Below are 225,042 nucleotides of genomic sequence, written 5' to 3' on the forward strand. Positions count from 1 at the left end.
TGTACGGAGTGCGTCGCGGCACGGCGGCGCGCAAAGCCGCCTGAGGGTTCTCCGCGGGCACCAGCGAGGGCGGGACCCGAAAGCCCCGCCCCGACTCCGCGAAACCTCGGCTCAGGGCCACACCAGGCAGTACGGCTGATGCCCCGCCTCGTGCAGCCGGTGGCTGAAGTCCTGCCACTCGTGCAGCAGCTGGTAGACGTTGAACGCGTCCCGCGGTCCGCCGCGGTCCGGGACCGTCGACCAGATGAACGCCGCCGCGCCGACCGCTTCCTCGCCGATTCCGCGCAGCGGGTCCACCACCGTCATGGGGAGCTTGACCACGGCGTAGTCGGGGTGCAGGACCACCAGCTCCAGCGGCGGGACCTTGTGCAGCGGCACGCCCTCGATGCCCGTGAGGACCATCGCGGCCATCGTCTCCGGCTTGATCTTGGTGAACATGCCGCCCATGCCGAGCTCGTCGCCGCCGAGTTCCTCGGGGCGCATCGAGATCGGGACGCGTGCCGCAGTGGCGCCGTCCGGCGCGCCGAAGTATTTGTATGTCACCCCCACCCGACCACCATTCCCGCTTCCTGCCCTGAGCCGATCCACCCTACGGTTCGCATGGTCCATGCCATCCATACGCGAGGGCCGGTCGATTCGCTCAGGTCCGCCCTGTGCCCCCTGCGCACCACGCGTTTGACGTGTCTCAGCCGACTCCTCCGCGTCGCGTCGGTGCCTCCCCCGCCGGGCACGCCGAGGACCCACGTCATCGGTCCCCTCGCCCAGTCCGCCACCGCGATGCATATCTCCACCCGACTGCTTTTCTAGGACGCGCGGCCCCCGCCGCGCAACCCGATCATCGTGTCAGTGACCTCCCCCACGGCCGCCCGCCGAAACGTGCGTCTGAACACCTGTCCGCGGGACCCTCGCAGCCTCTGACACCATGGCTAGTGTGAGCTATCCGTACGAAGCCCCAGTTTCGCAGACTCTTTTCGAGCGCGCGGCGGCCGTCACGCCCGGCGGCGTGAACTCTCCGGTGCGCGCCTTCCGCGCCGTGGGCGGTACGCCCCGGTTCATGGTGTCCGGCGACGGTCCTTATCTGACCGATGCCGACGGACGCGAATATGTCGACCTTGTTTGTTCGTGGGGGCCCATGATTCTCGGGCATTCCCACCCGGAGGTGATCGCCGCCGTCCAGGAGGCCGTCTCCCGCGGCACCTCCTTCGGCACGCCCGGCGAGGGCGAGGTCGCGCTGGCGGAGGAGATCGTCGCCCGCATCGCGCCGGTCGAGCAGGTGCGGCTCGTCTCCAGCGGGACGGAAGCCACGATGTCGGCGATCCGGCTGGCCCGCGGATTCACCCGGCGGTCCAAGGTGATCAAGTTCGCCGGGTGTTATCACGGTCACGTCGACGCGCTCCTGGCCGCGGCCGGATCCGGGGTCGCCACCTTCGCGTTGCCCGACACCCCTGGTGTCACCGGCGCCCAGGCCGGCGACACCATCGTTCTTCCCTACAACGACCTCGACGCCGTACGGACCGCCTTCGCCGCCCACCCCGGCGAGATCGCCTGTGTGATCACCGAGGCTTCGCCCGGGAACATGGGCGTCGTGCCGCCGCTGCCGGCCTTCAACCAGGGACTCAGGGACCTCTGCCGTGACAACGGCGCCCTGTACATCTCCGACGAGGTCATGACCGGGTTCCGCACCAGCAGGGCGGGCTGGTACGGCGTCGACGGCGTCGAGCCCGACCTCATGACCTTCGGAAAGGTCATGGGCGGCGGCTTCCCGGCCGCCGCGTTCGGCGGACGCGCGGACGTCATGGCGCACCTCGCCCCGGCCGGACCGGTCTACCAGGCCGGCACCCTCTCCGGAAACCCGGTCGCCACCGCCGCCGGCCTCGCGCAGCTGCGGCTGCTCGACGACGCCGCGTACGAGAAGGTCGACGCGGTCTCCGCCGGGATCCAGGCGCTCGTCACGGACGCGCTCACCAAGGAAGGCGTGGCGCACCGGCTCCAGAACGCGTCGAACATGTTCTCCGTGTTCTTCACCGACCGTCCGGTGCACAATTACGAGGACGCGAAGGGCCAGGAGTCCTTCCGTTTCACCGCCTTCTTCCATTCCCTTCTCGCGCAGGGCGTCTATCTGCCGCCCTCGTCCTTCGAGTCCTGGTTCGTCTCCACCGCTCACGACGAGCGGGCGGTCCAGAAGATCGCCGACGCCCTTCCGGCGGCGGCCCGTGCGGCAGCGGAGGCCACGGCAGCATGAGTGACATCACCGTCGTCCATCTGATGCGGCACGGCGAGGTCGCCAACCCGGACGGAGTGCTCTACGGGCGTCTGCCCGGCTACCACCTCTCCGAGCTGGGGCGGCAGATGGCCGATCGCGTCGCCGATCACCTCGCCTCCCGGGACATCACCCATGTCGTCGCCTCCCCGCTGGAGCGGGCCCAGGAGACGGCCACCCCGATCGCCAAGGCGCACGGACTCGACCTCGCCACCGATGAGCGGCTCATCGAGGCCGACAACGTGTTCCAGGGCAAGACGTTCGGGGTCGGCGACGGGGCGCTGCGGCGGCCCGAGAACTGGAAGCACCTCGTCAACCCGTTCAAGCCGTCCTGGGGCGAGCCGTACGTCGAGCAGGTCGTACGGATGGTGGGGGCGCTCGACGCGGCCAAGGACGCGGCGCGCGGGCACGAGGCGGTGTGCGTCAGCCATCAGCTGCCGATCTGGATCGTGCGCAGCTTCGTGGAGAAGCGGCGGCTGTGGCACGACCCGCGCAAGCGGCAGTGCACGCTGGCCTCGCTCACCACGTTCACGTACCAGGGCGACAAGATCGTGTCCGTGGGGTACTCCGAGCCCGCCCGGGATCTGGTGCCGGCTCATCTGCTCGCGGGCGCCAAGCCCGTGAAGGGCAAGGGGCAGGGGCAGGGGCAGGGCAAGGCGTTCGGGGCCTGAGGAGAGGATCCTGGTCCGGCTGATTGAGGAGGGCTCACCGGGGGAGGCTCATCGGTGACGATTGGCGTCATGTGGCGTCATGTGATGTTCATCAAAACGTGCGTTTCAACACGAGGCGTATTCGGTCTCTTCATGTGAGCCTATCTTCGTAAAATCCGTCCTAGAAAGGCGGATTGAACGGAACCTCTGTCACCCTCGCGCCCTCTCAGTGGGTGACCACCGAGAGGGCGCGAGGAGATGGGGACGCAATGCGGGACATCAGCCGACGAGGACTGATAGGACTCGGAGCGGGAGCGGCAGCCGCCGTGGGGCTGGCCGCGTGTGGTACCGATCACCATGACGGGGCGGCGTCAGGTTCCGGTTCCGGCGGAAAGAAGTCCGGCGGCTCCGACGCCCCCTCGGCCCCCGCGAAGCTCATCGGCGACGGTTCGACGGCCGACACCGGCAAGCAGCCGAACCAGCCCGCAAAGCCGGTTCCCCTGGAGCCCGGCGAAACCCCTCCGCAGTTCGTCGTCTTTTCCTGGGACGGCGCGGGTGAGGTCGGCAACGGGCTCTTCCCGCGCTTCCTCGACCTCGCCAAGCAGCACGGCGCGCACATGACGTTCTTCCTCTCCGGGCTCTATCTGCTGCCGGAGTCGAAGAAGCGCAAGTACCTGCCGCCGAACAACGCGGTGGGTGCCTCCGACATCCCGTACCTGTCGGACGCTCACATACGCCTCACGCTGCAGAACGTCCGCCGCGCCTGGCTCGAGGGCCATGAGATAGGCACGCATTTCAACGGGCACTTCTGCGGTGAGGGCCACGGCTCGGTGAAGTGGTGGACCCCCAAGCAGTGGCGCAGCGAGATCGACCAGGCCAAGGCGTTCGTCAAGGAGTGGCGTACCAACACCGGGTGGACCGATCTGCCGCCGCTGCCCTTCGACTACGAGAAGGAACTGGTCGGCGGACGTACGCCCTGTCTGCTCGGCCAGGACAACCTGCTGCCGACGGCCCGCGAGCTCGGCTGGCGCTACGACGCCTCCTCGCCCGGTCTCAACCAGGACTGGCCGCGCAAGAGGCATGGGCTGTGGGACTTCCCGCTCCAGGCGATCCCGTACCCGGGGCGCAAGCTCCCGGTGCTGTCGATGGACTACAACATCATGTTCCACCAGTCGCAGTACTCCACCAAGGCGCCCGCCGTGAACTACCCGGGCTGGCGCAACCAGGCAGCACAGGCCTACATATCCGGATTTGAGCGGGCGTATACGACGAACCGCGCCCCGCTCTTCATAGGCAACCACTTCGAGCACTGGAACGGCGGCATCTACATGGACGCCGTCGAGGACGCGTTCAAGCACATCGCGCGCGAGAAGGAGAAGGGCTCCGACGTACGGCTCGTCTCCTTCCGGCAGTTCGCGGACTGGCTCGACGTGCAGCGCCCCGAGGTCGTACAGAAGCTCCAGGGCCTGACCGTGGGGCAGCAGCCGACCGGCGGCTGGAAGCAGTTCCTCGCGGCTTGAGCGGGCGGCGGGAAGGGCGCTTCGCCGGACCCGCCAAAGGCCGCCTGAAAGGCGGCTTTCCGCCCACAAGGGGGGTGCGCAAGATCCCCGGATCGGACATGCGAAACTTTTCACATGAGTGCCGCCTGCCGCGCCCCCCAGCGCCTGAACCGCACCACCCGTAGCCGTAGCCGCCGACGCGCCGTCCTGGCCACAGCCGGGGCCGCCGTCGCGGCGCTCGTGCTGTCCGCCTGCGGATCCGGCGGCACCTCGGGGGGTTCCGGCAGTACCAACTTCATCGCCGGAAGTGACGGCATCGACACCGTCAAGAAGGGCGAGCGCAGCGCCGCCCCCGATCTGTCCGGCACGACGATCGACGGCACGAAGATCGATGTCGCCTCCTACAAGGGCAAGGTCGTCGTCGTCAACGTCTGGGGCTCCTGGTGCCCGCCGTGCCGCGCCGAGGCGCCGAACTTCGTCAAGGTCGCCAAGGACACGGCGGGCAAGGGCGTCCAGTTCGTCGGGATCAACACCCGTGACACCAGCACCGGGCCGGCCCAGGCCTTCGAGAAGAGTTACGGGGTGACGTACCCGAGCCTGTACGACCCGACGGGCAAGCTGATGCTCCGCTTCAAGAGGGGCACGCTCAACCCGCAGGCGATCCCCTCCACCCTGATCATCGACCGGGACGGGAAGATCGCCGCCCGTACGCTGCAGGCGCTCAGCGAGGACAAGCTGCGCGAGATGCTCGACCCGGTCCTCGCGGAGAAGTGACGTGACCGCAGTGTCCACACTCGCCGCCACGGCCGCCGCCGCGAACGACGTCACGGGCTACAACAACACCGTGCTCAACGGCGCGCTGCTGGTCGCCCTGCCCGTCGCCCTGCTCGGCGGCCTCGTCTCGTTCTTCTCCCCGTGCGTGCTGCCGCTCGTGCCCGGCTATCTGTCGTATGTGACCGGCGTCACCGGCACCGATCTGGGCGAGGCACGGCGGGGCCGGATGGTCGCGGGCGCCTCCCTGTTCGTGCTCGGCTTCACCTCCGTGTTCGTCTCCAGCGGCGCGCTGATGGGCTACGCGGGCTCCACGCTCCTGGACCACCAGGCCGTCCTGTCCAAGGTGCTGGGCGCGTTCATGATCCTCATGGGCGTCTTCTTCATGGGCCTGATGCCCTGGCTCACCCAGCGCGAGTTCCGCTTCCACCGGCGCCCGATGGCCGGGCTGATCGGCGCTCCCGTACTGGGTGTCCTCTTCGGCATCGGCTGGACCCCGTGCATCGGCCCGACCCTCGCCTCCGTGCTGATGCTCTCCTCCGAGCAGGGTGACACGGGCCGCGGAGCCATACTGATGGTCGCCTACTGCGTCGGCCTCGGCGTGCCCTTCGTGCTCGCCGCCGTCGCTTTCCGCAAGGCGCTCGGCGCGTTCGGCTGGGTCAAGCGCCACTATGTCTGGGTGATTCGCATCGGCGGCACGATGATGATCGTGACCGGTCTGCTGCTGCTGACCGGCGCCTGGGACAGCATCATGCAGGACCTGCGGACCTGGTCCAGCGGCTTCTCGGTGGGGGTCTGATCCATGAGCGACAGCGACACACGGAGCACCGACGTGCACAGCGACGAGAACACCGACACCGTCGAGACCGCGGACATCCTCGGGAACGGTCCCGACTCCGACCTCGGCGCCGCCGGTTCACAGCTGTCCACCGCGCCCGCAGAGACGGCCATGCCAGGCTCCTTCGGCGGCTCCCGCGCCCCGGGCGGCATGGGCTGGATCACCTGGACCGTACGAGAGGTGACCGGCTGGGCCCGATGGTTCTGGCGGCAGCTCACCTCCATGCGGGTCGCCCTGATCCTGCTGTTCCTGCTCTCGCTCGGCGCGATCCCCGGCTCGCTGATCCCGCAGACCGGCACCGACGCGCTCAAGGTGCACGACTTCATGACCGCCCACAAGACGCTGGGCCCGGTCTACGACAAGCTCGGACTCTTCCACGTCTACAGCTCGGTGTGGTTCTCCGCGATCTACATCCTGCTGTTCGTGTCGCTCATCGGCTGCATCGTGCCGCGCACCTGGCAGTTCGTCGGCCAGCTCAGGGGCCGCCCCCCGGGCGCGCCCAAGCGGCTGGACCGCCTGCCCGCCTACGCGACCTGGCGGACCGACGCCGACCCCGAGCAGGTCCGCGAGACCGCGCTCAAGGTGCTCAGGCAGCGCCGCTTCCGGGCCCACCTCGCCGGGGACGCGGTCGCCGCCGAGAAGGGCTATCTGCGCGAGGCGGGCAACCTCGCCTTCCACACGGCCCTGATCGTGCTGCTGATCTCGTTCGCCTGGGGCCAGCTCTACAAGACGGAGGGCGACAAGCTGATCGTCGAAGGCGACGGCTTCTCCAACACGCTCACCCAGTACGACGACTTCAAGTCCGGCAGCCTCTTCTCCGACGACGACCTGGTGCCCTTCAGCTTCAACCTCAAGAAGTTCATCGGCACCTACGAGCGCACCGGCCCCAACAAGGGCACCCCGCGCACGTACCAGGCCAATGTCACCTACGGCGTGGGCGCCTACGGCAAGGACAAGTCGACCGCCATCAAGGTCAACGAGCCGCTAGAGATCGGCAACGCGAAGGTCTACCTCGTGAACCACGGGTACGCGCCCGTGGTCACCGTGCGCGACGGCAAGGGCAATGTCGTCCTCCACGACGCCGTACCGCTGCTGCCCCTCGACGCCAACGCCACCTCGCAGGGGGCCGTAAAGGTCTACGACGACTACCGCAACGCCCAGGGGCAGCACGACCAGCTCGGTTTCCAGACGTTCTTCGTGCCGACCTTCGCGGGGGCGGGCAAGGGCACGATGTTCTCCCAGTTCCCGGCGCTCGACTTCCCGGTGCTGGCGGTGACCGCGTATCACGGGGACCTGGGAGTCAACGCGGGCATTCCGCAGAACGTGTATCAGCTGGACACCAAGGACCTGAAGCAGTTCAAGGACTCCAAGGGCCAGATCGTCGCGGCCCGCCTGCTGCCGGGCGAGACCATGACGCTGCCCGGCGGCAACGGCTCGATCACCTTCGACAAGGACATCAAGCAATGGGCCCGCTTCCAGGTCGTGCAGCAGCCCGGCACCGACTGGGCGCTGGGCGGCTCGGTCACCGCGATCCTCGGCCTGGCCGGCTCCCTGTTCATCCAGCGCCGCCGGGTCTGGGTGCGTGCGACCACCGGTGACGACGGGATCACCGTCGTCGAGATGGCCGGACTCGGCCGCAGCGAGTCCGCGAAGCTGCCCGAGGAACTCGGCAACCTGGCCGCGCTCGTCCACGACCACGCGCCGACAACGACCGACGAAACGGACACTCGTCCGGACGCCGGCCCGAACACCGACCCAGACGCCGACCCCGATCAGGAGCCGGGCGCCGAAACCCCCGTACCCGCCGCCGAAGGGGCTCAGGAGAAGTGACCCTCGCCACCGCCACCAACGAACACCTCGCGAACATCAGCAACACGCTGGTCTACTCCGCGATGGCCGTCTACACGCTGGCCTTCTTCGCGTACATCGCCGAATGGCTCTTCGGCAGCCGCAGCAAGGTCGCCCGCACGGCCAACGCGCTCACCTCCGGGGCGTCTCAGAAGACGCAGGCGCCCGCCGTCACCGTCAAGAAGGCGGGCGGCACGGCGGTGCTGGAGCGGCCCGTGGTCGTCACCCGCGCCGCGGCCGGCGCCCGTGACGTGCCGGACGGCCCCGGTGCGCACGGCGGTGACGAGCAGGGCGACCTGTACGGCCGGATCGCCGTGTCGCTCACCGTGCTCTCCTTCATCGTCGAACTCGCCGGCGTCGTCGCCCGCGCGGCCTCCGTACAGCGGGCGCCGTGGGGCAACATGTACGAGTTCAACCTCACCTTCTCCACGGTCGCGGTCGGCGTGTACCTCGCGCTGCTCGCGCTGAAGAAGAACGTGCGGTGGCTCGGCCTCTTCCTCACCACCTCGGTCCTCCTCGACCTGGGCCTCGCCGTCACCGTCCTGTACGCGGCCAGCGACCAGCTCGTCCCCGCGCTGCACTCGTACTGGCTGTACATCCACGTCTCCACCGCCATCATCTGCGGCGCGGTCTTCTACGTCGGCGCGGTCGGCACCCTGCTCTACCTGTTCAAGGACTCGTACGAGAGCAAGCTGGCCGACGGCGGCAAGCCCGGCACCTTCGCCACCTCCGTCCTGGAGCGCCTGCCCTCCTCCGCGTCCCTCGACAAGTTCGCCTACCGGGTGAACGCCGCGGTCTTCCCCCTGTGGACGTTCACGATCATCGCGGGCGCCATCTGGGCCGAGTCCGCCTGGGGCCGCTACTGGGGCTGGGACCCCAAGGAGACCTGGGCCTTCATCACCTGGGTCGCCTACGCCTGCTACCTGCACGCCCGCTCCACCGCGGGCTGGAAGGGCCGCAAGGCCGCCTATATCGCGGTCATCGCCTTCGGCTGCTGGCTGTTCAACTACTACGGGGTGAACATCTTCGTGGGCGGCAAGCACTCGTACGCGGGCGTGTAAGCCCGGCCGACGTACGGACCGAGGGGGCGTGTGCGTGCACACGCCCCCTCGGCGTGCTGCCGTAAGCACGTGCGGAATGCCCGTACGAGGGTCACGCTGGTGTCATGACCGTTCCCATCGAAGAGGGCACCGACGAGCTGCGGGGGGACGTCCACGTAAGGCACTACGTGCTGCGTCTGACCCGGCCCGTGGAGGAGGTCTGGCCCGCCCTTGCCACCTCGGCGGGCCTGCGGGCCTGGCTGGCGCCCGCCGAACCGTTCGAGCCACGGCTCGGCGGCGCGGTGGCACTGCGGCTGCCGGGCGGCACGGCCCGGGGCCGTATCACCGCGTGGGACGTGGAACGGGTCGCCGAGTACACGGTGGAGGGCCGCGGACGGATCCGCTTCCATCTGGAACCGGACCGCCCGGCGGGTACGACGGTCCGCTTCACGCAGGAGTCGGAAGGAGAAGGGGACCCGGGCTGGTGCGAGCGCTTCGAGCGCCTGATCGCCCATGTCGAGTACGGCGAGGGCTGAGCGGGTTCCGGGGGCTCATGCAGGCGGCAGGCACTCCTTCGCCGGGGGCTTCCCCTCCGGCCACGCGATCCTGACGAACTGCGAGCCCCCCGACGGTGTCAGTTCCACGATCGGCACGGTCTTGTCGTACGGATTCCCGTGGACGTCGAGGCAGATCCAGCCGCTGGCCCCGTTCACCCGCTGCGAGCCCTTCATCAGCGGCCACTCGTTGACCACGTCCGTGAGCGCGGGCGCCGTACGGCCGCTCGGCGTGGCCTCCCGTACGCCCTGCACCGCCAGCCATGTGGCGTCGTACGCCGTGATCAGCTGCCCGTCGTCCAGGGACACGGGCCCGATCGGCCCCACCGGCGCCTTCGCGCCCTGAGCGACGAGCTGGTCCAGGGCCGCGGCGTCCGCGGCGCTGCCGCCCGTCTTCGCCGTGTCCTTCTTCCATGCGTCCGGATGTGCCAGAGCCGTGTAGCGCACGGAGAGGCTGTGGTTCAGGGCCGTCCAGTCCAGCTTCTTGTCGCCGATGAGGTACGAGCCCTCGTCGCCCGTCAGCACCGTCAGCCGGTGGTCCATGCAGCCGCGGGCACCCAACGCGTTGATGAACTGCCGCAGTTGGGTGTGCCGCCCGGCGAACAGAATCGTGTCGGTCGTCTTCGGGGTGTCGCACACGAGCTGGGTGATCTGCCGGAACTGGTTCGCGGTCGTGCCCTCCTGGGTCCGGTCGGCCGGGGGTGTGAACGGCTGCGGCTGGTACGGCGATCCGGCCGTCAGTTTCTCGAAGGCGCTCTGCAGGGTGCGTGTGTAGGGGTCGCCCGGCTTGTCGTACACCAGCAGTGCCCGTCCCGCCGAGACCCGGGCGAAGGAGGCGAGCGCGCGGGCCGAGTCGCTGTTGGTGGGCGCGACCCGGGCGAGCCCGGGGTACGGGTCCTTGCCGTCCTGACCGTTGGCGAGGCTGTCGGCGGTGATGGAGGAGCCGACGACCGGGATGCCGCGGCTGGTCAACTCCTTGACGGCCGCCCGGTTGTTGTCGGTGCTGAGCCCTATGCCGGTCACCGCCCGCAGCCGGTCCGGGCCCTTGGCCATGTCCGTCAGCCGGTCCACCACGTCCCGCCAATGCGCCCCGTCGCGACCGGTGTTGGCCAGCACAAGCCGGATCGCGGGAGTCTCTCCGGTGGGGCCGTGGTTGGCACGGTACTGCGCGAGATAGGCGCCCTGAAGCTCGTGCAGGGTGTCGTCGACGCTGTCCGGGTCGGTCTCGGTGAACGGCTCGAAGAGCGCGACGGTGATGTAACTGCCGGGTTTGAGACGGCCGTTCTCCCGGTCCACCGCCTGTGCGGCCGGGGCGAACTGCGGTACGCCGAAGTCGTACGCCGTCGTCGACACGCCCACGCAGTCGTCGCTTCCCTCCGGGCGGGCCACTCCCGCGGCGCAGGAACGGTCCTCCTGGGTGAGCCGGAGCGTCACCAGCACGGCCGCGGCCACGACCACGGCAGTGAGCAGCAGCGCCACATAGCGGCGGAAACGGATCTCCCAGATGTCCTCGCGCACCCACCGCCACAGCCGTGCCGCCATCACCGGCTCCCGCCCTCGCCGTCGTTGTACGGACCCGTCATGCGCGTCCCCCGTCCCCGTTCCCGTCCCGGTCGTCCCCGCCGTTCCCGTTCCGGCCCTCGTTCGTGTCCTCGTCCGTGTCCTCGTCGTCGCGGGGAACGCGCAGGGGCCGCCCCGCCAGCGCGTCCGCGGGCCAGTCCTGCGAGGCCCGCCACAGCAGCGCGGTGCCGCCCGGGCGCAGATTCGACAACTGCTCCAGCTCGAAGCGCAGCCGCTCGGCCACCTTCGGGTCGGGCAGCACCAGCGGGTCGGTGAGCTGCCACACCGCGTGCAGCAGTCGCCGTACCCGCAGGTGCAAAGCGGCGTCCACGCCCTCCGGCGGCGTGTGCTCCGCGTCCGTACGGCCGAGCGCGATCGCGATCCGGCGGTCGCGCCTCGTGGAGTCGTGGCCCGTGGAGTCGTGACCCTCCGGATCGTGCGCGTGGTAGTACGGCGCGGAGGCGATGAAGACGAGCGATGCCAGCCATCGGCGGATGTCCGGGCCGTCAGTGCCGTCAGTGGTGTCAGCGCCGTCCGTGCCCGTGCCGTCCGAGGGGTCCGGTCCGGTGAAGGCGTCGCGCAGCTGCGCCACGGCGAAGTCGGCCTTTCCCAGGGACAGTTCGTGATACACGCGGTATCGCGCGCCGTCCGTGGAGTGGTTCCCGGTGTAGTGGTCGACCAGCGCCCGGTGGGTGGCCCGCCACTGCGCGTGGTCCGCGTCGAGGTGGTGCAGCCGCAGCAGGAGCAGGGCGCGCAGGAACGGGTCGCCGACGAACTGCCCCGCCGCCGGGAGCCACCCCTCCTCCGTCAGCCGCTGCTGGAGCCCCAGCACACCGGCCGCGCCGAAGTCGTCCGGGAGCCGGTCCCGGGCCAGTGCCAGCGCCGAGTTCTGGTCGTGGGCGGCGGCGAGCACGGTCAGTTCGTCGAGCCGGCCACCGGGCACGAGCCGGTCGAGCAGCTCCTGGTAGGCGGGGCGGCCCTCCTGGTCGTCCCGCACGGCGATGTCACCGGTGAGCAGGGCCCCGAGGGACACGGACCCGCGGGGCAGGTTCTGCCGCGCGGACTCGGCGATCAGGGTGATGCCGAGCGGGCTGCCGACGGTCAGCCGGTGCGTGGCGTGCGGAAGCTGCGGCGGCACCTGAAGGCCCTGGCATGAGGCGCCCACGATGTGCAGGGTGTCGTCGGGCGTCAGCGGCGGCAGCGCGACGAGCAGGGCACGGGAGGACGGCGAGGGGCCCGGCTCCCAGCCGGTGGTGCGGGCGACCTCGGCCAGGGCGCGGCGGGTGGCGTTGCGCAGCGCCGGGTGGGTGTGCCCGCGCAGCGCGGACAGGAAGACGACCTGGTCGCGGATGCCGTCCGCGCGGTCGCGCAGCACGCACTCCATGAGTCCGCGTCCGGCGGGCGCCTGCACGTTGTCGATCAGCACGACCGGGCGGCCCAGCCGGTGCGAGCGCTGCATGACGCCCGCGTACGCGTCCTCCAGATCGGCCAGCAGGGCCCGTACGAGATGGCGCTCGGCGTGGGTGCGGGAGTCGCCGCCGGCCCGGAAGTGCCCGGACAGCAGGATGAGGCCGAGTTTGGGGTTGCCGCCCGCGTTCGGATAGTCCCGGTACCAGGTGGCGGCCCTGCGCAGCCGTCGGTGGGTGGGGGAGACCCCTTCGCTGAACGCCTCCAGGGTGGCCTCGATGATCGGCTCGACCACGGGCCCGGTGTGCGACATGGACGCGATGAGCTTGGAGACCACCTTGCCCGCCCAGCGCCCGGCGAAGCCGTCCAGGAAGGACCGGGCGTCGTTGAGCAGCAGGATCCGCTCCGCCTCCTGCCGGATGCGCGGCACATCGCGGTCGCTCCAGCCGCCCGCCGCGACGGCCAGCAACCCCGAGGCCAGCCGCGGGAACCCGATCCGCCGGGCTCCCGTCACCGGTCCGGCGAGCTGTTCGGCGACGGTCGTCAGCGCTTGTGCCACCGGCGACCAGGCGTCCCGCGGACGCTCCGGCTCAGGCCCGGCGAACTGCTTCTCCTCGCCGTCGATCATCGCGACCGGCGTGTGCCCCTGGTAGGCGTCGCGGACCTGCGCGAGCAGGGCGCTCTTGCCGAGCCCGCGCCCTCCCGTGAACACCACGAACGGCAGATCGCCTTCGTGTTCGTACGTGGATGAGCGGATCTGGTTCGGTCGCAGACCGATCAGTCGTGCGGCGAGTCCGGGTGGCTCGGTGTCGAACAGCGGCCCCCGGCCGTGCAGCCCTCTGTGCACCGCATCTCCCCCTGGCGCGGTCCGGTCCGATCCGATGTGCTGCTGTGAGGTCTACCAATGCCAGTGTAAAAAGGGGGAGTTGCTTCGGACTAGGGTGCGTGATGGCCATTTGGGTTACGAAGGATTCGCCTCGATGGTCCATGGGTGATCGTTCCTTTGCGGAATCGCGCCATCTTTGATCATCCGGGTGTCCCACGTTGCCCCCGCGTCCCGCCCGTCGGACAGTGGGTGCATGGACCAGGCACAGGCATACGAGTGGCTCGCCACGGCCGTCGCGGAGGCCCGCGCCGGCCGCGCCGAGGGCGGCATCCCCATCGGCGCCGCGCTCTATGGCGCCGACGGCGCCCTCCTCGGCCGTGGCCGCAACCGTCGGGTCCAGGACGGCGACCCGTCGATGCACGCGGAGACGTCCGCCTTCCGCGCGGCGGGCAGACAGCGCTCCTACCGGGGTACGACGATGGTGACCACCCTGTCGCCGTGCTGGTACTGCAGCGGTCTTGTCCGCCAGTTCGGCATCTCCCGGGTGGTCGTCGGCGATGCCGGCACGTTCACCGGCGGCCGCGACTGGATCGCGGAACACGGCGTGGAGGTGGTCCTCCTCGACGACCCCGAGTGCAAGGCGATGCTGCGCGACTTCATCGAGGACGCCCCGGCTCTGTGGAACGAGGACATCGGCATTGACTGACACGCCTGCCACCGTCGCCGCCCTCCCCACCGTCGATCTGCGGCCCTGGCTGGAGGGAGATGCCGGCACCCGCGCCCGCATCGCCGACACCGTCGACCGGGCGCTGCGGACCGCCGGGTTCCTCCTGGTGACGGGGCACGGTGTGGACCCGGCGCTGAGGTCCCGCATCCGGGCGGCGGCGCGGTCGTTCTTCGTGCTGCCGGCCGAGGTCAAGGAGAAGTACGCCGCCCGGGTCGGCGGACGCGGCTGGCTCGGACCCGGGGCCGAGGCCAACGCCTATGCCGAGGGTACGCAGACCCCGCCCGACCTCAAGGAGTCGCTGACCTTCGCGACGCACGAGCCGTTCGACGACCCGGCGGTCAACGCCGAGTGGTACGCCCCGAACGTCTGGCCCGCGGAGGTGCCGGAGCTGAGGGCGCTGTGCGAGCGGTACCTGGCGCGGATGGCGGAACTGGAGAACCGTCTGCTGGAGCTGCTCGGTGCGGCCCTGGGCCTGGAACCCGACTTCTTCACGCGCCACATGACCCACCCCACCTATGGCTTCAACATCAACTGGTATCCGGGCAGGGAGGTCCTCGGCGCTCCCGAGCCCGGCCAGTTCCGCATCGGCCCGCACACCGACTTCGGGACCGTCACGATCCTCGACCGGCAGGCGGGAAAGGGCGGACTCCAGGTCTTCACCGACGAGAGCGGCTGGCAGGACGCGCCCTACGACCCCGCGGCGGTCACCATCAACATCGGCGACCTGATGGCCCGTTGGACGGGCGACCGCTGGCGCTCGGGCCGCCACCGCGTAATGCCGCCCCCGGCCGACGCGCCCGCCGAGGAACTGATGTCGCTCGTCTACTTCGGCGAGTGCACGCCGGGAACGCTCGTCGAGTCGGTCCCGGCGCCGGTCGGACGGGTGGCGTACGAGCCGGTCGACTCCCATGTGTATCTGCGCGCGAAACTGGACTCGATCACCGTCGGCTGAGCGGCTGAGCGCTCAGTCCGTCGGGTCCTCGCCGCGCTCCCGGCGCCGCAGGTCCTCCTCGCGGCGGCGCAGATCGGCCTCCCACTCCTTCAGGAGCGCCTCGTCCTTCTTGTCCTCTTCCTTCAGCGACTTGAGGAACTCGGGGTTGTCGTCGGGCGCGACCCAGTCCATACGGTGATTGCGGTGCCACTCGGAGGGCGTGGAGCCGCCCGCCGGGGCATAGCGCGTCTTGCCTGCGATGAGCCAGGCGACCGGACCGACCAGCACCTCGCCGAAGAGCAGGATGATGATGACCCAGACCACCTTCGGCAGCCCCCGCACCCGCTCCTCGGGGGTGTTCAGGCAGTCGATGAAGGCGTATATCCACAGCCCAAGGACCAGCAGGTAGGGCAGATACCTGAACATGGTGGTGCGATCCCCCCGGAACGGCGAGTCGGCGACGGAGCATGGGAACGACGGCCCCGGTGACGGGGCAAGGGTAGCCCTTGCCGGATACTGGAGGGCATGGCTTACGACGATCTTCGGTCCCTGCTCCGTGCGCTGGACCGCGAGGGAGACCTCAAGCGCATCAAGGTGGAGGTCGACCCGTATCTGGAGGTCGGGGAGATCGTCGACCGGGTGCAGAAGGCCGGTGGCCCCGCGCTGCTCTTCGAGAACGTGCGCGGATCGTCCATGCCGCTCGCCATGAACGTCTTCGGGACCGACCGGCGGCTGCTCAAGGCGCTCGGCCTGAAGTCTTACGGCGAGATCTCCGACAAGATCGGCGGTCTGCTCAGGCCGGAACTGCCGCACGGGTTCGTCGGGATGCGCGAGGCGTTCGGGAAGCTCGGCGCGATGGCGCACGTACCGCCCAAGAAGGTCAAGGGGGACGGAGCGCCCGTGCAGGAGGTCGTCCTGCACGGTGACGAGGTCGACCTCGACGCCCTGCCCGCCCTGTTCACCTGGCCGAAGGACGGCGGTTCCTTCTTCAACCTGGGGCTCACCCACACCAAGGACCCGGGGACGGGCATCCGCAACCTCGGCCTGTACCGCCTGCAGCGCCACGACAAGCGCACCATCGGCATGCACTGGCAGATCCACAAGGACAGCCGCAACCACTACCAGGTGGCGGCACGGCGCGGTGAACGGCTCCCCGTCGCCATCGCCTTCGGCTGCCCGCCGGCCGTGACCTACGCCTCGACCGCGCCGCTGCCGGGTGACATCGACGAGTACCTCTTCGCCGGGTTCATCGCGGGCAAGCGGATCGAGATGGTGGATTGCAAGACCGTCCCGCTCCAGGTCCCGGCCCACGCCGAGGTCGTCCTGGAGGGCTGGCTGGAGCCCGGCGAGATGCTCCCCGAGGGGCCGTTCGGCGACCACACGGGCTTCTACACTCCGCAGGAGCCGTTCCCCGCGCTGAAGATCGACTGCGTCACCATGCGTCGGCGCCCCCTGCTCCAGTCCATCGTGGTGGGCCGACCCCCGACGGAGGACGGGCCCCTCGGCCGCGCCACCGAGCGCTTCTTCCTGCCGCTCCTCAAGATCATCGTGCCGGACATCGTGGACTACCACCTCCCCGAGGCGGGCGGCTTCCACAACTGCGCGATCGTGTCGATCGACAAGAAGTACCCCAAGCACGCCCAGAAGGTGATGCACGCGATCTGGGGGGCACACATGATGTCCCTGACCAAGCTGATCGTGGTCGTCGACTCCGACTGCGACGTGCACGATCTGCACGAGGTCGCCTGGCGCGCCCTCGGCAACACCGACTACGCCCGTGACCTCACGGTCGTGGAAGGCCCCGTCGACCATCTCGACCATGCCTCGTACCAGCAGTTCTGGGGAGGCAAGGCGGGCATCGACGCGACCAGGAAGTGGCCCGAGGAGGGCTACACGAGGGACGGCGGCTGGCCGGACATGGTCCTCTCGGACCCGGATACGGCGGCCCTGGTGGACCGTCGCTGGAAGGAATACGGACTGTGAGTTCTGCCTCCGCCGCGATCCCGCAGCCGGGACGCACCCGTGCGTTCCTGCGCCTGGTGATGATCGAGCACTCCGTCTTCGCCCTGCCCTTCGCGTACATCGCCTCACTCACCGCGATGTACCAGGGGGACAAGAGCGTCCACTGGGGCCGGCTGCTCCTGGTGACCGTGTGCATGGTCGGCCTGCGCACGTTCGCGATGGCGGTCAACCGGATCATCGACCGCGAGATCGACGCCCGGAACCCGAGGACCGCCCACCGCGAGCTGGTGACCGGCGCGATGTCGGTGAGGCACGCCTGGACGGGCGCCCTGATCGCCGTGGCGGTCTTCCTCGGTTCGGCGGCCCTGCTGAACCCGCTCTGCCTCGCCCTCGCACCCGTCGCCGTGATCCCGATGGTGGTCTACCCCTACGGCAAGCGGTTCACGAACTTCCCGCAGGCCATCCTCGGCCTCGCCCAGGCGATGGGACCGGTCGGCGGCTGGCTGGCGATCAGCGGTGAGTGGTCCTGGAACGCGGTCGTCCTCGGACTCGCCGTCGGGATCTGGATCGGCGGCTTCGACCTGATCTACGCCTGCCAGGACGTGGAGACGGACCGCGAGATCGGGGTCAGGTCGGTACCGGCCCGCTTCGGTATCCCGGCGGCCATCTGGGGCGCGCGGGTCTGCCACGCCATCACGACTGCCCTGCTCGTCTGGTACGGGGCAGCCACCGGCGCGGGTGCGTTCTTCTGGCTGGGCCTGCTGATCGTGGCGGGCGCCTTCGTCTACGAGCACACCATCGTCCGCCCCCACGACCTGAGCCGCCTGAACCGGGCGTTCTTCAGCGTCAACGGGTTCATCGGGATCAGCCTCTTCGTGTGCGCGCTGATCGATCTCCTGGTCCGGGGTCTGAGCTTCTGAGCACGGTCCGTTCCGGCCGTGGGGCGCGGAATGCCTCCATCGCCGCCCATGTGACGAGTGTCTACACCCGCACGCCCGCGGGCAGCGCCCGGGGCGTGTCCGTGGTCCGGGCCGACTACGGGGTGATGGAACAGGAAGACGCGGATCGCACCGCCAAGGCATTCGCCCAGTGGCGGCGCTCCGAATACGGCGATCACGGCCATGTGGATGTCCTCGGCCCGGCGAAGACCACCGCCGAACAGGACTGGTAGGCGTCGACCGCACCGGGCGGAGGCCGCGACATCAGGCGTGGCCGCCCCGGCGGCCCTGACGTCAGCCCGCCCCCGCCCGTCGCCGGAACAGGAACGCCGCCGCCATCCCCGACACCAGCCCGAACAGATGGCCCTGCCAGCTGACGTGGGTCTGCGTGGGGTCCAGCCCCATCAGGATCGAGCCGCCCCAGACCGCGCCCACCAGCACACCTACGAGCACGCCCAGCGGGCGGCGCTCGATGAAGCCGCTGATCAGCAGGAAGCCGAAGAGCCCGAAGATCAGACCGGAGGCGCCCGCCGTGTTGCTGCCCGACGGGGCCACGAGCCAGACGCCCAGGCCGTCCACGACGATGACCAGCAGACAGACCGCGGCGAACCGGCGCAGCCCGCCGAGGGCCGCGAGGAAACCGAGCACGAGCAGCGGCACGCTGTTGGCCGCGACATGGGCGAAGCCGAAGTGGATGAAGGCGGCGGGAACGATGTCGGCCAGCTCGGAAGCGCTGCGCGGCATGATGCCGAAGCCGTCCAGGGCATGACCGCTGAGCACGTCGACCGCTTCCAGCAGCCACAGCAGCGCTACCCAGCCCGCCATCAGCTTGGCCGCCGCCTTCGCGCGGTCGGCGCCCGACCACTCCGGTGCGGTACCCGCGCCAGAGCCCGCACCCGTACCTGTCATGCCTGTCATGGCAGCACCCCCACCGCTCGGCCCGTCCCTGGATCGGACCGGCCCCCCTTGGCCGAATCTCGTCCCGCGACGCCGGATAGGCTCGGTGTCGTGAATCCAGCCAAGCCAGGAGAGACGTCGCGTACACCGTGGATCGTAGGGGTGTCCGGTGCCTCCGGCACACCGTATGCCGCCGCCGTCCTGCGGGCGCTGCTCGCCGCGGGGGAGAGCGTCGATCTGGTCGTCTCGCGTGCCTCGCGGCTGACGCTGCTCGATGAGACGGGGATCGCCTTCCGCGACGCGCACTGGCGGGAGGATCTGAGGGAGTGGCTGGAACGGGGCGCCGATGGCAAACCCGGGACGTTCGTGGTCGATGTCGAAGGCGACCGTGTGCGGTACTGGAGCGCCGGTGACCTGGCCGCCGGACCGTCCTCGGGTTCGTACCCGGCGAAGGGGATGCTGATCGTGCCCGCGTCCACGGCCGGTGTGGCGGGGGTGGCGCTCGGACTGTCCAAGGATCTGCTCCAGAGGGCCGCGAGCGTGACGCTCAAGGAGCGGCGGCCGCTGGTGGTCGCCGTGCGGGAGACCCCGCTCGGCGGGCAGACCCTGAAGCAGCTGGTGGCGCTGGACGAGGCGGGCGCGGTCGTACTGCCCGCGTCTCCGGCGTTCTACGCGGGGGCGACGCACATCCAGGACCTGGTGGACTTTGTCGCGGGGCGTGTTCTGGACGCGGCAGGGGTGCCGCATCGTCTGTACCGCCGTTGGGAGGGCGAGCTCGGGGGCGGTTCCAGGTCGGACGAGTAAGCGCCCCGGGGTGGGGGGCGATGTCTCCCGTCTTCTTCTGTCTCCCGGTGACCCGGTGCGGCGCCGGGACCGGTCGGGCGCAGACGGTCAGATGCGGATGCAGCCGCTCAGCACCCCTCACCGAACCACTGATCGTATTAAAGATTCACAGGGTTCGCGCCCTGCGTACCTTGATTTCTCTAGATAAACTTGCGGGAACGCCGAATAATGAAAGGCTTCGGATCTATGGATGCCGTTGACAGGCAGCTCATCCAGGCCCTGCGCGAGAACGGCAGGGCCTCCTACGCCGAGCTGGGGCGGCTCGTGGGCCTCTCCGGGCCCAGTGTCACCGACCGGATCAACCGCCTCGAGGCGGCCGGGGTCATCACCGGCTACCGCGCCACCGTCGACGCCGCGTCCCTCGGCCTCGGGGTCACCGCCCTGATCGGCATCTCGCTGTCCGACGCCGCCGACCATGAGGACGTGGCCCGCCGGCTGAGGGACCTTCAGGAGATCGAGGACTGCTGGTTCATCGCCGGCGACGACTCGTACATGCTCAAGGTGCGCGCGAACGACGTGGACGGACTGGAGAAGATCATCCGTCGGCTGTCCGGCACCAAGGGAGTCTCCCGTACGCGCACCACGATCGTGCTGTCCACGAAGTGGGAGAACCGGGTGGGTGAGCTCCCGGAGCCGCACTGACGCTCGAGGGGTGCCGAAAGGGGGCGCCGCCCGGCCGGAGGGCGGGGGGTACGGTTGGGTTGGTTCGTCCGAGGGAGAGGCAGAAGCATGGATGTCGGGCTCAAGCGCGAGCTGGAGGACAAGGTCCGGGCGGGTGAGAGGCTGACCCGCGAGGACGGCATCGCGCTGTACGAGTCGGACGACCTCGCATGGCTCGGCGGCCTCGCGCACGAGGTGCGGACCCGCAAGAACGGTGACGTGGTCCACTTCAACGTCAACCGCCACCTGAACATGACGAACGTGTGCACGGCGTCCTGCGCCTACTGCTCGTTCCAGCGCAAGCCGGGCGAGAAGGACGCCTACACGATGCGGATCGAGGAGGCCGTCCGGCTGGCCAGGACGATGGAGTCGGAGAACCTCACCGAACTGCACATCGTCAACGGCCTGCACCCGAACCTGCCGTGGCGCTACTACCCGCGCTCGCTGAGGGAGCTGAAGGCCGCCCTGCCGAACGTCTCGCTGAAGGCGTTCACGGCGACCGAGATCCACCACTTCGAGACCATCTCCGGGCTGTCCGCGTCCGAGATCCTGGACGAGCTGATCGACGCCGGTCTGGAGTCGCTGACCGGCGGCGGCGCGGAGATCTTCGACTGGGAGGTCCGGCAGCACATCGTCGACCACCGCACCCACTGGGAGGACTGGTCGCGCATCCACCGTCTGGCGCACGAGAAGGGTCTGAAGACCCCGTGCACCATGCTGTACGGACACATCGAGGAGCCGCGCCACCGGGTGGACCATGTGCTGCGGCTGCGTGAGCTCCAGGACGAGACCGGCGGCTTCCAGGTCTTCATCCCGCTGCGCTACCAGCACGACTTCGTGGACATGAAGGACGGCAAGGTCCGCAACCGCCTCCAGGAGCGCACGCAGATGGCGACGGGCGCCGAGGCCCTGAAGACCTTCGCGGTCTCCCGCCTGCTGTTCGACAACGTCCCGCATGTGAAGGTCTTCTGGGTCATGCACGGCGTGCAGACCGCCCAGCTGGCGCTGCAGCACGGCGCGGACGACATGGACGGCTCGGTGGTCGAGTACAAGATCACCCACGACGCGGACAACTTCGGTACGCCGAACAAGCTGACCCGCGAGGACCTCCTCGACCTCATCCGCGACGCGGGCTTCCGGCCGGTGGAGCGGAACACGCGCTACGAGATCATCCGCGAGTACGAGGGTCCGGACCCGTCCCGCCGCGACGAGCCGCAGCCGATGCGGGTCTGATCCCTTCGCCCCCGGGTCCCTCCCGGTCATCGCAAGGCCCCCGACAAGCCCCGCTCCCGCCGGGGCTTGTCCCCTGTGCGGCGAGTGTGCGGCTCTGCGGGGAGCACGTGGCGGGCATGTGGCGAGGGCCTCTCGGAAAGGCCTTGAGCCTCCGTCGGGGTAATAGATAACCTCCCGCCATGCCCCTTACGTTTGAGCTCGATCCGGCCGTCACCCCCGACCTCCGCGACGGCATCCTGGAGTTGTGGACGGACGTGTCCAACGCCGGTGGTGCCGTGGGTTTCGTGGCGCCGGTCACGCGCGAGGCGATACGTCCGGAGCTCGTGAAGCACCTCGCCGCGATGAGCGAGGGGCGCACACGGCTGCTGGTCGGGCGGGACGAGGAGGGGCGGGTGGCGGCGAGCGTCTTCCTCACCTCCAACACACACCGGCTCATGCGGCACTGGGTGTGGCTCTACACCGTGATGGTGCACCCGCGTCACCAGGGCAAGGGGTACGGCCGCGACCTCATGGACGCGACGGCCGACGCGGCGCGCGGCCTGGAGGGCATAGAGGCGATACGGCTCACCTGCCGGGGCGGCCTCGGCCTCGAGCGGTTCTACGGCTCCTGCGGCTACAAGGAGGTCGGCCGGGTGCCCGGCGCCATCCGGGTGGCACCCGGGGACGACCGCGACGACATCACCATGCTGCTGCCGCTGTCCTGAGCCGGGGGGCCGGAGGGCCGGGGAGCCGAGGAGACAGGGGAGCCTTGGGCCTCGCACCCGGGTGCAAGATCGGGTGCGAGGCGTGCTTCACTGGACGGAAGCCTCTGGGACCCCCGGGTTCTCGCCTCCGCTCGAACACGGGGCCCATGGAACGGAAGAGTGGATTGAGATGCTCCGCTACACACTGATGCGCCTCGGTATCCTCGTGGGCTGCTTCGTGGTCGTCTGGGGCCTTGTCTACTCGGGCCTCGTCCCGCGCGGCCTCGGTGACTCCAACGGTCTCTGGATCGTGATGCTTGCCCTGGTGATCTCGGCGCCGATCAGTTTCGTGGTCCTGCGCAAGGAGCGCGACCGGGCGTCCGTGAACGTCGTCGCGCGCGTGGACCGTATGAAGGCCAACCTCGAGGCGAACCGCAGCCAGGAGGACGACCCGGCGGACGACTCGGCGAAGGCGCGGAGCCAGGCCTCGTAGTCGCTTCACGGCCGCCTCGCGCGGCGGTTCGTCCCCACCCGGCCGGGGCAGCCTTCGGCCCTTCTCAGCCTATGGTGACGACGCGCGCCCAGGGCGGAGGGGTGTCGGGGACGTAGTCGGGGTCCCTCTCGTCGACGAGGCCGCCGGCACGGGGGAACAGGCCGACGACGGTACGGCAGGGCGGCTGCGCGGACGGCCAGGGTGTCTGGCCGTCCGTCAGGGCGACGATCACGTCCGGGCGGGGCCGGGAGCGCAGTGCCCGGGCGAAACCGGAGCGCAGATCCGTTCCCCCGCCGCCGACCAGTGGGATGTTCTCGGCGCGGCAGAGCGGGACGGCGACTCCGGCCGCCGCGTCGCAGGAGATCACCGAGACCAGGTCGCGCCGCCCGCCCACCGCCCGCGAGATAGCCGCCACCTCCAGCAGCGCGCTGCCGAGTTCGGCGTCGCTCACCGACCCGGAGGTGTCGATCACGACGCAGACCCGGGGCGGCGTACGGCGCAGACTCGGCAGCAGTACCCCGGGGACGGCGGCCGAGCGCCGGGACGGACGCCGGTAGCTGTGGTTCTCGCCCACGCCCGGCCCACCCGCCGCCGAGCGGACGGCCGCCCCCAGCAACTGCCGCCACGGCTGCGGCGGATGGAACGCCTCGTCGGCCCACCGGCGCCAGCCCTCCGGCGCGTGGCCCGGCCGGCCCTTGATGCCTTCCGCGACCCGGAAGCGGACCGCGTCCCGCTGCTGTCTGCTCAGCCCGTGTGCCCCGTCGGGTCCCAGCTCCCACGGCCGGTCCTGCCCGTCGGCACCACTGCCGCAGTCCAGCCAGGACAGGTCCGCGGCGAGCCCGGACAACGACGCCGTTCGCAGGTACTCCTCCATCAGCAGCCCGCTCGGCAGGTGCAGCCGCGAGGGCAGCACGGCCCCGGCGGGCACAGGGAGACCGTCACCGTAGATGTCGTCGTTGATCTCGAAGTCGGCGGCGATGTTCCGCCGCAGCCTCCCCCAGCCTTCGGCCCGGGGGACCACCGTCTCGCTTCGCTCGCCCGGCCCGTCCTCCTTCTCCTGCCGTGCGTACCGCTCACCCCGGCCGTGGTGGTCCCGGAGCAGGTGGGAGACCTCGTGCACCCAGACGCCCGCGAGCTCCTCCAGCGGAAGGCGCGCGACGAAGCCGGGGGAGACGTAGCAGCGCCAGTACGCGTCCACGGCCATCGTCGGTACCGACCGGTCCTCCACCACGTGCAGCGCGAAGAGAGCGTCGGCCAGGTAGGGCCGGACCTTCACCGCGTGCAGCCGGGCGGCCAGCAGCTTCTCCATGTCCAGCGGGAGTCCGGGCTCGTCGGCCGGGGGCCTCGGCACGGTGGCACCCACCGGCCGGGGTGGCGCGGGCCGGGTCATGGGGCGGGGCAGCGGGCGCGGTCCCGGGCGCTTCACGGACCCCGTCATCGGTGTGCCCTCGCCGTACGTCCGGCGCCGGCCACGGCCACGGCGCGTTCCACGGACCGGTCCGCCCGTCGTGCGAGACCGATCACCCCGGTCAGCCGCTCGACCGCGTCCGGCACCTCCCAGTCGTCGCGCCGCAGCGAGGCCAGCATCGTCGCCGGGGCGACGAGCAGGTCCGGGGCGCCGGTCTCCAGCGCCCTGATCAGCACCGCCCAGCCGGCCTCCCACCGCGCCCGCTCGGGCCGTGCTCCGACGGCCGCCACCACCGCCTCCAGTGCCGCCTGGCGCAGATCGCCCCGTTCCGGCAGCTCGGCGGAGGCCGGATCGGCCAGCAGCGACTCCGGATCCGGCAGGTCCATCCGGTCCAGATGGGCGAGGAGTTCCAGCCCCGGGCCGTCCCCCACGGCGCCCCGCACCAGCAACGCGAGTACCTCCCGGGAGACGGAGGCCGCCGTGCCGAACGCCAGCAGGGTCAGCGCGGCCTCCCAGCTCCTGGGCGAGGGCCAGGCACCGCCGCGCCGTGTCTCGCTGTTCGGCAGCCGGTGGATCAGCGTCGGGCGGACTTCCAGGAAGCCAGGGACCGCGCGCCGGGCGAAGGCCACCGCCTCAGCCAGCTGCTCCGGCACCAGCCGGGGCAGCTCAGCCCGGGGCCAGACCCCGCCGAGCCCGCGCACCACCACCTCCCGGTCGTGCACCCAGTACAGATGCACGAACCGGTTGGCCAGCGGCGCGCTCAGCTCCCAGCCGTCCGCCGCCGACGCGCGCGGGTTGGCGGCGGCCACGATCCGTACCCCCGGCGGCAGTTGCAGCGCACCGACCCTCCGCTCCAGGACGACCCGGAGCAGTGCGGCCTGCACGGCGGGGGTGGCGGTGGAGAGTTCGTCCAGGAAGAGCAGCCCACGCCCGGCCCGGACGAGCTCCACCGCCCACTGCGGCGGCGCCATCGGTACGCCCTGCACCGCCGGATCGTCGCCCACGATGGGCAGCCCGGAGAAGTCGGACGGCTCGTGGACACTGGCGATCACCGTCGTCAGCGGCAGGTCCAGGGAGGCGGCCAGCTGTGTGAGGGCCGCGGTCTTGCCGATGCCCGGCTCTCCCCACAGCAGCACGGGCAGATCGGCCGCGACGGCCAGGGTGAGCGCTTCGAGCTGCTCGTCGGGGCGCGCCTCGGTGGTGGTGGTTCGCAGAAGGGTCAGGAGGTCGTCGGCGAGGGCGAGTTGCGTTTCGGTTCCGGGCGCGTCGGGGGCCGGGAGCCGTGTGGGCAGAAGGGTGCCAGAAGTCATGGGATCACCTGGGAAGCGATGAGGGGACGCGAGGTCCCGGAGGCCATGGAGGTGTGCCGCGCGGAATGCGTCGCGGACTTGGCGTGCGATGTTCGATGTGCGGTGCTTGATGTGCGGTGAAGGGTGGCGGCCGGGGGGCCGGTCAGCGCTGCAGGGCGATTCGGGGCCGGGTCCGCCTGCTCAGCCTGAGGCGCATCGCGTGGGGCGTATGCCGGCCGAGCCGTGGACGACGGCCCGCCGCCTTCGTACGCCCGGTGCCCGACGCGTACGTGTCGTCGTTCCCGACCCCGGACGCACCGGCGGCGGGATGCCCGGCGACCAGTCCCGCGCGGAAGAGCCCGTGGTCGAGACGGCGGACCGCGGCCGACTCCAGCGCCTCCCGCAGCGGCCCGTCGCGCAGAACCGCGCGAGGACCGAGCAGTCCCTCGACCACGGCCAGCGCCCCGGTGACATCACCGTGGCCGAGCCGCTCGCGGACCGCGGGGAGTGCCTCAGGGGTCCGGTGCACCGCGTCGATCGCCCGCAGACAGGGCAGGGCGGGGCCGCCGAGTGCCACCAGCAGTTCTTCCCTGCGCAGTTGGGCGGGGTCGTGGTCGACCGCCGTCAGCGTCCCGTCCCGCAGTTCGATCCGGTGGATCTCGCCCCGGCACTCCACCCTGTGCGGATCGCCGGGTGCGGGTGCGGGTGCGGGTTCGGCCATCGGCGCCGGGCCGGATGCCGCCAGTCCCGCGGCGACGAGCGGATGCAGCCGTTGGGCCGTGATCAGCCCGGCCCGCAGCAGCTCCAGATCCGGCAGGACCCGCGCCGCCGCCTCGGGCAGCAGCGGAAGCGCCGCGACCTCCTGCGGCGGCGTCTCGCGCAGCGGCAGGCAGATTGGGGCATGGCTGTCGTCCGGGGCGACGAGGTGGAACACGCCGTGCCTGCGCGCACCGAGTCGCACGGCGAACGCCTCATGGGGCCGTCCCTCGGCCCGCAACAGCAGTTCCGCTTCGTCGGCCCAGCGCGCCGTCGCCCATGTGGAATCGCCCGGGAGCGCGCCCACGCCGCAGCGCCGCGCGAGTTCGCCGCTGTGCTCGGCGTCCCAGAGGTGCCGGTGCAGGTCGAGGCGGAAACGCCGGTCGGGATGCGGGTGCGGATGCGGGTACCGAGGGTGCTGTCCGGGTGTGCCGCTCCCGCGCTCCTCCCACAGGGCCAGGGACATCCGCTGTCCGGCGTCCGCCCAGGCCGGCGGCGTCCGCACCACCAGCTGCGGCGCGGTGGTACCGCCGGAACCGGGGTAGCGGGCGAGACAGACGGTGAGGCCGGGCCGTAGCCGCCCGTCGGGGGCGATCCGGGGCATGTGCCAGCGGAGCAGATCCGGCACCAGCCGGCGCAGATCCGTACGGAGACGGGTGACGAGTTCGGTGCCGTGGCGGTGGCGCACGGCGCGCAGATCGAGATCGATGTCGATCCGGGCGGCGGCGCAGGCCCCCGCCCAGTCGCCGACCGCACGTCGTGCGGCAGCGGTCTCGATCATTGACGGTGGTACGGCGTACTCGCGCACGCGCTGCCACATCGACAGGTGGGCCGGAATCCCGTTCGCGAAGTGATGTGCCATCAGCACTCACCTTGCGCGGACGATTCCCCCGATCCATGAGAGGAGGTGTTCTTCATCGCCCGCATCCTAGGCACGCCGATGATGTTCTGTCAGCCCCATTTGGACCGCCCGGCGGTGGCGGGCGGCTCAGCCGGTGAGCGGGCGGATCTCGCCGCGCAGGTGGAGTCTGTCCCCGCCCCGCAGTTCGAAGCGCCCGCCGTCGGCCGCGTAGGTCACGGTGCCCGGCAGCAGGACCGGTGCCCTGAACTCCGCGCGGATGCGCACCGCTGCGGGGGCCGGCTGCTCGGCCAGGCAGCGGGCAACGGTCCACATGCCGTGCGCGATGGCTCGCGGGAAGCCGAGGAGGCGGGCGGTCAGCGGGTGCAGATGGATCGGGTTGCGGTCTCCGGAGACGGCCGCGTAGCGCCGGCCCACGTCGTCGGCCAGCCGCCACTCGGCCAGGACGGGAAGGGGGTCGTGGCCGGGCGGCCGGGCCTCGGTCCGGACGGAGACGGGGGTGCGGTGCCGGGCCAGGTAGGTACTGGTCGACTCCCACACGATCCGGTCCCCGCTCCGGGCCTCGGTGACGACGACCGCCTCCGTGCCCCGCCGATGGGGTGCCAGTGCCGCCACCCGCACTCCGACCGCGTAATCCTCCGCCGGGTCGAGCCCCGCGCGCTGTGTGATCTCGATGGAGGTGTGCACCAGCCCGATGAGCGGAAGGGGGAACTCCCGGTCCGCCATGATCCGCATCGCGAGCGGAAATCCGAGGACATGCGGGTAGGTGACGGGCAGCGCGTCGACGCCGGTGGGGAACCCGCACACGCGCTCGTAGGCGGCGAGCCGGCCGGGGCCGACGCGTGCGGCGGGCAACTCCAGCCGCGTACGGGGAAAGTCCGCGTCGGGCCGGGGGTGTTTGAAGGGGGAGAGCAGGGCGCCACGGGCGAGGACGGGGAGGAGGGACGGCACAAGGGCTCCTGGATCGCTGGGCGTGAGGGCGTGTGCGCGTTGCCCTGAGTGATGTTACCCGGGGTAATGGCTTGTCGGGGGTCGCGCCGAAGCAAGCCGCACAGGCTCCACAGGCCTGGCTCCGTACCCTCCCGGAACCCGCACAGACTCCCCACGCGGGAGCCGTACGATCGCGGTCCTGACCGGCGGTAACAGCGAGCCGCGCCCTCCCGCCGGTGAACATACCGGTGCGCACCGCCCGTACCTCATGCAGCAGAGCAGTGCGTAGCTGCCGCCCCCAGGAGCTGCCCCATGCCTATTTCGTACTCGTCGGCGCCCCGTCCCGCCGCACCGGCCGAACTCGACCTCGACCTCGACCCGGACGGTGGACCCGTGCTCGTGGAGCCGATGACGCGGCGGCTCAACGGTGAGGTGCGGGAGGCGTATGTGCCCCCGCTGGTGCCGCCGGTCACCCATGGCTCGCTCGCCGACCTGCCGTTCGAGAACGCGGGCGAGGTGCCCGCCCACCGGGTCCTCAGCCGCCGTGACGCGGACGGACGTTGGACGGATGTGACGGCAGCCCAGTTCGCCGGTCAGGTGCTCGCGCTCGCGAAGGGGCTGATCGCCGAGGGGCTGATGCCGGGCGACCGGATCGCGGTGATGGCCCGCACGACGTACGAGTGGACGCTGCTCGACTTCGCCGCCTGGGCGGCGGGGCTGGTGACCGTGCCCGTATACCCCACCTCCTCGCTCTTCCAGACGCGTTGGATCCTCCAGGACTCGGGGGCGGTGGCCCTGGTGACGGAGACGGCCGGCCAGGCGGCGGCCCTCGGTCCCCAACTCAGCCACCTGCCCGAGCTGCGTCATATCTGGGTGATCGAGAAGGGGCATGTCGAACGCCTGGCCGAACTGGGCCACGCTGTCCCGGACCAGGAGGTGGACGTACGCCGGGGTGTCCTCGGCCCGGACACGCTGGCCACCCTCATCTACACCTCGGGCACCACGGGCCGCCCGAAGGGCTGCGCGCTGACCCACGCCAACTTCCTCGCGGAGGTGGACAACGCGACCGAACTGCTGGACCCGGTGTTCCGGGCGCGAGGGGGCAGCGAGCCGTCCACGCTGCTGTTCCTGCCGCTGTCGCACGTCTTCGGCCGCATGGTGGCCATCGCCTGCATCCGCGCGCGGGTACGCCTCGGCCATGCCCCGAGCCTCCAGGCGGAGGACCTGCTGGCCGACCTGGCGAGCTTCAGGCCCACCTTCCTGCTCGCCATCCCGTACATGCTGGAGAAGATCTACAACAACGCGCGTGCGGCGGCCGAACGGGGCGGCCGGGCAGCCCTGTTCGACCGCGCGGCAGGCGTGGCCCGCCGCTACGGCGAGGCGCTGGAGGCCCAGCAGAACGGATCCGGTCACGGCCCGAGCCGTGCCCTGAAGACGGCGCGCGCCTTCTACGACCCGCTGGTCTACCGCCGCATCCGGGGAGCCCTGGGCGGCCGGCTCCGCCATGTAATCTGCGGCGGCTCCCCGCTGGGCCGGGGGCTGGCGGCGTTCTACGCGGGCACGGGCATCCAGATCTTCGAGGGCTACGGGCTGACGGAGACGACCGGCGCGGCGACCGTCACACCCCCGCTCAGGCCCCGGCTGGGCACCGTGGGCTGGCCGCTGCCCGGCACCAAGGTCCGTATCGCGTCGGACGGCGAGGTGCTGCTCTCGGGCGCGCAGGTGTTCCGCGGCTACTGGGACCCGCAGGCGGGCGGAGTGGTTCCGGCGACCCCCGACGGCTGGTTCCCCACGGGTGACATCGGCCGTCTGGACGACGAGGGGTATCTGACGATCACAGGGCGGAAGAAGGAGATCCTGATCACCGCGGGCGGCAAGAACGTGGCGCCCGCGCCCCTGGAGAACTGGCTGCGTTCCCACCCCCTGATCTCGCAGTGCCTGGTCCTCGGCGACGGCCGCCCCTATGTGAGCGCCCTGATCACCCTGGACCCGGACGGCATCGTCCACTGGCGCCAGATGAACGGCAAGCACCCGGTACCGCCGGAAATCCTCGCGGGGGACCAGGAGCTGTACGAGGTGCTCCAGCGCGCGGTGGACGAGGCCAACAAGCTGGTCTCCCGCCCCGAGTCGATCCGCCGCTTCGCCGTGCTGCCGGTGGACTTCACGGAGGAGGCCGGCCATCTCACCCCGTCGATGAAGCTGCGCAGGGAAACGATCATGCGGGACTTCGCCACCCAGGTGGAGGAGCTGTACGCCCCGTAGGGGACGGAGCGGCCGAGTGGCCGGCCGGTGGTGAGTCCGGACGAAAATCGCCCGGATGCCGGGGGCCGGTTGGGCCACCCGGGTCCAGCCGGGGCCGGGATGGCGGGTGCCCGCCGTCCTGCGTGCTTCCATCCCCTGAGGAGGCTCGTATGAAGGCTGAGGACCGGCAGGGGCCCATCCGTCCGCAGGGGAGTGCGGGAGGCTCACACGGCGCGGGAACGGCGGGCGGCGCGGGGAGCGCGTCGCGGCGCAGGATGCTGGCCGCGCTCGCCCTGCCCCCGCTCGCGGCCGGGGCGCTCGCGGCGTGCGCCGATTCCACGGAGGCGGTCAGGCGCGGCGGGCCCGCGGGGGACACGGCGACCGTCAGGCCGGTCCGCACCACGCTCGGCGACTGGACCGGGGTGTCCGACGCGCTGGGCCGGACGGGTGACATGAAGCAGGGCTTCATGTACCACACGGGGTTCCCGCGCAGGGACCTGACGGTGGTCTCCCACGGAGTCGTGGTCAAACCGGCTCTGGCCCTGGCCTCGCACGTGGCGTTCGTGCGGTACGCCGACGGGAACGTGCTGCTGATGGGCGACGTGGCCGTCACCGAGGGCGAGCTCCAGGGGTACCTCGACGCCCTGAACGCGCACGGCATCGAACAGACGGCGATCCACAAACACCTGCTCTCGCAGACCCCGGACATCTGGTGGATTCATGTCCACGCCCACGGCGGCGACCCGGTCGCCATCGCCCGCGGTCTGCGCGCCGCGTTCGACCGCACGGGCACACCGCCGCCCGCATCGCCCGGTCCTCCGTCGAGGTCACCGGACCTGGACACCGCCGGGATCGACGCCGCGCTGGGCGTCAAGGGCAGCTTCGACGGGGAGATCTACAAGAGCACGTTCATCCGCCGCGAGACCATCCTCGACGACCACATGGTGCTGCCGCCCGGCCTGGGCTCGACCACCGCGCTGAACTTCCAGCCCCTCGGCCGCGGCCGTGCGGCGGTCAGCGGCGACTGCGCGATGACCGCGCAAGAGGTCCGCCCGGCCCTGGCCGCCCTGCGCAAGGGCGGGGCCCAGCTGGTCGAACTGCACAACCACGGCCTGCGCGACGACCCCCGCCTGTTCTTCGTCCACTTCTGGGCGGTGGGCGACGCGGTCGCCCTGGCCCGGGGCTTCAGCCCGGCGGTGCACACGACGAACGTCAGGCCCTTCACACCCCCCACGGTCTGACTGCGTCACCGCCGGCGTCCGGGTCCGGTGCCGGTGGCCCGCAGGGCCAAATAGCGCACGTGGCGGTGTCCCGGCGGTTCCGCGGGGCGTGAACGGCATATCCATGGAATGCCTGTACACGGCGGAGAAGGGAGAACCGCGCGATGACCTCAGACAGCGAAGCAATCGCCTGCCCGTTCGATTTTAGTGACGCCATGGAGTTCGACCCGGCTCTGGCGGCGCTGATGGCCCGCGAGTCCATCACGCGCATCCGGCTGCCGTACGGCGACGCCGACGCCTGGCTGGTCACCGGATTCGAGGCCGTGCGCCGGGTGACCACCGATCAGCGGTTCAGCCGGGCCGGGATCATGGGGTTCGACTATCCGCGGCTGACCCCGGAGCCGATCGTCTCCCCGGAGTCGATCAATGTGATGGACCCGCCGCACAGCAGCCGCCTGCGCCGCCTGGCCTCCCAGGCCTTCACCAAACGGCACGTCGAGCTGATGCGGCGCAAGATCACCGTACTCGCGGACACCCTGCTGGAGGAGATGGCCGAACAGGGTCCGCCAGCGGACCTGGTCCACCACCTGTCGAACCAGCTGCCCCAGCAGACCATCTACGACGTCCTCGGCATCGACCGCGAGGACTGGCCCCGGATGCAGCGCAGCGCGCACGATCTGCTCACCACCGGCCCGGACAGCCGCGAGAGGGCCGCACACGCCAAGGCCGACCTGCGGGAGTACTTCGGCGGACTCGTCGAGCGGCGCCGGCACACCCCAGGGGACGACCTGATCAGCGCGCTGGCCGCCGCCAAGGACGGCGAGGACACCCTCGACGACCAGGAGCTGGCGGTCATGGCGCTGACGCTGGTGCTGAGCGGGCAGGACACGGCCACCTGCCAGATCAGCAACATCTCCTACGTCCTCCTGACGCGCCCCGAACTGATCGAGCACCTCAGGAACCGGCCGGAGACCCTCACGGAGGTCATCAACGAGCTGCTACGCGTCATCCCCTTCCGCAAGGGGGTCGGCATTCCCCGGGTGGCGCTGGAGGACGTGGAGATGGAGGGCGTGCGGATCCGGGCGGGTGACTTCGTCCATGTGTCGTACCTGACCGCGAACCGTGACGCCGGCCGCTATCCGGACCCGCATGTCATCGACCCGTCCCGGCCCCCCGCGCCGCACATGACGTTCGGCTGGGGCGGACACCGGTGCATCGCCGTGCCGCTGGCCATGGCCGAGCTGGAGGTGGCCATCGGGCGGCTGCTGGAGCGGTTCCCGTGGCTGCGGCTCGCGGTGCCGCCCGAGGAGGTGCGCTGGGACACGGAGACGATCCGCCGCTTCCCGCACGAACTGCCCGTCGCCTGGTAGGACGGGCCCGGCCGGAGGACGCATACGCGAAGGCCGTTCGGGCAGGCGAAGGGTGCACGGGCGGAAAGGGAGGGCGTATGGGCATAAAAAGCAGGAGCCCCCTGCGCCTGACGGCGCGTGGGGCTCCTTGGGTACTGCTGTCCGTTCCGGATCACAGCATTCGGGCTCGGAGAGCCGAAAGCCAGGAACCGGAGACCGAAACTCCGAGACCGATGGCTCAGATGGCGGTGACGTTCTCCGCCTGCGGGCCCTTCGGGCCCTGCGTGACGTCGAAGCTCACCTGCTGGTTCTCCTCAAGCGAGCGGAAACCGTTCGCGTTGATCGCGGAGTAGTGGACGAAGACGTCGGGGCCGCCGCCCTCCTGGGCGATGAAGCCAAAGCCCTTTTCGGCGTTGAACCACTTCACGGTTCCGGTAGCCATAAGCCCTCCTTGGGCCCAAAGGGTTGCCCTGCTCCAGAACCTGCAAGTGTGAAAACTAAAGCGCCGCACAACTGCACGTCTCTGAAAACGACGAGAGCCCGCGGTCACATGCTCCGCAGGCTCTGTACTGCAAGGAAACCAAACTGCAACTTGCGGGCGAGCCTAGCACGCGGGCAGCCGGAAGCAATAGAGGTCAAGATCACTTCACCCGGATGTTTGAGTGGGCGGTGAGCTGGATTGACGCCGTGCGCCGCGCCGTACACGGCCCTGTGCGTCGCATCGTAGTCGCACAGGTGGACACCAGTGGTCCGTGGGATTTCCGGAAACCACATGCGCACCCTGGAGCCGGCACGGTATCTCACTGGGTCTAGTCTCGCGATGTGGACAATTCTCGCAGCCGGCCCCGCGTCGGTCACATCCAGTTCCTGAACTGCCTGCCCCTGTACTGGGGGCTCGCGAGAACCGGCACGCTCCTCGATTTCGAGCTGACCAAGGACACCCCCGAGAAGCTCAACGAGCAGCTGGTGCGGGGTGAGCTCGACATCGCGCCGATCTCGCTGGTCGAGTTCCTCAGGCACGCCGACGAGCTGGTGGCCTTCCCCGACATCGCGGTCGGCTGCGACGGCCCGGTGATGTCCTGCGTGATCGTCTCCCAGGTCCCCCTGGAGCGGCTGGACGGCGCCAAGGTCGCCCTGGGCTCCACCTCACGGACCTCCGTACGCCTCGCCCAGCTGCTGCTCGCCGAGCGGTACGGGGTGACACCCGACTACTACACGTGCCCGCCCGACCTCAGCCTGATGATGCAGGAGGCCGACGCCGCGGTACTGATCGGCGACGCCGCCCTGCGCGCCAACCTCCTCGACGGGCCGCGCTACGGCCTGGACGTGCACGACCTCGGCACGCTGTGGAAGGAGTGGACGGGCCTGCCGTTCGTCTTCGCCGTGTGGGCGGCGCGCCGCGACTACCTGGAGCGCGAGCCGGTCATCACCCGCAAGGTGCACGAGGCGTTCCTGGACTCGCGGAACCTGTCCCTCGAGGAGGTCACCAAGGTCGCGGAGCAGGCGGCCCGGTGGGAGGCCTTCGACGAGCGCGTCCTGGAGCGCTACTTCACCACGCTCGACTTCCGGTTCGGCGGACCGCAGCTCGCGGCCGTATCCGAGTTCGCCCGGAGGGTCGGTCCGACGACGGGCTTCCCGGCGGACGTGAAGGTGAAGTTGCTGGAGCCGTAGCGGAGTTGCCCCGGGCCCGCCCGCGAGCGCCCGGCAGCACCGGCCGCCCCGCCGGGGACTACCCTGCTGGGAGTCGTACGGGGGAGGGGTGGACGCCATGCAGCCGCTGGAGGCCGGTGAGCCCACCGTAGTGGGTCCCTACCGGCTGCTCGGCAGACTGGGATCCGGCGGGATGGGCCGTGTCTACCTGGGACGCAGCGCGGGCGGGCGCACGGTGGCCGTCAAGGTCGTGCACCCGCACTTCGCTCTGGACGAGGAGTTCCGCGCGCGCTTCAGACGCGAGGTGGACGCCGCGCGGAGAGTCGGCGGCGCCTGGACCGCGCCGGTCCTCGACGCCGATCCGGAGGCATCCGTGCCGTGGGTCGCGACCGGGTACGCGGCGGGCCCGTCCCTGGCCGCGGCGGTCGCGGACGGCGGCCCGCTTCCGCCATCGTCCGTGCGGGTGCTGGGAGCGGGACTCGCGGAGGCCCTGACGGCGGTGCACGGCCTCGGCCTGGTGCACCGTGATGTGAAGCCGTCGAACGTCCTGCTGACCCTGGACGGACCACTCCTCATCGACTTCGGCATCGCCCGCGCCACGGACAGCACGGCATCGCTGACCTCCACGGGCGTCTCGGTCGGCTCGCCCGGCTACATGTCCCCCGAGCAGATCCTCGGCAAGGACGTCGCGGGCGCGGCGGACGTCTTCTCACTGGGCGCGGTACTGGCCTACGCGACGACCGGGAATCCCCCCTTCACCGGCGACTCGTCCGCGACACTGCTGTACAAGGTCGTCCACGAGGAGCCGGAACTCGGCGGGCTGGAGGGCGAACTGAGGGAGCTGGTGGCCGAGTGCCTGGCCAAGGACCCGGCCGCGCGCCCCGCGCCCGAGGAGGTCGCCGGGCGGCTCGCACCGCAGGGCGCGGCCCGGCAGGTGGCAGCGGGCTGGCTTCCGGGCCCTCTGGTCGAACAGGTCAGCCGCAGCGCCGTACAGCTGCTGAACCTGGAGGCGGGGGAGGTGGTGCAGTCGGGGCCGGTGGGCTTCAGCAGGGTGTCGACGGGGCAGCCCTCGGAGGCGGCCGCGCCTGAAACGCCGTTCCCCGGGGCGCAGTCGGCGGCGCCGCCCGCCGGAGCGTTCGGCCCTCCGCCCGACATGAAGGCGCCTCCCGCGCCCTCCGCCCACCCGGAAGGGGCCGGGGACCGTCCCGCGCCCGGCAAGCTCTCCGTGAGTCTGGCGGCGACCTCGGACCCGGGTGCCACAGGACGTGGCCGACGGGTGAGCTGTACCGTCGCGCTCGCCGTCGCGGGGGCGCTGGCCGCGGTGACGGTCGGGGCGGGCTTCGTCCTGGGGATGTTCGGCAAGGGCGGTGCGGGCGGCGACAGCGCGGCCCGGAGACCCGCCCCCTCCCAGGCCGCGACGCAGGCGACGGACCCGGCGGGCGCCGAGCAGTCCGGCGTGCCCGCCCGCTACCTCGGCATCTGGGAGGGCGACTCGACGGCACTGGGCGGCACCCTGCCGTCGGGAACGTTCCGTGTCACCATCCACCAGGCCGCCGTGGGCGAGAAGATCGGCACCGCACGGCAGACCGACCAGATCGGCGGCGTTTGCGAGGACGTGCTCATTCTGAAGAAGGCCACGAAGACACAGCTCGTCGCGACGACCGTGCCCCAGGCGGGCAACCGGGCGGTGTGCACGAAGGGCGGACATCTCGCGCGCCTGACTCCCCTCGGCACGGACCTCAAGCTGGAGATGGACGACGCGGCGGCGGGAAGCCCGGTGGCCCAGCTGACACGGATCAAGTAGCGGCGGAGCGTGGGCTGTTCCCGGTGGAGTCCGAACTGTGCGACTCGGGCCCCTGGCGGTGAGGCAGTTCCATCCCGGCCGAGCCCGAGGGCAGGGTCCAACCGCCGGGGCGATGGGGCGACTTGGCCAGACGTCCCGGTCCCCACGGTCCTTCAGCCCTTGCACGGCCCGTCGACAACGGATCCGGTGCCGGCCACCGTGTCAGGAACGGTGGCGCAGACCTGCTTTCCGCTGTCCGGTTCGGTCACCGTCACATGCCCGTTCAAGGAGAAGGAGTCCCCTTCCTCAGCCGTGTACCCGGCTGGGGTGAACGCTGTCGGCGAGTTGCCCAGTGCGTCGCGCGGCGAGGTGCTGCACGGCGACGGAACGTATGTGGCGGTGCCGCCGGGCGTCTGTCCGCCCGGGTAGAAGAAGGTGGGCCGGGGGGAGGCGGGGTCGCAGTCCCGGGCAACTCCCAGTGCGTCATCGATGATCCGACGGCCGGCCCCGTGCAGCCCGTCGCTCGTCCGCCGCACCTCGATGGAGTGGACCAGCAGCCCGGCTCCGCCCAGAAGGCACAGAGTCAGGCCGAGTCCGAACAGCCATCTGATCAGAGGTCCGGCATCGCCTGTCCGCCGGGTCAGCGCGGCGGAGACCGCGGCGGTGAGGACGACCACTCCACCGGCCCCGAGCAGGGCCCTGGCAGGCCCGGTCGGGAAGGGGCCCGTGTGCATCCCCTGAGGCGGTATCCATTGGGCAACCACTGCCTGCGACGCCCCCGTTCGATCACATCGGCCGTCAGCCTAGTGCCGCGGCAGGGCGCCGGTGTCCGGCGGGTCGTCCACTTCCGGCGTCCCGCCGCGAAGGACGTGGTCCGCCCGGCCGGGGCGTGCGTAGGGTGGGCCCGTGGATCTCGATCTCTGGCCCGCCGTCGCCGCCGCGGTGTGGGGCGCGGCGACCGGGACACTGGTGCCCCGCGCGGCCTACCGGCTCTGTGTCGAGCCCGGGCAGCCCTGGCGGGACCGGTGTCCGGGCGGGCATCCCATCGGCGGGTGGGTGGGCCGGGCCCGGTGTGCGGACGGGCGGGCGTACGGCCCCGGGAGCGTGTTCGTGTGCGCCGTCACCGCACTGGTCTGCGCGGCCCTCGCCCTCGCCACCGGAACCCGCCCGGAACTCCTGGTCTGGCTGCTGCTTGCCCCGGCAGGCGTCCTGCTGGCACTCGTGGACTTCAGGGTGCAGCGGCTGCCGGACGTGCTCACCCTGCCGCTGGCCGCCCTCGCCCTGGCCCTGCTCGGCGCCGCGGCCGTCCTGCCCCGGCACGCGGGCGACTGGCTCACGGCGCTGCTGGGAACCCTCGTCCTCGCCGGCACCTACTTCCTGCTCCGCCTCGTCAACCCGAGCGGCATGGGCTTCGGCGACGTCAAGCTGGCGCTGGGCCTCGGGGCGGTGCTCGGCTGGTACGGCTGGCCCACCGTGGTGCTCGGGACCTTCGCCGGATTCCTCTTCGGAGGGCTGTACGGGCTCGGGCTGGTCGCACTGCGGCGTGCCGGGCGGCGGACCTCGATCCCGTTCGGGCCGTTCCTCATCGCCGGGGCCTTCGCCGGGCTCCTGGTCGGGGCGCACGCCGCCTGAGGCCTGTCTCGGGACCTGCGCCGCCTGACGTCGGTGCCGTGAAGCCGCTGGCGTAGGCTGGCCCGGTCCGTCCATGACCCTTACGTCCGTCCGCAATCCATACGAAGGGGACGCCCGGTGACCGAGAAGGCCGACCTCACGCCCATTGATGTCACAGCCGTCCTCGACCGTGCCGCCGCAGGCGGACGGATCACCCCCGAAGAGGCGCTCGTCCTCTACAGGGACGCCCCGCTGCACGCGCTGGGCGCCGCTGCCGACGCCGTACGCCGCCGCAAGTACGCCGGTATCGAGCACATCGCGACGTACATCATCGAGCGGAACATCAACTACACGAACGTGTGCGTCACGGCGTGCAGGTTCTGTGCCTTCTACGCGGCTCCGAAGGACACGGACAAGGGCTGGACCCGCGACCTCGACGACATCCTGCGCCGCTGCGCGGAGACCGTGGAACTCGGCGGCACCCAGATCATGTTCCAGGGCGGCCACCACCCGGACTACGGCGTCGAGTACTACGAGAAGCACTTCCGCGCCATCAAGGACGCCTTTCCGCAGCTGGTCATCCACAGCCTGGGGGCGTCCGAGGTCGAGCACATGGCGCGGATCTCCGGCGTCTCGGTGGAAGAGGCCATCACGCGCATCCACGAGGCCGGTCTCGACTCCTTCGCCGGCGCCGGTGCCGAACTCCTGCCCGAGCGCCCGCGCAAGGCCATCGCCCCGCTGAAGGAGAGCGGCGAGCGCTGGCTGGAGATCATGGAGGCCGCGCACAACCTGGGTGTCGAGTCGACGTCCACCATGCTGATGGGCACCGGCGAGACCAACGCGGAGCGCATCGAGCACCTGCGGATGATCCGTGACGTCCAGGACCGCACGGGCGGCTTCCGGGCCTTCATCCCGTACACCTACCAGCCCGAGAACAACCACCTGAAGGGCCGCACCCAGGCGACCCTCTTCGAGTACCTGCGGATGATCGCGATCGCCCGCCTCTTCCTGGACAACGTGCGGCACATCCAGGGCTCGTGGCTGACCACCGGCAAGGAGGTCGGCCAGTTGTCCCTGCACTACGGCGCGGACGACCTCGGCTCGATCATGCTGGAGGAGAACGTGGTCTCGTCGGCCGGGGCGAAGCACCGCTCCAACCGGCTGGAGATCATCGACCTGATCCGCAAGGCGGGCCGTGTCCCCGCCCAGCGCGCCACGACGTACGAGCACCTCGTCGTCCACGACGACCCGGCGAACGACCCGGTGGACGAGCGCGTCGCGTCCCACATCTCGTCCACGGCCATCGCGGGCGGCACGGCCCACCCCGAGCTGAAGCTGCTCACGTCCAACTGACGCGCCGGTGCTGACGATCCACGCCGCCGATCTCCTGGTCACGGGGGACCAGCGGCCCGCCCTGCCCGGCGGCGCCGTGCTGGTCGACGGCCGTGAGTGCGCGGACGTCGGCCCCTGCGAGGAGCTCATGGCGGCCCATCCCGCCGCCCGGGTCCGGCGCTGGCCGGGACTCCTCACACCGGGGCTGCTGAACCCGTACGGGCCCGAACTGCTGGAGCACGCCTACCATCCCGATCCCCGCGAAGCCGACGAGCTCGGAACCGAGCCGCTCACGGGCGACGCCCTCGCCGCGCTGGCCATGAGCGACGCGCGCCGGGGCGCCAGTGCGCGGCGCGGTGTGCAGCGGATGCTGGCGCACGGGACCGTCGCCGTGGCCGGGGAGCTGCGGCGTCCCGCCGTGGTGGACGCGGTGCGCCGGGCGGGGGTGTCCCTCGAGGAGCGCTTCGGGCGTCCGGTGTCCCCGCCGTCCCTCGATCCCCTGGCCGGGCGGCCCCTGGAGGAGGCGATGGCGCCGTCGCCGCTTCCGCCGCGCGGGATGCCGGGCCGGGACGCGACCTTCGCCGTGTTCGACGTTCCGGACGAGACCGCGCTCGCCGCACGCGGCGCCGGCACCTGTGTGGCTACGGTCGTCGCGGGGCGGCTGGTGTACCGGCGCCGCTGAACCGCCCGCTGTGCTCACCGGCGCGCCGTTGCGGCGCCGGCCGGGGCGAGCGGCGGCACGCGGCCCGGGTGCCTGATCCGCGCCGGGCCCGTACTGCCACAATGGGGACCGTGACCCGCGCATCCCTGGACAAGCAGCCGCACGAAGTCGCCTCGATGTTCGACGACGTGGCGGAACGGTACGACCTCACCAACGACGTGCTGTCGCTCGGGCAGGACCGGGTGTGGCGCAAGGAGGTCGCGAAGGCCGTCGACGCGCGGCCCGCTCAGAAGATCCTGGACCTGGCGGCGGGCACGGCGACCTCGTCGCTCCCCTTCACGCGCACGGGCGCGTACGTGGTCCCCTGCGACTTCTCGCTGGGGATGCTCCAGGTCGGCAAGAAGCGGCATCCATGGCTGCCGTTCACGGCGGGCGACGCGACCAGGCTGCCCTTCAGGGACGACACCTTCGACGCCGTGACGATCTCCTTCGGACTGCGCAACGTGCAGGACACGGACGCGGCCCTGCGCGAGCTGTACCGGGTGACCAGGCCCGGCGGACGGGTCGTGATCTGCGAGTTCTCGCATCCGACCTGGACGCCGTTCAGGACGATCTACATCGAGTACCTGATGCGCGCGCTGCCGCCGGTGGCCCGTGCGGTGTCGTCCAGCCCCGACGCGTACGTCTACCTCGCCGAGTCCATCCGCGCCTGGCCCGACCAGCCCGCCCTCGCCGAGCGGCTGCGCACGGCGGGCTGGTCGAAGGTGGCCTGGCGGAACCTGACCGGCGGGGTCGTGGCACTGCACCGCGGTTTCAAGGCGGACTGAGCACCGCCCCCACGGCCCTCACCTGAGGAGCTCGAAGGCGTCCCCCGGCTCGTCGAGTTCACGCCGCAGTCCGCCGGGCGGCGGCAGAGGCAGCCGCGGTTCGCGCACTCCCGCGCCTCCACCACCCTCGCCCTCCCCGAGGTCGAACCACACGGTGATGACGGCCCCGCGCGGCACCTCGGTGCCGGGCAAGGGGTATTGGCGTACGACGTAGTCGACGACGGTGCGGTGGAAGTCCGGCCGGTCCGGTGCCGCGAGCAGCACGTCCTGCTTCGCGGCGGCCTCGCGCGCGTCCATCGCCATCAGGCCGACCAGCCGTGGCACACGGACTTCGGGTGTTTTGGGTGTTATGGGCACAGATGTCACCCCCAGCGGTACTGGAAGGGTAACCGGCCGAGGGTGCCACCCGGAAGCGTCATGTGTCGTTCTGTAACAGTTGGTTACGCGCCGTCACGGCTCGAGATGTCGCTGCGCTGCCGCACCGCGGCGCCGCGGCGTCACAGGTCGAGCCGGTAGCAGTGCGCGGGTTCCCCGAGCCTCGGGTGCGTGAAGACTTCGGCCAGTTCCATGCCGAGGCGCCGGGTCACGGCTATCGACCGCCTGTTCTCCGCCATCACCATCGCCACGACCCTCGGTACGCCCGCCGCCCGCAGCCGCTCCAGCGTGGTGAGCGCCGCCGCGGTGACGTACCCCTTGCCCCAGTGCTCCCGCCCGAGCCGCCAGCCGATCTCGATCTCGCCCTTCGGACCCCACTCGCCGGGCCAGGGCTGCGCCCCCGTGAAGCCGAGCACCTCGTCCCCTTCGCCGAGCACGGTCCACAGGCAGTAGCCACGCTCCGCGTCGTGCCTGCGCTGGCGGGCGGTGAGCTCCTCGTAGACGAAGAGTTCGGCGGACCGCCCGCCGTAGAACTCCATGACCTCGGGGTCGTTGAAGACCCTGTGCCATACGACGGCGTCCTCGTCGGTGGGAACGCGCAGCCGTACGGCGGGGAGAGCTCGGTTCACGGGGGCAGCCCTTCAGCCGGGGGATCGGTACCGCTGAATAGACTGCCCATGTCCAGTGCCCGTCAGCACGCGCATTTCGCCGAGGATTTCGGCACCGCCGCTGCCGGCGCCGTCGTCGCCTCCGAGTCTTGGGGAGAACCCGCCGTGACCGAGCCCCAGCCCCTTACCGAACACACCGCCGATGTGATCGTCGTCGGGGCCGGACCAGCCGGTTCCACCACCGCCTACTACCTGGCGAAGGCGGGCCTCGACGTCCTGCTGCTGGAGAAGACCGCCTTCCCGCGCGAGAAGGTGTGCGGTGACGGCCTCACGCCCCGCGCCACCAAGCAGCTCGTCTCGATGGGCATCGACATCTCCGAGGAGGCCGGCTGGCTGCGCAACAAGGGTCTGCGCATCATCGGCGGTGGGGCACGGCTCCAGCTGGACTGGCCCGATCTCGCCTCGTACCCGGACTACGGCCTCGTCCGCAAGCGCGACGACTTCGACGAGCAGCTGGCCCGGAACGCGCAGAAGGCGGGCGCGCGCCTGTACGAGCGCTGCAATGTGGGCGCCCCGGTCATCGACGGCCGCACCGGCCGTATCACCGGCGTGCACGTCAAGCTCGGCGAGGAGAAGCGTGAGGTCACCTTCCACGCGCCCCTGGTGGTGGCCGCGGACGGCAACTCCTCCCGGCTGTCACTGGCGATGGGCCTGCACCGCCGCGAGGACCGCCCGATGGGCGTCGCGGTGCGTACGTACTTCACCTCTCCGCGCCATGAGGACGACTACCTGGAGTCCTGGCTGGAGCTGTGGGACCGGCGCGGGGGCCAGGAGCGGCTGCTGCCGGGCTACGGCTGGATCTTCGGCATGGGCGACGGAACGTCGAACGTCGGCCTCGGCGTCCTGAACACCTCGGCATCCTTCAAGGAGCTGGACTGGCGCGAGGTGCTGAAGGCCTGGTGCGCGTCGATGCCTGAGGACTGGGGTTACACCCCCGAGAACATGACCGGCCCGATCCGCGGCGCCGCCCTCCCCATGGCCTTCAACCGCCAGCCCCACTACACCAAGGGGCTCCTCCTCGTCGGCGACGCGGGCGGCCTGGTGAACCCCTTCAACGGCGAAGGCATCGCGTACGCCATGGAGTCGGGGCAGCTCGCGGCGGACGTCATCGTCCAGGCCCTGGCCCGGGCCACGCCCGCCCAGCGCGAACTGGCCCTGCACAACTACCCGAAGATCCTCAAGGACACCTACGGCGGTTACTACACGCTGGGCCGCGCCTTCGTGAAGCTGATCGGCAACCCGAAGGTGATGAAGATCGCGACGCAGCGGGGCCTGACGCACCCGCTGCTGATGAAGTTCACGCTGAAGCTGCTGGCCAACCTTACGGACCCGACGGGCGGCGACGCGATGGACCGGGTCATCAACGGTCTGTCGAAGGTGGCCCCCAAGGCGTAGGCGGCCTCAGGAGGCCGAGCCCCGGCCCGTACGAGCGATGCGCGTGCGGGCCGTCGCCGGTGTCACGAGCGAAGGGCCGTCCCTACCGACACGAGCGAAAGGCCGTCCCCACCGACACGAGCGAAGGGCTGTCACCACGGTGCCCCGTGGTGACAGCCCTTCACCCTTGCTGCGTGTGTGCGCTCAGAGCACGCGGATCGCGCCGGTCGGCGGGTCGTACGACAGCGGCCTCTCCACGACGCCCTCGGACGGGTTCTGCGCGCCGACGAAGTTGCCGCCGCCGACGTACACCGCCACGTGGTACGCGCTGCCCGCGCTGCCCCAGTACAGGATGTCGCCCGGCTGAAGGTTGCTCAGCGAGACCTGGGTGCCCTGGGTCGACTGGTCCTGCGAGACGCGCGGCAGGCTGACGCCGGCCTGCTTGAACGCGGCCTGCACCAGGCCCGAGCAGTCCCACACGTTCGGTCCGGTGCCGCCCGAGATGTAGGTGTCACCGATCTGCGCCTTGACGAAGGCGACGACCGAGGCGGCCGAACCGGTGGCCGTGGACGCGCCCGTCGAGGTGCTGCCCGAGGTGGCGGCGAGGACGGTGCGCTCCGAGCTGCGCGAGGCGGCAGCGGCCGTCTTGCGCGCGGCCTCGGCCTTGCGCTCGGCCTCCGCGGCCTTCTTCTTGGCCACGGCGAGGTCCGCCTCGGCCTGCTTCGCGGCCTTCGAGGCGGCCGCGTCGCGCTCGGCCTGCAACTGGTAGTTGTCCGCGGCCTGCTGGGTGGCCTCCGCGGACTGCGCGACCTGAGCGGACAGATCGGCGGTGAACGTGGGCAGCTCAAGAGTCTGCGTAACCGGCTCTGCGGCGCTGGCCGAAGCCGAGGCGCCGGCTGCGGCCAGGCTGAGAACGCCACCCGCGACTCCGGCCCGCATCGCGATCGTCGACGCGTTGCGGTTCCGGGGCTTCCGGTGGCTGCGTATGTGAGCGGTGTGGGACATGGGTACAAGCGGTATCAGGGGCTCCTCCATACCTTCAAGAAACGTGTGCTGCGCCACAGTTGTTCAATCGAGACCTTGAAACCCGGGTGGGCGACTCTTTATTGACGCCGTAACGGGCATTACGGACAGCAGTGATCAAGCGTGTGATCATGGGGTTTCGTCGGTTGGTCCGTATTTGCTCCGCGCCTACCACCGGTCGGGCCGCGTGGCCAAGCCCGCTTTATCGGACCCCCATGGGTATGTGACGCAGGTCACGGAACGGTCGTCTCTGCGGCGGCGTCTCGCGCGTGGACGGAGTCCATCGGCGCTCGTGAATGCGCGCACTCGCATCGGTGGTCGCATGCCCCTCGCTCGTGAATCCATGCACGCGTCCACATTCGTCCCCGCCCCTCCCTCTGGCGTGTGAACGGGCTCCTCTATCAAGGGATCGGGCCCGGCACCAATTTGCCTCGACGGGCATCTGTTTGATATTGCAACGAGGCTCCGACCAGCAGCGATGAACGAAAATGTCACCTCTTGGTGATCGCTTGACTGCTTCGCGTATGTAGATCACCGCTCATCCGACTTCATGATCCTTCGCCGGGTGGTGGAGATCACAAAGTACGTGGGGACCCCCGTGTCGCAGATCACATGGCGGCGGGCATAAGATGCGGGGCAGTTGGGCTTGTGACCTGCTTCACATGTACGCGATCTTCGCTGGGGCGAGCGGGGCTCGTGGGACAGGTGGGGCGGCTGTGAGTCCAGTGCAAACCGCCAGTCAGTGCCGACTGAGAGGAGCGAGGAGCGGTGAACGCGTATGCGCCCATCCTCGTACTGGGAGCCCTCGGGGCAGGCTTTGCGATCTTCTCCGTGGTCATGGCCACGCTGATCGGTCCGAAGCGGTACAACCGCGCCAAGCTCGAAGCCTACGAGTGCGGTATCGAACCCACCCCCACGCCGGCCGGCGGCGGGCGCTTCCCGATCAAGTACTACCTGACGGCGATGCTCTTCATCGTCTTCGACATCGAGATCGTCTTCCTCTACCCGTGGGCCGTCACCTTCGACGCCCTCGGGATTTTCGGGCTCGTGGAGATGCTGCTCTTCGTGCTCACCGTCTTCGTCGCCTACGCGTACGTATGGCGACGCGGCGGCCTGGAATGGGACTGAGGGGCCTTTAGTCATGGGACTCGAAGAAAAGCTGCCGAGCGGATTCCTTCTGACCACCGTCGAGCAGGCCGCGGGCTGGGTGCGCAAGGCGTCGGTCTTCCCCGCCACCTTCGGCCTCGCCTGCTGTGCCATCGAGATGATGACCACCGGAGCGGGCCGCTACGACCTGGCGCGCTTCGGCATGGAGGTCTTCCGCGGCTCGCCCCGCCAGGCGGACCTCATGATCGTGGCGGGCCGGGTCAGCCAGAAGATGGCGCCGGTCCTCAGGCAGGTCTACGACCAGATGCCGAACCCCAAGTGGGTGATCTCCATGGGGGTCTGTGCGTCCTCGGGCGGCATGTTCAACAACTACGCGATCGTCCAGGGCGTCGATCACATCGTCCCCGTGGACATCTATCTGCCCGGCTGTCCGCCGCGACCCGAGATGCTGATGGACGCGATCCTCAAGCTCCACCAGAAGATCCAGACCTCCAAGCTCGGCGTCAACGCCCGGGAAGCGGCCCGCGAGGCGGAGGAGGCGGCGCTCAAGGCCCTCCCGACGATCGAGATGAAGGGGCTGCTGCGATGAGCGACGCGAAGAGCAACGGTGCGAACACGCCGGGCGACGGCGCGAAGACGCCGGGTAGCGGCGCAGGCGGTGCCGCGGCGAACGGCAACGGGGTCAACCCCGAAAAGGACCTCGGCGCAGCGAACCTCCCCGGCATGCGCGGCGCCGGCGGCGAGGAGATCCGTGTCCAGCGCGGCATGTTCGGCGCCGGCAACGGCGGCGACACCTCCGGCTACGGCGGCCTCGTCCGCTCGATCCGGCTGCCGGGCGCGGCCACCCGCCCCTACGGCGGCTGGTTCGACGAGGTCGCCGACGAACTGGAGGGTGCCCTCGAGGAGCAGGGCCTCGTCGCCGGGAACGCGATCGACAAGACGGTCGTCGACCGCGGCGAGCTGACCTTCCACATCGAACGCGAGTACCTCGTCACCGTCGCCCAGACCCTTCGCGACGACCCGGCGCTGCGCTTCGAACTGTGCACGGGCGTGAGCGGAGCGCACTACCCCGGTGACAAGGGCCGCGAGCTGCACGCCGTCTACCACCTGCGCTCGATCACCCACAACCGGCTGATCCGCCTGGAGGTCAGCGCCCCGGACGCGGACCCGCACATCCCGTCGCTCGTCTCGGTCTATCCCACCAACGACTGGCACGAGCGCGAGACGTACGACTTCTTCGGCCTGGTCTTCGACGGGCACTCCGCGCTGACGCGGATCATGATGCCCGACGACTGGCAGGGCTTCCCGCAGCGCAAGGACTATCCCCTCGGCGGCATCCCCGTCGAGTACAAGGGCGCCCAGATCCCGGCTCCGGACCAGCGGAGGTCCTACTCATGAGCACGCAGACTCCGTCCTCCGCCTCCTCGCGCGAGACGACCGAGGGCACCGTCTACACGGTCACCGGTGGCGACTGGGACGAGGTCGTCCAGTCCGCGGCGCGCACCGACGACGAACGCCTCATCGTCAACATGGGCCCGCAGCACCCGTCCACGCACGGCGTGCTCAGGCTCATCCTGGAGATCGACGGCGAGACCGTCACCGAGGCCCGCTGCGGCATCGGCTACCTCCACACCGGTATCGAGAAGAACCTCGAGTACCGCACGTGGACCCAGGGCACCACGTTCGTGACGCGCATGGACTACCTGACTCCGTTCTTCAACGAGACGGCGTACTGCCTCGCGGTCGAGAAACTCCTCGGCATCGAGGACCAGGTCCCGGACCGCGCCACGATCCTCCGGGTGCTCCTCATGGAGCTGAACCGGATGTCCTCCCACCTGGTGTGCATCGCCACCGGAGGCATGGAACTCGGCGCGACCACCATCATGATCTACGGCTTCCGCGACCGGGAGATGATCCTCGACATCTTCGAGCTGATCACCGGTCTGCGGATGAATCACGCCTACGTCCGCCCCGGCGGGCTCGCCCAGGACCTGCCGCCCGGCGCGGTGGACCAGATCCGCGAGTTCGTCAAGAAGATGAAGAAGAACCTCCCGGAGTACGACAAGCTCGCCACCGGGAACCCCATCTTCAAGGCGCGTATGCAGGACATCGGCTACCTCGACCTGGCCGGATGCATGGCCCTCGGCGTCACCGGCCCGATCCTGCGCTCCGCGGGCCTGCCGCACGACCTGCGCAAGGCCCAGCCCTACTGCGGCTACGAGACCTACGACTTCGACGTCCCGACCGCCGACACCTGCGACGCCTACGGCCGCTTCCTCGTCCGCCTGGAGGAGATGCGCCAGTCGCTCAGGATCGTCGAGCAGTGCCTCGACCGGCTCCAGCCCGGACCGGTCATGGTCGCCGACAAGAAGATCGCCTGGCCCGCCCAGCTCGCCCTGGGACCGGACGGGCTCGGCAACTCCCTCGACCACATCAAGAAGATCATGGGCACCTCCATGGAGGCCCTGATCCACCACTTCAAGCTGGTGACCGAGGGCTTCCGCGTCCCGCCGGGACAGACGTACGCGACGGTCGAGTCACCCAAGGGCGAACTCGGAGTGCACGCCGTGTCCGACGGCGGCACCCGCCCCTACCGGGTCCACTTCCGGGACCCGTCCTTCACCAACCTGCAGGCCATGGCGGCGATGTGCGAGGGCGGCCAGGTCGCCGACGTCATCGTCGCGGTGGCGTCCATCGACCCCGTGATGGGAGGCGTCGACCGGTGACCACCAGTTCTTCGGAGCGGGGCGTCAGCCTGGGCATGCCCGAACTGCCCGCGCCCGACTACCCGGACGACGTCCGCGCCCGGCTGGAGGCGGACGCCCGCGAGCTCATCGCGCGCTACCCCGACTCCCGGTCCGCCCTGCTGCCGCTGCTGCACCTCGTGCAGTCGGAGGAGGGGCACGTCACGCGCACCGGGATGAAGTTCTGCGCGGACATGCTGGACCTGACCACGGCCGAGGTCACCGCGGTCGCCACCTTCTACACCATGTACCGGCGGGGACCGTCCGGCGACTACCAGGTGGGCGTCTGCACCAACACCCTGTGCGCCGTGATGGGCGGCGACGCGATCTTCACCGCCCTCCAGGAGCACCTCGGCGTCGGCAACGGCGGGACCACCGAGGACGGCAAGATCACCCTGGAGCACATCGAGTGCAACGCGGCCTGCGACTTCGCGCCGGTCGTGATGGTGAACTGGGAGTTCTTCGACAACCAGACCCCCGGCAGCGCCAAGAGGCTGGTGGACGACCTGCGGGCCGGACGTCCCGTCGAACCCACCCGGGGTGCCCCGCTGTGCACCTTCAAGGAAACCGCCCGGATCCTGGCCGGCTTCCCCGACGAACGGGACGGCGCCACCGAGGCGACCGGCGGCGCGGGCCCCGCCTCGCTGGTAGGGCTGCGGCTGGCGAAGGGCGAGACCACCGCCGTGCGCGTGGTGCACCCGCGGGACGGCGGACCGCACGACGAGCCGCAGGACGGCGGGCCGCACGCGCCCTCGCCGGCCGAGCACCCCAGCTCGCACGACGCCCCGCAGGACACATCGGCCTCCGACCCGGCTCACCCGGCAGGCCCCGCCGCAGAGGAGGGGGAGTGATGACAGTGACCACTGAGGACGGGGGCACCTCCCGCTCCAGCAGGTTCGAGGGCGCGGGGGAGAGCAGCGCCGAGAAGCTGCTGGTACCCGTGCTGTCGGCCTTCTGGGACGAGGAGAAGTCCTGGACGCTGGACGTCTACCGAAGGCACGACGGATATGAGGGGCTCCGCAAGGCGCTCGCCATGTCACCCGACGACGTGATCGCCTACGTCAAGGACTCCGGGCTGCGCGGGCGCGGCGGCGCGGGATTCCCGACGGGAATGAAGTGGCAGTTCATTCCGCAGGGCGACGGCAAGCCTCACTATCTGGTTGTCAACGCCGACGAATCGGAGCCCGGAACCTGCAAGGACATTCCGCTCCTCTTCGCGAACCCGCACAGCCTCATCGAGGGCATCGTCATCGCGTGTTATGCCATCAGGTCGTCGCATGCCTTCATCTATCTGAGGGGTGAAGTCGTCCCCGTGCTGCGGCGGCTGCACTCGGCCGTACGCGAGGCACACGAGGCGGGCTTCCTCGGCAAGGACATCCTGGGCAGCGGACTCGACCTCGAACTCACCGTGCACGCGGGCGCCGGCGCGTACATCTGCGGTGAGGAGACCGCGCTGCTCGACTCGCTCGAGGGCCGCCGTGGCCAGCCGCGGCTGCGTCCTCCCTTCCCCGCGGTCGCGGGCCTCTACGCGTGCCCGACTGTTGTGAACAACGTCGAGTCGATCGCGTCGGTTCCCGCGATCCTGAACCGGGGCAAGGAATGGTTCCGGTCGATGGGCAGCGAGAAGTCCCCGGGCTTCACGCTCTACTCGCTCAGCGGCCATGTGGCGAACCCCGGCCAGTACGAGGCGCCGCTCGGCATCACCCTGCGCCAACTGCTCGACATGAGCGGCGGCATGCGGTCCGGCCACCACCTCAAGTTCTGGACGCCGGGCGGCTCCTCCACGCCGATGTTCACCGATGAGCACCTCGACGTCCCGCTCGACTACGAGGGCGTGGGCGCCGCCGGTTCCATGCTCGGCACCAAGGCCCTGCAGTGCTTCGACGAGACGACCTGCGTGGTCCGCGCCGTCACCCGCTGGACCGAGTTCTACGCCCACGAGTCCTGCGGCAAGTGCACGCCCTGCCGCGAAGGTACGTACTGGCTCGTCCAGTTGCTGCGCGACATCGAGGCGGGCAAGGGCGCGATGTCCGACCTCGACAAGCTCGCCGACATCGCCGACAACATCAACGGCAAGTCCTTCTGCGCCCTCGGTGACGGCGCCGCCTCGCCGATCTTCTCCTCCCTCAAGTACTTCCGCGAGGAGTACGAGGACCACATCACGGGCCGGGGCTGCCCCTTCGACCCGGCCAAGTCCACGGCCTGGGCGGACAAGCCCGCGGAGGTGACCGCATGACTGTGACCACCAGCGCTCCCGCGGGAGGGGGAGAGGCGGCCGTCCCGCCGGAGGACCTCGTCACCGTGACGATCGACGGCGTCGAGATCAGCGTGCCCAAGGGCACCCTGGTCATCCGCGCCGCCGAGCAGCTCGGCATCGAGATCCCCCGCTTCTGCGACCACCCCCTGCTCGACCCGGCCGGCGCCTGCCGCCAGTGCATCGTCGAGGTCGAGGGCCAGCGCAAGCCCATGGCTTCCTGCACGATCACCTGTACGGACGGGATGGTGGTGAAGACTCATCTCACCTCGCCCGTGGCCGAGAAGGCCCAGAAGGGTGTGATGGAGCTGCTGCTCATCAACCACCCGCTGGACTGCCCGGTCTGCGACAAGGGCGGCGAGTGCCCGCTGCAGAACCAGGCCATGTCGCACGGCAACGCAGAGTCCCGCTTCGAGGGAAAGAAGCGGACCTACGAGAAGCCCGTAGCCATCTCCACCCAGGTGCTGCTCGACCGCGAGCGGTGCGTGCTGTGCGCCCGCTGCACCCGGTTCTCCAACCAGATCGCGGGCGACCCGATGATCGAGCTGCTGGAGCGGGGCGCGCTCCAGCAGGTCGGCACCGGAGAGGGCGACCCCTTCGAGTCGTACTTCTCCGGGAACACCATCCAGATCTGCCCGGTGGGCGCCCTCACCTCGGCGGCCTACCGCTTCCGCTCCCGCCCCTTCGACCTCGTCTCCTCGCCGTCCGTGTGCGAGCACTGCTCCGGAGGCTGCGCGACCCGCACGGACCACCGGCGCGGCAAGGTCATGCGGCGTCTCGCGGCGAACGACCCCGAGGTCAACGAGGAGTGGATCTGCGACAAGGGGCGGTTCGCGTTCCGCTACGCACAGCTGAGGGACCGGTTCGAAACCCCGCTGGTAAGGGGCGAATCCGGTGAGCTGGAGCCGGCCTCCTGGCCCCAGGCCCTGGAGGCCGCCGCCCGGGCACTGCTCGACGCGCGGAGCCGGGCCGGTGTGCTGACCGGCGGCCGGCTCACCGTCGAGGACGCGTACGCGTACAGCAAGTTCGCCCGGGTGGCCCTCGAGACGAACGACATCGACTTCCGCGCACGCGTGCACAGCGGCGAGGAGGCCGACTTCCTGGCCGCCCGGATCGGGGGCCGCGGCCGGGACCTCGACGGCACCGGCGTCACCTACACCTCCCTGGAGAAGGCGCCCGCCGTCCTCCTCGTCGGGTTCGAGTCCGAGGAAGAGGCGCCCGGGGTCTTCCTGCGGCTGCGCAAGGCGTGGAGGGGACACGGACAGCAGGTCTTCTCGCTCGCCACCCACGCCACCCGGGGCCTGGAGAAGGCCGGGGGCACGCTGCTCCCCGCCGCACCCGGCACGGAGACCGAGTGGCTGGACGCGCTGGCCGGCAAGGTCGGCCTGGACGAGGACGGGATGCGGGCCGCCGAGGCCCTGCGCACCGGCGGCTCCGTGATCATCGTCGGTGAACGTCTCGCCGCCGTCGCGGGAGGACTGACGGCCGCCGTCCGCACCGCGGCCGCGACCGGCGCCGAGCTGGTCTGGATCCCGCGCCGGGCCGGGGAGCGCGGCGCGATCGAGGTGGGCGCGCTGCCCACGCTGCTGCCGGGCGGACGCCCCGCCACCGACCCCCGCGCCCGGGACGAGGTCGCCACCGCCTGGCACCTGCCCGAACTCCCGCTCCGCTACGGCCGGGACACGGGCCAGATCCTCGAGGCCGCGATCAGCGGTGAACTGCGGGCCCTGGTGGTAGCCGGCGTCGAAGTCGCCGATCTCCCCGACCCGGCACGCGCGCGTGAGGCGCTGTCGGCGGTGGACTTCCTGGTCTCGCTCGAACTGCGGCCGAGCGAGGTCACCGAGCGCGCGGACGTGGTGCTGCCCGTCGCCGCGGTGCCCGAGAAGGCCGGGACCTTCCTCAACTGGGAAGGACGCGCACGGCTCTTCGAGGCCGCGCTCAAGCCGGAGCAGATGACGCGCTCCCTGGCACCCACCGACCTGCGCGTCCTGCACATGCTCGCCGACGCCATGGACATCCATCTGGGGCTGCCCGATCTGCGCACCGCGCGCGCGGAGCTCGACCGGCTCGGCGCCTGGGAGGGACCCCGGGCGAGCAACCCCCTGGAGATCGGCGCGCAACTTCCGCGCCCCGCAGCCGGAGAGGCCGTGCTCGCGGGCCACCGGCTGCTGCTCGACCAGGGCCGCCTCCAGGAGGGCGACGACGCGCTCTCCGGCACGCGGCATGCGGCATGCGCGCGTGTGTCGCCCGCAACCGCCGCCGAGGCGGGCGTCAAGGACGGCGACGCCCTGGCCGTGACCGGCCCCGCGGGAACCGTCGAACTACCCCTGCAGATCACCGAGATGCCCGACCGCGTCGTCTGGCTCCCGCTGAACTCCACGGGGGGCGGCGTCGCCTCCGACACCGGGGCGCTGCCCGGCACCCTCGTCCGCATCGGCCCGGCGGTGTCCACCGCCGACGCCCCCAAGGAGGTGGAGGCATGAGCCCGTACCTCGCCGCCCAGGACCTCTCCATGTTCGGCCGCGACCCGTGGTGGCTGGTCGTCGTCAAGGCGGTCTTCTGCTTCGCGTTCCTGATGGTGACCGTGCTGTTCTCCATCGTGTGGGAGCGCAAGGTCGTCGCCTGGATGCAGCTGCGCATCGGACCCAACCGGCACGGCCCCTGGGGCATGCTCCAGTCGCTGGCCGACGGCGTGAAGCTGATGCTCAAGGAAGACATCATCGTCAAGCGCGCGGACAAGGTGGTCTACGTCCTCGCACCGATCGTGGCGGCCATCCCGGCCTTCATGGCGATCGCGGTGATCCCCTTCGGCCCCGCCGACAACGAGATCTCGATCTTCGGCCACCGCACCACGATGCAGCTGACGGACCTGCCGATCGCGATGCTCTACATCCTCGCGGTCGCCTCGGTCGGCATCTACGGCATCGTCCTCGCGGGCTGGAGCTCCGGATCCACCTACCCGCTCCTCGGCGGACTGCGCTCCTGTGCCCAGATGATCTCGTACGAGATCGCGATGGGCGCCGCGTTCGCCTCCGTGTTCCTCTACTCCGGCTCGATGTCGACCTCCACGATCGTCCAGCAGCAGCACGACCGCTGGTACATCCTGCTGCTGCCGGTGTCGTTCGTCATCTACATCGTCACGATGGTGGGCGAGACCAACCGCGCCCCCTTCGACATGCCGGAGTCCGAGGGCGACCTGGTCGGCGGCTTCAACACCGAGTACTCCTCGATCAAGTTCGCGATGTTCATGCTCGCCGAGTACGTGAACATGGTGACGGTCTCGGCCGTGTCGACCACGCTCTTCCTGGGCGGCTGGCGGGCACCGTGGCCGATCAGTTCCTTCTGGGCGGACGCCAACCACGGCTGGTGGCCGCTGCTCTGGTTCGTCGTGAAGGTCCAGCTGCTGCTGTTCTTCTTCATCTGGCTGCGCGGCACGCTGCCCCGGGTCCGTTACGACCAGCTGATGAAGCTCGGCTGGAAGGTCCTCATCCCGGTCTCCGTGGTCTGGCTGATGCTCGTCGCGACCGTACGGGCGCTGCGCGACGAGAACTACGCCTTCGGCGACATCGCCCTGTACGTCGCGGGCGGCGTCCTCACGCTCCTGCTGCTGTCGTTCGTCGTCGACATGTTCCGCGAGAAGGCCAAGGAGGACGGACGGCCCGCCGAGGAGCCCGCCGCCTTCGACCCGATGGCGGGCGGATTCCCCGTACCGCCGCTGCCGGGACAGACCCTGCCGCCCGTGCCGCGGCGCCGCTCGCGCAAAGAGCGGGAGCTGATTGTCAGTGGCGGGCCGGACACTGTCAGTGACGGAACTTCGGATGGAAAGGAGGCGTCCGATGACTGAGGAGCCCAAGGAGACCAAGCCCGGTTTCCAGAACCCCGTGGCCGGCTTCGGCGTGACCTTCAAGGCCATGTTCAAGAAGCGGCTGACCGAGCAGTACCCGGAGCAGAAGAAGACCACGGCCCCGCGGTTCCACGGACGGCACCAGCTCAACCGCCATCCGGACGGCCTGGAGAAGTGCGTCGGCTGCGAGCTGTGCGCCTGGGCCTGCCCCGCCGACGCGATCTACGTGGAGGGCGCGGACAACACGGACGAGGAGCGCTACTCGCCGGGCGAGCGGTACGGGCGGGTCTACCAGATCAACTACGCCCGCTGCATCCTGTGCGGCCTGTGCATCGAGGCGTGCCCCACGCGCGCGCTGACGATGACGAACGAGTTCGAACTGGCGGACTCCAGCCGCGCCAATCTCATCTACACCAAGGAGCAGCTGCTCGCCGGACTCGAGGAGGGCATGGTCGACACACCCCACGCCATCTACCCGGGCACGGACGAGCAGGACTACTACCAGGGCCTGGTGACCGGCGCCGCGCCGGGCACGGAGCGGCAGGTGGCCGTCTCCGAGGGAGAGAAGCCCGAAGAGCAGGGGGCCGACGCATGAGTGCGCAACTCGCCGCCTACTCCACCTCCACCGGAGAGGCGTTCCAGTTCTGGGTTCTGGGCACCGTCGCGGTGATCGGCGCCCTGTGCACCGTCTTCATGAAGAAAGCCGTCCACAGCGCGCTCTGCCTGGCAGGCACCATGATCGTGCTGGCGATCTTCTACCTCGCCAACGGCGCCTACTTCCTGGGCATCGTGCAGATCGTCGTCTACACCGGCGCGATCATGATGCTGTTCCTGTTCGTGGTGATGCTCGTCGGTGTCACCGCGGCGGACTCCCTGAAGGAGACCATCAAGGGCCAGCGCTGGCTTGCCCTCATGTGCGGGCTCGGCTTCGGCGTCCTGCTGTTCGCGGGCATCGCCAACGCCTCCCTCAAGGACTTCGACGGCGTGGGCAAGGCGAACGCGAACGGCAATGTGGAGGGCCTCGCCGCCCTCATCTTCACCAAGTACGTGTTCGCCTTCGAAATCACCGGCGCCCTCCTCATCACGGCCGCGGTCGGCGCCATGGTGCTCACCCACCGCGAGCGCGCCGAGCGGGCCAAGACCCAGCGCGAGCTGTCCGAGCAGCGGGTGCGCGAGGGCAAGCACGTTCCCCCGCTGCCCGCCCCCGGCGTCTACGCCCGGCACAACGCGGTGGACATCGCCGGTCTCCTTCCCGACGGCACCCCGTCCGAGCTGACCGTCAGCAAGACCCTGCGCGACCGCGGTCAGATCCGCGATGTGTCCGACCAGGCGATCACCGATCTGCGCGCGCTGGAACAGCGCGCCGCCGAGCGCCTGGAGCGGACCGAGGACGAGCGTCCCGCGCTCAAGAGGACCGAGGAGGCGTCGAATTGAACCCGGTCAACTACCTGTACCTCGCCGCTCTGCTGTTCACGATCGGCGCCACCGGGGTGCTGATCAGGCGGAACGCGATCGTGGTGTTCATGTGCATCGAGCTGATGCTCAACGCCTGCAACCTCGCCTTCGTCACCTTCTCCCGGATGCACGGCAACCTGGACGGCCAGATCATCGCCTTCTTCACGATGGTCGTCGCAGCCGCGGAGGTCGTGGTCGGGCTCGCGATCATCGTGTCGCTGTTCCGTACCCGGCACTCGGCCTCGGTCGACGACGCCAGCCTGATGAAGCTGTAAGGGGTCGGAAGAATCGTGGAGAACCTGATTGCGCTGCTGATCGCGGCGCCCCTGCTCGGAGCGGCCGTCCTGCTGTGCGGCGGCAGAAGGCTGGACGCGGCCGGCCACTGGATCGGCTCGGTGCTCGCCGTCGTCTCGTTCGTGTTCGGCGCCGTCCTCTTCAGCGACATGCTGGGGAAGGCCGCCGGCCACCGGACCATGACGCAGCACCTGTTCAGCTGGATCCCGGTGTCCGGCTTCCAGGCCGATGTCACCTTCCGGCTCGACCAGTTGTCGATGACGTTCGTCCTGCTGATCACCGGCGTCGGCTCGCTCATCCATGTGTACTCGATCGGGTACATGGAGCACGACGAGCGGCGGCGCCGCTTCTTCGGCTATCTGAACCTGTTCCTCGCGGCGATGCTGTTGCTCGTCCTCGCGGACAACTACCTGCTGCTGTACGTCGGCTGGGAGGGCGTGGGTCTCGCGTCGTACCTGCTGATCGGCTTCTGGCAGCACAAGCCGAGCGCGGCGACCGCGGCGAAGAAGGCGTTCCTCGTCAACCGCGTCGGCGACATGGGCCTGTCCATCGCGATCATGCTGATGTTCACGACGTTCGGGACCTTCGCCTTCGGGCCGGTCCTCGCCGAGGCGGACAAGGGGAGCGGGGCAAGGGTCACCGCCATCGCCCTGATGCTTCTGCTCGCCGCCTGCGGCAAGTCGGCACAGGTGCCACTGCAGTCCTGGCTCGGTGACGCGATGGAGGGCCCGACCCCGGTCTCGGCCCTCATCCACGCCGCCACCATGGTGACCGCGGGCGTGTATCTGATCGTCCGCTCCGGCGCGATCTTCAACGCCGCACCGGACGCGCAGCTGGTCGTCACCGTGGTCGGCGCGGTCACGCTCCTGTTCGGTGCGATCGTCGGTTGCGCGAAGGACGACATCAAGAAGGCACTCGCCGGATCGACCATGTCGCAGATCGGCTACATGGTGCTCGCCGCGGGCCTGGGCCCCATCGGCTATGTCTTCGCGATCATGCACCTGGTGACGCACGGCTTCTTCAAGGCCGGACTGTTCCTCGGCGCCGGCTCGGTCATGCACGGCATGAACGACGAGGTCGACATGCGCAGGTACGGCGGTCTGCGGAAGTACATGCCGGTCACCTTCGTCACCTTCGGCCTCGGCTACCTCGCCATCATCGGCTTCCCGGGTCTGTCCGGCTTCTTCTCCAAGGACAAGATCATCGAGGCGGCCTTCGCCAAGGGCGGCACCGAGGGCTGGATCCTGGGCGGCGCGGCTCTGCTGGGCGCGGCCATCACCGCGTACTACATGACGCGCGTGATGCTGATGACGTTCTTCGGTGAGAAACGCTGGCAGCCGGACGCGGACGGCCACGAACCGCATCCCCACGAGTCGCCGGGCGTGATGACGATCCCCATGATCGTGCTGGCCTTCGGGTCCGTGTTCGCGGGCGGGTTCTTCTCCATCGGGGACCGCTTCGTGCACTGGCTGGAGCCGGTCACCGGGCACTCCGAGGGCAACTCTCCGGTCAGCGCCCTGACGGTCACGATCGCCACCATGGTGCTGCTCGTCGTCGGCGTCGGTATCGCCTATGCGCAGTACGGCCGCCGGCCGGTGCCGGTCGTCGCCCCGCGCGGATCGCTGCTCACCCGGGTCGCCCGGCGAGATCTGCTCCAGGACGACTTCAACCATGTGGTGCTCGTCCGCGGCGGGGAGCACCTCACGCGGTCCCTGGTGTACGTGGACCACACCCTGGTCGACGGAGTCGTCAACGGTACGGCGGCCTCGGTCGGCGGCCTGTCCGGCCGGCTCCGCCGACTGCAGAACGGCTACGCGCGGTCGTACGCGGTCTCGATGTTCGGCGGTGCGGCGGTGCTCGTCGCCCTGACCCTGCTGATGAGGGCGGTCTGATAGCGATGTCCTTTCCCCTGCTGACAGCGACGGCGGTGCTCCCGGCCGTGGGAGCGATCGCCACGGCCGCGGTCCCGGCCGCGCAACGCACCGCCGCCAAGTGGCTGGCGCTCATCGTCTCTCTGGGCACTCTCGTGCTGGCCGCGGTCATCGCGGTCCGCTTCCAGCCGGGCGGTGCCCGGTACCAGTTCACCGAATCGCATGCCTGGATCAAGGACTTCGGCGTGCGGTACGAGCTGGGCGTGGACGGCATCGCGGTGGCGCTCGTCGCGCTGACCGCGCTGCTCATCCCGTTCGTGATCATGGCGGGCTGGCACGACGCCGACCCGCTGGAGACCGGAAGCCGCCGCTGGCGGCCGACGCAGGGCTTCTTCGCCCTGATCCTGGCCGTCGAGGCGATGGTGATCATCTCCTTCGAGGCCACGGACGTCTTCGTCTTCTACATCTTCTTCGAAGCCATGCTCATCCCGATGTACTTCCTCATCGGCGGCTTCGGCGACCGCGCCCATGAGCACGGCGAGCAGGCGGCGTCCACGCAGCGGTCGTACGCCGCCGTGAAGTTCCTCCTCTACAACCTCGTCGGCGGTCTGATCATGCTGGCCGCGGTGATCGGCCTGTACACGCAGACCGAGACGTTCTCGCTGACCGAGATCGTTCAGGCGCGGGCGAACGGTTCGCTCCACATCGCGACCAGCACCGAACGCTGGCTGTTCCTCGGCTTCTTCTTCGCCTTCGCGGTGAAGGCGCCGCTGTGGCCGCTGCACACCTGGCTGCCCAACGCGATGGGGGAGGCCACCGCCCCCGTCGCCGTGCTGATCACGGCGGTCGTGGACAAGGTGGGCACGTTCGCGATGCTGCGCTTCTGCCTTCAGCTGTTCCCCGGGGCCAGCAAGTGGGCGACGCCCGTGATCCTGGTCCTGGCGCTGATCAGCATCATCTACGGGGCGCTGTTGGCGGTCGGCCAGCGGGACATCAAACGGCTGGTCGCGTACGCGTCGATCTCGCACTTCGGCTTCATCATCCTGGGCATCTTCGCGATGACCAGCCAGGGGCAGTCGGGTGCGACGCTCTACATGGTCAACCACGGGATCTCGACCGCCGCCCTGATGCTGGTGGCGGGCTTCCTCATCTCCCGCCGAGGTTCTCGTCTGATCGCGGACTACGGCGGCGTGCAGAAGGTCGCTCCCGTGCTCGCCGGCACTTTCCTGATCGGCGGCCTGGCGACGCTGTCCTTGCCGGGTCTCGCGCCGTTCGTCAGTGAGTTCCTGGTCCTGGTCGGCACGTTCGTCCGGCACCCGGCGATCGGCATCATCGCCACCTTCGGCATCGTGCTCGCCGCGCTGTACACCCTCGTCCTGTACCAGCGGACGATGACGGGCCCGGTGAAGGCGGAGGTCGCCGAGATGCCGGATCTGCGGGTGCGCGAGCTGCTGGTGGTAGCCCCGCTGATCGCACTGCTGATCTTCCTGGGCGTCTACCCCAAGCCGCTCACCGACATCGTCAATCCGGCGGTGAAGCAGACCATGTCCGACGTACACCAGACAGACCCCCAGCCCAAGGTGGAGGCGGCCAAGTGAGCGCAGCAGCCGTCCACAGCCTGTGGACAACGGCGGCCGGGCCGATCGCGAGGATCCCGGCGCCGAAGATCGAATACGCACAATTGTCGCCGACCTTGATCGTCATCGGTGCGGCACTCGTCGGAGTGCTGGTCGAGGCGTTCGTTCCGCGCAAGTCCCGGTACTACGCACAGGTGTTTGTGTCGGTCGTTGCGCTGGCCGCCGCGTTCGCCGCGGTCGTGGCGCTCGCGGGCGGCGGATACGGCACCACGAAGGCCCATGTCGCGGCCATGGGGGCGATCGCGGTCGACGGGCCGTCCCTGTTCCTGCAGGGCACGATCCTGCTGGCCGGCCTGCTCGGTGTTTTCACCTTCGCCGAGCGGCGTCTGGACCCGGCGGCGCACGGAAACCGGGTCGACTCGTTCGCCGCCCAGGCGGCGTCCGTGCCGGGCAGCGAGAGCGAGCAGGCCGCCGTGAAGGCGGGCTTCACCACGACCGAGGCGTTCCCGCTGCTGCTGTTCGCGGTCAGCGGCATGCTCGTCTTCCCCTCGGCGAACGACCTGCTGACCCTGTTCGTCGCCCTCGAGGTCTTCTCCCTCCCGCTGTACCTGCTGTGCGCCCTGGCCCGCCGCAAGCGGCTCCTGTCGCAGGAGGCCGCGGTCAAGTACTTCCTGCTCGGCGCGTTCGCCTCCGCGTTCACGCTGTTCGGCATCGCCCTCCTGTACGGCTACGCGGGCTCTGTGTCGTACGCGGCGATCGCCCAGGTCGTCGACGGCACGGCCACGAACGTCGACCCGGCGCTCGCTTCCACCATGGGCAATGACGCGCTGCTGCTGATCGGCGCGGCGATGATCGTGATGGGCCTGCTGTTCAAGGTGGCCGCGATCCCGTTCCACATGTGGACGCCGGACGTGTACCAGGGCGCCCCGACCCCGGTGACCGGCTTCATGGCGGCGGCGACCAAGGTGGCGGCGTTCGGCGCCCTGCTGCGGCTGCTGTACGTCGTCCTGCCGGGCATGCGCTGGGACTGGCGGCCTGTGATGTGGGCGGTCGCGATCGTCACCATGCTGGGCGGTGCGATCGTCGCGATCACCCAGACCGACATCAAGCGCCTGCTGGCCTACTCCTCGATCGCGCACGCGGGCTTCATTCTCGCCGGTGTGATCGCGACGACCCGGGACGGCGTGTCCGCGGTGCTGTTCTATCTGGCCGCGTACTCGTTCGTGACGATCGGCGCCTTCGCCGTCGTGACGCTCGTCCGTGACGCGGGCGGCGAGGCGACGCACCTGTCGAAGTGGGCCGGACTCGGACGCAGGTCGCCCCTGGTGGCGGCGGTGTTCGCCGTGTTCCTGCTGGCCTTCGCCGGCATCCCGCTGACCTCCGGTTTCGCCGGGAAGTTCGCCGTGTTCAAGGCGGCGGCGGAGGGCGGGGCCGTGCCGCTGGTCGTGATCGGTGTGATCTCCTCGGCGATCGCCGCGTTCTTCTACATCCGGGTGATCGTGCTGATGTTCTTCAGCGAGCCGCGTGCCGAGGGCCCCACCGTGGCGGTGCCCTCACCGCTGACGATGACGGCGATCGGGGCGGGCCTCGCGGTCACGCTGGTCCTGGGCGTGGCACCGCAGTACTTCCTGAACCTGGCGAGTCAGGCGGGTGTCTTCGTGCGCTAGACAAGCCTCCACCGCACACGACGGCCCGGTGCCCGCTCGGGGGGTGCCGGGCCGTCGTGCGGGCCGCTGCTACTGCTGCGCTGTGCGGCGGGCCTTGATCCGGGTGAGGTCCAGGTCCACGGGGAAGGGAGCGGCCACCTTCATCCGCTCTCGGAAGATGCCCACGCTGGTGTAAGCGCCTGTGGTGGGTTCCAGCTCGAAGGCGTGGACCACGGCCAGGCCCTTTTCGTTCTCGACGCGCCAGTAGTGCGGGATCTTGGCGCGGGCGTACTTCAGGGGTTTTGTCTCCCGGTCCCGGGAGACGGATTCCGCGGAGACGACCTCGACGGCCAGCACCACGGCGTCCGCCGGGAAGCGGGTCTGCTCCGGCTCCTCCTCCACCACGTCCCCGCGCACGACGACCACATCCGGCTCGGGCCGGTTCTGCCGGTCGATGTCGATGGTGAACTCGCGGATGACCTCGAATTCCGCCGGCGCCAGAGACTGGAGCTGCCAATTGAAGAAGTCGACCGCGCGTGAGTGAAACATGGTTTGCGGACTCACGAAGACCAGGCTTCCGTCGATCAGTTCCGTGTGCGGAGGCAGATTCGGAAGCCGGTCAAGGTCGTCGGCGGTCCAGCCGCCCTCCGGCGGGATCGGCCAGGTGGACCCGGACGCCTTCGGTGCGACGCTCATCAGTGCTCCCATGGGACGGAGTCTCGCCGGTCCATTCAGACTATCGGCCGGAAACGGGCACGTCGCCCGCGTACGTGTGAACGACTGTCGTGTCGTTGACCGAGGTCCACTGCTCGTTGACCGAGGTCCACCGCCAAGCCTGTGGATAACTCCGACCCTGTCAGCGCCGCCCCCTATCGTGGATGCCGTGGTCGAGGGACGACGGGCGGGGAACGAGCGATGGACGGGACGGACGGGATGACCGAGGCGGGCGTGAGGCCGGTGCCGGACGACGGGAGCGAGGCGCTGGCCACGCTGCACCGGGTCTTCGGGTACGAGGCCTTCCGCGGCGAGCAGGAAGCGATCATCGAGCATGTGGTGACCGGCGGCGACGCCGTCGTCCTCATGCCGACCGGCGGCGGCAAATCGCTCTGCTACCAGATCCCGGCCCTGGTCAGACCGGGCACGGGTGTGGTCGTCTCCCCTCTGATCGCGCTGATGCAGGACCAGGTGGACGCGCTTCGCGCGCTCGGTGTGCGCGCCGGGTTCGTCAACTCCACACAGGACTTCGACGAGCGGCGCATGGTGGAGGCGGAGTTCCTCGCCGGCGAGCTGGATCTGCTCTATCTGGCCCCGGAGCGCCTGCGCCTGGACTCGACCCTCGATCTGCTCTCGCGCGGCAAGATCTCGGTGTTCGCGATCGACGAGGCGCACTGCGTGTCCCAGTGGGGCCATGACTTCCGGCCCGACTACCTCTCGCTGTCCCTGCTCGGCGAGCGCTGGCCGGACGTCCCCCGGATCGCGCTCACGGCGACGGCGACGCACGCGACGCACGAGGAGATCACCCAGCGGCTCGGCATGCCGGGCGCCCGCCATTTCGTGGCCAGCTTCGACCGGCCCAACATCCAGTACCGGATCGTCCCCAAGGCCGACCCCAAGAAGCAGCTGCTGGCCTTTCTGCGCGAGGAGCACGCGGGCGACGCGGGCATCGTCTACTGCCTGTCGCGGAACTCGGTGGAGAAGACGGCGGAGTTCCTGACCCGCAACGGGGTCGAGGCGGTGCCGTACCACGCGGGCCTGGACGCGGGCACGCGCGCGGCGCACCAGTCCCGTTTCCTGCGGGACGACGGGCTCGTCGTCGTCGCGACCATCGCCTTCGGCATGGGCATCGACAAGCCCGACGTGCGCTTCGTCGCACATCTGGACCTGCCGAAATCGGTGGAGGGCTACTACCAGGAGACGGGCCGGGCGGGCCGCGACGGATTGCCGTCCACGGCCTGGATGGCGTACGGACTGGGCGACGTGGTCCAGCAGCGCAAGCTCATCCAGTCCGGGGAGGGCGACGAGGCCTTCCGCCGCCGCGCCCAGGCGCATCTGGACGCGATGCTGGCGCTGTGCGAGACGGTCCGGTGCCGCCGCGGCGAGTTGCTCACCTACTTCGGCCAGGAGCCCGGGCAGGGCGGTTGCGGCAACTGCGACACCTGCCTGGTGCCGCCCGACACCTGGGACGGGACCGTCGCGGCTCAGAAGGTGCTCTCCACCGTGTGGCGGCTGGACCGGGAGCGGCGGCAGAAGTTCGGCGCGCTGCAGATCGTCGACATCCTGCTGGGGCGGCGCACGGCCAAGGTCATACAGTTCGACCACGACCAGCTGTCCGTGTTCGGCATCGGCGAGGAGCTGACCGAGGGCGAATGGCGCGGCGCCATCAGACAGTTGCTGGCGCAGGGCCTGCTCGCGGTCGAGGGCGAGTACGGCACGCTGGTGCTGACCGAGGCCAGCGGAGAGGTGCTGCGGCGAGAGCGCGAGGTGCCGCTGCGCAAGGAGGCCCCCAAGCCCACGGCCGCCCGTTCCTCGGCCCCGAAGGGTGAGCGCGTGCCGAAGGCCGCGGCCGAGCTTCCGCCGGAGCTGCTGCCCGTCTTCGAGGCACTGCGCTCCTGGCGCGCGGCCCGGGCGAAGGAGCAGGGCGTGCCCGCATATGTGATCTTCCACGACGCGACACTCCGCGAGATCGCGGCCCTCCGCCCGAGGACGGTCACGGAACTCGCCGGTATCGGCGGAGTGGGGGAGAAGAAACTCGCGACGTACGGGGAGGGGGTCCTAGGGGTTCTGGCTTCCCTGGACGGGCCCCCGGCTCCGGAGGAAGGGCCTGCTGCACCGGAGGACGGCCCGTCGGCGCCGGGGCAGGGGCCGGGTCAGGAGTGGCCGGAGGACGGGCCGGACCCGGAGTGGCCGGAGGAGGAGCCGGAGGACTGGGACCAGGGCCCCTGACCGCGCAGCGCGTCCCGTACCGCCTTCAGCGCGGTCTCTTCGTCGGCTCCCAGACCCCGGGCCTCCAGGACGAAGCGGCGGGCCAGATGCGCCAGCCGGGCCGGATCCGGCGCCGAGGCCGGTGCGGGAAGCGGGGCCACACGGGTTCCCGCTCCGCGCCGGGCGCGGATCAAGGATGCCGCCTCCAGTTCGCGGTAGGCCCGGGCCACCGTGCCCGCGGCCACGCCCAGGTCGGCCGCCAGCCGGCGCACCGTCGGCAGGCGCTCGCCCTCCGGCAGGCGTCCGGTGCTGATGAGACCCGCCAGCTGGGTGCGTATCTGCTCGTACGGCGGGACGGGACTCGCGCCGTCGACGCGGACGACGGGGCCGCTCACCGGGGCACCCTGGCCTTGTGCGAGACCACGGTGAAGCCGCACCACGCCACGGTGCCCAGGGCGACGATCGCCGTCGGCCACAGGACCCAGTTCGCGAGGTTTCCCGCCGCGCCGCCGCAGTCCATGTCCATCAGCGCGTCGCACGCGGTGGTGGCGGTGCCGAGGAGGTGCGCGGAGACCAGGAGTCCCCATGCGGCGACGATGACCAGTGCGCGGTCGTGGCGGGCCTGCTCCTCACCGGGGTGACGGGCGATCCGCGTCAGGAACCACACGCAGGCGCCCGTGGAGACGGCGAGGGCGGCGAGAATGGGCAGGTCGTAGTGGGAGCCGGGCCAGGGGCCCGTCCTCGTCACGCTTCCGTCCGGGCAGCGCATGGTCAGTGCGCGCCCGGCACGGCCCAGTCCGTCGGGCGAGGCGACCCAGGCGGCCACCGCCAGCAGCACGACGAGAGCACCGGCCTGGACGAGGAGCACAAGGGTCATGCGCCGGGGCAGGTAGTCCCGCACCCGGCGCGGGGTGTGGCCGGCTCGCCGGACGGTGCCCCGTGGCCGCGGAGCCAGTGCGTCGCCCACCAGCACACCGGCGACCGCGCAGAGCCCGAACACCGAGATGGCGTTCAGGATGCCCACGCCGAGGTCGTCGTGCGCCTCGATCTGACGGGCCCCGACGAGGCCCGTCAGCAGGCCTGTCCACCGTGCGTAGCGGCCGGCGGCCGAGGGGCGTGGGACGGTACCGGCGTCGGGCATGAGTGACCCCCGTGTCCGTGCGCGCTTGTACTCCCCACTTGTGTCAAGTGGTGAGTACAAGATGCGCCTCACGAAGGCTTGTGTCAATCGTTTGATACAACGCCCGTGTCGCCCGTGTCCGGCACCACCCGGCCGGTCACCTCCCCGAGCCCGACCCGGGTCCCGTCCGGCCCCGGCGCCCACGCCGTGAGCGTCACCACGTCCCCGTCCTCCAGGAACGCCCGCTTGCCGTCCGGGAGTTCGAGTGGTTCCCGGCCGTTCCAGGTCAGCTCGAGGAGCGAGCCGCGCTCACCCTCCGTCGGGCCGCTCACCGTGCCCGAGCCGTACAGATCGCCCGTGCGCAGCGACGCCCCGTTCACCGTCATGTGTGCCAGCTGCTGCGCCGCCGTCCAGTACATGGTCGAGAACGGCGGCTCGGAGACCACATGGCCGTTGACCGCGACGGAGATGCGCAGGTCGTATCCCGCGGGCTCCTCCTCGGCGTCGTCGAGGTACGGCAGCAGCGGATGAGTGCGCTCGGGCGGCGCCACCCGCGCCTCCTCCAGCGCGTCCAGAGGCGTGATCCACGCCGACACCGACGTGGCGAACGACTTGCCGAGGAAGGGCCCCAGCGGCACGTACTCCCAGGCCTGGATGTCCCGCGCCGACCAGTCGTTGAGCAGGCACAGCCCGAACACATGGTCCCTGAAGGCCGCGAGCGGCACCGGACGGCCCATCGCGGACGGGGCGCCCACCACGAAGCCCACCTCCGCCTCGATGTCCAGGCGGACGGACGGCCCGAAGACCGGAGCCGGGTCCGAGGGGGCCTTGCGCTGGCCCCGCGGTCGCACGATGTCCGTGCCCGACACGACCACCGTCCCCGACCGGCCGTGGTAACCGATCGGCAGGTGCTTCCAGTTGGGGGTCAGGGAGTCTTCCGCGTCCGGCCGGAAGATCTGCCCGACATTGCGGGCGTGGTTCTCGGAGGCGTAGAAGTCGACGTAGTCCGCGACCTCGAAGGGCAGATGCAGGCCGACCTCACGGAGCGGGTACAGGAGGGGCTCGATGGCCTCCCGGTGCGCGGGCACCGTCACCCACGCGGTCAGTGCCCGGCGCACGTCCGACCACGCGGTGCGGCCGGCCGCCAGCAGCGGGCCGAGGGACGGCTGTGCCAGCAGGGAGGCGTAGGGGGAGCCCAGGACCCGCGCCGCCGCGCCCGCGTCGAGCACGTGGTCGCCCAGACGGACGCCGACTCTCCGCTCGCCGGAGCCCGCGGGCGAGAACACGCCGTAGGGAAGGTTGTGCGGGCCGAAGGGGTCGCCCTCGGGGAGATCGAAGGGGGGCATGGTTACTGCCTCGCTTTCGTGCACTTCAGATGGGCCGTGCATGGGGTGCGTGCCATGTGGTCGCCGCACACGTTACGTGTGGGCCACCGGTCTTGGGCAAGGTCTAAAGAGTTCGCAATGTCCGATTGGGCCTTGTCGGAGCGCATCATTCCGGCTTAGCGTCCTTTGGGGACACGGACGGGGTGGGTCCGGTCCATAAGGGGGACACGTGGGGGGACCCGTGGCCAGGAGTGTCGGCAGCGTGCCGTTCGACGCGGACCGTGAAGTACCGGCTCTCATCGTGAAGTTCGGAGACTATCCGCTGCACCACGGCGGAGTGGGCGCCATCCGCAGCCTCGGCCGGCTCGGCATACCGATGTACGCGATCACCGAAGACCGCTACACGCCGGCCGCGGCCTCCCGCTATCTGCGGCGCGCCTTCGTGTGGCCGACCACCGGGACGGAGGAACCGGAGCGGCTCGTGGAGGGCCTGCTGCGAATCGGCCGCCGCATAGGACGGCCGACGGTCCTCGTCCCCACCGACGAGGAGGCCGCGGTCCTGATCGCGGAGCACCAGGACGTCCTGGGCGGTCCCTTTCTGTTCCCGGAGGTGGACGCCGGGCTTCCGCGCCGCCTCGCCAGCAAGCAGGGACTGCACGAACTGTGCGTGGAGCACGACATCCCGAGCCCACAGGCCGTCTTCCCGCAGTCTTACGACGACATCGTGCGCTTCGCGAAGGAGGCACGCTTCCCGATCGTGGCCAAGAACCGGGAGGCGTTCGTACGCCGTGAACGCCCCGCCGTGAACGGCACGACGAAGATCTCCACCCGCGAGGGCCTGCTCACGCTCGCCCGCGACTGGGGCGAGCCGCCCGGGGTGATCCTCCAGGAGTATCTGCCGAGGGAGCAGGCGGAGGACTGGATCGTGCACGCGTACTTCGGCCGGGACTCGACCCCGCTCGCGATGTTCACCGGGGTCAAGGTCCGCTCATGGCCGCCGCACGCGGGCATGACGGCCAACGCGTACGTGGTCGACAACCCGGACCTCGCGGACCTCGCCGCCCGTTTCATCAAACAGATCGGCTTCACCGGCATCGTCGATCTCGACCTCCGCTTCGACCGCCGCGACGGCCGGTACAAACTGCTCGACTTCAACCCGCGCATGGGCGCACAGTTCCGGCTCTTCGAGAACGAGTCGGGGGTGGACGTCGTCCGGGCCATGCACCTCGACCTGACGGGCCGCACCGTTCCGGAGGGGGAACAGCGCGCCGGTCACCGCTACGTCGTGGAGAACATCGACCTGCCCGCCCTGCTCGCCTACCGCCGCAGCGGGTACACGACGCCGCACGCCCCGTCCCGTGCGAGCGGAACGGAACTGGCCTGGCTCGCCGGGGACGATCTCAGGCCCTTCTTCACCATGCTCGCGCGCTTCGTGCGGCCCGGCGCGAAGCACCTCTATCAGCTGTGGCGCACCAACCGCCGCGGCAGCACGACGAGTTCGGGCGGATAGCGCCTCGACAGGCAACGTTCGCCACCGTCTCGACGCCCGGCACGTTCCCCAAAGCTCTTCTTGCAGGGGGCGCCCCCACTCGCGGCACCGGACGCCGCTCCTTGACGGGCGAACGTCGAATGCCGGGGCACTGTTCGGGTCGGCTCGGCCGGCCAGGTACACCACGAAGTAGGCAGTACGCGTCCTGGGGAGGGACTTCGTGATTCAACCGGTAGCAGTCATCGGCGCCGGGCCGTTCGGCCTGTCCACCGCCGCCCATCTGCGGGCACGCGGTATCCCGGTACGCGTCTTCGGCGAGCCCATGGTGAGCTGGCGGGACCACATGCCCGAGGGCATGCTCCTGAAGTCGACCCCCGTCGCGTCGAACCTCGACGCCCCCCAGCGCGGCCACACCCTGGCCGACTACTGCGACGCGGCCGGCATCCCCCGGCTGGTGACCGACGAGGACATCATCCCGGCCGCCACGTTCGTCGCCTACGGCGAGTGGTTCCAGCAGAAGCTGGTGCCCGAACTGGAGCGGGTCCGGGTCGTGTCCGTGGACCGCCGCCAGGGCGGCGGTTTCGACCTGAAGCTGGACTCCGGGGAGCAGTTCGCGGCGCGGGCGGTCGTGGTGGCGACCGGCCTGGCCGGGCTCGCCCACCTCCCGCCCGAGCTCGCCACAGCGGCGGCGGACGGTCCCGCTCCGGCCGGCCCGGTCTCCCACAGCTCCCAGCACCACGACCTGACCCGGTTCTCGGGCAAGGAACTGCTCGTGATCGGCGCGGGCCAGTCCGCGCTGGAGACGGCGGCCCTCGCGGCCGAGGCGGGTGCGCGCGTGCGGGTGGTCTCGCGCGGGCGCGGCCGGGTCGCCTTCGGCGCGCCCCCGTGGGAGCAGCCGAAGCTGTGCCCCGAGTCGCCCTTCGGCCGTGCCTGGTCGCTGTGGGCGCTGAGCTACTACCCGCATCCGTACCGCTTTTTGCCCGCCCGGACCCGCCACTATCTGGTCCGGCGGGTGCTCGGCCCGCTCGGCGCGTGGTGGCTGAAGGACCGGTTCGAGGCCAAGGTGGAGGTGAGTGAGGTCGCCCGCGTCGTGAGTGCCTCGGCGCCGGACGGCAGCCCGGCCCTGAGGGTCCGGACCCACTCCGGCCGCACGGAGGAGATGACCGCGGACCACATCATCGCGGCGACGGGCTACCGAGTGGACATCGCCGCGATGGACTTCCTCGGCCATGGGCTGCGGACCCGGCTGGCGGTGAGCCGGGGTGCGCCGAAGCTCGGCGCCGGGTATGTGTCGTCCGTTCCGGGCCTGTACTTCACGGGCCTCCCGGCGGCGTCGTCGTACGGTCCGGTGATGCGCTTCGTGTGCGGTACGGAGTTCGCGTCCCCGCGGCTGGCCGGGCATCTGGCGGCGGCCCACGGCTGAACTCCGGCCGGGGAGTGGGCAGCCGGGGCCACACAGGATCACTCAACGGCCTTCGGAGGAAGCGGATTCGGTCCGGGCCGGAAGCAGACCGGTCCGGGCCGGAGGCTTTCGGTCCGGGCCGGAACGCCGGTGCCTTTCCATCCGTATTCTCTGATCATGATGGCCGCACCCCTCGTATACGAACTCATCGCCACGGACCTGGACGGGACGCTGCTGCGTGGCGACGACACATTCTCCGACCGGTCGAGGGCCGCTCTGGCGCGGGTGGTCTCGGCGGGCGCACACCATCTCGTGGTGACGGGCCGCCCGGCGCCGAGGGTCCGGCCGCTGCTCGACGAACTCGGCGGCAGAGGCCTCGCGGTGTGCGGACAGGGCGCGCAGGTGTATGACTCGGGCGCGGACCGGCTGCTGTTCTCCGTCACCCTGGACCGGGAGCTGGCCGAGACCGCCCTCGGCAAGATCGAGGCCGAGGTGGGGCAGGTGTACGCGGCCGTCGACCAGGACGGGGTGGACGGGCTCACGCTCATCGAGCCCGGTTACCTGATGCCGCACCCCTTTCTGCCCGCGGTACGGGTGGAGCGGCGCGACGACCTGTGGTGCGAGCCCATCAGCAAGGTGCTGCTGCGCCACCACACCCTGACCGACGACGAGTTGGCGACGGCGGCCCGGGGAGCGGTCGGGTCGCTCGCGACGGTCACGATGTCGGGGCCCGGCACCGTCGAACTCCAGCCCTGCGGTATCACCAAGGCGACGGGGCTCGCGCTGGCCGCCGAGTTCCTGGGCCTGAGCCGGTCGCGGACCATCGCCTTCGGGGACATGCCCAACGACATCCCCATGTTCCACTGGGCGGCACGCGGTGTCGCCATGGCGAACGCGCACCCCGAACTCAAAGCGGTCGCCGATGAGATCACCACATCGAACGAGGACGACGGCATCGCCGTCGTCCTCGAACGACTGTTTGCGGAGAATTGCGTCGGCAAGCCTCAGTAGGCGCTGTTGACGTTGTCGATCGAGCCGTACCGGTGGGCGGCGTAGTTGCAGGCCGCGGTGATGTTGGCGATCGGGTCGTAGGGGTCGAAGGCCGTACCCGGCACGTGGTACGCGCGGAAGGTCGGGTCGATGATCTGGAGGAGTCCCTTGGACGGGATGCCCTTCTTGGCGTTCGAGTCCCAGAGGTTGATGGCGTTGGGGTTGCCCGAGGACTCGCGCATCACATTGCGATAGATGCCGTTGTACGAGCCGGGGATCCCGTGCTGCGCCATGATCGCGAGCGACTGGCGTATCCAGCTGTCGAGGGTCCCGGCCCGGTAGGTGGCACCGGCGGCCTTGGTGGTCGTGGAGGACGCCGGGGTGGCGGCGGAGGCGCCCGTGGCACCCATGACCGGGAGGGCCATGACGGCGGCTCCGGCTCCCGCGACAGCGAGGGCGCGGGTGATGCGGGCGGCCTTGGAGCCGTGGTCCCGACGGCGTGCGGGCAGGGGGAAAGCGGACACGTTGCATTCCTCTCCGTCGCCTGCGAGGTGAGCTGTCGGGTTCGGGCGGGAGGTGCCCGGCCGCTTCCTCGGACTGCTCGGATTCCTCAGAGCCGAGGCCGCGGCTTCACCCCGAGCCGTTCCGGCACTGTGTCCGGACCGGCGACTTACCTGGGTCCCCCGCTCCTGCCGTGGTGGGTCGATGGGTTCTCGAGCGGCGGCAGGATTCGGCGTTCCGCTCGGGTCCATGGAAGGTATGCGAGAGCACATGTCAGGAACAAGAGTCGAATGTGCACTACGACCGAATTGACCCTCGCGTATGGGAATATGAGGGTTGATCCATTTCGCTGAGACGCCTCAACTTGGCATTCGCAAAGGGCGTGTTGATGGCCCGCCCGGAGTGCGGCTACTTGGGTGAATGTGACCCATTTCACCCGGTCTCCGCGCCCTCGGCTTGGCGGGCAGGATGGGTGCGCAAGTGCACAATTCAGACATTTAGGCCGAGGGGTGGCGCGCCTTGGAGGGGGAGGGACGACCGGTTCCCGGTTCTTAATTCGGGCATTTGCCAATACATAGGGACTGATGCATCCGTGGATGCGTATCGCCGAGCTCTGGGATGCGTCCGGCCGAGTGGCTGAGTATCGGTCGACGTGAGTGCCCTGCGTCGACCGCCAGGGGGTGATGCTTATCGGCTATGTAGATGAATATGTGTTCGTATCACCTGATCAAGAACATACCGTTCGTGATCCGATACCGCCCGGCCTGGAACTGTGGGCGCTCGCGTTGATCGAAACCTGACCGGATACGCTGACTTGAGTGATGGCAACGACAGATCGACAACTCGACGACTCACGTCGGCAGGCGAGGCCATCGACCAAGAGACCGTCCTTGAGACCGACCGTGTGATCGTCAGCAGACGTCAGCAGACAGGAGACCCCACGTGACCGTCGTCGGGCCGTTCGGGCTGAGCGGGCGGGACCAGGCTCTGGAAGCCGATGTCCAGGCCGGATTGGCCGCTGTCGAGGAGGGGTTGCTCGACGCCACCAAGAGCGAGGTCCCCTTCATCACGGAGGCTGCCCAGCATCTCGTCCGTGCGGGCGGGAAGCGGTTCCGGCCGCTGCTGGTGATGCTGGCGGCGCAGTTCGGCGACCCGTACGCGCCCGGGATCGCGCCCTCGGCCGTGGTCGTGGAGCTCACTCACCTCGCCACGCTGTACCACGACGACGTGATGGACGAGGCCGACGTGCGGCGCGGCGTGGACAGCGCGAACACCCGCTGGGGCAACTCGGTCGCGGTCCTCACCGGCGACTTCCTGTTCGCCAGGGCGTCGCACATCCTGGCCGACCTCGGCCCGGAGGCGGTACGCATCCAGGCCGAGGCGTTCGAGCGGCTGGTGACCGGTCAGATCCTGGAGACGGCCGGCCCCCGGGACGACCGCGACCCGGTGGACCACTACCTCGACGTCCTCGCCGGCAAGACGGGCTCGCTGGTGGCGGTGGCCTGCCGCTTCGGGGCGATGATGTCGGGTGCCGACGAGACGGTCGTGGACGTGCTGACGCAGTACGGCGAGCGGCTCGGCGTGGCCTTCCAACTGGCCGACGACGTCCTGGACATCGCGTCGGACTCGCACGAGTCCGGGAAGACGCCCGGGACCGACCTGCGCGAGGGCATCCCCACCCTCCCGGTCCTGCGCCTGCGGGAGCGCGCGGAACGCCTGGGGCTGCCGGAGGACATCGCCCTGTGCGAGCTCCTGGGTTCCGATCTCACGGACGACGCCCGCCACGCGGAGGCCCTTGTGCGGCTCCGCGCCCACCCGGCCCTGGAGCAGGCACGCCGCGACACCATCCGCTATGCGGAGGACGCCCGCGCGGCCCTGGCACCGCTGCGCGAGTGCGGTGCGAAGGACGCCCTGATGGAACTGTGCGACGCGGTGGTGCACCGGGCGGGCTGACGCCCGTCGCTCCTGCGGGTGCGGGCCGGCCTTCGCGACCCCCCGAGTGCGGGTGGACCTCCGCGACCCCTACGGGTCCCGGGGAAGTTCTGCCCCGCCGTGTCATACCGCAGGATTACGCCGAGTTGGGCCCGCGGTCTGACGATTCCCGGCGCCCGGTTTGGTCAGATGGGAGACACCACCTCACAGGAGTTCGGGTGACAATGGCGGCGCGAGGGGTGGGGGGCACCTCTCTGCTCGAGTGAAGTCGAGAGCTCGGGCGAGAGTGCACGGACGAAAGGCCGCCGCCGACGACGGAGGTAAGGCACACATGGCACCGTACGAGTCCGACGAGAGCAAGCCCGCCGGGGAGGCCGAGGACGTACGCGACGGGCGGCGCAAGGCCGCGCGGTACGCCGTCCCGGTGGCAGTGTTGGGGGTGGCCGCGGCGACGATCGGGCTCGTCCCGGCCTTCGCGGGATCCGGCGACCCGGATCTGCCCAAGATCAGCGCTCAGCAGCTCATCGAGAAGATCGCCAAGTCGGACGTCCAGCAGATGTCCGGCACGGTGAAGATCAGCACGGACCTGGGCCTGCCGGATCTCGGCGGTCTGCAGAACAGCCTCACCTCGGGCGCGCTGCCCCAGGGCGCGGGCGGGAAGGACGGCTCGGCCGCCGACCCCAGCTCCAAACTGCTCGAACTGGCCTCCGGTACGCACACCCTGCGCGTCGCCGCCGACGGCCCGGACAAGCAGAAGCTGTCGCTCATGGAGCAGGCAGCCGAGTTCAGCGTCATCCGCAACGGCGACAACGTATGGGCGTACGACAGCGCCTCGAACCAGGCACACCACTCGACCGGTGCCGGTGCGCGCAAGGGCGGGAGGACGGCGCCCGAGGACATGCCGACGACGCCCAAGGACTTCGCCGAGCAGGCCCTGAAGGCCGCCGACAAGACGACGTCCGTGACGGTCGACGGCACGGCGCAGGTCGCGGGCCGTGACGCGTACAAGCTGCTGATCAGGCCGAAGCAGTCGGCTACGACGGTGGGCGCGATCAGCATCGCGGTGGACGCGAAGACCTGGATGCCGCTGAAGTTCACGCTGACGCCGGCGACGGGTGGCGCGGCCGTCCTGGACGCGGGCTTCACCGATGTCTCGTTCGCCAAGCCTGCCGCCTCTACCTTCGACTTCACCCCGCCCAAGGGCACGAAGGTCACCCAGGGCGACGACATGAAGAAGGAAGCCGGGCGGGACGCGGAGCCGAAGGGCCTCGGCAAGCCCGGGAAGGGCCTCGGCAAGCCAGGCAAGGGCGCCGGCATGTTCGGCGGGGCCGAGGGAGCCGGGCCGAAGGTCATCGGCCAGGGCTGGAACTCGATCGCCGTCCTCGACAGCGGTGCCAAGGGCGCCATGCCCTTCGGCTCGGCGTCCGGCGGCGGCGCGGCGGCCGGCTTCCTCAACTCCCTGGGCGACCACGTCTCCGGCAAGTTCGGCAAGGGCACGGTCTTCTCGACCCGTCTGGTCAACGCCCTGATGACGGACGACGGCAAGGTGTACGTGGGCGCGGTCACCAAGGACGCGCTGCTGAAGGCGGCGAACGCGGGGAAGTAGCCCCGCACGGACGGGACGGGCAGGAGAGCCATGGAGGAGCTGTCCGCCGCGAACGCGGAGACGGCAGCGGTGGCGATGGCCGGGACGCAAGCGGTGGGCGAGCCAGGGCCAGGGACGGGGCCGGACGCGCCGGCGGGCGAGCAGCACGGCCCGGACGCGCGAGACGCCCCGGATGCCCCGGTCATCACCACCCGCGCCCTCACCAAGCGCTACCGCGGCGGTCAGCTCGCCGTGGACGGAATCGACCTGTCCGTCCCGGCGGGCAGCGTCTTCGGCTTCCTGGGGCCGAACGGCTCCGGCAAGACCACCACCATCCGCATGCTGATGGGCCTGATAGAGCCCACCTCCGGCACGGCACGCGTCCTGGGGCAGCCGATGCCCCGCGCCTCGCGCGCCGTGCTCCCGCACGTCGGCGCCCTCATCGAGGGCCCGGCCCTGTACGGCTTCCTGTCCGGCCGCGACAACCTCCTGCGCTACGACGCCGCCGACCCCACCGCCGACCCGCGCACCCGGCGCACCCGCGTCGAGGCCGCCCTGGACCGGGTCGGCCTCGCCGCCGCGGCTGGCAAGAAGGCGAAGGCTTACTCCCTCGGCATGAAGCAGCGCCTCGGGCTCGCGGCGGCGCTGCTCCAGCCCCGCAGGCTCCTGGTCCTGGACGAGCCGACCAACGGCCTCGACCCACAGGGCATGCGCGAGATCCGCTCACTGGTACGGGAACTGGCGTCCGACGGCACGACCGTCTTCCTCTCCTCCCATCTGCTCGACGAGATCGAACAGGTCTGCACGCATGCCGCGGTGATGGCGCGCGGCCGGCTCATCACCCAGGGCCCGGTGGCGGACCTGGCGGCCGGGGCGCGCGGACGTCTCGTGGTCACAACCCCGGACGTGACCGACGCGGCCCGCATCCTGAAGGAACAGGGCGTGGCCGACGTGGTGGTGGAGGAGGAACGGGTGACGGGCGAGCCGCCTGACCGCGAACCGGCCGACCTGAACGCCGCGTTGGTCGGCGCCGGAGTGCGCGTCCGCGGCTTCGGTGTCGAACGTGCCTCCCTGGAGGACGCGTTCGTCGCGCTCACAGGGGAGGGCTTCGATGTCGCGGGCTGAACCGGCCGGAGCGGCCCTGCTCCCCGAACGCCGCAGGACGCGCCCCCTGTGGACGCTCGGCCTGCTGCGCAACGAACTGGTGACCACCTTCCGGCGCTGGCGCACGCTCGCGCTGCTCGCCGTGCTGGCCGGTGTGCCGGTCCTGGTGGGGATCGCCGTCAAGGTCCAGACGGGCAACGGCTCCGGCGCCGGGCGGGGCGGTGACGGCGGACCCGCGTTCATCACACAGGTAACCAACAACGGCCTGTTCCTGGTCTTCACCGCGCTCGCCGCCACACTCCCGTTCTTCCTGCCGATGGCGATCGGTGTCATCGCGGGCGACGCCATCGCGGGCGAGGCGAACTCCGGGACGCTGCGCTACCTCCTGGTCGCCCCCGCCGGCCGTACCCGCCTGCTGCTCACCAAGTACGCGACCGTCATGGCCTTCTGCCTCGTCGCCACCCTCGTCGTCGCGGTCACGGCGCTCGCGGTCGGGGCCCTGCTCTTCCCGCTGGGCGACCTGACCACGATCTCCGGCACCCGCATCAGCTTCGCCGACGGCCTGGCCCGGGCCCTGCTGATCGCGCTGGTCGTCGCCGCGTCCCTGATCGGCGTGGCGGCGCTGGGACTGTTCATCTCGACGCTCACGGGCAGCGGCATCGCGGCGATGGCGACCACGGTCGGCCTGCTGATCACGGTCCAGATCCTCGACCAGATCCCCCAGCTGCACGCGCTCCAGCCGTACTTCTTCTCGCACTACTGGCTGTCCTTCGCGGACCTCATGCGCGACCCGGTCTACTGGCACGACCTGACCCGCGACCTGGGCCTCCAGGCCCTCTACGCGGCGGTCTTCGGCACGGCGGCCTGGGCGCGGTTCACCACCAAGGACATCACGGCGTAAAGGCCAGGGGGCCGGTCAGGGGCTCCGCATGTCAGCCCCCCGCAGCGCTGATGTCCAGCAGCAGGGACATGACGCCGACGAGCGTGGCGCTGCTGACGATCTCGCGCCGGGTGATCATGCCGGCGAGCCGGGAGAGCGGGATCCATTCCAGGCGGTCCGACTCGTTGCGTTCGGTCGGTGCGCCGATCCGCCGGGCGTCGTCCGTGCGGAACACGAAGTGGCGGGCGTCGGTGATGCCGGCCGCGGGCTCCGCGTACACGAGTTCCCTCAGTGAGCCAGGACGCCAGCCCGTCTCCTCCTCCAGCTCTCGTGAGGCCGCCCGCGCGGGCTCCTCGCCGTCCTCGACGAGGCCCATGGGGAGCTCCCAGGCCCAGGTGTCGGTGACGAAGCGGTGACGCCACATCATCAGCACCTGCCGCTCACCGTCGACAGCGGCCGCCACGGCGACGTCCCGCAGCCGGACCACGGTGTAGTCGACCCGTGCGCCGTCGGGCTGTTGGACGTCCAGGGAGCGCAGGCGCACCCAAGGGGTGTCGTAAAGGGCGCGTTCGCCGTGGACCTTCCAGCGCATCGTGATCTCCTTGGTGCGACGGGCCTTGCGGCCTGGGCGGCTGGGGCACATGTGGCCAAGCCTGGGGGTGTGTTCCCCTGCTGGGTGTTCCTTGCAACCGGCGAACGGGCCGCCGTGATCCCCCGTCCCGACGTGGGCGCGGCTTCTGGAACGACCCTGTGACGGCATGGTGACGTGAGACCGTGAGCGAGTGGACACACTTGGCAGCAAGTGTGTGACCGGTACCCGGCACATCGGAGTGAGGAAACAGATGCTTCGACCCAACCGTGAGAAGCGGGATCAGAAGCGCCAGGCGTCCGCGGCGGCCCCGGCGGCGGCGCCGATCGACGTCCGGGTGCCCGCCGCCGGTGCGGGGGCGGGCAGTGCCTGGATCGGCGGAGTACCGATCGTCGCGGCGGACGGCGAGGAGATCCAGGACGCCGTTCTGAGTCACCTCCACCGCATCGCCCTCGCCGCGGGGCACGTCGTCCGGGCCACGGTCCGGGACGAGCGGATCGGGTTCGTGGTGCCGATCCAGGTGTCGGCGGACGGGTCCAGCGCACTCGCGGGGGAGCCCGCGCGGGTGGCCCTTCCCCAGGAGCCGCCCTTCGCCGCGCCGGTGGCCCGCCCCGGGTACTCGCAGTCGGAGGCCGGGCCGAGCCGGGAGCCTGCGCGCCCGGACTGGGACAGGCCGACGCAGGCCCTGAGGACGGCACAGGAGCGGGAGCCGGCGGCCGGTACCCCGACTCCGGCTTTCCCTCCGCGAGCCGTACCGGAGCCGGAGGAGGCGGCGACCCACGCCGAGCGGCCCGCGCCCTTGCCGGCACCGCGCCCCGCCGTCGCCCAGCACGACCCGGCGGCGCGGCAACCCTCGACGTCCTTCGTAGCGCCTGCTCCCGAGGACGGCACACCCGCACACCCCGGCGGCACCGCCGCCACCTTCGTGCCGGGTGCTGATGCAGGGCAGACGCCGTTGACCGATGCGACGGCGTCCGGGCCGGAGCAGGGCTTGTCGCGGACCGTCTCCCCGGTCCCTGGCACGGTCTCCGCCCCGACAGGGGTGTTCGGTCCTCCGCCGGTGATGGCCATCGCGTCCGCGGCCCCGGTGCAGAAGCCCGTCTGGGCGGCCCCCGCGTCCGGCCCTGCGGAGCCTATGACGCTTGAGCCCGATTTCGACTCCGATGCCGAGCCCGACGACGCGCCGGAACCCGGCGCCGAGCCCGCCGCGTACGCCGCCCCTGAGTGGCCGCCGGCCCCCGCCCCGCGGGCCGCTCCGGTGGGTGCGGCAGAGGAAGAGGCCAAGGAACCGCCCGTGCGGGAGTTCGACTCCGTGGCCGAGGCGGTGCTCGCGCCCGAGTCCGGGGCGGTGCAGCCCGGCGGTGCGGGTGGGCCGGTCGCGGAGCCCATGGCCCGCATCAGTGCCGCCGTGAAGCAGGGCCGCCTCGAGGAGGCGGCGGGTCTGGCCGAACGTGCGGTCGCCGAAGCCTCCGCATCCCTCGGCGCCGACCACTCCGACGTGCTGCGCCTGCGCGAACTCACCGCGTACATCGCCTACCTGGCCGGAGACCCGCTGCGCTCCTTCCATCTGTCACTGGACCTCGCCCGGATCCGCCACCGCCTGTGCGACCCGCGCGGCGCGTACGGCAATGTGCAGAGCGCGGCAGCCGCCTGGCGTGCCGTCCGTGACCCCGCCCAGGGACTGCACCTGGGCCGCGACCTCATCACCGTATGGACCGAACTCGCCGCCGGCGAGGGCCCCGCCGCCGCCGACCTGGACCAGCTGGAGAAGGCCCGCAACCGCATGGGCCGCCTCGCCGGACGGGCCCGTACGGCCACGGGGACCCGGTGAGCGGTGACGGGGCGGGGGCGTGCGCGGGACTCCGCTATGCGTCCACCGGGGCGGAGCTCGCCGGGGACGGTGCAGGGATGCCGACAGGCATCCTCGACCGCCTCATGAAGCGCCATGCGTCGCTGGTGAGCAGCGTCAGCGCGAGCCACACCAGTGCGAAGCCCGCCCAGCGCTCAGGCGGCATCGCCTCGTGGAAGTAGAAGATGCCCAGCAGGAACTGGAACACCGGTGCCAGGTACTGGAGCAGGCCTAGCGTCGACAGCGGTACGCGGATCGCGGCGGCGCCGAAGCAGACGAGGGGGAGTGCGGTGACGACGCCGGTCGCGGCGAGCAGCGCCCCGTGCCCCGGTCCATGGGCTGTGAAGGTCGAGTCGCCGTGGGCTGTGAGCCACAGCAGGTAGGCCAGGGCGGGGACGAACTGCACGGCGGTCTCCGCGGCCAGCGACTCGAGGCCGCCGAGGTTGACCTTCTTTTTCACCAGTCCGTAGGTGGCGAAGGAGAAGGCGAGGCACAGCGAGATCCACGGCGGGCGGCCGTAGCCGATGGTCAGGACGACGACGGCGGCGAGGCCGACCGCGACCGCCGCCCACTGGACGGGCCGCAGCCGCTCCTTGAGCAACAGGACGCCCATGGCGATGGTGACGAGCGGGTTGATGAAGTAGCCGAGCGAGGCCTCCACGACGTGGCCGCTGTTCACGGCCCAGATGTAGACACCCCAGTTGACGGTGATGACCGCCGCGGCGACCGTGATCAGCCCGAGCTTGCGCGGCTGCCGCAGCAGCTGGCCCGCCCAGGCCCAGCGCCGCATCACCAGCAGGGCGACCCCGACCACGACCAGGGACCAGACCATCCGGTGGGCGAGGATCTCGATCGCTCCGGCGGGCTTCAGCAGAGGCCAGAAGAGAGGGACGAGTCCCCACATCCCGTATGCCGCGAAGCCGTTCAGCAGACCTGTCCGCCGTTCACTCTTCGACTTCTTGGCCACGGGCCACCTCCTTCTCGTACGACTTTCAAGAAGATAGCGCCGGACACCCTCGCATGTCATGCCCGTATCGCAATACGGTCATGACATGTGAGGGTGGTGGTGGCCGAGGGGCACCATGGGTGATCAGCTCCGCAGGGCGGCCGTGATCGACTCGCTGATGGGTGTGGTCGGACGGCCGATGAGGCGGGAGAGGTCGCCGCTGGTGACGGCCAGTTCGCCCTTCTCGATCGACGTGTCCACCTCGGCCAGCATCTCGGCGACGGGCCCGGGGAGGCCCACTCCGGTGAGGATGCCGGTGAGGGTCTCGGCGGGCACCGTGTTGTTCGCGATCTCCCTGCCGGTCTGCCGGCTCAGTTCGGCGGCGTACTCGGCGAAGCCCCAGGCGGTGTCGCCGCTCAGCTCGTAGGTCTTGTTCTCGTGTCCCTCGCCGGTCAGTACCGCGACGGCGGCGGCCGCGTAGTCGGCACGCGCGGCCGAGGCGACCCGGCCCTGGCCGGCGGCCTGGACGACGGCGCCGTGTTCCAGCACGGGGGCGAGGGTCTCGGTGTAGTTCTCGTGGTACCAGCTGTTGCGCAGCAGCGCGTACGGCACACCCGAGGCCAGGATCGCCCCCTCGGTGCGCCGGTGGTCGTCGGCCAGGGAGGCCGTCAGGCTCCCGGGGGCGCTGGTGTAGGCGAACAGTGCGACACCGGCCGCCTTGGCCGCGTCGAGGACGACCTGGTGCTGACCGGGCCGGCCTTTGTCGAACTCGTTGCCGGAGATCAGCAGCACCTTGTCTCCGGCGGAGAACAGGCCCTCGAAGGTCTCCGGGTCGTTGTAGTCGGCGACCGCGATCCGTACACCTCGCTCCGCGAAGTCGGCGGCCTTCCCGGGAGTGCGGACGACCGCGGTGATCCGGTGGGCCGGAACCTTCTCCAGTAGCTGCTCCACGACGTGGCGGCCGAGGTGTCCGGTGGCTCCGGTGACGACGATGCTCATGGCGGTGGTCTCCTTTAGGGGTGCGTCTGGCACTCACCTTAGGAGGGGCGCTTTCTGAAGCACAGTACCCACTTTCAAGTAAGGTACTGGTATGGCAGTAAGCAGCAATGCCGCGCGGAGCGGCGACCGGGCGGGCAGCCGGAGAAGCGAGTCCGACGCGGCGATGTGCCCCGATCGCCTCGTCCTGGAACACGTCACCAGCCGCTGGGGCGTCCTCATCCTGATCGAGCTCCTCGACCGGCCGCGCCGCTTCGGCGAGCTCCGGCGGGCGGTCGGGCGGATCGCCCACGTCAGCGAGAAGATGCTCACCCAGACCCTCCAGACCCTGGAACGCGACGGCCTGGTCCACCGGGACGCCAAGCCGGTGATCCCGCCGAGGGTCGACTACTCCCTGACCGGACTGGGCCGCGAGGCAGCCGTACAGGTGCGGGCGCTGGCGGAGTGGACGCAGGGACGCATGGGTGAAGTCGAAACGGCCCGCCGGGCATACGACGAGGCCCGGGCGCAGAAGTCCCGGGCCTCCTCGTGAACCGCGCGGTCTTCCCCGTGGCCCAGGGCCTCTCGTTTGGATCAGACCCCGCTCCCTGATCCGGCCTGGTCCAAACGAAAAACCCTAGCCGACGACCGTCCAGGTGTCTCCGCCGGCCAGCAGCGCGGCCAGGTCGCCCTTGCCGTTCTGCTCGATCGCGGTGTCGAGCTGGTCGGCCATCTGGGTGTCGTAAACGGGCCGTTCGACCGAGCGGAAGACGCCGATCGGGGTGTGGTGCAGGGTGTCCGGGTCGGCCAGTCGCGAGAGGGCGAACGCGGTGGTGGGGGAGGCCGCGCCCGCGTCATGGACGAGGATGTCCGCCTCGTTCTCCGGGGTGACGCTGACGACCTTCAGGTCACCGGTCCGCACATCCCGCACGACGCCGCGCGAGCCTTCCGGGCCGAACCGGATCGGCTGCCCGTGCTCCAGGCGGATCACCGCTTCCTCGGCGGTCCCCCGGTCCTTGAGGGCGTCGAACGCGCCGTCGTTGAAGATGTTGCAGTTCTGGTAGATCTCCACCAGGGCCGTGCCCCGGTGGGCGGCGGCCTGGCGCAGCACCTCGGTCAGGTGTTTGCGGTCGGAGTCGACGGTCCGTGCCACGAAGGACGCCTCGGCGCCGATCGCCAGCGACACCGGGTTGAACGGCGCGTCCAGGGAACCCATCGGCGTCGACTTGGTGATCTTGCCGACCTCGGAGGTGGGGCTGTACTGGCCCTTGGTCAGACCGTAGATCCGGTTGTTGAACAGCAGGATCTTGAGGTTGACGTTGCGGCGCAGGGCGTGGATGAGGTGGTTGCCGCCGATGGACAGCGCGTCGCCGTCGCCGGTGATCACCCACACGGACAGATCGCGGCGGGAGGCGGCGAGCCCGGTCGCGATCGCGGGTGCCCGGCCGTGGATGGAGTGCATGCCGTACGTGTTCATGTAGTACGGGAAACGGGACGAGCAGCCGATGCCCGAGACGAAGACGATGTTCTCCCTGGCCAGCCCCAGCTCCGGCAGGAAGCCCTGAACGGCGGCGAGGATCGCGTAGTCACCGCAGCCGGGGCACCAGCGCACTTCCTGGTCGGACTTGAAGTCCTTCATGGACTGCCTGGCCACGGCCTTGGGGACGAGGGAGAGCGCCTCGATCGTGCCCGTGCCTTCCGTGGACGTCTCAGCCATCGATGGCCTCCTTGAGAGCCGCGGCGAGCTGTTCGGCCTTGAACGGCATGCCGTTGACCTGGTTGTACGAATGGGCGTCGACCAGGTACTTCGCCCGGATGAGCGTGGCGAGCTGACCGAGGTTCATCTCGGGGATCACCACCTTGTCATAACGCTTCAGGACCGAGCCGAGATTCCGCGGGAAGGGGTTGAGATGGCGTAGATGGGCCTGCGCGATCGACTCCCCGGCCGTGCGCAGCCGCCGCACCGCGGCGGTGATCGGGCCGTATGTGGAGCCCCAGCCGAGGACCAGGGTCCTCGCGCCGTGCGGGTCGTCCACCTCGATTTCGGGCACCGCGATCCCGTTGATCTTCGCCTGGCGCGTACGCACCATGAACTCGTGGTTGGCGGGGTCGTAGGAGATGTTGCCCGTGCCGTCCTGCTTCTCGATTCCGCCGATGCGGTGCTCCAGGCCCGGAGTACCGGGGATCGCCCACGGCCGGGCGAGGGTCGCCGGGTCGCGCTTGTACGGCCAGAACACCTCGGTGCCGTCGTCCTGCGTATGGTTCGGGCCCTGTGCGAACTGCACGCTCAGGTCCGGCAGCTCGTCCAGCTCGGGGATCCGCCAGGGCTCGGAGCCATTGGCCAGATAGCCGTCGGAGAGAAGGAAGACGGGCGTGCGGTAGGTGAGCGCGATCCGGGCCGCGTCCATCGCCGCGTCGAAACAGTCGGCCGGGGTGCGGGGGGCCACCACCGGGACCGGCGCCTCGCCGTTGCGGCCGAACATCGCCTGGAGCAGATCGGCTTGCTCGGTCTTGGTCGGCAGACCGGTGGACGGGCCGCCGCGCTGGATGTCGACGACCAGCAGCGGCAGCTCAAGGGAGACCGCGAGGCCGATGGTCTCGCTCTTGAGGGCCACTCCCGGGCCGGATGTCGTGGTCACGGCGAGTGAGCCGCCGAAGGCCGCGCCCAGGGCCGCGCCGATACCGGCGATCTCGTCCTCGGCCTGAAAGGTCCGCACGCCGAAGTTCTTGTGCTTGGACAGCTCATGCAGGATGTCCGAGGCCGGAGTGATCGGGTAGGAGCCCAGGAAGAGCGGCAGATCCGCCTGGCGGGAGGCGGCGATCAGGCCGTACGACAGGGCGAGGTTCCCGGAGATGTTCCGGTACGTGCCCACCGGGAACGCCTTGGCCGCCGGGGCGACCTCGTACGAGACCGCGAAGTCCTCGGTCGTCTCGCCGAAGTTCCAGCCGGCGCGGAAAGCGGCGATATTGGCGGCCGCGATGTCCGGCTTCTTCGCGAACTTCGACTTCAGGAATTTCTCGGTGCCCTCGGTGGGCCGGTGGTACATCCAGCTCAGCAGGCCGAGGGCGAACATGTTCTTGCTGCGCTCGGCCTCCTTGCGGGTGAGGTCGAATTCCTTCAGCGCCTCGACGGTGAGAGTGGTCAGCGGGACGGGGTGCACGCTGTAGCCGTCGAGTGACCCGTCGTCCAGCGGACTGGCGTCGTAGCCCACCTTCTGCATGGCGCGTCTGGTGAACTCGTCCGTGTTGACGATGATCTCCGCGCCGCGCGGCAGGTCGCCGACGTTGGCCTTCAGAGCGGCCGGGTTCATCGCCACCAGCACGTTCGGCGCGTCCCCCGGGGTGAGGATGTCATGGTCGGCGAAGTGCAGCTGGAAGGAGGAGACGCCCGGCAGGGTGCCCGCGGGGGCGCGGATCTCGGCGGGGAAGTTCGGCAGCGTCGACAGGTCGTTGCCGAAGGACGCCGTCTCCGCGGTGAAGCGGTCACCGGTGAGCTGCATACCGTCACCGGAGTCTCCCGCGAAACGGATGATCACCCGGTCGAGCTTGCGCACGTCCTTCGCGCCCGCCGGTTTGCGCTGTTCTCCCACGACGGCTTCGTCTGCCTGCTCCGCTGGACTGCTGACCTGGCTGGTCACTGAACTGGACCTCCCTCGAGGCGGCTGACCGGGAGCGGCCGTCCCGCCGGCCTTCCCAGGATCAACCCTACGTCGGTAAGGGTCGCCTTCCCTGGGTCTTTCGCATGATGGACAACATGGTGAGACGGTCTGGCGCCCTGACTTGTCATGATTTACTCGCCCCCCGACGCTGGTTTTGAAGACGCTCTCTGCTCATCCTTCGGTTCTCGCGTTCCGGACGTGTGCGGCGGTGCCGACGCCGCATGCGACGTCCGGCGCGGGCCCGGCCGCGCACTCGGCCCGCGCGCCACGATCCCGCTGTCTGAAACAGTGTCAGTGGATCAGGACTTGAGGTAGGTGAGGACCGCCAGAACACGCCGGTGGTCCCCGTCGCTCTGTGACAGGCCGAGCTTCAGGAAGATGTTGCTGACGTGCTTCTCGACGGCTCCGTCGCTCACCACGAGCTGCCGGGCGATCGCCGCGTTGGTGCGCCCCTCGGCCATCAGTCCCAGGACCTCGCGCTCCCGCGGGGTGAGCGCGGCAAGGACGCTCTGCTTCCGGCTGCGCCCGAGCAACTGCGCGACCACCTCCGGATCGAGGGCGGTGCCGCCCTGAGCCACCCGTACCACGGCGTCCACGAACTCGCGCACTTCGGCAACCCGGTCCTTGAGCAGATAACCGACGCCACGACTGGAATCGGCCAGCAGTTCGGTGGCGTACTGCTCCTCGACGTATTGGGACAGCACCAGTACTCCGAGGCCGGGATACGCCTTGCGGAGCTGGACCGCGGCCCTGACACCCTCGTCCGTATGGGTGGGTGGCATCCGTACGTCGGCGACGACCGCATCGGGCAACTCGCCGCGATCCGCCAGTTCGGTGATGGTCTTGATCAGTGCTTCCCCGTCCCCGACACCGGCGACGACCTCATGTCCGCGGTCGGTCAGCAGCCGGGTCAGCCCCTCCCTGAGCAGCACTGAGTCTTCGGCGATGACGACCCGCACCCTGTTCTCCACGATCCTCGGCCCCCGCAGCTCCCCGTGTCCGGACGCGCATGGTGGGCGTCCGGCGGTGTCCTGGGCGGCCTCTCGTCCAGCCGCCCTTCGGCACCTCAGTATCGCGCTGTCCGCGGTTTCTCACTGGGCCTGTGGACAACACCGGCCGGTCGTGTCCTGCCCGAGCGCCGATCGAACCGCGGAGAGGCACAAGGGGAAGGCACGGAGAGGCACAGGGGGGAGGCACAGGGGAGAGACGCGACGGGCGGTGCGGGGAGGCGCGGGGAGGCCGGTTGATCAAGCCGGCCGCCACGGCAGTTCGGCGGTGATCCGGGTCGGCCCCCCGATCGGGGAATCCACGGCGAGAACCCCGTCCACCGCGTCGAGGCGCTCCGCGAGCCCCGCCAGCCCGGATCCGGCGGAGGCATCCGCACCCCCCGCCCCGTCGTCGGCCACCTGTAGCAGCAGCCGGTCCTCCACCCGCCACACGTCCACCGTCGCCCGCGACGCCCGGGCGTGCTTGCTGATGTTCTGCAGCAACTCGGAGACCGTGAAGTAGGCGATGCCCTCGATCGCCGGTGCCGGCCGTGCGGGCAGATCGACCTCCACCTGCACCGGAACGGTGCACCGCGAGGCCACGGCCGACAGGGCCGCGTCCAGTCCGCGGTCCGTGAGCACCGCCGGATGGATACCGCGCGCGAGGTCCCGGAGCTCCTTCAGCGCCGTCTTCACCTCCCCGTGCGCCTCGTTCACCATCCGTGCGGCCACCTCCGGGTCCTCGGCCAGTTTTTCCTTCGCCAGCCCCAGATCCATGGCCAGGTTCACCAGCCGGGCCTGCGCGGTGTCGTGCAGATCGCGCTCTATACGCCGCAGGTCCGCCGCCGCCGTGTCGACCACCGTCCCGCGGTCCGACTCCAGCTCCACCACCCGCGTCGCCAGCCGCGACGGACCGAGCAGCCCGTGCACCAGCAGTCGGTCCACGGTCGTGAGCCCCCGGACGATCCACGGAGTGGCCAGCGTGATCAGTAGCCCCACCAGCGCGGTCACCGTGATCTCGAACGGGTTGTCGAGATAGATCTGGTGTCCCTGGCCGCCGTACAGCTGAAGCCCGTCCTGACCGGCGTACATCGGGAACACCCAGAACCACAGCGGATACGTGAACAGCGTCCAGCCGGACACCCAGAAGCTGATCCCCACGCTGAACGAGAACACCGCCCACGGGAAGTGCACCACCGCGTACAGCATGTGCCGCCATGACGTCCCGCTCTTGAGAACCGCCCCGATCCAGGCCAGCGGCCCCGGCCGCTTCATCCTCAGCGGCTCCGGACCGGCCACCTCGAGTCCCAGCAGCCCGCGAGCCCGCGCGCGCTCCAGAACCCCGAACCCCCGGCAGCCCGCGAGCGCAGCCGCAAGCACCGGGATGCCGAGAAACGTCACCAGCAGGCCGGCACCGACCGACAGCATGGTGACGCTGTAGGTGAACGTCATGATCCCGATCGGCAGGTTCAGCAGCAGGTAGCACAACTCACCCCAGCTGCGCCTCTCGACCGGCGCGCGCAGCGCGGCCGGAAGCCGGTGCCGCCGCACCCCGGCACCCTGGGGCCCAGGGTCGCCCCACTCTCCGTAGCCCTGCCCGTACTGCACGGTCATCGGCGTCGTCCGTTCCACTCGTGGTCAGCCTCGGCCCGGTCCGCCTCTTCGGGCGGTGCGCCGCTTCCTGCCTCCACCCTGCTGTCCCGGCGCCCGCCCGGCCATGGAGCGGGTCGGCGTCTTGGACCGGGGGTTTTCCCCACCCCGCACCCCCGGCGCGCACCCTCCCCAGGCTCTGACACGCCTCGCCCCGTCTGGTTCGCGTATGCGCCCCGGGCCGCACGTCACTTCCGCCGGGACTCGTCCTCCCGGTCCCGCCAGGGCAGCTCCGCCGTGATCGTCGTCGGGCCGCCCACCGGAGAATCGACCAGGAACACGCCGTCCACCGCGCTCAGCCGCTCCGCGAGCCCCGCCATCCCGCTGCCGCCGTCGAGGCGGGCGCCGCCGCAGCCGTCGTCCCACACCTGTATGAACAGCCGCGCGTCCGTGCGCCAGACGTCGACGGAGGCCGAGCGGGCACCGCTGTGCTTGCTGATGTTCTGCAGCAGCTCGGAGACCGTGAAGTAGGCGATGCCCTCGATCGCCGCGGCAGGTCTCGTCTCCAGGGCCACGGTCACGCTCACGGGCACGGTGCAGCGCGTGGCGACCGCCGACAGTGCCGCATCCAGGCCGCGGTCGGTCAGAACCGCCGGATGGATGCCGCGTGCGAGATCCCGCAGCTCCTGCAGCGCCAGTTTCACCTCACCGTGTGCCTCCGCGACCATCGCCGCCGCCGCGTCCGGATCCTCGAGCAGCTTCTCCTTGGCCAGGCCGAGCCCCATCGCCAGGTTCACCAGCCGCGCCTGTGCCCCGTCGTGCAGATCGCGCTCGATGCGCCGCAGGTCCGCCGCCGCCGTGTCCACGACCACCCCCCGGCCGGACTCCAGCTCCGCGATGCGCCGTTCCAGTTCGTCGGAGGGGGAGAGCAGACCGCGCACCATCACCCGGTCCGCGTTCGTCAGCACGCGCGCGATGAACGGCAGGACGGGCCACAGGACGAAGAGCGACACGGACATCACCACGAACGTGGCGATGCCCCATGGCAAGCGGATGAAGCCGTACAGCGCCGTCCGCCAGCCCACCGGATCCTTCAGCGCCATCCACAGCCGTGGGAGCGGTCCGCCGCCTCTGCGCAACGGCAGCGGAGTCGGCTCCTCCACCCGCACTCCGAGCAACGCCCTGGCCCGCGCCCGCTCCAGCCTCCCCAACCGCCGTGCGCCCAGCAGCCCGACCGCCAGCAGCGGGAACCCGATCACGGTCACCGTCATGCACGCCCCCGTGAGCAGCACCGTCATCACGTAGACAAAGCCCACCAGCGCCGTCGGCAGATTCGAGAGCAGGTATGCGATCTCCCGCCAGGTGTGGCCGTCCAGGGCGAGACGCACGGGAGGCGGGCGGTCGTCGTCCGGGGCGTCGGATCTGTCAGGTCGTGCGATGTGTTCTGTCATGGCTTCCGGCCTCGTTCGGTCATGTAGGCCAGCCTGCCCGTGCGGTGGGCCGTGCCGCCATGAGGAGGACCGCCGAGGTCCACGGGGGGAAACCCCACCCCGAGGGACCCCAGGGGCGTGAGTGAAGGCCGGCCAGGGGCGGGCGGCCGGAGCCGCACCGGGAGCACCGGGGTGTCTCGAGGCGTGATGGGCTGCTTACCCTTTCTTTAGCAGGGCCTAGACTCCCGTGCGTACAGAACGTCGAACACCAGGTTCACCAGGGTCACGAGGTCAGGGAGCGAGGGGCTGACGTGCCGGATCCGACCGCCGTCATCGTCATGGCGGAGACCGGGAGCGTGAGGAGCGCCGGGACCACCTCCGGAAGCAGCGGAGGCACCGGAGACATCGTCGCGGCGGGCTACTTCCACTCCTACTCCGTCGTCGGGCTGCTCGCGGCCGTCGGCGTGCTCTTCGTCGCCGTCGCCTTCGGCGCGAGCCGCCTGCTGCGCCCTGTTGTGCCCACACCCGAGAAACTCCTGACGTACGAGTGCGGCGTCGACCCGGTCGGTGAGGGCTGGGCCCACACACAGGTCCGCTATTACGTCTACGCGTTCCTGTACGTGATCTTCGCGATCGATTCGATCTTCCTCTTCCCGTGGGCGACGGTCTTCGCCGACCCCCGCTTCGGGGCGACCACCCTCGTCGAGATGTTCGTGTTCCTCGGCTTCCTGGCCGTGGGGCTGCTGTACGCGTACAAGAAGGGCGTCCTGACATGGACGTGAATCCCTTGACCTCCTCGGTTCCCCCGGATCCCGCGGCCTCCTCGGCTGCCCCGGACCGAGAGCCGGTGCCGCTGCCGGATCCTGAGGGTCCCCCCGCCGAAGGCAGGGGGAGGCTCGGTGTACTCTCCCGCCTCGCCCCCGAGCCGATGAAGGTGGTCCTGAACTGGGGCCGCCGCTACTCACTGTGGGTCTTCAACTTCGGTCTCGCCTGCTGCGCGATCGAGTTCATCGCAGCGTCGATGGCCCGCCACGACTTCATCCGTCTCGGGGTGATCCCGTTCGCGCCCGGTCCGCGCCAGGCCGACCTGATGGTCGTGTCCGGCACGGTCACGGACAAGATGGCCCCGGCCGTCAAGCGCCTGTACGAGCAGATGCCCGAGCCGAAGTACGTCATCTCCTTCGGCGCCTGCTCGAACTGCGGCGGCCCTTACTGGGACTCGTACTCCGTCACCAAGGGTGTCGACCAGATCATCCCGGTGGACGTGTACGTCCCCGGCTGCCCGCCCCGCCCCGAGGCGCTGCTCCAGGGCATCCTCAAGCTCCAGGAGAAGATCGCGCGCGAATCGCTCGGCGAGCGGTACGGCGCGTCCCGGCCGTCCACAACCGCCCTGCAGAGCGGCCTGGTCAGGCCGCCGTCCGTGCCCTCCACCCCGGACCTGCCTGCGGTCCAGGGTCCGGAGACGGACCCGGACCCGGGGGTGACGCGATGACCGCGGTCGGCTGGCTGCCCGCCCCCGCGGAGGACCTCTTTGGCGCGGAGGCCACGGCCGAGGAGTCGTACGACGTCCTGACGGTCGACGTGCCCCCGGCGCACTGGACCACGGCGCTGCGCACCGCCCGTGACGAACTGGGCTGCACGTATTTCGACTGGCTGAGCGCGGTGGACGAACCGGGCACGGGCCTGCGCGTCTCGGCCCATGTGGTGGCCCTGTCCCCGCTGCGCCGTCTCCTCCTGCGCACGACGGTCCCGCACGAGACCCCCGTCCTCCCCTCGGCGGTGGGCGTCTACGCGGGCGCCGCCTGGCACGAGCGCGAGACCCACGAAATGTTCGGGGTCGCCTTCGAAGGCCACCCGTCGCTGGACCACCTGCTCCTGCCCGACGGCTTCGAAGGCCACCCCCTGCGCAAGGACTTCGTCCTGGCGGCCCGGGTCGCCAAGGCGTGGCCCGGCGCGAAGGAGCCCGGCGAGTCCGACCACGGCGGCCCCAAGCGCCGCCAGATGCTGCCCCCGGGCGTACCCGACCCGAACGAGTGGGGCCCCCTCAAGGGACAGCTTCCCCCCGCTCCCGCCCGTCCGGCCCGAGCGGCGGGGGAGCGCCCGGTGCGCCGCGCCCGTACGGCGGCTGAGGGCTCGGCGACCCAGAGCCCCGCCGCGGGCGAGACCGCGGAGGCGCGCCCGGCGCCCCGTCGCGCGCGCAGCGTCTCGCAGGGCTCGGCCTCGCAGCGAGCCGTGGAGCCCGGCGGTGCGCCCGAGGCCCCGGCCGGCCCGCGCCGTGCACGCAGCGCGTCCGGGGGGTCGGCCTCACAGCGCGCGGAGGACGCGGGTCCGGCGGCTGCGCCTGCCGCTCCCGCGGCCGGTCCGCGCCGTGCGCGCAGCGCCTCGGAGGGGTCCGCCTCCCGGCGTGCCGACGCGGGTGCTGGTGCGGCCAAGCCCACCCAGGACACGGCCGCTGAGCCGCCGCCCGAGCCGGCCGCGGTGCCGCGCGGCTCGGATGCCCCTTGGCACCACGCCCGTCCGGCCTTCGACGAGCGTGGAGCCGCCCCCCAGGCAGGCGCCAAGGCCGAAACCGGCCCCGCGGCGAACGAGCCCAGGGCGACCGAGGCCGCGAAACCGGAGTCCGCAATGATCGGGACCCCATCGACCGAGCCCGCGGAAGCCGCGGCCAAGGCGGGAGTCGAGCCGGAGGCCGCGACCGACGCGAAGGCCGCGACCGACGGGGAGCGCACGGCAGGCGCCGAGGCGCAGTCCGAGGGCGAAGCCGAAGCCGATGCCGGGGCTGAGACCGGGGCCGATGACAGGGCCGAGCGTGAGCCCGATGCCGTGACCAGGCGTGAGACCGACCCCGAGGCCGGGCGCAAAGCCATCCCGGAAGCGGGACCTGAGGCCGGACCTGACGCCACCCCGGAAGCCGGCCCCGAAGCGGCCGAAGGCGAGCCCGGTAGAGAGAGCCACCCGGGCGACGCCCGGCCGCCCGAGTCCCCGGCCCCCGACGAACGCCCCGACTCCGATGAAAGCCCCAACCCCGACGACCACCCCGGAGGCACGCAGTGAACGGCGCTCTCGACGTCGCCCTGCGACTCCTTGTCGTGTTCGTCGTCTTCCTCTCCTTCCCCTTGATCGTCGGCCAGACCGAGCACAAGGTCATGGCCCATATGCAGGGCCGCCTCGGACCGATGTACGCCGGCGGTTTCCACGGCTGGGCCCAGCTCGTCGCCGACGGCGTGAAGTTCGCGCAGAAGGAGGACGTGGTCCCGGCGGGCGCCGACCGCCGCGTTTTCCAGCTGGCCCCCGCCGTCGCCCTCCTTCCGTACCTCCTCGTCCTCCTCGTCATCCCGATCGGCCCGGGCAAGGGCGCCGTCGGCCAGGTCGTCGACGCGGGCATCTTCTTCGTCCTGGCCGTCATGGGAGTCGGCGTGCTCGGCTCCCTCATGGCGGGATGGGCGTCCGCCAACAAGTTCTCCCTGCTCGGCGGCCTCCGCACCGCCGCGCAGCTCCTCGCATACGAGCTCCCGATGCTGCTCGCCGCCGCCTCCGTGGCGATGGCGGCGGGCACCGTCTCACTCCCCGGCATCCTCGGCGCCTTCGAGTGGTGGTGGGTGCCGTGGCAGATCGTCGGCGCGTTCGTCTTCTTCGTCGCCGGCCTCGCCGAGCTGCAACGCCCTCCCTTCGACATGCCCGTCGCCGACTCGGAGATCATCTTCGGCGCGTACACCGAGTACACCGGTCTGCGCTTCGCCCTGTTCCTCCTCGCCGAGTACGCCGGGATCGTCGTGCTGTGCGGACTGACCACCGTCCTCTTCCTGGGCGGCTGGCACGGCCCCTGGGGCGCCGACGGCCTCGGGTGGCTCTGGACGCTCCTGAAGACCGCGGTCCTCGCCTTCGTCGTCATCTGGCTGCGCGTCACCTACCCCCGTCTGCGCGAGGACCAGCTCCAGAGGCTCTCCTGGACCCTCCTCGTCCCTCTCTCCCTCGCCCAGATCGCCCTCACCGGCATCGTCAAGGTGGTGATCTCCTGATGTCCCGCCCGTCGCCCGATCAACGCTCCTCGACGGCGCCCTCCGGGCGGTCCCGTCTGCCGATCCCCGGCTCGGGTCTCGCCAAGGGCCTGGCCGTCACCCTGCGCACGATGACCAAGAAGTCCGTCACCGAGCAGTACCCGGACACCCAGCCCGCCCTCCCGCCCCGCAGCCGTGGCGTCATCGGGCTGTTCGAGGAGAACTGCACGGTCTGCATGCTGTGCGCCCGCGAATGCCCGGACTGGTGCATCTACATCGACTCCCACAAGGAGACGGTCCCGGCGGTGACCCCCGGCGGCCGCGAGCGCAGCCGCAACGTGCTCGACCGCTTCGCCATCGACTTCTCCCTGTGCATGTACTGCGGTATCTGCATCGAGGTCTGTCCCTTCGACGCCCTGTTCTGGTCTCCGGAGTTCGAGTACGCCGAGACCGACATCCGTGACCTCACCCATGAGCGCGACAAGCTCCGCGAGTGGATGTGGACCGTTCCCGCTCCACCCGCCCTCGATCCCGGCGCCGAGGAGCCCAAGGAGCTTGCCGCCGCGCGCAAGTCCGCGGAGAAGCTGGCTGCCGCAGCACAGACCGAGCCGACCGAGCCCACCGAATCCGCTGGTCCCCAGGAAGGAGCGTCTTGAGTCCCACCCCCGCGGTGACGGCCGCGGCCGTCACGGAGACGCACGGCTTCCTCTCCCCGAGCGGCGTCGAGATCGTCTTTCTCCTCGTCGGACTGGTCACCCTCGGTGCCGCGCTCGTCAGCGTCACGACCAGGCAACTGGTGCACGCCGCCCTGTGGCTCGTAGTGACCCTCGGCGGCCTCGCTGTCGAATACCTCCTGCTCACCGCCGAGTTCATCGCGTGGATGCAGGTCCTCATCTACGTGGGTTCCGTCGTCGTCCTCCTCCTGTTCGGGCTGATGCTCACCAAGGCCCCGATCGGCCGTTCGCCGGACGCCGACTCCGGCAACCGCTGGGCCGCCCTCACGGTCGCCGTCGCCGCCGCTGCCGCCCTGGTCTGGGTGGTCGTGGACGCGTTCCGTACGACCTGGATCGACCTCGCCGGCCCGGCCTCCGGGTCCACGAAGGTCACCGGCGCGAGTCTCTTCCGGTACTGGGTCCTCCCCTTCGAGGCCCTGTCCGTCCTCCTTCTGGCCGCTCTGGTCGGGGCGATCGTCCTCTCCCGCAAGGTGAAGGAGAACGAGGCGCCCACCACCGCGAGCGCCCCGGCCGTCCCGGGGGCACGCGACGCGAAGGAAGGCGTCCGCTGATGCACCTCGCCTATCCCGCCGTGCTCTCCGCCCTCCTCTTCTGCACGGGCCTGTACGGCGTCCTCGCGCGCCGCAACGCGATCCTCGTCCTGATGTCGGTCGAGGTGATGCTCAACGCGGTCAACCTCAACCTCGTCGCCTTCGACGTCTGGCTGAGCAGGGCCGCCCGCGACACGCTGCACTCCGGCCAGGCCCTGACCCTGTTCACCATCGCCATCGCAGCCGCCGAGATCGGCATCGGTCTGGCGATCGTCCTCGCCGTCTACCGCAACCGCGGCACCTCGGACATCGACCGGCTCCGCGACACCGCCGAGAGCCGCGAAAGCGACACCACCGCGGGTGAGAAGGCAGAGGCCACCGCGTGACCACGACCACCTTCGCCGTACTCGTCCCTCTTCTTCCGTTCCTCGGCGCCGCGGCCGGACTGCTGCTCGGCCGCACCGGCCCCCGCTATGTCCGCCCCCTCGCCGTCCTTCCGAGCCTGGCCTCGCTCGCGCTGGCCGTACTGGTCGCCGTGCGCCAGGGCGGCGGCACGGCCATCGACTCCGCAACCGAGCTCACCCCCACAGGCTCGGTCCCGATCGACCTCGCCCTCCACATCGACGGCTTCGCCGCCCTCGTCGCGGTGCTCGTCGGCGTCGTCGCCTCCTGCGTGCAGATCTACTCCACTGGCTACCTGCGCGACGACCCGCGGTACCCCTCGTACGCCGCGCTCGTCTCCCTGTTCACCTCCGCGATGCTGCTGGTCGTCTATTCGGGCGACCTGATCGTGCTGCTGGTCGGCTGGGAAGTCATGGGCATCTGCTCCTACTTCCTCGTCGGCCACTACTGGGAGACCTCCGAAGCCCGCGCCGCCTCCATCAAGGCATTCCTGGTCACCAAGCTCGGCGACGTCCCCTTCCTCATCGGGCTGTTCGCGCTGGGCACCGACGCCGGTTCCTTCCGCATCACACGGGTCCTCGGCGCCGTCGCGAGCGGGGGACTGCACCACCCGACCGTGATCGCCCTGCTGCTCCTGGCGGGCGTGGCGGGCAAGTCGGCGCAGTTCCCGCTGCACACCTGGCTCCCCGACGCGATGGCGGGCCCGACGCCCGTCTCCGCGCTGATCCACGCCGCGACCATGGTCGCGGCCGGTGTCTACTTCATCGCCCGTCTCCTCCCGGTCTTCCAGGCCTCGTCGGCCGTGATGATCGTCCTCGCCGTCATCGCCGCCGTCACCATGGCCGGCTCGGCGCTCGCCGCACTCGCCCAGGACGACATCAAGCGGGTCCTCGCGTACTCGACGATCGGTCAGCTCGGCTACATGACCGGAGCCCTCGCCGTCGGGGACCGCGATGCCGCCGTCTTCCACCTCCTGTCCCACGGCGCCTTCAAGGCACTGCTGTTCCTCGCCGCCGGCGTGATCATCCACGCCGCCGGCACCAACTCGCTGGCCGCGATGTCCCGCATGAAGGACCTGCGCGCCCGTGTCCCCGACGCCTACTGGACGATGACCGTGGCGCTGCTCTCGCTCGCCGCGATCCCGCCGTTCGCCGGATTCTTCTCCAAGGAGTCCGTCCTCGGCGCGGCCGAGCACACCGCCACCGGCCACGCCGCGCACACCCCCGGCGCCGCGGGCTGGATCGTCCTCGTCGCCGGCATGGTCACCGCCCTGCTCACCGCCGCCTACGCGACCCGGCTGTGGCTGCTCGCCTTCCGCGGCCACGGCACCGAGGCCCCCGACCACGGCAGGCAGCCCCTCGTCATGAACGCGGTGCTGTGGGTGCTCACCATTCCCTCGCTCGCGTTCGGCCTCACCTACGGCGTACTGCCCGACTGGTTCGACGGCCGCTCCCTGGCACCTGAACTGACGACCGCAGTCCTCAGCACTGGCCTCGCCCTCGTCGGCGCGCTCATGACCTACGGCGCCTGGCGACACACCACGGCGCTCGCCGCCCGTGTCCCGCTGGGTGCGGTCGCGGCCCACCCCGAGGCGGACGCCGGACTGGTCGAAGCCGAGGCCATCGCAAGCCACACACCCGCCTACGGCGACATCGCCTACGCCCCCGACCCCGCGGACCCGGGTCGCCTCCTGCTCGGCCCGCTCCACCGCCATGCCGCCGTCGGCTTCCACCTGGACGCCGTGTACGACACGCTCTTCGTCCGCCCCGTCCTGGCGGGAGCGAGTCTCGTCCGGTTCCTGGACCGCGAGGTCGTCGAGACCTATGTACGCGGTGCCGGAGCTCTACCCCGCCTGCTCGGGGCCGCCGTACGGCGCGCCCAGACCGGCAATGTGCAGACCTATGTGAGCGCGCTGCTCGCCGGCACCGTCGTCCTGACGGTGGCCGTCCTCCTCGTCGCCACGGGAGCGTGAGCAGGCGTGATCGATATCAGCGAGTCCGTGATGCAGTTCCTTCTGGCATTCATCGTCGTCGTGCCCCTCATCGGCGCGCTCGCCGCCCTCCTGCCGGCACCGCCCGGACTGAAGGGGAAGTCACCGGAGCAGGCCGTGCTGCGGCACGGGGCGACGGTCACCGGCGCCGTGCTCATCGCGGCTGTCGTCCTGGCGTTCGGTTTCGACCATGACCACCCGTCGAAGATGCAGGCCACGACCGACATCAGCTGGATCCCCGCACTCGACGTGCGGATCCACCTCGGCGTCGACGGCATTTCCCTCCCCCTTCTGGTCCTGACCGCGCTGCTGACCTTCCTCTGCGCGCTCTACTCGTACTTCAAAATGCCTGAGGGCCCGTCCCCGAAGGCCTTCGTCGCACTGCTGCTCGTCCTCGAGTCCGGCACCCTCGCGACCTTCGCCGTCCTCGATCTGCTGCTGTTCTTCCTCGCGTTCGAGACGGTGCTCATCCCGATGTACTTCCTCATCGCCCGCTGGGGCGGTGCCGGGCGGACCCGGGCCGCCTGGAGGTTCATCCTCTTCACGCTGCTCGGCTCCGTCGTCATGCTGCTCGGCCTGCTCCTGATCGGACTCAAGGCGGGCACGTTCGACATGGTGGCACTCGCCACTGACAACGGTGGGTCACTGACCACATCCGTGCAGGTCATCGCCGTACTGGCGATCGGGATCGGGCTCGCCGTCAAGACGCCGATGTGGCCGCTGCACAGCTGGTTGCCCGACGCCCACACCTCCGCCCCCACCGTCGGCTCGGTCCTGCTGGCCGGTGTCCTGCTGAAGATGGGCACGTACGGGTTCGTCCGCATCCTCCTGCCGATCGCGCCGCACGGCTTCCACATCTTCGCCCCCTACCTCGCCGCGCTCGCCGTCGTCGGGATCATCTACGGTTCCCTCGCCTGCCTCGCCCTCGCCAAGCGCGGGGCGAAGGGGGACCTCAAACGCCTCATCGCCTACTCCTCCGTAGGCCACATGGGCTTCGTGCTGCTCGGTATCGCCACCACCACCCCGACCGGAGTGAACGGCGCGCTGTTCGCCAACATCGCCCACGGACTCATCACCGGCCTCCTGTTCTTCCTGGTCGGCGCGCTGAAGGAGCGCACTGGCAGCACCGACCTCGACACCCTCGCCGCCGAGACGGGCGCGGCCCTCTACGGCAAGGCGCCCCGTCTCGGCGGACTGCTCGCTTTCGGTGCCGTGGCCTCGCTCGGCCTGCCTGGTCTTGCCGGATTCTGGGGCGAGATGCTGGCACTGTTCGGCGCCTTCAAACCCGCCGCGGACCTCAGCCGTCCGGCGTTCCTCACCTTCATGGGGATCGCCGCGTTCGGCACGCTGCTCACGGCCGCGTACATGCTCGTCGTGGTGCGGAGGGTGTGCATGGGAGCCGTACCGCAGGAAGCGCCGAGGCTCGCCGACGTCCACATGTACGAATTCGCGGCCTGGACGCCGCTCGTCGCCCTCACCGTCGTCGCCGGCCTGTGGCCCCGGGCCCTTCTGGGCCTGACCGATCCGGCCGTGCAGCAGCTCCTCGCAGGAGGCACCCGATGAGCTCCCTCGTCCAGTCCGTCGACTGGCTGGCCATCGCGCCACCCACCATCGCGGCGGTCGTCGCACTGGCCGTCCTCGTCGCCGACCTCTTCCTCGCCGCTGAGCGCAAGGCACTCCTCGGCTGGGTCTCCCTCGCCGGGCTGGCCGCGGCGGTACTCATGCTGCTGCCCCTCCTGGACGGAGACCGCGCCACCTTCTGCCTTACGGGCGCCCCGCACGTGTGCAGCTACACGGCGGACCGTTTCACCCTCGTCATCCAGTTCCTCGTCCTCGGCGGCGCCTTCCTCGCGGCCCTCCTGTCCGTCACTGCCCTCAAGGACGCCGAGAAGCAGGTGCCCGCCGGGGAGTTCTGGTTCCTGCTGCTCTCCTCCGCGGCCGGCGCCGCCCTGCTGCCGGCCTCCCGCGACCTGGCCACCCTCATCGTCGCCCTGGAGGTCGCCTCCCTGCCCGCGTTCGCCCTGGTCGGCATCCGCTACGGCGACAAACGGTCCTCCGAAGCGGCCCTCAAGTTCTTCCTGTCGTCCGTCACCGCGACCGCGGTGAGCCTCATGGGCATCAGCTTCGTGTACGCGTCCACCGGCACCCTCTACCTCACCCGGATCGCCGAGCGGATCCAGCACGTGGACGGCCAGCTGCACGTGCTGGCCCAGACCGGGGTGGTCCTCACCCTGGTCGGCTTCGCGTTCAAGACCGCCGCTGTCCCGTTCCACTTCTGGGTGCCCGACACCTACGTGGGCGCGCCCTTGCCGGTTGCCGCCTATCTGTCGGTCGTCGGCAAGACGGTCGGCTTCTCCGGCCTCATCCTCGTCACCGTCGTCGCTCTGCCGTCCTACTCCGACGTCTGGGGCCCGGCGCTCGCCGCGCTGGCCGCCCTCACCATGACCGTCGGCAATGTCGGGGCGCTGCGCCAGCAGGCCACGCGCGCGTACAGCGCCGTGCGCCTGCTCGCCTGGTCCTCCGTCGGCCAGGCCGGGTACCTCCTTGTGCCGATCGCCGCAGCCGCTTACTCCAAGGACGCGCAGAAGGCGATCGGCTCCACCGTCGCCTACGCCCTGATGTACGCCGCGGTCAACCTGGGCGCCTTCGCCGTCGCCGCGCTCGTCGGCCGTACGAGGGCCCTGAACCGTATCGCCGACTACCGCGGCCTGTACGCGTCGAACCCCCTCGCCGCCCTGTTCCTGGCCTTCTTCCTGCTCTGCCTGGCGGGCCTCCCGCCGGGTGTCATCGGCCTCTTCGCGAAGGTCACCGTCTTCTCCGCGGCCGTCGACGCGGGACTGGGCTGGCTCGCCGTGGTGATGGCGGTCAACGTGGTGATCGCGCTCTTCTACTACCTCCAGTGGACGGCCCTGCTCTTCAGGGCGCCCGAGGGCGAGCCCGAGAAGCACCGCGTACCCGCACCGCTCACGGCCGCCATCGCGCTCACCGCCGTCCTGGGCATCGTGCTGTCCGGGGCGCCCCAGCTGGTGCTGCGCTTCTCGTCCACCGGTCTCTTCTGACGGCCTCTACCGGTTTCCACCGACCTCTACCAGCTCTACCTGGCTTACTGGTTTCCACCGGCGTCTAACGGGCTTCCGCCGATCTCCGCCGACGGCGCCGCGCACATCCGACCGCACCGGCGTCCGCCGATACCGTCGGTGCCTGGGCCGGTGATTCCGCGGGCGCCGCTGCGGGGCGCTCGCGGAATCACCCGGACGGTCCACCCGCTCCGGCGTGCACACCAGGGAACTCACACTCCTCGCCTCGCGTTGACCAGTTCGGGAGGGTCCACTGAGAGGTGGAGTCAACAGCACTCGCAGACAAGGGTTCCCCTGCCGCACCACTTGGAGGGCGTACCGTGCACCGCCGGCACAACGGGCTAAGGACCGCAGTACTCCTCGGGGGGCTGTCCGCACTCATCATCGTTATCGGCAGCTTCTTCGGCCGTACGGGACTGGTCGTCGCTGTCCTCATCGCGCTCGGCACGAACGCGTACGCGTACTGGAACAGCGACAAGCTGGCTCTACGCGCGATGCGCGCACGCCCGGTGAGCGAGTTCGAGGCCCCCGCCCTGTACCGCATGGTCCGTGACCTCTCCAACCAGGCCCGCCAGCCCATGCCCCGCCTCTACATCTCCCCGACAGAGGCCCCGAACGCGTTCGCGACGGGCCGCAACCCGCGCAACGCGGCCGTGTGCTGCACCGAAGGCATCCTCCGTCTGCTGGACGAGCGCGAACTGCGCGGCGTCATCGGACACGAGCTGAGCCACGTCTACAACCGCGACATCCTGATCTCGTCGGTCGCCGGAGCCCTTGCCTCCGTGATCATGTTCCTGGTGAACTTCGCCTGGCTGATCCCGGTGGGCCGTTCGGACGACGATGACGGCCCCGGCATCCTCGGCCTGTTGCTGATCATGATCCTGGGCCCGCTCGCCGCGACCCTCATCCAGCTCGCCATCAGCCGCTCCAGGGAGTACGAGGCGGACGCGTCCGGAGCCCAGCTGACCGGTGACCCCCTCGCACTGGCCAGCGCCCTGCGAAAGCTGGAGCTGGGCACCCAGCAGCTTCCGCTGCCCCCCGAACCACGCATCGAGACGGCGAGCCACATGATGATCGCCAACCCCTTCCGTCCAGGGCAGGGAATCTCCAGGATGTTCTCCACGCACCCGCCGATGGCGGAGCGCATCGCCCGGCTCGACCAGATGGCAGGGCGCCAACGATGACGGCCGTCCAGAACGTCATGTGACCCGCCCTGAGCGGCTTCTGACTGTTTCGCGGATACGTGTCCGCGGACGCCGCCCGGGACAGTTCCCGCCTTTGCGTACCGGGTCGGCGTCATCGCCCGCAGCGTCGAGCCCGGCCTGACCGCTTGCCTGACTGACGCGGGTTCAGCCTGGCGAAGGAGGCTGTCCAGGGCGCCTTGGGCACCCCTGACGCAACCGGCCACGGGAAGCTCATCCGACCGGGACCGACAGGCGCGGGACGCCCCGTGCCATGGCCGGAGCGGTGGCTCAGCGCCCGCCGAAAGCCTGGTCCGTCGCAACCACCTCACGGCCGAGGGGCATGAGCGAGATCGGGATGAGCTTCAGGTTGGCCCACCCGAAGGGGATGCCGATGATCGACAGAAACAGAGGGATGCTCGTGATCAGGTGTCCCAGAGCCAGCCACCACCCCGCGAAGATCACCCAGATCACGTTGCCGACGCACGACGGCGCCCCGGCGCCCGGCCGCTCCACCGTGGTGCGGCCGAACGGCCACAGGACGAACCCGGCGATGCGCAGCGACGCGATGCCGAACGGGATGGTGACGATCAGTACGAAGCAGATCAACGCGGCGATCAGGTACCCGAGCGCCATCCAGATGCCGCAGAGGACGAGCCACAGGATGTTGAGCAGCAGGTTGAACACCTTCATGATCGGCACCTCTCCAGGTCGCTCCCTCGGCACTGCCTGCCACCACAAGTATCAGCTGGTCATGCGCTCAGACGGAACCGCAAGGGCCTTGTAGCGTGATCGGGAACGTTCCGAGACGATCCCGTTCGGCGTCGCCGACTTCACGCCCATGCTGACGGACTGATCGATGTGGCCAGTCGTCCACAGGCCGGTCCGGATGTCAGTGGCCCCCTGCATCATGAATCCATGACCGAGAACGAGCAGTTGCTGGACAGGGTGGCGGACCAGGCCCGCAATATCCGTCCGTGGGGCTGGTCCTCGCTGCCCGAACCTGTGGAGGGGGCCGCCGTCGCCCGCGCCGAGACGGCTTTGGGCTTCACTCTGCCGCCACTGCTCAGCGCGCTCTATCTGCGGATAGGGGACGGCGGATTCGGCCCGGAATACGGACTGCTGCCCCTGCTCGACAGTCCGCCCTCCGGAGAGCCGGCCGCCGTCCCGCAGTACCTCGCGAACCGTGAGAGCGGCCGCAAGGACCCCGACTGGCCCTGGCCGGAGGGCGTGCTGCCGATATCGCACTGGGGCTGCGGAATGTACGCGTGCGTGGACTGCAGCACCGAGCAGGGAATGGTGCTGCTCTACGAGCCGAATGCCGACGACGCCCGGCACGCCTGGTACGTCGATGCCCCCAGCCTCGCGGAATGGCTTCAGACCTGGCTCGACGGCACGGGCTGGTACGAGGAGTCCCACGAGGGCGATGACCTGGTGCCGTGGGCGGACTTCCCGATGCGCACGGGTGTCACGCGGACGGCGTAACCGGACGCGGTCGCGGGAGGGCCACCTGGAAGCCGGGGCAGCCTCATGGCCACCGCGCGGCGTACGGCCGTCGCACGCCGGACCCCGCCGCCCCAGGCCCGCGTGCCCGGTGGAGCCGCACGTCGGCGGGCCGGCGTGCCCCGGACCGTGTCATGCGGCGCACCATGCCGATTCCTGCAACCGGCGGCCGGGGGTGACGCGTCCTCCCCGACAGCGACGGGCCCGCACGAACACGGTATCGAGCACGATCGCCTTCTCAACTGGTATCGACGAATGAACACAGCCTGGCCGGAGCAGGAGCACAGCACAGGCACAGCGCGGAGAGGCAGGTTCAGGGCATGGGCATTGTCGGTTGGATCTTTCTGGGGCTGCTGGCGGGCGCGATCGCCAAATTGCTCCTGCCGGGCAAGGACCCCGGCGGCTTCATCGGCACCATCCTCATCGGGATCGCGGGTGCCTTCGTCGGCGGCTGGATCTCCGCCCGGTGGCTTCACCACCCGATCAGCAAGCACTTCTTCGACGGTCCCACCTGGGCGGCGGCGATCGGCGGCTCACTGGTACTGCTGATCATCTACCGCCTCTTGTTCGGCGACTCGCGCCGCTGAGCGGCGCCCCTGGAAGCAGCAGCCACCAACGAACAAGGGTGGGCACCCCGTCGAGGGTGTCCACCCTTTGTCGTACCGCCGATCGGGCTACCGGTAGTTCACGAACTGCAGTGCGAAGTCGAAGTCCTGGTTCTTCAGGAGAGCGATGACGGTCTGGAGGTCGTCGCGGCTCTTGGAGCTGACGCGAAGTTCGTCGCCCTGCACCTGCGCCTTGATGCCCTTCGGGCCCTCATCGCGGATGATCTTCGCCACCTTCTTGGCGTTCTCCTGGGAGATGCCCTCCTCGATCGTGGCGAAGATCTTGTACTCCTTGCCGGAGAGCTGCGGCTCGCCGGCGTCGAGCGACTTCAGGGAGACCCCGCGCTTGACCAGCTTCGACTGGAAGACGTCGAGGATGGCGTTCACCCGGTCCTCGGAGTTGGCCTGCATCAGGATCTTCTCGCCGGACCAGGCGATCGAGGCACCGACGTTCTTGAAGTCGTAGCGCTGCGAGATCTCCTTGGCGGCCTGGTTGAGGGCGTTGTCGACCTCCTGCCGCTCGACCTTCGAGACGATGTCGAAACTGGAGTCGGCCATGTCCTGTGGCTCCTTGTATCGGGATGGTTCGGGATGGAACAGGGTGGAACGCGGCGGGTCTCGGCGAGCGGAAGCGGGGCCGCCCGGCCCGGCGACGATCCCGGGCCGCATCCGGCTAAGCCTAGCCACCCGGCCCGTTCAGGGCGGCGACCTATTGGGTGGCGAAGCACCCCTCCGCATCAGGTATCGTTTACGTCGTTGCCAGGGAGCAGCGCAGAAATGCGGCTCCGGGGCAGCAACCCCGGCGGTGTGCCCGAGCGGCCAAAGGGAGCAGACTGTAAATCTGCCGGCTCAGCCTTCCCAGGTTCGAATCCTGGCGCCGCCACATGGCCGAAAGGGTCCGTGACCAGCGTAAATGCTGGGAGCGGACCCTTTCGTCGTTCACGGACCAGACCTGGTCGCTATAGGCGTTATTTCCCAGTGTGTCTCACCCTGATTCGGGTGTTGACCAGTTCTTGTGGGGCAGGCGTGGGGCAGCTCTTGGCCCTCCTAACTGCTGTTCTTCAGTGCCCGCTCGATTCGGGCGTTCGCCTTGGCGGCGCCGCCGTCCAGGCACTTCGCGTACACGCGGAACAGCACGGCCACGCTGTGGCCCGCGCGTGCGGCCACCTCTTGTGGTTCCACACCGGAGCTGAGCCATGTGGACACTGCGGCATGGCGAAGATCATATGGACGCTTCGCGAGTAATGACGAGCACTGAGCGGGCGTGAGAGCACGCGCGCGGGCTTCCGCCCACACCTCGCCGTATCCGGTGTCCTGGATGAGTCCGCCGCGTTGCGTCCGGAACAGCCGCCCGTCGGGGGCGACGCCGTATGCCGTGACGTGCCACCGCAGCAGATTCACGAGATCGGGCGGGATTGGCACGGCGCGCACTGCTTTCCGCGGCCGGTGCTTGAGTCCCCGCCGGTCGTGTGCCTCGCCGCTGTCCGTCCAGGCCGCCCCCGAGCGCGGACGGGTCTCTCGGAGCCGCAGAGTGCCCCACCCCCTACGGGGTAGGTCGCAGTCCTGGAGACGGAGGCCGATGACTTCCGCCGGCCGTGCCGCCGCGTAGTACATGCAGCCGAAGAACGCGACCAGGCGCCGCCCGCGGGGGCTCTGCGTGCGCACGGCATCGAGCAGCGCGAGAGCCTGCCGGGGGTCTGGCACTGAGGCGGGGTCCAGTTCCTCCGCTACCTGCTCCGGAGCTTTCCACTGCACCTGTGGCAGAGGGTTGTCCGTCAGGCGGCCAGCGTCGACGGCGTAGCCGAGTGCGTTGTGAAAGATGGCCCGCTTCCGGCGGATGGTCGACGCGGACGCCATGGTGCCGTCCAACTTCTTGGTCAGGGCGTCCAGGGCGGCGCGTACCTGCATGCGGTCGGCCAGCGCGGACGTGGGCAGGGACTTCCGTTCGAACCACGCCAGCACGGCAGCCACGTCGCCCGGCGGTTCCTGGTCACGGCGGCTCACGTTGAATGCCCAGCTATAGAGGGCCGTCCGTACCGTCTGAGCGTCGGCCATGCCTTTGGTGTCCCTAATGAGGGCGGGCGTGACAGTGGCCATGGCTTCCGCGAGCGTCCGGCGTGTGGAGCCGGGGGAGTGCTGCCACTTCATCTCGATGTACTCGCGGGCGTGCCGGTACCAACTCACGTCGTTGCGCTGCCGCAGCTCAGAGAGCGGTACCCCAGTGGACTCGTCGAACGGCTCGCCAGCGTGCGCGGCCCGCAGCAGCTCGGCACGTCGGCCCTCCGCCAGCGTCTTGGTGCGGAACGTCTGAGAGTGCGGGGTCTCACCTGTCTTCCAGCGCAATTCCGCGGAGGACTGTCCGCGGTCCTTCCGCTGCCGGACAGACCAGATCCGAATGTCGTACGTCTTCCCCATCGGGGGCCTTCCTGCGAAAGGGGCTCGGCATGAGCCGGGCCCCTGGGGGTGGTGTTGGTGAGTCGGTGTGATCAGTAGGCGGGGGAGTCCAAGTTGTTGAGCCAGTCGTCCAGGTCGTTGCGGCGTACCCGCAGGTGACCGTTGGGCAGCTTCACGAGTCGCGGCGCCAGCCCACGGGCGCGCATGCGGTAGAAGGCGGCGCGGCTCATGTCGATCTCTTCGAGGACTTCGGGGAGCTTGAGCATCTTGGGGCGGGCCATGGTTGTGACTCCTCTGCGGGAATGGCCGGGGCGTGGGTTGGGGTGACAATGCCGTGGGTCGCGGACCATCGCGGACCACCCCCGCTGACCTGCGGTTTTGTGGGGGCGGTGTGCGGACCATCGCGGACCGCCGGTGGTGGCGTGGTCCGCAGTGGTCCGCGATCCACGGCTGGTAAATGCGCAGGTCGGGCGGGGTGGTCCGCAGTGGTCCGCGACCCGGCGGATTGTGGACGTGGGTTACTCGGGTGCTCCCGGCGGGAGCAGGGTGATTCCGGTGTAGGTGCGGACGCGGGCGTCACCGGCGCGGGGGCGAGCGAGCGTGAGCTGGGGGACTACGGAGAGCAGGTTGCGGCCGAAGACCTGCTTCGTCCCGGGCTTGACGTTGTTGTCCTCGGCCCACTCCCGCCAGTCGGACCACAGGGTGTCGACGGCGACGACGCAGGTAGGCCCCGTGGTGCAGCGTTCGCGGATGAATGCGCTCGTGGGTGAGGCGGTGTCCTGCATGGTGGTGACCGCTTCCCGGCTGCACTTGGGTTCCGTGATCCGGCCCTTGGTCTCCAGGCGGGCGAGTCCGTCCAGGGCCCAGTTCAGGATGCCGGGCATCTCGGCGACGAGTCGGTCGAACAGGGTGGGGTCTTCCTTGCCGAGCCAGGACACGGTCATGTTGAGGACGACGAAGCGGCGGGCGATGACGCCTGAGGAGTCGCCGAAGTGCGGCAGCTCGTTGGACAGGACCATCAGTCGGGTGGGGAGTTTGCCGGTCCATACCTCGCGGTATTTGCGGTCGATGTCGATGGTGTCCTCACCGGAGATGGTCAGGAGCCGTTCCACGACCTGGCTGTTGTCGCTGCCGGACAGCCGGGCGTCCGAGATGACCGCGAGCGGTTTGCCGATCAGCGTGGATAGACCGAAGTTCGTGCCCATCCCGGCAAGGGTGGGACCTGCCAGGTTGTCCTTGCCGATCAGCTCTTTGAGGATTCGGGCGATGGTGCCTTTGCCGGAGCGTGAGGGGCCGACCATGAGCAGGATCTTCTGTTGGTCGGTGCGGCCGGACAGGACGTAGCCGAACCATTCCTGCACGGCCTGGATGGCGTCGGGGTCGTTGGGCCAGATTTGGTTGAGGAAGTCTTCCCAGGTGGGTGCGGTGGCGTGGGGGTCGTAGGTGAAGGGGACGGAGACGAGGTTGAAGAAGCCGGGGCTGTGCGGCACCATTGCCCGGTCCCGGATCCGCAGCAGGCCGTTCTCACAGGCCACGATCGGCCCGTCCGGCGTCTCCGTGCTCGTGCCGTTGATCCAGGCGGGGGCGTCGGTGTCGGTGGGCAGCAGGGTGATGGACCCGAGTGCGTCGAACAGGTTGCTGATCTTCTGCTTCGTCGGTGCCCAGGCTCGTTCCTCCATCTGCCCGTCCTTGGCGGGCGCCTGGTAGACGGCGTACTCCAGACGCTCGTACATGGCCTTGCGGACCTGCGCTTCGTCGGTCTCACGCCAGTGCGTTCCCGTCCAGCGCATCCACGAGCCGCGCCACCGTCGCCAGGTGAGTTGTCCGCCTTCGGTCTGCCAGTCAGGCAGGAGGCGGCGGGCGACGGCCAGGGGGTTGGACGGCGGCGGCAGATCCTCGCATCGATCGTCGGTCGTGTCGGTCATGCTGCGGTCCTCCCTTCCTGCGAGTTGCGGAGCGGACAGTGGTTGCGGTGGTCGGCGTGGTCTTCGATGAGGGCGAGCACGCGGTGCCGGCCGAACGCGCGGAGGTCCCTGCCGCACATGCACGTGGATGCGGCGCTCGGTGTGACACCGTGCGGTGCGCGGATGTGCAGCCAGGCGACGGGGCGGCGGCCGTCGTCACCGTTCGGGTCAGAGCGAAGAGCAGAAGGGACGCCCTTGCGGGCGGCGCCTTTCGGCTCGCCCACGGCCGTCGTGTCCACAGGCTGTGGAGCGGCGTGCGGCTGGTGGGTGGGGGCGGTGGGGCAATCCAGGTGGGGGGATTGGGGGGCGGTCATGAGACTGGCTGCCGCGGGGTGGCGTGGGTGATGACCCAGTCCATGGCGCTGCGGATGGTGGTGCGGCACTCGGCGGGTGACAGGCCGGTCGACTCCCCCGCTCCCTGGATTGCCTCCTCGGCCACGTGCCGGGGGATGTCGCCCCATGCGACGAACCGGGCCACTTTGCAGGCGCTCTTGTGCAGGGTGTTGTTCCGCCCGTCTGGCCCGCCTTTGGTCGCGGCCTGGATAACGGCGCACTCGAGGTCCAAGGCGACCTTGGCGGCCTTTGTGCCGTCGTGCACGCGCACGGGAACCGGTGCGGGCCTGTCAGGCTCTACCAGCAGCTGAGTGAGCCAGCCGGGGAGTTCGGCCACGGGCACGTCGTGGGCGATCTCGTAGGTGCCGTCGGGGGTGGTGCTGCCGGGGGCGACGACGTAGCCACCCCACGCGCGGGTGTCGATGTGCGGACCGAGACGGTTCGCGCTGTTCTTCAGCTGTACCCCGGTGGGGGCGGTGAAGTAGAGGTGGTGACCGCGCGCGGTCCGCACCCGGTAGGTGTCGGGGACCGCCTGTCCGGTGCGCTCGCAGAGCGCTTGCAGGGAAGTGGCGCCGTCAGGCGCTCCTTCTGGCTCTTCTGGCTTGACCGGGTCGAGGTCGATGACGAGCAGGCCGGCGGGGCCGGTTGCGATGCCGACGTTGTAGGGGTGGTGGGCCCACGCGGCGTGGATGAGTTCCGGGTTGGTGGTGGCTCGCTGTTCGGGGGTCTTGTGGCCGTCTGCGCAGCGTCCGGTGCCGGGGCAGTACTCCTCTTTGTGTCCCGCAGGGCGTTTGCCGCCGGGCCGGAGCGGGATGACGGGCCAGCCGCGTTCGGCCGCGGTGAGGGCTGCGGCGAGCAAGGGCAGGCAGGACAGGTCGGCGGTGAGGATGCCGGAGGGTTCGGGCATGCTGTAGGTCTCCAGTTCTCTTGGCAGTGCTGGTGACAAGGGCGGCCCCGGTTCTTGGCGGAGTGGGGGCCGCCCTTGGCGTAGCTAGGCGTCCGGGTGGTCAGCGCAGTTGCAGTCCCACTCCTTCCAGCCGCAGTTGGGGCACCGTCCGGCGGCGATGCGCTCGGCTCGCTGTTCCTGCTTGCGCCATGCCTGGTACTGCTGGCGGACGTAGCCGAGCGGGTCGGCGTCGGCGTGGGCGGCGAAGGTGGGTCCGGTGTTCGCCCTGTCCACGTCGAGCAGGTACGTGGCGGCGGCCAACGCGGCTACCGGTGCGTCGCCGTAAGGATCGTTGAACTCGTCCAGCAGCGCGACGCGGTCCAGCAGAGCGGCTTTGCGGAGGTAGTACTCCCGCTCCAGTTCTGTGAAGCACTCGGCGTCGGCCACGGTGCGGGTCGTCCAGCCGACTTCGCTGATGATGCTGGGGGCCAGTGCGTACGCCTCTTTCGGTGTCGGCCACGGCTCAGGCTCGGTGCGGTGCTCGGCGCGGAGGTAGAGGCGGTGCCGCTTGCCGTCACGGGTGGGGTACACGCTGACGGTGCCAGCGGTGAAAGTGCTGTCCAGCGCGGCGACCACGTGATCGGTGTCGGTGGGGTCGCAGATGATGCGGATCTCGAACATTGCTCTCCTCAGCGGTGGAGTTCGTTGCGGTTTCGGGCGATGAGCCCGTACACGGGGGCGGTGATGGTGTTGGTCTCCTGCCGGACCGGTCCGGCGTAGTGGTGGTGTGTCTCGGTGCGGGTGGCCTTCACGGAGCGGACCGCGGATCCGACCGCGACTGTGACGGCGGCCAGCGCGGCGATCGGGAGGGTGACGAACAGGACGCTGGTCAGGGTCACGGCAGCGAATCCCTTGCAGGCGAGCCAGATCCCGCATCCGACGCCGACGAACGCGGCTCCGGTGCCGATCCCGGCCACGGCGGTGCCCGCCGCCCACGGGGGCACGATGCGGTGATCCGGTTGTGGGACGGGCTGTGCGCCCCCAATGGGCGGGGGCTCGGTGTCGTCTCGGTAGAACGTCGGTATGGGCCTGGTCGGCGGTGTGGGGCGGTAGACCGCATCGATGATCCGTTGTGCTTCGGCATTGGCTTCGGCGTCGCTCATGCGGGGCCATCCGTCGGTGGCGCTGGCTTGGGTGTCGTTCATGGCGGTGCCTCCCGCCGGGTCAGTTGATGTGGGATGCGGCGTTGATGAGGGCGTGCAGGGTGGTGCGTATCGCGGTGGCGGCTCCGGTGTCGGCGGTGAAGAATCCGAAGAGGAACACCGCGGTAGCGGCGAGCGGGCCGACCGTGCGGGAGCGGACGAGGACGGCGGTCAGGACTCCGAAGAGGGCGACGGCGGACAGGGTGACGATCACGAGCGGACCTCCCGGGGACGGGGAGCGGGCGGCATCCGGCGGTGCGGATGCCGCCCGCGTGGTGACATTGCGTGACGGTTCTAGTGGGGCGTACTGGGTAGTGGGTAGTGGGGTCCCCAGTGGGGGATGCCTATTGAGAGGCCCTGTGCGCCCCAGTAGCGGGGTTTACTGGGTAGTGGGGCGTTCCCCACTACCCACTACCCGGTAGCTCTGTGTGCGCGCTGTTCAGGCGTGGTCGGGGTGGACGTAGACCGAGTGCGGTCCGTTGTCGCGGTAGATGAGCTGGCCCCGCTCCACGGCTGTCTGGAGAGCGGCGCGGACGGTTTTGCGGTCCTTGCCGACGAGTTCCGCGACCGCGGACGGCTTCATGCCCTCCGCCCCGGTCGCCTTGATCGCCTCCAGCACCTTGGACAGCCATGCGGGCCCCTGCTCCCGCTCGCCCCGCAGCGCGGACAGGTTCAGCCCCGGCGCCGCGGGAGCGTCCGGGTTGTGCGGGTCGGGGGCGGTCGCGAACTCGGCGTCGATCTCGGCCCGGAAACGGCGCAGCGTCTCCTCGTTCTGCGAGCGCGCCGCTGCCTCGTGGTCGGTGAGCGCGGATAGCTTCAGTCCTTGCCGTGGTGCTGCCGGCGGTGGGACGCCTGCGCCGTTGTCGGGTTCGGTGTTGGTGAGGTCGTGCATCCATGCGGTGCGTTCCGCGTCCCAGCGTCGGGCGTAGGCGGGGCCTGCGGCCTTGGCGGAGATGTCATCGAGGCGGGGGTGCCGGTCGCTGGTGGCGGCGGTGATTTCCCGGATCTGCTTGGGCTTGATTCGCCATCCCTTGAACAGTCCGGCGGGGGATTCGGGGGTGCCCATGAACCCGGAGCCTTTGTAGGGGGCTTGGTCGACGCGCAGACCACGGCGCCCAGGAAACATCTTGCCTAGGTCCATGCCTTCGGTCTCGCCGCCGGTGAGGGCGACGCGGACTTTGGCTTCGCGTCGGATCATGAGGTTGCCCAGCACGCTGCCGGTGGCCCCGAGGGCGGTCAGCACGGTGCGGATGCCCATGGCGCGCAGCATGCGGATGACTTCCAGGATCTTCTTCGCAAGCTGCTTCATCTGCCGGTCGGTGCTGACGAGGATCTCCGCGCCTTCATCGATCACCAGCATGATCTGGGGAATCTTGGCGCTGATCGGGAGCAGGTCCGTGTTCGCCTTGGCGAGCAGGTCCTGATACGCCTTCTTGCGGTGCAGGCCGATGGCGAGCGCGGCGTCCAGCATGAGCATGGCTTCCTCATAGGACGAGGCGAGCCAGTCGATGCCGGGCCGGACGGGCTTGCCGTCCTCCCGCTGGAGTTCCCCCTTCAGCGCCGGGAGGACCCAGGGCAGGCCGGCGGACCCGGCGTTGAGGTCGATGACCCAGGTGAGCATGTCCTCGGCGCGAGCGAACCCGGCCAGGATCATGTGGACCATGTTGGTCTTGCCCGAGCCGGTCGGGCCGACCACGAGTGCGCACTGTTCGCGCAGGTAGACGCGGATCTGTTCGGCGTTGGTGCGGTAGCCCCACGGGATGCCCGTGTGCAGGGACAGGGGGCTGTAGTCCTCGGGGTAGTCGCGTTCTTCTTGGAGGACGTTGACGGTGGTGACGTCGAGGATCGCCCGTCCTTGGTGGATGCCGGGGGTGGCGGTGGCGGTGCAGCCGTGCGGCAGCTTGGCGTCCGCGGACAGTTGCACGGAGTACTGGGCGATCCGCTCGTAGGTGATCCCGCCCTGCGGCTCCAAGTCGAGGGAGTAGCCGGTACCGGTCTCCCACTTTTCCACGGCCAGCACCTTCACGCTGATGGAGCAGATCCGCTGGATGCGCTCCACCCACTCCGCGGCGATCGCCCGCCGCTCCGCGGAGAGCTCACGTGCGATGGCGCGCTGCTCGGCCGCGATGGCTTCCTCTTCGCGGGCTTCCTCATAGAGGGCGACGGAGCGGGCTCCGGCGCCCATGCCCACCCCGATCGTGGCCAGCGACCCGAGAGCGGCCCACGAGAGTGGTCCGGTGGTGATGGCCCAGGTGGTCCACCCGGCTGCAACGAGCCAGGATGCGGCCTTGAAGGCGAGGGTGCGGCCCGCGTTGCGGACCCTCAATCCCGCGACGGTGTGGCCCAGGGCGCCCGCGGCACCGACAGCCATAGCCCAGGCAGGCGGCATGGACAGGGCGGCTCCGGTGGTGGCGACAGCGAAGGCTCCGGTGGTGGCGGACAGGGCGCCGGTCACGGGTCCGTGACCGGCACTCCAGTCCAGCACCGGGCCACTGTCCGCCTGCTGCTTCTTCTTCACGGCAGTGGTGGCAGTCATTCTCAGACGTTCCATCCCTTCTCGGCTTCCGGACCGTTGCGCGGGTCCTCGTGACGGGCGATGTCCTGTTCGTGGACCTGGCGGAAGGTGGGCCCGAGGTCTTCGGCCGTCGACACGGCAGCCATCAGGGCCTGGAAGATCTCGTTGAACCCGCTCGCGACTTCCTTCTCCAACGCGAAGTCGCCGCCGCCCTGGTCCGAGCGTTCGGCCAGGATGCGCAGGGTGTTGGCTACCGACGTCAGCGCCTCCGGCAGTCCCTCGACCATGGCGAGGATCTCCATGCAGTCCTCGGGGTCGTAGGACTGTGCGGCCTGCTCCATCTCGGCAGCGTGCTCTTCGAACTGGAACCCGGACACGTGCTCTCCTTCACTGCTTGAGGTGTTGGTGTTCTCCGGGACTCGCTCAGCCGGGCGGTCCACCTGGCCCCCGAGCCCCCCGCTTGCGTCCTTGGTGGCCTCCTCCTCCGCCGCGGCTTCCGCTGCGGCCCGCGCTTCCCGGATCGCGGCGTCGCGCTCGGCTCGCTGGTCACGGGCTGTGCCGGACAGGCGGCGGTACAGGCGCCGGCCGGGGTACACGAGCCAGGGAAGGCCGAACCTTCGCCCCAGCGGGCTCGACAGGAACCCGAGCACACCGATCGGCAGGGCCAGCAGCGCGGCCAGCGCCCGGCGGCGGTGGAAGCGGGCTGCGGAGCGGAGCAAGGCCTTGCGCGCGGCCTGGCGGGCCGGGGCCTTGCGCACGCCGGCGCGCTGCCCGGCCACCTTCCGGGTCGTGGCCTCGTCCTTGCGGGCCCGCTGTTTGGCGATCGCGGCCTGCTTCACCGCGCGAGCCTTCCGGCCCACCCCACCGAGCATCCGCCCCGCCAGACCAGCCGACCGGGCCTTGCCTGCCGACTTGTCACCGGTCAGCGGCTTGTTCGGCTTTGCAGCGTTACGGCGAGCGTCGGCGACCGCCCGGCGTGCGGCAGTGGCCCGCTCCCGCTTCTGCGCCCTCGATGCCCCGGCCTGCTTCTGCGCGTTACGCAGGGCCTTGACCTGCCCCGCCTTGCGCACCGCACCAGCGGCCCCGCCGCGACCCTTGGACATGGCGGGCTTGTTCAGGGAGACCGGAGCCCGGTTCTTGCCCGCCCCAGCCCGGCCCTGACCAGCACCGCCGCGACCCAGGCCAGTACCGGTAACGCGCCGCTTCTGGCCCGGAACCCGACCCGATCCGCCAGTCGTACGACCGGTTGCGGTCAGGCCACCGGAGCGGTGGCGGGCGGCGTGATTACGGGCCACGGTGCGGGCAGCAGCCCGGCGTGCAGCCTGCTTCGGTCGGGGGTTGCGGCTGCGGTAGGAGGCGACCGTGCCGAGGACGGCCATGCCGGTCGCAGCCACCGCCGCGGCGATCGGTCCACCAGCCAGACCGGCCGCGGCGATCGTGCCCACGGTCGTGTTCGCCCCGGTCATCGCCAGCGGAACGACCGGCCACCCACCGGGCGTGTGCCCCACCTCCTTCACGTCCTTGGCCGCGCTGGTCTGCGCCTCGGGCGGCGGGGGCGGTTCGGTCACGGCAGTCTGGACGGCTACCGACTCTGTGCTGAGTTCCGTCATGCTGAGAGCACTCCTTCATGGGAGTAGGGCCCGGCCAGGGCTGTAGGAGGTGCTTGGCCGGGCCTGCCAACAGGGCTTATGCAGCGAGCTGTTCCTCGGGGGAGGCGCAGGCGGGACACATGCCAAGCGACGTCGGGATGACGTATCCGGCATCCCGCCCGCACTCAGGGCACCTACGCCGGGCGGCATTCGCCTTGGCCAGAGCCGCCCACTTCGCGGGTGTCATCGGCCGTACAGGCTTGGCCTGGTCGATCGAGTAGAGGTAGGCCACCAGCGGGCCCCGGCGGCGGCGTGGGCGCTCAACCTGGGCCGCGACGTCTTGGCCACCGGGCCGCAGTTCCATCGCGCGGAGCTGCCGGCGGGTGGCCAGACCGTCCGGGGCCAGCCACCACCGGTAGACGGGGATCGTGGCCATCAGCGGCTCGCGATGGCCAGTTCAGCGCCGCCCACGCTCGGGTCGCGCAGAGCGGCGTAGCGGGAAGACACCCACCCCACCGACCAGCCACACAACTCCGCAGCGGCCCTCACCGACAGCCCCTCCACGTACGCGGCATGCACGATCGCGCGGGCGACGTCCTCGGGCTGCTTCCCCGTAGCGGGGCCCGCGGACAGCAGAGCGGCGCGTTCACGCGCGGCCTGCTCCTCACGCTCCTGCCGTTCACGGCGTTCACGCTCGGTCCGCTCACGCTGCTCGCGCTCAGCCTGCTCACGGGCTTGCCGGGCCTGGTGTTCACGCTCGGCCTGGACCTGTTCACGCTCACGCTCGACGCGTTCACGCTCCTGCCGCTCCTCGCGTTCGAGAGCCTGCACGCGCTCGCGTTCCTCACGCCGCATGCGGTCGTCCCGCTCGGCCTGTTCACGCGCCATGCGGGCCTCATGCTCACGCTGTTCACGGGCCAACACAGCGGCGTGCTCGCGTTCCTCACGGGCCAGCGCCGCCGCGTGCTCCCGCTGCTCCCGCGCCAGCCGGGCCGCCTCCTCGCGCCGCTGGGACGCAGCCTGCTCGCGGGCGTCCCGCTCGGCCTGCTGCCGGGCTTGCAGGGCGTTCACGGCGGCGGTGATGGCGCGCCGGTAGGCGAGCCCGGTCTCCGCGGTGACGATCAGCAGCAGCGGCGCGACCGAGTGCACAGCCACGCCCACCAGGTCGTTCTTCAGCGCGGAGTCCGCGACGTTGAGGGCGAGCGTCATGCAGCCGGTCATCCACCGCAGGACGATTGGCCACCTGCCGCCCTGGCCTCCGAGGCGGGCGAGGACCGCGTCCAGACGGACCACGATGACCACCGCGGCATCCACCACCAACGGCAGGATCGGGGCCGTCCATGCCCACCGGGATGGAGTGTGAGACGCGGCGAGCGGGGTCACGGTCAGGATCGAATACAGCATCGCTCCCGCGACAATCAGCCACGTGCCCACCGACAGCGCCTTTTCCGCTGAACGGATCTGAACGCCGTTCACGCCGCACCCTCGATCGCTTCCGCGGCGGGAACGGCGGCATAGCCCAACAGCTCCAGCGTGGCGCCGGCGTACGTGACGAACGCCTGCAGGCTGGACAGACGACCCCCGTCGAGCACGTCATACGCCACCGTCTCCGGGGCGATACCCAGCGCCTCACGCCAAGCCTCGAACTCGTGCGGGCCGTCATGGAACGACAGCCTCACCCGGTCGGGATAGATCGGGCTCACGGCCAGCACCGGCGCGGGCAACTGCCCGAAGTCGGCGGCCAGCAGCCGCAGCGCCCGCAACGGCACGGTCAGGTCGTCCAGCGTCAGACCCTCGCTCATGCCGCACCCCCGGACAGGATCGCGGCGGGCGTGTGGTTGAGGAGCGCGACGCGGGCGGCGAGGGCCCGGCGGCGGGCGCGGCGGATACGACGGGCGTCCAGCTCGGTCGGGACGCGGTCCAGGGTGGCGATCTGCGCGTCGAGCAGCTCGACGTCCGCCAGGACGACGGGCATCTCCCGCTCGATCGCGCCCAGCTCCGCATCCGTCGGCTCGCGGTCGACACTGTCGGCGGTAACAACCGCCTGAAGTGCAACGATGTGCTCCATGGGTCGTGTTCTCCTTAGCTCTGGAACGGCCCCTCGCGGTCCCCGGGGTGCCACCCGGGGACCGCTCGCCGTAGGAGGGGTAGCCGCGGTCAGGCGGCGGGCCGCCAGACTGGCGGCAGTGCCCCGGGCCGGATTCGATCCGGCGCCCTCGCGGCAGATGGCCGGGGCTGTGGGTGCGTCATCGTCACTGCTCTGACGCTCAGCAGGGCGGCCCACACTGGGCGGCGCCCCACATCGAGGGGGCGTTCTCCGGAGCCGGTGGGTCTGGCGTTGCCGCCGACGACATCACCCGGTCGCCGCGGGGGCGGTCTCACTCTTACCGCCACGTGCGTTGGAGCCCCGCTGTACGTCCCCACACCCAAGATCGGGTGGCGCCTGCCAAGCGCGTAGGGGGAGAGCGACGTCCATCACGGCGGTTTGCCTCCGGACCCTCGCCCTAGGCACCTACCGCGACCGCGCTCCCGCGTCAGCCCCGCACGATCACTGTTCAGTTCTCAAAGCCGCCTTTGAGTCGAAGCTCTCCGGGTGTTTGTGCAGGTCAAGCCGGTCGATCAAGCGCTCTGCCCTACCGGGCTGAGCCACCCTGTAACTCCGCCTCAGAGTGCACTGTGAGGCAGAGTGAGTCAAGTCCCCTCACGGAACAAGCGGCGTGGGCTGCTGGTTCTACCTCTGCGGCACAGGCACTATGAGGCAGGGGTCGAGACGAAACTTGGGGTGAAGATGGTCGAGTGGACCGGCAAGCAGTTCGCCTATCAGCAGGTGGCCGACGACCTGCGGCGACGCATCGCGGGCGGCGAGTTCACAGAGACCGGGCAGCTCCCCTCGTACGGGGATCTCCAGAAGGCCTACGGAGTCACGGTGACCGTAGCCCGCGCCGCCATCAATCAGCTCAAGGCCGACCGCCTCGTCGTCAGCCATCAGGGCAAGGGCGTCTTCCTGACTGCCGACGCCGACCAGGCCGCCGCGCAGCTCGCCGATCCGGTCGGGACCTTGACGGAGCTGCGCGAGGAAGTTGACAAACTGCGGACCGAAGTTGGAGAGCTGCGCCAACGCGTCGCGACCCTGGAAGGGAACTGACCCTCCAGCAAACCGGGGTGGGGCCTGAACAGCCGCGCCGTGGGGCATCTGAACCTCCTCGTTCGGTGTGCCACAAGTTCACCGCCGCGGCGCGAAAACCGGTATCACGTCCCGCTACTTGAGAAAGCCCGAGCGGTTTTATACATCCGCTTACACATGCGCTATCACGAATTTCCACAGCGCTAGTCGGGCCGCTACACTCGCGGCTCCGACTAGCTATCTAGGAGGGGCAGATGGCTCGGAAGCACCCGGATTGGAAGCCGGATCTCCTGCGGATGCACCGCGAGGAGATAGGGCTCACTCTGGAAGACACGGGGGAGAAGCTCCGCGAAATCGCAGAGCGGCACGGCTTCAACATTGCCGCGAACTTCCAGACGATCTGGGGCCACGAAAAGGGTTCGGTATATCCCGGTCCACATTACCGCCGGGCATATTGTCGTCTCTATCGTCGCAATGAAGCCCAACTCGGCTTCCGTAAAGCCCTGCCCGGAGAGGATGCCCCTGTGGAATCCGTACCGGCGCCCGCTTCCGCTGAGCGAAAGCTCCCCGACCAACCGGACGCAGTACGTAAAGCGCTGAGTAGCATCCGCGAAGGAACCGACGATGTGGACAGCGAGGCTCTGCGCAATCGCGTGGTCAACGCATGGAGCCGCCACACAGCAGGGGCGAGCACTGACGGGCCGACCGCGATCCTGGTCGGGGGGTACGCAGGGTCGGGGAAGTCAGAGTTCGCGAAGTTCCTCGGAGGCCTCACCGGCTGGCCGATCCTCGACAAGGACTCACTTACGCGCCCGCTGGTCGATCAGCTGCTTGTTTCACTGGGCGGAGAGGCGCACGACCGGAGTTCGGATCTTTACCGAGAAAAGGTTCGGCCGCTGGAATACCGATGCCTCATGGAAGCTGCGTGGGACAACTTGGATTGCGGGATCTCGGCAATCCTCGACGCTCCGTTCATCGCAGAGTTTGCCCAAGCCGAGTGGATGCAGCGCTTCCAAAATCGTTGCCGGTCCAAGCGGGTTTCGGTGGCGACCATATGGGTTGAGTGCGACCTCGAATCGATGCGTGAGTACATCGAATTCCGGGGCGCGGCACGCGATGCCTGGAAAATGGAAGCGTGGGAGGAATACGCGTCTGGGCTTGATCTGAAGTTCCGTCCTCAGGGCCCGCACTTCGTTGTCGACAACAGCCTCGGTGCTGCCGTCGCCCTAGTAGACGAAGCGCGCGACGTGCTGAGCGGCGGCGGGCTGTGATGCCGTCCGGCGTGATCCTGTACGGGCCCCCTGGCTCCGGCAAGGACACCATCACGAGTGAACTGATTCGGCTCCGGCCGGAGTTCGCGCTATTCGAGCGGCTCAAGGCTGGCCCCGGACGTACGACCGGATACCGGCTCACGAGCGTTGAGCACATCGAAGAGCTGTCGCGCGCGGGAGGCCTCCTCTACCGCAATGCCCGCTACGGCGCCGAGTACGCCATCGACCGGCAGGGCGTCGCGGCCCTGGTCGACGCCGGCCGCATCCCCGTTCTGCACATGGGGCAAGTCGTGGGGGCCAGTGCGGCGGCTGCCTTCCCCCTGCACTGGATTCGCGTCCTCCTGTGGTGCCCATTGGACGTCACGGAGTCGCGTTCGATCGGCCGCGGAGACAAGGACGTAGAGGCTCGAGTGAAGGTCTGGCACGAGACCCGGGAGGATCTGTTGGCCCACGAAGCCGAGCCATGGACCCTCATCCTCCGGACCGACCAACTCAGCCCCGCCGAGTCCGCCAACGCCATCATCGACGCCCTCATGACCAACGCCTCAGCCGTGAGCCGGAGCATCCGGGAGCTTGTCGGATGACGACGCTAGGCATTCTGCACCCGGGCAGCATGGGAGCCGCCGTCGCCGCTCAGGCGCGGCGCTCGGGTGCTGAGGTTCTGTGGTGTCCGGCCGGACGCAGCGCGAGCAGCAGGGAACGAGCCGAGCGATACGGTCTCACGCCTGTACACGCGCTGAGCGAGATGGTCGAGCGGGCCGACATCATTCTGAGCCTGTGCCCGCCGGCCGCCGCCGAGGACGTGGCGCGGAACGTCACGGCGTGCTCGTACGCCGGAATCTACGTCGATGGGAACGCTGTCTCCCCGGCAACGATGGCCAACATCCGTGCCATCGTGCAGCGTTCCGGGGCGACCGTAGTCGACGGCTCCGTGATCGGGTCTCCGCCGTCGGACTCAAAAACCCCCCGCTTCTACCTTTCCGGGCCGGCCGACGCGCTGCGCACGGTGGCCCAACTCTTCGACGGGAGTGCTGTTCAAGCACGTCTCCTATCGGGCGAGATCGGGCAGGCGTCCGCGCTCAAGCTCTCGTACAGCAGCTACCAGAAGGCCAGCCGCGCTCTGGCCGCGGTCGCCTACGCCCTCGCCAGTGACCACGGGGTGGAGGCGGAGCTACTCGACATCGCCGAAGGCCGTACGACCAGCTACCTGGCAGAGACGGCGTATTTCCCGAAGGCCGCCGCTCGGTCGTGGCGCTGGGGCCCGGAGATGAAAGAGGCGGCGCACGCTCTCGAAGAAGCGGGGCTCCCCTCCGATCTGGCCGACGCCGCGGCCGCCGTGATGGAGCGATGGGCGGGTCTCAAGGACACGTCGCCGGATCTCACGCTCGTACTCGAGGAGCTGCACAGAGACCCGCACGGCGAGCCGACCTAGACCGTTTGCCTCGCAGTACCTCGATGGCCTCCACGATGCCCGGCACCATGACGTCGGGCTCGCGGAGGCCATCGGCCCATTCACGGCCATTGGCCACCCAAAGTGTCCGCAGTCCCGCCGCTCTCGCCCCACCCATGTCCGTCTCGGGGTTGTCGCCGACCATCCACCCACTAGCGCTGAGCGATGCGCCGCACCCCGCCGCCGCAGCCTCGAAGAGACAGCGCTCCGGTTTCCGCACCCCTGTCTCACCCGAGACACAGATGCCGTCGAAGAGCGGGGCCAGACCGGTCGCAGCGAGCTTGGCGCGCTGGATATCCCCCGCGCCGTTCGTCGCGATGCCGATGGTCCACCCCTCGCTGCGGAGCGCTTCGAGCCCTTCCCGGGCCCCGGGGAAACAGCGCACCGACCGCGCGAGGCCATCGACGTACTCGTGCCAGAGGTCGCCCGGGTCGTCGCTGAGGCCGAGGGCCGCCCCCAAGCCCTCGAAGTCCTCAGGGTGAGCCCGGTCTCGGAGCCGATCGCAGATGACAGTCTCTGCCTCCTGGGGCAGAGAGCGCGAGCGCACGAAGCCACGAGCCCATTGCTCAAGGCCCGCGCTGCGGTCGATCAGGGTGTTGTCGAGGTCGAAGAGTGCCAGCACAAGGCGACGTTACGCGAGCGTCGTAGGGGACTGCCGTCTGTGGCGGGTCGGCAGTCCCCTAGCCGAGCAGAAGCCCGGCTCCATGCCCCGGTGAAATTTCTGTGGCTGCGCGGCAGACGTGCAGCCGCAGGACGCCGACCGCGGCTACAACTACGACTATATGGCTGCGGTTCGCACGCCCTACGGCCATACGTCTGACCCTCCGCCCCGCCACTCGATCAGCCCCTCTGCCGCGACCACGTCGAGTTCGTCCCAACCCTCCAGCCCGGCCCGTTCGAGGAACACCGCCAAGTCGTGCAGCGAGTAAGCCGTCCCAAGAATCATCCCGTCCACACGCACCCGTGCGGGCACGATCCCAGCGTCACCCGCAGACCGATCCACGCACGCGAACCTCTACCGCCGGATGCCCCACTTCTGAGCTGGAGCCGGTCAGGGCCGTCGCCAGTGCCAGTGCCGGCGCCGCGAGCCGCCCGGACCGGTGCTGAGCGATCCCGCAGTTCCTTCAGGCGAAGGAGCCACGCGTGCTCAGATCATTGATGGCGTGCGTTCGGCGGTTATAAAATAACTGCCATGCTTACACCCGAGGATGCTGCCTTCATCACTGCGGCTGCTGAGGGTCTGGCGGACCCTCTCTACGAAGCTCTGGATCACGGCTACACCGCCGCTCACGCCCACTACGACGACGCTGGCATGACCGGGGAGGGCTACACCAAGGGCCGCACTGATCTGACCCGAGATCACGCGCGCCGCTTCATCGAGCGTCGGCAGGGGGACCATCTAGACCTTGGCGGCTGGGAGCCGATCAAGAACTCCAGTGGGCGCCTGCACCTGAGCAACGGGATGATGACCCTACGGCTCCTACATGCGACACCGTTCGACATGGTCCCAGCGCCGGGTCGGAACAAGGCGCGGATCAGCTACTACTACAATCGAACTGTCGATCTATTTGGGGTGGAGGCGAGCAACCTCCTGGCTGTATGGCTGTCCCCTCCCCCTGACGGTGGCGAAATCTCAGTGCGTATCGTTCGTCCGATCGGTGAGTGGAAGCCGGGACGCGCTCCAAAGTTCGACCTCGATTTCGAGCTCCCCAGGAACACTGAGTCGTTCACCGACTGGGAGTTCATCCCTGACGACAAGGGCCTGGTCCTGCCCTTCGAGTTCGAAGAAGATCAGCGTGAAGAGGGTGAAGGAAGTGGCACGGGATCCGGCTGAGCGCATTCGAACCCTGAGGCTCCTCATGGGGCTTACTCAAGGGGAGCTCGCGCAGGCTGCTGGCGTGTCACAGCCGCTGATCTCACAGATCCAGAAGGGGATCAAGCTCGTTAGCGACGACGTGTTGGCGCGCATCGCTGAGGCGACCGGCACGCCGATGTCGTTCTTCGAGGTCGACCCGGCTGACCTTCCTGCCGACACGTTGATGTTCAGGAAGAAGGCCAGCGCGTCGGCCAAGGAGGTAGCGAGGGTGGAGGCGACGGTTAGGGAGGCGTACCGAGTCTCGGTCCGCCTCATGACCGAAACCAAGGTTCGTCGGACCTCGCTGCCTCGGGCAGAGGGCGACATCACGCCCGACGACGTCGAAGACCTTGCCGCGCAAACTCGCGCTGCACTGGGCATTGGCTCGGATGGTGTGATTGGGCACGTCATCCGGGCCTGCGAGCGCGCAGGTCTCCCCGTTGTACCCCTCCTGCTAGTGGACTCCCAGGGTGAGGGCGAAGACATCGTAGTGGGACACTCCGGCGCCTCTTGCTGGCGAGGCACGGCTGAGCCGTCCATGATCAGCTACTTTTCTGCCGGGAGCGGGGACAGGCAGCGCTTCACAACAGCACACGAGCTGGGGCACCTAGTACTCCATCCTGCACGCCGTAACGGGCTGGACACGAAGCGCGCTGAGAGTGAGGCTCACCGATTCGCCGGCGCCTTCCTGCTGCCTCGGGAGCGGGCGCATGAGGCGTTTGCGGGGCCGTTGATGTTGAGAGAGTTCGCTGCGCTCAAAAGGCGCTGGGGCATCTCCATTCAGGCCCTCATCAACCGCGCCTACGATCTCGGGCATATCGACCAGGCGCGTCGAGAGAGCCTCTACAAGCAGCTTGGTGCCCGCGGGTGGAGGACACACGAGCCTGTTATGGTCCACGCGGAGCAGCCAACATTGGTGCGAGCAATGTTGGGTCGCAAGTACGGCGAACCGCCGTCCTTGCTTCAGGCATCCGAAGAGCTGGGGCTCCACCCAGTACTGATGCGGTCGCTGGCGCCGGATGTCCTGGCAGACCCAGCACCCCGCGCGGTGGCCGACGTCATCAGCCTCGGCGATCGACGCCAGCGATCCTCTCGACTACAGGCTCTCTGATTTGAGACGGCGAGAAGCGTCAGTCACTAGCGTCAAACGGCTGGCGGTGCTTTAGCGCCTGCTGGCTGGCCATACCCAGGGTCGCGTCAAACGTTTGACGCGACCCTGGAACGCCTGGTTAGGCGCACAGTTCTGGGGCCCGACAGGGGCCAGCACCAGACCCGTCGAGGCCAGGGCCAACGCGGCCGGCACGGCCCACACTGCCCTTCTCCTCATCTGCGCCATCCCATGTACCTCGCGCATAGGCCAGGTCCCTTTCTTCCCACACCGCGTCGGGCGAGTGATCATGACGCCCCGACACTGCTGAACATCAGCAGGGCCGGTCGACCGCCACACGGCTACTCTCTGCAGCCTCCGCGGCTGTCTCGCGCCCGCGGGCAGAGCGGGAGCAAGCGCTTCTACACCGGCCGCCCTTGGCAGGTCAGCAGCAGCGTGGTCCGGCGACAGCCAGGATGCGGGCCGCAACACGGCCGGAATCCTTGTCGCTCACTCGTGGTACACCCCGCCCCAGCGGGATTGGCTCTGTCCACGAGAACTGGTGAACCGCCCCAGAGGGATGACCCCTCCGGCGGGGACCGCCGACCTGCGGAGTGAGGCGCGACAAAGCGCTGTTATCGCCCGCCCGGTACGTGGGAACACATGCTGAGGATGTCCGGACAGGGTCGGGTTCTGCAGGAAGGCAGCGTGTCGTGAGTGAGGCTGAGGATGTCATCACAGAGTTGACCGCGGACCACCGTGAGGTCAGGAGGCTTTTCGAGGAACTCGCCGGTGCTATGCCCGGCAGCCAGGACCGTAAGCATCTGGCCGAGGAGCTGACGATTGAACTGGTGCGGCACTCCGTGGCCGAGGAGCAGCACCTTTACCCGGCCGTCCGCGAGCACCTGGAGGACGGCGATGCTCTGGCAGACAAGGAACTCGCCGACCACGACAGGGTCGAGCAACTCCTCAAAGACCTCGAGTCGCGTGAGTCTGCCGACCTCGAATTCGACCGGCTCCTCGTCACTCGACTTTGTAGCAGTTCGTGATCTTGGTGTGGGTGGCTCTACGCGGCGGCTGCTTCCCAGGCGCGGATGACCGCGGCGATTTCGTCGGGGCGGGGCTGGCCTGCGGGGTTGTGAATATGGCGGGCGGCGATGATGGTCCGGCGGAGCTTGACGACCATGTCAGAGAATGACGGGGTGGTCTTGGTGGTGTACCAGGGCTGCGATGTGCGCCGCTCGGTGATGTCGGCGGGGTGGTGGCCGTGGGCGGTGTACCAGAGCACGACGATGGTGTAGACGGCGAGGTCGAACGGGACGGTGCGCTCGACCGCGCGGCGGGTGCGGCTTTGGGCCTGGCCGACACCGAGGTCCTGGCGCATGTGTCCGAAGACCGACTCGATCGGCCAGCGCGTCCCGTACCGTTCGACCAGGTCCTCGGTGATGCTGAGGTGGTCGGTGCTGATCAGGGCGAGGTCGTAGGGTTTGGCCGAGTCCAGGTCGCGGACCAGGACGAGGCGGACCGGGAGATCCTTCAAGGCCCCGTACCACAGGCACTCCCGCTCGGTGATCCACACGAACTCGGTGCGGCCGTAGCGCTCCACGACGGTCAGGCGCCAGGTCGCCGTCTTCGCGATGGCGGTCAGCGGGCCCAGCGCCGCTCCCTTCTTCCGGGGCCGTCCACGCTTCTTCGTCGGGGGCGGCGTCGGCTCGAACAGGGCGGCGTTGCGCGGCAGCCGGGTGGTGAAGGTGACGGATCCCGGCAGGTCGGCGACCTTGCCGGAGTGGTAGGCGGCGTCGCCGGTGACGTGGAGGGTGCGGTCGGGGAAGACCGCGGCCAGGTCGTGGACCATCTCCAGCGCGAGGTCGGTGCGGGAGATGGTTCCCTTGCCGCGCCACAGCCGGGCGGCCACCGGCAGCGCGATCGGCTTGATCAGGAACGGCAGGCGGACCACGATCGCGGCGATCACCCAGGTGTTGCCGAACCCGAGCTTGTCCTTGCCCCGCCCGGACCCGTCGTGCGCCCACAGCGCTCCGAAGACCTTCTTCCCGACCCGGTGGAGCAGGGTGTCGTCGACGACGATCACGATCGGCGCGTCGGCCGGTAGCAGGGCCTCGATGACCGCGCGGGCCAGCCGGAGACCCAGCCGGTCGGGATCCCACGACGCACGCGAGAAGAACGCGTGCGCCCTGCGGTGCGGCCACAGCCGTGACAGTCCCGCCCCGGTCAGCATCCCGGTCACCGTGCGCCGCCCGGTCTGCGCGACCGTCCCGGCCACCAGATGGCAGAACGTCTCGAACGAGTGCTTCGTGAAGCACGGACGGGTGACCTGCAGGACCAGCAGCAACGACGCCGGTAGCGTCATCCCCGGAACCATCAGCGGCAACTCCTCGGGCACGAGGCGGTTGGATCATCACCGCTGATGGTTCTTCACATCCAACCCGACCGGCCGCACATCAGGCTCAGCTCACCCGGACGGAAAGCGACCGCCCCTCTTCAAGTGTGACTGAGCGCTTCGCATGGCGGGTTTCGCCAACTGGGATGCTCAGGTGGCGACAGCGCGGGGGAGCCCGAGCCGGGCGTTGATGCCGGGGTCTGCCGCACGATCGGGTGACATCTTGACCTGCCCCACCTCTCAGGTAAGCAGGTCGGTGAGGGCGGCGCGTATGTCGGTGCGGTTCACGGGGATCCTCGGGCGCGCGGGGAGTGCCCTGCGGTCGGGGCCGGACGGCGTGCCCTGGGCACGGAACGGCACTCTACAGGGGCAAGCGTGCTCCACTCGGACATATGGCGCGCAGTGGCCGGGGCCGGTAGGCGCGCAGCACGCGGCTGCTGTGGAAGTGCTCGGGGGTGGGCGGGTGACATCAGTCCCGACTGCTGACTGGGCGTGCCGTTGCAGTGAGCAGAGGTGGACAGTAGCGGACAGTCCTGCCTCCGAAAGTGGTCTGGAAAGTGAGCACCGTCCGACAGGAGTCTGTGCTCAAGCGACCTTGCTTGCGATGTGAAGGAGAAGGCTGATGGAGCGACTGCTGTTTCCCGGTGACGACCAGTTCTGGTACGAGACTGTACGTTCGTTGGGTCATATCGCCTACGGTGGTGCGGACTTCGGCGAGGTGGTGGCCACGTGTGGGCGGATCACCGAGGGCGACTACGGCAGTTGGTACGGGGAGTGGCTGGCCACGGCCGACCGGGTGGCGGGCGAGGCCCGGCGGGCTCTGGACGCGGGGCACCCGGTCAGCGCCAGGGACGGGTTCCTCCGGGCCTCCAACTACTACCGCGCGGCTGAGTTCTTCCTGCACGGCTACCCCTGCGACCCGCGACACCAGCCTACCTACGAGCGTTCCGTGGAGTGCTTCCGTTCAGCGGCGGCCTTGTTCAACCCCCGGATTGAGCCGGTCGAGATCCCGTACGAGGGCACCACGCTGCCCGGCTACCTCTATCGTGTCGACGACTCGGGCGAGCCTCGCCCGACCGTGGTCATGCACAACGGCTTCGACGGCACCGCGGAGGAGATGCACTTCTTCGGGGCACTGGCCGGAGTCGAGCGCGGCTACACCGTGCTGGTCTTCGACGGCCCCGGCCAGCCCGGACCGCTGCACCGCGAGGGCCTGACCTTCCGCCCCGACTGGGAGAACGTCGTGGGTCCCGTGCTGGACTTCGCCAAGGGGCTGCCGGAGGTCGACAACAACCGGATCGCCCTGCTCGGCACCAGCATGGGTGGCCTCCTCGCCCCCAGGGCGGCGGCGTTCGACCACCGCCTGGCTGCAGTGGTCGCCCTGGACGGCGTCTACGATCTCAGCCCCGCAGTGACCCGCTTCCTTCCTGGCGAGCGCGCCGAAATGGAACGGCGACTGCGCGCCGACTCCGACCCGGAGCTTGACGCCCAACTGGAGCGCATGATGGCTGGGAACCCGGTCATGCGCTGGGCGATCAACCATGGCATGTACGTCATGGGCGCAGCCACCCCGCGGGCGTTCGGCGCCGCCTACCTCGACTACCACCTCGACGGCGTAGCGGCACGGATCCAGTGCCCGGCCCTGGTCTGCGACGCCGAGGAGGACCTGTTCTTCGCCGGGCAGGCCAAGCAGCTCTACGACGAGCTGACCTGTCCCAAGACCTTCCTGGAATTCACCGCCCAGGAGGGCGCCGACGCCCACTGCCAGTCCGGCGCCCAGCGGCTCGCCCTGGCCCGGGTCTACAACTGGCTGGACGACACCCTGGGCCGCCACGAAGCGGCACCCACCGCCGCGTAGGCGGCGGCTCACGGCGGGTCGACCACACCACACGCCCTCGCGTCGACCCCGCCTTCCTGGAGTCCCGGCACCCCGACGGCCGAGGCCCGACTGCGGTCATGCCTGCTGCCCACACCGCCCGACATGACCGCAGCCGGCCAGTCCGGCTCGGATCCTGTCCGACTCCCGGAACGATGAGGACCACTGACCCCCCTGAAGCGAGACGGAACGGATCCGTCTCGACCCTGTCAATCACCATACTGAGGCGGCATCATGCGATTCCTGTTCGAGGACGAGTCCTTCTCCTACGAGAGCCTGCGCGCGGCCGGGTTCGCCAACGACGGCGGCGCGGACTTGGGCGAGGTCATCAGCACCGCCCGCAACATTCCTGAAGGCGACGAGGAGGCCTGGCTGCGCGAGTGGAAAAGCACCGCCGAGCGCGTCCACGCGATCGGCGCCCGCGCTCTGACCGACGGCCACCGGGTGAGCGCCCGCGAGGCCCTGCTGCGCGCCTCCAGCTACTACCGCACCGCCGAGTTCTACCGCCGCGACGACCCCAACAACGACCCCGAGGTCAAGAACCTGTCCACGCTCTCCCGGGAGACCTTCGCGACCGCCGCGACCCTGATGGACACCCCCGTCGAAGCCGTCCGCATCCCGTACGAGGACAGCACGCTGCCGGGGTACCTCTTCCTCGTCGACGACACCGGCACCCCCCGCCCCACCGTCATCTTCACCAGCGGCTTCGACTCCACCCTGGAAGAGGCGTACTTCGCCATCGGCGCCGCCGCACTGCGCCGCGGCTACAACGTGCTCGCCTACGACGGCCCCGGCCAGGGTGCGGCACTGCGCGAGCAGGGCATGGTCTTCCGCCCTGACTGGGAGGCAGTGGTCACCCCGGTGGTCGACTACGCGCTGACCCGCCCCGAGATCGCTCCCGACCGCCTGGCCCTGCTGGGCTACAGCCTCGGCGGCTACCTGGTCGCCCGTGCCGCCGCCCACGAGCACCGCCTGGCTGCCCTGATCCTGGACGACGGCCTCTACAGCTACGGCCAGGCTCACACCCGCTTCATGCCGCCCTTCCTGTGGGAGTGGGTCCAGGCCGCCCGCGACGACCTCGCCAACCCCGTCCTGAGCCTGCTCATGCGTTCCAACACCCAGCTCCGCTGGGCCCTGCGCAACGGCGTGTGGACCTTCGGCGCCACCAGCCCTGCGGACTACGTGCGCCGCACCGCCGACTACACCCTCGACGGCATCGCCCAGCTCATCGACTGCCCCACCCTCATCCTCGACGCCGAGAACGACCAGTTCTTCCACGGCCAGCCCCAGCGCGTCCAGCAGGCCCTGACCTGTCCCCACACCCTGATCACCCTCCCCGAGGCCGAAGGCGCCGGCGAGCACTGCCACATGGGCGCCATGTCCCGCTTCCACCAGGTCACCTTCGACTGGCTGGACACCACTCTCGCCTCGACGGCGCAGCCCAGTAGCTGAGGACACAAAGCCTGCGGTACGTCCGGATGGCGGGGTCGGCGCGATGATGCGCCGACCCCGCCGCCGGGAGACCCGATGACCACGACAGCGGCACAAGACCGCCAGAACGAGACCCGCGAGAGGCTCCAAAGATGACCGGCTACGCCACTGAAGGCTGGACCGAGATGTTCCTGTGCGCGGGCGGTGCGGCAGCAGCGCTCTGCGGCCTGATATTCGTCGGCCTCAGCGTCAACATCCGTACCGTGCTGGACATCGAGAAACGCGAGGGCCAGAGCTTCATGACCGGACGCGCCCTCGAGGCCCTCGTTGCGTTGCTCATCGTCCTGCTCGTCAGTGTCGTCGCCCTGACGCCGACCATCGACCCCGACGTGCTGGCCGCCTTCGTCCTCATCAATGCCGTGGCGAGCGCGGTCTCGCCGTGCCGGGCCGCGTACGCCGGCCGCGGTCGGCGCCCACGGGCCACCGAAGTGCTCCTCAGGCGTTCGCTCGCCGCCGCCGTGACCCTCACCCTGCTCACGGCGGGGACGTCCCTCGCCGTCGGCCACGGTGGCGGCCTCTACTGGCTGCCCGCCGCGTTCGTCCTCGCCATCACAGTCGCCGCCGTCAACGCCTGGGTGCTCCTCGTCGAGGTGCTGCGCTGACAAGCCGTTGTCGTAACGCTCTTGTCGGGCGCCGCTTCCAGGGTGTCGTCGGCGGCGCGCGGCAGGAAGCTCGGGCGCAGACCGGCACGGCGGATGCCCGCCGGTCCGTCCTCGGCGACGGCACGTGCCTGGACACAGTGGTGGCGCAGAAACAGCAGGGCCTCGGACTGCTCCTCTGGGGCGAGTGCGTCGAACCATGCGATGCCCTGTGACATCGGGCGGAGCCCCCGGGCAAGTTCGTTGAGTATGACGTCGCGTTCGGTCACGCCTGTCTCCCGTCGGGCAGGCGGCGCTTCGCCGCGGAGTCGAGGTCAGTGGAACCAGGTAACGAGTCGCACATGGTCTGCTCCATGGAGTTCGCTGAGTGTCCGCATCACGCTCCAGACCGGCCCCCAGTGGGTTTCGTTTCCGGCGACCGATTCTCGGCTTCGCGTGCCGGAGCTGTCTGTTTCCTGCCAGTCGGTCGAGGCGAGCTGGGCCCACGTGATCCATGTCGGCCGTGGGTGTCAGGAGATCCGCCGTACGCGGCGTACTCGGTCTGGAGCCCCTCGAATGCGTCGCTCGGAAAGCCGTGGCTTTCGGCCAGAGGGCGGAAGCCGAAGTGGTTCCGGATGCCGAAGAGGCAGGCGAGGGCGTCGTAGGCGTTGCCGTTGTTGAGTAGGAAGAGGTCGATGGCGGCGTGCCACACGGAGTCCTCGTCGTCGGGGCCCCAGAGGCGGGCACCTGGCCGACACTCGATCATCCCGCTGACTTCTGTAGACATGCACGCATGCTGCCCGCACGACCCGTGATTCGGCACCTGCTTTTCCTACGACCCGCTTCGCCAAGTGCGCACGTGCCGCTATCGGCCATCAAGCGCACAGCCCCGCCAAGTCAACGGCTCACTCGCCAAGTGAAGTGCTCAGTCTCATTAAGATCGCGATTCGCTACAAAGTCGAGTCGTCAAACTCAGGACCGAGGTGACCGCGCACATCGAGGACGAGGAGAACAACCTCTTCCCCCGACTGCGCGACGGGGTACACCCCTACGTGCTCGAGAGCCTGGGCAAGAAGATCCAGGAAGCGAAGAAAACCGCCCCGACACGGCCCCACCCCGCGGCACCCACCACGCCGCCAGCCAACAAACTGCTCGCCCCGGGACTCGGTCTGGTGGACCGCATCCGTGACTATGTCACCGGCCGCGGACGGTGACAGCTTCGAGGACGGGCTGCCGATCCGCTCCACATCCCGGGGCCCGTTCGACCAGGAAGCGGCACGGTCGCTACCGCCAATGGCTGCTCGAATGGTCCCCAAGGCCGTATCCGGCACGGATCCTCGGTCTCACGATCCGCTACCTCAACCCCGTCACTGGCGAGTACGCCACACCGCAGCTCGCACTCGAGACCCAGTGGGACGACAAGTGGACCGACGCGGCATCCGAGGACATCGGGCTCTGACCATACGAACACCCCCGCAGCCGTCCTGGCTGCGGGGGTGTTCTGCTGTCCGTCTGAGCGTGGCCGCTGGCGAGCGCCACGCCACGAGCGTTCGTAGGCTGGCTGTGCTGGGGGTTCCTGCGGAGGTGTGCCATGCCTCGAACCATCTGGTCGGGCGCCATCAGCTTCGGCCTGGTCACGGTACCGATCCACGTCCAGTCAGCCACCGAAGATCACAGTGTCCGCTTCCACCAGTACCACCTGGAGGACATGGCGCGGGTGCGGGTGCGGAAGTTCTGCGAGCTGGAGGACCGTGAGGTCCCGGCACACGAGATCGGCAAGGGGTACGAGCTGACCAAGACGGAGGTCGTGCCGGTCACGGACCAGGAGCTGCGGAGCTTGCCCCTGCCGACGGCGAAGGCGATCGAGATCGAGGGATTCGTGCCACTCTCCTCGGTGGATCCGCTCCGGATCGGGGAGGGCTACTACCTACGGCCGGACGGCCCGGTGGCGGCGAAGCCGTACAAGCTGCTCCAGCGGGCGCTCGGGAGGTCGTCGCGCGTGGCGGTCGCCAAGTACTCGTGGAGCGGCAGGGAGCGCCTGGGGCTGCTGCGGGTGCGAGGGGAGGCCATCGTGCTGCACGCGATGCGCTGGCCGGACGAGGTCCGGTCCGCGGAGGCGCTGTCCCCGCCGGCTGTGGAGGTCACCGACGACGAGATCGACGACGCGCTCGCCCTGGCGGACAGGATGATGCGCGAGGATCTCGAGGGCCCGGAATTCGTCGACCACTACACCGAGGCTCTGACCCAGATCATCGCGGCGAAGCGGGAAGACATGCCGCTCCCCGCACAGCCGGAGCAGGCGAAGCCGACCGCGCTGGTCGACTTGATGGCCGCGCTGAACGCCTCGGTGCAGCAGGCCAAAGCGGCCCGCGGCGAGGACGCCGAGGTCCATGACCTTCCGCCGAAGAAGAAGGCGCCGGCTGAAAGGACGGCAGGTAAGAAGGCGTCGGGCCGGAAGCCGCGCAGTGCCTAGTCGAGGATTCCGAGCACCCTGTCGGGCCGGCAGAACGGGCACGCTTCCACGCCGCCGAGGAGGACGCTCCGCGCCTCATCCGACGGGACGGCCTGGGTGAGGCGACCGGTCTGCCCGCAGTCAGCGAGGTGCACATAGGACGGCTGCGGCCCGTCCCGTGTCGGCCGCCGACTGATCACGTACCCGGGTTGTGGCCCATGCGCAGGCGCTTCCTTAGCTGGCCGGCTGGACGGAGACGGCGCCTGCCGGTCGTGCTCGCTCTCCGCCTGTTGTAGGGCGCGGAGAACGGCATCGTGCTGGCGACGCAGGTACACAGCGACGATCTCGTGCTCGGCGCGCTGCCGCTCAAGGTGCGCCAGGATCACGCGAAGACGCGCAGGATCCGGAGGCAGCTCGGTCATATATTCGATTCTAGGCGTGGGCTGGGCGTCTGCCATCCTTGGGGCGACACAGGAGGTCCCATGTCCCACCGCCCGTACCCGAACCGTGAGCGCGTGCTCGCGCGGGTCCACCGCAGCTGCTTCGGCGTCTCCGCCTGCCGCAGGAACCGGCGGGTCGCGCACCGATACGACATGGGCTTCAACCTTGCCGACCCGAAGATGATCGGCCCCTTCCCCGGCGATGAATACCGCCTCTTCACCCGCGGGCCGGCATGAGCGAACCCGGCCGCTACCACCTCACCCTGACCCTGGATGGTCGTGGAGCCCTGGACGGCTGGTGGGAGCGTGAGGCGACCGCGCGACGGAAGTTCGCATCGACCGTCGGCGACTACGGCCGCGACGGGGCGATGGTGGTCCTCGTCGACACCGAGACGGACGAGCAGCTAGCCGTCTGGCCGGAGCCCGTTGTCAGCGGCGGCTCGTAGCATTGCCTTGTCATATCAGCAGATGCTGGCGCTGAGCTGAGCCCCGCCCCGCCTGGTCACGCAGCGGGCGCGGGGCGCACGACTTGGAGGGGCCCGTGGATGTCAGCTCGGGTAGTCGTCGCCCAGCACCTCACGCCGCTCCCGCTCCAGTCGCTGGTTCAACGGCCTCGTCATCCTGAACGCCGTCACCGTCAACGCCGCAAACACCACCACGAACAGCAGCTGCCCAATCGTAGGCATGCCCGTCAGCGCGCTGACCGCGGACGCGATGAACAACGCGATCAGATTCCCGACCAGCCACGCGCCGAAAATCTTCCGCTTCTCAGCCCGAACGATCCGCTGCACTTCGGCATAGCTGTGCATGCGCACCCCCTGTAGTACGACAATCAACTGTCCGGGGCATCATGCGCAGGGTGGGCCGCCGCCGTCCCGCACATACGAGGGTGAGCCCCGTTTCGAGGCGTCTGGGGGAGCCACGCGTCGCGTCATTTCATGATCAATGTGGATAAGAAATGATGTCAGTGACCCCGGTGTGTGAGCTGTGGAAGCCGTCGGAGTTCCCGGCGTGATCGGAGCGCCTTGGGACAGTCGCGTCTGGTGCCGCCTGTATTCGCCGAGCTCGCTTTGCAGGTGAGCTATGCCCTGCGGCAGGCAGGGTTCCATGTGATCAGTGACGCGGCGATTGAGCGGGCATCGGGACTTCATGTGGGTGAAGCTCCGGAGGGAGTGCTGATCCGCTGGCTCGTGTCCGATGGGTTCACCGCGCTGGCGTTCGACCAGCCCGGGGCTTCCAGCGTCGGCATGCGTGTGGTCGTGCAGGCCGCTGTGTCGGGTCTGCTCGTGCAGATGGGACACACGGTGATGGAAGCATCCGACGGGGAAGGCCTGCTGGTTCTGGCGAATGTGGCGCAGCCGGATCGGCCCGCGTCGTAGTTGGTTTCCGGGGCATGGTGCGGGCCGGCGCCACGCTCGCTCGCAGCGACCGGTGCGGTCGGAAATTCGGACTCTCTCACTCGGAGACGCTAAATCTGTCATCGGCACTTGCCCCATGCTGTTGCCGGAGTGAACTGTCCGGTGAACGTGCCCCGGGCTAATCCGGATAGCGCGATCCACTCCCCTTTCCGGGGCCTGTGGGCCATGTGTGGGCCAGACAGCCCCTCACAGAAGCCGAAACAACCTCTGACCAGGGCGTTCGTACTGCATGCTTGACGCTCTTGAAAGCCGTTCCCGTCGCCCATGGTGCCTACCTTGGGGCAAGCACCGATGCCTGTGCTACTTGAGCCTCTCCTCATGTAGCCGGCGGGCTGTAGCTGCGAGGAGCCGTCGCAGCTTGTCCCTGTTCTCGCCGTAGGTCTTCAGTGCATGGCAGTTCGGGCATAGAGCGATCATGTTCCAGGGGACATCGGGTCCGCCCTTGGCCAGGTCCTTGACGTGGTCGACCTGCAGGATGGGCAGGCCGGCTGTGGTTCGCTCGGTGGGGTGGCCGGCGCACTTAGGGCTTTCGCACCTGTTCTGACAGCGCTTGATGACCGCTGCTCTCGCGCTGGGGTCGCGGACATACTTGTCGGCCAGCGTGGGCTTCTTCAGCTGGCCCCGACGCTCGGCGTTCGCTTCCGCCTTCTGCGCCAAGCGCCTGTACGCGTCCTCGTCGCTCTCTCCAGTGCCGGGCGCTTCCAGGTCGACGTCGCTGGGGCGGTAGTCGTCCGTTTCGTCGTGCAGCTCGCCCGTATCAATCTCCAGTGCCTCAAGCACTTCAAGGGGCCAGGTTTCACGTTCCGGGGAGGGGACGGGCGCGAGAATCCAGAGGAACTCGCGGCGCGGCTGCTTGTCCTCTCCGGTACCCCAGCGCAGCCGGCGTTGCACGATCACGGCCCAGGTTTCGAAGCTCCACTGTCCCTGGAACGGCTTGTGCCAGTGGCGCAGCGGGCGGCCAGCAGTCTGATGCTCGGCCATGAGCTCGTTGCCGTCAGTGAGCTTTTGGTCACCTGAGAGACCGTCGCCGACGTAGGCGATCCAGTTTGTATCCGGGATGCGTCCGTCGGCGTAGGGTCCCTTGTCGTCCGAGAAGACGCTCAGGATGCCGTCGGCGAGACAGCCGATCCCTGCCATCTTCTGTCCGCCGTAGGTGCGCCAGATGGCCTCGCGGTCTTTGAACGTTTCCCCGAGTAGAGGCCGCAGAGCATCTGGCCACCTGCCGGCGAGCAGCTCGTGAAGGCCGAAGTCTTCCAGCAAGCTTTCGGGAAGGGGATGGAAGTAGCGGAGGATCAGCCCTGCCGCCGCGGAGGCCGCGGCATCAGAGTGCGAGCGGAGCAGGTCGTAGTCGTCCTCGCGCAGGCCGCCGGCTGGGTTGACTTCGTTCAGGGATTCAAGGGTGGGGCGGCGCCCTCGGCTGGTCAGGGTGAGTTCCTGCCCCTGCTCAACGGTCCAGAGCTCATCGCGAGTGAGAGCCCAAAACGGGTAACGGGTTCCGTCCGCACCGTCTTCGACCTGGCCGTACTTCACCATGAGCGGAGCAACGGCGTCTCGGGTGGCTGACCATGGCTGCAGTCGGGGGGCTCCGGCCATCGCCTGCCCGATTGCCCAGAGGAGAAGAACGGGGCGGTGCAGGGCAGGGCCCGTCGCACGACGGGCCGGCCGGACATCTCCCACCCGCCGGTGAAAGGTCTTGGGGGGCTCTACGACGGTGAAGCCCTCCCTCCTCAACCAGGCCACTGCGTGCTTGAGACCACCGCTGAACCCGGGGGTAGAGGGCTTGAGCGCTACGCCGAAGTCGTACTTGTGGGCGACGCCGGCTATCGCTTTGGAGTCGTAAAGCTTTCCGTCGTGTTCAAGGAGATAGGTAATCGCGGCGTGGTAGCCGTAGGTATCCCGGAACGCCTCCGGGCCGAGCCGGTCGTGCTCTGCAATCGCCTGCAGGATGCCTGCACGAGTGATCTCAGAAGGTGCCATGGCAGCACGGTAGATCAGGGCACTGACAGTGGGGGTGGCCCTGTGGTGCGCCACTGGACAGGCTGACGGGCCAAGTTGGTGTGTATCGTTCGCCAGCCCTGAACCAGCGCTTGCGCTACAGGCGTGCCGGTTAACGTGCGGGGGTCCGATGTCTCTCCCACTGCGGCGGGCCTGCTGGTGGCGGTCATCGGCACAGTTGGCCAGTACGTGCAGTAGTGCGGCTCACTTTTGAGTATCGGTAGTGGGCGGAAGCCGGCACACAGCGAGCCCGGCCTCAGCGCGACCGGGCTTGTGACTACACCGTCAGCCTGGAGCCTCGGCGTCCAAGAAGCCCGCATTTTCAGCCACTGGACGAAGTCCCCCCTCCGAGTCTTTGTGCCAGCGCTGCCCCGCTTCATCTGTGAAGTAGAGGTCGGCCCGAAACTGCACATGCTTGGAACCGCCAGGGGGCGAGAGGAATTCCGCTGACTCCAGCGGACCTAGATCCACTGGCGGCGGAGATTCCGAGTCTCGTCGCCCGATGATCCTAGTGAAGATGACCTGCGTCCCTGGGTCGTAGCAGCCGAACCAGAGAACGTTGACGTCACGCAGCCACCCCGAGCTGCGGTTACTCACCAACCACCACTGCCGTTCGTCGCCCCAGGTCCTACTGCAGCGGAATGCAACCCTTCTGGCCTGCTCCCATTGCCGCTTCTCAGCAGAGGCTGTCAACTCCTTGCGTTGCAGCTCCAGGACCTTGGACTGATCAGCAATAAACTTGCGCTGCTCGTCGAGTTGCACTCTTTGATTACCAAGCGTCGCTAGTGCGCCGTACGCTGCCGCAGCGCCGACAAAAGCGGCTACCCATGCAGGAACGCTCCCCAAATCTAGCCACGACAGATTAAAATAAGACAAACGGTGACAAGGTAGATCAGGACATGATGATCCGTGGGTAACCATGTCAATGCTCTTCATGATGCCCAGAATATTAGATAAGACGTAACTTCTGCTGAAATATCTCGTCACTGTGCGGCGCCTAGCTCGGGGCGCCGGAAGTCGGTTCCGTCCCCCACATGTCCCCCGGCTGCGGCAAGACTGTGCAACAGCACTGGTGAGGTGGGCCGCAACCAGCCCGCTGTAAATCTGCCAGTCAGGTGGCGCTACTGGGGGCGACAGCAACCACTTGGTGACTCGCGTCAGGAACCAACGGGGCTTTCGTCCTCGATCAGCCCGACCTCCCGGCCGATGCGGTCAAGGTCTGCGGTCCAGGGCCGACCCGCCATCAAGTCGTTGAACGCCTGCATGCCGAGGTGAAGCAGCAGGCAGGCCATGAGTGGCGAACGCTCGCTTGGGTCGGGAGCCTTCCCATACTCCGGCCGTGCGAGCAGTCGCACGGCCTCGCTCGAGTCATCACGGAATGCCTGAGCAGCCGTCAGCCCCGAGTGCGACAGCTGCGTTTCACTGAGCCAGACTTCCAGCAGGCCCTTGGTTGCCAGGCTGTTCAGCAGCTTGCTGGTGTTCGCGTACTGGTTGGCCGCGTTGGGCGTGATGACTGCCGCCGCGACTGCGTCGGCCGACGCAGCTACCTCGTCGTCGTACGAGAAGGTGTCGCCCTGGTCTATCGCCTTGCGCAGCTTGTCCTGGGTGTGCTGGAGCGCCTTATTCAGAGAATCGACGGCGTCCCCTCCGTCCCTCGCCAGCCATTGAATCTGCGCCATGTACTCGATCATCAAGCGACGATTCGGGGCCGCCTCGTGGCCGAACCCCTTGCGATGAAGCAGCACCACGGCGGACGCCTGACCGTGCAGGGCTGCCAGCAGGCCCCATCCGACTAGGAACGGCCGCTGGTCTTCCGAACCAGGTGCGAAGGTCGTTACACCCGATTCCAGCAGCTCTGTCAATGCTTCCAGGCCAGCGATGGCCCGAGCGTTGTCTTGCTCAACCTTCGTCATGGAGGCAAGGGTGCCGGAGCGCAGCGCCGCAGCGCACAACGATTAGCGCGATAAGTCAGAAGGACAAGAGGGTCCGTTGTTCTCGCGATGCTCAGTGGACGCAACCGGCGCACCCATGCTTCGTGGGGTAGGCGTGGGGTTGTGTGCCTCATGTCGGTGATTTTGCGAGGTCAGTCGCCTTCGGCTGCGCGGTCTGTAAATCTGCCGGCTCAGCCTTCCCAGGTTCGAATCCTGGCGCCGCCACCCTTGAAGAAGCCCCCTCTGAACTGCGGAAACGCAGCGCGGAGGGGGCTTCTTTTTATCGAACGCTCACGTTCGAGGAGTGATCGAAATGCGGCCTTTGTCTCACCTCGTCACGCGGGACACTCACGTCTGATCAGGGCGTGTCCCCCAGGCGTCCCCCGGGGAATGCGCTAGCCCCGTCCCATTCCCGCAGGCCAGCCTCGATCTGGCGGTTCGCGCGTTCCTGTGCCTGGGCCAGAACCTTCGCGTAGACGCGGAGCAGCACAGCCACCGAGTGGCCGGCCCGGCGCGCCACTTCCATGGGGTCGACGCCGGAGAAGAGCCAGAAGGAGACGCCGGCGCAGCGGAGGTCATGCGGCCGACGGGCGAGCGGCGAACGCTCCTCTGCGTCCGTCAGAGCGGCTTCGCGAGTCCGCTCCCAGACCTCGCCATATCCCGTGTCCTGAATGACACCGCCACGGCTTGTACGGAACAGGCGTCCGTCCGGTGCTGTGCCGTGCCGCCGGATGTGCTCGCGGAGCATCGCAACGAAGTGCGGCGGGACGGGCACTACTCGGGAGTCTCGTGCTGCCCGCGCCTTCAGGTGGCGGTCTTGGCGGGCTCGACCATCATCCGTCCAGTCACGGCCGGCGTGGACGATGCCGCCGCGTAGCGTCAACCTGCCCCAGCCGCTCTCCGGGAGGTCGCACTGGGCTGAGGTCAGGCCGACGGCTTCGGCGGGTCGCATGGCGGCGTAGTACAAGCAACCGAAAAGGCTTCGAGGTGGACACCGCGCTCACCCTGTCCAAGTACGCCCTCGAGCACGGTTCGGACTTGGCGGGGGTTCGCGACGCTTGCGGGGTCCACTTCCTCTGTGGACTTCGGCGCAGTCCACTTCACCGTGGACAGTGGGTTAATCGGCACGCTGAAGTAGCGACGCACCACCGCGAGGCCGAGGACGTCACTCAGACATGCACGCTTGCGGCGCGCGGTGCGCCCGGCTGCGGGAGAGCCGTTCAGCAAGGTCGACAGCGCATCGAGTGCCAGCACAAGGCGACGTTACGCGAGCGTCGTAGGGGGCTGCCGTCTGTGGCGGGTCGTCAGCCGTGGTGTGGCTGCTGTCTGCTGGGCACGCCGTGCCTGGCGTCGTGCTTGCCGGGTTTCTGCTTCTTGTCGTGTCTGCCGTTGTGGTGGTGCTGCTTTTCGCATCGTTCGCCGTGCTTGATGGTGCTGGTGTCGCTGTTCCTCTCGTGTGCGCTGTCCGTGGCGGGTCGTTTATTCGTGGTGTGGCTGTTGCTTGCTGGGCACGGCGTGATGGCCACACCGATCGGGAAGAGGCCGACGGGGATGGTGGCGGTGACCGTGTTGGTGGTGGTGTCGATCACCGACACATCGTTCGAGAAGGCTTTGGTGACGTAGGCGCGGGTGCCTTGGGGGGTGATGGCCACACCCGTCGGGCCGCCTCCGACGGGGATGGTGGCGGTGACCGTGTTCGTAGCCGTGTCGACCACCGACACCGTGTCCGAGTTGAAATTGGTGGCATAGGCGCTCGGCGTGGGGGCGGTCGCCCGCGTCGGGGCGGCAGCCAGGGCCGGCAGGGACGGTCCCGCCAGTATGGCCAGCATGGCCAGGGCGCCGATGACCAGCCGCCAGATGCCCGGGCGTGGCCTGAGCCTGCTCCGGTCCTGTACCGGGCCGCCCTGCGGCCCGGGCTGCTTGCCCGCATGTGGGATCCCGAACGCCTCGCTTCGTCAGAAAGAGCGGCCGCGAACGGACATACCGTGGACGCCGACAGCGCGCCGCAGCCACAACACAACAGGTGACCGCTCGTCACTTTATGTAGCTTTCTATGAATAGGGCGGACAGCACTCCGCAGCCAAAGTGCTAGGCCAGGGTCTGATGTAGGTTCGGGTCCGGCCACCCATGAAGCGGTGCATGCGACACGGCAGCGCGGATACTCCTTACGGAGGCGCTCGATGTGGAGCGGGGTGCAATGGCCCTCCAACTCGCCTTCGGCGTTCGGGGGCCTGCGTGTGCCGCCTCTCAACCTGGCCGCTGTAGGCCGATCGCATGACCGTCCGTTGCAGGGCGGTATGTTGGCCCTGATGGTTGTATGCCCTGGTTAGCTTTGCTGCTGCCGTTCCGCGTCGGCGGACCGGATGGTCCGGACGAGCGGCGGAGGACAGCGATGGCCAGGCGGAGCTTGCAGGTCGGGGTGTCTGTGGCGGCGGGTGTGCTGCTCGCAGGATTGGCGGTCCTTCCGGCGCACGCGAATACGCCGGTGGCCTGCTCGGACACGGCTCTGGTCCAGGCGATCAACGACTCCAACGGCGGGCTGAACGACCACATTCTGGACCTGACGTCGTACTGCGTGTACACCCTCACCGACGCCGACGGCCAGCTCCCCACGATCACCGCGCCGCTGGTGATCCATGGCCACAACGCGACCATCCGCCGCGACCCGAACGCCACCACCAATTTCCGGATCATCGAGGTCGGCGCCACATCACTGACCATGGACGCCCTTACCGTCATGAACGGCAACGTCATCGGCGCGAGCTCTGGTGGCGGCGTACTCCTCAATACCAATGGCGGGTCTCTGACCACTACCAACGTTAACTTCCAGGGCAACTCGGCCCCTGCCGGCGGTGCGATCGAAGCTGAGGGCTCTACGTCGCTCTCCCTCACAGGCGGCACGGTCAGCGACAACCGCGCCACTGTCACCCAAGGCGGCGGCATCCTGGTTTCGGGAGGTGTCCCGGTCGCCCTGGACTCGGTGACCGTGACCCGCAACCGCGCCAACGTCGCAGGCGGAGGCATGTACCTCGCCACCAGCCTGTCCGCGACCGTCACGAACAGCACCATTAGCCACAACACGGCGAAACTGGCCGGCGGCGGCATGGTCTTCATCAGCTCCGGCACGCTGTCCGTCACCAGTACCACGATCGCGGACAATCGGGTCTCGAACAGTGTGGAAGGCGGGGGCGCACTTCTCTTCGCCCCGGACCCCGGCGGGAGTGGCACGATCACGGGTTCCACGATCAGCGGCAACTCGGTCACCGGTTTCACCACGGACGACAGCTTCAGCAATCTGGGCGGGGGCATCATGATGGAGACCGGCCCGCTTACCCTGGACAGCACCACTGTGAAAGGCAATCAGCTGGTCGGCGCCTTCGGGCATGGAGGGGGCATCGCGACGCACGGAAACGGTGATGTGCCAACCGTGCTGAACCTGCAGAACGGCACCACTCTCACCGGCAATCTCGCCTCCGGCCGCTACTCACAGGGCGGCGGCCTGTACGCCGATACCTTCAACAGCGGCGTGTCCGTGTCGGTGGACTCCTCCCATATCGACGCCAACAGGGTTACCGGTACCGGCTCCGCTGCCGCGGGCATCTACAACAACGGCGGCACTTTCACGGCGCTCACCAACTCCAGCGTGAACAACAACACCGCACCGATCGCCCCGGCACCCGGCGGCATCTACACCACCGTAGCCATCAGCAACACCAGCGGTTCCGCCTTCACCGGCAACACCCCCACCAACTGCCTCCTCAGCCCTGCCCCCGTTACCGGCTGCGTCGGCTGACACGACGCCAGCGCCGCGTTCGAGCGGGACACGCTCTCTCGCTCTCGGAGAGGTTGAATCTGCTATTTGCACTTGCCCAGAGCTGTTGCCAGGGTGAACTGTGCGGTGAACCTGCCCCCGGGCTATCCAGGGAGCGGGATCCGGTCCTCTTTTTGGGGCCTGTGGGCCAAGGGCGGGCCAGGCAGCCCCTCACAGAAGCCGAAACAACCTCTGGCCAGGGCGTTCGTACTGCACGCTTGTCGGTCTTGAGAACCGTCGTGGCGCGAGTCACCGATACGCGCCCTAGGACGGGGGACCAGCGACGGGCATGAACGGTTCGCACTCGTGGTGCAGGATGTGTTCGGTGACCGAGCCGTGGTTGAGTGGGCAGTTCGCGACGTAGTTCTGGCCGTCGGCCGTCACTAGGGTGATGAACAGGCGCCCGTCGGAGACGAGCAGTGAGGCGTTCGCGATCGGGGCCGACGGGTAGCCGGCGATGTTCGACAACGCGACCCATCGACCACCGGTACCGCCACGGTGCGGGAGCGGCCGCTCCTGGATCCAAGCCAAGCCGTGGGAGTCCGTCTGCACCACGATGGCGGCGTGGCCGAGACTCACCGTGTCGAGGCTGAGCACCGGCCCGACGGGGCCGGTTGAACCCTGCGGGCCGGTCGGGCCCTGCACGCCGGTAGCGCCGGTGTCACCGGTCGGGCCAGTCGGACCCGTGGGGCCGGTCGGGCCGATGGGTGAGATGTAGGTGATGGTGATACTCGCAGCAGCGCTGGTCGGTGTGGGGCCGGTGCCGCTGGTGGGTACGAGGGATGAGCCGCCGCCCCCGCCGCCCGCGTTGCCGACCGGGGTGACCGAGAAGTTGAGGTCGCCTCCGCCTCCGCCGCCGTAGTAGCCGCCGCCTCCTCCGCCACTCGTTCCATTACTGAGACCACCGCTGCCGTCGCCGCCGGTGCCGAGCGTCCCGTTCCCACCGCCCGGTGTACCGCCGATCCCGCCTTGGGTGGCGGTGCCTGCCCCGCCACCGGTTCCTCCGCTGCACCCCCCCGGGCGTGCCCGGCTGGCCGGCATCCCCACCCTGGCTTCCCGGGCAACCGTTTGAAAACTGCAGACCGGCTCCACCGCCGCCCGCGGCCACGATGAGGCGGGAGTCGGTGGTGGTGAGGGGGGTGGTGTTGGGTTGGGTGCGGACATCGGAGGCTCCGCCTCCTCCGCCGCCGTAGTGGCTGCTGCCGCCGCCGTTGAAGCCGCCGATGCACAGTGAGTTCGGGTAGCAGGATCCGTTGTTGGTGGCGGCGCCGCCGACTTCGACGTAGAGCGTCTGTCCACTGGACAGTCCGGTGAGCGTGCCTGAAACCTGAGCGCCACGGCCGCCGCTCGTGAAAACGGCCCCCTCCTGGCCACCGTGGCCGCCGATTGCCGTGACGTCGACTTGCGTGACGCCACCGGGGACGGTGAACGTCTGTTCGGCACCCGTGGAGGCGAACGTACAGGTGATGGTGGAACCAGAGCTCGTACAGGTGCCCTGGGCATGGGCGGACCCGGACAGCGCCACCGGGGTGATGGTCGCGGCACAGAGCATGCTGGCCGCGACGGTCAGTGCACGTCGACGGCTGCCCGCCGAGGCGCCGCGGTACCTGCTCACAGCTGAGCCTGGCAGTGCGAAAGTCACGGTCTGCTCCCAGACGGCGGAAGAGGGATCTCTCGGCCGAGGATTGCCTTCCGTCACCCTGGATCAGGCAGCCCAGCCTCCGGCTGACAATCGATCTGACGCCCCGTCGATTCACCCCGGTGGCCGCGTGCCGACTTTGTTACCGAGGGCTGCTGCCTGTGGGCCATGTGTGGGCCAGAAGCCTCGCGGAGCGCTTCGCGTGGGCTTGCCATGCAGGTCAGAGGGATGAGCCCCGTGATCGCCCATCGGTCTTGAAAACCGTCGTGGCGCGAGTCGCCGCAGGCTGGTTCGGGTGATGCTGCACGCGCCCACGGAACTAGGTGTGTTGTCCCGGGACATTGGTGAGAACGAGGAGGGAGAACAAGCTCAGCGCGCCAGCAGGCACCCAGCCGCGGTGCCGAGGAACATCATGGCGAAGAGGAACAGGCCGACGATCTGATGTAGGCGGTACTTCCAGGTGAACACCCGTGCGCTTTCCGGCCTTTCGGGGAGGTAGGCGACCGGTACATGGGTTCCGAGGTCCAGCCCCGTCGCCGTCGTGGGGGGCCGGAACCTGACGGGTCGGCCCTGCCGGTCGATGAACTCGATGACGGGCGTCGAAGAATCGTCCCCGGTCTCATGCTCCTGGTCCACCACCACCCCCTCGGCGTGCAGCCCGTAGCGGCTCAGCCGCATCTGCAGCCGTGCCTCCCGCGCACTGGCCCACAGACCCACCAGGCCCACCAATACGGCCAGCCCGATACCGACCGTTTCACCCGTCATCCGTCCCCTGCTCTCCCTCGCACAGCGCCCGCCTGGCACGGGCCGCGCATCAGGAGGACGCGGCACGCAACCCGATGGTTCACGAAGGTGCGCGGGCACACCGGCTCCTCGGGCTTGTACGTCTACGCGATATCTGTTGCCTCTATTGGCCCATCTGAGGGCGCGTTAACCGCGGCACCGCGGGCAGCTACAGGCGCCACCACAAGCGGGGAAGTACGAATTATGTGACTGTTCGGGTGCCGGGCAGCGGCTGTGCAGTCCACCTGTGCGTAAGGCTCGCCCGGTTCGTCTGGCCGGACGCGCAAGCGCCACTCGCTGGTGGGATCGGCCAGTAGCTCGCCCGCAAGCACGGCAGATGCGCCGAGCCATTGACAGCCTTAGAGCAGACTGTGCGCGAACTGTCAAGGCCAAAGCTCAAGTCCTGCTCAGATTCTTCACATTTCCTTGACGATCAACCGGGCGAGCCATGATTGTTGTGGACATGCCGCTACCGCCCGGCTGTAGTGCAGGGCATCAGCTAATGCCTCTGCTCTAACTACAAGACGACCAGCTCATCGACCGTCACCAGCTATGTGTCCGAGTACGTCGACTGGTCCATCTAGGAGATCTCGTGTTCACGAACCGATATGCAGGAGCCGTAGTCGGGGCGGTACTGCTCGGCACCTTGGGCACCGCGGCCTGTACTACCTCAGGACAGGCACCCCACCCGCAGGGCCAGCCCACGCGGCCCCCTGCGACGTCGGGGGCTCAAGAGGGTGTGTCGGACCCCAACCCCCACAAGCCCTCCGCGAAGAAGCCTCCCAACCTGCGAAGCCGCGGGATCCCCGTACTCATCTCGGAGGCCTCGGTCAGCGGCGGCGCGGCGTACGACCTCAAGGGCGGCATCAAGAAGGGCGGGACACTGGCCATCGCTGTGAACTGTCAAGGCCCGGGCACGCTTCAGGTGTCCGTGGAGCCGACCAAGATCTCTTTCCCGGTGTACTGCGCCTCAGGAACCATCGAGCCGAGCCTCAATGAAATCGGGTTCACCGCGCCTCGGGGGAAGGCCACCATCGCCTTGTCTCCGCGCGGAAAGAACGTCACATATTCGTTCGCTGTGGGGTGGGATTCCCATCCTCCTGAGAACCGCTGACGCAACGAAACCACTTGGGCCGCTCAAGAAGCTCAAGTGCGAACTATCCACCTTTTCTTATCTGGAGAAATATCGTGAACTCCACTGTCAGACGTGCATGCACGGCACTCTCGCTCGCCGCTGTCCTCACCGCGGGCACCGGTGCCGGAGTGGCATTCGCCGCTGACCCCACCTCTTCCGACGGTTCGCCGGTGGAGGTCGGCACCGCCGCACCGCTGGCAGCCGATCCCTCTGACACGGGACTGGTCGACGTACCGGCCGACCAGGTCGACACGGAGCCCGACATTCCCGGCGGCACGGGAACTTCGGGCAACAGCCCGAAGGGCCAGATATGCGATTACGCCACCGTGTACACGCCAAGCTCGAAGGGAGCTGACTACATGAGTGTTGTGGGGGCTGCGCAGGCGAACACCAACGGCACAAGCCATTCCGCCACATCGACTTTCACCGCCGAGGTCGGCGGCACGGTCGGTGTCTCCTACTCTGGTTCGCTGAGCACCAGCGTCAGTGTGATGATCACGAAGATCGAGGCGAAGTTCGATGTGACCCTTTCGGCTTCGATGACCGCGAAAATGGGCAACTCCATGTCCGCGACGACTCCGGCGCACAAGACGACCCATGCTCAGTACGGCGTCTACCGTCTCCGCAACCAGGGCATCAGCTACCGCGTCTACTCCAACTGCCAGACATCCGCGAAGTCGACGGTCACCAGCTACACGCCCGACTACGTCGGCTGGCACATCTGGGAGTCATGAGCCGCGCCGCGCCTCGGGTGCGCCGCTGTGACGAGACCCGGGCCGCAATCGCTGCGGCAGCGTGACAGCTTCTTCATGGTGCGGCCCCGGAGGCAGAGCAACCTCCGCTCGGTGCGGGCGTTCGGCGGGGCACCGTGCGTGGTCAGATCCTTGGTCTCGCCCACTCCGGCCGCGACGTCGTCGAGTTCCTCCGATGTGCTGGGCTGGAAGATGCCGAGAGCCCTCTCGACGACCCGATGTGGGTAATGCGGCGGAAAGTGGCCATCACTACGAGGCGGCTTGAGGCCGTGATTCCCCCGGGTGTCCCCCAAGGAAAGCCTGGCTACTTGTTCCCCCAGGCCAGAGAGGACAGGCTCGGCCCGCTGTAAAGCTGTGCCGGCTCAGCCTTCCCAGGTTCGGATCCTGGCGCCGCCACACGGGAACAAGGGCCCCGTGACCTGCGAAAATGGCAGGTCACGGGGTCCTTGTCGTATTCCCGGATGATCAGTGGACTGTTTCACGCTGTCTCGCGTTCGAACGCCCCGTCTCGGTGTGTGTGGACGGGGCGTGGACGGGATTTCTGGCCCGTCACCCGGGCTGCCTCAGACGCCGTCCCGTCGGCCCACACCTGCTTCGCCACGACTGATCCGTGTCGCCACCGGCCGCCGAGCCCACCCACAGCGCCGGCGGCCGATCCTGGGCCACATCCACACAACGGGTGGCTGTCCGTCCGAGGAGCGTCAGGGGCGGGCCGGTACCGCATCGGGTGCAGAGGCGATATCGCTCATACGCTCGATAGCACGTCCTGCTCCGCTCCGAGAGGGATCGAGCAGCACGATCGCATCGGTCCAGAGCGCCGGAGCCATGACGAGAGTTGACGGCCCGCCATCATTTTGACGGGCCGTCATGAAACTCCCAGGTCACCAGATCTTGATCCACGTGATAGTCGTGGAGGTGCCGTCGACGTCTTGAATCGACTGGTACTTGTCGAGGTAATAGGTGTGGCCGCCAATGGTGACCGAGACCCGGTTGTTCCCTGAATTCACGGTGTGCACGTCGTAGATCTTGACGTTCTGCGCGCCCGCGTTGGCAAAGCAGAGGTTCGACCCGTTGTACTCGTGGATCTTGGTGAAGTCCGTGCGACCGCCGCAGTCCGTACGGCTGAGTGCCGCTGCCGAGCCCGCAGGGACGGCCACGGCCAGAGTCGCCGCGGCGGCGGCGGTCATCACGATTTTCTTGAGCGGGTGCCTCACTGAGCGCCCTCCTGTATCTGATCGCTTGCACGTTGCTGTGCCAACTGAGCCGAACTCTCCAGACTCTGGGATCGCTGGACCCTGAAGTCGCCGTCCGGCTCACCGGCCAACCCATCCAGGCCCGCAGTGGGGCTCATGTGGCGGAAGCTGCGTTCTCCCGTAATGCCGCTACGTTTCTTCGCATATTCGCCGGAGTGATGGATTCCAGAAATCGTCTCATCGGCCTGTCGGCCCATCCAGCAGATTCGAGCGATGCTGCCCTTTCAGACACCGCTCCGTGCCTTCGCGTTCATTAACATCTGACGGTGTTGTCCCGCCAAAGAGACACTGACGGGCCGTCAACTCTCGTCGTGACTCCGGCGCCACCCGTAGGGGAAACAGGGCCCCCACTGCGGCGTTCAGGGTGGGCGGCGCCGGGTGTCGCACAGCAGCCACCAGATGGCCGCTCGGTCACGTCGTTGGGGCTGGTGTCAGCGCCGTCTCGCGTATCGAAGGGCCACCCCCTTGAACCGCCGGCGCGCTCTTCCCCGTTGTCCGAGCGCAAGGGGTTGATTCACCTCATCGGGGGTTCACCGGGGGATCGACGTGCCGACGCGGGCGATGAGGAGGGCGATGTCGTCCTGCGCGGGGGTTGGGGCGAGGCGGTCGATGAGGGTGTCGGCCAGCTCGTCGAGGGACGGATGAGTACCGGCGAGGAGGCGGGTGAGCTCCTCCAGGCGCTCATCGAGGTCGTGCTCTCGGGCTTCGACGAGTCCGTCGGTGTAGAGGACGAGCACGGTCCCGGGAACGACGGGGATCTCGGTGGTCGTGTAGGAGATGCCACCGATGCCGAGCGGTGCGCCAGTGGGCAGGTCGACGAGGCGGGCAGTGCCGTCGGGGGTGATCAGGGCAGGTGGGGGATGTCCTGCCCGGGCGAGCCGGCAGCGGTTGGCCGCGGCGTCACAGACGCCGTACAGGCATGTGGCCAGGATCGGGCCGTCGAGGTCCTGCATTGTCTGATCAAGGTGGTGCAGCAGCTGGTCGGGGGGCAGGTCCAGGCGGACCAGGGCGCGGAGTGTGCTGCGCATCTGCCCCATGACGGCGGCGGCGGGGATGCCGTGCCCCATGACGTCGCCGATGGCCAGGGCGGCCTTGCCGGGGGTCATGGCGGCCACGTCGTACCAGTCGCCGCCCACCTCACTGGCCTCGGAGGCGGGCAGGTAGCGGTGGGCGATCTCGATACCGCCGGGAGGGTTGAAGCTGCGGGGCAGCATGCTTCGCTGCAGCGTCAGCGCCGTGTCGTGCTCGCGCGCGTAGCGGAGGGCGTTGTCGATCGCCACGGCGGCCTTGGCCGCGATTTCCTCGGCATCGGACAGCTCGTCCTCCGCAAACGGGCTGGGGTTCTCCGCTCGCCAGAGGCCGACCGCACCCAGAAGTGTGCGCCGTGAGTACAGCGGGGCGGTGATCAGCGAGTGCATGCCGTAGTCCAGCAGCCTGCGGGCCTGGTGGCCGTGATGGGCCTGCCATACGGAGGAGGTGCGAAGGTCCGGCACGAAAGTCGCGCTCGCGGTCGCGAGAGCGATCTGTGAGCCCACGGGTTCGAGCGGGGGAGCATCGCGGACCCCGCCCAGTGCGACGCGGCGAGCCCATGCGCCGTGGTCGGCGAGCGGCTCGTCGACGAGCAGGACGGGCAAGGCCAGATCGACGGTGACGAAGTCGGCGAACCGCGGGACCAGCACGCGCACCAGTTCTTGTGCGGTCTGTTTCGCGTCGAGAGTCGTGCCGATGACAACGCTGGCTTCGTACAACAGTCCGAGGCGCTCGTGAGCGTGACGTGCCTGCTCACGGCTCTCCTCAAGTGAGCAGGCCATGGTGTTGAACGCCGTCCCGAGCTGCCCGATCTCGCCTCTGCCGGTTTCGGGCATCCGCACGGAGAGGTCGCCGCCGGCGAGCCGGGACGCCACGCCGGCCGCCTTGCGGACCGGCCAGACGACAGCCCGGACCACGTACCCGGCGAAGGTCGCGATGAGGAGCATCGAGCCGGCAAGGCCGATCGACGCTGCCACGACCGCCTCCCGGGCGTCATCATCGGCCGCGCTTTCACGTGCCGTGATCAGGGCTGCCTGGGTCGAGTCGTACCGGTCGAACTGCTTCCTGAGCGCATCGACGCGCCGCTTCCCTTCCAGCGTCGCCTCCACGCCGCGTGCACGGGGATCCCCTCGGCTCGCAGCCGCGACCAGCGGAATCGAGTAGTCGTGGATGAGAGACTCGCCAGCCTGCCTGATTTGCTGTGCCAGGGTCTTCTGGCCGGCGGTGGTGCTGAGGCGCACGAGTCGCTGTGCCTGGCCGGAGAATGTGGTCCGGGCGGTCTGCCATGGCTCAAGGAACTGCTTCTCCCCGGTGATGACGAAGCCGCGCTGGCCTGTCTCCAGGTCGACGATGAGTCCCTCGACCGTCCTCGCCTGGGCGAGCGCCGTCTGTGCGTGGCGGTCGGCGGCCGTCGACTCGCCGAGCCCGATGATCGTCCAGAGCAGCATCATGAAGGCAAGCCCGATCAGCAGGGCGAGCAGCCCACCAGCGACGGCGGTAAGGGGCACCAGCCCCACACGTGCGCGTCTCTTTCGTGGACCTGACATGCGCATCCCCTACCCCGCGCACGAATCGGTGGTCGAGTCATCAGCAGGGCGGTCTCGCGGTGAGCTCCGTCCCCTTGAGTCTAGGTTGGGTTCGCCGGACCCGCCGGGGACGGCGGACTCCAGCGTCGCCCGAGAGGTTCGCGTGCCTCACCACTGTCCGTCCGTGCCGAGCCCGATCGCGGACGGGTCGAGCGCGGACGCAGTGTGCCCCAGGGGCGACGGGGCGGGGTCGAGGTCCTGCGTGCGACGTCCGATGCCTTCCGCCGATCGCGCCACCGCGTAGTACCTGCACCTAATGCCTCAACTGCCAAAGCATTGAGTACTTTTGGCCATGGTGCGTCCTGGCGTGAACCTCGAGCATCCTGGCTCCGCTTGAATGAGCGGCGGGGGCAGCGAAGTTCCATCAGCCGTCATATCGCTGCCTGGCCTGTGCCTCGAACCGTGCCCACCGTTCGCAACGGGCGGAGGGTCCCCTGGTGTCAACTCCGCCAGCACCCCTATCCGGCAGGGTAGACCGTTCAGCAGGGGCAGTTGGTGGACCCGTGGGGGGATTCACCTTCGACCGTGAACTGGAGCACTTGCTCTCGCGCAAGGCAGTAATGGAAAGGAAAGTCGGCTGGTAATCGGCCGAATCCGACTGCCTTTCGCGTCAAGGACAATCAAGAATAGGAGACTCGTGCCATGAAGCCTCGCGTCAAGGGCAAGGTGGTAATGGGTACCGCCGTCGCCGGGATGGCCGCCGCCTTGCTGATTCCGGCCTCCGCGCACGCCGCCACCGCCCAGAGCGGCCGTGTCACCGTGTGCAACTCGTCCAGCAGTGACGAGTACGGTGTCTTCCCGTACCGCGGTGGGTTCGCGACGACCATCATCAGCCCCGGTCGCTGCTGGTCGGCCAGCGGGTTCAGCGGGATCAGTTCCGACGAGGTGGTCGGCTACCGCAGGGTGAACGGTTACTGGCAGGCCGTCGCGTACCGGTACTTCAACGACGCCGCCGGTGTCACCTTCACTTTCTGACGCTTGCAGGAAACGGTCCTGGTTGTCACTCGACGGCCCGGGCTGAGGGGGGTGCCGGTGCACCTACTGAAGCCGGCATCCCCCCGCTGTCGGCCCTGGATATTCTGCGAATCGGTCGCAGTCGCGCGGCCTGGCCGTGTACCCATGTGGCGTGAGTTCCGGATACGGATACGGATACGGATGTGGATACGGGCGCGGGTATGGGTATGAATATAGATATGGATATGGGTATGGATGCGGACAGTCATCCGCGGTGAATGCAGATCGTCATTTGCCCACCATTTCGTAGATGTCGAAGTCCAGATTTCCCCACTCTTCCGGGTTTCCTGAAAACGAAGATGAGGCGACAGCGGAAACCAGCTCTCCAAGGGACTCGCGCGCAAATCGGGTGCCGCTGTGATCCGTGGCATATTTTGACGCGACTGGCGGCGCGTACACGCCGGGCGGCATCGGTCTGCTGTTCGTCCTCTCGGTGTCACGATGCGCGGCAACGCGGGCCATACCTGTCCGTGGGAAGCCAGGAACATCTCAGGACCGCTGTCGCGGGAGAGCGGCAGGCGAGCAACTGTGGAAGGGATGGAGCACAGCTCGGCAGAAGGGCGGTCAGGTGCATCGGGTCTTCAGCATGCCAGGCGGCGGCCGGCCGTTGGTGCCGCGATGGGCGCGCAGGCTCTCGGTCACCGGATATGTGCTGGTCCTGATGGCCGTGGTCGCGGACATCGTCGCGGGGACCCATGTCACGTTCTCCCCTCTTCTCGCAGCCCTCCCTGTGCTCGCGAGTACGGGCACCCGCCGGGTCGCGGTCCCGTTGACGGCGGGGATCGTCGCCGGCATCGTCCTAATCGCTCTGGTGTTCTACGACGTCAATGTGCCCAGCTCTGTCCTGGCCACCGCGGCGGCCACGATCGTGGCGGTCACCTTCTTCAGTTGCACCAGCGTCATCGTGGTGGCAACCCAGGAGCAGGAGCTGGCCAGGGTTCACACGGTCGCCGAGGCCGCGCAGCGGGCACTGCTGCGCCCGGTGCCGCGACGGATCGGGCCGCTGGCGATGGCGGTGCGTTATGTGGCGGCGGAGGCCGAAGCGCGGATCGGCGGGGACCTGTACGAGGCGATTCCCACCCCTTACGGAGTGCGACTGATCGTCGGCGACGTGCGCGGCAAAGGCCTGACCGCGGTAGAGACCGCATGCGATGTGCTCGGGGTGTTCCGTGAGGCCGCGCGGGCCGAACCCGATCTGGCGGAGGTCGCCCGGCGGCTGGACTCGGCGATCGCCCGTTGCCCGACGAGCGAGGAGTTCGTCACGGCAGTACTGGTCAGCGTCCCGGACGCACCTGGGCCGGCGGTCATGGTGAACTGCGGGCACCCGCCACCGCTGCTCTGCCACGCCGACGAGTTCCGCGAGGTGCCTCCGCCCGTCACCGCGCCGCCGTTGGGCCTGCGGGGGCTGTGCGGCGGTGAGTACCGCGCAAGTCCTCTCCCCTTCGCCAGCGGCGACCTGCTGCTGCTCTACACCGACGGCGTGGCCGAGGCACGGGACGCCGCCAACCGCTTCTACCCGCTCGTCCCACGCATGGCCACCTTGCAGCCCCGGGATCCGGATGCCTTGCTGGACGATCTGCTCCTGGACGTGCGCGCGTACGTCGGCTCCGGGCTGAAGGACGACGCGGCCTTGCTGGCCGTTCGCCGCGAATGAACGACGACCGGCCCGTCCGCGACCTTCGCAGGCCTTCACCCGAGCCGTCCGCCGAGCGGCAACAGCCGCCCGCGCGAGGCGCTCGGCGGGGAAACCCCGGCCGAGAGCCTCGCTGGGTAATGAAATCTCCGCTCTCTCCTCCACCGTGTTCGGAAAGGGATGCGTCGCCTTTTCCACGGGTGTTGAGAAGAGTCTTCGCTCCGGAGACGGAATTCCCGTAAACACCTGGATCGACGAGAGCGCCGCCTTGTTGAGCGGTGCCGGTGGGAGCGGCCGACGCCGAGGGCGCGTGCCTGGACGGCGAGTGCCCGGAGGACGTACAGGCCGTCACGCCGAGCAGGAGTGCGGCGAAACCGGCCGCCGCGCTCACGCCACGCTTCACGAGGTGTGCCAGAAGGCGGGAACAGGTGGCGGAGTAGGCCACCTGGGGCGTGATGGCCTTGGCGAGCGACACGCTCACCGACTCCTTCGCCTTGGCGAAGATGACGCCTTCACCCGCGCTCACCGTTCCGGTGATGGTGCCCGTGACCGTCACGCCTCGCGTGAGGGTGATCCCGATGGTCTCGTCCTTCGTGCCCTCGACGCTGCTCACCATGTCCTTGTACCGGTGATTGACGGCGCTGAACGAGTACCCGGGGTCGGGCGGGCAGCCGTCGCGGTGCGCTGTCACCGGTGTCCTGCTGGGAGCTTTCGGCGAGTGCGACCCCGGTCATTTGGGTCGTGCACAGAAGGGTGAGAGCAGCGGAGGCGCCAACGAGTGCGACGGCGCGCTGCGCATTCTTCTTCACGTATTTCCCCCGGAGAGGCCGAACTGGTTCGGGTTCGGCTTGATGGTCTGCCGGCCGAATCCCCTCGCGGGTCCGGGCAACCGTGCCGTGCGAGCCGCCGCGATTCCGAGGGCGGAGGACGGAGGACGGATGACGCCGCTCGCTCTGACGCCCCTGAACTCGGCCATGGTTACGGCGCCTTCGGCAGAAGGGGCCGCAACGTGCCTGCTCTCAACTCGGAGGGAGGGGCGCCCGCCACGCGGACCCGAAGGTGCCCAACTCCCTGGCATCCGCCCTTGGTTCCGCCCGTCAGCCGGACGGAGCGAGGTCACGGGCGCGCTCCACACCGTCCCGTACGCTGAGCGCATGTCGTCCCGCCGCAGGAGATGCCCCGAGTGCCGGAGGGACATCGCCGTCGTCGCGGGGCGGTTCGCGCGGCACGACCCGCCGGCGGCGCGCGAAAACGGGGTTCTCGTCTCCTGTCCCGGATCTCGTCGGTTCGCGCAGGACGACGCCGCGCAGCCCGCCCTCGACGGTTATGTCGTACCGGAGTTCCCCGGCCAGCTCCCCCTCTTCTGAGGTCAGTTCCCCGCCACCGACTTCACCGCCACCGACACCGGGGTGGAGCCGCTGATCAGTTCCAGGGTCAGACCGGCCGTCGCGGGCGTGTCCAGGAGTTCCGCGAGGACCGCGGCCACGTCGTCGCGCGGGACGGGCCCGCGACCGGTGTGCGCCTCCAGGCGTACGAGGCCCTTGCCCGCGTCGTCCGTCAGCGCGCCGGGGCGCAGGATCGTCCACTCCAGCGACTTGTGGGCGCGTACATACGCGTCGGCCTCGCCCTTCGCCCGCAGGTACGCGTCGAACACGTCGTCGCCGCGATGCTCGGGATCGGCCCCCATCGACGAGACGACGACGAATCGGCGTACGCCCGCTCGTTCCGCCGCGTCCGCGAACAGGATCGCCGCGTCCCGGTCCACCGTGAATTTGCGTTCGGCCCCGCTGCCCGGGCCCGCGCCCGCCGCGAAGACCGCCGCGTCGGCACCCTCCAGGAGCGTGGCGACCTCCTCCACGGACGCCGACTCCAGGTCGCAGACGATCGGTTCGGCGCCCGCGGCCCGCAGATCACCGGCCTGCTCCGCCCGGCGGACGATCCCCGCGGCCTCCTCACCGCGCGCGGCGAGCAACCGCTCCAGCCGCAGCGCGATCTGTCCATGACCACCAGCGATGACAATGCGCATGTCTTTGACCGTACGCCTCTCCAGGACCACACGCCCGGACAGACGCCGTGCCGCACGGCCGTCCGTCCAATGCCGTCCTTCTACGGCCGTCCCTCCACGGTCATCCTTCCGGGGCCGTCCCTGTACTTCCGTCCGTCTACGGTTGCTTGCGTACGGTCACCCGAGTGCGGCCACCTGTCGACGGACCCCGCCCACCGGTGCGCTTCGCGTCGGTGCACATCAAGGCTGGGCGCGCCCCTGCCGGGGCAGATCCAGCGCCACCGCCGCCGAGTTGCAGTACTCCCGCACCGCGCTCGTACGAGCCACCACGCGCCCCCGGTGTACGACGATTCGGCTGTACGCGAGCGACAGAGCGCCCGAGAGCCGGTCGCCGCGCACGGCGAGGAGTTCCGCGGGGAAGCCCGCCTCCACTCGCACCTCGGGCAGCCCGAGCGCGGCCCGCGCCGACGTGCTGACCGTGTCGTACGCGTCCTCGGGAGACAGCCCGTACCGCGACGCCAGCAGATAGGCCGCCTCCAGCGGGTCCCCGCGCCCCACCGGATTGGCCACGTCCCGCAGCGCCCCGCTCCCCGCGGCGACCCGCACCCCGGCCGAGCGCAGCAGCCGTACCGGAGCCGTGCCCCGCTCCTCGGTCGCGCCGCAGCGGCCCTGCGGGAGGCAGACCACCGTCACCCCGGCCGCGGCGAGCCGGTCCGCGGTGCGCGCGGCGGTCCCCGCCGGGAGGCGCCCGAGCCCGCCGCACGGGCCCAGCGTCACCCCGGGGCGCAGTCCGCCGGACATCGCCGCGAGCCGTGCCAGGCGCGCCGGATCGGCGGCGTCGGTGTGCAGGTCCACCGGGCAGCCGAACTCGGCGGCCAGTTCAAGTACGGCCTCCACGTATCCGGTCGGATCCGGATCCGTGTCCGGGCAGCCGCCCACCACGGCGGCGCCCATCTTCATCGCGTCCCGCAGCATCGCGAGCCCGTCGGCCCCGGCGGCCCCGGTGAGCACCCGGGGCATCGCCACCGCCGTCAGTTCGGCGAGCCCGCGCAGTGAACGCCGCGCCTGCAGCACCGCGCCCAGCGCCTCCAGACCCTGGACGTCGCCGATGTGCACATGCGAGCGCAGCGCCGTGGCGCCGTGCCCGAGCTGGAGCAGCGTGGCCTCGGTGGTGCGGCGCTGGACGTCGTCGGGCTCGTACGACACCGGTCCGTCGGCGTCCGCGGACAGGGCCGTGTCGCCGTGCGCGTGCGGCTCGGCGGGGGCGGGCAGGAGCAGATAGCCGCGGAGGTCGACCCGGGCGCCGACGGTTCCCGTGGCCAGGCTGCCGACCGTGCCCACGGCCTCGATACGGCCGCCGCCCAGCCGGACGTCCACTGTGCGGCCGTCGGTGAGCCGGGCCCCGCACAACAGCGTGGCGATCCCGTCGGCCCGCGCCGATGGCGAGGACGGCAGGCCGGGGGGCTGCGGTCGGCTGTCGGGCATCGCGCTCCTGTGGTTCGGGGGCGGGCTGCGCACCAGAGACAAGATCACGCAGAGTGAGTCGAGCCTAGGGCGACGGCTTGGCCCCGGCGGGGAGGAGCGCAATAGTCGTACCGGCGTGTGCTGCACATCCTGGGGGCGCGCGGACCGTGTCGTGCCGACGGAAAGGGCCGGCTGCGGCAGGAGCCGCGGGGAGGGCGCGGGGGAGTTGCTCGGGATCTGCGGGAAGAGCGGCCGACGCCGATGCACCTGTGGGGTCCACGAGGTCACCGGCGGTCCGAGGTGCCCGAAGGTGCCCCTGAGGCGTGGGAAAACGCCCGTGCAGTACCCCGGCGGCACCCCGGGGCAGCACGGGGAACAGGGCGGGTGGCGGGCCGGGGTGGGGGCCGTGAAACGGATTTGGGCGAACGGCAGGCGACCGTGTAATGTCTTCATCGCTCGCCCCAATAGCTCAGTCGGCAGAGCGTCTCCATGGTAAGGAGAAGGTCTACGGTTCGATTCCGTATTGGGGCTCTGGTGTGTGAGGTTCCCGTCGCGAGGCGGGACCCGATCGCATCAAAGCGGTGTAGCTCAGTCGGTAGAGCAAGCGGCTCATAATCGCTGTGTCACCGGTTCAAGTCCGGTCACCGCTACACACAGTAGCCGATTGCGGGGTCGGTCCTTCGATCGGCTACTCTTTCTTGCGTTGAATTAATCCATCCGTTCGTCAAGGAGCACTCACGTGGCTGCCACCGACGTCCGCCCAAAGATCACGCTGGCCTGCGTGGAGTGCAAGGAGCGGAACTACATCACCAAGAAGAACCGGCGCAACAACCCGGATCGTCTTGAGATGAAGAAGCACTGCCCGCGTTGCAATGCGCACACCGCGCACCGCGAGACGCGATAACCAAGGCTCGTACGCGAGGCCGTCCCCAGCAGGCAGGGGGGCGGCCTCGCGGCGTTGTTACGGTCGGGGCACCGAACACGGAGTCGGCCGCGCGGTATCGCGTGAGTCCTCCGGCGAGGCCAGACCCGAGGAACTACCAGGAGGTGCCGAACGCATGGCGCTCGACCAGTCCTTCGTGGGGCGGTCCTACCCGCCCACCGACCCGTACGAGGTCGGCCGGGAGAAGATTCGCGAGTTCGCGGAGGCCGTCGGGGACGCGAATCCCGCCTACCGGGACCGCGAGGCCGCCAGGGCGCTCGGTCACCCCGACGTGATCGCCCCGCCGACCTTCGTGTTCGCGATCACGTACAAGGCCGCGGGGCAGGTGGTCGAGGACCCCAAGCTGGGCCTGGACTACAGCCGTGTGGTGCATGGCGACCAGCGGTTCGCCTACACCCGCCCGGTCCGCGCCGGCGACCTGCTGAGCGTCACCTCGACCATCGAGTCCATCAAGTCCCTGGCGGGCAACGACATCCTGGACGTCCGCGGTGAGGTCCACGACGAGGCGGGCGAACACGTGGTGACCGCCTGGACGAAGCTCGTGGCCAGGGCGCCGGAACCGGAAGAGGAGGCATGACGCGGATGACCGCGAAGATCGCGTACGACGCCGTCGAGGTCGGCACCGAACTGCCGGCGCAGTCCTTCCCCGTCACCCGCGCCACGCTCGTGCGGTACGCGGGTGCCTCCGGGGACTTCAACCCGATCCACTGGAACGAGCGGTTCGCCAAGGAGGTCGGGCTGCCGGACGTCATCGCGCACGGCATGTTCACCATGGCCGAGGCCATCCGCGTGGTGACCGACTGGGCGGGCGACCCGGGTGCGGTCGTCGAGTACGGCGTCCGGTTCACCAAGCCCGTGGTCGTCCCCGACGACGAGGGCGCCCTTGTCGAGGTCAGCGGCAAGGTGGCGGCCAAGCTGGACGACAACACGGTCCGCGTCGACCTCACGGCCGTCAGCGCCGGACAGAAGGTGCTCGGCATGTCGCGGGCGGTCGTACGGCTCGCCTGAGCCGCGGCCGGCTGCCGCTGCTCGTAGCCACTCGTAAGGGGCGTCCGCCATCGCGGACGCCCCTTACGTATGTCGAGGTGTACCTGGCGCCGAAGCGGCTCTTGACGTAGTTAGTGATTGAGTACTAACTTACTCGCATGGTCAGGATGAGCGCAGAAGACAGGCGCGAGAGCGTGATCCGCGCGGCGATCGCCGAGTTCTCGCAGAGCGGGTACCACGGCACCTCCACCGAGGCGATCGCCAAGCGGGTGGGCGTCTCGCAGCCGTATCTCTTCCGGCTCTTCCCGGGCAAGAAGGCGATCTTCACCGCCGCCTCGCTCCGCTGCATCGAGGAGACCTGTCTGGTGTTCGAGAAGGCGGCGAAGGGTCTTGAGGGCGAGGAGGCCGTGCATGCCATGGCGAACGCGTATACGCGGCTGATCGCGGAGCACCCCGAGAAGCTCCAGATGCAGATGCAGACGTACATCGCCGTGGCATCCCTCGACACGGAGGGTGACAGTGAGTTCGGCGAGGCTGTGCGGGCCGCCTGGATGAAGCTCTGGGACACCGTGCACCTGCCGCTGGGGGCCGACGAGAACGAGACCACCGTCTTCATGGCGTACGGGATGCTCGTCAACACCCTCGTGGCCATGGGATTCCCTACCGGGCACCGGGTCTGGGACGGGATGTACGAATCGGCCAGGCCGATGGTCCGGCCGAAAGCGTAGACCCGAGTGGCGAGAAGGTCCGGGAATGGCGGCCGTCCTTGCCGCCGCGCGGGCAGCGCCGTTCCCCATGGCGCGAAAAGTTAGTCAGCAATAACTAAATGTCAGGCAAGCGGAGAGCACGCATCACCCAGTGGGGGGAAGCAATGTCACAGCAGGAGACAGCACGTCGAGGGGGAGCGGTCTGGGCCCTCCTGATCACCGGCGTCGCCGGATTCATGGCGGCACTCGACAACCTGGTCGTCACGACCGCCCTGCCCTCCATCCGCAAGGACCTCGGCGGAGGGCTGGACGACCTGGAGTGGACCGTGAGCGCGTACACGCTCACCTTCGCGGTCCTGCTCATGTTCGGCGCGGCCCTCGGTGACCGGTTCGGCCGCAGGCGACTCTTCCTCACCGGTATGGCCATCTTCACGGGTGCGTCCGCCGCCGCGGCCCTCGCGCCCGGCATCGACTCCCTGATCGCGGCACGCGCCGTCCAGGGTGTCGGCGCGGCCATCATGATGCCGCTCACCCTGACCCTCCTCACCGCCGCGGTACCGCCCGCGAAGCGCGGAATGGCCTTCGGCATATGGGGTGCCATCAACGGACTCGCGGTCGCCTCCGGTCCCCTCATCGGCGGCAGCCTCACCGAACACGTGTCCTGGCACTGGATCTTCTGGCTGAACGTCCCGCTGGGCCTCGCCGTCATGCCGCTCGCCCGCCTCCGCCTCGCCGAGTCCCACGGCAACGGCGCCACGCTCGACATCCCAGGCACCCTCCTCGTGAGCGGCGGTCTCTTCGGGATCGTGTACGGACTGGTGCGCGCTCCCTCCGACGGCTGGACCGACTCCGTCGTGCTGACCGGTCTGATCGCGGGCACCGCGCTGGTCGCCGCGTTCGTCGTACACGGCATCCGGGCCAAGAACCCCATGCTCCCCATGCGGCTCTTCCGCTCCCGCGCCTTCTCCGGGATCAACGCCGCGAGCCTGCTGATGTTCCTGGGCATGTTCGGCTCGATCTTCCTGCTCAGCCAGTACATGCAGGGCGTCCTGCACTACTCGCCGACCGAGTCGGGTCTGCGGATGCTGCCCTGGACCGGTATGCCGATGATCGTCGCCCCTGTCGCCGGCATCCTCTCGGACCGTCTCGGCGGCCGTCCGGTCGTGGCCGCCGGACTGTTCCTCCAGGCCGTGGGCCTCGGGTACATGGCCGTCGTGGCGACCACGCACGCCTCGTACGCCGCCCAGCTGCCTGCCCTGATCATCAGTGGCATCGGCATGGCCCTGTTCTTCGCACCGGCCTCCAACCTGGTCATGTCGAGCGTCCGCCCCCAGGAACAGGGCATCGCCTCCGGAGCGAACAACGCGCTGCGCGAGGTGGGCGGGGCCCTCGGTATCGCCATCATGTCGTCGGTCTTCTCCGCCCAGGGCGGCTACGAGTCCGCGCAGAGGTTCGTCGACGGCCTGCACCCCGCTCTCGTGCTCGGCTCCGTGATGGTCGCGCTCGCCGGTGTGGCGACCCTGGTGATCCCGGCCCGGCGCAGCGCCGCCCGGAGCGCGGGCGTCACGGACCCGGACCCGGCGCCGGTCCTGGAGAGCGTCGCGTCCTGAAGCACACGCGCCCATGGCGCACCCTCACTGTGCGGCCCTGCCCCTCGCGGCGGGGCCGCATCCGTGTAGGGGCGTGCTCCCCGTGTACGGGCGTGCCCCCCGTGTATGCCGGGGCTGTCAGCGGCGTCTCGTACTCTTGGGCGCGTGCAGGAACTCCATGACGCTCCGCTCGCCCCGCTGACCACCTTCCGGCTGGGCGGCCCCGCCACCCGCCTGATCACCGCCACCACCGACGCAGAGGTGATCGCCGCCGTCCGTGAGGCCGACGGCTCCGGCACGCCGCTGCTGGTGATCGGCGGCGGATCGAACCTGGTCATCGGCGACAAGGGCTTCGACGGCATCGCCCTGCGCATCGCGACCGAGGGCTTCGCCCTCGACGGTACGAGTCTGGAGCTGGCGGCAGGCGAGGTGTGGAGCGACGCCGTCGCCCGCACCGTCGAGGCCGGACTCGCCGGTATCGAATGCCTGTCCGGCATCCCCGGCTCCGCGGGCGCGACCCCGATCCAGAACGTGGGGGCGTACGGCCAGGAGGTCTCCTCGACCATCACCGAAGTGATCGCGTACGACCGCGAGACGGGCGAAACGGTCACGATGTCGAACGCCGAGTGCGCGTTCTCGTACCGCCACAGCCGGTTCAAGAGCGAACCCGACCGGTTCGTCGTGCTCCGCGTCCGGTTCGCGCTCGAGGACGCGCAGGGGCTCTCCACCCCGCTCAAGTACGCCGAGACGGCCCGCGCGCTCGGCGTCGAGCCCGGCGACCGGGTGCCGCTGGCCGGCGCCCGTGACACCGTCCTCAAGCTGCGCTCGGGCAAGGGCATGGTCCTGGACCCGGAGGATCACGACACGTGGTCGGCGGGCTCCTTCTTCACCAACCCGATCCTCACCGACCAGGAGTTCGCCGCGTTCCACGCGCGCGTGCAGGAGCGGCTGGGCGCTCAGGCGGAGCCGCCCGCTTATCCGGCGGGAGACGGCCACACCAAGACCTCCGCGGCCTGGCTGATCGACAAGGCGGGCTTCACCAAGGGATACGGCAGCGGCCCCGCCCGCATCTCCACCAAGCACACCCTGGCGCTCACCAACCGCGGAGCCGCCACCACCGAGGACCTGCTCGCCCTGGCCCGCGAGGTCGTGGCCGGAGTCCGTGAGGCGTTCGGGGTCACGCTCGTCAACGAGCCGGTGACCGTGGGCGTGAGCCTCTAGAACCGCAACAGGCAACGTTCGCGCCGCTCCTTGACGGGCCAACGCTGCCTGCCGCGGCACTGGAACCGCCGAGGCACCGCCGAGCGGTCGCTCAGCCGCCCGGCGGCGGGCACCCTGTCGAGGTCCTGGTCCGCCTCGCGACCCAACCGTCCGCGCCCACTTCAGGAGACCGGCCCGGTGATCAGGCGACCGGGCCGCTGATCAGGCGACCGGCCCGGTGATCCAGGCGTCCACCCCCGCCAGCAGCTTCGCCTTGGCGTCCTCGGGCGCCGCCGAAGCCCGTACCGACTGCCGGGCCAGCTCCGCCAGCTCCCGGTCGGTGAAGCCGTGGTGGAGGCGGGCGATCTCGTACTGCGCCGCCAGACGGGAGCCGAACAGGAGCGGGTCGTCGGCGCCCAGCGCCATCGGGACACCCGCTTCGAACAGCTTTCGCAAGGGGACGTCCTCGGGCTTCTCGTAGACACCGAGCGCCACGTTCGACGCCGGACACACCTCGCACGTCACGCCCCGGTCCGCCAGCCGCTTCAGCAGACGCGGGTCCTCCGCCGCGCGCACCCCGTGCCCCACGCGGTCCGCGCGCAGATCGTCCATGCAGTCACGGACCGACGACGGGCCCGTCAGCTCACCGCCGTGCGGGGCCGAGAGCAGACCGCCGTCGTGGGCGATGGCGAACGCGCGGTCGAAGTCCCGTGCCATGCCCCGGCGCTCGTCGTTCGAGAGCCCGAAGCCCACCACACCCCGGTCCGCGTACCGGACCGCCAGCCGCGCCAGGGTCCGCGCGTCCAGAGGGTGCTTCATGCGGTTCGCGGCGACCAGGACGCGCATACCGAGCCCGGTCTCCCGTGAGGTGTTCTCGACCGCGTCCAGGATGATCTCCAGCGCCGGGATCAGACCGCCCAGACGCGGGGCGTACGAGGTCGGGTCGACCTGGATCTCCAGCCATCCGGAGCCGTCCTTGACGTCCTCCTCGGCGGCCTCCCGCACCAGCCGCTGGATGTCCTCGGGCTCCCTCAGACACGAGCGCGCCGCGTCGTACAGCCGCTGGAAGCGGAACCAGCCCCGCTCGTCCGTCGCCCGCAGTCTGGGCGGCTCCCCGCTCACCAGGGCGGCGGTCAGCGCCTCGGGCAGGCGTACGCCGTATTTGTCGGCCAGCTCCAGGACGGTCCCCGGCCGCATCGAGCCGGTGAAGTGCAGGTGCAGATGGGCCTTCGGCAGTTCAGAGACATCACGTACGTGCTCCATTGGAAGATCCTGCCGCACCTCCCCGCCCCGCCGGTAGCGCTTTCCCCATTAGTGGTCTTGCTCGCACAAACAACTCGCACAAACAAGCGGGGCACTGCTCACCTCCGGACATCCGTAGGTGAGCAGTGCCCCGCTGAAGACCGGGGGAGCGGACCTCAGTCCTTCGCCTCCGCCAGCAGCTTCTGCATCCGGCTCACGCCCTCGACCAGGTCCTCGTCACCGAGGGCGTACGACAGCCGCAGATAGCCGGGCGTACCGAACGCCTCGCCCGGGACGACCGCGACCTCGGCCTCCTCAAGGATCAGCGCGGCCAGCTCCACCGAGTTCTGCGGGCGCCTGCCGCGGATCTCCTTGCCGATCAGCGCCTTCACCGAGGGGTACGCGTAGAACGCGCCCTCCGGCTCGGGGCAGACCACGCCGTCGATGTCGTTGAGCATCCGCACGATCGTCCTGCGGCGCCGGTCGAAGGCCTCGCGCATCGTCGCGACCGCCTCCAGGCCGCCCGACACGGCCGCCAGGGCCGCGACCTGTGCGACGTTCGACACATTGGAGGTGGCGTGCGACTGGAGGTTCGCCGCCGCCTTCACCACGTCCTTCGGGCCGATCATCCAGCCCACCCGCCAGCCCGTCATCGCATACGTCTTGGCGACACCGTTGACCACGATGCACTTGTCGCGCAGCTCGGGCAGGAGCGCGGGCAGCGACGTGAACTTCGCGTCGCCGTAGACCAGGTGCTCGTAGATCTCGTCCGTCAGCACCCACAGTCCGTGCTCGGCCGCCCAGCGGCCGATCGCCTCGGCCTCGCCCTCGCTGTAGACCGCGCCGGTCGGGTTCGAGGGGGAGACGAAGAGAACGACCTTCGTCTTCTCCGTGCGGGCCGCCTCCAGCTGCTCGACGGAGACGCGGTAGCCGGTCGTCTCGTCGGCGACGACGTCCACCGGGACACCGCCGGCCAGCCGGATCGACTCCGGGTAGGTGGTCCAGTACGGAGCCGGGACGATCACCTCGTCGCCCGGGTCGAGGATCGCCGCGAAGGCCTCGTAGATCGCCTGCTTGCCGCCGTTGGTGACCAGGATCTGCGAGGCGTCCACCTCGTAGCCGGAGTCACGCAGCGTCTTCGCGGCGATCGCCTCCTTGAGCTCGGGCAGACCGCCCGCCGGCGTGTAGCGGTGGTACTTCGGGTTCTTGCAGGCCTCGATGGCCGCTTCGACGATGTAGTCCGGCGTCGGGAAGTCGGGCTCGCCCGCGCCGAAGCCGATGACAGGACGCCCGGCGGCCTTGAGGGCCTTGGCCTTGGCGTCCACGGCGAGGGTGGCGGACTCGGAGATCGCGCCGATCCGGACGGAGACCCGGCGCTCGGTGGGAGGGGTTGCAGCGCTCATGGGGCCCATCGTTCCAGACACGAAACGCGTCCGGCACGAGGGTTTCACGGACTGAGCAGGACCGGACCAGCGGTTGAACGGCTGTGCGAATCCAGGCGGCGGCCTGGTCGATCTTGTACGGGCACAGCCCGTACGGGCACTTTCTGTTCGACGGCTGGCCGTTGAGCACGTACACTCTGACGTCGTTGGCCTCCACGGCCGTGATCGAGCGGATGCACACCGAGCATCCGGCCGGATGCGGTACGTTGGGGTACACACAAAGGGTCGTAGCTCAATTGGTAGAGCACTGGTCTCCAAAACCAGCGGTTGGGGGTTCAAGTCCCTCCGGCCCTGCTACACACTCCCACCAGGAAGTGTGCGCACAGTACGTTTGTATTGCACTCGCCGTGCGGCTCCACCGGGCGCGGCACGGCCATGACCCGGGAATCAGGTGAGGACGAGTGACGGACGCCGTGGGCTCCATCGACATGCCTGACGCCCAGGACGAGTTGCAGGAGACGAAGAAGAAGCCCCGCAAGGGTGGCAAGCGGGCCAAGAAGGGGCCGCTCAAGCGCCTTGCGCTCTTCTACCGCCAGATCATCGCGGAGCTCCGCAAGGTCGTCTGGCCGACGCGGAACCAGCTGACGTCGTACACGACAGTGGTGATCTTCTTCGTCGTGGTCATGATCGCCCTGGTGACTCTGATTGACTATGGGCTCAACCACGCCGCCAAGTACGTCTTCGGCTGAGCCGAGAGCGAAGGACGCCGAAGGTACTCGGCGTCCCTTTTCGCATGTTCCACCCCTATGTATCCAGGAAGAAGCAGCCACCGTGTCTGACCCGAACCTGAACGACGCCATCGAGCCGGATGCGTCCGTGGATGACGAGCTCGACATCGTCGAGGGCGCGGACGAGCAGGACGAGTTCGAGGCTGCCGACGCCGAGGCGGGCGAGCCGGCCGAGGAGGCCGCCGTGCACGTCGAGGACGAGGACGAGGTCGCCGAGGGCGAAGCCGCTGAGGACGAGGACACCGAGGAAGCGGCCGTCGAGGACGAGGCTGTCGAGGACGCCGAGCCCGTCGACCCGATCCAGGCTCTGCGTGAGGAGCTGCGTTCCCTGCCCGGCGAGTGGTACGTGATCCACACGTACGCCGGCTACGAGAACCGCGTGAAGACCAACCTGGAGCAGCGCGCCGTCTCGCTGAACGTGGAGGACTTCATCTTCCAGGCCGAAGTGCCGCAGGAAGAGGTCGCGCAGATCAAGAACGGCGAGCGCAAGACCATCCGCCAGAACAAGCTCCCCGGCTATGTGCTGGTGCGCATGGACCTGACGAACGAGTCCTGGGGCGTCGTCCGCAACACGCCCGGCGTCACCGGCTTCGTGGGCAACGCCTACGACCCGTACCCGCTGACCCTGGACGAGATCGTCAAGATGCTCGCACCGGAGGCCGAGGAGAAGGCCGCCCGCGAGGCCGCCGAGGCCGAGGGCAAGCCGGCTCCCCAGCGCAAGGTCGAGGTCCAGGTGCTGGACTTCGAGGTCGGCGACTCGGTCACCGTCACCGACGGCCCGTTCGCCACGCTGCAGGCCACCATCAACGAGATCAACGCCGACTCCAAGAAGGTCAAGGGCCTCGTGGAGATCTTCGGTCGCGAGACCCCGGTCGAGCTGAGCTTCGACCAGATCCAGAAGAACTAGCCGCTTCTGGTACGAGCGCTTCCGGACAGGTCAGACGGGCTGTAAAAGCCGGTCTGACCTGCTCGGTTTTTGGCCGCGCATAGGTACCCGTTATCGTTGTGCGGTATGCCTCCATCCGGATGATCCGGATCGGACGGCGGAAAACTCTCACTAAGGACCCGGAGAGAGCAATGCCTCCCAAGAAGAAGAAGGTCACGGGGCTTATCAAGCTCCAGATCAACGCTGGCGCGGCCAACCCGGCTCCGCCGGTCGGCCCGGCGCTGGGTCAGCACGGCGTCAACATCATGGAGTTCTGCAAGGCCTACAACGCCGCGACCGAGTCGCAGCGCGGTTGGGTCATCCCGGTGGAGATCACGGTCTACGAGGACCGTTCCTTCACCTTCGTCACCAAGACGCCGCCGGCCGCCAAGATGATCCTCAAGGCCGCGGGTGTCGAGAAGGGCTCCGGCGAGCCGCACAAGACCAAGGTCGCCAAGATCACCGAGGCGCAGGTCCGCGAGATCGCCACGACGAAGATGCCCGACCTCAACGCCAACGACCTGGACGCCGCCGCGAAGATCATCGCCGGTACCGCCCGCTCCATGGGCATCACGGTAGAGGGCTGACCTCACCCTTTGCAGAACCATGCGGCTCCGGCCGCACGTGGCAGGGCCTGCTCGGCCCCTTACCACGACTCCTTTCAGAACACACACAGGAGCAGTTGTGAGCAAGCGCAGCAAGGCTCTCCGCGCTGCGGACGCCAAGATCGACCGGGAGAAGCTGTACGCCCCGCTCGAGGCCGTCCGTCTCGCCAAGGAGACCTCCACCTCCAAGTTCGACGGCACCGTCGAGGTTGCCCTGCGTCTGGGCGTCGACCCGCGCAAGGCCGACCAGATGGTCCGTGGCACCGTGAACCTCCCGCACGGCACCGGTAAGACCGCCCGGGTCCTGGTCTTCGCGACCGGTGACCGTGCCGAGGCCGCTCGTGCCGCGGGCGCCGACATCGTCGGCGCCGACGAGCTGATCGACGAGGTGTCGAAGGGCCGTCTGGACTTCGACGCCGTTGTCGCCACCCCGGACCTCATGGGCAAGGTCGGCCGTCTCGGCCGCGTGCTCGGTCCCCGTGGTCTCATGCCGAACCCCAAGACCGGCACCGTGACCCCGGACGTGGCGAAGGCCGTCACCGAGATCAAGGGCGGCAAGATCGAGTTCCGCGTCGACAAGCACTCGAACCTGCACTTCATCATCGGCAAGGTGTCCTTCGACGACGCCCAGCTGGTGGAGAACTACGGCGCGGCGCTGGAGGAGATCCTCCGTCTGAAGCCGTCCGCCGCCAAGGGTCGTTACGTCAAGAAGGCCGCCATCACCACCACGATGGGCCCCGGCATTCCGGTCGACCCGAACCGCACCCGCAACCTCCTCGTCGAGGAGGACCCGGCCGCCGTCTGATCCTGACGGCAGCCGCGTAGCTGAGGCCGGGCCTCGTACCCTCCTGGGTGCGGGGCCCGTTCGCTTTTCGGCTTTCCGGGGTTTCGCCCCGAATCTCGTATCGCGGCCTGAACGGCCTGAACGGCCTGGTCCTCAAGCGACGGACGGGCTGATACACGCGGCCCGTGCGACTGCGAGCCGGCTCGCAGTCAGGGTGAAGAGCACGGAGCGGGCCAGGGGGGAACGGATGAGGGACAGGATCGACGGCATCGTCAGGCGTGGCATCCTGCCGGTCGCGGTGGCCCTCGTGCTGTCCGCCGGGGCGGCTTCCTCCGGCGGCGGTGACGGCGACGGCGGCGACGGTGGCTCCCACAAGGGCTCCGCGAAGGCCTACCCGGGCCGCGGCGACGGCCGCATCGACCCGCGGACGGCGACCGCGCTGGTGGCCGTAGAGAAGGCCACTGCCGAGGCCGGCTCCGCGCGGATCGAGTCCACGACGGCCATGGGCGGGATGCTCGCCGTGAGGACGGACGGCGCCCTCAGCTGGTCGGGCCCGTCCATCGGCACCCTCCGGTTCACCTGGACCGGCGGGCGGCTCGCCGAGACCATGCGCGCGCTGAACGACACCTCGATGGAGGCGCGGCTGTTGCCCGACGCGTACTACACCAGGGTCGGCGCCGCGTTCGCCCGCCGTCTGAACGGCAGGCACTGGATCAAATACGCCTACGACGACCTGGCGCCCCTTTCCGGCGGCTCGAGGGCCTATCTCCCGGGCCGGCTGCGCAACGCCTCACCGATCCAGCCCGTACGGCTCCTGCTCGCGGCAGGGGACACGCACCGGGTCGGCACGGAGCGGGTGAGCGGCCGGTCCACCACGCACTATTCGGGCACGGTCACCACGGCGAGTCTCACCGGCGCGGACACCGCGGGCCTCAAGGCGCAGCTGGAGCAGGCCGAGGTCGGCAAGGAGACCGTCGACATCTGGGTCGACGACCACAACCTGCTCGTCAAGAAGACGGAGCAGGGCGAGCTGGCGAGCGGGCGGATGTCGGCGACCGCCTGCTACCGCGCGTACGGGGTGAAGGTCTCCGCCACCGAGCCGCCCGCGGCCGACACGGCGGATTTCAAGGAACTGATGAGCACTCAGTGGTGACGGGCAAACGCTGCCTGCCGCGGCCCTGAGCGGGTCCGGCAAGGCCGGGCACGGCTCCGTGGCGCCCTAGAAGGGGCGCGGGGGCCTGTCGGTATACGGCTCCGCCCCGTGGGCGCGGCCGGCCACGACGGATCCGCGCATGATGATCCGCAATTCCCGCGGAGCGCCTGGGCCCTGTACTGGGCCCTGTCCGAGGGCGTGCCGCGTATGCCTCGGCCGATACGTGCCGTACGGAATTGACGTGCTGCTGTCAGAGCCACGGGATATGCTCCCGGTCTTGCCTTGGAACAACCATGAACTTTCTGGGGGGAAGTTATGACCTCTGTTTTGCGGAACCGGGTGGAGCGTGGAGCGGTGGGTGCCGCGCTCGCTGCCCTGGTCCTGGGGGGTGGAGCGGTCGGCTGCTCGAAGGGTGACTCGGCCCGGTCGCCGCAGATGACGCCCGCCGCGGCCGTCGCCCAGGCCACGAAGAACACCGAGCGCATCACGTCCCTGCACTACCGGATGACCGGTACGGTGCCGGGCCAGGGCCGGGTCCAGGCCGAGGCCCGTATGGCCATGAAGCCGCTCGCCATGAGCATGAAGATGTCGTCGTCGGCACTGAAGGGCGAGGCCTCGGCCGAGATCCGCTTCGTCGACAAGGCGATGTACATCAACGGGGGCGCCGAGGCCGCCAAGGAGATGGACGGCAAGCACTGGCTCAAGTTCGACCTGTCCGCGATGGGCGCGGACAAGCAGATGAACCCCGACCGGATGGGGGCCGGCCAGGCGAACCGGAACCCGGCCCAGGAATCCACGTTCCTCAGCAGCTCCCAGCATGTGACGAAGGTCGGCACGGAGACCATCGACGGCGTGCCGACGACCCACTACGAGGGCGAGGTCACCCTCGCTCAGATGCGCGCCGACCTGAAGGCCAAGAAGCTGGACAAGGCCACCCGCGAGCAGCGGGAGAAGGCGCTCGACGGGTACGCCACCATGGGTGTCGACAAGGTGACCATGGACATGTGGATCGACGGCAGCAACCACACCAAGCAGTTCCGGACGCGTGGCGACGCCGCCAAGGGACCGCTGGACCTGACCGTCACCTTCGTCGACTACAACAAGCCGGTGACCGTGACGGCCCCGCCCGCCAAGGACACGGCCGACCTCGCCGAGATGATGAAGGACGCCATGGCGGGCGCCCCGCAGGGCTGAGCCCGGCCGAGCCGAGCCCGGGGAGCGGATTTGCCCCATGGCGATCCGTTCCCGTACTCTCCTGATGAAGCCAAAGACCGCTGGTCGTCGCCGTGCGCTCATCAGAGGGCGCGGTGGCCGAAGGATCCGCTGAACTGCGGACGACCCGCGCAGGTGACAGTGGAAGAACTCCCGGAGTATGCGCGTCCATCGCGTGTCCAGCCGGTCGAGTCCGCCCCGTGCGCCTGCGCCGGGGCGTTTCGTTTTCCCCAGCCCCTTCCGAGCGGTCCCATCACCCGGAAGGAGGCCGACGCTCTATGGCAAGGCCCGACAAGGCTGCCGCGGTAGCCGAGCTCGCGGAGCAGTTCCGCAGCTCGAACGCCGCCGTGCTGACCGAGTACCGGGGTCTCACCGTGGCGCAGCTCAAGACGCTGCGCCGTTCGCTCGGTGAGAACGCCCAGTACGCCGTGGTGAAGAACACGCTGACCAAGATTGCGGCCAACGAGGCCGGGATCACGACGCTCGACGACCTGTTCAACGGTCCGACGGCGGTCGCCTTCGTCACCGGTGACCCGGTGGAGTCGGCGAAGGGTCTTCGTGACTTCGCCAAGGACAACCCCAACCTCGTCATCAAGGGCGGTGTCCTTGAAGGCAAGGCGCTGTCCGCCGACGAGATCAAGAAGCTTGCGGACCTCGAGTCCCGCGAGGTTCTGCTCGCCAAGCTGGCGGGCGCCTTCAAGGGCAAGCAGACTCAGGCTGCTCAGGTCTTCCAGGCGCTCCCGTCGAAGCTCGTCCGCACCGTGGACGCTCTTCGCGCCAAGCAGGCCGAGCAGGGCGGTGCCGAGTAATTCGGCTCGCGAAATGACCGCCGCCTGACGCGGTGGTCGTAGCGGGCCGAACGTACGCCCGCCAGACATGTACATCCGGCACCAGCCGAATCAATGGAAGGATCGCCCATCATGGCGAAGCTCAGCCAGGAAGACCTGCTCGCGCAGTTCGAGGAGATGACCCTCATCGAGCTCTCCGAGTTCGTGAAGGCGTTCGAGGAGAAGTTCGACGTCACCGCCGCCGCCGCGGTCGCCGTCGCGGGCCCGGCCGGCCCGGCCGCCGCCGTCGAGGCCGAGGAGGAGAAGGACGAGTTCGACGTCATCCTCACCGGTGCCGGCGACAAGAAGATCCAGGTCATCAAGGTCGTGCGCGAGCTGACCTCCCTGGGCCTCAAGGAGGCCAAGGACCTCGTGGACGGCGCCCCGAAGGCCGTCCTCGAGAAGGTCGCCAAGGACGCCGCCGAGAAGGCCGCCGAGTCCCTCAAGGGTGCCGGCGCCTCCGTCGAGGTCAAGTAACACCTCTGCGGGCCCGCTGCGGGCCCGCGAGTCCGTACAGGACTCACCGAGCCCGCACAGGGGCTCGCTGGGCCGTACGGGGCTTCACGCCCCGTACGGCCCTTTCGCGTCCTTCAGCCGGGTCCCAGCCGCATTCGGCCGTCTCCTCCCGCGCCTTTCGGCCATATTCACCCGAGTGCCGGACACGGCCCGGGAACGGGTAGGTCACGGCTCACCCGTGGGGCTGTAACGCGGGGGCACCGACGAGCGATCATCCATCCGGGTGGTCGCTCCTCGTCGTTCCAGGGGGTCCGGCGGCGGCTGCCTTGCGCCTGTCGCCGCGGAGAGTATGGTGATCTTCGTCGTGCCTCCGAGGCCCCCGGCGACAGATCGCAACGTGACGATGGCAGCACCCGGTTCAGGCAAGAGGGGCCTTGACGAACTGCACGCAGCGCGCAATTCTCAGGACGCGTCGTCACAACGATCCGAATCCGAGGCATGGATCGACGGCGAAGAGGGCAGTATCGATGTGCATCGAGGGCGTGGCTTGCCGCAGCTGTTGAGGGACAACGAGGGTCTCCGCCGTGGACCTGCAAACCCGCACTGGACATCAGTGTGCCAAGTGGCTACACTGACCCTTTGCGCTGCCTGTTAGTTGCCTCCTGCCCGTCACCAGGAGCAAGCCCCCTGCATGAGCACGACGAGTAGAAGTCTCCGACCTGGGACTTTCCATCTCCGTGTCCAGCGGGGACCGGGACGCGCGTAGTGAGTCCGAGCCCTCGGAAGGACCCCCTCTTGGCCGCCTCGCGCAATGCCTCGACCGCGAATATGAACAACGGCGCAAGCACTGCCCCGCTGCGCATCTCCTTTGCAAAGATCAAGGAGCCTCTCGAGGTTCCGAACCTGCTCGCGCTGCAGACCGAGAGCTTCGACTGGCTGCTCGGTAACACCGCCTGGCAGAGTCGGGTCGAGGAGGCTCTGGAGTCCGGTCAGGACGTCCCCACCAAGTCCGGTCTCGAGGAGATCTTCGAGGAGATCTCCCCGATCGAGGACTTCTCCGGGTCGATGTCGCTGACGTTCCGCGACCACCGCTTCGAGCCGCCGAAGAACTCGATCGACGAGTGCAAGGACCGCGACTTCACGTACGCCGCCCCGCTCTTCGTCACGGCCGAGTTCACCAACAACGAGACCGGCGAGATCAAGTCCCAGACCGTCTTCATGGGCGACTTCCCGCTCATGACGCACAAGGGCACCTTCGTCATCAACGGCACCGAGCGTGTCGTGGTGTCGCAGCTGGTCCGTTCGCCGGGTGTCTACTTCGACTCCTCGATCGACAAGACGTCCGACAAGGACATCTTCTCCGCCAAGATCATCCCGTCTCGGGGTGCCTGGCTGGAGATGGAGATCGACAAGCGCGACATGGTCGGTGTCCGTATCGACCGCAAGCGCAAGCAGTCCGTGACCGTCCTCCTGAAGGCGCTCGGCTGGACGACCGAGCAGATCCTCGAGGAGTTCGGCGAGTACGAGTCCATGCGCGCCACCCTGGAGAAGGACCACACCCAGGGCCAGGACGACGCGCTGCTCGACATCTACCGCAAGCTGCGCCCGGGCGAGCCCCCGACGCGTGAGGCCGCGCAGACGCTGCTGGAGAACCTCTACTTCAACCCGAAGCGCTACGACCTCGCCAAGGTCGGCCGCTACAAGGTCAACAAGAAGCTGGGCGCGGACGCCCCGCTCGACGCGGGCATCCTGACCGTCGAGGACGTCATCTCGACGATCAAGTACCTGGTGAAGCTGCACGCGGGCGAGACCGAGACGGTCGCCGACAGCGGCCAGTCGATCGTCGTCGAGACGGACGACATCGACCACTTCGGCAACCGCCGCCTGCGCAGTGTCGGCGAGCTCATCCAGAACCAGGTCCGTACGGGTCTGGCGCGTATGGAGCGCGTCGTGCGCGAGCGCATGACCACGCAGGACGTCGAGGCGATCACGCCGCAGACCCTGATCAACATCCGGCCGGTCGTCGCCTCCATCAAGGAGTTCTTCGGCACCAGCCAGCTGTCGCAGTTCATGGACCAGAACAACCCGCTGTCGGGTCTGACGCACAAGCGGCGTCTGTCCGCGCTCGGCCCGGGTGGTCTGTCCCGTGAGCGGGCCGGCTTCGAGGTCCGTGACGTGCACCCGTCGCACTACGGCCGTATGTGCCCGATCGAGACGCCCGAAGGCCCGAACATCGGTCTGATCGGTTCGCTCGCCTCGTACGGCCGGGTCAACGCGTTCGGCTTCGTCGAGACCCCGTACCGCAAGGTCGTCGAGGGCCAGGTCACCGACGAGGTGGACTACCTGACCGCCGACGAGGAGGACCGCTTCGTCATCGCGCAGGCCAACGCCACGCTCGGCGACGACCTCCGCTTCGCCGAGAACCGCGTCCTGGTCCGCCGCCGCGGCGGTGAGGTCGACTACGTCGGCCCCGAGGACGTGGACTACATGGACGTCTCGCCGCGCCAGATGGTGTCGGTCGCGACCGCCATGATCCCGTTCCTCGAGCACGACGACGCCAACCGTGCCCTCATGGGCGCGAACATGATGCGCCAGGCCGTTCCGCTGATCCAGTCGGAGTCGCCGCTCGTCGGCACCGGCATGGAGTACCGCTCCGCGGTCGACGCCGGCGACGTCGTCAAGGCCGAGAAGGCGGGTGTGGTCCAGGAGGTCTCCGCGGACTACATCACCACCGCCAACGACGACGGCACGTACATCACGTACCGCCTGGCCAAGTTCGCCCGCTCCAACCAGGGCACCTCGGTCAACCAGAAGGTCGTCATCAACGAGGGCGACCGGATCGTCGAGGGCCAGGTCCTCGCCGACGGTCCCGCCACTCAGAACGGCGAGATGGCGCTCGGCAAGAACCTGCTCGTGGCGTTCATGCCGTGGGAGGGTCACAACTACGAGGACGCGATCATCCTGTCGCAGCGCCTCGTGCAGGACGACGTCCTCTCCTCGATCCACATCGAGGAGCACGAGGTCGACGCCCGTGACACCAAGCTCGGCCCCGAGGAGATCACCCGGGACATCCCGAACGTCTCCGAGGAGGTCCTCGCCGACCTGGACGAGCGCGGCATCATCCGTATCGGTGCCGAGGTCGTGGCCGGTGACATCCTCGTCGGCAAGGTCACGCCGAAGGGTGAGACCGAGCTGACGCCCGAGGAGCGCCTGCTGCGCGCGATCTTCGGTGAGAAGGCCCGTGAGGTCCGTGACACCTCGCTGAAGGTGCCGCACGGCGAGATCGGCAAGGTCATCGGCGTGCGCGTCTTCGACCGCGAGGAGGGCGACGAGCTGCCCCCGGGCGTGAACCAGCTGGTCCGCGTCTACGTGGCACAGAAGCGCAAGATCACGGATGGTGACAAGCTCGCTGGCCGCCACGGCAACAAGGGTGTCATCTCCAAGATCCTTCCCATCGAGGACATGCCGTTCCTCGAGGACGGAACCCCGGTCGACATCATCCTCAACCCGCTCGGTGTGCCGTCCCGAATGAACCCGGGACAGGTCCTGGAGATCCACCTCGGCTGGCTGGCCAGCCGCGGCTGGGACGTCTCCGGCCTCGGGGACGAGTGGGCGCAGCGCCTGCAGGCCATCGGCGCCGACCAGGTTGCCCCGGGCACCAACGTCGCCACCCCCGTCTTCGACGGTGCGCGTGAGGACGAGCTCGCGGGTCTGCTGCAGCACACCATCCCGAACCGCGACGGCGAGCGCATGGTGCTCCCGTCCGGCAAGGCGAGGCTGTTCGACGGCCGCTCCGGCGAGCCGTTCCCGGACCCGATCTCGGTCGGGTACATGTACATCCTCAAGCTGCACCACCTGGTCGACGACAAGCTGCACGCGCGGTCGACCGGCCCCTACTCGATGATCACCCAGCAGCCGCTGGGTGGTAAGGCCCAGTTCGGTGGCCAGCGCTTCGGTGAGATGGAGGTGTGGGCCCTCGAGGCCTACGGCGCCGCGTACGCCCTCCAGGAGCTGCTGACCATCAAGTCCGACGACGTCACCGGCCGCGTGAAGGTCTACGAGGCCATCGTCAAGGGCGAGAACATCCCCGAACCCGGCATCCCCGAGTCCTTCAAGGTGCTCATCAAGGAGATGCAGTCCCTGTGCCTGAACGTGGAGGTGCTGTCCAGCGACGGTATGTCCATCGAGATGCGTGACACCGACGAGGACGTCTTCCGCGCTGCGGAGGAGCTCGGCATCGACCTGTCCCGGCGCGAGCCGAGCAGCGTCGAAGAGGTCTGACGGGAGTCCGGCAGGGGCCTCGCCATCGCGCGTGGCCCCGGCCGACCCCCAGGCCCCCGTATCAGACCAAAGACTTTCGACCCTGAGAGGGATTGACGCATAGTGCTCGACGTCAACTTCTTCGACGAGCTCCGGATCGGCCTGGCCACCGCGGACGACATCCGTCAGTGGAGCCACGGCGAGGTCAAGAAGCCCGAGACCATCAACTACCGCACCCTCAAGCCCGAGAAGGACGGACTCTTCTGCGAGAAGATCTTCGGCCCCACCCGGGACTGGGAGTGCTACTGCGGCAAGTACAAGCGTGTCCGCTTCAAGGGCATCATCTGTGAGCGTTGTGGCGTCGAGGTCACGCGCGCGAAGGTGCGCCGTGAGCGGATGGGCCACATCGAGCTTGCCGCTCCCGTCACGCACATCTGGTACTTCAAGGGCGTTCCGTCGCGGCTCGGCTACCTGCTCGACCTCGCCCCGAAGGACCTGGAGAAGGTCATCTACTTCGCGGCGTACATGATCACGTACGTCGACGAGGAGCGTCGCACGCGCGACCTGCCCTCCCTGGAGGCGCATGTCTCCGTCGAGCGGCAGCAGATCGAGAACCGCCGCGACGCCGACCTCGAGGCCCGCGCCAAGAAGCTCGAGACCGACCTGGCCGAGCTTGAGGCCGAGGGCGCCAAGTCCGATGTGCGCCGCAAGGTCCGCGAGGGTGCCGAGCGTGAGATGAAGCAGCTGCGCGACCGTGCGCAGCGCGAGATCGACCGCCTGGACGAGGTGTGGACCCGGTTCAAGAACCTCAAGGTCCAGGACCTCGAGGGCGACGAGCTGCTCTACCGCGAGCTGCGTGACCGCTTCGGCACGTACTTCGACGGTTCGATGGGTGCCGCGGCGCTGCAGAAGCGCCTGGAGTCCTTCGACCTCGACGAGGAGGCCGAGAGGCTTCGCGAGATCATCCGCACCGGCAAGGGCCAGAAGAAGACCCGCGCCCTCAAGCGGCTGAAGGTCGTCTCCGCGTTCCTGCAGACGTCCAACAGCCCCAAGGGCATGGTCCTGGACTGCGTGCCGGTCATCCCGCCGGACCTGCGTCCGATGGTGCAGCTGGACGGTGGCCGCTTCGCGACCTCCGACCTGAACGACCTGTACCGCCGTGTGATCAACCGCAACAACCGTCTGAAGAGGCTCCTGGACCTCGGTGCCCCGGAGATCATCGTCAACAACGAGAAGCGCATGCTTCAGGAGGCTGTTGACGCCCTCTTCGACAACGGCCGCCGCGGCCGCCCGGTGACGGGCCCCGGTAACCGTCCGCTGAAGTCCCTCAGCGACATGCTGAAGGGTAAGCAGGGCCGTTTCCGTCAGAACCTGCTCGGCAAGCGTGTCGACTACTCGGCGCGTTCCGTGATCGTCGTCGGTCCGCAGCTCAAGCTGCACCAGTGCGGTCTGCCGAAGGCGATGGCGCTGGAGCTCTTCAAGCCGTTCGTGATGAAGCGCCTGGTCGACCTGAACCACGCGCAGAACATCAAGAGCGCCAAGCGCATGGTCGAGCGCGGCCGTACGGTCGTGTACGACGTGCTGGAAGAGGTCATCGCGGAGCACCCGGTTCTGCTGAACCGTGCGCCCACCCTGCACCGCCTCGGCATCCAGGCCTTCGAGCCGCAGCTGGTCGAGGGCAAGGCCATCCAGATCCACCCGCTCGTCTGCACCGCGTTCAACGCGGACTTCGACGGTGACCAGATGGCCGTGCACCTGCCGCTGTCCGCGGAGGCGCAGGCCGAGGCCCGCATCCTGATGCTGTCCTCGAACAACATCCTCAAGCCGGCCGACGGCCGCCCGGTCACGATGCCGACCCAGGACATGGTCCTCGGTCTGTTCTTCCTGACCACGGACGGCGAGATGCGGAACGTGAAGGGCGAGGACCGCTCCTTCGCGTCCGTGGCCGAGGCGATCATGGCGTTCGACGCCGGCGAGCTGTCGCTGCAGTCGCGCGTGGACATCCGCTTCCCGGTGGGCACCATCCCGCCGCGCGGCTGGACCCCGCCGGCCCCGGACGAGGACGCTTCGGCCGAGGGCGGCTACAGCGCCGAGTGGCAGCAGGGTGACAGCTTCCGTCTGAGGACCACGCTGGGCCGTGCGCTCTTCAACGAGCTGCTGCCCGAGGACTACCCGTTCGTCGACTACGAGGTCGGCAAGAAGCAGCTCTCCGAGATCGTCAACGACCTCGCCGAGCGCTACCCGAAGGTCATCGTGGCGGCGACGCTCGACAACCTGAAGGCGGCCGGCTTCTTCTGGGCCACCCGTTCCGGTGTCACCGTCGCCATCTCCGACGTCGTCGTTCCCGAGGCGAAGAAGGAGATCGTCAAGGGCTACGAGGCGCAGGACGAGAAGGTCCAGAAGCAGTACGAGCGCGGTCTGATCACCAAGGACGAGCGCACCCAGGAGCTCATCGCGATCTGGACCAAGGCGACCAACGAGGTCGCCGAGGCGATGAACGAGAACTTCCCGAAGACCAACCCGATCTTCATGATGGTGAACTCGGGTGCACGAGGCAACATGATGCAGATGCGTCAGATCGCCGGTATGCGTGGTCTTGTGTCGAACGCGAAGAACGAGACGATCCCGCGGCCCATCAAGGCGTCGTTCCGTGAGGGTCTGTCCGTGCTGGAGTACTTCATCTCCACGCACGGTGCCCGTAAGGGTCTCGCCGACACCGCTCTGCGTACGGCCGACTCGGGTTACCTCACCCGTCGTCTGGTGGACGTCTCGCAGGACGTCATCATCCGCGAGGAGGACTGCGGCACCGACCGTGGCCTCAAGCTGCACATCGCCGAGCTCGAGGCCGACGGCGTGCTGCGCAAGGCGGAGAACGTCGAGACGTCCGTGTACGCGCGCTGCCTCGCCGAGGACATCGTCGTGGACGGCCAGGTGCTGGCTCCGGCCGGCACCGACCTGGGCGACGTGCTCATCGACGAACTGGTCGCTCGCGGCGTGTCCGAGGTCAAGACCCGTTCGGTCCTGACCTGCGAGTCCGCCGTCGGCACCTGCGCCATGTGCTACGGCCGCTCGCTGGCCACCGGCAAGCTGGTCGACATCGGTGAGGCGGTCGGCATCATCGCCGCCCAGTCCATCGGTGAGCCCGGTACCCAGCTGACGATGCGTACCTTCCACACCGGTGGTGTGGCCGGTGACGACATCACCCAGGGTCTGCCGCGTGTCGTCGAGCTCTTCGAGGCCCGTACCCCGAAGGGTGTCGCCCCGATCTCCGAGGCCTCCGGCCGCGTGCGGATCGAGGAGACCGAGAAGACCAAGAAGATCGTCGTCACCCCGGACGACGGCAGCGACGAGAGCGCCTACCCGATCTCGAAGCGCGCCAAGGTCCTGGTCCGCGAGGGCGACCACGTCGAGGTGGGCCAGCAGCTCACCGTGGGTGCCACCAACCCGCACGACGTGCTGCGCATCCTTGGCCAGCGTGCCGTCCAGGTCCACCTGGTCGGCGAGGTCCAGAAGGTGTACAACTCGCAGGGTGTGTCGATCCACGACAAGCACATCGAGATCATCATCCGGCAGATGCTGCGCCGTGTGACGATCATCGAGTCCGGCGACGCCGAGCTGCTGCCCGGCGAGCTGGTCGAGCGCTCGAAGTTCGAGACCGAGAACCGTCGTGTGGTCCAGGAGGGCGGTCACCCGGCCTCCGGTCGTCCGCAGCTGATGGGTATCACCAAGGCCTCGCTGGCGACGGAATCCTGGCTGTCGGCCGCCTCCTTCCAGGAGACGACCCGAGTCCTGACGGACGCGGCGATCAACGCCAAGTCCGACAGCCTCATCGGCCTCAAGGAGAACGTCATCATCGGTAAGCTCATCCCGGCCGGTACGGGTCTGTCCCGCTACCGCAACATCCGGGTCGAGCCGACCGAGGAGGCGAAGGCCGCGATGTACTCGGCCGTCGGCTACGACGACATCGACTACTCGCCGTTCGGCACGGGTTCCGGCCAGGCCGTTCCGCTGGAGGACTACGACTACGGTCCGTACAACCAGTGACGTAGCGTCGGCCGCTTGGCTGAACTGAAGGGCGGCCACCCCGTTTCTCGGGGTGGCCGCCCTTCGGCGTTGACGGGTGCGGGTACGTGGTGGGTTTTGCGCTGTCACCCGCGCCCCTGTCGGGGCGCGGACGTCCATACGCGCGGAGCGTGCTCTCAGGGGCGCGGGGAACCGCGCGAGCGACCACGACGGTGCCGCGGCCGACGATGGACCTGTAGAAGTCCGGGATGCCGGGGGCGACGGGTTGGCTAAGGGATGCCCAGTTCGAAGATCAGGTAGTGGGCGTACCAGCCCGAAGCCACTGCCGTCGTGGTGAAGAACACCGCGAGGGCCGGCCACTTCAGCCGGCTCATCGTGGCCGCCGGGGCCAGGAGCAGGGGGAAGAGGGGCAGCAGGTGGCGCGGGGTGTTGCCGAACATCTGCTGGGTCCCCAGGATCGACACGATCGTCGCCAGCGTGAACGCGGTCAGCACCAGCGGGGGCCGCTTCCGCAGCGTCAGCACCACCAGGAAAGGCAGGGCCGCCACCATCTGCACGGCGATGAGGTCCGGCACGGGGTAGGCGAAGAGATAGCCGCTGTGGCCCACCGCCACGTTCCGCAGCACGTCCAGCGTGTAGGAGCCGAAGTCGAAATAATGGGCCCAGGCCTCGCGCTGCAGGGCGAAATACGCGGTGGGGTCGCCCATCGAGTGGCCGACCCACAGCACGTAGGACAGCAGCCCGAGCGGCGCCGCGGCCAGGGCGTACAGCGGGGCCATCACCCCCTGCTCGCGTCGGCTGTCCCGTCGGAGCACGGTCGCCAGCGCGGCCAGGCCCACCGCCCCGATGAGCGCCGCTGCGGTGGGCCGGCTCAGTCCTGACAGGAAGGCGAGCAGTCCGGCCGCGACCCAGCGCCGCTTCAGCACGGCGTAGCAGGTCCAGACGGCGATCGCGGCGAAGAGGGACTCCGAGTAGACGGCCCACTCGACGCCCGCCGCGGGGGCCACGGCCCACAGGCCCGCCGCGATGGTGCCCGCACGGGCGCCGGCGAGCAGGGATATCACCGCGTAGATCCCGGCGGCGGCGATGAAGGAGCAGAGGACCGAGACCAGGATCGCCGAGCCGTACAGAGTGAGCCCCGTGATGTCCGAGACGGCGCGGATCAGGGTCGGGTAGAGCGGGAAGAAGGCGACCGAGTTCTGTTCGGCGGTGAACTGGCCGCCCGGTGCGAGCGGCTTGAGGGGCTCGGGCCGATAGCCGTTCTCCGCGATCTGGAGATACCACCAGCCGTCCCAGCTGGCCAGTACGTCCCACCAGTGGGCGCCGCCGCCGAAGCGGGGGTCCTTGCCGCGGTAGTCGCCCGCGTACTCCAGCAGCCGGACGAAGACACCGAGGCCGACCAGCTTCGCCGCGCCGTACAGCGCCAGGGGCGGGAGGTAGGGGCGGGAGGTAGGGAGCAGGCGCGGGCACGGGGTGCCGGCGCTCGCGGGCTCCTGAGCGGTCGTCGCGGGCGTATCCGGGCAGGGGTCGCCGTATGCGCCGCCGTCCGTGGACGACGTCTCCCCTGAAGTCGTGGTCATGTACGGGCCCCCCGAACCACCGGCCGAACCGGCCAATCACAAGATCGGTTCAGGGTTGCACATCCACGAATCCGACATGCGGGGAATCCATGCTGTCGTCCGTTCCCGCGACGGCCGGATCGCGTTCGTGCGCCGGTCGTCCTGCGGCAAGGTGCGCCGGTCCGAGAAATCGCAGGTGGACGGGCGTCCGACGTCCGGCGTGTCGGTTGCGCTGCTTTTGTTTTGACCGGAGTGAATAGGCTGGGTACGCTCATACCTTGTGCCTGGGGTGTGCCCTGGCTCTCGTGCGTGCCTTCAACCGCACAGCGAGCCGTCACCGGCCACCGCAATCTGCGCCCTTCCCGCCTCACGGCGGGGAGCTTGCGGGATTCGACACACCCGACCGCGTGGGTCGGAGACGTTCCAGGTTAGCTGTACCTATCGGCACACAGAAACCGGAGAAGTAGTGCCTACGATCCAGCAGCTGGTCCGTAAGGGCCGGCAGGACAAGGTCGAGAAGAACAAGACGCCCGCACTCGAGGGATCCCCTCAGCGTCGCGGCGTCTGCACGCGTGTGTTCACGACCACCCCGAAGAAGCCGAACTCGGCCCTCCGCAAGGTCGCGCGTGTGCGTCTGACCAGCGGCATCGAGGTCACCGCTTACATTCCGGGTGAGGGACACAACCTGCAGGAGCACTCCATCGTGCTCGTGCGAGGCGGCCGTGTGAAGGACCTGCCGGGTGTTCGCTACAAGATCATCCGTGGCTCGCTCGACACCCAGGGTGTCAAGAACCGCAAGCAGGCTCGCAGCCGTTACGGCGCCAAGAAGGAGAAGTAAGAATGCCTCGTAAGGGCCCCGCCCCGAAGCGCCCGGTCATCATCGACCCGGTTTACGGCTCCCCTCTGGTGACCAGCCTGATCAACAAGGTGCTGCTGAACGGCAAGCGCTCCACCGCCGAGCGCATCGTCTACGGCGCCATGGAGGGCCTGCGTGAGAAGACGGGCAACGACCCGATCATCACGCTGAAGCGCGCTCTTGAGAACATCAAGCCGACCCTCGAGGTCAAGTCCCGCCGTGTCGGTGGTGCGACGTACCAGGTTCCGATCGAGGTCAAGCCCGGTCGCGCCAACACGCTCGCGCTGCGCTGGCTCGTCGGTTACTCCCGCGCCCGTCGCGAGAAGACCATGACCGAGCGTCTGCTCAACGAGCTCCTCGACGCGTCCAACGGCCTCGGCGCCGCTGTGAAGAAGCGCGAGGACACGCACAAGATGGCCGAGTCCAACAAGGCCTTCGCGCACTACCGCTGGTAGTCGCTACCCACATCGAGACCGAGAGAAGACTGAAGCCTTATGGCTACCACTTCACTTGACCTGGCCAAGGTCCGCAACATCGGGATCATGGCCCACATCGACGCGGGCAAGACGACCACCACCGAGCGGATCCTGTTCTACACCGGTGTGTCTTACAAGATCGGTGAGGTCCACGACGGCGCTGCCACCATGGACTGGATGGAGCAGGAGCAGGAGCGTGGCATCACGATCACCTCTGCTGCCACCACCTGCCACTGGCCGCTGGAAGACGTCGACCACACCATCAACATCATCGACACGCCGGGCCACGTCGACTTCACCGTCGAGGTGGAGCGTTCCCTGCGTGTGCTCGACGGTGCTGTGACGGTGTTCGACGGCGTCGCCGGCGTTGAGCCGCAGTCCGAGACCGTGTGGCGTCAGGCGGACCGCTACGGCGTTCCGCGTATCTGCTTCGTCAACAAGCTCGACCGCACCGGTGCGGAGTTCCACCGCTGTGTCGACATGATCTCCGACCGTCTGGGTGCGCAGCCGCTGGTCATGCAGCTGCCGATCGGTGCCGAGGCGGACTTCAAGGGCGTCGTCGACCTGGTGACGATGAAGGCCCTGGTGTGGTCCGCAGAGGCCACCAAGGGCGAGATGTACGACACCGTCGACATCCCGGCCACGCACACCGAGGCGGCCGAGGAGTGGCGCGGCAAGCTGGTCGAGGCCGTCGCCGAGAACGACGAAGAGATCATGGAGCTGTACCTGGAGGGCGAGGAGCCTTCCGTGGAGCAGCTGTACGCCGCGATCCGTCGTATCACCATCGCGTCCGGCAAGTCCAAGGACACCACGGTCACCCCGGTGTTCTGCGGTACCGCGTTCAAGAACAAGGGCGTCCAGCCCCTGCTCGACGCGGTCGTGCGCTACCTGCCCTCCCCGGTCGACATCGAGGCCATCGAGGGCCACGACGTCAAGGACGCGGAGACGGTCGTCAAGCGCAAGCCGTCCGACGACGAGCCGCTGTCCGCGCTGGCGTTCAAGATCATGAGCGACCCGCACCTCGGCAAGCTCACCTTCGTCCGGGTCTACTCGGGCCGCCTGGAGTCCGGCACCGCGGTGCTGAACTCGGTGAAGGGCAAGAAGGAGCGCATCGGCAAGATCTACCGCATGCACGCCAACAAGCGTGAGGAGATCGAGTCGGTGGGCGCCGGCGACATCGTCGCCGTCATGGGCCTGAAGCAGACCACCACCGGTGAGACGCTGTCCGACGACAAGAACCCGGTGATCCTGGAGTCCATGGACTTCCCGGCGCCGGTGATCCAGGTCGCGATCGAGCCCAAGTCCAAGGGTGACCAGGAGAAGCTGGGTGTCGCCATCCAGCGTCTCGCGGAGGAGGACCCCTCCTTCCAGGTCCACTCGGACGAGGAGACCGGCCAGACCATCATCGGTGGCATGGGCGAGCTGCACCTCGAGGTGCTGGTCGACCGTATGCGCCGTGAGTTCAAGGTCGAGGCCAACGTCGGCAAGCCGCAGGTCGCGTACCGCGAGACGATCCGCAAGGCCGTCGAGCGCGTCGACTACACGCACAAGAAGCAGACCGGTGGTACCGGTCAGTTCGCCAAGGTGCAGATCGCGATCGAGCCCATCGAGGGCGGCGACGCCTCGTACGAGTTCGTGAACAAGGTGACCGGCGGCCGTATCCCGAAGGAGTACATCCCTTCGGTGGACGCCGGTGCGCAGGAGGCCATGCAGTTCGGCATCCTCGCGGGCTACGAGATGACCGGCGTGCGCGTCACGCTGATCGACGGTGGCTACCACGAGGTCGACTCCTCCGAGCTCGCCTTCAAGATCGCCGGTTCGCAGGCCTTCAAGGAGGCCGCGCGCAAGGCCAGCCCCGTGCTGCTCGAGCCGATGATGGCCGTCGAGGTCACCACGCCCGAGGACTACATGGGTGACGTCATCGGCGACATCAACTCCCGCCGTGGCCAGATCCAGGCCATGGAGGAGCGGGCCGGTGCCCGCGTCGTGAAGGGCCTCGTGCCCCTCTCGGAGATGTTCGGCTACGTCGGAGACCTCCGCAGCAAGACCTCGGGTCGCGCAAGCTACTCGATGCAGTTCGACTCCTACGCCGAGGTTCCGCGGAACGTCGCCGAGGAGATCATCGCGAAGGCCAAGGGCGAGTAACGCACCGCGTTCACACGCTTTAGGCTTGACACCGACCGCCGGGGTTTTCGACCTCGTAAGGAACCCCGGTTCCGGCCCAGGGCACGACCCCGGCGGGCGGCACCCCAGCAAAGATCACCTGGCGCCGATGAGTAAGGCGTACAGAACCACTCCACAGGAGGACCCCAGTGGCGAAGGCGAAGTTCGAGCGGACTAAGCCGCACGTCAACATCGGCACCATCGGTCACATCGACCACGGTAAGACGACCCTCACGGCCGCCATTACCAAGGTGCTGCACGACGCGTACCCGGACCTGAACGAGGCCACCGCGTTCGACAACATCGACAAGGCGCCCGAGGAGCGCCAGCGCGGTATCACCATCTCCATCGCGCACGTCGAGTACCAGACCGAGTCGCGTCACTACGCCCACGTCGACTGCCCCGGTCACGCTGACTACATCAAGAACATGATCACCGGTGCCGCGCAGATGGACGGCGCGATCCTGGTGGTCGCCGCCACCGACGGCCCGATGCCGCAGACCAAGGAGCACGTGCTCCTGGCCCGCCAGGTCGGCGTTCCGTACATCGTCGTCGCCCTGAACAAGGCCGACATGGTGGACGACGAGGAGATCCTGGAGCTCGTCGAGCTCGAGGTCCGTGAGCTCCTCTCCGAGTACGAGTTCCCGGGCGACGACCTGCCGGTCGTCAAGGTCTCCGCGCTCAAGGCCCTCGAGGGCGACTCCGAGTGGACGCAGTCCGTCCTCGACCTGATGAAGGCCGTCGACGAGTCCATCCCGGAGCCGGAGCGCGACGTCGACAAGCCGTTCCTGATGCCGATCGAGGACGTCTTCACGATCACCGGTCGTGGCACCGTCGTCACCGGCCGTATCGAGCGTGGTGTCCTGAAGGTCAACGAGACCGTCGACATCATCGGCATCAAGACCGAGAAGACCACCACCACGGTCACCGGCATCGAGATGTTCCGCAAGCTGCTCGACGAGGGCCAGGCCGGTGAGAACGTCGGTCTGCTGCTCCGCGGCATCAAGCGCGAGGACGTCGAGCGCGGCCAGGTCATCATCAAGCCGGGCTCGGTCACCCCGCACACCGAGTTCGAGGCGCAGGCCTACATCCTCTCCAAGGACGAGGGTGGCCGCCACACGCCGTTCTTCAACAACTACCGTCCGCAGTTCTACTTCCGTACGACGGACGTGACCGGCGTTGTGACCCTCCCCGAGGGCACCGAGATGGTCATGCCGGGTGACAACACCGAGATGAAGGTGGAGCTCATCCAGCCCGTCGCCATGGAAGAGGGCCTGAAGTTCGCCATCCGTGAGGGTGGCCGCACGGTGGGCGCCGGCCAGGTCATCAAGATCAACAAGTGAGCCCTGCTCTCTTGAGGGTCTGACCCTTCGGGGTCACCTGACCTGAAGAGGCCCGTACGACTCCGGTCGTACGGGCCTCTTCGCTTTCCCGGATCCCACGCGGCGTCGGAGGAGCGGTCTTTGGGCGCCGCTGCGACCGAGGGGTCCGCCGACTCGGAGAAGGGCGCCGCACGCGGGGCCCGAAGCGTCCCCCGGGTGCCGCGTCCGGATACGAAGGCGGCATCCTGGGGCGCGGCACAGCCCAAGTGCCGCGCCAGGTGTCCCGAGTGACAGGTTGTCGATCCGATGGGTCTTTTCGACAAGCTGACCGGTACCAGGCGCCCCAGCGGTGAAGCCGTGCCACGATCTCCCGAGGAGGTGCGCAGAGCGCTGCTCGAAGTCAACGGACCGGACGTGCCCTACGTGGTGCGCCCCGGGGCCGTGGACGAGGCCGAGCTGGTGGCGGAGTGGCGGATCCGGGATCCCGCGTGGCACACCTTCTTCGCCCGCGTCCAGGCGAGTCAGGTTCTCCTGATCCGGATGCGCCTGGTACCGGAGCGGCACGAGGTCCGCGCGCTCGACCAGCAGTGGGATGTCACCTGAGACACACCCGGACTGGCCGTCGCGAAGGAGCAGACTCGCGGACAGGTGACGACGTCCTCCCGGCACTGGACGGTCGAGCGGGGAACCGACGGCAGACTCAGGAAGACGGAGGTGTTCCGCTTCGACTCCGCTGACCTGAAGACGCCCTTGCAGGAGGCGGTCCTCGGGGCGGGGTGGACGTGGCGCGGGGCCCTGTTCAAGCTGTGATCTTCGTTCGGTGACCTCGGCCGGTTCTGATCGTCTGAGGCACGACCGGAGTGGGAACTGTCACCGGCCCTGGTTAGTGTTGTCAATGAGGCTTGCGCCTTACGAACACACGGGGGAGGACGACGTGTTGCCGAGCGATGCCGGATCCGGAGCGTCCGGCCAGCCGCCGACGTTGTTTTCGGAGCTGCCAGGCTTGTCCGGTGCGACGCTGAATGCCATCGGCGCCCAGGCCGAGATGGCCGCCGAGTACGCGTCGTTCACCAAGTTCCAGCAGCGGGTGGACGACCTGATTCGCGGCCTGAAGGGCTCGGATGCCGGTTCGGCCAAGATCGGGCAGGATCAACTCGGGCGTCACCAGTTCGGCGGCGGAGGTGGATCCTGGTCGGAGGCGTCCGGTCTGTACACGGCGTACGAGACGGTCATCAGTGAGTTGGAGACCCTCTCGAAGCTGCTGTCGGACTCCATGGAGGGCATGGGCATCGCCGTCATGGCCTCGCACAAGGGCTACCAGAACCTCGACCTCGACATCCGCGAGCGCATGGCGGCGATCAGCAAGGAGACGACCGAGCACTACGGCGGCAGCTACGACCCGTCACTGCCCAAGACTCATGACGGAGAGGGCACGCCGAAGCAGACCGCGCAGCCGCCGAAGGGCGACTCGGGCGGCACGATCTGACGGTCCGATGGAAACGGGGAGGCTCTGATGTCCGGCAAGGGAACCGGTGGCGGTACGTCCTTCGAGGACATGAGCCACGAGCAGATGCTGGCATGGCTGGACCAGGCGGACGCGGGGGAGGTGCAGTCCGCCGCCGACCGCCTGACCACCGCCACCACGGAGATCCGCAAGATCGCCGATGACCTCAAGGTCCGTCCGCAGTGGGTGGAGTGGAAAGGAGAGGGCGCGGACGCGTTTCGCTCCTGGGCCGGCGACCTCGCCAACTCCACCTACAGATTGGGGGACTTGAGCGAGGGGGCGGCGAAGTGGCTGGGCCAGGCATCCAACGCGATCGCCAGGACCCAAGCCTCCATTCCGCGTGACGCCAAGGGCGCACAAGCGAACCTGGACGCGGCGAACGCGGCCCACAACGACCCGGACGCTGCCCCCGAGCGAGCCAAGGCCTCGAGTGATCTGGCCGCGCTGAAGGCCGACCGCGAGAAGGTCCGCCAGGAGGCGGCGGCGCAGATGCGGGGGCTGGGGCAGTCGTACGAGCAGTCCGCGACGCAGATGAATGGGTTGGAGCGGCCTAAGTTTCCGCCGCCACCCAAAGGCATTGCCTCGGGGATTGGAGAGACATCCGAGAACCTGGCTCGTCCTGGGGCTGGCACCTCAAGTGGGGCGGAAAGCGCAGGCGTCGCTTCTGGATCCTCTCGAAACGTCAGCCCCGCAGGTGCTCGGCATCGTGACAACGTGGCCTTGACGGTCCCTTCAGACCCGCCCACGAGCCGGACACCGTCCAGGCACGTGAGCCCGCCGAGCATCGAGCCCGCTACGCACGTCGGCATTGACTCGGCGTCCGCGCCGTCAGACGTTCACCAGCCGCCTGCGGCGCCGACCGGCACCGCCCGCCCGGACACGGGTGCTCCACCGCTGACGCAGGGCCCGGTTCTGCCGATCTCCCCCGGTCCCGTACGCATGCCTTCGGCTCCGGGCGGCCCGGGGAGGGTATCTGATGGGCAGCGCATACCCGTCCAGACGGGGAGAGAGGGTATCGGCCGCTCTGCTCCCACGCGCGCAGTCGTCGAACCCGGCCCTGCCACGAACCGCGCCCTGTCACGTCCCGGCGTGGTGTCGGGTGGCACTCTCCCGGGCCAGGACGCCGCGTCAGGAGGTCGAGTTCCGGCCACTCCGGGTATCACGGGAGGCCGGCCGGCTGGGCCTTCTTCCACCAGCAGGCCCATGGGGCGTGCGCCTGGCGGGGTGGTGGGTGGCGAGCCTACGGGAACTCGCGGCCCCGTCAGCCGTGTGCCGACCTCGGGGCCACGGATTCAGCCTGGCGCACGCGCGTCCGGGCCGACGGCTGAGCGCTCGGCGTTCCCGCCCCGCGACGGCATCGTCGGTGGCACACCACAGCAGACGGGCCCCGCCCCGACGCGGCCTGGTGCACCTGTTCCGTCCGCACCGACGCGCGGAGGGATCTCCGGAGGCGTGCCCAGCCAGTCAAGTCCTCGGAGGGGCGGTCGTGCCGCTCCCGACGGCCCGACTGGCGGTGCCCGGCGGCGACAGGAGAAGCGGCGGACCGACCGCGGGAGTGGGCGCCCGGCCGCCGACGATCAGGAGACACGCGAACGATGAACGCGCCGATCGTCAAAATACGGCACAAAGGCATGCGTGCCTTGGCCTCGGCAGCCATCGGTCTGCTTCTAATGGGCGGTACAACCACGCAGGCGTACGCGGATGGCACACGTTCCCAGCAGTGGTTCCTGGACGCCATGCACGCGGAAGAGATGTGGCGGACGAGCACAGGGCGGGGCGTCACCGTCGCGGTGATCGACAGCGGGGTGGATTGGAACAACCCTGACCTCAAGGGCCAAGTCCTCAAGGGAAAGGACCTCGCACCCGCAAGCCGCGGCGGTGACGAGCATACGGACTTCGAAGGACACGGCACGGGAATGGCCGGGCTCATCGCTGGTACCGGTGCATACGGAGGCGGAAAGGGCGCGTTCGGACTCGCACCCGGCACGAAAATCCTTCCCGTACGGCTACCGGGCGAACACGATGGCAACCCTTTCGCCGGACCCTCTTACATCAGCAAGGCCATTCGCTACGCGGTGGACGCCGGTGCCCGAGTCATCAACATCTCCCGGGCATCGACAGTCGGTTCACCAGAACTGACTGCTGCCGTGAAGTACGCCCTGAAGCAGGATTCGCTCATTTTCGCAGGTGTGGGCAACGACGGGGACAAGGGGAACCCGATCGAATACCCCGGGGCGACGCCCGGCGTCGTCGGCGTGGCCGCTGTGGGCAAAGACCTCCGGCGCAGCTCCTTCTCCGAGTACGGCCCTCAAGTGGACATCGCAGCCCCCGGCCAGGACATGGTTCACGCCTGCGGCGGCAAGACAGGACTCTGCAAGACCGAAGGCACCAGCGACGCCACCGCCTTGGCATCTGCCAGTGCCGCCCTGATCTGGTCCGTGCACCCGGACTGGACCAACAATCAGGTGCTCCGCGTCATGCTGAACACCGCCGGCGGCCCCACGAACGGTGCCAAGCGCAACGACTCCATCGGCTACGGCATCGTGCGCCCGCGCATCGCCCTGCAGAGCCCCGGCGACCCCGGACCCGCCGACGTCTATCCGCTCCCGGACTTCGCGCAGACGGCATCAAAACCGCCGTCCCCTGGTGCTGTTGCGTCCAAGGGATCCGCCGGCTCGAACGACGCACGCGCGGCCGAAGCGTCACCCAAGGGCGGTGACGGCAGCACCCTGTGGATCGGTGTGGGCATCGGCGCCCTGGTACTCGTTGGGGGAGCCGCAACGGCCTGGGCTGTCAGCAGGCGCCGACGTTCTGTCGGATGACCGCGGGAACCGGAGCATGTGGCAGAGGCGAACCTCACCGCGACCGAAGCGAATGCCAAGCCCTACCAGGTCGGCCGGAACGACGTCGACAAGCTGGTCAGGGCCTGGGCGGACAGCCGTGGCCGCGCTGTCGACGGCGACTGGACCAAGCACTTCGTCCACGTGGGCCAGGACGCATACGGGCACGGCCGTGACCGCTCGCTGATGGAAATCCGTTCTGATCGCTGATGCCCGAGCGGCACACTGCGCCCGTTAGGAATAGGGCGTTGAAGATATTCGCGAGCCGACGGCGGCGCCGGGTCGGTTGGGCCGTGGGTGGCCTCCTGCTGGTGCTGGCGGTCACGGCCCAGGTCCTGTACAGCACCGGTATCTACGCGTCCTGGCGAGACGGGCGCTCCCTCGACTCAGCCTGTGACGGCACGCTGGCCCAGGCGGGACTGGAGGCCGCTCTGAACTCCTCGCAGCCCCGTGCCAGGGCCTACGACGACTCGGACTACCTGACCGGCTGCAGTGTCCACAGCTCGGTATCAGGCCGACAGAAAAGCTACCTGGTGCTCAGGCTGCGCTGGAGCACCGCCGCTCCCCCCTCTGGGGACCTCGCCTACTACGGCTTGGGCTACAACGGTGTGACGAACCAGGCAGCGCCGCTCGGCCACGGCTGGCCCGGCATCGTCAGGTACGACGGGGGCGTCTACGGGGTGGTGGTCGCGCTCGACTGCGAGAACCAGAAGAGCAAGGCTCTGGTTGCCTACGGTGAACTGTTCGGCAAGTCGAACAGCACGACCCTCGGCGGTCTCGGTCGGGTGACCGCCGAATCCGCCAAGAAAGCGGCGGAGAAGTACGGCTGCCATGTGAGGGCGCTCGGCAAGCAGGTCACCGGCTTGAGCAGCGCACGCCTGGGCACGCCCGATACGGCCAAGCCGCTGGGGCAGGCTCAGGGATCATGCCTCGCGCTGCGCGGCACGGCGGCGGCACAGAACGGCACGCCCGATGTCATGGAGTACCCGGCGGACCCGGACGCACCGCAGACCAACTGCTACCTGGTCACGGAGGCGAAGAAGCCGGGTTACGGCCTGTACGGCTACTACGGCGCCATCGCCAAGGAGTTCATGACCGGCAAGGGAGACGACCTCACCTTCGAGGGCCATGACTACTCCTGGGCGACCGCCACGTGCCCGCAGTCGGCACAGCCGGCGGTCTTTGTGCTGTATCACCTGTGGGACGACCCCACCGACACCTACCCGGTCGCGCACTACTCCGCCTCGTTCGCCAACTCCGCGCTCAAGGCATTCGCCGAACATGAGGCGAAGCAGCGCGGCTGCACCAATGTGAGGATGATGTCCGGAGCATAGGGAAATCGGGCAGATGCGGAACTCGTGCGTACTGGGTGCCCGCGTTCTCCTGAGATGCGGTTCGTCCATATTTCGGCGTGGCGGAGCAGCGCGGCCCGGATCTTCAAGGTTTACGGCGGTGCGAAACCGCCGTCGGAGTATTTGGTACCGGTCAGCCTGTTCCCGAGGCGCTGTGGCCGCCGGCGCTCGCCATGCGCGTAAGGATCTTGGCGTACACGGCCGTCGCGGCCGCGGTGATCGTCAACAGGACCGCGAGAGCCGATACGCCCAGCAGCGCCGGCCACTGGTGCCACTGATAGGAGAGGCACTCCTCGGACGGCCTGGGACTGGCGAAAAGTGGGCCCTTGCACATGTTGTCCCTGGCTCCCGAGTACGAATCGATCTCGGGGCCATAGGAAGTAAGCAGCAGCACAATGAAGGTGATCCACAGCGCGATAGCCAGGACGGTCCAGACCGTCGACCAGTTGTCGATCCTCTCTCCGTCCCGGCGGCACCGCTCCGTGTGCTCCTGCGCGGAAAGGGACGTTACGGCTTCCCGGGGCGTTTCGTCGGCAGTCACTTCTTCCCCCTGTCACTCGGTGAGTCAGGGGAAGTCCATCACATGTACCTGTCACCGAACTCCCCAGGCCGGCAGTCTTCCGGTGGCTCACTGGTACTCATTGGGGCCGTAACGGTCTGGGCTGCCAGTAGACACCGACGTGCCGTCAGATGGCCGCGAGAACCGGGGCAGTGCGTGCCCGCTCGGGCTTGCCGTTGCCCGGCCCTCCTACCAAGGCGCGCCTCGTGCCGGTTTGACGTGTTATCAGCAGGCGATGCCTGAGCAGCGTGGTGGCGTGGTTGCTAGTGTGACGAGCGCACGCCAATCAAGTGACCGGGGGCGAGAGCATGGCGGGAAGTGCACCAGGGGAGCACCAGTCGGGTGGCGGATCTGGTCAGTCCGTGGGTATGCGGCTGAATCATGTGCCGGCGGGTGATGCGGGTGGCGGGACCTCTGGCAGTGGGCCGGTTCTTGCGTCGTCGTCATCGGAGAAGCTCGCCGCGGCGAACGCGATCGATTTCACCATCAAGGGCGCCACTGGTAACGCGGGGAAGTTCGCGGATGTTGACACCGATGCGGTGGTCAAGGCGTTCGCGGCGGGCGACGGGGACGGGTGGCTGACGTCCACGGCGGTGAAGAAGGCGCACAGCACCTGGGTCGATCAGTCGAGCAATCTTGTGGCCATGCTGACATCGGACGCGAACGCGTTGCGGCAGAACAGCGGAACGCTGTACACGGGGGACGTGGAGACTGCCTCTGGGGTGGGCAAGCGGTCTGCCCTCGATCTGATCTCGCCACAGTCGGATCACTGAGCTTCGCCTGTGCCGGTTCGTGCATTTTCACACTCAACGGGGACCCATGCCTACGTACCACGAGATCATGACGACCGACCTGGGCAAGCTCACCACGGCGGCTGCCACCTGGGACGGGATGGCAAAGCAGTTCAAGGACCAGGAGACCGCATACGGGAAGGACGTCCACGGCATCACCCTTCGTCCTACGTTCCAAGGGGTGAGCCAGGAAGCCGCCAACCGGCGTTTCGGTCTGACGCTCGATCAGTACAAGTATGCCCAGGCGGAGGCGAAGGCGATCGCCTCGATCCTGCGCGAGGCGCATACGCAGTTCGTGGATCTGCGGAAGAAGCTCGAGTCGGCCCGTGACGATGCCATTGCCAAGGGGATGGCGGTGTCGGACCAGGGCGTGGTCACGTACGACACGTCGAAGCTCAGCCAGGGCGAGCGCATGGCGTACGTCCACGACCCTGACTACCAGGAGAGCGTCCGCAAAACTGTCGGCTCTTGGCAGGAGTTGATCGACAGGTGCGTCAGCAACGTGGGTGATGCCGACAAGAACGTCGAGATCGCCCTTCAAGGCGTCGTGACCCCTCCCGACGGTTTGGGCTCTAATCCCAAGGGCTTCAACGGCAAGGCGATGAATGACATCGAGAAGTACGAGGCCAAGGAAGCGGACGACATCGCCACACGGGTGGCGAACGGCGAGAAGGTCTCCGCCGCCGACCTCGCCGAACTGCGCCGCGTCTTGACGGAGGAGAAGGGCAACAAGGAGTTCAGCCAGACCTTCCTGGACGGGTTGGGACCGGACCGCGTAATCAAGTTGACCAATAGGTTCGACGACCTCGCGTACTTTGACGATACGCACCACAAGAGCACGTATCTGGAGATCAACGGCGGACTGGCTGATGTTCTGGCCACCGCTACGAAGGTCCCCGATTTCAAAGACGCGAATGGCAAGCACCTGCGCTTCGGGACCCCGGCGTACAACGAGGCATTCACGGCGTGGACGAAGACGAAGGATGCCCGGTTCTACAACTCCTGGCGCCGGGGGCTGCGTGAGTGTGGGGACGGCGCGTACGACCTCAAGGTGGCAGGGGAGAGCGTCGGTAAGGACTTCAAGGGGCACGGACAGCGGGCACGCGGTTACCAGAGCCTTGCCACCTTGATGCAGCAAGGACATGGGTTCTCGCCGCAGTTTGTCGCGGACGTCACCGATGACATGATCGCTGCGGAGAAGAAGACACCGGACATCTGGGACCTGTACGGACGCTTCGACAAGAAGGACGGAAACGACTGGTTCGCGAATGATCCAGTCGATGGGGCCCTGGAGATCATGTCCCGTAATCCAGAAGGGTCAGCGGGCTATTTGGACCCCGGGACGAGCGTCGGTAAGGAGCGCCTTGACTACCTCCTGGGCCACGGTCATGGCAGTCGTGACTGGAACATCACCAACACCACGGCGTGGAGCGGGCATGGACAAGACATCGAGCGTGACACGGGTGACGTCGAGGACTCAGACAACCGCCAGGGCCTAGGAGACGTGCTCACCGCGGCTGCCACCGGCGTCGATCCCCACGGCCCCCGTCCATTGGGGCCCACCTCGCACTCTGATGCCAACAACCGTGTGTTCGTACATGCGCTCGACGTTCTGTCCGGGCAGGGAGATGACATGCCGGCATCGTTGCGCGACGACATGGCCAAAATCATGACCAATCATGGGCACGAGACGTATGCGGCGATGGCTGACACCGAAAATCGCCATGGGAGCCATGGTCCCAAGCTGGACCGCAGCCAGGTCATGGACATCACCAAGCAGATATCCCGGAGCCAGTATTCCTATGGTCTGCTCCATGAAGGCATGAACTATGCGATTGCGGATGACCTCCACGACAGGACGAGGCCACCAGAGGACACGCTCGGGGACGCCGGCTATGCGGTTGGCTTCATGGAGCAAGCCCGGTATGAGGCGCTAAAGAGTGATCAGCACGACTATACCTGGGACAAAGCGTGGAGCTACCACGTTGTCGGGGGGCTGATCAATTTCGTTCCGGAGTTCGGCGACGGTTTGCAGCGCGGCGTTGATGCTCTGACCACTGCCTGGATCATGGATGAACAGAAGCACCAGGCGGACAAGCTGACCAGTGACAGCCAGGCGACATACAACATTCGCCAGAATCAACTCAATGCCATCGCCCGACAGTGGTACTCGGTAAACTCTGACTGGGCTTCCCATCACACCGGGTACTCCCGGGATGATGGTGTGTACAAGATGATTGCGGCGACGGCCAATGATGGCAATGCGAGGGCTCGTGGCTTGTTGGGGGACCAGTGATGACGAAGCTTGGACGGAAACTCCTTTCCGTGGTGTGTGTCGCGGTGACGGGAGTGTTGGCCGGCTGCGGCAGCACGCAAGCCGCCATTCCGAAGAAATTCTGTGAAGTGCCCGTGCGAGAATCTGCGCTGTCGCCGCTTCTCCCCAGCGGAAGTTCGATCAAGCAGAATTACGCGGCTGGTGAGGCTCGGCCGGGTACGGGATGCACGTTGAGCGTAGACGGGCATCAGATTCTGTTCGCTGACATAAACCGTTGGGACCGTGCGCCAGAACCCACGGACTGGAATACGGTGGGCACTCAGTACAAATATGTGGCCCAGCGGAAGGTGTCGTTTCCGGGGTACGCGGCAATCGGGAGCGAGGAGGCAATTGTTCAGGCGACATGTAATACACGCACTGCTTACATGTCGGTTACCATATACTTTCGCGGTAGCCGTGTCGAAGAATCTCCCGCCGGCTATAAAAAGCTCTTGCGATTCGTCGATGACTTCGTTCCGGGCGTGACGAAGAAGTTCGACTGCACCAAGTGAGTCCGCCGCGGACGCGACGTTCGAAGATCGGCGGCATGCGCTCGGCCGGCCGGCGCATCCGTGTGGTGCGGTCCCGAGGGAGTGCTCGCGGTGCCTGACCGCCAGCCGGTTTGACCTGCGTCACGTCCGGGGTATTCTCTCCCGCTCGATTGGCGGAGCCCCTGCCTGGTATGGCAGACTAGCGGGGTTGCTCGGTCGAGTGTTGATGCTGCACGCCTCCCGCCGGGAGGACCGGAAGCGAGTCCCACAGTACTCGTCGCCCTAACTGCCTCACGGCAGCGCTGGGGCGGACGTACGGGAATCTTCCGGGAAGTGTGGGTGCGGCACCGGCCAGGCGCCCGGTGGGCTCCTCGCTCCCGGTCTCACGGTTCCGGGAGGGCCGTGTTCCCCCTGCTGGGATGTTCGAACAAGGGACATCTGTGTCAGTGGGAGCGCGACACGCCCGACCGCGTGGGTCGGAGAGAGGCTCGGAACGCCGGGTCCCAGAGCGTAAGAGAGACAGGACTACTGAGTAGCCATGGCGGGACAGAAGATCCGCATCCGGCTCAAGGCCTACGACCACGAGGTCATCGACTCCTCGGCGAAGAAGATCGTCGAGACGGTGACCCGTACTGGTGCGTCGGTCGCGGGCCCGGTGCCGCTGCCCACTGAGAAGAACGTGTACTGCGTCATCAAGTCGCCGCACAAGTACAAGGACTCGCGCGAGCACTTCGAGATGCGCACGCACAAGCGCCTGATCGACATTCTCGACCCGACCCCCAAGACCGTTGACTCTCTGATGCGACTCGACCTCCCGGCCGGTGTCGACATCGAGATCAAGCTCTGAGGCCGGTGATCTGAGAATGGCTAAGCAGATCAAGGGCATCCTGGGCGAGAAGCTCGGCATGACGCAGGTCTGGGACGAGAACAACCGTGTCGTCCCCGTGACCGTCGTCAAGGCCGGCCCCAACGTCGTGACCCAGGTTCGTACGAACGATGTCGACGGCTACGAGTCGGTCCAGATCGCCTTCGGCGAGATCGACCCGCGCAAGGTGAACAAGCCCCTCAAGGGTCACTTCGCCAAGGCCGACGTCACCCCGCGCCGCCACCTCGTCGAGCTCCGCACGTCGGACGCCGCCGAGTACACCCTCGGCCAGGAGATCACCGCCGAGGTGTTCGAGGCCGGCGTGAAGGTCGACGTCACCGGCAAGAGCAAGGGCAAGGGCTTCGCCGGTGTCATGAAGCGTCACAACTTCAAGGGCCTCGGCGCCGGACACGGCGTTCAGCGCAAGCACCGCTCTCCCGGTTCCATCGGTGGCTGCGCCACCCCGGGCCGTGTGTTCAAGGGCGTCCGCATGGCGGGTCGCATGGGCAACGAGCGCGTCACCACCCAGAACCTGACCGTCCACGCCGTTGACGCGGAGAAGGGTCTGCTGCTCATCAAGGGCGCGGTTCCCGGTCCGAACGGCGGCCTCGTCCTGGTCCGCACCGCGGCCAAGGGGGCCTGAGGTAACCGATGAGCACTGTTGACATCCTTTCGCCGGCGGGCGAGAAGGCCGGTTCCGTCGAGCTCCCCGCGGAGATCTTCGGCGTTGAGAAGGTCAGCGTCCCGCTGATCCACCAGGTCGTCGTCGCACAGCTGGCCGCTGCCCGCCAGGGCACGCACAAGACGAAGACCCGTGGCGAGGTCCGTGGTGGCGGCAAGAAGCCGTACCGCCAGAAGGGCACCGGTCGCGCCCGTCAGGGTTCGACCCGCGCGCCGCAGTTCGCCGGTGGTGGCGTCGTGCACGGTCCCGTGCCGCGCGACTACTCGCAGCGGACCCCCAAGAAGATGAAGGCCGCGGCCCTGCGCCACGCCCTCACCGACCGGGCCCGCAACAACCGCATCCACGTCGTCACCGACGTGGTCGAGTCGGACGTCTCCACCAAGGCCGCCAAGGCTCTCCTCGGCAAGATCAGCGAGCGCAAGAACGTGCTCCTGGTCATCGAGCGCGAGAACGACAAGGCCCTGCTGTCCGCTCGTAACCTGCCCCAGGTCCACATCCTGGAGCCGGGCCAGCTGAACACGTACGACGTGATCGTCTCCGACGACGTGGTCTTCACCCAGGCCGCTTTCGAGTCCTTCGTGTCCGGCCCGAAGGCCAACGACACCGAAGGGAGCGAGGTCTGATGGCTATCCGTCACCCCGCCATTGCCTCGAAGGCCGCCAAGGCCGCCAAGGCCGCGCGCGTCGCCAAGGCGCGTCGTCACGCCGCCGAGGGCAAGAACACCGTCGTCACCCCGGTCAGCAAGTCGTACACGGACCCCCGTGACGTCCTGCTGAAGCCGGTCGTGTCCGAGAAGAGCTACGCGCTTCTCGACGAGAACAAGTACACGTTCATCGTCGACCCGAGTGCCAACAAGACCCAGATCAAGCAGGCCGTCCAGGCGGTCTTCTCGGTCAAGGTCACCGGGGTCAACACGATCAACCGCCAGGGCAAGCGCAAGCGCACGAAGACCGGCTTCGGTCAGCGTGCCGCGACCAAGCGCGCGATCGTGACCCTCGCTGAGGGCGACCGTATCGACATCTTCGGCGGTCCGACCGCGTAAGCGGGTCGGATCGTCCGATATCGGACGAGGACTGAGAAATGGGAATCCGCAAGTACAAGCCGACTACGCCGGGCCGTCGTGGCGCCAGCGTCGCCGACTTCGTCGAGATCACGCGGTCCACGCCGGAGAAGTCGCTGGTCCGCCCGCTGCACAACAAGGGCGGCCGTAACAACACCGGTCGTGTGACCGTTCGCCACCAGGGTGGCGGACACAAGCGCGCCTACCGAGTGATCGACTTCCGTCGTCACGACAAGGACGGCGTGCCGGCGAAGGTCGCGCACATCGAGTACGACCCCAACCGCACCGCGCGCATCGCGCTGCTGCACTACGCGGACGGCGAGAAGCGCTACATCCTCGCGCCGCGTGGCCTCGCACAGGGCGACCGCGTCGAGAACGGTCCCGGGGCCGACATCAAGCCGGGCAACAACCTTGCCCTGCGCAACATCCCGGTCGGTACGACCCTGCACGCCATCGAGCTGCGCCCGGGCGGCGGCGCCAAGTTCGCCCGCTCGGCCGGTGCCTCCGTGCAGCTGCTCGCGAAGGAGGGCGCCTACGCCCACCTGCGCATGCCGTCCGGTGAGATCCGCCTGGTCGACGTCCGCTGCCGCGCCACCGTTGGCGAGGTCGGCAACGCCGAGCAGTCGAACATCAACTGGGGCAAGGCCGGTCGCATGCGCTGGAAGGGCGTCCGCCCGTCCGTGCGTGGTGTGGTCATGAACCCTGTCGACCACCCGCACGGTGGTGGTGAGGGACGTACCTCCGGTGGCCGCCACCCCGTGTCCCCGTGGGGCCAGAAGGAAGGCCGTACTCGTTCCGCCAAGAAGGCGAGCAACAAGTACATCGTCCGCCGCCGCAAGACGAACAAGAAGCGCTAGGAGCGGGTTCAGATGCCGCGCAGTCTCAAGAAGGGGCCCTTCGTCGACGACCACCTGATCAAGAAGGTGGATGTCCAGAACGAAGCCGGCACCAAGAACGTCATCAAGACCTGGTCCCGTCGCTCGATGATCATCCCGGCCATGCTGGGCCACACGATCGCGGTGCACAACGGCAAGACCCACATTCCGGTGTTCGTCACCGAGTCGATGGTCGGCCACAAGCTCGGCGAGTTCTCGCCGACGCGCACCTTCCGGGGTCACGTCAAGGACGACCGGAAGTCGAAGCGCCGCTAGTAGCGGGGTGGAATGACCATGACAGACACTGGAAGGACAACCATGGACGCCAGGGCCCAGGCGCGGTACATCCGCGTCACGCCCATGAAGGCCCGCCGAGTGGTGGACCTCATCCGTGGCATGAGCGCCACGGAGGCTCAGGCGGTCCTGCGTTTCGCCCCGCAGGCCGCGAGCGTGCCGGTCGGCAAGGTGCTGGACAGCGCCATCGCCAACGCCGCGCACAACTACGACCACACCGATGTCGACAGCCTCTTCGTCTCCGAGGCGTACGTCGACGAGGGCCCGACCCTGAAGCGGTTCCGTCCGCGCGCCCAGGGCCGTGCCTACCGGATCCGCAAGCGGACCAGCCACATCACCGTGGTCGTCAGCAGCAAGGAAGGAACCCGGTAATGGGCCAGAAGGTAAACCCGCATGGGTTCCGGCTCGGTGTCACGACCGACTTCAAGTCGCGTTGGTACGCCGACAAGCTGTACAAGGACTACGTCAAGGAAGACGTCGCCATCCGTCGGATGATGACGTCCGGCATGGAGCGCGCCGGCATCTCCAAGGTCGAGATCGAGCGCACCCGTGACCGTGTGCGTGTGGACATCCACACCGCGCGTCCGGGCATCGTCATCGGCCGCCGTGGCGCCGAGGCCGACCGCATCCGCGGCGACCTCGAGAAGCTCACGGGCAAGCAGGTCCAGCTGAACATCCTCGAGGTCAAGAACCCCGAGACCGACGCTCAGCTCGTGGCCCAGGCCGTTGCCGAGCAGCTCTCCTCCCGCGTCTCCTTCCGCCGTGCCATGCGCAAGAGCATGCAGTCGGCGATGAAGGCGGGCGCCAAGGGCATCAAGATCCAGTGCGGTGGCCGCCTCGGCGGCGCCGAGATGTCCCGCTCGGAGTTCTACCGCGAGGGCCGCGTGCCCCTGCACACGCTCCGCGCGAACGTGGACTACGGCTTCTTCGAGGCCAAGACGACCTTCGGCCGCATCGGCGTGAAGGTCTGGATCTACAAGGGCGATGTCAAGAACATCGCCGAGGTCCGCGCCGAGAACGCTGCGGCCCGTGCGGGTAACCGCCCGGCCCGTGGTGGTGCCGACCGCCCGGCCCGTGGTGGCCGTGGTGGCGAGCGGCGCGGTCGCAAGCCGCAGCAGGCTGCAGGCGCCGAGGCCCCCAAGGCCGAGGCTCCCGCGTCCGCTCCGGCTGAGAGCACCGGAACGGAGGCCTGACCGAAATGCTGATCCCCCGTAGGGTCAAGCACCGCAAGCAGCACCACCCGAAGCGCGATGGTATGGCCAAGGGTGGAACGCAGGTTGCGTTCGGCGAGTACGGCATCCAGGCGCTGACCCCGGCGTACGTCACGAACCGCCAGATCGAAGCGGCTCGTATCGCCATGACCCGTCACATCAAGCGTGGCGGCAAGGTCTGGATCAACATCTACCCGGACCGCCCCCTGACCAAGAAGCCCGCCGAGACCCGCATGGGTTCCGGTAAGGGTTCCCCGGAGTGGTGGATCGCGAACGTCAAGCCCGGTCGGGTGATGTTCGAGCTGTCCTACCCGAACGAGAAGATCGCCCGTGAGGCGCTGACTCGTGCGGCCCACAAGCTGCCGATGAAGTGCCGGATCGTCAAGCGCGAGGCAGGTGAAGCGTGATGTCGGTCGGCACCAAGGCGTCCGAGCTGCGCGAGCTGGGCAACGAGGAGCTTCTGGGCAAGCTCCGCGAGGCCAAGGAAGAGCTGTTCAACCTCCGCTTCCAGGCGGCGACGGGCCAGCTCGAGAACCATGGCCGTCTGAAGGCGGTCCGCAAGGACATCGCGCGGATCTACACCCTGATGCGCGAGCGTGAGCTGGGCATCGAAACGGTGGAGAACGCCTGATGAGCGAGAAGAACGTGACTGAGAACGCAGAGGCTCGCGGTTTCCGCAAGACCCGTGAGGGTCTTGTCGTCAGCGACAAGATGGACAAGACCGTCGTCGTCGCCGTCGAGGACCGCGTCAAGCACGCGCTGTACGGCAAGGTCATCCGCCGTACGAACAAGCTCAAGGCGCACGACGAGCAGAACGCCGCGGGTGTCGGCGACCGTGTCCTCCTCATGGAGACCCGGCCGCTGTCCGCGACGAAGCGCTGGCGCGTCGTCGAGATCCTCGAGAAGGCCAAGTAAGCAATTCCCGTAAGGGAATTCCTTAAGCAAGGTTCCTGTGGGGCACCCCTCGCAGGACAGTTCCGCCAGGCTCCGGGTGCCGCTCGACCGAGCGGCACCCGGGGAACCGGCAGACAATCAGGAGATAGACGTGATCCAGCAGGAGTCGCGACTGCGCGTCGCCGACAACACTGGTGCGAAGGAAATCCTTTGCATCCGTGTGCTCGGTGGCTCCGGTCGCCGCTACGCGGGCATCGGTGACGTCATCGTCGCCACCGTCAAGGACGCGATCCCCGGTGGCAACGTGAAGAAGGGTGACGTCGTCAAGGCGGTCATCGTTCGCACCGTCAAGGAGCGCCGCCGTCCGGACGGCTCGTACATCCGCTTCGACGAGAACGCCGCCGTCATTCTGAAGAACGACGGCGACCCTCGCGGCACCCGTATCTTCGGCCCCGTCGGCCGTGAGCTGCGCGAGAAGAAGTTCATGAAGATCATCTCGCTCGCGCCGGAGGTGCTGTAAGCATGAAGATCAAGAAGGGCGACCTGGTCCAGGTCATCACCGGTAAGGACAAGGGCAAGCAGGGCAAGGTCATCGCGGCCTACCCCCGCGAGGACCGTGTTCTGGTCGAGGGTGTCAACCGGGTCAAGAAGCACACCAAGGCCGGCCCGACCGCCAGCGGTTCGCAGGCCGGCGGCATCGTCACGACCGAGGCGCCGATCCACGTCTCCAACGTCCAGCTGGTCGTTGAGAAGGACGGCAACAAGGTCGTCACGCGTGTCGGTTACCGCTTCGACGACGAAGGCAACAAGATCCGCGTTGCCAAGCGGACGGGTGAGGACATCTGATGGCTACCACCACCACTCCGCGTCTGAAGCAGAAGTACCGCGAGGAGATCGCGGGCAAGCTGCGTGACGAGTTCAAGTACGAGAACGTCATGCAGATCCCCGGCCTCGTCAAGATCGTGGTCAACATGGGTGTGGGCGACGCCGCCCGCGACTCCAAGCTGATCGAGGGCGCCATCCGCGACCTCACCACGATCACCGGTCAGAAGCCGGCCGTCACCAAGGCCCGCAAGTCCATCGCGCAGTTCAAGCTGCGCGAGGGTCAGCCGATCGGTGCCCACGTCACGCTCCGCGGTGACCGCATGTGGGAGTTCCTGGACCGCACCCTGTCGCTCGCGCTCCCGCGCATCCGCGACTTCCGCGGCCTGTCCCCCAAGCAGTTCGACGGTCGTGGCAACTACACCTTCGGTCTCACGGAGCAGGTCATGTTCCACGAGATCGACCAGGACAAGATCGACCGCGTCCGGGGTATGGACATCACCGTGGTCACCACGGCGACCAACGACGCTGAGGGCCGCGCGCTCCTTCGTCACCTCGGCTTCCCGTTCAAGGAGGCGTGAGCGAGATGGCGAAGAAGGCTCTGATCGCTAAGGCTGCTCGCAAGCCCAAGTTCGGTGTGCGTGGCTACACCCGCTGCCAGCGCTGCGGCCGTCCGCACTCCGTGTACCGCAAGTTCGGCCTGTGCCGCGTGTGCCTTCGTGAGATGGCTCACCGTGGCGAGCTGCCGGGCGTCACCAAGAGCTCCTGGTAACAACCCACTTGGGTTGAATCAGGACTCTCGGTAAGCATCTGGGTCGGCGGACCGCCCAGCCCGCATGCCTTAGGCTTGTGGGGTTGGGCGTCTGCCGCCCGTACGACTTACTACGCCGTAGGTCCACCGCGCCGCACCCGTCCCGTCTCGGATCGGGGAGAGGGATGGCGCACCAGGAAACCCCGGCGAGAGAGGCCGAAGGCCAATTCATGACCATGACTGATCCGATCGCAGACATGCTTACGCGTCTGCGGAACGCGAACTCGGCATACCACGACTCCGTGACGATGCCGGCGTCCAAGATCAAGTCGCACATCGCGGAGATCCTCCAGCAGGAGGGCTTCATCACGGGCTGGAAGGTCGAGGACGCCGAGGTCGGCAAGAGCCTCGTCCTGGAGCTGAAGTTCGGCCCCAACCGTGAGCGCTCCATCGCGGGCATCAAGCGGATCTCCAAGCCCGGTCTCCGGGTGTACGCGAAGTCCACCAACCTGCCCAAGGTGCTCGGCGGCCTCGGCGTGGCGATCATCTCCACGTCCCACGGGCTCCTCACCGACAAGCAGGCCGGCAAGAAGGGCGTAGGCGGAGAAGTTCTCGCCTACGTCTGGTAACGGAAGGGAACGGAGGAAACAGCTATGTCGCGTATTGGCAAGCTCCCCATCACGGTTCCCGCCGGCGTGGACGTCACCATCGACGGCCGTACGGTCTCGGTCAAGGGCCCCAAGGGCACGCTGACCCACACCGTCGTCGCGCCGATCGACATCGTCAAGGCCGAGGACGGCACCCTCCAGGTGACCCGTCCCAACGACGAGCGTCAGAACAAGGCCCTGCACGGCCTGTCCCGCACGCTGGTGGCGAACATGATCACCGGCGTGACCCAGGGTTACGTGAAGAAGCTCGAGATCAGCGGTGTCGGTTACCGCGTTACGGCCAAGGGCTCGAACCTCGAGTTCGCGCTCGGCTACAGCCACCCGATCACCGTCGAGGCCCCCGAGGGCATCACCTTCAAGGTGGAGGCCCCCACCCGGTTCTCGGTCGAGGGCATCGACAAGCAGAAGGTCGGCGAGGTTGCGGCCAACATCCGCAAGCTGCGCAAGCCTGACCCGTACAAGGCCAAGGGCGTCAAGTACGAGGGCGAAGTCATCCGCCGCAAGGTCGGAAAGGCGGGTAAGTAAGCCATGGCATACGGGCAGAAGATCCTCAAGGGCGACGCCTACAAGCGCGCCGCGATCAAGCGCCGTCACATCCGGATCCGCAAGCGGATCGCCGGTACGGCGGAGCGTCCCCGTCTGGTCGTGACCCGCTCCAACCGCCACATCGTGGCGCAGGTGATCGACGATCTGAAGGGCCACACCCTGGCTTCCGCGTCCACGCTGGACGTGTCGGTCCGTGGTGGCGAGGGCGACAAGTCCGCGCAGGCCAAGCAGGTCGGCGCCCTGGTCGCCGAGCGTGCCAAGGCCGCCGGTGTCGAGGCTGTCGTGTTCGACCGTGGTGGCAACCAGTACGCCGGGCGCATCGCCGCCCTGGCGGACGCCGCCCGCGAAGCCGGGCTCAAGTTCTGAGCCGCTGTAGCTAGCGGAAAGAGAGAGGTAATCCAATGGCTGGACCCCAGCGCCGCGGTGGCGGTGCCGGTGGCGGCGAGCGGCGGGACCGGAAGGGCCGTGACGGCGGCGCAGCTGCCGCCGAGAAGACCGCGTACGTTGAGCGCGTTGTCGCGATCAACCGTGTCGCCAAGGTTGTGAAGGGTGGTCGTCGCTTCAGCTTCACCGCGCTGGTCGTGGTGGGCGACGGTGACGGCACCGTGGGTGTCGGATACGGCAAGGCCAAGGAGGTGCCGGCCGCCATCGCCAAGGGCGTTGAGGAGGCCAAGAAGCACTTCTTCAAGGTCCCCCGCATCCAGGGCACCATCCCGCACCCCATCCAGGGTGAGAAGGCTGCCGGCGTCGTGCTGCTCAAGCCCGCGTCCCCCGGTACCGGTGTTATCGCCGGTGGTCCGGTGCGCGCCGTGCTCGAGTGCGCCGGTATCCACGACGTGCTGTCGAAGTCGCTCGGCTCCGACAACGCCATCAACATCGTGCACGCGACCGTGGAGGCCCTCAAGGGCCTGCAGCGTCCCGAGGAGATCGCGGCCCGCCGTGGTCTGCCGCTCGAGGACGTCGCCCCCGCGGCCCTGCTGCGTGCGCGTGCCGGGGCGGGTGCGTGATGGCACAGCTCAAGATCACGCAGGTCAAGTCCTACATCGGCAGCAAGCAGAACCACCGCGACACCCTGCGTTCGCTCGGGCTCAAGCGCCTGAACGACGTGGTCGTCAAGGAGGACCGCCCCGAGTTCCGCGGCATGGTGCACACCGTCCGCCACCTCGTGACGGTCGAGGAGGTCGACTGATCATGGCGGAGCAGAACCCGCTCAAGATTCACAACCTCCGTCCCGCCCCGGGCGCCAAGACCGCCAAGACCCGTGTGGGTCGTGGTGAGGCGTCGAAGGGTAAGACGGCCGGTCGTGGTACCAAGGGCACGAAGGCCCGCTACCAGGTTCCGGAGCGCTTCGAGGGTGGCCAGATGCCGCTCCACATGCGCCTCCCGAAGCTGAAGGGCTTCAAGAACCCGTTCAAGACCGAGTTCCAGGTCGTGAACCTCGACAAGCTGGCCGCGCTCTACCCCGAGGGTGGCGAGGTCACCGTCGAGGGTCTCGTGGCCAAGGGTGCCGTTCGCAAGAACAGCCTCGTCAAGGTCCTGGGCCAGGGCGAGATCTCCGTGGCGCTGCAGGTGACGGTCGACGCCGTCTCCGGCTCCGCCAAGGAGAAGATCACCGCCGCCGGCGGTACCGTCACCGAGCTCGTCTGAGCCTTTCAGGCGTCTCGATGACTTGAACGATCCCGACCGGGGATACCCCACAAAATGGGGTATCCCCGGTCGGTCGTTCCAAGGGGGGCGGTGTCGCCGGTAAGGTGGCCTGCACTGCCAACTTTCACGGAGTGCCGCGGTACGGGCACTCAAGACGGCAGTCGAGCGTTATGCATGTCGTTGTTCAGTCGGATTCTCAAGACCACCACCCTTGACGCAATGGCGCGGGGGTCGCAGGAGGCACCGTGCTCACCGCGTTCGCCCGGGCGTTCAGGACGCCCGACCTGCGCAAGAAGCTGCTCTTCACGCTGGCCATCATCGTGGTGTACCGGGTCGGTACGCACATCCCGATCCCGGGCGTCGACTACAAGAACGTCCAGACTTGCATGGACGTGGCCAGCGCCAACCGCGGCCTGTTCAGCCTGATCAACATGTTCAGCGGCGGCGCGCTGCTGCAGATCACGCTTTTCGCGCTCGGCATCATGCCGTACATCACGGCGAGCATCATCCTTCAGCTGCTCACCGTCGTGATCCCGCGTCTGGAAGCCCTCAAGAAGGAGGGCTCGGCCGGTACGACGAAGATCACCCAGTACACCCGCTACCTGACGGTGGCGCTCGCGATCCTCCAGGGAACCGGTCTGGTCGCCACCGCCCGCAGTGGTGCCCTCTTCCAGGGCTGCCCGGTGGCCTCGCAGATCGTCCCGGACCAGTCGATCTTCACCACGATCACCATGGTCATCGTGATGACGGCCGGCACCTGTGTCGTGATGTGGCTCGGTGAGCTCATCACCGACCGCGGCATCGGCAACGGCATGTCGATCCTGATGTTCATCTCGATCGCCGCCACCTTCCCGAGCGCGCTGTGGACGATCAAGCTCCAGGGCAAGCTGGCCGACGGCTGGATCGAGTTCGGCACGGTGATCCTCGTCGGTCTCGTCATGGTCGGTCTGGTCGTGTTCGTCGAGCAGGCCCAGCGGCGGATCCCGGTGCAGTACGCGAAGCGCATGATCGGCCGCCGGTCCTACGGCGGTACGTCGACGTACATCCCGCTGAAGGTCAACCAGGCGGGTGTCATCCCTGTGATCTTCGCCTCGTCGCTGCTGTACATCCCGAGCCTGGTCGCCCAGTTCTCGGGCGGCAACTCCGGCTGGAAGACCTGGGTCCAGACCAACCTGACCAAGGGTGACCACCCGATCTATGTCACCGCCTACTTCCTCCTGATCGTTTTCTTCGCGTTCTTCTACGTGGCGATCTCCTTCAACCCCGAGGAAGTCGCGGACAACATGAAGAAGTATGGTGGCTTCATCCCGGGCATCCGGGCTGGTCGGCCGACCGCTGAGTACCTGTCCTACGTACTCAACCGGATCACCTGGCCTGGCTCGCTGTATCTGGGCCTGATCGCTCTCGTACCGACAGTGGCGTTGGTTGGCTTTGGGGCGAGTGGAAACTTCCCGTTCGGTGGCACCAGCATCCTCATCATCGTGGGTGTGGGCCTGGAGACGGTGAAGCAGATCGAGAGCCAGCTCCAGCAGCGCAACTACGAAGGGTTCCTCCGCTGATGCGAATCGTCCTCGTCGGGCCGCCTGGCGCCGGGAAGGGAACGCAGGCCGCGTTCCTCGCCAAGAACCTGTCGATTCCGCACATCTCCACGGGCGACCTGTTCCGCGCCAACATCAGCCAGCAGACGGAGCTCGGCAAGCTCGCGAAGTCCTACATGGACCGTGGCGAGCTCGTGCCGGACGAGGTCACCATCGCCATGGCCAAGGACCGCATGGAGCAGCCCGACGCACGGGGCGGCTTCCTGCTGGACGGCTTCCCGAGGAACGTGTCGCAGGCCGAGGCGCTGGACGACATGCTCAAGGGCGAGAGCATGAAGCTGGACGCGGTGCTCGACCTGGAGGTCCCCGAGGACGAGGTCGTCAAGCGCATCGCGGGCCGCCGGATCTGCCGCAACGACTCGGCGCACGTCTTCCACGTCTCGTACAAGGCGCCGAAGCAGGACGGGGTCTGCGACGTCTGCGGCGGCGAGCTGTACCAGCGCGACGACGACTCCGAGGACACCGTCCGTACGCGTCTCGAGGTCTACCACACGCAGACCGAGCCGATCATCGACTACTACAAGGCGCAGGGCCTGGTGGTCACGATCTCGGCGCTCGGCAAGGTGGAAGAGGTCACCGAGCGCGCGATGGAGGCGCTCCGCCAGAAGCCCGGCGACAAGTAGTCGCCGCCGGCATCACCGCCGTTCCCGGCCGCGGCTCCCGTGCGGAGCCGCGGCCGAGTCGTGAGCGGCGACGGGCTGGTCCTCGAGAAGGCTCTCCGGACACGCCCGTATCGTTGAAGACGTCCGTACGCTCCGAAGGTCCAGAAAGGCCGCAGCCGTCATGGTGCAGATCAAGACGCCCGAGCAGATCGCCAAGATGCGTGAGGCGGGGCTGGTCGTCGCCGCCATCCATGCGGCCACCCGTGAGGCCGCCGTGCCCGGGGCCACCACCAAGGACCTGGACCAGGTCGCGCGCAAGGTGCTCGCCGAGCACAACGCCAAGCCGAACTTCCTCGGCTACGGCGGATTCCCGGCGACGATCTGCACCTCCGTGAACGAGGTCGTCGTCCACGGCATCCCGTCCGACGACGTCGTCCTCAAGGACGGGGACATCATCTCCATCGACTGCGGCGCCATCATCGACGGCTGGCACGGGGACGCTGCCTACACCGCGTTCGTGGGCTCCGGTCACGCCCCGGAGCTGATCGAGCTGTCCCGCGTGACCGAGGAGTCCATGTGGGCCGGGATCGCGGCGATGAAGCAGGGCAACCGGCTCGTCGACGTCTCCCGGTCGATCGAGACGTACATCCGCCGCCAGCCCAAGCCGGGCGGCGGAAAGTACGGGATCATCGAGGACTACGGCGGCCACGGCATCGGCACCGAGATGCACATGGACCCGCATCTGCTGAACTACGTGGAGCGCCGCCGGGGCAAGGGCCCCAAGCTGGTGCCCGGCTTCTGCCTGGCCATCGAACCGATGGTGTCCCTGGGCACGCCGAAGACCGAGGTCCTGTCCGACGACTGGACCGTGATCACCACGGACGGCACCTGGTCCTCGCACTGGGAGCACTCCGTCGCCCTGACCGAACAGGGTCCGCTGGTGCTGACCGCCCCTGACGGAGGCAAGGCCAAGCTCGCCGAGTACGGCATCACGGCCGCCCCGGACCCGCTGGCGGGCTGAACCCGCCCGTTCTCCTCGCATGATGATCTTCGGACTGGGGCAGACTCCCCCGATTCGTCTTTCTGGTACGCCTGACGTAGACTGACTCGTCGTCTCTCGTGTATCCGCATGTCCGCATGCGGGCAGCAGAGCCGATCAAGGTAGTCGATTCGAAGGGCGAAGCGTGGCCAAGAAGCAAGGTGCCATCGAGATCGAGGGCACTGTCGTCGAGTCTCTTCCGAACGCCATGTTCAGGGTCGAGCTCCAGAACGGCCACCAGGTCCTGGCACACATCAGCGGCAAGATGCGTATGCACTACATCCGCATCCTCCCTGACGACCGGGTCGTGGTGGAGCTGTCTCCGTACGACCTGACGCGTGGCCGGATCGTCTACCGCTACAAGTAGATCTTGCCCGCACCCCGCTTTCACGGGGTGTGCATCCCGCTTCTGCGGGGTGGTGGCACTGACCCGGAGAACCTCAATCCCATGAAGGTCAAGCCGAGCGTCAAGAAGATCTGCGACAAGTGCAGGGTGATCCGCCGTCACGGTCGGGTCATGGTCATCTGCGAGAACCCGCGCCACAAGCAGCGCCAGGGCTGACGCAGTACCACACCCTCTGCATCCGCAGAGATTCGCGCGACGCGAGCTGAATTTGTTCATACGCAGGACCCGGACCTGAGCGATCAGGCCCGACACCCCCGGTTCGGAGGCCGGGGACCCAGTTCGTACCTGGTACGGCGGCTGGGATCCGGTTCTGCGGAAGACCTCCGACAATCAACTGGAGCCATTGAATGGCACGCGTTTCCGGTGTTGACATCCCGCGCGAAAAGCGCGTGGAGGTCGCCCTCACCTACGTGTTCGGCATCGGCCGGACCCTTTCGCAGGAGACGCTGGCTGCGACCGGCGTCGACCCGAACACCCGCGTCCGTGACCTGACCGAAGAGCAGCTGGTCGCGATCCGCGAGTACGTCGACAACAACATCAAGACCGAGGGTGACCTCCGTCGCGAGATCCAGGCCGACATCCGCCGCAAGGTCGAGATCGGCTGCTACCAGGGTCTGCGGCACCGCCGCGGTCTGCCCGTCCGCGGTCAGCGCACCAGCACCAACGCCCGCACCCGCAAGGGCCCGCGTCGCGCCATCGCCGGCAAGAAGAAGCCGGGCAAGAAGTAGTCCGCAGCGGACACCTGTCCACGGTCTTCGCTGTAGGACCGACCACCTCCCGTAGGAGTTAGTAGATGCCCCCCAAGGGACGTCAGGGCGCTGCCAAGAAGGTGCGCCGCAAGGAAAAGAAGAACGTCGCTCACGGCCACGCGCACATCAAGAGCACGTTCAACAACACGATCGTCTCGATCACGGACCCGTCCGGCAACGTGATCTCCTGGGCCTCCGCCGGCCACGTCGGCTTCAAGGGCTCCCGGAAGTCCACGCCGTTCGCCGCGCAGATGGCCGCCGAATCGGCTGCCCGCCGCGCCCAGGAGCACGGCATGCGCAAGGTCGACGTGTTCGTCAAGGGCCCGGGTTCCGGTCGTGAGACCGCGATCCGCTCCCTGCAGGCCACGGGCCTCGAGGTCGGCTCCATCCAGGACGTCACCCCGACCCCGCACAACGGCTGCCGTCCGCCGAAGCGCCGCCGCGTCTGAGGCACGGCTCGCGCCTGCGGTTCCGGGCGGTACTGCCCCGCGAGGGGTCGTACCGCCCGTACCCTTGCTGTATCCGCACTTCTCAGGGTGCGGCTTGGTCGGGCGTCATATAGCGGGCGCCCACGACTGAAGGATCTGATCAACACATGCTGATCGCTCAGCGTCCCTCGTTGACCGAAGAGGTCGTCGACGAGTTCCGCTCCCGGTTCGTGATCGAGCCGCTGGAGCCGGGCTTCGGCTACACCCTCGGCAACTCCCTCCGCCGTACCCTCCTGTCGTCGATCCCCGGCGCTGCTGTCACCAGCATCCGCATCGACGGCGTCCTGCACGAGTTCACCACCGTGCCGGGCGTCAAGGAGGACGTCACCGACCTGATCCTCAACATCAAGCAGCTGGTCGTCTCCTCGGAGCACGACGAGCCGGTCGTGATGTACCTGCGCAAGCAGGGCCCGGGTCTGGTCACCGCCGCCGACATCGCGCCCCCGGCCGGTGTCGAGGTGCACAACCCCGACCTCGTCCTCGCCTCGCTCAACGGCAAGGGCAAGCTGGAGATGGAGCTGACCGTCGAGCGCGGTCGCGGCTACGTCTCCGCCGTGCAGAACAAGCAGGTGGGCCAGGAGATCGGGCGCGTCCCGGTCGACTCGATCTACTCGCCGGTTCTGAAGGTCACCTACAAGGTCGAGGCGACCCGTGTCGAGCAGCGCACCGACTTCGACAAGCTGATCGTCGACGTCGAGACCAAGCAGGCCATGCGTCCGCGTGACGCCATGGCGTCGGCCGGTAAGACCCTGGTCGAGCTGTTCGGTCTGGCGCGCGAGCTCAACATCGACGCCGAGGGCATCGACATGGGCCCGTCCCCGACGGACGCCGCCCTCGCCGCCGACCTGGCGCTGCCGATCGAGGAGCTGGAGCTCACGGTCCGCTCCTACAACTGCCTCAAGCGTGAGGGCATCCACTCCGTGGGTGAGCTCGTGGCGCGCTCCGAGGCCGACCTGCTGGACATCCGCAACTTCGGTGCGAAGTCCATCGACGAGGTCAAGGCGAAGCTGGCCGGCATGGGCCTGGCCCTCAAGGACAGCCCGCCCGGATTCGACCCGACCGCTGCGGCCGACGCCTTCGGCGCGGACGACGACGCGGACGCCGGGTTCGTGGAGACCGAGCAGTACTGAGCGCTCCGCGAGGAGGCCGGTTCTGCGGCTGCGGGTCCAGCTGCGGCTGATCGCGCAGTTCCCGCGCCCCTGTGAAGGGGCGCGGGACCACTCCGGTGCTCGAAAGAGCCGCCGGATCTCCGACAGGCGACCGCCTGCTCGGATACTGACCTCGGTACCTGACACGGCCGGGGCAGACACCTAGGAGAAACACCATGCCGAGGCCCACCAAGGGTGCCCGTATGGGCGGCAGCGCCGCGCACGAGAAGATCCTCCTCGCGAACCTCGCGAAGGCGCTCTTCGAGCACGGCCGCATCACCACCACCGAGGCGAAGGCCCGCCGCCTGCGCCCGTACGCCGAGCGTCTGATCACCAAGGCGAAGAAGGGTGACCTTCACAACCGCCGCCAGGTGCTCCAGACCATCACGGACAAGAGCATCGTCCACACGCTCTTCACCGAGATCGGCCCGCGCTACGAGAACCGTCCGGGCGGTTACACCCGGATCACCAAGATCGGTCCCCGCCGTGGCGACAACGCGCCCATGGCTGTGATCGAGCTGGTCGAGGCGCTCACGGTGCAGCAGAAGGCTGTCGGCGAGGCCGAGGCGGCGACGAAGCGCGCCGTCAAGGAGGCCGAGACCAAGGTCGAGGACACCAAGGTCGAGGACGCGGCTCCGGCCGCGGACGAGGCCGCCGAGGAGTCCAAGGACGCCTGAGGTCCACCCTCGCACTGAGCGGGTCCGCCCTTCGCGGGGCGGGCCCGCTTTCGCGTACCTGAGAGGATCGAGAAGTGAGCGACGAAGTACAGCCCGGGCACGTCCGTGTCCGCCTCGACCTCTCCTACGACGGCACCGACTTCCACGGCTGGGCCAAGCAGGCCGGCGGCAGACGGACCGTGCAGGGAGAGATCGAGGACGCGCTGCGGACGGTGACGCGGTCCGGCTCGGCGTACGAGCTGACCGTGGCCGGGCGCACCGACGCCGGGGTGCACGCCCGGGGCCAGGTGGCCCATGTCGATCTGCCCCTGGAGGTCTGGGGAGAGCACCGCGGGAAGCTGCTGAAACGGCTCGCGGGGCGGCTTCCCAAGGATGTGCGGGTCTGGGCCCTGCGGGAGGCTCCCAGCGGCTTCAACGCCCGTTTCTCGGCCGTCTGGCGGCGGTACGCCTACCGGGTCACCGACAACCCGGGCGGAGTCGATCCCCTGCTGCGGGGGCATGTGCTGTGGCACGACTGGCCGCTCGACGTGGACGTCATGAACGAGGCCGCGGGCCGGCTTCTCGGGGAGCACGACTTCGCCGCCTACTGCAAGCGGCGTGAGGGGGCCACCACGATCCGTACGCTCCAGGAGCTGAGCCTGGTGCGCGGCGAGGACGGCATCATCACGGCGACGGTGCGTGCGGACGCCTTCTGCCACAACATGGTGCGGTCACTGATCGGCGCGCTGCTGTTCGTCGGGGACGGGCACCGGGGTCCCGACTGGCCCGGGAAGGTGCTGGCGGCCGGTGTGCGCGACTCGGCCGTCCACGTCATACGGCCGCACGGGCTCACGCTGGAGGAGGTGGGCTACCCCGCCGACGAGCTGCTCGCGGCCCGGAACAAGGAGGCCCGCAACAAGCGGACCCTGCCGGGGGCGGGCTGCTGCTGAGCCCCCGGCAGGGGGCGAGTCCGGTGTCCGGGCGTGATGTCCGTCACTGGCCCGAGGCCGCGGACGCCTGTACCTCGCCGCGGCGGCGGATCTGGTGGAACGCGAACGCGGCGAGGTCGTCACCGGCCGTGAAGACCTTCGCGTCCTTGACCGTGACGTTCTTGCCGTCGGTGAAGCCGCCGAGCGTGAAATAGGCGTAGCGGCCGTAGGAATTGGTGGTGGAGCGGCAGATCGTCGTACGGCAGAACGCGGGCACGCCGCCACCGGTCAGCGAGGTGATGATGCTCTTGCTGTCCGCTTCCTGCTTCGCCTTCGTCGCCTCGGCCGTCGTGTCGAAGAGGGCCACACCGATGGTGACCGCGACGCCGTCCTTGGTGTAGGTGGCGCGGATCATCCGGGTGCAGCCGTTCTTCGTGAGTACGGCGGGCAGCGTGGCCTGCGCGGCGGTCGCGCACTTCGTGGTGTCCGCCGTGGGGCCCTTCTTGTAGACGTTCGCGCCCACGGTCAGCTGGGTGCCGGGGAACAGCGTGTCCGCGCTGATCGGGGCCTTGTCCTTCTTCACGCTGGAGATGAAGTCCATCGGGTCCAGCGGGGGAGGGGCGGAGGTAGGTGCGAACGACGGGGCGGCAGGTGCGCTCGCGCTCGGGATGTTCGCGGTACTGGGCAGCGCGCTGGCCGGCTGGTTCGAGGCGCTGCTGTGGCCGCCCGCGGACACGACGGCCACCGCCACGGCGGTGCCCACGGCGACCGTGGCCAGGGCGCCGCCGAAAATCAGCAGCAGCCGACGGCGTTTGTTGCGCGCCTCGGAGGCCTCGGCGAGCGCTGCCCAGTCAGGAGTGCCGTCGCGGCTGGTGCGCTGCGGTTGCTGGGACGTCGGTTTCCAGGGATCCCATGAGGGCTCCCCCTGCCCATAGCTCATGCGGCGCATCTTAGACGTGCCACGGACGGTGCAACCCGCCCTCCGGCGACCGTTGCGGTAGACAAGACCTCGGGGGCAGGGCACCATCCCGCCCTTTGTCTCCCAGTCCAGGCAAAACCCGCCTGGGCGGAGATCGGGGACGCCGCCGCCCGGACGGCGGCGTCCGTCGTTTTGACCCGTGTGGACGCCCCCGTTATCCTGGTCGTTCGTTATGTGTATTGGCTTGCTCATTCTCACGTGAGAGGCCCTTACACCGGTCCACCGGGCCGATGACCAGCGACCAGCACGCGGTTTGCGTCACCGCGGTGCGGTCAGGGCTGTCGTGATCGTCTTCGGTGACCTTGTCAGGATCCTCACTGAAGAAGCGAAGGCTACGAACCGTGCGTACGTACAGCCCCAAGCCCGGCGATGTGACGCGCCAGTGGCACGTCATCGACGCTCAGGACGTTGTCCTGGGTCGTCTCGCCACCACCGCCGCCAGCATTCTGCGCGGCAAGCACAAGCCGATCTACGCGCCCCACGTTGACACCGGTGACTTCGTCATCATCATCAACGCGGACAAGGTGCACCTGTCCGGCAACAAGCGGACCCAGAAGATGGCGTACCGCCACTCCGGCTACCCGGGTGGTCTGCGCTCCGTCCGCTACGACGACCTGCTGGCGAACAACCCGGAGAAGGCCGTCGAGAAGGCCGTCAAGGGCATGCTCCCCAAGAACTCCCTCGGCCGTCAGATGCTCTCGAAGCTGAAGGTCTACAAGGGTGACCAGCACCCGCACGCTGCCCAGCAGCCGGTGCCGTTCGAGATCACCCAGGTCGCGCAGTAATTCCGGCCACCCCCTAAAGCTGAAGAGAATCTGAGGAGAATCGTGGCCGAGACCACTGCCGAGCAGCCGCTCGAAGAGCTTGACATCGACAGCTACACCACCGAGACCGAGGTTCCGCTCGAGGGTGAGTACACCTCCGAGTCCATGGCCTCGCGTTTCGGTGAGCCCCAGCCGGCCGCCGGCCTGGGCCGCCGCAAGAACGCCATCGCCCGCGTCCGGATCGTTCCGGGCACCGGCAAGTGGAAGATCAACGGTCGCACCCTCGAGGACTACTTCCCGAACAAGGTGCACCAGCAGGAAGTCAACGAGCCCTTCAAGGTGCTCGAGCTCGAGGGCCGCTACGACGTCATCGCCCGCATCGCGGGTGGCGGTGTCTCCGGTCAGGCCGGCGCGCTCCGTCTGGGTGTCGCCCGTGCGCTGAACGAGGCGGACGTCGACAACAACCGCGGCCCGCTGAAGAAGGCCGGCTTCCTGCGCCGCGACGACCGTGCGGTCGAGCGGAAGAAGGCCGGTCTGAAGAAGGCCCGCAAGGCTCCGCAGTACAGCAAGCGCTAATCGCGTCCGCTGGTCGCTCAGGCGTTGTACCGCCTGGACGACGCGCGCATCGCCCCGGCCGCACGCTCAGTGCCGCCGGGGCGGTTCGTTTACTGGGCCGGATGCTTATCACGGGCTTAACCACAGGCTTATGGAGCAATCCCGACACTGTCGGGACGGCCGCGGGGGATATGCCAGAAGACAGGGCCAAGGGGATGTACGGATGCCCCTCGTGTCTGGACACTCGGCATGAGGCCGCACAATCGCAGCAAGTTCGGAGGACACCACAGTGGGACGACTCTTCGGCACGGACGGCGTGCGCGGTGTCGCCAACGCGGATCTGACGGCCGAGATGGCGCTCGGTCTGTCCGTCGCGGCGGCGCACGTGCTCGCTGAAGCGGGCACGTTCGAAGGCCACAAGCCGAAGGCGGTGGTCGGACGGGATCCGCGGGCGTCCGGAGAGTTCCTGGAGGCCGCCGTGGTCGCCGGTCTCGCCAGCGCGGGCGTGGACGTGCTCCGCGTCGGAGTGCTGCCCACCCCGGCCGTCGCGTATCTGACGGGCGCGCTCGGCGCCGACCTGGGTGTGATGCTCTCCGCCAGCCACAACGCCATGCCCGACAACGGCGTCAAGTTCTTCGCCCGCGGTGGCCACAAGCTCGCCGACGAGCTGGAGGACAAGATCGAGGGCGTGTACGAGGAGCACCGCACGGGCGCTCCCTGGAACCGGCCCACCGGGGCCGGGGTCGGCCGCGTGACGGACTACGACGAGGGCTTCGACCAGTACATCGCGCATCTGCTCGGGGTCCTGCCCCACCGGATCGACGGCCTCAAGATCGTCCTCGACGAGGCGCACGGCGCCGCCGCCCGGGTCTCCCCGGAGGCGTTCGCTCGGGCGGGCGCCGAGATCGTCACGATCGGTGCGGAGCCGGACGGGCTCAACATCAACGACGGCTGCGGCTCCACCCACCTGGACAAGCTGAAGGCCGCCGTCATCGAGCACGGCGCCGACCTCGGTATCGCGCACGACGGTGACGCGGACCGCTGCCTCGCCGTGGACCACACCGGCGAGGAGGTGGACGGCGACCAGATCCTCGCCGTGCTCGCGCTGGCGATGCGGGAACGTTCCGTACTGCGCGCCGACACGGTTGTGGCCACGGTCATGTCCAACCTGGGCTTCAAGCTCGCCATGGAGCGCGAAGGCATCGGGTTCGTGCAGACCGCGGTGGGCGACCGGTATGTGCTGGAGGAGATGAAGGAGAAGGGCTACGCGCTCGGCGGCGAGCAGTCCGGGCACGTCATCATCCTCGACCACGCCACCACCGGTGACGGCACGCTGACCGGTCTCCTGCTGGCCGCCCGGGTTGCCGAGAGCGGCCGTACGCTGCGTGACCTCGCGTCCGTGATGGAGCGGCTGCCGCAGGTCCTCGTGAACGTGCCGGACGTCGACAGGTCCCGGGTCTCCACGTCCGCGGACGTGGCCACCGCGGTCACCGAGGCCGAGCGGGAGCTGGGGACCACCGGGCGGGTGCTGCTGCGGCCGTCGGGTACGGAGCCGCTGGTGCGGGTCATGGTGGAGGCGGCCGACATCGACCAGGCGCGGTCGGTGGCGGGGCGGCTCGCTGACGCGGTGAAGTCGGCGCTCGGTTAGGCGTTGCACGCGCGGTTCCCGCGCCCGCTGGGGCGCGGGAACCGCGCGAGCGACCACAACGCATCCGCGGGTGATGACCCGTCATCCCCGTGGTGCGTCAGAGCTTGCGCAGGCTCAGGCGTTGGACCTTGTGGTCCGGGCCCTTGCGGAGGACCAGGGCGGCGCGGCCCCGCGTGGGGGCGATGTTCTCCACGAGGTTCGGCTTGTTGATCGTGCGCCACATCGTGCGGGCGTAGTCGAGGGCCTCGTCCTCGGTGACCTGCGTGTACTTGCGGAAGTACGACGACGGGTCCTGGAAAGCGGTCTGACGGAGCTTCCGGAAGCGGTTGAGGTACCAGGCCTCGATGTCCTCGAGGCGGGCGTCGACGTACACGCTGAAGTCGAAGTAGTCCGCGAGGCCGACACGAGTGCGGCCGTCCTTGCCCGGCAGGGCCGGCTGGAGCACGTTGAGGCCCTCCACGATCAGGATGTCCGGTCGGCGGACCGTCAGCTTCTGGCCGGGGACGATGTCGTAGATGAGGTGCGAGTAGACGGGGGCCGTCACCTCGTCCTTGCCCGCCTTGATGTCGGCGACGAAACGGGTCAGGGCCCGGCGGTCGTACGACTCCGGGAAGCCCTTGCGGGACATCAGCTCCCGGGCCTGGAGTTCCTTGGTGGGCAGCAGGAAGCCGTCCGTGGTGACCAGTTCGACGCGCGGGTGTTCGGGCCAGCGGGACAGCAGGGCCTGGAGCAGGCGGGCCACGGTCGACTTGCCGACTGCCACGGAACCCGCCACCCCTATGACGAACGGGGTCCCGGACTGGGAGCCCTGCTCGCCGAGGAAGGTGTTCAGGGCGCCCCTGAGGCCGTCGGTGGCTCCCACGTACAGGTTGAGCAGCCGGGAGAGCGGCAGATAGATGTCCCGTACCTCGTCGAGGTCGATGACGTCGCCCAGGCCACGCAGCTTCTCGACCTCCTCGGCGGTCAGCGGCTGTGGTGTCTTGTCGCGCAGCGCGCTCCACTCGGCACGGGTGAGGTCGACGTAGGGAGTCGCCTCCGGCCTGGGCCGGTGGGCGCTCCGGGGCATCGAGGAGACCGGAGAGATCACGGTCCATTGTTAACGGAGTTTGAACTGGATGGCGGGGTGGGGTCCGTCACGCTGCTGGTGCGGCGCACTGGTTCCGGCGGCGAGGGTGTTCGTACCACGGTGGGAATTTCCGATTTCGGGCACGCTCCGGGAGGTTCGGGCGCGGGGCGGACCGTAGGCTGCGACACATGTGCGGAATCGTGGGTTATGTGGGGCCGCAGTCGGCGCTCGACGTGGTCGTGGCGGGACTGAAGCGGCTGGAGTACCGGGGTTACGACTCCGCGGGCGTCGCCGTGCTCGCGGACGGGGGACTGGCCGCCGCGAAGAAGGCCGGGAAGCTGGTCAACCTGGAGAAGGAGCTGGTCGACCGGCCGCTGCCGGCCGGCACCACGGGCATCGGGCACACCCGCTGGGCCACGCACGGCGGCCCGACCGACGCCAATGCGCACCCGCACCTGGACAACGCGGGCCGCGTCGCCGTCGTCCACAACGGCATCATCGAGAACTTCGCGCTGCTCCGGGCCGAACTGGAGGAGCGGGGCCACGCGCTCGCCTCCGAGACGGACACCGAGGTCGTGGCGCATCTGCTCGCCGAGGAGTTCTCCGTGACCGGGGACCTCGCCGAGGCGATGCGACTGGTGTGCCGGCGTCTTGAGGGCGCCTTCACGCTGGTCGCGGTGCACGCCGACGAGCCGGACGTGGTCGTGGGCGCGCGCCGCAACTCTCCGCTCGTGGTCGGCGTCGGCGAGGAGGAGACCTTCCTGGCCTCGGACGTGGCGGCGTTCATCGCCCACACGCGGTCGGCGATCGAGCTGGGCCAGGATCAGGTGGTGGAGCTGCGCCGGGACGGGGTGACGGTCACCGGTTTCGACGGACAGCCCGCCGACGTCCGCTCGTTCCACATCGACTGGGACGCCTCGGCCGCCGAGAAGGGCGGCTACGACTACTTCATGCTCAAGGAGATCGCCGAGCAGCCCAAGGCGGTCGCCGACACGCTGCTCGGCCGGATCGACGCGTCCGGCTCGCTGCGCCTGGACGAGCTGCGGATCCCGGCGGCCGAACTGCGCGAGGTCGACAAGATCGTGGTCGTCGCGTGCGGGACGGCCTTCCACGCCGGGATGATCGCCAAGTACGCCATCGAGCACTGGACGCGGATCCCGTGCGAGGTCGAGCTGGCCAGTGAGTTCCGCTACCGGGACCCGATCCTCGACCCGCGCACGCTGGTCATCGCCATCTCCCAGTCCGGCGAGACCATGGACACGCTGATGGCGCTCCGGCACGCCCGCGAGCAGGGCTCCAAGGTGCTGGCCATCTGCAACACCAACGGGTCGACCATCCCCCGTGAGTCGGACGCGGTGCTCTACACGCACGCGGGCCCGGAGGTGGCGGTCGCCTCGACCAAGGCGTTCCTGACGCAACTCGTCGCCTGCTATCTGGTGGCCCTGTATCTGGGCCAGGTGCGCGGCACCAAGTGGGGCGACGAGATCCATGTCGTCATCCGCGACCTGTCGCAGATCTCCCGTGAGGTCGAGCGGGTGCTGGAGACCATGGAGCCGGTGCGCGAGCTCGCGCGTTCCCTCGCCGACAAGGACACCGTGCTCTTCCTGGGACGGCATGTGGGCTACCCGGTGGCCCTGGAGGGCGCCCTCAAGCTCAAGGAGCTGGCGTACATGCACGCCGAGGGCTTCGCGGCGGGCGAGCTGAAGCACGGGCCGATCGCGCTGATCGAGGAGGACCTGCCGGTCGTGGTCGTGGTGCCGTCACCGCGTGGGCGTTCGGTCCTGCACGACAAGATCGTGTCGAACATCCAGGAGATCCGGGCGAGGGGCGCGCGCACGATCGTGATCGCGGAGGAGGGCGACGAGGCGGTGGCGCCGTACGCCGACCATCTGATCCGCATCCCGGCGACACCGACCCTGCTGCAGCCGCTCGTGGCGACGGTCCCGCTCCAGGTCTTCGCCTGCGAGCTGGCGACGGCGCGGGGCAACGAGGTGGACCAGCCGAGGAACCTGGCGAAGTCGGTGACCGTGGAGTGAGCCTTCGGGGCTTCGGCGAAGACGGTGAAGACCCCGGCCGGGAGGGCGAGGCGGCCTCGAACGGTGCCCCGACATGGGCGGACACACCGAACCCCTGGTTGCCGGACGGGTCGTAGAGTGCCCGAATGAGCATCATCGGGGTTGGCATCGACGTGGCCGAGATCGACCGGTTCCGGGCGTCCCTGGACCGCACTCCGGGTTTGGCCGAACGGCTTTTCCTGGAACGGGAGTTGCTGCTGCCCAGCGGGGAGCGGCGCGGCATCGCCTCGCTGGCCGCGCGGTTCGCCGCGAAGGAGGCGTTGGCCAAGGCGCTGGGTGCGCCACCCGGTTTGCGCTGGACCGATGCCGAGGTCTACGTCGAGGACAGCGGGCAGCCGAAGCTGCGCACGACGGGCACGGTCGCGGCCCGCGCCGCCGAACTGGGTGTGCAGTCCTGGCATGTGTCGCTCAGTCATGACGCCGGCGTGGCCTCAGCGGTGGTCGTCGCCGAGGGGTAGCGAGGGGGAGCGCCTGGGGACGCCTCCGTCGGCGTACGGCGTGTGTGGGGGAGACTCGACGGTATGCGTACTGCGTACAGCGTGGAAACGGTGAGGACGGCCGAGGGCGCGCTCATGGCGCGGCTTCCGGAGGGCGCGCTGATGCAGCGCGCCGCCTCCGGACTGGCGGCGGCCTGCGCGGACCTGCTCGGACGGGTGTACGGCAGCCGCGTCGTGCTGCTGGTGGGCAGTGGCGACAACGGCGGCGACGCCCTGTACGCCGGGGCGCGGCTGGCCCGGCGCGGGGCGGGCGTCACGGCGGTGCTTGTGTCGCCCGAGCGGACTCACGAAGGCGGGCTGGCGGCGTTGCGGAGAGCGGGCGGCCGTGCCGTGTCCGCTCAGGAGCCTGCGGAGGAGCTGATCCACCGGGCCGATCTCGTGGTCGACGGGATCGTCGGCATCGGTGGCAAGGGAGGTCTGCGTCCGGAGGCCGCGCGGCTCGCCGAACTCGCCGGCCGTTCGCGGGCGGCCGTCGTCGCCGTCGATCTGCCGAGCGGCGTCGAGGCCGACACCGGCGAGGTACGCGGCGCGGCCGTACGGGCCGATCTGACCGTGACCTTCGGAACGCACAAGCCCGCGCTGCTGATCGATCCGGCACGCGAGTACGCCGGTTCCGTACGGCTCATCGACATCGGGCTGGAACTGCCCGAGGACGCCGGACTGGAGGCGCTTCAGCACGCGGACGTGGCGACGCTGCTGCCGGTGCCGTCGGCCGAGAGCGACAAGTACCGCCGTGGAGTGGTCGGCATCGCCGCCGGATCCGCCCGCTACCCCGGTGCGGCCGTGCTCGCGGTGGCCGGGGCGCTGCGGGGCGGGGCCGGGGCCGTGCGGTATGTGGGGCCCGCCGGGAGTGCGGTGATCTCCCGCTTCCCGGAGACGCTCGTCTCCGACCACGGCCCCTCCAAGGCCGGGCGTGTGCAGGCCTGGGTCGTGGGGCCGGGCGCCGGGGACGACGCGGCGACCGTGGCGGAGGTGCTGGAGGCGGATGTCCCGGTGCTCATCGACGCGGACGGGCTGCGGCTGGCCGACCGGGACGCGGTGCGCGGCCGGGGCGCTCCCACACTGATGACCCCCCACGCGGGAGAGGCCGCCGCGCTGCTCGGAGTGTCGCGCGAGGAGGTCGAGGGGGCCCGGCTGACCGCGGTGCGGGAACTCTCGGCGCGCTACGGGGCGACCGTGCTCCTCAAGGGGTCCACCACGCTGGTGGCGGACCCCGGAGACGGCCCGGTACGCGTGAACGCCACCGGCACACCATGGCTCGCGACCGCTGGGAGCGGGGACGTGCTGTCCGGGCTGTCCGGCTCGCTGCTCGCGGCGGGCCTGCGGGCGCGGGACGCGGGAAGCGTGGCCGCGTATCTGCACGGTCTCGCCGGCCGGTACGCGGCGGACGGCGCCCCGGCAGGCGCACACGACGTGGCCGACGCGATCCCGGAGGCGTGGCGGGACGTACGGGACTGACGGGCCGGGGCGCGCTCCCCGCCGGTCGGCACGGGGTCCGGCTGAGCGTCGCTGCCGTCGGCTCGACGGGTGTCGGCCTGAGGGTCCGGACCCGTACCGGTCCCGGGCCTGCTGACAGTCGGGAGGTCGTGCTCTCCCGGTGGCCGGTGGCTGACGCGAGATCGGCCGGTCCAGTCGTCGCCGGTGCGCGAGCGGCTTGCCGGACCTTCCGGACCTTCCGGACCGGCAGGTCGGCGCCGGTGGCCGGACGGCGCCCGGACGTCCGGCGGCACCCGCGACCGTACCCCCGGACCGGCCCACCGCGAGCGGGCCCCGACAGCAGTCGCGGCCATGTCGAAAGGGCCCCTGGACCCTCTGAGACACTGGGGCGCGATGACAAGTTCTGAGACAGCGACCCTGCGCGCCCGCGCCGAGATCGACCTCGCGGCTCTGCGGGCGAACGTCCGTGCCCTGCGCGCCCTCGCGCCCGGTGCCGCCCTGATGGCCGTGGTGAAGTCGGACGCGTACGGTCACGGGGCGGTGCCCTGCGCCCGCGCCGCGCTGGAGGCGGGCGCCGAGTGGCTCGGTACGGCCACTCCCGAGGAGGCGTTCGCCCTGCGCGCGGCCGGTGTGTCCGGGCGCGTGCTGTGCTGGCTCTGGACCCCCGGTGGCCCCTGGCGCCAGGCGATCGAGGCGGACGTGGACGTGTCCGTCAGCGATATGTGGGCCCTGCGCGAGGTGTGCGAGGCGGCGCGTGCCGCGGGTGCGCCCGCCCGCGTCCACCTCAAGGCCGACACGGGCCTCGGCCGTGGTGGCTGCCAGCCCGCCGACTGGCCGGAACTCGTCGCCGAGTCCCTGCGGGCCCAGGCGGACGGCCTGGTCAGCGTCGTCGGCCTGTGGTCGCACTTCGCCTGCGCCGACGAACCCGGCCATCCCTCCATCCGGTCCCAACTCGACCGCTTTCACGAGATGGTGGCGCACGCCGAGGAACAGGGCGTGCGGCCCGAGGTCCGCCATATCGCCAACTCGCCCGCCACCCTCACGCTGCCCGAGGCCCACTTCGACCTCGTCCGCACGGGCATCGCGCTCTACGGCATCTCACCGAGCCCCGACCTCGGCACCCCCGCCGACCTGGGCCTGCGCCCTGTGATGACGCTGAAGGCCTCGCTCGCCCTGGTGAAGCAGGTTCCCGGCGGCCACGGCGTCAGCTACGGCCACCTCTACAGCACGCCCGGCGCCACGACCCTGGGGCTGGTCCCCGTCGGCTACGCGGACGGCATCCCGCGCCATGCCTCCGGCACCGGACCGGTCCTCGTCGACGGCAAGCTGCGCACTGTCGCCGGACGGATCGCCATGGACCAGTTCGTGGTGGACCTGGGCGGCGACGAGCCCCCGCCCGGCGCGGAGGCGATCCTCTTCGGCCCGGGCGACCGCGGCGAGCCCACCGCGGAGGACTGGGCGCAGGCGGCTGGAACCATCGCTTACGAAATCGTGACCCGGATCGGCACCCGTGTTCCTCGCGTCTACGTGAATGTTGAAGCCGAACACGACGATGTGTAACCCGCACGGGTGAACCTGGGCAGCCTACGGCTGTACGAGCGCAGCCGTCGGCAGGGAGGGAACGGGACGTGAGCGAGAACGGCGCCGAGGCCGTGGAGGCCGTCGCGGACGCGACCGCCTCCGCCGTCGCGAGCTGGCGCATAGCCGGTATCGCCGGAGCCGCCATCGGCGTGGTCGCGGCGGGCGCCGCCGCCGGGGTAGCGATAGAGAGGATGACGGTCGGCCGCGGTATGCGCCGCAAGGCCCGGCTCGCCCTCGACTCGACGGGCCCCTACGGCTCCCTGCGCGGCACGCCGGGCAAGGCGTACGCGGACGACGGCACCGAGCTCTACTACGAGGTCGACGACGTCGAGCCGGAGGGCGGCCCCGCGCCGCGCCGACGCCGGCTCTTCGGGCGCAAGGCCCCCACCCCCGTCACCGTCGTCTTCAGCCACGGTTACTGCCTCAACCAGGACTCCTGGCACTTCCAGCGGGCCGCGCTGCGCGGAGTCGTGAGGACCGTGTACTGGGACCAGCGCAGCCATGGCCGCTCCGGGCGCGGATTCGCCCAGGCCGAGGGCACCCCCGTCTCCATCGACCAGCTCGGGCGCGATCTCAAGGCCGTCGTGGACGCGGCCGTACCCGAGGGCCCCGTCGTGCTCGTGGGCCACTCCATGGGCGGTATGACGGTCATGGCCCTCGCCGACCAGTACCCCGAACTGATACGCGACCGGGTCGTCGGCGTCGCCCTCGTCGGTACGTCCTCCGGGCGGCTGGGCGAGGTCAACTTCGGACTGCCCGCGGCGGGCGTCAATGCCGTACGGCGCGTCCTGCCCGGTGTGCTGAGGGCGCTCGGGCAGCAGACGGAACTGGTGGAGCGTGGCCGCAGGGCCACCGCCGATCTGTTCGCGGGGATCATCAAGCGGTACTCGTTCGGCTCCCGGGACGTCGACCCGGCCGTGGCCCGGTTCGCCGAGCGGATGATCGAGGGCACGCCCATCGACGTGGTCGCCGAGTTCTTTCCCGCGTTCGCCGACCACGACAAGACACAGGCGCTGGCCCGCTTCACGGACCTCCCCGTGCTCGTGCTCGCGGGCACCCGGGACCTGGTGACACCCAGCGAGCACAGCGAGGCCATCGCCGATCTGCTCCCGGACGCGGAGCTGGTGCTCGTGCCGGACGCGGGGCACCTCGTGATGCTGGAGCACCCCGAGGTCGTCACGGACCGCCTTGCCGACCTCCTGATGCGCTCAGGGGCGGTCCCGGCAGGGTCTACCGTTGGGGGCTATGGAAGCAGCAGCACCGCACAGCCCGGCTGAGGCGCCCGCGCCGGGCGTCACCACCGAGTTCACCGTCACCTCCCCCGAACAGATGCGGGAGCTGGGCCGCCGTGTGGCCAAGCTGCTGCGCGCCGGGGACCTCGTGATGCTGAGGGGCGAGCTGGGCGCGGGCAAGACCACGCTGACCCGCGGGCTCGGCGAGGGACTCGGAGTGCGGGGCGCGGTCACCTCCCCGACGTTCGTGATCGCTCGTGTGCACCCGTCCCTCGGGGGCGGCCCGCCGCTGGTCCACGTGGACGCGTACCGCCTGGCAGGCGGCCTCGACGAGATGGAGGACCTGGACCTCGACGTCTCGCTGCCGGAGTCCGTGATCGTCGTGGAGTGGGGCGAGAACAAGGTCGAGGGCCTCACGGACGACCGGCTCCACGTGGTCATCCACCGGGCCGTCGGCGACACGACGGACGAGGTGCGGCACATCACGGTCGCCGGGCTCGGGGAGCGCTGGGCCGCGGTGGATCTGGGCGTACTGTCGGCCTGAGCCCGGTCCGAGACCGCCCGAGCCCGCCTGAGGACGCGGGGTGGTCCCCGGCGCGGCATTCCGACAACTCGTCGGCAAGGTGTTGCGCCGCAAGTGCCTGGCATGGTCACATGGAGACGAGTTCGTAGTTAGGTCTACCTAACTACGCCGCCCCCGCCGCACCAGGAGGCGTCCATGCCGGTTCCGGAACGAGACGAGACGCCGCCGCGCGCGGGGACCGGGGCGGCGGCCGGGCTGTCGATGCGTGACCTGCTGGCGTCGTGCGCCGCGGCGAAGGCGGTCTCGACCCCGCCGAGGGACCCCGCCCCCCGGACTCAGGCCCCGGGGACCGCGCACGCTCCCGACGAGCACCGAAGGGCCGCGTAGACGGTTCCCCGCCGGCGACCGCTTCGCGACTACTTCACGACGACCTTCTGGCCGGTCGTCGCGAACTCCCACAGGGCCGTGCCGTCCGCGCGGGACTCACGGACACCGCCCAGCTTCTTCGACGCGTCGGGCTTGGCCGTCGAACCGTCGGACGCCGCGCTGAAGCCGATCACCACGCCCCCGTGGGACGCGAACCGCACGATGTGCTCGACCCGCGTACCGTCCGAGCCGGTCCCGGCCGCCGCACGGGACGTCACCTTGTAGGCGCCGGGCAGCGGGTCCACCGTGCCCGGCGTGACCTTGAAGGTGCGCTGGACCTTGTTGTCCGCGCCGACCAGCCATACCCGGTCGTCAGCGAGGGAGTACACGACACGCTCCCCGGTGCCGGAGCCGCCCGGCAGGGCCACCGGCGCCTGCTTGCCCGTCGGCTGCTTCGAGGCATGGGGCGCGGACGAGCCCTTCACCCGGGGCTTGCTCAGCGAGTCCGGCACATGCGCCGACGCCTGGTAGGCGAGGAAACCGACGACGGCGATCGCCGACACGGTGAGCCCGGCCACGAATCCCGAGCTTCCCCTAGCCACCTGTGCCCACCTCTCGCCGTAAGTCTTCGCTGTGACGGTAGCAGCAGACGTGGGACGGACCG

At 68.9% G+C, this 225,042-nt stretch carries 223 protein-coding genes, 4 tRNA genes, 3 pseudogenes and 1 riboswitch (1 of these 231 cut by a window edge); of the genes and pseudogenes, 164 read left to right on the forward strand and 66 right to left on the reverse strand.

Annotation, left to right across the window (positions count from 1 at the left end; genetic code table 11):
• Positions 1-44, forward strand: partial view of an APC family permease gene (locus tag ABZ845_RS03620; protein WP_360972562.1) — the end only. 1,231 nt of this gene lie to the left of the window's left edge; 44 of the gene's 1,275 nt are visible here — the last part of the coding sequence; the start codon falls outside the window, past its left edge; it ends in the stop codon at positions 42-44.
• Between the two features lie 67 nt (positions 45-111).
• On the opposite strand, the gene ABZ845_RS03625 is transcribed toward ABZ845_RS03620, so the two are convergent.
• Complete coding sequence (locus ABZ845_RS03625; RefSeq protein ID WP_360972564.1) at positions 112-783, reverse strand: hypothetical protein; 672 nt, start codon at positions 781-783, stop codon at positions 112-114.
• Positions 784-922: 139 nt separating this feature from the next.
• Between ABZ845_RS03625 and hemL the strand changes: the two genes are divergently transcribed.
• The 8 genes from hemL (at position 923) to ABZ845_RS03665 (ending at position 9,442) form a co-directional block, all read left to right on the forward strand.
• Complete coding sequence (gene hemL, locus ABZ845_RS03630) at positions 923-2,242, forward strand: glutamate-1-semialdehyde 2,1-aminomutase (RefSeq protein ID WP_360972566.1); 1,320 nt, start codon at positions 923-925, stop codon at positions 2,240-2,242.
• Positions 2,239-2,931: a histidine phosphatase family protein gene (locus tag ABZ845_RS03635; RefSeq protein ID WP_360972568.1), complete on the forward strand. Its 693-nt coding sequence runs from the start codon at positions 2,239-2,241 to the stop codon at positions 2,929-2,931. Before hemL ends, ABZ845_RS03635 begins: the two co-directional genes overlap by 4 nt.
• A gap of 248 nt (positions 2,932-3,179) precedes the next feature.
• Positions 3,180-4,430: a hypothetical protein gene (locus tag ABZ845_RS03640; RefSeq protein WP_360972570.1), complete on the forward strand. Its 1,251-nt coding sequence runs from the start codon at positions 3,180-3,182 to the stop codon at positions 4,428-4,430.
• A 114-nt stretch (positions 4,431-4,544) separates the two neighbouring features.
• A complete protein-coding gene (locus ABZ845_RS03645; RefSeq protein WP_360972572.1) occupies positions 4,545-5,183 on the forward strand; it encodes a TlpA disulfide reductase family protein in 639 nt (212 codons plus the stop codon).
• Between the two features lies 1 nt (position 5,184).
• Positions 5,185-5,979: a cytochrome c biogenesis protein CcdA gene (locus ABZ845_RS03650; RefSeq protein WP_360972574.1), complete on the forward strand. Its 795-nt coding sequence runs from the start codon at positions 5,185-5,187 to the stop codon at positions 5,977-5,979.
• Between the two features lie 150 nt (positions 5,980-6,129).
• Complete coding sequence (locus ABZ845_RS03655; protein ID WP_360973059.1) at positions 6,130-7,848, forward strand: cytochrome c biogenesis protein ResB; 1,719 nt, start codon at positions 6,130-6,132, stop codon at positions 7,846-7,848.
• Positions 7,845-8,927, forward strand: coding sequence for a c-type cytochrome biogenesis protein CcsB (gene ccsB / locus ABZ845_RS03660; protein WP_360972576.1), 1,083 nt, complete (start codon positions 7,845-7,847; stop codon positions 8,925-8,927). The genes ABZ845_RS03655 and ccsB overlap by 4 nt, the downstream gene beginning before the upstream one ends.
• Before the next feature lie 104 nt (positions 8,928-9,031).
• Positions 9,032-9,442, forward strand: coding sequence for an SRPBCC domain-containing protein (locus ABZ845_RS03665; RefSeq protein WP_360972578.1), 411 nt, complete (start codon positions 9,032-9,034; stop codon positions 9,440-9,442).
• A 15-nt stretch (positions 9,443-9,457) separates the two neighbouring features.
• On the opposite strand, the gene ABZ845_RS03670 is transcribed toward ABZ845_RS03665, so the two are convergent.
• A complete protein-coding gene (locus ABZ845_RS03670; protein WP_360972580.1) occupies positions 9,458-11,002 on the reverse strand; it encodes a hypothetical protein in 1,545 nt (514 codons plus the stop codon).
• Positions 11,003-11,039: 37 nt separating this feature from the next.
• On the reverse strand, positions 11,040-13,274 hold the full coding sequence (locus ABZ845_RS03675) for a hypothetical protein (protein ID WP_360972582.1): 2,235 nt from the start codon (positions 13,272-13,274) through the stop codon (positions 11,040-11,042).
• A gap of 232 nt (positions 13,275-13,506) precedes the next feature.
• Between ABZ845_RS03675 and ABZ845_RS03680 the strand changes: the two genes are divergently transcribed.
• Positions 13,507-13,959, forward strand: a complete 453-nt coding sequence (locus tag ABZ845_RS03680) for a nucleoside deaminase (RefSeq protein ID WP_360972583.1) — start codon at positions 13,507-13,509, stop codon at positions 13,957-13,959.
• Positions 13,952-14,932: a 2-oxoglutarate and iron-dependent oxygenase domain-containing protein gene (locus tag ABZ845_RS03685; protein WP_360972584.1), complete on the forward strand. Its 981-nt coding sequence runs from the start codon at positions 13,952-13,954 to the stop codon at positions 14,930-14,932. Before ABZ845_RS03680 ends, ABZ845_RS03685 begins: the two co-directional genes overlap by 8 nt.
• Before the next feature lie 12 nt (positions 14,933-14,944).
• Here the strand turns inward: ABZ845_RS03685 and ABZ845_RS03690 are convergent, their stop codons facing one another.
• The gene (locus tag ABZ845_RS03690; RefSeq protein ID WP_360972586.1) at positions 14,945-15,337 is read right to left on the reverse strand and encodes a PLD nuclease N-terminal domain-containing protein; all 393 of its coding nucleotides are present in this window, start codon (positions 15,335-15,337) and stop codon (positions 14,945-14,947) included.
• A gap of 99 nt (positions 15,338-15,436) precedes the next feature.
• On the opposite strand from ABZ845_RS03690, the gene ABZ845_RS03695 reads away from it, so the two are divergent.
• The 3 genes from ABZ845_RS03695 to ABZ845_RS03705 are packed head-to-tail and all read left to right on the forward strand — an operon-like array spanning position 15,437 to position 18,044.
• Entirely contained in the window at positions 15,437-16,894 is a 1,458-nt protein-coding gene (locus tag ABZ845_RS03695; protein WP_360972588.1) for a menaquinone biosynthesis decarboxylase, read from the forward strand.
• Positions 16,891-17,793 carry a menaquinone biosynthesis prenyltransferase MqnP gene (gene mqnP, locus ABZ845_RS03700; protein ID WP_360972590.1) on the forward strand — a complete coding sequence of 301 codons (903 nt, stop codon included), beginning with the start codon at positions 16,891-16,893 and terminating at the stop codon, positions 17,791-17,793. Before ABZ845_RS03695 ends, mqnP begins: the two co-directional genes overlap by 4 nt.
• Before the next feature lie 50 nt (positions 17,794-17,843).
• Complete coding sequence (locus ABZ845_RS03705) at positions 17,844-18,044, forward strand: hypothetical protein (protein WP_360972592.1); 201 nt, start codon at positions 17,844-17,846, stop codon at positions 18,042-18,044.
• Between the two features lie 61 nt (positions 18,045-18,105).
• Here ABZ845_RS03705 and ABZ845_RS03710 read toward each other — a convergent pair whose 3' ends face one another.
• Entirely contained in the window at positions 18,106-18,729 is a 624-nt protein-coding gene (locus ABZ845_RS03710; protein WP_360972594.1) for a rhomboid family intramembrane serine protease, read from the reverse strand.
• A 90-nt stretch (positions 18,730-18,819) separates the two neighbouring features.
• Between ABZ845_RS03710 and ABZ845_RS03715 the strand changes: the two genes are divergently transcribed.
• The 5 genes from ABZ845_RS03715 (at position 18,820) to ABZ845_RS03735 (ending at position 22,620) form a co-directional block, all read left to right on the forward strand.
• Complete coding sequence (locus ABZ845_RS03715) at positions 18,820-19,512, forward strand: UbiX family flavin prenyltransferase (protein WP_360972596.1); 693 nt, start codon at positions 18,820-18,822, stop codon at positions 19,510-19,512.
• A 225-nt stretch (positions 19,513-19,737) separates the two neighbouring features.
• Positions 19,738-20,193: an Lrp/AsnC family transcriptional regulator gene (locus tag ABZ845_RS03720; protein WP_360972598.1), complete on the forward strand. Its 456-nt coding sequence runs from the start codon at positions 19,738-19,740 to the stop codon at positions 20,191-20,193.
• A gap of 87 nt (positions 20,194-20,280) precedes the next feature.
• A complete protein-coding gene (gene mqnE / locus ABZ845_RS03725; RefSeq protein ID WP_360972600.1) occupies positions 20,281-21,444 on the forward strand; it encodes an aminofutalosine synthase MqnE in 1,164 nt (387 codons plus the stop codon).
• A gap of 179 nt (positions 21,445-21,623) precedes the next feature.
• Positions 21,624-22,148, forward strand: coding sequence for a GNAT family N-acetyltransferase (locus ABZ845_RS03730; protein WP_360972602.1), 525 nt, complete (start codon positions 21,624-21,626; stop codon positions 22,146-22,148).
• A 169-nt stretch (positions 22,149-22,317) separates the two neighbouring features.
• Positions 22,318-22,620 carry a DUF4229 domain-containing protein gene (locus ABZ845_RS03735; RefSeq protein ID WP_360972604.1) on the forward strand — a complete coding sequence of 101 codons (303 nt, stop codon included), beginning with the start codon at positions 22,318-22,320 and terminating at the stop codon, positions 22,618-22,620.
• 64 nt (positions 22,621-22,684) lie between these two features.
• Here the strand turns inward: ABZ845_RS03735 and ABZ845_RS03740 are convergent, their stop codons facing one another.
• The 4 genes from ABZ845_RS03740 to ABZ845_RS03755 all read right to left on the reverse strand — a co-directional run bounded on the left by ABZ845_RS03740 (position 22,685) and on the right by ABZ845_RS03755 (position 27,883).
• The gene (locus ABZ845_RS03740) at positions 22,685-23,929 is read right to left on the reverse strand and encodes a VWA-like domain-containing protein (protein ID WP_360973061.1); all 1,245 of its coding nucleotides are present in this window, start codon (positions 23,927-23,929) and stop codon (positions 22,685-22,687) included.
• A 125-nt stretch (positions 23,930-24,054) separates the two neighbouring features.
• Positions 24,055-25,338 (reverse strand): MoxR family ATPase, encoded by a 1,284-nt coding sequence (locus ABZ845_RS03745; protein WP_360972606.1) that lies wholly within the window; start codon positions 25,336-25,338, stop codon positions 24,055-24,057.
• Between the two features lie 142 nt (positions 25,339-25,480).
• Complete coding sequence (locus ABZ845_RS03750; protein ID WP_360972608.1) at positions 25,481-26,935, reverse strand: hypothetical protein; 1,455 nt, start codon at positions 26,933-26,935, stop codon at positions 25,481-25,483.
• A 126-nt stretch (positions 26,936-27,061) separates the two neighbouring features.
• Entirely contained in the window at positions 27,062-27,883 is an 822-nt protein-coding gene (locus ABZ845_RS03755) for a MaoC/PaaZ C-terminal domain-containing protein (RefSeq protein WP_360972610.1), read from the reverse strand.
• A gap of 387 nt (positions 27,884-28,270) precedes the next feature.
• Between ABZ845_RS03755 and ABZ845_RS03760 the strand changes: the two genes are divergently transcribed.
• The 3 genes from ABZ845_RS03760 to ABZ845_RS03770 all read left to right on the forward strand — a co-directional run bounded on the left by ABZ845_RS03760 (position 28,271) and on the right by ABZ845_RS03770 (position 32,693).
• The gene (locus tag ABZ845_RS03760; protein WP_360973063.1) at positions 28,271-30,124 is read left to right on the forward strand and encodes an AMP-dependent synthetase/ligase; all 1,854 of its coding nucleotides are present in this window, start codon (positions 28,271-28,273) and stop codon (positions 30,122-30,124) included.
• A gap of 149 nt (positions 30,125-30,273) precedes the next feature.
• Entirely contained in the window at positions 30,274-31,344 is a 1,071-nt protein-coding gene (locus ABZ845_RS03765; protein WP_360972612.1) for a DUF1259 domain-containing protein, read from the forward strand.
• Positions 31,345-31,487: 143 nt separating this feature from the next.
• The gene (locus ABZ845_RS03770) at positions 31,488-32,693 is read left to right on the forward strand and encodes a cytochrome P450 (protein ID WP_360972614.1); all 1,206 of its coding nucleotides are present in this window, start codon (positions 31,488-31,490) and stop codon (positions 32,691-32,693) included.
• Between the two features lie 217 nt (positions 32,694-32,910).
• Here ABZ845_RS03770 and ABZ845_RS03775 read toward each other — a convergent pair whose 3' ends face one another.
• Complete coding sequence (locus ABZ845_RS03775; RefSeq protein WP_043442843.1) at positions 32,911-33,114, reverse strand: cold-shock protein; 204 nt, start codon at positions 33,112-33,114, stop codon at positions 32,911-32,913.
• Positions 33,115-33,494: 380 nt separating this feature from the next.
• Here ABZ845_RS03775 and ABZ845_RS03780 point away from each other — a divergent pair, with 380 nt between their 5' ends.
• Positions 33,495-34,343 carry a menaquinone biosynthesis protein gene (locus tag ABZ845_RS03780; RefSeq protein WP_360972616.1) on the forward strand — a complete coding sequence of 283 codons (849 nt, stop codon included), beginning with the start codon at positions 33,495-33,497 and terminating at the stop codon, positions 34,341-34,343.
• 97 nt (positions 34,344-34,440) lie between these two features.
• Positions 34,441-36,126, forward strand: a complete 1,686-nt coding sequence (locus ABZ845_RS03785; protein ID WP_360972618.1) for a serine/threonine-protein kinase — start codon at positions 34,441-34,443, stop codon at positions 36,124-36,126.
• Positions 36,127-36,278: 152 nt separating this feature from the next.
• Here ABZ845_RS03785 and ABZ845_RS03790 read toward each other — a convergent pair whose 3' ends face one another.
• Positions 36,279-36,839, reverse strand: a complete 561-nt coding sequence (locus ABZ845_RS03790) for a hypothetical protein (RefSeq protein WP_360972620.1) — start codon at positions 36,837-36,839, stop codon at positions 36,279-36,281.
• A gap of 172 nt (positions 36,840-37,011) precedes the next feature.
• On the opposite strand from ABZ845_RS03790, the gene ABZ845_RS03795 reads away from it, so the two are divergent.
• The 4 genes from ABZ845_RS03795 to ABZ845_RS03810 all read left to right on the forward strand — a co-directional run bounded on the left by ABZ845_RS03795 (position 37,012) and on the right by ABZ845_RS03810 (position 40,536).
• The gene (locus ABZ845_RS03795) at positions 37,012-37,737 is read left to right on the forward strand and encodes an A24 family peptidase (protein WP_360972622.1); all 726 of its coding nucleotides are present in this window, start codon (positions 37,012-37,014) and stop codon (positions 37,735-37,737) included.
• Positions 37,738-37,854: 117 nt separating this feature from the next.
• The gene (gene mqnC, locus ABZ845_RS03800; RefSeq protein WP_360972624.1) at positions 37,855-39,069 is read left to right on the forward strand and encodes a cyclic dehypoxanthinyl futalosine synthase; all 1,215 of its coding nucleotides are present in this window, start codon (positions 37,855-37,857) and stop codon (positions 39,067-39,069) included.
• A 7-nt stretch (positions 39,070-39,076) separates the two neighbouring features.
• The gene (locus tag ABZ845_RS03805; protein ID WP_360972626.1) at positions 39,077-39,730 is read left to right on the forward strand and encodes a hypothetical protein; all 654 of its coding nucleotides are present in this window, start codon (positions 39,077-39,079) and stop codon (positions 39,728-39,730) included.
• A 110-nt stretch (positions 39,731-39,840) separates the two neighbouring features.
• A complete protein-coding gene (locus ABZ845_RS03810) occupies positions 39,841-40,536 on the forward strand; it encodes a demethylmenaquinone methyltransferase (RefSeq protein ID WP_360972628.1) in 696 nt (231 codons plus the stop codon).
• 18 nt (positions 40,537-40,554) lie between these two features.
• Here the strand turns inward: ABZ845_RS03810 and ABZ845_RS03815 are convergent, their stop codons facing one another.
• Entirely contained in the window at positions 40,555-40,893 is a 339-nt protein-coding gene (locus ABZ845_RS03815) for a PASTA domain-containing protein (protein WP_360972630.1), read from the reverse strand.
• 140 nt (positions 40,894-41,033) lie between these two features.
• Positions 41,034-41,540, reverse strand: a complete 507-nt coding sequence (locus ABZ845_RS03820) for a GNAT family N-acetyltransferase (protein WP_360972632.1) — start codon at positions 41,538-41,540, stop codon at positions 41,034-41,036.
• 144 nt (positions 41,541-41,684) lie between these two features.
• Here ABZ845_RS03820 and ABZ845_RS03825 point away from each other — a divergent pair, with 144 nt between their 5' ends.
• Positions 41,685-42,974 (forward strand): geranylgeranyl reductase family protein, encoded by a 1,290-nt coding sequence (locus ABZ845_RS03825; protein WP_360973065.1) that lies wholly within the window; start codon positions 41,685-41,687, stop codon positions 42,972-42,974.
• Between the two features lie 183 nt (positions 42,975-43,157).
• On the opposite strand, the gene ABZ845_RS03830 is transcribed toward ABZ845_RS03825, so the two are convergent.
• Positions 43,158-43,958 carry a C40 family peptidase gene (locus tag ABZ845_RS03830; RefSeq protein ID WP_360972634.1) on the reverse strand — a complete coding sequence of 267 codons (801 nt, stop codon included), beginning with the start codon at positions 43,956-43,958 and terminating at the stop codon, positions 43,158-43,160.
• 786 nt (positions 43,959-44,744) lie between these two features.
• Here ABZ845_RS03830 and ABZ845_RS03835 point away from each other — a divergent pair.
• Genes ABZ845_RS03835 through nuoN form a run of 14 tightly spaced genes read left to right on the forward strand, consistent with a single transcriptional unit; the run spans position 44,745 to position 60,789 of the window.
• Positions 44,745-45,104, forward strand: coding sequence for an NADH-quinone oxidoreductase subunit A (locus tag ABZ845_RS03835; protein ID WP_003992243.1), 360 nt, complete (start codon positions 44,745-44,747; stop codon positions 45,102-45,104).
• 13 nt (positions 45,105-45,117) lie between these two features.
• Entirely contained in the window at positions 45,118-45,672 is a 555-nt protein-coding gene (locus tag ABZ845_RS03840) for an NADH-quinone oxidoreductase subunit B (RefSeq protein WP_152885510.1), read from the forward strand.
• On the forward strand, positions 45,669-46,481 hold the full coding sequence (locus ABZ845_RS03845) for an NADH-quinone oxidoreductase subunit C (RefSeq protein WP_360972636.1): 813 nt from the start codon (positions 45,669-45,671) through the stop codon (positions 46,479-46,481). The genes ABZ845_RS03840 and ABZ845_RS03845 overlap by 4 nt, the downstream gene beginning before the upstream one ends.
• On the forward strand, positions 46,478-47,809 hold the full coding sequence (locus tag ABZ845_RS03850) for an NADH-quinone oxidoreductase subunit D (RefSeq protein ID WP_360972638.1): 1,332 nt from the start codon (positions 46,478-46,480) through the stop codon (positions 47,807-47,809). The genes ABZ845_RS03845 and ABZ845_RS03850 overlap by 4 nt, the downstream gene beginning before the upstream one ends.
• The gene (gene nuoE, locus ABZ845_RS03855) at positions 47,806-48,678 is read left to right on the forward strand and encodes an NADH-quinone oxidoreductase subunit NuoE (RefSeq protein WP_360972640.1); all 873 of its coding nucleotides are present in this window, start codon (positions 47,806-47,808) and stop codon (positions 48,676-48,678) included. Before ABZ845_RS03850 ends, nuoE begins: the two co-directional genes overlap by 4 nt.
• The gene (nuoF, locus tag ABZ845_RS03860; protein ID WP_360972642.1) at positions 48,678-50,063 is read left to right on the forward strand and encodes an NADH-quinone oxidoreductase subunit NuoF; all 1,386 of its coding nucleotides are present in this window, start codon (positions 48,678-48,680) and stop codon (positions 50,061-50,063) included. Before nuoE ends, nuoF begins: the two co-directional genes overlap by 1 nt.
• Positions 50,060-52,564 carry an NADH-quinone oxidoreductase subunit G gene (locus ABZ845_RS03865; RefSeq protein WP_360972644.1) on the forward strand — a complete coding sequence of 835 codons (2,505 nt, stop codon included), beginning with the start codon at positions 50,060-50,062 and terminating at the stop codon, positions 52,562-52,564. The genes nuoF and ABZ845_RS03865 overlap by 4 nt, the downstream gene beginning before the upstream one ends.
• Positions 52,561-53,925 carry an NADH-quinone oxidoreductase subunit NuoH gene (gene nuoH / locus ABZ845_RS03870; RefSeq protein ID WP_360972646.1) on the forward strand — a complete coding sequence of 455 codons (1,365 nt, stop codon included), beginning with the start codon at positions 52,561-52,563 and terminating at the stop codon, positions 53,923-53,925. The genes ABZ845_RS03865 and nuoH overlap by 4 nt, the downstream gene beginning before the upstream one ends.
• A complete protein-coding gene (gene nuoI / locus ABZ845_RS03875) occupies positions 53,918-54,520 on the forward strand; it encodes an NADH-quinone oxidoreductase subunit NuoI (protein WP_360972648.1) in 603 nt (200 codons plus the stop codon). The genes nuoH and nuoI overlap by 8 nt, the downstream gene beginning before the upstream one ends.
• Positions 54,517-55,359: an NADH-quinone oxidoreductase subunit J gene (locus ABZ845_RS03880; protein ID WP_360972650.1), complete on the forward strand. Its 843-nt coding sequence runs from the start codon at positions 54,517-54,519 to the stop codon at positions 55,357-55,359. Before nuoI ends, ABZ845_RS03880 begins: the two co-directional genes overlap by 4 nt.
• A complete protein-coding gene (gene nuoK / locus ABZ845_RS03885) occupies positions 55,356-55,655 on the forward strand; it encodes an NADH-quinone oxidoreductase subunit NuoK (RefSeq protein WP_023547474.1) in 300 nt (99 codons plus the stop codon). The genes ABZ845_RS03880 and nuoK (ABZ845_RS03885) overlap by 4 nt, the downstream gene beginning before the upstream one ends.
• Before the next feature lie 15 nt (positions 55,656-55,670).
• Positions 55,671-57,566, forward strand: a complete 1,896-nt coding sequence (gene nuoL, locus ABZ845_RS03890) for an NADH-quinone oxidoreductase subunit L (protein ID WP_360972652.1) — start codon at positions 55,671-55,673, stop codon at positions 57,564-57,566.
• Positions 57,567-57,571: 5 nt separating this feature from the next.
• Positions 57,572-59,143 (forward strand): NADH-quinone oxidoreductase subunit M, encoded by a 1,572-nt coding sequence (locus tag ABZ845_RS03895; protein ID WP_360972654.1) that lies wholly within the window; start codon positions 57,572-57,574, stop codon positions 59,141-59,143.
• Entirely contained in the window at positions 59,140-60,789 is a 1,650-nt protein-coding gene (gene nuoN / locus ABZ845_RS03900; RefSeq protein WP_360972656.1) for an NADH-quinone oxidoreductase subunit NuoN, read from the forward strand. Before ABZ845_RS03895 ends, nuoN begins: the two co-directional genes overlap by 4 nt.
• A gap of 69 nt (positions 60,790-60,858) precedes the next feature.
• Here nuoN and ABZ845_RS03905 read toward each other — a convergent pair whose 3' ends face one another.
• Complete coding sequence (locus tag ABZ845_RS03905) at positions 60,859-61,464, reverse strand: Uma2 family endonuclease (RefSeq protein ID WP_360972658.1); 606 nt, start codon at positions 61,462-61,464, stop codon at positions 60,859-60,861.
• A 219-nt stretch (positions 61,465-61,683) separates the two neighbouring features.
• On the opposite strand from ABZ845_RS03905, the gene recQ reads away from it, so the two are divergent.
• Positions 61,684-63,711, forward strand: coding sequence for a DNA helicase RecQ (gene recQ, locus ABZ845_RS03910; RefSeq protein ID WP_360972660.1), 2,028 nt, complete (start codon positions 61,684-61,686; stop codon positions 63,709-63,711).
• Here recQ and ABZ845_RS03915 read toward each other — a convergent pair.
• The 3 genes from ABZ845_RS03915 to fahA form a co-directional block, all read right to left on the reverse strand.
• The gene (locus ABZ845_RS03915) at positions 63,636-64,085 is read right to left on the reverse strand and encodes a GntR family transcriptional regulator (protein ID WP_360972662.1); all 450 of its coding nucleotides are present in this window, start codon (positions 64,083-64,085) and stop codon (positions 63,636-63,638) included. The two genes, recQ and ABZ845_RS03915, sit on opposite strands and share 76 nt — an antisense overlap.
• Entirely contained in the window at positions 64,082-64,831 is a 750-nt protein-coding gene (locus ABZ845_RS03920) for a hypothetical protein (protein ID WP_360972664.1), read from the reverse strand. The genes ABZ845_RS03915 and ABZ845_RS03920 overlap by 4 nt, the downstream gene beginning before the upstream one ends.
• 83 nt (positions 64,832-64,914) lie before the next feature.
• On the reverse strand, positions 64,915-66,156 hold the full coding sequence (gene fahA / locus ABZ845_RS03925) for a fumarylacetoacetase (RefSeq protein ID WP_360972666.1): 1,242 nt from the start codon (positions 66,154-66,156) through the stop codon (positions 64,915-64,917).
• 241 nt (positions 66,157-66,397) lie between these two features.
• Between fahA and ABZ845_RS03930 the strand changes: the two genes are divergently transcribed.
• From ABZ845_RS03930 to ABZ845_RS03940, 3 genes are all read left to right on the forward strand, one after another.
• Entirely contained in the window at positions 66,398-67,645 is a 1,248-nt protein-coding gene (locus ABZ845_RS03930; RefSeq protein ID WP_360972668.1) for an ATP-grasp domain-containing protein, read from the forward strand.
• 199 nt (positions 67,646-67,844) lie between these two features.
• Positions 67,845-69,047 (forward strand): FAD-dependent oxidoreductase, encoded by a 1,203-nt coding sequence (locus ABZ845_RS03935; RefSeq protein ID WP_360972670.1) that lies wholly within the window; start codon positions 67,845-67,847, stop codon positions 69,045-69,047.
• A gap of 159 nt (positions 69,048-69,206) precedes the next feature.
• Positions 69,207-70,037, forward strand: coding sequence for an HAD family hydrolase (locus ABZ845_RS03940; RefSeq protein WP_360973067.1), 831 nt, complete (start codon positions 69,207-69,209; stop codon positions 70,035-70,037).
• Here the strand turns inward: ABZ845_RS03940 and ABZ845_RS03945 are convergent.
• The gene (locus ABZ845_RS03945) at positions 70,031-70,525 is read right to left on the reverse strand and encodes a transglycosylase SLT domain-containing protein (protein ID WP_360973069.1); all 495 of its coding nucleotides are present in this window, start codon (positions 70,523-70,525) and stop codon (positions 70,031-70,033) included. The genes ABZ845_RS03940 and ABZ845_RS03945 overlap by 7 nt on opposite strands.
• 19 nt (positions 70,526-70,544) lie before the next feature.
• A riboswitch (cyclic di-AMP (ydaO/yuaA leader) is annotated at positions 70,545-70,762 on the reverse strand.
• A gap of 697 nt (positions 70,763-71,459) precedes the next feature.
• Between ABZ845_RS03945 and ABZ845_RS03950 the strand changes: the two genes are divergently transcribed.
• The 4 genes from ABZ845_RS03950 to ABZ845_RS03965 all read left to right on the forward strand — a co-directional run bounded on the left by ABZ845_RS03950 (position 71,460) and on the right by ABZ845_RS03965 (position 76,039).
• A complete protein-coding gene (locus tag ABZ845_RS03950) occupies positions 71,460-72,470 on the forward strand; it encodes a polyprenyl synthetase family protein (protein WP_360972672.1) in 1,011 nt (336 codons plus the stop codon).
• Positions 72,471-72,780: 310 nt separating this feature from the next.
• On the forward strand, positions 72,781-74,055 hold the full coding sequence (locus tag ABZ845_RS03955) for a DUF2092 domain-containing protein (protein WP_360972674.1): 1,275 nt from the start codon (positions 72,781-72,783) through the stop codon (positions 74,053-74,055).
• 75 nt (positions 74,056-74,130) lie between these two features.
• Entirely contained in the window at positions 74,131-75,159 is a 1,029-nt protein-coding gene (locus ABZ845_RS03960; RefSeq protein ID WP_360973071.1) for an ABC transporter ATP-binding protein, read from the forward strand.
• A complete protein-coding gene (locus ABZ845_RS03965) occupies positions 75,146-76,039 on the forward strand; it encodes an ABC transporter permease (RefSeq protein WP_360972676.1) in 894 nt (297 codons plus the stop codon). Before ABZ845_RS03960 ends, ABZ845_RS03965 begins: the two co-directional genes overlap by 14 nt.
• Positions 76,040-76,070: 31 nt before the next feature.
• Here ABZ845_RS03965 and ABZ845_RS03970 read toward each other — a convergent pair whose 3' ends face one another.
• Positions 76,071-76,610, reverse strand: coding sequence for an NUDIX hydrolase (locus ABZ845_RS03970; protein WP_360973073.1), 540 nt, complete (start codon positions 76,608-76,610; stop codon positions 76,071-76,073).
• A gap of 250 nt (positions 76,611-76,860) precedes the next feature.
• Here ABZ845_RS03970 and ABZ845_RS03975 point away from each other — a divergent pair, with 250 nt between their 5' ends.
• The gene (locus ABZ845_RS03975) at positions 76,861-78,438 is read left to right on the forward strand and encodes a hypothetical protein (protein ID WP_360972678.1); all 1,578 of its coding nucleotides are present in this window, start codon (positions 76,861-76,863) and stop codon (positions 78,436-78,438) included.
• Between the two features lie 34 nt (positions 78,439-78,472).
• On the opposite strand, the gene rarD is transcribed toward ABZ845_RS03975, so the two are convergent.
• Both rarD and ABZ845_RS03985 read right to left on the reverse strand, forming a co-directional pair.
• Positions 78,473-79,423, reverse strand: a complete 951-nt coding sequence (gene rarD / locus ABZ845_RS03980; RefSeq protein WP_360972680.1) for an EamA family transporter RarD — start codon at positions 79,421-79,423, stop codon at positions 78,473-78,475.
• Between the two features lie 123 nt (positions 79,424-79,546).
• The gene (locus ABZ845_RS03985; RefSeq protein WP_360972682.1) at positions 79,547-80,401 is read right to left on the reverse strand and encodes an SDR family oxidoreductase; all 855 of its coding nucleotides are present in this window, start codon (positions 80,399-80,401) and stop codon (positions 79,547-79,549) included.
• Between the two features lie 163 nt (positions 80,402-80,564).
• Between ABZ845_RS03985 and ABZ845_RS03990 the strand changes: the two genes are divergently transcribed.
• The gene (locus ABZ845_RS03990; protein WP_360973075.1) at positions 80,565-80,930 is read left to right on the forward strand and encodes a helix-turn-helix domain-containing protein; all 366 of its coding nucleotides are present in this window, start codon (positions 80,565-80,567) and stop codon (positions 80,928-80,930) included.
• Positions 80,931-81,014: 84 nt separating this feature from the next.
• Here ABZ845_RS03990 and ABZ845_RS03995 read toward each other — a convergent pair whose 3' ends face one another.
• The 5 genes from ABZ845_RS03995 to ABZ845_RS04015 form a co-directional block, all read right to left on the reverse strand.
• A complete protein-coding gene (locus ABZ845_RS03995) occupies positions 81,015-82,094 on the reverse strand; it encodes a 2-oxoacid:ferredoxin oxidoreductase subunit beta (protein ID WP_360972684.1) in 1,080 nt (359 codons plus the stop codon).
• Positions 82,087-84,015, reverse strand: coding sequence for a 2-oxoacid:acceptor oxidoreductase subunit alpha (locus ABZ845_RS04000; protein WP_360972686.1), 1,929 nt, complete (start codon positions 84,013-84,015; stop codon positions 82,087-82,089). The genes ABZ845_RS03995 and ABZ845_RS04000 overlap by 8 nt, the downstream gene beginning before the upstream one ends.
• Before the next feature lie 320 nt (positions 84,016-84,335).
• Positions 84,336-84,995 carry a response regulator transcription factor gene (locus tag ABZ845_RS04005; protein ID WP_360973077.1) on the reverse strand — a complete coding sequence of 220 codons (660 nt, stop codon included), beginning with the start codon at positions 84,993-84,995 and terminating at the stop codon, positions 84,336-84,338.
• Between the two features lie 288 nt (positions 84,996-85,283).
• Complete coding sequence (locus ABZ845_RS04010; protein WP_360972688.1) at positions 85,284-86,636, reverse strand: sensor domain-containing protein; 1,353 nt, start codon at positions 86,634-86,636, stop codon at positions 85,284-85,286.
• A 224-nt stretch (positions 86,637-86,860) separates the two neighbouring features.
• Positions 86,861-88,063, reverse strand: coding sequence for a sensor domain-containing protein (locus ABZ845_RS04015; protein WP_360972690.1), 1,203 nt, complete (start codon positions 88,061-88,063; stop codon positions 86,861-86,863).
• Between the two features lie 290 nt (positions 88,064-88,353).
• On the opposite strand from ABZ845_RS04015, the gene ABZ845_RS04020 reads away from it, so the two are divergent.
• The 11 genes from ABZ845_RS04020 (at position 88,354) to htpX (ending at position 99,957) form a co-directional block, all read left to right on the forward strand.
• Positions 88,354-88,824, forward strand: a complete 471-nt coding sequence (locus tag ABZ845_RS04020) for an NADH-quinone oxidoreductase subunit A (RefSeq protein ID WP_360972692.1) — start codon at positions 88,354-88,356, stop codon at positions 88,822-88,824.
• A complete protein-coding gene (locus tag ABZ845_RS04025; protein ID WP_360972694.1) occupies positions 88,815-89,534 on the forward strand; it encodes an NADH-quinone oxidoreductase subunit B family protein in 720 nt (239 codons plus the stop codon). The genes ABZ845_RS04020 and ABZ845_RS04025 overlap by 10 nt, the downstream gene beginning before the upstream one ends.
• Complete coding sequence (locus ABZ845_RS04030) at positions 89,531-91,096, forward strand: NADH-quinone oxidoreductase subunit C (RefSeq protein ID WP_360972696.1); 1,566 nt, start codon at positions 89,531-89,533, stop codon at positions 91,094-91,096. The genes ABZ845_RS04025 and ABZ845_RS04030 overlap by 4 nt, the downstream gene beginning before the upstream one ends.
• On the forward strand, positions 91,093-92,061 hold the full coding sequence (locus tag ABZ845_RS04035; RefSeq protein ID WP_360972698.1) for a complex I subunit 1 family protein: 969 nt from the start codon (positions 91,093-91,095) through the stop codon (positions 92,059-92,061). Before ABZ845_RS04030 ends, ABZ845_RS04035 begins: the two co-directional genes overlap by 4 nt.
• Positions 92,061-92,696 carry an NADH-quinone oxidoreductase subunit I gene (locus ABZ845_RS04040; protein ID WP_360972700.1) on the forward strand — a complete coding sequence of 212 codons (636 nt, stop codon included), beginning with the start codon at positions 92,061-92,063 and terminating at the stop codon, positions 92,694-92,696. Before ABZ845_RS04035 ends, ABZ845_RS04040 begins: the two co-directional genes overlap by 1 nt.
• The gene (locus tag ABZ845_RS04045) at positions 92,693-93,325 is read left to right on the forward strand and encodes an NADH-quinone oxidoreductase subunit J (RefSeq protein ID WP_360972702.1); all 633 of its coding nucleotides are present in this window, start codon (positions 92,693-92,695) and stop codon (positions 93,323-93,325) included. Before ABZ845_RS04040 ends, ABZ845_RS04045 begins: the two co-directional genes overlap by 4 nt.
• Positions 93,325-93,690 carry an NADH-quinone oxidoreductase subunit NuoK gene (gene nuoK, locus ABZ845_RS04050; protein ID WP_360972704.1) on the forward strand — a complete coding sequence of 122 codons (366 nt, stop codon included), beginning with the start codon at positions 93,325-93,327 and terminating at the stop codon, positions 93,688-93,690. Before ABZ845_RS04045 ends, nuoK (ABZ845_RS04050) begins: the two co-directional genes overlap by 1 nt.
• Positions 93,687-95,678 (forward strand): NADH-quinone oxidoreductase subunit L, encoded by a 1,992-nt coding sequence (locus ABZ845_RS04055; RefSeq protein WP_360972706.1) that lies wholly within the window; start codon positions 93,687-93,689, stop codon positions 95,676-95,678. The genes nuoK (ABZ845_RS04050) and ABZ845_RS04055 overlap by 4 nt, the downstream gene beginning before the upstream one ends.
• Before the next feature lie 6 nt (positions 95,679-95,684).
• Entirely contained in the window at positions 95,685-97,259 is a 1,575-nt protein-coding gene (locus ABZ845_RS04060; RefSeq protein WP_360972708.1) for an NADH-quinone oxidoreductase subunit M, read from the forward strand.
• On the forward strand, positions 97,256-98,755 hold the full coding sequence (locus ABZ845_RS04065) for an NADH-quinone oxidoreductase subunit N (RefSeq protein WP_360972710.1): 1,500 nt from the start codon (positions 97,256-97,258) through the stop codon (positions 98,753-98,755). Before ABZ845_RS04060 ends, ABZ845_RS04065 begins: the two co-directional genes overlap by 4 nt.
• Positions 98,756-99,093: 338 nt before the next feature.
• Positions 99,094-99,957 carry a zinc metalloprotease HtpX gene (htpX, locus tag ABZ845_RS04070; protein ID WP_360972712.1) on the forward strand — a complete coding sequence of 288 codons (864 nt, stop codon included), beginning with the start codon at positions 99,094-99,096 and terminating at the stop codon, positions 99,955-99,957.
• 288 nt (positions 99,958-100,245) lie between these two features.
• Here htpX and ABZ845_RS04075 read toward each other — a convergent pair whose 3' ends face one another.
• Positions 100,246-100,647 carry a YccF domain-containing protein gene (locus ABZ845_RS04075; protein WP_360972714.1) on the reverse strand — a complete coding sequence of 134 codons (402 nt, stop codon included), beginning with the start codon at positions 100,645-100,647 and terminating at the stop codon, positions 100,246-100,248.
• A 225-nt stretch (positions 100,648-100,872) separates the two neighbouring features.
• On the opposite strand from ABZ845_RS04075, the gene ABZ845_RS04080 reads away from it, so the two are divergent.
• Both ABZ845_RS04080 and ABZ845_RS04085 read left to right on the forward strand, forming a co-directional pair.
• The gene (locus tag ABZ845_RS04080) at positions 100,873-101,439 is read left to right on the forward strand and encodes an SMI1/KNR4 family protein (protein WP_360972716.1); all 567 of its coding nucleotides are present in this window, start codon (positions 100,873-100,875) and stop codon (positions 101,437-101,439) included.
• Between the two features lie 338 nt (positions 101,440-101,777).
• The gene (locus ABZ845_RS04085; protein WP_360972718.1) at positions 101,778-102,044 is read left to right on the forward strand and encodes a GlsB/YeaQ/YmgE family stress response membrane protein; all 267 of its coding nucleotides are present in this window, start codon (positions 101,778-101,780) and stop codon (positions 102,042-102,044) included.
• Between the two features lie 87 nt (positions 102,045-102,131).
• Here the strand turns inward: ABZ845_RS04085 and ABZ845_RS04090 are convergent, their stop codons facing one another.
• Entirely contained in the window at positions 102,132-102,620 is a 489-nt protein-coding gene (locus ABZ845_RS04090) for a YajQ family cyclic di-GMP-binding protein (protein WP_360972720.1), read from the reverse strand.
• Positions 102,621-102,863: 243 nt separating this feature from the next.
• Between ABZ845_RS04090 and ABZ845_RS04095 the strand changes: the two genes are divergently transcribed.
• Positions 102,864-102,945 (forward strand) — tRNA-Tyr (locus ABZ845_RS04095).
• 164 nt (positions 102,946-103,109) lie between these two features.
• On the opposite strand, the gene ABZ845_RS04100 is transcribed toward ABZ845_RS04095, so the two are convergent.
• From ABZ845_RS04100 to ABZ845_RS04160, 13 genes are all read right to left on the reverse strand, one after another.
• Positions 103,110-104,477, reverse strand: coding sequence for a tyrosine-type recombinase/integrase (locus tag ABZ845_RS04100; RefSeq protein WP_360972722.1), 1,368 nt, complete (start codon positions 104,475-104,477; stop codon positions 103,110-103,112).
• A 71-nt stretch (positions 104,478-104,548) separates the two neighbouring features.
• Positions 104,549-104,737, reverse strand: coding sequence for a helix-turn-helix domain-containing protein (locus ABZ845_RS04105; RefSeq protein ID WP_360972724.1), 189 nt, complete (start codon positions 104,735-104,737; stop codon positions 104,549-104,551).
• 237 nt (positions 104,738-104,974) lie between these two features.
• Positions 104,975-106,381, reverse strand: coding sequence for a phage/plasmid primase, P4 family (locus ABZ845_RS04110; protein WP_360972726.1), 1,407 nt, complete (start codon positions 106,379-106,381; stop codon positions 104,975-104,977).
• Between the two features lie 349 nt (positions 106,382-106,730).
• A complete protein-coding gene (locus tag ABZ845_RS04115) occupies positions 106,731-107,660 on the reverse strand; it encodes a bifunctional DNA primase/polymerase (RefSeq protein WP_360972728.1) in 930 nt (309 codons plus the stop codon).
• An 84-nt stretch (positions 107,661-107,744) separates the two neighbouring features.
• Positions 107,745-108,320: a hypothetical protein gene (locus ABZ845_RS04120; RefSeq protein WP_360972730.1), complete on the reverse strand. Its 576-nt coding sequence runs from the start codon at positions 108,318-108,320 to the stop codon at positions 107,745-107,747.
• Positions 108,321-108,328: 8 nt separating this feature from the next.
• Positions 108,329-108,844, reverse strand: coding sequence for a hypothetical protein (locus tag ABZ845_RS04125; protein ID WP_360972732.1), 516 nt, complete (start codon positions 108,842-108,844; stop codon positions 108,329-108,331).
• 19 nt (positions 108,845-108,863) lie between these two features.
• Positions 108,864-109,055: a hypothetical protein gene (locus tag ABZ845_RS04130; RefSeq protein WP_360972734.1), complete on the reverse strand. Its 192-nt coding sequence runs from the start codon at positions 109,053-109,055 to the stop codon at positions 108,864-108,866.
• A 225-nt stretch (positions 109,056-109,280) separates the two neighbouring features.
• Complete coding sequence (locus ABZ845_RS04135; RefSeq protein ID WP_360972736.1) at positions 109,281-111,377, reverse strand: hypothetical protein; 2,097 nt, start codon at positions 111,375-111,377, stop codon at positions 109,281-109,283.
• A gap of 2 nt (positions 111,378-111,379) precedes the next feature.
• Positions 111,380-112,966: a hypothetical protein gene (locus tag ABZ845_RS04140; protein ID WP_360972738.1), complete on the reverse strand. Its 1,587-nt coding sequence runs from the start codon at positions 112,964-112,966 to the stop codon at positions 111,380-111,382.
• A 76-nt stretch (positions 112,967-113,042) separates the two neighbouring features.
• Positions 113,043-113,381, reverse strand: coding sequence for an RRQRL motif-containing zinc-binding protein (locus ABZ845_RS04145; RefSeq protein ID WP_360972740.1), 339 nt, complete (start codon positions 113,379-113,381; stop codon positions 113,043-113,045).
• Complete coding sequence (locus tag ABZ845_RS04150) at positions 113,381-114,421, reverse strand: DUF2637 domain-containing protein (RefSeq protein ID WP_360972742.1); 1,041 nt, start codon at positions 114,419-114,421, stop codon at positions 113,381-113,383. The genes ABZ845_RS04145 and ABZ845_RS04150 overlap by 1 nt, the downstream gene beginning before the upstream one ends.
• Positions 114,418-114,747, reverse strand: coding sequence for a hypothetical protein (locus ABZ845_RS04155; RefSeq protein WP_360972744.1), 330 nt, complete (start codon positions 114,745-114,747; stop codon positions 114,418-114,420). The genes ABZ845_RS04150 and ABZ845_RS04155 overlap by 4 nt, the downstream gene beginning before the upstream one ends.
• Positions 114,744-115,013 (reverse strand): DUF6284 family protein, encoded by a 270-nt coding sequence (locus ABZ845_RS04160; RefSeq protein WP_360972746.1) that lies wholly within the window; start codon positions 115,011-115,013, stop codon positions 114,744-114,746. Before ABZ845_RS04160 ends, ABZ845_RS04155 begins: the two co-directional genes overlap by 4 nt.
• Before the next feature lie 720 nt (positions 115,014-115,733).
• Between ABZ845_RS04160 and ABZ845_RS04165 the strand changes: the two genes are divergently transcribed.
• From ABZ845_RS04165 to ABZ845_RS04180, 4 genes are all read left to right on the forward strand, one after another.
• Positions 115,734-116,090, forward strand: a complete 357-nt coding sequence (locus ABZ845_RS04165; protein ID WP_360973079.1) for a winged helix-turn-helix domain-containing protein — start codon at positions 115,734-115,736, stop codon at positions 116,088-116,090.
• Positions 116,091-116,323: 233 nt separating this feature from the next.
• Complete coding sequence (locus ABZ845_RS04170) at positions 116,324-117,340, forward strand: AAA family ATPase (protein ID WP_360972748.1); 1,017 nt, start codon at positions 116,324-116,326, stop codon at positions 117,338-117,340.
• Positions 117,340-117,924, forward strand: coding sequence for a guanylate kinase (locus tag ABZ845_RS04175; RefSeq protein ID WP_360972750.1), 585 nt, complete (start codon positions 117,340-117,342; stop codon positions 117,922-117,924). Before ABZ845_RS04170 ends, ABZ845_RS04175 begins: the two co-directional genes overlap by 1 nt.
• Positions 117,921-118,772, forward strand: coding sequence for a DUF1932 domain-containing protein (locus tag ABZ845_RS04180; RefSeq protein ID WP_360972752.1), 852 nt, complete (start codon positions 117,921-117,923; stop codon positions 118,770-118,772). The genes ABZ845_RS04175 and ABZ845_RS04180 overlap by 4 nt, the downstream gene beginning before the upstream one ends.
• Here ABZ845_RS04180 and ABZ845_RS04185 read toward each other — a convergent pair.
• Complete coding sequence (locus ABZ845_RS04185) at positions 118,720-119,412, reverse strand: HAD family hydrolase (protein WP_360972754.1); 693 nt, start codon at positions 119,410-119,412, stop codon at positions 118,720-118,722. The genes ABZ845_RS04180 and ABZ845_RS04185 overlap by 53 nt on opposite strands.
• A 180-nt stretch (positions 119,413-119,592) precedes the next feature.
• Entirely contained in the window at positions 119,593-119,763 is a 171-nt protein-coding gene (locus ABZ845_RS04190; protein WP_360973087.1) for a hypothetical protein, read from the reverse strand.
• 219 nt (positions 119,764-119,982) lie between these two features.
• Between ABZ845_RS04190 and ABZ845_RS04195 the strand changes: the two genes are divergently transcribed.
• From ABZ845_RS04195 to ABZ845_RS04205, 3 genes and pseudogenes are all read left to right on the forward strand, one after another.
• Positions 119,983-120,624 (forward strand): hypothetical protein, encoded by a 642-nt coding sequence (locus ABZ845_RS04195; protein ID WP_360972756.1) that lies wholly within the window; start codon positions 119,983-119,985, stop codon positions 120,622-120,624.
• Positions 120,587-121,756, forward strand: coding sequence for an XRE family transcriptional regulator (locus tag ABZ845_RS04200; protein WP_360972758.1), 1,170 nt, complete (start codon positions 120,587-120,589; stop codon positions 121,754-121,756). The genes ABZ845_RS04195 and ABZ845_RS04200 overlap by 38 nt, the downstream gene beginning before the upstream one ends.
• 689 nt (positions 121,757-122,445) lie before the next feature.
• Positions 122,446-122,754: pseudogene (locus ABZ845_RS04205) on the forward strand (hemerythrin domain-containing protein); the annotation flags it as partial.
• 44 nt (positions 122,755-122,798) lie between these two features.
• Here the strand turns inward: ABZ845_RS04205 and ABZ845_RS04210 are convergent.
• The gene (locus tag ABZ845_RS04210) at positions 122,799-124,100 is read right to left on the reverse strand and encodes a transposase (protein WP_360972760.1); all 1,302 of its coding nucleotides are present in this window, start codon (positions 124,098-124,100) and stop codon (positions 122,799-122,801) included.
• Positions 124,101-124,752: 652 nt separating this feature from the next.
• On the opposite strand from ABZ845_RS04210, the gene ABZ845_RS04215 reads away from it, so the two are divergent.
• The 3 genes from ABZ845_RS04215 (at position 124,753) to ABZ845_RS04225 (ending at position 128,099) form a co-directional block, all read left to right on the forward strand.
• Positions 124,753-125,988, forward strand: coding sequence for an alpha/beta fold hydrolase (locus ABZ845_RS04215; RefSeq protein ID WP_360972762.1), 1,236 nt, complete (start codon positions 124,753-124,755; stop codon positions 125,986-125,988).
• 252 nt (positions 125,989-126,240) lie between these two features.
• On the forward strand, positions 126,241-127,458 hold the full coding sequence (locus ABZ845_RS04220; RefSeq protein ID WP_360972764.1) for an alpha/beta fold hydrolase: 1,218 nt from the start codon (positions 126,241-126,243) through the stop codon (positions 127,456-127,458).
• A gap of 131 nt (positions 127,459-127,589) precedes the next feature.
• Positions 127,590-128,099 (forward strand): hypothetical protein, encoded by a 510-nt coding sequence (locus ABZ845_RS04225; RefSeq protein ID WP_360972766.1) that lies wholly within the window; start codon positions 127,590-127,592, stop codon positions 128,097-128,099.
• On the opposite strand, the gene ABZ845_RS04230 is transcribed toward ABZ845_RS04225, so the two are convergent.
• Entirely contained in the window at positions 128,015-128,365 is a 351-nt protein-coding gene (locus tag ABZ845_RS04230; protein WP_360972768.1) for a DUF5958 family protein, read from the reverse strand. The two genes, ABZ845_RS04225 and ABZ845_RS04230, sit on opposite strands and share 85 nt — an antisense overlap.
• 672 nt (positions 128,366-129,037) lie before the next feature.
• Between ABZ845_RS04230 and ABZ845_RS04235 the strand changes: the two are divergent.
• The 3 genes and pseudogenes from ABZ845_RS04235 to ABZ845_RS04245 form a co-directional block, all read left to right on the forward strand.
• A pseudogene (locus tag ABZ845_RS04235) lies at positions 129,038-129,289 on the forward strand (hemerythrin domain-containing protein); the annotation flags it as partial.
• Positions 129,286-129,534, forward strand: coding sequence for a hypothetical protein (locus ABZ845_RS04240; protein ID WP_360972770.1), 249 nt, complete (start codon positions 129,286-129,288; stop codon positions 129,532-129,534). The pseudogene ABZ845_RS04235 and the gene ABZ845_RS04240, both read left to right, overlap by 4 nt.
• A gap of 132 nt (positions 129,535-129,666) precedes the next feature.
• Entirely contained in the window at positions 129,667-130,548 is an 882-nt protein-coding gene (locus ABZ845_RS04245; RefSeq protein WP_360972772.1) for a Ku protein, read from the forward strand.
• Here the strand turns inward: ABZ845_RS04245 and ABZ845_RS04250 are convergent.
• On the reverse strand, positions 130,545-130,949 hold the full coding sequence (locus tag ABZ845_RS04250; protein ID WP_360972774.1) for a DUF6233 domain-containing protein: 405 nt from the start codon (positions 130,947-130,949) through the stop codon (positions 130,545-130,547). The genes ABZ845_RS04245 and ABZ845_RS04250 overlap by 4 nt on opposite strands.
• 60 nt (positions 130,950-131,009) lie before the next feature.
• Between ABZ845_RS04250 and ABZ845_RS04255 the strand changes: the two genes are divergently transcribed.
• Entirely contained in the window at positions 131,010-131,204 is a 195-nt protein-coding gene (locus ABZ845_RS04255; protein WP_360972776.1) for a hypothetical protein, read from the forward strand.
• A complete protein-coding gene (locus ABZ845_RS04260; protein ID WP_360972778.1) occupies positions 131,201-131,413 on the forward strand; it encodes a hypothetical protein in 213 nt (70 codons plus the stop codon). Before ABZ845_RS04255 ends, ABZ845_RS04260 begins: the two co-directional genes overlap by 4 nt.
• Before the next feature lie 102 nt (positions 131,414-131,515).
• Here the strand turns inward: ABZ845_RS04260 and ABZ845_RS04265 are convergent, their stop codons facing one another.
• Complete coding sequence (locus tag ABZ845_RS04265; RefSeq protein ID WP_360972780.1) at positions 131,516-131,776, reverse strand: hypothetical protein; 261 nt, start codon at positions 131,774-131,776, stop codon at positions 131,516-131,518.
• Positions 131,777-132,010: 234 nt separating this feature from the next.
• On the opposite strand from ABZ845_RS04265, the gene ABZ845_RS04270 reads away from it, so the two are divergent.
• The gene (locus ABZ845_RS04270; protein WP_360972782.1) at positions 132,011-132,346 is read left to right on the forward strand and encodes a hypothetical protein; all 336 of its coding nucleotides are present in this window, start codon (positions 132,011-132,013) and stop codon (positions 132,344-132,346) included.
• Between the two features lie 339 nt (positions 132,347-132,685).
• Here the strand turns inward: ABZ845_RS04270 and ABZ845_RS04275 are convergent, their stop codons facing one another.
• From ABZ845_RS04275 to ABZ845_RS04295, 5 genes and pseudogenes are all read right to left on the reverse strand, one after another.
• Positions 132,686-134,362 carry an HNH endonuclease gene (locus ABZ845_RS04275; protein WP_360972784.1) on the reverse strand — a complete coding sequence of 559 codons (1,677 nt, stop codon included), beginning with the start codon at positions 134,360-134,362 and terminating at the stop codon, positions 132,686-132,688.
• A 303-nt stretch (positions 134,363-134,665) separates the two neighbouring features.
• Positions 134,666-135,316, reverse strand: a complete 651-nt coding sequence (locus ABZ845_RS04280; protein WP_360972786.1) for a hypothetical protein — start codon at positions 135,314-135,316, stop codon at positions 134,666-134,668.
• A 221-nt stretch (positions 135,317-135,537) separates the two neighbouring features.
• Positions 135,538-136,293, reverse strand: coding sequence for a hypothetical protein (locus tag ABZ845_RS04285; protein WP_360972788.1), 756 nt, complete (start codon positions 136,291-136,293; stop codon positions 135,538-135,540).
• Between the two features lie 376 nt (positions 136,294-136,669).
• Positions 136,670-137,562 (reverse strand): annotated as a pseudogene (locus ABZ845_RS04290) (tyrosine-type recombinase/integrase); the annotation flags it as partial.
• 53 nt (positions 137,563-137,615) lie between these two features.
• Positions 137,616-138,140, reverse strand: a complete 525-nt coding sequence (locus tag ABZ845_RS04295) for a YncE family protein (RefSeq protein ID WP_360972790.1) — start codon at positions 138,138-138,140, stop codon at positions 137,616-137,618.
• Positions 138,141-138,643: 503 nt separating this feature from the next.
• Between ABZ845_RS04295 and ABZ845_RS04300 the strand changes: the two genes are divergently transcribed.
• Positions 138,644-140,104 carry a right-handed parallel beta-helix repeat-containing protein gene (locus ABZ845_RS04300; RefSeq protein WP_360972792.1) on the forward strand — a complete coding sequence of 487 codons (1,461 nt, stop codon included), beginning with the start codon at positions 138,644-138,646 and terminating at the stop codon, positions 140,102-140,104.
• 282 nt (positions 140,105-140,386) lie between these two features.
• On the opposite strand, the gene ABZ845_RS04305 is transcribed toward ABZ845_RS04300, so the two are convergent.
• Together ABZ845_RS04305 and ABZ845_RS04310 are read right to left on the reverse strand one after the other, a co-directional pair.
• Complete coding sequence (locus tag ABZ845_RS04305; protein WP_360972794.1) at positions 140,387-141,163, reverse strand: hypothetical protein; 777 nt, start codon at positions 141,161-141,163, stop codon at positions 140,387-140,389.
• Positions 141,164-142,130: 967 nt separating this feature from the next.
• A complete protein-coding gene (locus ABZ845_RS04310; protein WP_360972796.1) occupies positions 142,131-142,526 on the reverse strand; it encodes a DUF3592 domain-containing protein in 396 nt (131 codons plus the stop codon).
• Between the two features lie 610 nt (positions 142,527-143,136).
• Between ABZ845_RS04310 and ABZ845_RS04315 the strand changes: the two genes are divergently transcribed.
• A complete protein-coding gene (locus ABZ845_RS04315) occupies positions 143,137-143,658 on the forward strand; it encodes a hypothetical protein (RefSeq protein WP_360972798.1) in 522 nt (173 codons plus the stop codon).
• 74 nt (positions 143,659-143,732) lie between these two features.
• Complete coding sequence (locus ABZ845_RS04320) at positions 143,733-144,413, forward strand: hypothetical protein (protein ID WP_360972800.1); 681 nt, start codon at positions 143,733-143,735, stop codon at positions 144,411-144,413.
• 899 nt (positions 144,414-145,312) lie between these two features.
• Here the strand turns inward: ABZ845_RS04320 and ABZ845_RS04325 are convergent.
• Together ABZ845_RS04325 and ABZ845_RS04330 are read right to left on the reverse strand one after the other, a co-directional pair.
• On the reverse strand, positions 145,313-145,645 hold the full coding sequence (locus tag ABZ845_RS04325) for a beta/gamma crystallin domain-containing protein (RefSeq protein ID WP_360972802.1): 333 nt from the start codon (positions 145,643-145,645) through the stop codon (positions 145,313-145,315).
• 569 nt (positions 145,646-146,214) lie between these two features.
• A complete protein-coding gene (locus ABZ845_RS04330; protein WP_360972804.1) occupies positions 146,215-148,230 on the reverse strand; it encodes a SpoIIE family protein phosphatase in 2,016 nt (671 codons plus the stop codon).
• A 711-nt stretch (positions 148,231-148,941) separates the two neighbouring features.
• On the opposite strand from ABZ845_RS04330, the gene ABZ845_RS04335 reads away from it, so the two are divergent.
• From ABZ845_RS04335 to ABZ845_RS04350, 4 genes are all read left to right on the forward strand, one after another.
• Positions 148,942-149,274, forward strand: coding sequence for a hypothetical protein (locus tag ABZ845_RS04335; protein WP_360972806.1), 333 nt, complete (start codon positions 148,942-148,944; stop codon positions 149,272-149,274).
• 625 nt (positions 149,275-149,899) lie between these two features.
• A complete protein-coding gene (locus tag ABZ845_RS04340; protein ID WP_360972808.1) occupies positions 149,900-150,967 on the forward strand; it encodes a PP2C family protein-serine/threonine phosphatase in 1,068 nt (355 codons plus the stop codon).
• A 434-nt stretch (positions 150,968-151,401) separates the two neighbouring features.
• On the forward strand, positions 151,402-151,578 hold the full coding sequence (locus ABZ845_RS04345) for a hypothetical protein (RefSeq protein ID WP_360972810.1): 177 nt from the start codon (positions 151,402-151,404) through the stop codon (positions 151,576-151,578).
• A 522-nt stretch (positions 151,579-152,100) separates the two neighbouring features.
• A complete protein-coding gene (locus tag ABZ845_RS04350) occupies positions 152,101-152,313 on the forward strand; it encodes a hypothetical protein (protein ID WP_360972812.1) in 213 nt (70 codons plus the stop codon).
• 2 nt (positions 152,314-152,315) lie between these two features.
• On the opposite strand, the gene ABZ845_RS04355 is transcribed toward ABZ845_RS04350, so the two are convergent.
• Both ABZ845_RS04355 and ABZ845_RS04360 read right to left on the reverse strand, forming a co-directional pair.
• Complete coding sequence (locus ABZ845_RS04355; protein WP_360972814.1) at positions 152,316-152,972, reverse strand: SDR family oxidoreductase; 657 nt, start codon at positions 152,970-152,972, stop codon at positions 152,316-152,318.
• 219 nt (positions 152,973-153,191) lie between these two features.
• Entirely contained in the window at positions 153,192-154,436 is a 1,245-nt protein-coding gene (locus ABZ845_RS04360) for an amidohydrolase family protein (protein WP_360972816.1), read from the reverse strand.
• A gap of 437 nt (positions 154,437-154,873) precedes the next feature.
• Between ABZ845_RS04360 and ABZ845_RS04365 the strand changes: the two genes are divergently transcribed.
• From ABZ845_RS04365 to ABZ845_RS04400, 8 genes are all read left to right on the forward strand, one after another.
• A tRNA-Thr gene (locus ABZ845_RS04365) sits at positions 154,874-154,946 on the forward strand.
• A gap of 46 nt (positions 154,947-154,992) precedes the next feature.
• Positions 154,993-155,065, forward strand: a tRNA-Met gene (locus ABZ845_RS04370).
• 89 nt (positions 155,066-155,154) lie between these two features.
• Positions 155,155-155,319, forward strand: coding sequence for a 50S ribosomal protein L33 (gene rpmG, locus ABZ845_RS04375; RefSeq protein ID WP_003948671.1), 165 nt, complete (start codon positions 155,155-155,157; stop codon positions 155,317-155,319).
• Between the two features lie 154 nt (positions 155,320-155,473).
• Positions 155,474-155,935 carry a MaoC family dehydratase N-terminal domain-containing protein gene (locus ABZ845_RS04380; RefSeq protein WP_360972818.1) on the forward strand — a complete coding sequence of 154 codons (462 nt, stop codon included), beginning with the start codon at positions 155,474-155,476 and terminating at the stop codon, positions 155,933-155,935.
• A gap of 5 nt (positions 155,936-155,940) precedes the next feature.
• Positions 155,941-156,366, forward strand: a complete 426-nt coding sequence (locus ABZ845_RS04385; protein ID WP_360972820.1) for a MaoC family dehydratase — start codon at positions 155,941-155,943, stop codon at positions 156,364-156,366.
• A gap of 137 nt (positions 156,367-156,503) precedes the next feature.
• On the forward strand, positions 156,504-157,073 hold the full coding sequence (locus ABZ845_RS04390; RefSeq protein WP_360972822.1) for a TetR/AcrR family transcriptional regulator: 570 nt from the start codon (positions 156,504-156,506) through the stop codon (positions 157,071-157,073).
• Positions 157,074-157,216: 143 nt separating this feature from the next.
• The gene (locus ABZ845_RS04395) at positions 157,217-158,662 is read left to right on the forward strand and encodes a DHA2 family efflux MFS transporter permease subunit (protein WP_360972824.1); all 1,446 of its coding nucleotides are present in this window, start codon (positions 157,217-157,219) and stop codon (positions 158,660-158,662) included.
• Between the two features lie 144 nt (positions 158,663-158,806).
• Positions 158,807-159,862: a UDP-N-acetylmuramate dehydrogenase gene (locus ABZ845_RS04400; RefSeq protein ID WP_360972826.1), complete on the forward strand. Its 1,056-nt coding sequence runs from the start codon at positions 158,807-158,809 to the stop codon at positions 159,860-159,862.
• Positions 159,863-160,063: 201 nt separating this feature from the next.
• On the opposite strand, the gene ABZ845_RS04405 is transcribed toward ABZ845_RS04400, so the two are convergent.
• Both ABZ845_RS04405 and ABZ845_RS04410 read right to left on the reverse strand, forming a co-directional pair.
• On the reverse strand, positions 160,064-161,104 hold the full coding sequence (locus tag ABZ845_RS04405; RefSeq protein ID WP_360972828.1) for an adenosine deaminase: 1,041 nt from the start codon (positions 161,102-161,104) through the stop codon (positions 160,064-160,066).
• 155 nt (positions 161,105-161,259) lie between these two features.
• On the reverse strand, positions 161,260-162,486 hold the full coding sequence (locus ABZ845_RS04410; RefSeq protein ID WP_360972830.1) for a pyridoxal phosphate-dependent aminotransferase: 1,227 nt from the start codon (positions 162,484-162,486) through the stop codon (positions 161,260-161,262).
• A gap of 260 nt (positions 162,487-162,746) precedes the next feature.
• On the opposite strand from ABZ845_RS04410, the gene ABZ845_RS04415 reads away from it, so the two are divergent.
• From ABZ845_RS04415 to ABZ845_RS04465, 11 genes are all read left to right on the forward strand, one after another.
• Positions 162,747-162,819, forward strand: a tRNA-Trp gene (locus ABZ845_RS04415).
• Positions 162,820-162,926: 107 nt separating this feature from the next.
• Positions 162,927-163,214: a preprotein translocase subunit SecE gene (gene secE, locus ABZ845_RS04420; RefSeq protein ID WP_360972832.1), complete on the forward strand. Its 288-nt coding sequence runs from the start codon at positions 162,927-162,929 to the stop codon at positions 163,212-163,214.
• 82 nt (positions 163,215-163,296) lie between these two features.
• A complete protein-coding gene (gene nusG, locus ABZ845_RS04425) occupies positions 163,297-164,160 on the forward strand; it encodes a transcription termination/antitermination protein NusG (protein ID WP_360972834.1) in 864 nt (287 codons plus the stop codon).
• Positions 164,161-164,330: 170 nt separating this feature from the next.
• Complete coding sequence (gene rplK, locus ABZ845_RS04430) at positions 164,331-164,765, forward strand: 50S ribosomal protein L11 (RefSeq protein WP_037627044.1); 435 nt, start codon at positions 164,331-164,333, stop codon at positions 164,763-164,765.
• 97 nt (positions 164,766-164,862) lie between these two features.
• Positions 164,863-165,588: a 50S ribosomal protein L1 gene (gene rplA / locus ABZ845_RS04435; protein ID WP_360972837.1), complete on the forward strand. Its 726-nt coding sequence runs from the start codon at positions 164,863-164,865 to the stop codon at positions 165,586-165,588.
• 226 nt (positions 165,589-165,814) lie between these two features.
• The gene (locus ABZ845_RS04440; RefSeq protein ID WP_360972839.1) at positions 165,815-166,720 is read left to right on the forward strand and encodes a hypothetical protein; all 906 of its coding nucleotides are present in this window, start codon (positions 165,815-165,817) and stop codon (positions 166,718-166,720) included.
• A gap of 315 nt (positions 166,721-167,035) precedes the next feature.
• Positions 167,036-167,914, forward strand: coding sequence for a DUF1396 domain-containing protein (locus ABZ845_RS04445; RefSeq protein ID WP_360972841.1), 879 nt, complete (start codon positions 167,036-167,038; stop codon positions 167,912-167,914).
• A 296-nt stretch (positions 167,915-168,210) separates the two neighbouring features.
• A complete protein-coding gene (rplJ, locus tag ABZ845_RS04450; RefSeq protein WP_360972843.1) occupies positions 168,211-168,741 on the forward strand; it encodes a 50S ribosomal protein L10 in 531 nt (176 codons plus the stop codon).
• Positions 168,742-168,852: 111 nt separating this feature from the next.
• Positions 168,853-169,236, forward strand: coding sequence for a 50S ribosomal protein L7/L12 (rplL, locus tag ABZ845_RS04455; protein WP_360972845.1), 384 nt, complete (start codon positions 168,853-168,855; stop codon positions 169,234-169,236).
• Positions 169,237-170,010: 774 nt separating this feature from the next.
• Entirely contained in the window at positions 170,011-173,496 is a 3,486-nt protein-coding gene (gene rpoB / locus ABZ845_RS04460; RefSeq protein WP_360972847.1) for a DNA-directed RNA polymerase subunit beta, read from the forward strand.
• A gap of 102 nt (positions 173,497-173,598) precedes the next feature.
• Positions 173,599-177,519: a DNA-directed RNA polymerase subunit beta' gene (locus tag ABZ845_RS04465; RefSeq protein ID WP_360972849.1), complete on the forward strand. Its 3,921-nt coding sequence runs from the start codon at positions 173,599-173,601 to the stop codon at positions 177,517-177,519.
• A 248-nt stretch (positions 177,520-177,767) separates the two neighbouring features.
• Here ABZ845_RS04465 and ABZ845_RS04470 read toward each other — a convergent pair whose 3' ends face one another.
• The gene (locus tag ABZ845_RS04470; RefSeq protein WP_360972851.1) at positions 177,768-179,078 is read right to left on the reverse strand and encodes a mannosyltransferase family protein; all 1,311 of its coding nucleotides are present in this window, start codon (positions 179,076-179,078) and stop codon (positions 177,768-177,770) included.
• Between ABZ845_RS04470 and ABZ845_RS04475 the strand changes: the two genes are divergently transcribed.
• The 11 genes from ABZ845_RS04475 (at position 179,071) to ABZ845_RS04525 (ending at position 189,552) form a co-directional block, all read left to right on the forward strand.
• Positions 179,071-179,304, forward strand: a complete 234-nt coding sequence (locus tag ABZ845_RS04475; protein ID WP_360972853.1) for a hypothetical protein — start codon at positions 179,071-179,073, stop codon at positions 179,302-179,304. The genes ABZ845_RS04470 and ABZ845_RS04475 overlap by 8 nt on opposite strands.
• Positions 179,305-179,523: 219 nt before the next feature.
• On the forward strand, positions 179,524-179,895 hold the full coding sequence (rpsL, locus tag ABZ845_RS04480; protein ID WP_003948652.1) for a 30S ribosomal protein S12: 372 nt from the start codon (positions 179,524-179,526) through the stop codon (positions 179,893-179,895).
• A gap of 2 nt (positions 179,896-179,897) precedes the next feature.
• A complete protein-coding gene (gene rpsG, locus ABZ845_RS04485) occupies positions 179,898-180,368 on the forward strand; it encodes a 30S ribosomal protein S7 (RefSeq protein WP_003992340.1) in 471 nt (156 codons plus the stop codon).
• A gap of 39 nt (positions 180,369-180,407) precedes the next feature.
• Positions 180,408-182,534, forward strand: a complete 2,127-nt coding sequence (fusA, locus tag ABZ845_RS04490) for an elongation factor G (RefSeq protein WP_360972855.1) — start codon at positions 180,408-180,410, stop codon at positions 182,532-182,534.
• Between the two features lie 167 nt (positions 182,535-182,701).
• Positions 182,702-183,895, forward strand: a complete 1,194-nt coding sequence (gene tuf / locus ABZ845_RS04495) for an elongation factor Tu (protein ID WP_360972857.1) — start codon at positions 182,702-182,704, stop codon at positions 183,893-183,895.
• 285 nt (positions 183,896-184,180) lie between these two features.
• Complete coding sequence (locus ABZ845_RS04500) at positions 184,181-184,477, forward strand: hypothetical protein (RefSeq protein ID WP_360972859.1); 297 nt, start codon at positions 184,181-184,183, stop codon at positions 184,475-184,477.
• Between the two features lie 45 nt (positions 184,478-184,522).
• Complete coding sequence (locus ABZ845_RS04505) at positions 184,523-184,684, forward strand: hypothetical protein (protein ID WP_360972861.1); 162 nt, start codon at positions 184,523-184,525, stop codon at positions 184,682-184,684.
• A gap of 193 nt (positions 184,685-184,877) precedes the next feature.
• Positions 184,878-185,360, forward strand: coding sequence for a hypothetical protein (locus tag ABZ845_RS04510; RefSeq protein WP_360972863.1), 483 nt, complete (start codon positions 184,878-184,880; stop codon positions 185,358-185,360).
• Between the two features lie 1,613 nt (positions 185,361-186,973).
• Complete coding sequence (gene mycP / locus ABZ845_RS04515) at positions 186,974-188,200, forward strand: type VII secretion-associated serine protease mycosin (RefSeq protein ID WP_360972865.1); 1,227 nt, start codon at positions 186,974-186,976, stop codon at positions 188,198-188,200.
• A gap of 18 nt (positions 188,201-188,218) precedes the next feature.
• Positions 188,219-188,428 (forward strand): hypothetical protein, encoded by a 210-nt coding sequence (locus ABZ845_RS04520; protein WP_360972867.1) that lies wholly within the window; start codon positions 188,219-188,221, stop codon positions 188,426-188,428.
• Positions 188,429-188,466: 38 nt separating this feature from the next.
• On the forward strand, positions 188,467-189,552 hold the full coding sequence (locus ABZ845_RS04525; protein WP_360972869.1) for a hypothetical protein: 1,086 nt from the start codon (positions 188,467-188,469) through the stop codon (positions 189,550-189,552).
• Between the two features lie 151 nt (positions 189,553-189,703).
• On the opposite strand, the gene ABZ845_RS04530 is transcribed toward ABZ845_RS04525, so the two are convergent.
• Positions 189,704-190,111, reverse strand: a complete 408-nt coding sequence (locus ABZ845_RS04530; protein ID WP_360972871.1) for a hypothetical protein — start codon at positions 190,109-190,111, stop codon at positions 189,704-189,706.
• Between the two features lie 380 nt (positions 190,112-190,491).
• Between ABZ845_RS04530 and ABZ845_RS04535 the strand changes: the two genes are divergently transcribed.
• The 34 genes from ABZ845_RS04535 to truA all read left to right on the forward strand — a co-directional run bounded on the left by ABZ845_RS04535 (position 190,492) and on the right by truA (position 211,676).
• The gene (locus ABZ845_RS04535; protein ID WP_360972873.1) at positions 190,492-190,902 is read left to right on the forward strand and encodes a hypothetical protein; all 411 of its coding nucleotides are present in this window, start codon (positions 190,492-190,494) and stop codon (positions 190,900-190,902) included.
• A 67-nt stretch (positions 190,903-190,969) separates the two neighbouring features.
• Entirely contained in the window at positions 190,970-193,216 is a 2,247-nt protein-coding gene (locus ABZ845_RS04540) for a hypothetical protein (protein WP_360972875.1), read from the forward strand.
• On the forward strand, positions 193,216-193,746 hold the full coding sequence (locus ABZ845_RS04545) for a hypothetical protein (RefSeq protein WP_360972877.1): 531 nt from the start codon (positions 193,216-193,218) through the stop codon (positions 193,744-193,746). Before ABZ845_RS04540 ends, ABZ845_RS04545 begins: the two co-directional genes overlap by 1 nt.
• 517 nt (positions 193,747-194,263) lie before the next feature.
• Positions 194,264-194,572, forward strand: a complete 309-nt coding sequence (gene rpsJ / locus ABZ845_RS04550; protein WP_003948644.1) for a 30S ribosomal protein S10 — start codon at positions 194,264-194,266, stop codon at positions 194,570-194,572.
• Positions 194,573-194,588: 16 nt separating this feature from the next.
• The gene (rplC, locus tag ABZ845_RS04555) at positions 194,589-195,233 is read left to right on the forward strand and encodes a 50S ribosomal protein L3 (protein WP_360972879.1); all 645 of its coding nucleotides are present in this window, start codon (positions 194,589-194,591) and stop codon (positions 195,231-195,233) included.
• An 8-nt stretch (positions 195,234-195,241) separates the two neighbouring features.
• Positions 195,242-195,895, forward strand: coding sequence for a 50S ribosomal protein L4 (rplD, locus tag ABZ845_RS04560; RefSeq protein ID WP_360972881.1), 654 nt, complete (start codon positions 195,242-195,244; stop codon positions 195,893-195,895).
• Positions 195,895-196,314 carry a 50S ribosomal protein L23 gene (gene rplW / locus ABZ845_RS04565; RefSeq protein ID WP_360972883.1) on the forward strand — a complete coding sequence of 140 codons (420 nt, stop codon included), beginning with the start codon at positions 195,895-195,897 and terminating at the stop codon, positions 196,312-196,314. The genes rplD and rplW overlap by 1 nt, the downstream gene beginning before the upstream one ends.
• 38 nt (positions 196,315-196,352) lie before the next feature.
• A complete protein-coding gene (gene rplB, locus ABZ845_RS04570; protein WP_360972885.1) occupies positions 196,353-197,189 on the forward strand; it encodes a 50S ribosomal protein L2 in 837 nt (278 codons plus the stop codon).
• Positions 197,190-197,201: 12 nt separating this feature from the next.
• Complete coding sequence (gene rpsS / locus ABZ845_RS04575) at positions 197,202-197,483, forward strand: 30S ribosomal protein S19 (RefSeq protein ID WP_005481224.1); 282 nt, start codon at positions 197,202-197,204, stop codon at positions 197,481-197,483.
• A 42-nt stretch (positions 197,484-197,525) separates the two neighbouring features.
• Positions 197,526-197,873, forward strand: coding sequence for a 50S ribosomal protein L22 (gene rplV / locus ABZ845_RS04580; RefSeq protein WP_360972887.1), 348 nt, complete (start codon positions 197,526-197,528; stop codon positions 197,871-197,873).
• A complete protein-coding gene (rpsC, locus tag ABZ845_RS04585) occupies positions 197,873-198,694 on the forward strand; it encodes a 30S ribosomal protein S3 (RefSeq protein ID WP_003998826.1) in 822 nt (273 codons plus the stop codon). The genes rplV and rpsC overlap by 1 nt, the downstream gene beginning before the upstream one ends.
• A 5-nt stretch (positions 198,695-198,699) precedes the next feature.
• Complete coding sequence (gene rplP, locus ABZ845_RS04590) at positions 198,700-199,119, forward strand: 50S ribosomal protein L16 (protein WP_018564810.1); 420 nt, start codon at positions 198,700-198,702, stop codon at positions 199,117-199,119.
• Positions 199,119-199,343, forward strand: a complete 225-nt coding sequence (gene rpmC / locus ABZ845_RS04595) for a 50S ribosomal protein L29 (RefSeq protein WP_055632347.1) — start codon at positions 199,119-199,121, stop codon at positions 199,341-199,343. Before rplP ends, rpmC begins: the two co-directional genes overlap by 1 nt.
• The gene (gene rpsQ, locus ABZ845_RS04600; protein WP_018543912.1) at positions 199,343-199,627 is read left to right on the forward strand and encodes a 30S ribosomal protein S17; all 285 of its coding nucleotides are present in this window, start codon (positions 199,343-199,345) and stop codon (positions 199,625-199,627) included. The genes rpmC and rpsQ overlap by 1 nt, the downstream gene beginning before the upstream one ends.
• A 130-nt stretch (positions 199,628-199,757) precedes the next feature.
• On the forward strand, positions 199,758-200,126 hold the full coding sequence (rplN, locus tag ABZ845_RS04605) for a 50S ribosomal protein L14 (protein ID WP_003998823.1): 369 nt from the start codon (positions 199,758-199,760) through the stop codon (positions 200,124-200,126).
• 2 nt (positions 200,127-200,128) lie between these two features.
• A complete protein-coding gene (gene rplX / locus ABZ845_RS04610; RefSeq protein ID WP_310764877.1) occupies positions 200,129-200,452 on the forward strand; it encodes a 50S ribosomal protein L24 in 324 nt (107 codons plus the stop codon).
• A complete protein-coding gene (gene rplE, locus ABZ845_RS04615) occupies positions 200,452-201,009 on the forward strand; it encodes a 50S ribosomal protein L5 (protein ID WP_016434630.1) in 558 nt (185 codons plus the stop codon). The genes rplX and rplE overlap by 1 nt, the downstream gene beginning before the upstream one ends.
• A 5-nt stretch (positions 201,010-201,014) precedes the next feature.
• On the forward strand, positions 201,015-201,200 hold the full coding sequence (locus ABZ845_RS04620) for a type Z 30S ribosomal protein S14 (RefSeq protein ID WP_003948630.1): 186 nt from the start codon (positions 201,015-201,017) through the stop codon (positions 201,198-201,200).
• A gap of 209 nt (positions 201,201-201,409) precedes the next feature.
• Complete coding sequence (gene rpsH, locus ABZ845_RS04625; protein ID WP_131564570.1) at positions 201,410-201,808, forward strand: 30S ribosomal protein S8; 399 nt, start codon at positions 201,410-201,412, stop codon at positions 201,806-201,808.
• A 24-nt stretch (positions 201,809-201,832) separates the two neighbouring features.
• The gene (rplF, locus tag ABZ845_RS04630) at positions 201,833-202,372 is read left to right on the forward strand and encodes a 50S ribosomal protein L6 (protein WP_360972892.1); all 540 of its coding nucleotides are present in this window, start codon (positions 201,833-201,835) and stop codon (positions 202,370-202,372) included.
• 3 nt (positions 202,373-202,375) lie between these two features.
• Positions 202,376-202,759: a 50S ribosomal protein L18 gene (rplR, locus tag ABZ845_RS04635; RefSeq protein ID WP_066995715.1), complete on the forward strand. Its 384-nt coding sequence runs from the start codon at positions 202,376-202,378 to the stop codon at positions 202,757-202,759.
• Between the two features lie 35 nt (positions 202,760-202,794).
• A complete protein-coding gene (gene rpsE / locus ABZ845_RS04640) occupies positions 202,795-203,400 on the forward strand; it encodes a 30S ribosomal protein S5 (protein WP_009190144.1) in 606 nt (201 codons plus the stop codon).
• Positions 203,400-203,582 (forward strand): 50S ribosomal protein L30, encoded by a 183-nt coding sequence (gene rpmD, locus ABZ845_RS04645; RefSeq protein WP_037747988.1) that lies wholly within the window; start codon positions 203,400-203,402, stop codon positions 203,580-203,582. The genes rpsE and rpmD overlap by 1 nt, the downstream gene beginning before the upstream one ends.
• 2 nt (positions 203,583-203,584) lie before the next feature.
• On the forward strand, positions 203,585-204,040 hold the full coding sequence (rplO, locus tag ABZ845_RS04650) for a 50S ribosomal protein L15 (protein ID WP_023547373.1): 456 nt from the start codon (positions 203,585-203,587) through the stop codon (positions 204,038-204,040).
• Positions 204,041-204,285: 245 nt separating this feature from the next.
• Positions 204,286-205,599 (forward strand): preprotein translocase subunit SecY, encoded by a 1,314-nt coding sequence (secY, locus tag ABZ845_RS04655; protein ID WP_360972894.1) that lies wholly within the window; start codon positions 204,286-204,288, stop codon positions 205,597-205,599.
• Positions 205,599-206,261, forward strand: a complete 663-nt coding sequence (locus tag ABZ845_RS04660) for an adenylate kinase (RefSeq protein ID WP_360972896.1) — start codon at positions 205,599-205,601, stop codon at positions 206,259-206,261. The genes secY and ABZ845_RS04660 overlap by 1 nt, the downstream gene beginning before the upstream one ends.
• A gap of 160 nt (positions 206,262-206,421) precedes the next feature.
• The gene (gene map, locus ABZ845_RS04665; RefSeq protein WP_360972898.1) at positions 206,422-207,261 is read left to right on the forward strand and encodes a type I methionyl aminopeptidase; all 840 of its coding nucleotides are present in this window, start codon (positions 206,422-206,424) and stop codon (positions 207,259-207,261) included.
• Between the two features lie 163 nt (positions 207,262-207,424).
• A complete protein-coding gene (gene infA, locus ABZ845_RS04670) occupies positions 207,425-207,646 on the forward strand; it encodes a translation initiation factor IF-1 (RefSeq protein ID WP_004927214.1) in 222 nt (73 codons plus the stop codon).
• Between the two features lie 81 nt (positions 207,647-207,727).
• Positions 207,728-207,841, forward strand: coding sequence for a 50S ribosomal protein L36 (rpmJ, locus tag ABZ845_RS04675; protein WP_003998809.1), 114 nt, complete (start codon positions 207,728-207,730; stop codon positions 207,839-207,841).
• Between the two features lie 191 nt (positions 207,842-208,032).
• A complete protein-coding gene (gene rpsM, locus ABZ845_RS04680) occupies positions 208,033-208,413 on the forward strand; it encodes a 30S ribosomal protein S13 (RefSeq protein ID WP_116148529.1) in 381 nt (126 codons plus the stop codon).
• A gap of 65 nt (positions 208,414-208,478) precedes the next feature.
• On the forward strand, positions 208,479-208,883 hold the full coding sequence (gene rpsK / locus ABZ845_RS04685) for a 30S ribosomal protein S11 (RefSeq protein ID WP_003956432.1): 405 nt from the start codon (positions 208,479-208,481) through the stop codon (positions 208,881-208,883).
• Positions 208,884-209,029: 146 nt separating this feature from the next.
• A complete protein-coding gene (locus tag ABZ845_RS04690; RefSeq protein WP_360972901.1) occupies positions 209,030-210,052 on the forward strand; it encodes a DNA-directed RNA polymerase subunit alpha in 1,023 nt (340 codons plus the stop codon).
• Positions 210,053-210,246: 194 nt separating this feature from the next.
• Positions 210,247-210,747 carry a 50S ribosomal protein L17 gene (gene rplQ, locus ABZ845_RS04695; protein WP_360972903.1) on the forward strand — a complete coding sequence of 167 codons (501 nt, stop codon included), beginning with the start codon at positions 210,247-210,249 and terminating at the stop codon, positions 210,745-210,747.
• 74 nt (positions 210,748-210,821) lie between these two features.
• On the forward strand, positions 210,822-211,676 hold the full coding sequence (gene truA, locus ABZ845_RS04700) for a tRNA pseudouridine(38-40) synthase TruA (RefSeq protein WP_360972905.1): 855 nt from the start codon (positions 210,822-210,824) through the stop codon (positions 211,674-211,676).
• 43 nt (positions 211,677-211,719) lie between these two features.
• Here the strand turns inward: truA and ABZ845_RS04705 are convergent, their stop codons facing one another.
• Positions 211,720-212,595: a hypothetical protein gene (locus tag ABZ845_RS04705; protein WP_360972907.1), complete on the reverse strand. Its 876-nt coding sequence runs from the start codon at positions 212,593-212,595 to the stop codon at positions 211,720-211,722.
• A gap of 380 nt (positions 212,596-212,975) precedes the next feature.
• Between ABZ845_RS04705 and rplM the strand changes: the two genes are divergently transcribed.
• From rplM to glmM, 3 genes are all read left to right on the forward strand, one after another.
• The gene (gene rplM / locus ABZ845_RS04710; protein ID WP_360972909.1) at positions 212,976-213,419 is read left to right on the forward strand and encodes a 50S ribosomal protein L13; all 444 of its coding nucleotides are present in this window, start codon (positions 212,976-212,978) and stop codon (positions 213,417-213,419) included.
• A gap of 42 nt (positions 213,420-213,461) precedes the next feature.
• Positions 213,462-213,974 (forward strand): 30S ribosomal protein S9, encoded by a 513-nt coding sequence (gene rpsI, locus ABZ845_RS04715; protein ID WP_360972911.1) that lies wholly within the window; start codon positions 213,462-213,464, stop codon positions 213,972-213,974.
• A 268-nt stretch (positions 213,975-214,242) separates the two neighbouring features.
• On the forward strand, positions 214,243-215,601 hold the full coding sequence (glmM, locus tag ABZ845_RS04720; protein WP_360972913.1) for a phosphoglucosamine mutase: 1,359 nt from the start codon (positions 214,243-214,245) through the stop codon (positions 215,599-215,601).
• A gap of 97 nt (positions 215,602-215,698) precedes the next feature.
• Here glmM and coaA read toward each other — a convergent pair whose 3' ends face one another.
• Positions 215,699-216,667, reverse strand: a complete 969-nt coding sequence (gene coaA / locus ABZ845_RS04725) for a type I pantothenate kinase (RefSeq protein WP_360973081.1) — start codon at positions 216,665-216,667, stop codon at positions 215,699-215,701.
• A gap of 188 nt (positions 216,668-216,855) precedes the next feature.
• Here coaA and glmS point away from each other — a divergent pair, with 188 nt between their 5' ends.
• From glmS to ABZ845_RS04760, 7 genes are all read left to right on the forward strand, one after another.
• Positions 216,856-218,703 (forward strand): glutamine--fructose-6-phosphate transaminase (isomerizing), encoded by a 1,848-nt coding sequence (gene glmS / locus ABZ845_RS04730; protein ID WP_360972915.1) that lies wholly within the window; start codon positions 216,856-216,858, stop codon positions 218,701-218,703.
• A gap of 125 nt (positions 218,704-218,828) precedes the next feature.
• Positions 218,829-219,200 (forward strand): holo-ACP synthase, encoded by a 372-nt coding sequence (locus ABZ845_RS04735; RefSeq protein WP_360972917.1) that lies wholly within the window; start codon positions 218,829-218,831, stop codon positions 219,198-219,200.
• 63 nt (positions 219,201-219,263) lie between these two features.
• Positions 219,264-220,697, forward strand: a complete 1,434-nt coding sequence (locus tag ABZ845_RS04740; protein WP_360972919.1) for an NAD(P)H-hydrate dehydratase — start codon at positions 219,264-219,266, stop codon at positions 220,695-220,697.
• A 372-nt stretch (positions 220,698-221,069) separates the two neighbouring features.
• Entirely contained in the window at positions 221,070-222,236 is a 1,167-nt protein-coding gene (gene alr, locus ABZ845_RS04745; RefSeq protein WP_360972921.1) for an alanine racemase, read from the forward strand.
• Positions 222,237-222,304: 68 nt separating this feature from the next.
• On the forward strand, positions 222,305-223,534 hold the full coding sequence (locus ABZ845_RS04750; protein WP_360972923.1) for an alpha/beta hydrolase: 1,230 nt from the start codon (positions 222,305-222,307) through the stop codon (positions 223,532-223,534).
• Positions 223,503-224,033, forward strand: a complete 531-nt coding sequence (gene tsaE, locus ABZ845_RS04755) for a tRNA (adenosine(37)-N6)-threonylcarbamoyltransferase complex ATPase subunit type 1 TsaE (RefSeq protein ID WP_360972925.1) — start codon at positions 223,503-223,505, stop codon at positions 224,031-224,033. Before ABZ845_RS04750 ends, tsaE begins: the two co-directional genes overlap by 32 nt.
• Positions 224,034-224,207: 174 nt before the next feature.
• Positions 224,208-224,399, forward strand: coding sequence for a hypothetical protein (locus tag ABZ845_RS04760; protein WP_360972927.1), 192 nt, complete (start codon positions 224,208-224,210; stop codon positions 224,397-224,399).
• Positions 224,400-224,428: 29 nt separating this feature from the next.
• Here the strand turns inward: ABZ845_RS04760 and ABZ845_RS04765 are convergent, their stop codons facing one another.
• Positions 224,429-224,980 carry a hypothetical protein gene (locus tag ABZ845_RS04765; protein WP_360972929.1) on the reverse strand — a complete coding sequence of 184 codons (552 nt, stop codon included), beginning with the start codon at positions 224,978-224,980 and terminating at the stop codon, positions 224,429-224,431.
• Positions 224,981-225,042: the final 62 nt, after the last annotated feature.

Origin of the sequence: Streptomyces sp. NPDC047022, assembly GCF_040644155.1 — a bacterium.
In the GTDB taxonomy this organism is placed as follows: Bacteria; Actinomycetota; Actinomycetes; order Streptomycetales; family Streptomycetaceae; genus Streptomyces.

What these genes read in the sequence shown, in the direction of transcription:
- ABZ845_RS03625 (WP_360972564.1), bottom strand. Translation starts at nt 783, where the DNA reads ATGCATCGCGGTGGCGGACTGGGCGAGGGGACCGATGACGTGGGTCCT.
- hemL (WP_360972566.1), top strand. Translation starts at nt 923, where the DNA reads ATGGCTAGTGTGAGCTATCCGTACGAAGCCCCAGTTTCGCAGACTCTT.
- ABZ845_RS03635 (WP_360972568.1), top strand. Translation starts at nt 2,239, where the DNA reads ATGAGTGACATCACCGTCGTCCATCTGATGCGGCACGGCGAGGTCGCC.
- ABZ845_RS03640 (WP_360972570.1), top strand. Translation starts at nt 3,180, where the DNA reads ATGCGGGACATCAGCCGACGAGGACTGATAGGACTCGGAGCGGGAGCG.
- ABZ845_RS03645 (WP_360972572.1), top strand. Translation starts at nt 4,545, where the DNA reads ATGAGTGCCGCCTGCCGCGCCCCCCAGCGCCTGAACCGCACCACCCGT.
- ABZ845_RS03655 (WP_360973059.1), top strand. Translation starts at nt 6,130, where the DNA reads ATGCCAGGCTCCTTCGGCGGCTCCCGCGCCCCGGGCGGCATGGGCTGG.
- ABZ845_RS03665 (WP_360972578.1), top strand. Translation starts at nt 9,032, where the DNA reads ATGACCGTTCCCATCGAAGAGGGCACCGACGAGCTGCGGGGGGACGTC.
- ABZ845_RS03670 (WP_360972580.1), bottom strand. Translation starts at nt 11,002, where the DNA reads ATGGCGGCACGGCTGTGGCGGTGGGTGCGCGAGGACATCTGGGAGATC.
- ABZ845_RS03680 (WP_360972583.1), top strand. Translation starts at nt 13,507, where the DNA reads ATGGACCAGGCACAGGCATACGAGTGGCTCGCCACGGCCGTCGCGGAG.
- ABZ845_RS03690 (WP_360972586.1), bottom strand. Translation starts at nt 15,337, where the DNA reads ATGTTCAGGTATCTGCCCTACCTGCTGGTCCTTGGGCTGTGGATATAC.
- ABZ845_RS03695 (WP_360972588.1), top strand. Translation starts at nt 15,437, where the DNA reads ATGGCTTACGACGATCTTCGGTCCCTGCTCCGTGCGCTGGACCGCGAG.
- ABZ845_RS03710 (WP_360972594.1), bottom strand. Translation starts at nt 18,729, where the DNA reads ATGACAGGCATGACAGGTACGGGTGCGGGCTCTGGCGCGGGTACCGCA.
- ABZ845_RS03720 (WP_360972598.1), top strand. Translation starts at nt 19,738, where the DNA reads ATGGATGCCGTTGACAGGCAGCTCATCCAGGCCCTGCGCGAGAACGGC.
- mqnE (WP_360972600.1), top strand. Translation starts at nt 20,281, where the DNA reads ATGGATGTCGGGCTCAAGCGCGAGCTGGAGGACAAGGTCCGGGCGGGT.
- ABZ845_RS03730 (WP_360972602.1), top strand. Translation starts at nt 21,624, where the DNA reads ATGCCCCTTACGTTTGAGCTCGATCCGGCCGTCACCCCCGACCTCCGC.
- ABZ845_RS03735 (WP_360972604.1), top strand. Translation starts at nt 22,318, where the DNA reads ATGCTCCGCTACACACTGATGCGCCTCGGTATCCTCGTGGGCTGCTTC.
- ABZ845_RS03740 (WP_360973061.1), bottom strand. Translation starts at nt 23,929, where the DNA reads ATGGAGAAGCTGCTGGCCGCCCGGCTGCACGCGGTGAAGGTCCGGCCC.
- ABZ845_RS03745 (WP_360972606.1), bottom strand. Translation starts at nt 25,338, where the DNA reads ATGACTTCTGGCACCCTTCTGCCCACACGGCTCCCGGCCCCCGACGCG.
- ABZ845_RS03750 (WP_360972608.1), bottom strand. Translation starts at nt 26,935, where the DNA reads ATGGCACATCACTTCGCGAACGGGATTCCGGCCCACCTGTCGATGTGG.
- ABZ845_RS03760 (WP_360973063.1), top strand. Translation starts at nt 28,271, where the DNA reads ATGACGCGGCGGCTCAACGGTGAGGTGCGGGAGGCGTATGTGCCCCCG.
- ABZ845_RS03765 (WP_360972612.1), top strand. Translation starts at nt 30,274, where the DNA reads ATGAAGGCTGAGGACCGGCAGGGGCCCATCCGTCCGCAGGGGAGTGCG.
- ABZ845_RS03770 (WP_360972614.1), top strand. Translation starts at nt 31,488, where the DNA reads ATGACCTCAGACAGCGAAGCAATCGCCTGCCCGTTCGATTTTAGTGAC.
- ABZ845_RS03775 (WP_043442843.1), bottom strand. Translation starts at nt 33,114, where the DNA reads ATGGCTACCGGAACCGTGAAGTGGTTCAACGCCGAAAAGGGCTTTGGC.
- ABZ845_RS03785 (WP_360972618.1), top strand. Translation starts at nt 34,441, where the DNA reads ATGCAGCCGCTGGAGGCCGGTGAGCCCACCGTAGTGGGTCCCTACCGG.
- ABZ845_RS03790 (WP_360972620.1), bottom strand. Translation starts at nt 36,839, where the DNA reads ATGCACACGGGCCCCTTCCCGACCGGGCCTGCCAGGGCCCTGCTCGGG.
- ABZ845_RS03830 (WP_360972634.1), bottom strand. Translation starts at nt 43,958, where the DNA reads ATGTCCCACACCGCTCACATACGCAGCCACCGGAAGCCCCGGAACCGC.
- ABZ845_RS03840 (WP_152885510.1), top strand. Translation starts at nt 45,118, where the DNA reads ATGGGACTCGAAGAAAAGCTGCCGAGCGGATTCCTTCTGACCACCGTC.
- ABZ845_RS03845 (WP_360972636.1), top strand. Translation starts at nt 45,669, where the DNA reads ATGAGCGACGCGAAGAGCAACGGTGCGAACACGCCGGGCGACGGCGCG.
- ABZ845_RS03850 (WP_360972638.1), top strand. Translation starts at nt 46,478, where the DNA reads ATGAGCACGCAGACTCCGTCCTCCGCCTCCTCGCGCGAGACGACCGAG.
- nuoF (WP_360972642.1), top strand. Translation starts at nt 48,678, where the DNA reads ATGACAGTGACCACTGAGGACGGGGGCACCTCCCGCTCCAGCAGGTTC.
- ABZ845_RS03865 (WP_360972644.1), top strand. Translation starts at nt 50,060, where the DNA reads ATGACTGTGACCACCAGCGCTCCCGCGGGAGGGGGAGAGGCGGCCGTC.
- nuoH (WP_360972646.1), top strand. Translation starts at nt 52,561, where the DNA reads ATGAGCCCGTACCTCGCCGCCCAGGACCTCTCCATGTTCGGCCGCGAC.
- nuoI (WP_360972648.1), top strand. Translation starts at nt 53,918, where the DNA reads ATGACTGAGGAGCCCAAGGAGACCAAGCCCGGTTTCCAGAACCCCGTG.
- ABZ845_RS03880 (WP_360972650.1), top strand. Translation starts at nt 54,517, where the DNA reads ATGAGTGCGCAACTCGCCGCCTACTCCACCTCCACCGGAGAGGCGTTC.
- ABZ845_RS03895 (WP_360972654.1), top strand. Translation starts at nt 57,572, where the DNA reads ATGTCCTTTCCCCTGCTGACAGCGACGGCGGTGCTCCCGGCCGTGGGA.
- ABZ845_RS03905 (WP_360972658.1), bottom strand. Translation starts at nt 61,464, where the DNA reads ATGAGCGTCGCACCGAAGGCGTCCGGGTCCACCTGGCCGATCCCGCCG.
- recQ (WP_360972660.1), top strand. Translation starts at nt 61,684, where the DNA reads ATGGACGGGACGGACGGGATGACCGAGGCGGGCGTGAGGCCGGTGCCG.
- ABZ845_RS03920 (WP_360972664.1), bottom strand. Translation starts at nt 64,831, where the DNA reads ATGCCCGACGCCGGTACCGTCCCACGCCCCTCGGCCGCCGGCCGCTAC.
- fahA (WP_360972666.1), bottom strand. Translation starts at nt 66,156, where the DNA reads ATGCCCCCCTTCGATCTCCCCGAGGGCGACCCCTTCGGCCCGCACAAC.
- ABZ845_RS03940 (WP_360973067.1), top strand. Translation starts at nt 69,207, where the DNA reads ATGGCCGCACCCCTCGTATACGAACTCATCGCCACGGACCTGGACGGG.
- ABZ845_RS03955 (WP_360972674.1), top strand. Translation starts at nt 72,781, where the DNA reads ATGGCACCGTACGAGTCCGACGAGAGCAAGCCCGCCGGGGAGGCCGAG.
- ABZ845_RS03960 (WP_360973071.1), top strand. Translation starts at nt 74,131, where the DNA reads ATGGCCGGGACGCAAGCGGTGGGCGAGCCAGGGCCAGGGACGGGGCCG.
- ABZ845_RS03965 (WP_360972676.1), top strand. Translation starts at nt 75,146, where the DNA reads ATGTCGCGGGCTGAACCGGCCGGAGCGGCCCTGCTCCCCGAACGCCGC.
- ABZ845_RS03970 (WP_360973073.1), bottom strand. Translation starts at nt 76,610, where the DNA reads ATGCGCTGGAAGGTCCACGGCGAACGCGCCCTTTACGACACCCCTTGG.
- ABZ845_RS03975 (WP_360972678.1), top strand. Translation starts at nt 76,861, where the DNA reads ATGCTTCGACCCAACCGTGAGAAGCGGGATCAGAAGCGCCAGGCGTCC.
- ABZ845_RS03985 (WP_360972682.1), bottom strand. Translation starts at nt 80,401, where the DNA reads ATGAGCATCGTCGTCACCGGAGCCACCGGACACCTCGGCCGCCACGTC.
- ABZ845_RS03990 (WP_360973075.1), top strand. Translation starts at nt 80,565, where the DNA reads ATGTGCCCCGATCGCCTCGTCCTGGAACACGTCACCAGCCGCTGGGGC.
- ABZ845_RS03995 (WP_360972684.1), bottom strand. Translation starts at nt 82,094, where the DNA reads ATGGCTGAGACGTCCACGGAAGGCACGGGCACGATCGAGGCGCTCTCC.
- ABZ845_RS04010 (WP_360972688.1), bottom strand. Translation starts at nt 86,636, where the DNA reads ATGACCGTGCAGTACGGGCAGGGCTACGGAGAGTGGGGCGACCCTGGG.
- ABZ845_RS04015 (WP_360972690.1), bottom strand. Translation starts at nt 88,063, where the DNA reads ATGACAGAACACATCGCACGACCTGACAGATCCGACGCCCCGGACGAC.
- ABZ845_RS04025 (WP_360972694.1), top strand. Translation starts at nt 88,815, where the DNA reads ATGGACGTGAATCCCTTGACCTCCTCGGTTCCCCCGGATCCCGCGGCC.
- ABZ845_RS04030 (WP_360972696.1), top strand. Translation starts at nt 89,531, where the DNA reads ATGACCGCGGTCGGCTGGCTGCCCGCCCCCGCGGAGGACCTCTTTGGC.
- ABZ845_RS04040 (WP_360972700.1), top strand. Translation starts at nt 92,061, where the DNA reads ATGTCCCGCCCGTCGCCCGATCAACGCTCCTCGACGGCGCCCTCCGGG.
- nuoK (WP_360972704.1), top strand. Translation starts at nt 93,325, where the DNA reads ATGCACCTCGCCTATCCCGCCGTGCTCTCCGCCCTCCTCTTCTGCACG.
- ABZ845_RS04065 (WP_360972710.1), top strand. Translation starts at nt 97,256, where the DNA reads ATGAGCTCCCTCGTCCAGTCCGTCGACTGGCTGGCCATCGCGCCACCC.
- ABZ845_RS04075 (WP_360972714.1), bottom strand. Translation starts at nt 100,647, where the DNA reads ATGAAGGTGTTCAACCTGCTGCTCAACATCCTGTGGCTCGTCCTCTGC.
- ABZ845_RS04080 (WP_360972716.1), top strand. Translation starts at nt 100,873, where the DNA reads ATGACCGAGAACGAGCAGTTGCTGGACAGGGTGGCGGACCAGGCCCGC.
- ABZ845_RS04085 (WP_360972718.1), top strand. Translation starts at nt 101,778, where the DNA reads ATGGGCATTGTCGGTTGGATCTTTCTGGGGCTGCTGGCGGGCGCGATC.
- ABZ845_RS04090 (WP_360972720.1), bottom strand. Translation starts at nt 102,620, where the DNA reads ATGGCCGACTCCAGTTTCGACATCGTCTCGAAGGTCGAGCGGCAGGAG.
- ABZ845_RS04100 (WP_360972722.1), bottom strand. Translation starts at nt 104,477, where the DNA reads ATGGGGAAGACGTACGACATTCGGATCTGGTCTGTCCGGCAGCGGAAG.
- ABZ845_RS04105 (WP_360972724.1), bottom strand. Translation starts at nt 104,737, where the DNA reads ATGGCCCGCCCCAAGATGCTCAAGCTCCCCGAAGTCCTCGAAGAGATC.
- ABZ845_RS04110 (WP_360972726.1), bottom strand. Translation starts at nt 106,381, where the DNA reads ATGACCGACACGACCGACGATCGATGCGAGGATCTGCCGCCGCCGTCC.
- ABZ845_RS04115 (WP_360972728.1), bottom strand. Translation starts at nt 107,660, where the DNA reads ATGCCCGAACCCTCCGGCATCCTCACCGCCGACCTGTCCTGCCTGCCC.
- ABZ845_RS04120 (WP_360972730.1), bottom strand. Translation starts at nt 108,320, where the DNA reads ATGTTCGAGATCCGCATCATCTGCGACCCCACCGACACCGATCACGTG.
- ABZ845_RS04125 (WP_360972732.1), bottom strand. Translation starts at nt 108,844, where the DNA reads ATGAACGACACCCAAGCCAGCGCCACCGACGGATGGCCCCGCATGAGC.
- ABZ845_RS04135 (WP_360972736.1), bottom strand. Translation starts at nt 111,377, where the DNA reads ATGACTGCCACCACTGCCGTGAAGAAGAAGCAGCAGGCGGACAGTGGC.
- ABZ845_RS04140 (WP_360972738.1), bottom strand. Translation starts at nt 112,966, where the DNA reads ATGACGGAACTCAGCACAGAGTCGGTAGCCGTCCAGACTGCCGTGACC.
- ABZ845_RS04145 (WP_360972740.1), bottom strand. Translation starts at nt 113,381, where the DNA reads ATGGCCACGATCCCCGTCTACCGGTGGTGGCTGGCCCCGGACGGTCTG.
- ABZ845_RS04155 (WP_360972744.1), bottom strand. Translation starts at nt 114,747, where the DNA reads ATGAGCGAGGGTCTGACGCTGGACGACCTGACCGTGCCGTTGCGGGCG.
- ABZ845_RS04160 (WP_360972746.1), bottom strand. Translation starts at nt 115,013, where the DNA reads ATGGAGCACATCGTTGCACTTCAGGCGGTTGTTACCGCCGACAGTGTC.
- ABZ845_RS04165 (WP_360973079.1), top strand. Translation starts at nt 115,734, where the DNA reads ATGGTCGAGTGGACCGGCAAGCAGTTCGCCTATCAGCAGGTGGCCGAC.
- ABZ845_RS04170 (WP_360972748.1), top strand. Translation starts at nt 116,324, where the DNA reads ATGGCTCGGAAGCACCCGGATTGGAAGCCGGATCTCCTGCGGATGCAC.
- ABZ845_RS04175 (WP_360972750.1), top strand. Translation starts at nt 117,340, where the DNA reads ATGCCGTCCGGCGTGATCCTGTACGGGCCCCCTGGCTCCGGCAAGGAC.
- ABZ845_RS04180 (WP_360972752.1), top strand. Translation starts at nt 117,921, where the DNA reads ATGACGACGCTAGGCATTCTGCACCCGGGCAGCATGGGAGCCGCCGTC.
- ABZ845_RS04195 (WP_360972756.1), top strand. Translation starts at nt 119,983, where the DNA reads ATGCTTACACCCGAGGATGCTGCCTTCATCACTGCGGCTGCTGAGGGT.
- ABZ845_RS04210 (WP_360972760.1), bottom strand. Translation starts at nt 124,100, where the DNA reads ATGACGCTACCGGCGTCGTTGCTGCTGGTCCTGCAGGTCACCCGTCCG.
- ABZ845_RS04215 (WP_360972762.1), top strand. Translation starts at nt 124,753, where the DNA reads ATGGAGCGACTGCTGTTTCCCGGTGACGACCAGTTCTGGTACGAGACT.
- ABZ845_RS04220 (WP_360972764.1), top strand. Translation starts at nt 126,241, where the DNA reads ATGCGATTCCTGTTCGAGGACGAGTCCTTCTCCTACGAGAGCCTGCGC.
- ABZ845_RS04225 (WP_360972766.1), top strand. Translation starts at nt 127,590, where the DNA reads ATGACCGGCTACGCCACTGAAGGCTGGACCGAGATGTTCCTGTGCGCG.
- ABZ845_RS04245 (WP_360972772.1), top strand. Translation starts at nt 129,667, where the DNA reads ATGCCTCGAACCATCTGGTCGGGCGCCATCAGCTTCGGCCTGGTCACG.
- ABZ845_RS04250 (WP_360972774.1), bottom strand. Translation starts at nt 130,949, where the DNA reads ATGACCGAGCTGCCTCCGGATCCTGCGCGTCTTCGCGTGATCCTGGCG.
- ABZ845_RS04255 (WP_360972776.1), top strand. Translation starts at nt 131,010, where the DNA reads ATGTCCCACCGCCCGTACCCGAACCGTGAGCGCGTGCTCGCGCGGGTC.
- ABZ845_RS04260 (WP_360972778.1), top strand. Translation starts at nt 131,201, where the DNA reads ATGAGCGAACCCGGCCGCTACCACCTCACCCTGACCCTGGATGGTCGT.
- ABZ845_RS04265 (WP_360972780.1), bottom strand. Translation starts at nt 131,776, where the DNA reads ATGCACAGCTATGCCGAAGTGCAGCGGATCGTTCGGGCTGAGAAGCGG.
- ABZ845_RS04275 (WP_360972784.1), bottom strand. Translation starts at nt 134,362, where the DNA reads ATGGCACCTTCTGAGATCACTCGTGCAGGCATCCTGCAGGCGATTGCA.
- ABZ845_RS04280 (WP_360972786.1), bottom strand. Translation starts at nt 135,316, where the DNA reads ATGAAGAGCATTGACATGGTTACCCACGGATCATCATGTCCTGATCTA.
- ABZ845_RS04285 (WP_360972788.1), bottom strand. Translation starts at nt 136,293, where the DNA reads ATGACGAAGGTTGAGCAAGACAACGCTCGGGCCATCGCTGGCCTGGAA.
- ABZ845_RS04295 (WP_360972790.1), bottom strand. Translation starts at nt 138,140, where the DNA reads ATGCTGGCCATACTGGCGGGACCGTCCCTGCCGGCCCTGGCTGCCGCC.
- ABZ845_RS04305 (WP_360972794.1), bottom strand. Translation starts at nt 141,163, where the DNA reads ATGCCGGCCAGCCGGGCACGCCCGGGGGGGTGCAGCGGAGGAACCGGT.
- ABZ845_RS04310 (WP_360972796.1), bottom strand. Translation starts at nt 142,526, where the DNA reads ATGACGGGTGAAACGGTCGGTATCGGGCTGGCCGTATTGGTGGGCCTG.
- ABZ845_RS04335 (WP_360972806.1), top strand. Translation starts at nt 148,942, where the DNA reads ATGAAGCCTCGCGTCAAGGGCAAGGTGGTAATGGGTACCGCCGTCGCC.
- ABZ845_RS04340 (WP_360972808.1), top strand. Translation starts at nt 149,900, where the DNA reads ATGCCAGGCGGCGGCCGGCCGTTGGTGCCGCGATGGGCGCGCAGGCTC.
- ABZ845_RS04345 (WP_360972810.1), top strand. Translation starts at nt 151,402, where the DNA reads ATGGCCTTGGCGAGCGACACGCTCACCGACTCCTTCGCCTTGGCGAAG.
- ABZ845_RS04350 (WP_360972812.1), top strand. Translation starts at nt 152,101, where the DNA reads ATGTCGTCCCGCCGCAGGAGATGCCCCGAGTGCCGGAGGGACATCGCC.
- ABZ845_RS04355 (WP_360972814.1), bottom strand. Translation starts at nt 152,972, where the DNA reads ATGCGCATTGTCATCGCTGGTGGTCATGGACAGATCGCGCTGCGGCTG.
- ABZ845_RS04360 (WP_360972816.1), bottom strand. Translation starts at nt 154,436, where the DNA reads ATGCCCGACAGCCGACCGCAGCCCCCCGGCCTGCCGTCCTCGCCATCG.
- ABZ845_RS04380 (WP_360972818.1), top strand. Translation starts at nt 155,474, where the DNA reads ATGGCGCTCGACCAGTCCTTCGTGGGGCGGTCCTACCCGCCCACCGAC.
- ABZ845_RS04385 (WP_360972820.1), top strand. Translation starts at nt 155,941, where the DNA reads ATGACCGCGAAGATCGCGTACGACGCCGTCGAGGTCGGCACCGAACTG.
- ABZ845_RS04390 (WP_360972822.1), top strand. Translation starts at nt 156,504, where the DNA reads ATGGTCAGGATGAGCGCAGAAGACAGGCGCGAGAGCGTGATCCGCGCG.
- ABZ845_RS04395 (WP_360972824.1), top strand. Translation starts at nt 157,217, where the DNA reads ATGTCACAGCAGGAGACAGCACGTCGAGGGGGAGCGGTCTGGGCCCTC.
- ABZ845_RS04405 (WP_360972828.1), bottom strand. Translation starts at nt 161,104, where the DNA reads ATGGAGCACGTACGTGATGTCTCTGAACTGCCGAAGGCCCATCTGCAC.
- ABZ845_RS04410 (WP_360972830.1), bottom strand. Translation starts at nt 162,486, where the DNA reads ATGAGCGCTGCAACCCCTCCCACCGAGCGCCGGGTCTCCGTCCGGATC.
- rplK (WP_037627044.1), top strand. Translation starts at nt 164,331, where the DNA reads ATGCCTCCCAAGAAGAAGAAGGTCACGGGGCTTATCAAGCTCCAGATC.
- ABZ845_RS04440 (WP_360972839.1), top strand. Translation starts at nt 165,815, where the DNA reads ATGAGGGACAGGATCGACGGCATCGTCAGGCGTGGCATCCTGCCGGTC.
- ABZ845_RS04445 (WP_360972841.1), top strand. Translation starts at nt 167,036, where the DNA reads ATGACCTCTGTTTTGCGGAACCGGGTGGAGCGTGGAGCGGTGGGTGCC.
- rplJ (WP_360972843.1), top strand. Translation starts at nt 168,211, where the DNA reads ATGGCAAGGCCCGACAAGGCTGCCGCGGTAGCCGAGCTCGCGGAGCAG.
- rplL (WP_360972845.1), top strand. Translation starts at nt 168,853, where the DNA reads ATGGCGAAGCTCAGCCAGGAAGACCTGCTCGCGCAGTTCGAGGAGATG.
- ABZ845_RS04470 (WP_360972851.1), bottom strand. Translation starts at nt 179,078, where the DNA reads ATGACCACGACTTCAGGGGAGACGTCGTCCACGGACGGCGGCGCATAC.
- rpsG (WP_003992340.1), top strand. Translation starts at nt 179,898, where the DNA reads ATGCCTCGTAAGGGCCCCGCCCCGAAGCGCCCGGTCATCATCGACCCG.
- fusA (WP_360972855.1), top strand. Translation starts at nt 180,408, where the DNA reads ATGGCTACCACTTCACTTGACCTGGCCAAGGTCCGCAACATCGGGATC.
- ABZ845_RS04500 (WP_360972859.1), top strand. Translation starts at nt 184,181, where the DNA reads ATGGGTCTTTTCGACAAGCTGACCGGTACCAGGCGCCCCAGCGGTGAA.
- mycP (WP_360972865.1), top strand. Translation starts at nt 186,974, where the DNA reads ATGAACGCGCCGATCGTCAAAATACGGCACAAAGGCATGCGTGCCTTG.
- ABZ845_RS04540 (WP_360972875.1), top strand. Translation starts at nt 190,970, where the DNA reads ATGACGACCGACCTGGGCAAGCTCACCACGGCGGCTGCCACCTGGGAC.
- ABZ845_RS04545 (WP_360972877.1), top strand. Translation starts at nt 193,216, where the DNA reads ATGACGAAGCTTGGACGGAAACTCCTTTCCGTGGTGTGTGTCGCGGTG.
- rpsJ (WP_003948644.1), top strand. Translation starts at nt 194,264, where the DNA reads ATGGCGGGACAGAAGATCCGCATCCGGCTCAAGGCCTACGACCACGAG.
- rplC (WP_360972879.1), top strand. Translation starts at nt 194,589, where the DNA reads ATGGCTAAGCAGATCAAGGGCATCCTGGGCGAGAAGCTCGGCATGACG.
- rplD (WP_360972881.1), top strand. Translation starts at nt 195,242, where the DNA reads ATGAGCACTGTTGACATCCTTTCGCCGGCGGGCGAGAAGGCCGGTTCC.
- rplW (WP_360972883.1), top strand. Translation starts at nt 195,895, where the DNA reads ATGGCTATCCGTCACCCCGCCATTGCCTCGAAGGCCGCCAAGGCCGCC.
- rplB (WP_360972885.1), top strand. Translation starts at nt 196,353, where the DNA reads ATGGGAATCCGCAAGTACAAGCCGACTACGCCGGGCCGTCGTGGCGCC.
- rpsS (WP_005481224.1), top strand. Translation starts at nt 197,202, where the DNA reads ATGCCGCGCAGTCTCAAGAAGGGGCCCTTCGTCGACGACCACCTGATC.
- rplV (WP_360972887.1), top strand. Translation starts at nt 197,526, where the DNA reads ATGGACGCCAGGGCCCAGGCGCGGTACATCCGCGTCACGCCCATGAAG.
- rpsC (WP_003998826.1), top strand. Translation starts at nt 197,873, where the DNA reads ATGGGCCAGAAGGTAAACCCGCATGGGTTCCGGCTCGGTGTCACGACC.
- rplP (WP_018564810.1), top strand. Translation starts at nt 198,700, where the DNA reads ATGCTGATCCCCCGTAGGGTCAAGCACCGCAAGCAGCACCACCCGAAG.
- rpmC (WP_055632347.1), top strand. Translation starts at nt 199,119, where the DNA reads ATGTCGGTCGGCACCAAGGCGTCCGAGCTGCGCGAGCTGGGCAACGAG.
- rpsQ (WP_018543912.1), top strand. Translation starts at nt 199,343, where the DNA reads ATGAGCGAGAAGAACGTGACTGAGAACGCAGAGGCTCGCGGTTTCCGC.
- rplX (WP_310764877.1), top strand. Translation starts at nt 200,129, where the DNA reads ATGAAGATCAAGAAGGGCGACCTGGTCCAGGTCATCACCGGTAAGGAC.
- rplE (WP_016434630.1), top strand. Translation starts at nt 200,452, where the DNA reads ATGGCTACCACCACCACTCCGCGTCTGAAGCAGAAGTACCGCGAGGAG.
- ABZ845_RS04620 (WP_003948630.1), top strand. Translation starts at nt 201,015, where the DNA reads ATGGCGAAGAAGGCTCTGATCGCTAAGGCTGCTCGCAAGCCCAAGTTC.
- rpsH (WP_131564570.1), top strand. Translation starts at nt 201,410, where the DNA reads ATGACCATGACTGATCCGATCGCAGACATGCTTACGCGTCTGCGGAAC.
- rplF (WP_360972892.1), top strand. Translation starts at nt 201,833, where the DNA reads ATGTCGCGTATTGGCAAGCTCCCCATCACGGTTCCCGCCGGCGTGGAC.
- rplR (WP_066995715.1), top strand. Translation starts at nt 202,376, where the DNA reads ATGGCATACGGGCAGAAGATCCTCAAGGGCGACGCCTACAAGCGCGCC.
- rpsE (WP_009190144.1), top strand. Translation starts at nt 202,795, where the DNA reads ATGGCTGGACCCCAGCGCCGCGGTGGCGGTGCCGGTGGCGGCGAGCGG.
- rpmD (WP_037747988.1), top strand. Translation starts at nt 203,400, where the DNA reads ATGGCACAGCTCAAGATCACGCAGGTCAAGTCCTACATCGGCAGCAAG.
- rplO (WP_023547373.1), top strand. Translation starts at nt 203,585, where the DNA reads ATGGCGGAGCAGAACCCGCTCAAGATTCACAACCTCCGTCCCGCCCCG.
- ABZ845_RS04660 (WP_360972896.1), top strand. Translation starts at nt 205,599, where the DNA reads ATGCGAATCGTCCTCGTCGGGCCGCCTGGCGCCGGGAAGGGAACGCAG.
- map (WP_360972898.1), top strand. Translation starts at nt 206,422, where the DNA reads ATGGTGCAGATCAAGACGCCCGAGCAGATCGCCAAGATGCGTGAGGCG.
- rpmJ (WP_003998809.1), top strand. Translation starts at nt 207,728, where the DNA reads ATGAAGGTCAAGCCGAGCGTCAAGAAGATCTGCGACAAGTGCAGGGTG.
- rpsM (WP_116148529.1), top strand. Translation starts at nt 208,033, where the DNA reads ATGGCACGCGTTTCCGGTGTTGACATCCCGCGCGAAAAGCGCGTGGAG.
- rpsK (WP_003956432.1), top strand. Translation starts at nt 208,479, where the DNA reads ATGCCCCCCAAGGGACGTCAGGGCGCTGCCAAGAAGGTGCGCCGCAAG.
- ABZ845_RS04690 (WP_360972901.1), top strand. Translation starts at nt 209,030, where the DNA reads ATGCTGATCGCTCAGCGTCCCTCGTTGACCGAAGAGGTCGTCGACGAG.
- rplQ (WP_360972903.1), top strand. Translation starts at nt 210,247, where the DNA reads ATGCCGAGGCCCACCAAGGGTGCCCGTATGGGCGGCAGCGCCGCGCAC.
- ABZ845_RS04705 (WP_360972907.1), bottom strand. Translation starts at nt 212,595, where the DNA reads ATGAGCTATGGGCAGGGGGAGCCCTCATGGGATCCCTGGAAACCGACG.
- coaA (WP_360973081.1), bottom strand. Translation starts at nt 216,667, where the DNA reads ATGCCCCGGAGCGCCCACCGGCCCAGGCCGGAGGCGACTCCCTACGTC.
- glmS (WP_360972915.1), top strand. Translation starts at nt 216,856, where the DNA reads ATGTGCGGAATCGTGGGTTATGTGGGGCCGCAGTCGGCGCTCGACGTG.
- ABZ845_RS04735 (WP_360972917.1), top strand. Translation starts at nt 218,829, where the DNA reads ATGAGCATCATCGGGGTTGGCATCGACGTGGCCGAGATCGACCGGTTC.
- ABZ845_RS04740 (WP_360972919.1), top strand. Translation starts at nt 219,264, where the DNA reads ATGCGTACTGCGTACAGCGTGGAAACGGTGAGGACGGCCGAGGGCGCG.
- alr (WP_360972921.1), top strand. Translation starts at nt 221,070, where the DNA reads ATGACAAGTTCTGAGACAGCGACCCTGCGCGCCCGCGCCGAGATCGAC.
- tsaE (WP_360972925.1), top strand. Translation starts at nt 223,503, where the DNA reads ATGGAAGCAGCAGCACCGCACAGCCCGGCTGAGGCGCCCGCGCCGGGC.
- ABZ845_RS04760 (WP_360972927.1), top strand. Translation starts at nt 224,208, where the DNA reads ATGCCGGTTCCGGAACGAGACGAGACGCCGCCGCGCGCGGGGACCGGG.